General features: G+C 63.9%; 212 protein-coding genes, 2 other RNA genes and 1 pseudogene (1 of these 215 only partly in view). 93 read left to right on the top strand and 122 right to left on the bottom strand.

The window, feature by feature from the left end; translation table 11 throughout:
- Positions 1-288: 288 nt before the first annotated feature.
- The 8 genes from QWY74_RS03750 to QWY74_RS03715 form a co-directional block, all read right to left on the bottom strand.
- Positions 289-1,566 carry an oligosaccharide flippase family protein gene (locus QWY74_RS03750; protein ID WP_290313796.1) on the bottom strand — a complete coding sequence of 426 codons (1,278 nt, stop codon included), beginning with the start codon at positions 1,564-1,566 and terminating at the stop codon, positions 289-291.
- Positions 1,567-1,696: 130 nt separating this feature from the next.
- Positions 1,697-2,791 (bottom strand): DegT/DnrJ/EryC1/StrS family aminotransferase, encoded by a 1,095-nt coding sequence (locus QWY74_RS03745; RefSeq protein ID WP_435389116.1) that lies wholly within the window; start codon positions 2,789-2,791, stop codon positions 1,697-1,699.
- A complete protein-coding gene (locus QWY74_RS03740) occupies positions 2,788-3,369 on the bottom strand; it encodes an acyltransferase (protein WP_290313769.1) in 582 nt (193 codons plus the stop codon). Before QWY74_RS03740 ends, QWY74_RS03745 begins: the two co-directional genes overlap by 4 nt.
- Position 3,370: 1 nt before the next feature.
- The gene (locus QWY74_RS03735; protein ID WP_290313768.1) at positions 3,371-4,318 is read right to left on the bottom strand and encodes a Gfo/Idh/MocA family protein; all 948 of its coding nucleotides are present in this window, start codon (positions 4,316-4,318) and stop codon (positions 3,371-3,373) included.
- A 12-nt stretch (positions 4,319-4,330) separates the two neighbouring features.
- Complete coding sequence (wbpA, locus tag QWY74_RS03730; RefSeq protein ID WP_290313767.1) at positions 4,331-5,644, bottom strand: UDP-N-acetyl-D-glucosamine 6-dehydrogenase; 1,314 nt, start codon at positions 5,642-5,644, stop codon at positions 4,331-4,333.
- A 178-nt stretch (positions 5,645-5,822) separates the two neighbouring features.
- Positions 5,823-8,018, bottom strand: coding sequence for a polysaccharide biosynthesis tyrosine autokinase (locus QWY74_RS03725; protein ID WP_290313766.1), 2,196 nt, complete (start codon positions 8,016-8,018; stop codon positions 5,823-5,825).
- Positions 8,019-8,084: 66 nt separating this feature from the next.
- Complete coding sequence (locus QWY74_RS03720; RefSeq protein WP_290313765.1) at positions 8,085-8,522, bottom strand: low molecular weight protein-tyrosine-phosphatase; 438 nt, start codon at positions 8,520-8,522, stop codon at positions 8,085-8,087.
- Positions 8,522-9,652 carry a polysaccharide export protein gene (locus tag QWY74_RS03715; protein ID WP_264826161.1) on the bottom strand — a complete coding sequence of 377 codons (1,131 nt, stop codon included), beginning with the start codon at positions 9,650-9,652 and terminating at the stop codon, positions 8,522-8,524. The genes QWY74_RS03720 and QWY74_RS03715 overlap by 1 nt, the downstream gene beginning before the upstream one ends.
- Positions 9,653-10,493: 841 nt before the next feature.
- On the opposite strand from QWY74_RS03715, the gene QWY74_RS03710 reads away from it, so the two are divergent.
- Genes QWY74_RS03710 through QWY74_RS03700 form a run of 3 tightly spaced genes read left to right on the top strand, consistent with a single transcriptional unit; the run spans position 10,494 to position 13,907 of the window.
- Positions 10,494-11,033, top strand: a complete 540-nt coding sequence (locus QWY74_RS03710) for a YjbF family lipoprotein (RefSeq protein ID WP_290313764.1) — start codon at positions 10,494-10,496, stop codon at positions 11,031-11,033.
- 7 nt (positions 11,034-11,040) lie between these two features.
- Positions 11,041-11,817, top strand: a complete 777-nt coding sequence (locus QWY74_RS03705) for a capsule biosynthesis GfcC family protein (RefSeq protein WP_290313763.1) — start codon at positions 11,041-11,043, stop codon at positions 11,815-11,817.
- On the top strand, positions 11,805-13,907 hold the full coding sequence (locus QWY74_RS03700; RefSeq protein WP_435389115.1) for a YjbH domain-containing protein: 2,103 nt from the start codon (positions 11,805-11,807) through the stop codon (positions 13,905-13,907). The genes QWY74_RS03705 and QWY74_RS03700 overlap by 13 nt, the downstream gene beginning before the upstream one ends.
- A gap of 13 nt (positions 13,908-13,920) precedes the next feature.
- On the opposite strand, the gene QWY74_RS03695 is transcribed toward QWY74_RS03700, so the two are convergent.
- Positions 13,921-14,982, bottom strand: a complete 1,062-nt coding sequence (locus tag QWY74_RS03695; RefSeq protein ID WP_290313762.1) for an RNA-guided endonuclease InsQ/TnpB family protein — start codon at positions 14,980-14,982, stop codon at positions 13,921-13,923.
- Positions 14,983-15,003: 21 nt separating this feature from the next.
- On the opposite strand from QWY74_RS03695, the gene tnpA reads away from it, so the two are divergent.
- Complete coding sequence (tnpA, locus tag QWY74_RS03690; RefSeq protein WP_290313761.1) at positions 15,004-15,420, top strand: IS200/IS605 family transposase; 417 nt, start codon at positions 15,004-15,006, stop codon at positions 15,418-15,420.
- Between the two features lie 118 nt (positions 15,421-15,538).
- Here tnpA and QWY74_RS03685 read toward each other — a convergent pair whose 3' ends face one another.
- Positions 15,539-16,813, bottom strand: coding sequence for an O-acetylhomoserine aminocarboxypropyltransferase/cysteine synthase family protein (locus QWY74_RS03685; RefSeq protein WP_290313760.1), 1,275 nt, complete (start codon positions 16,811-16,813; stop codon positions 15,539-15,541).
- 183 nt (positions 16,814-16,996) lie between these two features.
- Between QWY74_RS03685 and QWY74_RS03680 the strand changes: the two genes are divergently transcribed.
- The 16 genes from QWY74_RS03680 to thpR all read left to right on the top strand — a co-directional run bounded on the left by QWY74_RS03680 (position 16,997) and on the right by thpR (position 33,448).
- Complete coding sequence (locus QWY74_RS03680) at positions 16,997-18,166, top strand: FAD-dependent oxidoreductase (protein WP_290313759.1); 1,170 nt, start codon at positions 16,997-16,999, stop codon at positions 18,164-18,166.
- A gap of 224 nt (positions 18,167-18,390) precedes the next feature.
- Positions 18,391-19,596, top strand: coding sequence for an ABC transporter substrate-binding protein (locus QWY74_RS03675; protein WP_290313758.1), 1,206 nt, complete (start codon positions 18,391-18,393; stop codon positions 19,594-19,596).
- Positions 19,593-21,302 carry an ABC transporter permease gene (locus tag QWY74_RS03670; protein ID WP_290313757.1) on the top strand — a complete coding sequence of 570 codons (1,710 nt, stop codon included), beginning with the start codon at positions 19,593-19,595 and terminating at the stop codon, positions 21,300-21,302. Before QWY74_RS03675 ends, QWY74_RS03670 begins: the two co-directional genes overlap by 4 nt.
- A 17-nt stretch (positions 21,303-21,319) precedes the next feature.
- Positions 21,320-21,955: an ATP-binding cassette domain-containing protein gene (locus QWY74_RS03665; protein WP_290313756.1), complete on the top strand. Its 636-nt coding sequence runs from the start codon at positions 21,320-21,322 to the stop codon at positions 21,953-21,955.
- A 37-nt stretch (positions 21,956-21,992) separates the two neighbouring features.
- Positions 21,993-22,661, top strand: coding sequence for a DUF3047 domain-containing protein (locus tag QWY74_RS03660; RefSeq protein WP_290313755.1), 669 nt, complete (start codon positions 21,993-21,995; stop codon positions 22,659-22,661).
- Between the two features lie 123 nt (positions 22,662-22,784).
- The gene (locus QWY74_RS03655; protein WP_290313754.1) at positions 22,785-23,408 is read left to right on the top strand and encodes a sigma-70 family RNA polymerase sigma factor; all 624 of its coding nucleotides are present in this window, start codon (positions 22,785-22,787) and stop codon (positions 23,406-23,408) included.
- 2 nt (positions 23,409-23,410) lie between these two features.
- Positions 23,411-23,623 (top strand): zf-HC2 domain-containing protein, encoded by a 213-nt coding sequence (locus QWY74_RS03650; RefSeq protein ID WP_290313753.1) that lies wholly within the window; start codon positions 23,411-23,413, stop codon positions 23,621-23,623.
- Positions 23,620-24,528 (top strand): AraC family transcriptional regulator, encoded by a 909-nt coding sequence (locus QWY74_RS03645; protein WP_290313752.1) that lies wholly within the window; start codon positions 23,620-23,622, stop codon positions 24,526-24,528. Before QWY74_RS03650 ends, QWY74_RS03645 begins: the two co-directional genes overlap by 4 nt.
- Positions 24,529-24,666: 138 nt before the next feature.
- Complete coding sequence (locus QWY74_RS03640; protein ID WP_290313751.1) at positions 24,667-25,224, top strand: carboxymuconolactone decarboxylase family protein; 558 nt, start codon at positions 24,667-24,669, stop codon at positions 25,222-25,224.
- 179 nt (positions 25,225-25,403) lie between these two features.
- Positions 25,404-27,590 carry a dihydrolipoyl dehydrogenase family protein gene (locus QWY74_RS03635; RefSeq protein WP_290313750.1) on the top strand — a complete coding sequence of 729 codons (2,187 nt, stop codon included), beginning with the start codon at positions 25,404-25,406 and terminating at the stop codon, positions 27,588-27,590.
- A gap of 113 nt (positions 27,591-27,703) precedes the next feature.
- Positions 27,704-28,894, top strand: coding sequence for an MFS transporter (locus QWY74_RS03630; RefSeq protein WP_264826133.1), 1,191 nt, complete (start codon positions 27,704-27,706; stop codon positions 28,892-28,894).
- Between the two features lie 119 nt (positions 28,895-29,013).
- Positions 29,014-29,646 (top strand): guanylate kinase, encoded by a 633-nt coding sequence (gmk, locus tag QWY74_RS03625; protein ID WP_264826132.1) that lies wholly within the window; start codon positions 29,014-29,016, stop codon positions 29,644-29,646.
- 83 nt (positions 29,647-29,729) lie between these two features.
- Entirely contained in the window at positions 29,730-30,005 is a 276-nt protein-coding gene (gene rpoZ, locus QWY74_RS03620) for a DNA-directed RNA polymerase subunit omega (protein ID WP_264826131.1), read from the top strand.
- A 96-nt stretch (positions 30,006-30,101) separates the two neighbouring features.
- The gene (locus QWY74_RS03615; RefSeq protein ID WP_290313749.1) at positions 30,102-32,234 is read left to right on the top strand and encodes a RelA/SpoT family protein; all 2,133 of its coding nucleotides are present in this window, start codon (positions 30,102-30,104) and stop codon (positions 32,232-32,234) included.
- Positions 32,235-32,321: 87 nt separating this feature from the next.
- Positions 32,322-32,711 (top strand): RidA family protein, encoded by a 390-nt coding sequence (locus QWY74_RS03610; protein ID WP_264826127.1) that lies wholly within the window; start codon positions 32,322-32,324, stop codon positions 32,709-32,711.
- A gap of 203 nt (positions 32,712-32,914) precedes the next feature.
- A complete protein-coding gene (thpR, locus tag QWY74_RS03605) occupies positions 32,915-33,448 on the top strand; it encodes an RNA 2',3'-cyclic phosphodiesterase (protein ID WP_290313747.1) in 534 nt (177 codons plus the stop codon).
- On the opposite strand, the gene QWY74_RS03600 is transcribed toward thpR, so the two are convergent.
- Positions 33,421-34,299, bottom strand: coding sequence for an NAD(P)H-binding protein (locus QWY74_RS03600; RefSeq protein WP_290313746.1), 879 nt, complete (start codon positions 34,297-34,299; stop codon positions 33,421-33,423). The genes thpR and QWY74_RS03600 overlap by 28 nt on opposite strands.
- 93 nt (positions 34,300-34,392) lie before the next feature.
- Between QWY74_RS03600 and QWY74_RS03595 the strand changes: the two genes are divergently transcribed.
- The 4 genes from QWY74_RS03595 to QWY74_RS03580 all read left to right on the top strand — a co-directional run bounded on the left by QWY74_RS03595 (position 34,393) and on the right by QWY74_RS03580 (position 38,274).
- Positions 34,393-35,310: a hydrogen peroxide-inducible genes activator gene (locus QWY74_RS03595; protein WP_264826124.1), complete on the top strand. Its 918-nt coding sequence runs from the start codon at positions 34,393-34,395 to the stop codon at positions 35,308-35,310.
- Positions 35,307-37,388 (top strand): ATP-dependent DNA helicase RecG, encoded by a 2,082-nt coding sequence (gene recG, locus QWY74_RS03590; RefSeq protein ID WP_290313745.1) that lies wholly within the window; start codon positions 35,307-35,309, stop codon positions 37,386-37,388. The genes QWY74_RS03595 and recG overlap by 4 nt, the downstream gene beginning before the upstream one ends.
- Before the next feature lie 383 nt (positions 37,389-37,771).
- A complete protein-coding gene (locus QWY74_RS03585; protein ID WP_290313744.1) occupies positions 37,772-38,002 on the top strand; it encodes a type II toxin-antitoxin system Phd/YefM family antitoxin in 231 nt (76 codons plus the stop codon).
- An 8-nt stretch (positions 38,003-38,010) separates the two neighbouring features.
- Complete coding sequence (locus QWY74_RS03580) at positions 38,011-38,274, top strand: Txe/YoeB family addiction module toxin (protein WP_290313793.1); 264 nt, start codon at positions 38,011-38,013, stop codon at positions 38,272-38,274.
- Between the two features lie 524 nt (positions 38,275-38,798).
- Here the strand turns inward: QWY74_RS03580 and yccS are convergent.
- The 4 genes from yccS to QWY74_RS03560 form a co-directional block, all read right to left on the bottom strand.
- Positions 38,799-40,970 (bottom strand): YccS family putative transporter, encoded by a 2,172-nt coding sequence (yccS, locus tag QWY74_RS03575; protein WP_290313743.1) that lies wholly within the window; start codon positions 40,968-40,970, stop codon positions 38,799-38,801.
- Between the two features lie 241 nt (positions 40,971-41,211).
- Positions 41,212-41,568 (bottom strand): hypothetical protein, encoded by a 357-nt coding sequence (locus QWY74_RS03570; RefSeq protein ID WP_264826119.1) that lies wholly within the window; start codon positions 41,566-41,568, stop codon positions 41,212-41,214.
- A gap of 79 nt (positions 41,569-41,647) precedes the next feature.
- Entirely contained in the window at positions 41,648-41,923 is a 276-nt protein-coding gene (locus QWY74_RS03565) for an HU family DNA-binding protein (RefSeq protein ID WP_264826118.1), read from the bottom strand.
- A gap of 163 nt (positions 41,924-42,086) precedes the next feature.
- The gene (locus tag QWY74_RS03560) at positions 42,087-43,250 is read right to left on the bottom strand and encodes an FAD-dependent oxidoreductase (protein WP_290313742.1); all 1,164 of its coding nucleotides are present in this window, start codon (positions 43,248-43,250) and stop codon (positions 42,087-42,089) included.
- 102 nt (positions 43,251-43,352) lie between these two features.
- Between QWY74_RS03560 and QWY74_RS03555 the strand changes: the two genes are divergently transcribed.
- The 4 genes from QWY74_RS03555 (at position 43,353) to phoR (ending at position 47,201) form a co-directional block, all read left to right on the top strand.
- On the top strand, positions 43,353-43,892 hold the full coding sequence (locus tag QWY74_RS03555) for a chorismate--pyruvate lyase family protein (RefSeq protein ID WP_290313741.1): 540 nt from the start codon (positions 43,353-43,355) through the stop codon (positions 43,890-43,892).
- 89 nt (positions 43,893-43,981) lie between these two features.
- Positions 43,982-44,875 carry a 4-hydroxybenzoate octaprenyltransferase gene (gene ubiA, locus QWY74_RS03550; RefSeq protein ID WP_290313740.1) on the top strand — a complete coding sequence of 298 codons (894 nt, stop codon included), beginning with the start codon at positions 43,982-43,984 and terminating at the stop codon, positions 44,873-44,875.
- A 103-nt stretch (positions 44,876-44,978) separates the two neighbouring features.
- Entirely contained in the window at positions 44,979-45,668 is a 690-nt protein-coding gene (gene phoB, locus QWY74_RS03545) for a phosphate regulon transcriptional regulator PhoB (RefSeq protein ID WP_264826113.1), read from the top strand.
- A gap of 207 nt (positions 45,669-45,875) precedes the next feature.
- Positions 45,876-47,201 (top strand): phosphate regulon sensor histidine kinase PhoR, encoded by a 1,326-nt coding sequence (phoR, locus tag QWY74_RS03540; RefSeq protein WP_290313738.1) that lies wholly within the window; start codon positions 45,876-45,878, stop codon positions 47,199-47,201.
- 32 nt (positions 47,202-47,233) lie between these two features.
- On the opposite strand, the gene cysZ is transcribed toward phoR, so the two are convergent.
- From cysZ to QWY74_RS03510, 6 genes are all read right to left on the bottom strand, one after another.
- A complete protein-coding gene (gene cysZ / locus QWY74_RS03535; protein ID WP_290313736.1) occupies positions 47,234-47,962 on the bottom strand; it encodes a sulfate transporter CysZ in 729 nt (242 codons plus the stop codon).
- 81 nt (positions 47,963-48,043) lie between these two features.
- Positions 48,044-48,766, bottom strand: a complete 723-nt coding sequence (gene phoU / locus QWY74_RS03530; protein WP_290313735.1) for a phosphate signaling complex protein PhoU — start codon at positions 48,764-48,766, stop codon at positions 48,044-48,046.
- A 24-nt stretch (positions 48,767-48,790) separates the two neighbouring features.
- Positions 48,791-49,603: a phosphate ABC transporter ATP-binding protein PstB gene (pstB, locus tag QWY74_RS03525; RefSeq protein ID WP_290313734.1), complete on the bottom strand. Its 813-nt coding sequence runs from the start codon at positions 49,601-49,603 to the stop codon at positions 48,791-48,793.
- 105 nt (positions 49,604-49,708) lie between these two features.
- Complete coding sequence (pstA, locus tag QWY74_RS03520; RefSeq protein WP_290313733.1) at positions 49,709-51,316, bottom strand: phosphate ABC transporter permease PstA; 1,608 nt, start codon at positions 51,314-51,316, stop codon at positions 49,709-49,711.
- Positions 51,313-52,503: an ABC transporter permease subunit gene (locus QWY74_RS03515; protein ID WP_290313732.1), complete on the bottom strand. Its 1,191-nt coding sequence runs from the start codon at positions 52,501-52,503 to the stop codon at positions 51,313-51,315. The genes pstA and QWY74_RS03515 overlap by 4 nt, the downstream gene beginning before the upstream one ends.
- Positions 52,504-52,601: 98 nt before the next feature.
- Positions 52,602-53,585, bottom strand: coding sequence for a phosphate ABC transporter substrate-binding protein (locus QWY74_RS03510; RefSeq protein ID WP_290313731.1), 984 nt, complete (start codon positions 53,583-53,585; stop codon positions 52,602-52,604).
- Positions 53,586-53,729: 144 nt separating this feature from the next.
- On the opposite strand from QWY74_RS03510, the gene QWY74_RS03505 reads away from it, so the two are divergent.
- Positions 53,730-54,140 carry an acyl-CoA thioesterase gene (locus QWY74_RS03505; RefSeq protein ID WP_290313730.1) on the top strand — a complete coding sequence of 137 codons (411 nt, stop codon included), beginning with the start codon at positions 53,730-53,732 and terminating at the stop codon, positions 54,138-54,140.
- Positions 54,141-54,144: 4 nt separating this feature from the next.
- Here the strand turns inward: QWY74_RS03505 and QWY74_RS03500 are convergent, their stop codons facing one another.
- The 3 genes from QWY74_RS03500 to hexR form a co-directional block, all read right to left on the bottom strand.
- Positions 54,145-55,251: a TRAP transporter substrate-binding protein gene (locus QWY74_RS03500; protein ID WP_290313729.1), complete on the bottom strand. Its 1,107-nt coding sequence runs from the start codon at positions 55,249-55,251 to the stop codon at positions 54,145-54,147.
- A 185-nt stretch (positions 55,252-55,436) separates the two neighbouring features.
- Positions 55,437-57,653 (bottom strand): DNA helicase II, encoded by a 2,217-nt coding sequence (gene uvrD, locus QWY74_RS03495; RefSeq protein WP_290313728.1) that lies wholly within the window; start codon positions 57,651-57,653, stop codon positions 55,437-55,439.
- A 278-nt stretch (positions 57,654-57,931) separates the two neighbouring features.
- Positions 57,932-58,792, bottom strand: coding sequence for a transcriptional regulator HexR (gene hexR, locus QWY74_RS03490; RefSeq protein ID WP_290313727.1), 861 nt, complete (start codon positions 58,790-58,792; stop codon positions 57,932-57,934).
- 359 nt (positions 58,793-59,151) lie between these two features.
- On the opposite strand from hexR, the gene QWY74_RS03485 reads away from it, so the two are divergent.
- Positions 59,152-59,364: a PA3496 family putative envelope integrity protein gene (locus QWY74_RS03485; protein WP_290313726.1), complete on the top strand. Its 213-nt coding sequence runs from the start codon at positions 59,152-59,154 to the stop codon at positions 59,362-59,364.
- A gap of 115 nt (positions 59,365-59,479) precedes the next feature.
- On the opposite strand, the gene QWY74_RS03480 is transcribed toward QWY74_RS03485, so the two are convergent.
- Together QWY74_RS03480 and QWY74_RS03475 are read right to left on the bottom strand one after the other, a co-directional pair.
- On the bottom strand, positions 59,480-60,820 hold the full coding sequence (locus QWY74_RS03480) for a sodium-dependent transporter (protein ID WP_264826092.1): 1,341 nt from the start codon (positions 60,818-60,820) through the stop codon (positions 59,480-59,482).
- A gap of 161 nt (positions 60,821-60,981) precedes the next feature.
- Positions 60,982-61,842 carry a DUF72 domain-containing protein gene (locus QWY74_RS03475; protein ID WP_264826090.1) on the bottom strand — a complete coding sequence of 287 codons (861 nt, stop codon included), beginning with the start codon at positions 61,840-61,842 and terminating at the stop codon, positions 60,982-60,984.
- 381 nt (positions 61,843-62,223) lie between these two features.
- Between QWY74_RS03475 and nrdH the strand changes: the two genes are divergently transcribed.
- The 4 genes from nrdH to nrdF all read left to right on the top strand — a co-directional run bounded on the left by nrdH (position 62,224) and on the right by nrdF (position 66,171).
- Positions 62,224-62,448 carry a glutaredoxin-like protein NrdH gene (gene nrdH / locus QWY74_RS03470; RefSeq protein WP_264826089.1) on the top strand — a complete coding sequence of 75 codons (225 nt, stop codon included), beginning with the start codon at positions 62,224-62,226 and terminating at the stop codon, positions 62,446-62,448.
- A gap of 8 nt (positions 62,449-62,456) precedes the next feature.
- Positions 62,457-62,867, top strand: a complete 411-nt coding sequence (nrdI, locus tag QWY74_RS03465) for a class Ib ribonucleoside-diphosphate reductase assembly flavoprotein NrdI (protein WP_264826088.1) — start codon at positions 62,457-62,459, stop codon at positions 62,865-62,867.
- Complete coding sequence (gene nrdE, locus QWY74_RS03460) at positions 62,857-65,043, top strand: class 1b ribonucleoside-diphosphate reductase subunit alpha (RefSeq protein WP_264826087.1); 2,187 nt, start codon at positions 62,857-62,859, stop codon at positions 65,041-65,043. The genes nrdI and nrdE overlap by 11 nt, the downstream gene beginning before the upstream one ends.
- Before the next feature lie 162 nt (positions 65,044-65,205).
- A complete protein-coding gene (nrdF, locus tag QWY74_RS03455) occupies positions 65,206-66,171 on the top strand; it encodes a class 1b ribonucleoside-diphosphate reductase subunit beta (RefSeq protein WP_264826086.1) in 966 nt (321 codons plus the stop codon).
- A 107-nt stretch (positions 66,172-66,278) separates the two neighbouring features.
- Here nrdF and glmS read toward each other — a convergent pair whose 3' ends face one another.
- From glmS to argC, 23 genes are all read right to left on the bottom strand, one after another.
- Complete coding sequence (gene glmS, locus QWY74_RS03450; RefSeq protein WP_264826085.1) at positions 66,279-68,111, bottom strand: glutamine--fructose-6-phosphate transaminase (isomerizing); 1,833 nt, start codon at positions 68,109-68,111, stop codon at positions 66,279-66,281.
- Positions 68,112-68,126: 15 nt separating this feature from the next.
- Entirely contained in the window at positions 68,127-69,488 is a 1,362-nt protein-coding gene (gene glmU, locus QWY74_RS03445) for a bifunctional UDP-N-acetylglucosamine diphosphorylase/glucosamine-1-phosphate N-acetyltransferase GlmU (protein WP_264826084.1), read from the bottom strand.
- 74 nt (positions 69,489-69,562) lie between these two features.
- Positions 69,563-70,669: an FAD:protein FMN transferase gene (locus QWY74_RS03440; protein WP_290313725.1), complete on the bottom strand. Its 1,107-nt coding sequence runs from the start codon at positions 70,667-70,669 to the stop codon at positions 69,563-69,565.
- A 193-nt stretch (positions 70,670-70,862) separates the two neighbouring features.
- Complete coding sequence (locus QWY74_RS03435) at positions 70,863-71,660, bottom strand: undecaprenyl-diphosphate phosphatase (RefSeq protein WP_264826082.1); 798 nt, start codon at positions 71,658-71,660, stop codon at positions 70,863-70,865.
- A 94-nt stretch (positions 71,661-71,754) separates the two neighbouring features.
- Positions 71,755-73,119, bottom strand: a complete 1,365-nt coding sequence (mgtE, locus tag QWY74_RS03430) for a magnesium transporter (RefSeq protein WP_290313724.1) — start codon at positions 73,117-73,119, stop codon at positions 71,755-71,757.
- A 134-nt stretch (positions 73,120-73,253) separates the two neighbouring features.
- Positions 73,254-73,682, bottom strand: a complete 429-nt coding sequence (locus QWY74_RS03425) for a F0F1 ATP synthase subunit epsilon (protein WP_264826079.1) — start codon at positions 73,680-73,682, stop codon at positions 73,254-73,256.
- Positions 73,683-73,706: 24 nt separating this feature from the next.
- Entirely contained in the window at positions 73,707-75,083 is a 1,377-nt protein-coding gene (gene atpD / locus QWY74_RS03420; protein ID WP_264826078.1) for a F0F1 ATP synthase subunit beta, read from the bottom strand.
- 46 nt (positions 75,084-75,129) lie between these two features.
- Positions 75,130-76,020, bottom strand: a complete 891-nt coding sequence (gene atpG / locus QWY74_RS03415) for a F0F1 ATP synthase subunit gamma (protein ID WP_264826077.1) — start codon at positions 76,018-76,020, stop codon at positions 75,130-75,132.
- A 68-nt stretch (positions 76,021-76,088) separates the two neighbouring features.
- Positions 76,089-77,633: a F0F1 ATP synthase subunit alpha gene (gene atpA / locus QWY74_RS03410; protein ID WP_264826076.1), complete on the bottom strand. Its 1,545-nt coding sequence runs from the start codon at positions 77,631-77,633 to the stop codon at positions 76,089-76,091.
- Between the two features lie 16 nt (positions 77,634-77,649).
- The gene (locus tag QWY74_RS03405) at positions 77,650-78,189 is read right to left on the bottom strand and encodes a F0F1 ATP synthase subunit delta (protein ID WP_264826075.1); all 540 of its coding nucleotides are present in this window, start codon (positions 78,187-78,189) and stop codon (positions 77,650-77,652) included.
- A gap of 11 nt (positions 78,190-78,200) precedes the next feature.
- The gene (locus QWY74_RS03400) at positions 78,201-78,671 is read right to left on the bottom strand and encodes a F0F1 ATP synthase subunit B (RefSeq protein ID WP_264826074.1); all 471 of its coding nucleotides are present in this window, start codon (positions 78,669-78,671) and stop codon (positions 78,201-78,203) included.
- Between the two features lie 75 nt (positions 78,672-78,746).
- Positions 78,747-78,974, bottom strand: a complete 228-nt coding sequence (gene atpE / locus QWY74_RS03395; RefSeq protein ID WP_064699929.1) for a F0F1 ATP synthase subunit C — start codon at positions 78,972-78,974, stop codon at positions 78,747-78,749.
- 48 nt (positions 78,975-79,022) lie between these two features.
- Entirely contained in the window at positions 79,023-79,847 is an 825-nt protein-coding gene (gene atpB, locus QWY74_RS03390) for a F0F1 ATP synthase subunit A (RefSeq protein WP_264826073.1), read from the bottom strand.
- 14 nt (positions 79,848-79,861) lie between these two features.
- A complete protein-coding gene (locus QWY74_RS03385; protein WP_264826072.1) occupies positions 79,862-80,248 on the bottom strand; it encodes an ATP synthase subunit I in 387 nt (128 codons plus the stop codon).
- 204 nt (positions 80,249-80,452) lie between these two features.
- Positions 80,453-81,379, bottom strand: a complete 927-nt coding sequence (locus QWY74_RS03380; protein WP_264826071.1) for a ParB/RepB/Spo0J family partition protein — start codon at positions 81,377-81,379, stop codon at positions 80,453-80,455.
- A gap of 45 nt (positions 81,380-81,424) precedes the next feature.
- Entirely contained in the window at positions 81,425-82,195 is a 771-nt protein-coding gene (locus QWY74_RS03375; RefSeq protein WP_264826070.1) for a ParA family protein, read from the bottom strand.
- 29 nt (positions 82,196-82,224) lie between these two features.
- Positions 82,225-82,887 carry a 16S rRNA (guanine(527)-N(7))-methyltransferase RsmG gene (rsmG, locus tag QWY74_RS03370; protein WP_264826069.1) on the bottom strand — a complete coding sequence of 221 codons (663 nt, stop codon included), beginning with the start codon at positions 82,885-82,887 and terminating at the stop codon, positions 82,225-82,227.
- Positions 82,884-84,779 carry a tRNA uridine-5-carboxymethylaminomethyl(34) synthesis enzyme MnmG gene (gene mnmG / locus QWY74_RS03365; RefSeq protein WP_264826068.1) on the bottom strand — a complete coding sequence of 632 codons (1,896 nt, stop codon included), beginning with the start codon at positions 84,777-84,779 and terminating at the stop codon, positions 82,884-82,886. The genes rsmG and mnmG overlap by 4 nt, the downstream gene beginning before the upstream one ends.
- Positions 84,780-85,316: 537 nt before the next feature.
- Positions 85,317-86,090 (bottom strand): amino acid ABC transporter ATP-binding protein, encoded by a 774-nt coding sequence (locus tag QWY74_RS03360; RefSeq protein ID WP_290313721.1) that lies wholly within the window; start codon positions 86,088-86,090, stop codon positions 85,317-85,319.
- A 13-nt stretch (positions 86,091-86,103) separates the two neighbouring features.
- A complete protein-coding gene (locus QWY74_RS03355; protein WP_264826067.1) occupies positions 86,104-86,769 on the bottom strand; it encodes an amino acid ABC transporter permease in 666 nt (221 codons plus the stop codon).
- 233 nt (positions 86,770-87,002) lie between these two features.
- Positions 87,003-87,773 carry a transporter substrate-binding domain-containing protein gene (locus QWY74_RS03350; RefSeq protein ID WP_264826065.1) on the bottom strand — a complete coding sequence of 257 codons (771 nt, stop codon included), beginning with the start codon at positions 87,771-87,773 and terminating at the stop codon, positions 87,003-87,005.
- A 123-nt stretch (positions 87,774-87,896) separates the two neighbouring features.
- Entirely contained in the window at positions 87,897-88,250 is a 354-nt protein-coding gene (gene erpA, locus QWY74_RS03345) for an iron-sulfur cluster insertion protein ErpA (RefSeq protein ID WP_264826064.1), read from the bottom strand.
- 222 nt (positions 88,251-88,472) lie between these two features.
- A complete protein-coding gene (gene argC / locus QWY74_RS03340) occupies positions 88,473-89,507 on the bottom strand; it encodes an N-acetyl-gamma-glutamyl-phosphate reductase (RefSeq protein WP_290313720.1) in 1,035 nt (344 codons plus the stop codon).
- A 136-nt stretch (positions 89,508-89,643) separates the two neighbouring features.
- Between argC and QWY74_RS03335 the strand changes: the two genes are divergently transcribed.
- From QWY74_RS03335 to QWY74_RS03315, 5 genes are all read left to right on the top strand, one after another.
- On the top strand, positions 89,644-91,407 hold the full coding sequence (locus tag QWY74_RS03335; protein ID WP_290313719.1) for a chloride channel protein: 1,764 nt from the start codon (positions 89,644-89,646) through the stop codon (positions 91,405-91,407).
- An 8-nt stretch (positions 91,408-91,415) separates the two neighbouring features.
- Positions 91,416-91,847, top strand: coding sequence for a protoporphyrinogen oxidase HemJ (gene hemJ, locus QWY74_RS03330; protein WP_264826058.1), 432 nt, complete (start codon positions 91,416-91,418; stop codon positions 91,845-91,847).
- Positions 91,847-92,674: a bifunctional hydroxymethylpyrimidine kinase/phosphomethylpyrimidine kinase gene (gene thiD / locus QWY74_RS03325; RefSeq protein ID WP_264826056.1), complete on the top strand. Its 828-nt coding sequence runs from the start codon at positions 91,847-91,849 to the stop codon at positions 92,672-92,674. The genes hemJ and thiD (QWY74_RS03325) overlap by 1 nt, the downstream gene beginning before the upstream one ends.
- A gap of 174 nt (positions 92,675-92,848) precedes the next feature.
- Positions 92,849-94,138 carry a glutamate-1-semialdehyde 2,1-aminomutase gene (gene hemL / locus QWY74_RS03320; RefSeq protein WP_264826055.1) on the top strand — a complete coding sequence of 430 codons (1,290 nt, stop codon included), beginning with the start codon at positions 92,849-92,851 and terminating at the stop codon, positions 94,136-94,138.
- Between the two features lie 27 nt (positions 94,139-94,165).
- Positions 94,166-95,389, top strand: coding sequence for a P-loop nucleotide/nucleoside kinase family protein (locus QWY74_RS03315; protein WP_264826054.1), 1,224 nt, complete (start codon positions 94,166-94,168; stop codon positions 95,387-95,389).
- A gap of 36 nt (positions 95,390-95,425) precedes the next feature.
- On the opposite strand, the gene QWY74_RS03310 is transcribed toward QWY74_RS03315, so the two are convergent.
- Positions 95,426-96,082 (bottom strand): LuxR C-terminal-related transcriptional regulator, encoded by a 657-nt coding sequence (locus QWY74_RS03310; RefSeq protein ID WP_264826053.1) that lies wholly within the window; start codon positions 96,080-96,082, stop codon positions 95,426-95,428.
- Between the two features lie 415 nt (positions 96,083-96,497).
- Here QWY74_RS03310 and rdgB point away from each other — a divergent pair, with 415 nt between their 5' ends.
- From rdgB to QWY74_RS03290, 4 genes are all read left to right on the top strand, one after another.
- Positions 96,498-97,097, top strand: a complete 600-nt coding sequence (gene rdgB, locus QWY74_RS03305) for an RdgB/HAM1 family non-canonical purine NTP pyrophosphatase (protein WP_264826051.1) — start codon at positions 96,498-96,500, stop codon at positions 97,095-97,097.
- Positions 97,094-98,278 carry a radical SAM family heme chaperone HemW gene (hemW, locus tag QWY74_RS03300; protein WP_264826049.1) on the top strand — a complete coding sequence of 395 codons (1,185 nt, stop codon included), beginning with the start codon at positions 97,094-97,096 and terminating at the stop codon, positions 98,276-98,278. The genes rdgB and hemW overlap by 4 nt, the downstream gene beginning before the upstream one ends.
- A gap of 210 nt (positions 98,279-98,488) precedes the next feature.
- On the top strand, positions 98,489-99,157 hold the full coding sequence (locus tag QWY74_RS03295) for a YiaD family glycine zipper/OmpA-like lipoprotein (RefSeq protein ID WP_264826173.1): 669 nt from the start codon (positions 98,489-98,491) through the stop codon (positions 99,155-99,157).
- A gap of 89 nt (positions 99,158-99,246) precedes the next feature.
- On the top strand, positions 99,247-100,098 hold the full coding sequence (locus tag QWY74_RS03290) for a 23S rRNA (adenine(2030)-N(6))-methyltransferase RlmJ (protein ID WP_290313718.1): 852 nt from the start codon (positions 99,247-99,249) through the stop codon (positions 100,096-100,098).
- Positions 100,099-100,126: 28 nt separating this feature from the next.
- Here QWY74_RS03290 and mnmE read toward each other — a convergent pair whose 3' ends face one another.
- The 4 genes from mnmE to rpmH form a co-directional block, all read right to left on the bottom strand.
- The gene (mnmE, locus tag QWY74_RS03285) at positions 100,127-101,497 is read right to left on the bottom strand and encodes a tRNA uridine-5-carboxymethylaminomethyl(34) synthesis GTPase MnmE (RefSeq protein ID WP_264826047.1); all 1,371 of its coding nucleotides are present in this window, start codon (positions 101,495-101,497) and stop codon (positions 100,127-100,129) included.
- A 104-nt stretch (positions 101,498-101,601) separates the two neighbouring features.
- Entirely contained in the window at positions 101,602-103,287 is a 1,686-nt protein-coding gene (gene yidC, locus QWY74_RS03280; RefSeq protein WP_264826046.1) for a membrane protein insertase YidC, read from the bottom strand.
- Between the two features lie 204 nt (positions 103,288-103,491).
- Positions 103,492-103,890, bottom strand: a complete 399-nt coding sequence (gene rnpA / locus QWY74_RS03275) for a ribonuclease P protein component (RefSeq protein WP_264826045.1) — start codon at positions 103,888-103,890, stop codon at positions 103,492-103,494.
- Between the two features lie 10 nt (positions 103,891-103,900).
- Positions 103,901-104,035, bottom strand: coding sequence for a 50S ribosomal protein L34 (gene rpmH, locus QWY74_RS03270; RefSeq protein WP_008959105.1), 135 nt, complete (start codon positions 104,033-104,035; stop codon positions 103,901-103,903).
- 509 nt (positions 104,036-104,544) lie between these two features.
- Between rpmH and dnaA the strand changes: the two genes are divergently transcribed.
- The 4 genes from dnaA (at position 104,545) to gyrB (ending at position 110,918) form a co-directional block, all read left to right on the top strand.
- Positions 104,545-106,017: a chromosomal replication initiator protein DnaA gene (gene dnaA, locus QWY74_RS03265; protein WP_264826042.1), complete on the top strand. Its 1,473-nt coding sequence runs from the start codon at positions 104,545-104,547 to the stop codon at positions 106,015-106,017.
- Between the two features lie 65 nt (positions 106,018-106,082).
- The gene (gene dnaN / locus QWY74_RS03260) at positions 106,083-107,186 is read left to right on the top strand and encodes a DNA polymerase III subunit beta (protein ID WP_264826041.1); all 1,104 of its coding nucleotides are present in this window, start codon (positions 106,083-106,085) and stop codon (positions 107,184-107,186) included.
- A gap of 184 nt (positions 107,187-107,370) precedes the next feature.
- On the top strand, positions 107,371-108,477 hold the full coding sequence (gene recF, locus QWY74_RS03255) for a DNA replication/repair protein RecF (protein WP_264826040.1): 1,107 nt from the start codon (positions 107,371-107,373) through the stop codon (positions 108,475-108,477).
- Between the two features lie 20 nt (positions 108,478-108,497).
- On the top strand, positions 108,498-110,918 hold the full coding sequence (gene gyrB / locus QWY74_RS03250) for a DNA topoisomerase (ATP-hydrolyzing) subunit B (RefSeq protein ID WP_264826039.1): 2,421 nt from the start codon (positions 108,498-108,500) through the stop codon (positions 110,916-110,918).
- 390 nt (positions 110,919-111,308) lie between these two features.
- Here the strand turns inward: gyrB and gmhB are convergent, their stop codons facing one another.
- Positions 111,309-111,872, bottom strand: coding sequence for a D-glycero-beta-D-manno-heptose 1,7-bisphosphate 7-phosphatase (gene gmhB, locus QWY74_RS03245; RefSeq protein ID WP_290313717.1), 564 nt, complete (start codon positions 111,870-111,872; stop codon positions 111,309-111,311).
- A gap of 350 nt (positions 111,873-112,222) precedes the next feature.
- Here gmhB and QWY74_RS03240 point away from each other — a divergent pair, with 350 nt between their 5' ends.
- Positions 112,223-113,164 (top strand): IS1595 family transposase, encoded by a 942-nt coding sequence (locus QWY74_RS03240; protein ID WP_290313716.1) that lies wholly within the window; start codon positions 112,223-112,225, stop codon positions 113,162-113,164.
- A gap of 344 nt (positions 113,165-113,508) precedes the next feature.
- On the opposite strand, the gene glyS is transcribed toward QWY74_RS03240, so the two are convergent.
- Complete coding sequence (gene glyS, locus QWY74_RS03235; protein WP_264826037.1) at positions 113,509-115,572, bottom strand: glycine--tRNA ligase subunit beta; 2,064 nt, start codon at positions 115,570-115,572, stop codon at positions 113,509-113,511.
- Positions 115,573-115,574: 2 nt separating this feature from the next.
- Entirely contained in the window at positions 115,575-116,537 is a 963-nt protein-coding gene (gene glyQ, locus QWY74_RS03230; protein WP_264826035.1) for a glycine--tRNA ligase subunit alpha, read from the bottom strand.
- Positions 116,538-116,632: 95 nt separating this feature from the next.
- Between glyQ and rfaD the strand changes: the two genes are divergently transcribed.
- Together rfaD and waaF are read left to right on the top strand one after the other, a co-directional pair.
- A complete protein-coding gene (rfaD, locus tag QWY74_RS03225; protein ID WP_264826033.1) occupies positions 116,633-117,589 on the top strand; it encodes an ADP-glyceromanno-heptose 6-epimerase in 957 nt (318 codons plus the stop codon).
- The gene (waaF, locus tag QWY74_RS03220; RefSeq protein ID WP_264826032.1) at positions 117,582-118,619 is read left to right on the top strand and encodes a lipopolysaccharide heptosyltransferase II; all 1,038 of its coding nucleotides are present in this window, start codon (positions 117,582-117,584) and stop codon (positions 118,617-118,619) included. The genes rfaD and waaF overlap by 8 nt, the downstream gene beginning before the upstream one ends.
- 39 nt (positions 118,620-118,658) lie before the next feature.
- Here waaF and QWY74_RS03215 read toward each other — a convergent pair whose 3' ends face one another.
- The 7 genes from QWY74_RS03215 to QWY74_RS03185 all read right to left on the bottom strand — a co-directional run bounded on the left by QWY74_RS03215 (position 118,659) and on the right by QWY74_RS03185 (position 125,763).
- The gene (locus tag QWY74_RS03215) at positions 118,659-120,290 is read right to left on the bottom strand and encodes a sulfatase-like hydrolase/transferase (protein WP_264826031.1); all 1,632 of its coding nucleotides are present in this window, start codon (positions 120,288-120,290) and stop codon (positions 118,659-118,661) included.
- A gap of 84 nt (positions 120,291-120,374) precedes the next feature.
- Complete coding sequence (locus QWY74_RS03210) at positions 120,375-121,367, bottom strand: glycosyl transferase family 90 (protein WP_290313715.1); 993 nt, start codon at positions 121,365-121,367, stop codon at positions 120,375-120,377.
- Complete coding sequence (locus tag QWY74_RS03205) at positions 121,364-122,410, bottom strand: glycosyltransferase family 4 protein (RefSeq protein WP_290313714.1); 1,047 nt, start codon at positions 122,408-122,410, stop codon at positions 121,364-121,366. Before QWY74_RS03205 ends, QWY74_RS03210 begins: the two co-directional genes overlap by 4 nt.
- A gap of 3 nt (positions 122,411-122,413) precedes the next feature.
- On the bottom strand, positions 122,414-123,196 hold the full coding sequence (locus tag QWY74_RS03200) for a glycosyltransferase family 2 protein (protein ID WP_264826026.1): 783 nt from the start codon (positions 123,194-123,196) through the stop codon (positions 122,414-122,416).
- On the bottom strand, positions 123,193-124,344 hold the full coding sequence (locus QWY74_RS03195) for a glycosyltransferase (RefSeq protein ID WP_290313713.1): 1,152 nt from the start codon (positions 124,342-124,344) through the stop codon (positions 123,193-123,195). Before QWY74_RS03195 ends, QWY74_RS03200 begins: the two co-directional genes overlap by 4 nt.
- On the bottom strand, positions 124,341-124,934 hold the full coding sequence (locus tag QWY74_RS03190; RefSeq protein ID WP_290313712.1) for a hypothetical protein: 594 nt from the start codon (positions 124,932-124,934) through the stop codon (positions 124,341-124,343). The genes QWY74_RS03195 and QWY74_RS03190 overlap by 4 nt, the downstream gene beginning before the upstream one ends.
- Before the next feature lie 121 nt (positions 124,935-125,055).
- On the bottom strand, positions 125,056-125,763 hold the full coding sequence (locus QWY74_RS03185) for a 3-deoxy-D-manno-octulosonic acid kinase (protein WP_290313711.1): 708 nt from the start codon (positions 125,761-125,763) through the stop codon (positions 125,056-125,058).
- Between QWY74_RS03185 and QWY74_RS03180 the strand changes: the two genes are divergently transcribed.
- Genes QWY74_RS03180 through waaA form a run of 3 tightly spaced genes read left to right on the top strand, consistent with a single transcriptional unit; the run spans position 125,762 to position 129,580 of the window.
- Positions 125,762-126,859, top strand: a complete 1,098-nt coding sequence (locus tag QWY74_RS03180) for a glycosyltransferase family 9 protein (RefSeq protein ID WP_290313710.1) — start codon at positions 125,762-125,764, stop codon at positions 126,857-126,859. The two genes, QWY74_RS03185 and QWY74_RS03180, sit on opposite strands and share 2 nt — an antisense overlap.
- Positions 126,849-128,279, top strand: coding sequence for a bifunctional D-glycero-beta-D-manno-heptose-7-phosphate kinase/D-glycero-beta-D-manno-heptose 1-phosphate adenylyltransferase HldE (gene hldE / locus QWY74_RS03175; protein WP_264826020.1), 1,431 nt, complete (start codon positions 126,849-126,851; stop codon positions 128,277-128,279). The genes QWY74_RS03180 and hldE overlap by 11 nt, the downstream gene beginning before the upstream one ends.
- Positions 128,279-129,580: a lipid IV(A) 3-deoxy-D-manno-octulosonic acid transferase gene (gene waaA / locus QWY74_RS03170; protein ID WP_290313709.1), complete on the top strand. Its 1,302-nt coding sequence runs from the start codon at positions 128,279-128,281 to the stop codon at positions 129,578-129,580. The genes hldE and waaA overlap by 1 nt, the downstream gene beginning before the upstream one ends.
- A 65-nt stretch (positions 129,581-129,645) precedes the next feature.
- On the opposite strand, the gene rpiA is transcribed toward waaA, so the two are convergent.
- Positions 129,646-130,317 (bottom strand): ribose-5-phosphate isomerase RpiA, encoded by a 672-nt coding sequence (gene rpiA / locus QWY74_RS03165; RefSeq protein ID WP_264826018.1) that lies wholly within the window; start codon positions 130,315-130,317, stop codon positions 129,646-129,648.
- A gap of 224 nt (positions 130,318-130,541) precedes the next feature.
- Between rpiA and ilvA the strand changes: the two genes are divergently transcribed.
- The gene (gene ilvA, locus QWY74_RS03160; RefSeq protein WP_290313708.1) at positions 130,542-132,056 is read left to right on the top strand and encodes a threonine ammonia-lyase, biosynthetic; all 1,515 of its coding nucleotides are present in this window, start codon (positions 130,542-130,544) and stop codon (positions 132,054-132,056) included.
- A 499-nt stretch (positions 132,057-132,555) separates the two neighbouring features.
- Here the strand turns inward: ilvA and QWY74_RS03155 are convergent, their stop codons facing one another.
- The 3 genes from QWY74_RS03155 to QWY74_RS03145 form a co-directional block, all read right to left on the bottom strand.
- A complete protein-coding gene (locus tag QWY74_RS03155; protein ID WP_264826016.1) occupies positions 132,556-133,167 on the bottom strand; it encodes a 5-formyltetrahydrofolate cyclo-ligase in 612 nt (203 codons plus the stop codon).
- Positions 133,168-133,229: 62 nt separating this feature from the next.
- A non-coding RNA gene (gene ssrS / locus QWY74_RS03150) (6S RNA) lies at positions 133,230-133,414 on the bottom strand.
- 85 nt (positions 133,415-133,499) lie between these two features.
- Positions 133,500-133,817, bottom strand: coding sequence for a cell division protein ZapA (locus QWY74_RS03145; protein ID WP_264826015.1), 318 nt, complete (start codon positions 133,815-133,817; stop codon positions 133,500-133,502).
- A gap of 134 nt (positions 133,818-133,951) precedes the next feature.
- Here QWY74_RS03145 and QWY74_RS03140 point away from each other — a divergent pair, with 134 nt between their 5' ends.
- From QWY74_RS03140 to QWY74_RS03130, 3 genes are all read left to right on the top strand, one after another.
- Complete coding sequence (locus QWY74_RS03140; RefSeq protein ID WP_264826014.1) at positions 133,952-134,533, top strand: YecA family protein; 582 nt, start codon at positions 133,952-133,954, stop codon at positions 134,531-134,533.
- 447 nt (positions 134,534-134,980) lie between these two features.
- Complete coding sequence (ubiH, locus tag QWY74_RS03135; RefSeq protein ID WP_264826013.1) at positions 134,981-136,204, top strand: 2-octaprenyl-6-methoxyphenyl hydroxylase; 1,224 nt, start codon at positions 134,981-134,983, stop codon at positions 136,202-136,204.
- Between the two features lie 41 nt (positions 136,205-136,245).
- Positions 136,246-137,481 carry a UbiH/UbiF/VisC/COQ6 family ubiquinone biosynthesis hydroxylase gene (locus tag QWY74_RS03130; protein WP_264826012.1) on the top strand — a complete coding sequence of 412 codons (1,236 nt, stop codon included), beginning with the start codon at positions 136,246-136,248 and terminating at the stop codon, positions 137,479-137,481.
- A gap of 6 nt (positions 137,482-137,487) precedes the next feature.
- Here the strand turns inward: QWY74_RS03130 and QWY74_RS03125 are convergent, their stop codons facing one another.
- The 3 genes from QWY74_RS03125 to gpmI all read right to left on the bottom strand — a co-directional run bounded on the left by QWY74_RS03125 (position 137,488) and on the right by gpmI (position 141,694).
- Complete coding sequence (locus QWY74_RS03125) at positions 137,488-138,789, bottom strand: S41 family peptidase (protein WP_264826011.1); 1,302 nt, start codon at positions 138,787-138,789, stop codon at positions 137,488-137,490.
- A 137-nt stretch (positions 138,790-138,926) separates the two neighbouring features.
- The gene (locus tag QWY74_RS03120) at positions 138,927-140,054 is read right to left on the bottom strand and encodes a murein hydrolase activator EnvC family protein (RefSeq protein WP_290313707.1); all 1,128 of its coding nucleotides are present in this window, start codon (positions 140,052-140,054) and stop codon (positions 138,927-138,929) included.
- A gap of 65 nt (positions 140,055-140,119) precedes the next feature.
- Entirely contained in the window at positions 140,120-141,694 is a 1,575-nt protein-coding gene (gene gpmI, locus QWY74_RS03115) for a 2,3-bisphosphoglycerate-independent phosphoglycerate mutase (protein WP_264826009.1), read from the bottom strand.
- A gap of 270 nt (positions 141,695-141,964) precedes the next feature.
- Between gpmI and QWY74_RS03110 the strand changes: the two genes are divergently transcribed.
- Genes QWY74_RS03110 through QWY74_RS03100 form a run of 3 tightly spaced genes read left to right on the top strand, consistent with a single transcriptional unit; the run spans position 141,965 to position 143,711 of the window.
- Positions 141,965-142,387, top strand: coding sequence for a rhodanese-like domain-containing protein (locus QWY74_RS03110; RefSeq protein WP_290313706.1), 423 nt, complete (start codon positions 141,965-141,967; stop codon positions 142,385-142,387).
- Positions 142,388-142,427: 40 nt separating this feature from the next.
- Positions 142,428-142,946: a protein-export chaperone SecB gene (gene secB, locus QWY74_RS03105; protein WP_290313705.1), complete on the top strand. Its 519-nt coding sequence runs from the start codon at positions 142,428-142,430 to the stop codon at positions 142,944-142,946.
- 33 nt (positions 142,947-142,979) lie between these two features.
- A complete protein-coding gene (locus QWY74_RS03100; protein WP_264826004.1) occupies positions 142,980-143,711 on the top strand; it encodes a 16S rRNA (uracil(1498)-N(3))-methyltransferase in 732 nt (243 codons plus the stop codon).
- A 77-nt stretch (positions 143,712-143,788) separates the two neighbouring features.
- Here QWY74_RS03100 and QWY74_RS03095 read toward each other — a convergent pair whose 3' ends face one another.
- Positions 143,789-144,838 (bottom strand): homocysteine S-methyltransferase family protein, encoded by a 1,050-nt coding sequence (locus QWY74_RS03095; protein WP_264826003.1) that lies wholly within the window; start codon positions 144,836-144,838, stop codon positions 143,789-143,791.
- 220 nt (positions 144,839-145,058) lie between these two features.
- On the opposite strand from QWY74_RS03095, the gene QWY74_RS03090 reads away from it, so the two are divergent.
- The 4 genes from QWY74_RS03090 (at position 145,059) to ruvX (ending at position 148,196) form a co-directional block, all read left to right on the top strand.
- On the top strand, positions 145,059-145,778 hold the full coding sequence (locus QWY74_RS03090) for a CvfB family protein (RefSeq protein WP_435389111.1): 720 nt from the start codon (positions 145,059-145,061) through the stop codon (positions 145,776-145,778).
- 235 nt (positions 145,779-146,013) lie between these two features.
- Positions 146,014-146,973: a glutathione synthase gene (gene gshB, locus QWY74_RS03085; RefSeq protein ID WP_264826002.1), complete on the top strand. Its 960-nt coding sequence runs from the start codon at positions 146,014-146,016 to the stop codon at positions 146,971-146,973.
- A gap of 128 nt (positions 146,974-147,101) precedes the next feature.
- Positions 147,102-147,659, top strand: a complete 558-nt coding sequence (locus QWY74_RS03080; protein WP_264826001.1) for a YqgE/AlgH family protein — start codon at positions 147,102-147,104, stop codon at positions 147,657-147,659.
- A 90-nt stretch (positions 147,660-147,749) separates the two neighbouring features.
- On the top strand, positions 147,750-148,196 hold the full coding sequence (ruvX, locus tag QWY74_RS03075; RefSeq protein ID WP_264826000.1) for a Holliday junction resolvase RuvX: 447 nt from the start codon (positions 147,750-147,752) through the stop codon (positions 148,194-148,196).
- 44 nt (positions 148,197-148,240) lie between these two features.
- On the opposite strand, the gene QWY74_RS03070 is transcribed toward ruvX, so the two are convergent.
- Positions 148,241-148,903 (bottom strand): hypothetical protein, encoded by a 663-nt coding sequence (locus QWY74_RS03070; RefSeq protein ID WP_264825999.1) that lies wholly within the window; start codon positions 148,901-148,903, stop codon positions 148,241-148,243.
- A gap of 92 nt (positions 148,904-148,995) precedes the next feature.
- Positions 148,996-150,024 (bottom strand): aspartate carbamoyltransferase, encoded by a 1,029-nt coding sequence (gene pyrB / locus QWY74_RS03065; RefSeq protein WP_264825998.1) that lies wholly within the window; start codon positions 150,022-150,024, stop codon positions 148,996-148,998.
- A gap of 168 nt (positions 150,025-150,192) precedes the next feature.
- Between pyrB and QWY74_RS03060 the strand changes: the two genes are divergently transcribed.
- The gene (locus QWY74_RS03060; protein ID WP_264825997.1) at positions 150,193-150,507 is read left to right on the top strand and encodes a PhzF family phenazine biosynthesis protein; all 315 of its coding nucleotides are present in this window, start codon (positions 150,193-150,195) and stop codon (positions 150,505-150,507) included.
- 182 nt (positions 150,508-150,689) lie between these two features.
- Here the strand turns inward: QWY74_RS03060 and maiA are convergent, their stop codons facing one another.
- The 3 genes from maiA to hmgA form a co-directional block, all read right to left on the bottom strand.
- Positions 150,690-151,334: a maleylacetoacetate isomerase gene (gene maiA, locus QWY74_RS03055; RefSeq protein WP_264825996.1), complete on the bottom strand. Its 645-nt coding sequence runs from the start codon at positions 151,332-151,334 to the stop codon at positions 150,690-150,692.
- 19 nt (positions 151,335-151,353) lie between these two features.
- Positions 151,354-152,373: a fumarylacetoacetate hydrolase family protein gene (locus tag QWY74_RS03050; protein WP_290313704.1), complete on the bottom strand. Its 1,020-nt coding sequence runs from the start codon at positions 152,371-152,373 to the stop codon at positions 151,354-151,356.
- A 280-nt stretch (positions 152,374-152,653) separates the two neighbouring features.
- A complete protein-coding gene (gene hmgA / locus QWY74_RS03045) occupies positions 152,654-153,961 on the bottom strand; it encodes a homogentisate 1,2-dioxygenase (protein ID WP_290313703.1) in 1,308 nt (435 codons plus the stop codon).
- 161 nt (positions 153,962-154,122) lie between these two features.
- Between hmgA and QWY74_RS03040 the strand changes: the two genes are divergently transcribed.
- Entirely contained in the window at positions 154,123-154,578 is a 456-nt protein-coding gene (locus QWY74_RS03040; RefSeq protein WP_264825993.1) for a MarR family winged helix-turn-helix transcriptional regulator, read from the top strand.
- Positions 154,579-154,593: 15 nt separating this feature from the next.
- On the opposite strand, the gene QWY74_RS03035 is transcribed toward QWY74_RS03040, so the two are convergent.
- From QWY74_RS03035 to serA, 3 genes are all read right to left on the bottom strand, one after another.
- Positions 154,594-155,430, bottom strand: coding sequence for an IclR family transcriptional regulator (locus QWY74_RS03035; protein ID WP_264825992.1), 837 nt, complete (start codon positions 155,428-155,430; stop codon positions 154,594-154,596).
- A 133-nt stretch (positions 155,431-155,563) separates the two neighbouring features.
- On the bottom strand, positions 155,564-156,517 hold the full coding sequence (trhO, locus tag QWY74_RS03030; protein ID WP_264825991.1) for an oxygen-dependent tRNA uridine(34) hydroxylase TrhO: 954 nt from the start codon (positions 156,515-156,517) through the stop codon (positions 155,564-155,566).
- A 169-nt stretch (positions 156,518-156,686) separates the two neighbouring features.
- A complete protein-coding gene (gene serA / locus QWY74_RS03025; protein WP_264825990.1) occupies positions 156,687-157,934 on the bottom strand; it encodes a phosphoglycerate dehydrogenase in 1,248 nt (415 codons plus the stop codon).
- Positions 157,935-158,180: 246 nt separating this feature from the next.
- On the opposite strand from serA, the gene QWY74_RS03020 reads away from it, so the two are divergent.
- The 5 genes from QWY74_RS03020 (at position 158,181) to QWY74_RS03000 (ending at position 163,906) form a co-directional block, all read left to right on the top strand.
- Positions 158,181-158,465 carry an exodeoxyribonuclease VII small subunit gene (locus QWY74_RS03020; protein ID WP_264825989.1) on the top strand — a complete coding sequence of 95 codons (285 nt, stop codon included), beginning with the start codon at positions 158,181-158,183 and terminating at the stop codon, positions 158,463-158,465.
- Positions 158,449-159,330 (top strand): farnesyl diphosphate synthase, encoded by an 882-nt coding sequence (locus tag QWY74_RS03015; RefSeq protein WP_264825988.1) that lies wholly within the window; start codon positions 158,449-158,451, stop codon positions 159,328-159,330. The genes QWY74_RS03020 and QWY74_RS03015 overlap by 17 nt, the downstream gene beginning before the upstream one ends.
- 15 nt (positions 159,331-159,345) lie before the next feature.
- A complete protein-coding gene (gene dxs, locus QWY74_RS03010) occupies positions 159,346-161,292 on the top strand; it encodes a 1-deoxy-D-xylulose-5-phosphate synthase (protein WP_264825987.1) in 1,947 nt (648 codons plus the stop codon).
- Positions 161,293-161,380: 88 nt separating this feature from the next.
- Complete coding sequence (gene djlA, locus QWY74_RS03005) at positions 161,381-162,154, top strand: co-chaperone DjlA (protein WP_264825986.1); 774 nt, start codon at positions 161,381-161,383, stop codon at positions 162,152-162,154.
- Between the two features lie 198 nt (positions 162,155-162,352).
- Positions 162,353-163,906 carry a Na+/H+ antiporter NhaC family protein gene (locus tag QWY74_RS03000; protein WP_290313702.1) on the top strand — a complete coding sequence of 518 codons (1,554 nt, stop codon included), beginning with the start codon at positions 162,353-162,355 and terminating at the stop codon, positions 163,904-163,906.
- Between the two features lie 96 nt (positions 163,907-164,002).
- On the opposite strand, the gene QWY74_RS02995 is transcribed toward QWY74_RS03000, so the two are convergent.
- Both QWY74_RS02995 and ribA read right to left on the bottom strand, forming a co-directional pair.
- A complete protein-coding gene (locus QWY74_RS02995; protein ID WP_290313701.1) occupies positions 164,003-164,293 on the bottom strand; it encodes a hypothetical protein in 291 nt (96 codons plus the stop codon).
- A 118-nt stretch (positions 164,294-164,411) separates the two neighbouring features.
- Positions 164,412-165,047, bottom strand: a complete 636-nt coding sequence (gene ribA / locus QWY74_RS02990; RefSeq protein ID WP_264825982.1) for a GTP cyclohydrolase II — start codon at positions 165,045-165,047, stop codon at positions 164,412-164,414.
- A 129-nt stretch (positions 165,048-165,176) separates the two neighbouring features.
- On the opposite strand from ribA, the gene hemE reads away from it, so the two are divergent.
- The gene (gene hemE, locus QWY74_RS02985) at positions 165,177-166,241 is read left to right on the top strand and encodes a uroporphyrinogen decarboxylase (RefSeq protein WP_264825980.1); all 1,065 of its coding nucleotides are present in this window, start codon (positions 165,177-165,179) and stop codon (positions 166,239-166,241) included.
- A 208-nt stretch (positions 166,242-166,449) separates the two neighbouring features.
- Here the strand turns inward: hemE and QWY74_RS02980 are convergent, their stop codons facing one another.
- Positions 166,450-167,376, bottom strand: coding sequence for a LysR family transcriptional regulator (locus QWY74_RS02980; RefSeq protein ID WP_264825979.1), 927 nt, complete (start codon positions 167,374-167,376; stop codon positions 166,450-166,452).
- Positions 167,377-167,520: 144 nt separating this feature from the next.
- On the opposite strand from QWY74_RS02980, the gene QWY74_RS02975 reads away from it, so the two are divergent.
- Entirely contained in the window at positions 167,521-168,297 is a 777-nt protein-coding gene (locus QWY74_RS02975) for a ferredoxin--NADP reductase (protein WP_264825977.1), read from the top strand.
- A 191-nt stretch (positions 168,298-168,488) separates the two neighbouring features.
- Here the strand turns inward: QWY74_RS02975 and glnK are convergent, their stop codons facing one another.
- The 3 genes from glnK to QWY74_RS02960 form a co-directional block, all read right to left on the bottom strand.
- Positions 168,489-168,827 (bottom strand): P-II family nitrogen regulator, encoded by a 339-nt coding sequence (gene glnK, locus QWY74_RS02970; RefSeq protein ID WP_141319489.1) that lies wholly within the window; start codon positions 168,825-168,827, stop codon positions 168,489-168,491.
- Between the two features lie 149 nt (positions 168,828-168,976).
- Positions 168,977-170,218, bottom strand: a complete 1,242-nt coding sequence (locus tag QWY74_RS02965; RefSeq protein ID WP_264825975.1) for an ammonium transporter — start codon at positions 170,216-170,218, stop codon at positions 168,977-168,979.
- A gap of 45 nt (positions 170,219-170,263) precedes the next feature.
- Positions 170,264-170,602 carry a P-II family nitrogen regulator gene (locus QWY74_RS02960; protein ID WP_264825974.1) on the bottom strand — a complete coding sequence of 113 codons (339 nt, stop codon included), beginning with the start codon at positions 170,600-170,602 and terminating at the stop codon, positions 170,264-170,266.
- A 320-nt stretch (positions 170,603-170,922) separates the two neighbouring features.
- On the opposite strand from QWY74_RS02960, the gene QWY74_RS02955 reads away from it, so the two are divergent.
- On the top strand, positions 170,923-171,339 hold the full coding sequence (locus QWY74_RS02955) for an accessory factor UbiK family protein (RefSeq protein ID WP_290313700.1): 417 nt from the start codon (positions 170,923-170,925) through the stop codon (positions 171,337-171,339).
- Positions 171,340-171,420: 81 nt separating this feature from the next.
- Positions 171,421-172,926 carry a YifB family Mg chelatase-like AAA ATPase gene (locus QWY74_RS02950; RefSeq protein WP_290313699.1) on the top strand — a complete coding sequence of 502 codons (1,506 nt, stop codon included), beginning with the start codon at positions 171,421-171,423 and terminating at the stop codon, positions 172,924-172,926.
- Between the two features lie 45 nt (positions 172,927-172,971).
- Here the strand turns inward: QWY74_RS02950 and QWY74_RS02945 are convergent, their stop codons facing one another.
- Positions 172,972-173,457 (bottom strand): hypothetical protein, encoded by a 486-nt coding sequence (locus QWY74_RS02945; protein ID WP_264825964.1) that lies wholly within the window; start codon positions 173,455-173,457, stop codon positions 172,972-172,974.
- Positions 173,454-174,434: an alpha/beta hydrolase gene (locus QWY74_RS02940; RefSeq protein WP_264825963.1), complete on the bottom strand. Its 981-nt coding sequence runs from the start codon at positions 174,432-174,434 to the stop codon at positions 173,454-173,456. The genes QWY74_RS02945 and QWY74_RS02940 overlap by 4 nt, the downstream gene beginning before the upstream one ends.
- 248 nt (positions 174,435-174,682) lie before the next feature.
- Between QWY74_RS02940 and QWY74_RS02935 the strand changes: the two genes are divergently transcribed.
- Positions 174,683-176,863 (top strand): malate synthase G, encoded by a 2,181-nt coding sequence (locus QWY74_RS02935; protein WP_264825962.1) that lies wholly within the window; start codon positions 174,683-174,685, stop codon positions 176,861-176,863.
- Between the two features lie 18 nt (positions 176,864-176,881).
- Here QWY74_RS02935 and QWY74_RS02930 read toward each other — a convergent pair whose 3' ends face one another.
- Positions 176,882-177,259, bottom strand: a complete 378-nt coding sequence (locus tag QWY74_RS02930; protein ID WP_264825961.1) for a DUF423 domain-containing protein — start codon at positions 177,257-177,259, stop codon at positions 176,882-176,884.
- 102 nt (positions 177,260-177,361) lie between these two features.
- On the opposite strand from QWY74_RS02930, the gene thiS reads away from it, so the two are divergent.
- From thiS to trmB, 3 genes are read left to right on the top strand one after another with little or no spacing between them, the layout of a single operon-like run.
- Positions 177,362-177,562 (top strand): sulfur carrier protein ThiS, encoded by a 201-nt coding sequence (gene thiS, locus QWY74_RS02925; RefSeq protein WP_264825960.1) that lies wholly within the window; start codon positions 177,362-177,364, stop codon positions 177,560-177,562.
- Between the two features lie 43 nt (positions 177,563-177,605).
- Positions 177,606-178,403: a thiazole synthase gene (locus tag QWY74_RS02920; RefSeq protein ID WP_264825959.1), complete on the top strand. Its 798-nt coding sequence runs from the start codon at positions 177,606-177,608 to the stop codon at positions 178,401-178,403.
- 54 nt (positions 178,404-178,457) lie between these two features.
- Positions 178,458-179,189, top strand: a complete 732-nt coding sequence (gene trmB / locus QWY74_RS02915) for a tRNA (guanosine(46)-N7)-methyltransferase TrmB (RefSeq protein WP_290313698.1) — start codon at positions 178,458-178,460, stop codon at positions 179,187-179,189.
- Here trmB and QWY74_RS02910 read toward each other — a convergent pair.
- The gene (locus QWY74_RS02910) at positions 179,113-180,240 is read right to left on the bottom strand and encodes a DMT family transporter (protein WP_290313697.1); all 1,128 of its coding nucleotides are present in this window, start codon (positions 180,238-180,240) and stop codon (positions 179,113-179,115) included. The genes trmB and QWY74_RS02910 overlap by 77 nt on opposite strands.
- Before the next feature lie 90 nt (positions 180,241-180,330).
- Between QWY74_RS02910 and QWY74_RS02905 the strand changes: the two genes are divergently transcribed.
- Positions 180,331-181,215, top strand: a complete 885-nt coding sequence (locus QWY74_RS02905) for a LysR substrate-binding domain-containing protein (RefSeq protein ID WP_290313696.1) — start codon at positions 180,331-180,333, stop codon at positions 181,213-181,215.
- 247 nt (positions 181,216-181,462) lie between these two features.
- Here QWY74_RS02905 and QWY74_RS02900 read toward each other — a convergent pair whose 3' ends face one another.
- The gene (locus QWY74_RS02900; protein WP_264825954.1) at positions 181,463-182,377 is read right to left on the bottom strand and encodes an AEC family transporter; all 915 of its coding nucleotides are present in this window, start codon (positions 182,375-182,377) and stop codon (positions 181,463-181,465) included.
- A 173-nt stretch (positions 182,378-182,550) separates the two neighbouring features.
- Here QWY74_RS02900 and QWY74_RS02895 point away from each other — a divergent pair, with 173 nt between their 5' ends.
- Entirely contained in the window at positions 182,551-183,147 is a 597-nt protein-coding gene (locus QWY74_RS02895; protein ID WP_264825953.1) for an SCO family protein, read from the top strand.
- A gap of 63 nt (positions 183,148-183,210) precedes the next feature.
- Here QWY74_RS02895 and bamJ read toward each other — a convergent pair whose 3' ends face one another.
- The 6 genes from bamJ to QWY74_RS02865 all read right to left on the bottom strand — a co-directional run bounded on the left by bamJ (position 183,211) and on the right by QWY74_RS02865 (position 188,408).
- Positions 183,211-183,993, bottom strand: coding sequence for a BamJ family beta-barrel-assembly machinery protein (gene bamJ / locus QWY74_RS02890; RefSeq protein ID WP_290313695.1), 783 nt, complete (start codon positions 183,991-183,993; stop codon positions 183,211-183,213).
- Between the two features lie 131 nt (positions 183,994-184,124).
- Positions 184,125-184,568 (bottom strand): universal stress protein, encoded by a 444-nt coding sequence (locus QWY74_RS02885; protein WP_264825951.1) that lies wholly within the window; start codon positions 184,566-184,568, stop codon positions 184,125-184,127.
- A 33-nt stretch (positions 184,569-184,601) separates the two neighbouring features.
- Positions 184,602-185,885 (bottom strand): TRAP transporter large permease, encoded by a 1,284-nt coding sequence (locus tag QWY74_RS02880; protein ID WP_264825950.1) that lies wholly within the window; start codon positions 185,883-185,885, stop codon positions 184,602-184,604.
- Positions 185,886-185,916: 31 nt separating this feature from the next.
- A complete protein-coding gene (locus tag QWY74_RS02875; RefSeq protein WP_264825948.1) occupies positions 185,917-186,498 on the bottom strand; it encodes a TRAP transporter small permease in 582 nt (193 codons plus the stop codon).
- Between the two features lie 173 nt (positions 186,499-186,671).
- Positions 186,672-187,775, bottom strand: coding sequence for a TRAP transporter substrate-binding protein (locus tag QWY74_RS02870; protein ID WP_264825947.1), 1,104 nt, complete (start codon positions 187,773-187,775; stop codon positions 186,672-186,674).
- Between the two features lie 114 nt (positions 187,776-187,889).
- Positions 187,890-188,408: a TIGR02444 family protein gene (locus tag QWY74_RS02865; protein ID WP_290313694.1), complete on the bottom strand. Its 519-nt coding sequence runs from the start codon at positions 188,406-188,408 to the stop codon at positions 187,890-187,892.
- 52 nt (positions 188,409-188,460) lie between these two features.
- Between QWY74_RS02865 and QWY74_RS02860 the strand changes: the two genes are divergently transcribed.
- Positions 188,461-190,401 (top strand): ABC-F family ATP-binding cassette domain-containing protein, encoded by a 1,941-nt coding sequence (locus tag QWY74_RS02860; protein ID WP_264825945.1) that lies wholly within the window; start codon positions 188,461-188,463, stop codon positions 190,399-190,401.
- 204 nt (positions 190,402-190,605) lie between these two features.
- On the opposite strand, the gene dtd is transcribed toward QWY74_RS02860, so the two are convergent.
- From dtd to QWY74_RS02810, 10 genes are all read right to left on the bottom strand, one after another.
- Complete coding sequence (gene dtd, locus QWY74_RS02855) at positions 190,606-191,043, bottom strand: D-aminoacyl-tRNA deacylase (RefSeq protein WP_290313693.1); 438 nt, start codon at positions 191,041-191,043, stop codon at positions 190,606-190,608.
- A gap of 34 nt (positions 191,044-191,077) precedes the next feature.
- Positions 191,078-191,644 carry a chalcone isomerase family protein gene (locus QWY74_RS02850; protein WP_264825942.1) on the bottom strand — a complete coding sequence of 189 codons (567 nt, stop codon included), beginning with the start codon at positions 191,642-191,644 and terminating at the stop codon, positions 191,078-191,080.
- 51 nt (positions 191,645-191,695) lie between these two features.
- A complete protein-coding gene (locus QWY74_RS02845; RefSeq protein ID WP_264825941.1) occupies positions 191,696-192,541 on the bottom strand; it encodes a universal stress protein in 846 nt (281 codons plus the stop codon).
- A gap of 95 nt (positions 192,542-192,636) precedes the next feature.
- Positions 192,637-193,467, bottom strand: a complete 831-nt coding sequence (gene thiD, locus QWY74_RS02840; RefSeq protein ID WP_264825940.1) for a bifunctional hydroxymethylpyrimidine kinase/phosphomethylpyrimidine kinase — start codon at positions 193,465-193,467, stop codon at positions 192,637-192,639.
- A 133-nt stretch (positions 193,468-193,600) separates the two neighbouring features.
- Positions 193,601-194,695 carry a TRAP transporter substrate-binding protein gene (locus QWY74_RS02835; RefSeq protein WP_264825939.1) on the bottom strand — a complete coding sequence of 365 codons (1,095 nt, stop codon included), beginning with the start codon at positions 194,693-194,695 and terminating at the stop codon, positions 193,601-193,603.
- 183 nt (positions 194,696-194,878) lie between these two features.
- Complete coding sequence (locus QWY74_RS02830) at positions 194,879-196,282, bottom strand: TRAP transporter large permease (protein ID WP_264825938.1); 1,404 nt, start codon at positions 196,280-196,282, stop codon at positions 194,879-194,881.
- Positions 196,282-196,842, bottom strand: coding sequence for a TRAP transporter small permease subunit (locus QWY74_RS02825; RefSeq protein WP_264825937.1), 561 nt, complete (start codon positions 196,840-196,842; stop codon positions 196,282-196,284). The genes QWY74_RS02830 and QWY74_RS02825 overlap by 1 nt, the downstream gene beginning before the upstream one ends.
- 144 nt (positions 196,843-196,986) lie before the next feature.
- Positions 196,987-197,802: an endonuclease/exonuclease/phosphatase family protein gene (locus QWY74_RS02820; RefSeq protein WP_264825936.1), complete on the bottom strand. Its 816-nt coding sequence runs from the start codon at positions 197,800-197,802 to the stop codon at positions 196,987-196,989.
- A 2-nt stretch (positions 197,803-197,804) separates the two neighbouring features.
- The gene (locus QWY74_RS02815; protein ID WP_264825935.1) at positions 197,805-198,437 is read right to left on the bottom strand and encodes a thiol:disulfide interchange protein DsbA/DsbL; all 633 of its coding nucleotides are present in this window, start codon (positions 198,435-198,437) and stop codon (positions 197,805-197,807) included.
- A gap of 322 nt (positions 198,438-198,759) precedes the next feature.
- Positions 198,760-199,380, bottom strand: a complete 621-nt coding sequence (locus QWY74_RS02810; RefSeq protein ID WP_264825934.1) for a c-type cytochrome — start codon at positions 199,378-199,380, stop codon at positions 198,760-198,762.
- A gap of 177 nt (positions 199,381-199,557) precedes the next feature.
- On the opposite strand from QWY74_RS02810, the gene yihA reads away from it, so the two are divergent.
- The gene (gene yihA / locus QWY74_RS02805) at positions 199,558-200,178 is read left to right on the top strand and encodes a ribosome biogenesis GTP-binding protein YihA/YsxC (RefSeq protein WP_290313692.1); all 621 of its coding nucleotides are present in this window, start codon (positions 199,558-199,560) and stop codon (positions 200,176-200,178) included.
- Here the strand turns inward: yihA and QWY74_RS02800 are convergent.
- The 7 genes and pseudogenes from QWY74_RS02800 to argH form a co-directional block, all read right to left on the bottom strand.
- Positions 200,175-200,921, bottom strand: coding sequence for an HAD family hydrolase (locus QWY74_RS02800; RefSeq protein ID WP_290313691.1), 747 nt, complete (start codon positions 200,919-200,921; stop codon positions 200,175-200,177). The genes yihA and QWY74_RS02800 overlap by 4 nt on opposite strands.
- Positions 200,921-201,835 carry a tyrosine recombinase XerC gene (locus QWY74_RS02795; protein ID WP_290313690.1) on the bottom strand — a complete coding sequence of 305 codons (915 nt, stop codon included), beginning with the start codon at positions 201,833-201,835 and terminating at the stop codon, positions 200,921-200,923. Before QWY74_RS02795 ends, QWY74_RS02800 begins: the two co-directional genes overlap by 1 nt.
- Before the next feature lie 4 nt (positions 201,836-201,839).
- Positions 201,840-202,556 carry a DUF484 family protein gene (locus QWY74_RS02790; RefSeq protein ID WP_264825930.1) on the bottom strand — a complete coding sequence of 239 codons (717 nt, stop codon included), beginning with the start codon at positions 202,554-202,556 and terminating at the stop codon, positions 201,840-201,842.
- A gap of 37 nt (positions 202,557-202,593) precedes the next feature.
- The gene (dapF, locus tag QWY74_RS02785; protein ID WP_264825929.1) at positions 202,594-203,427 is read right to left on the bottom strand and encodes a diaminopimelate epimerase; all 834 of its coding nucleotides are present in this window, start codon (positions 203,425-203,427) and stop codon (positions 202,594-202,596) included.
- Complete coding sequence (gene lysA / locus QWY74_RS02780; protein ID WP_264825928.1) at positions 203,427-204,707, bottom strand: diaminopimelate decarboxylase; 1,281 nt, start codon at positions 204,705-204,707, stop codon at positions 203,427-203,429. The genes dapF and lysA overlap by 1 nt, the downstream gene beginning before the upstream one ends.
- Before the next feature lie 76 nt (positions 204,708-204,783).
- Positions 204,784-204,894: pseudogene (lptM, locus tag QWY74_RS13095) on the bottom strand (LPS translocon maturation chaperone LptM); the annotation flags it as partial.
- A complete protein-coding gene (argH, locus tag QWY74_RS02770) occupies positions 204,894-206,297 on the bottom strand; it encodes an argininosuccinate lyase (protein WP_264825926.1) in 1,404 nt (467 codons plus the stop codon). The pseudogene lptM and the gene argH, both read right to left, overlap by 1 nt.
- A gap of 265 nt (positions 206,298-206,562) precedes the next feature.
- On the opposite strand from argH, the gene hemC reads away from it, so the two are divergent.
- Genes hemC through QWY74_RS02750 form a run of 4 tightly spaced genes read left to right on the top strand, consistent with a single transcriptional unit; the run spans position 206,563 to position 211,129 of the window.
- Positions 206,563-207,495: a hydroxymethylbilane synthase gene (gene hemC / locus QWY74_RS02765; RefSeq protein WP_435389118.1), complete on the top strand. Its 933-nt coding sequence runs from the start codon at positions 206,563-206,565 to the stop codon at positions 207,493-207,495.
- Positions 207,495-208,286, top strand: a complete 792-nt coding sequence (locus QWY74_RS02760) for a uroporphyrinogen-III synthase (RefSeq protein WP_264825925.1) — start codon at positions 207,495-207,497, stop codon at positions 208,284-208,286. The genes hemC and QWY74_RS02760 overlap by 1 nt, the downstream gene beginning before the upstream one ends.
- Before the next feature lie 6 nt (positions 208,287-208,292).
- A complete protein-coding gene (locus QWY74_RS02755; RefSeq protein WP_290313688.1) occupies positions 208,293-209,879 on the top strand; it encodes a uroporphyrinogen-III C-methyltransferase in 1,587 nt (528 codons plus the stop codon).
- Entirely contained in the window at positions 209,876-211,129 is a 1,254-nt protein-coding gene (locus tag QWY74_RS02750; protein ID WP_264825923.1) for a heme biosynthesis HemY N-terminal domain-containing protein, read from the top strand. The genes QWY74_RS02755 and QWY74_RS02750 overlap by 4 nt, the downstream gene beginning before the upstream one ends.
- Positions 211,130-211,401: 272 nt before the next feature.
- Here QWY74_RS02750 and QWY74_RS02745 read toward each other — a convergent pair whose 3' ends face one another.
- Positions 211,402-213,735 carry a mechanosensitive ion channel domain-containing protein gene (locus QWY74_RS02745; RefSeq protein WP_264826169.1) on the bottom strand — a complete coding sequence of 778 codons (2,334 nt, stop codon included), beginning with the start codon at positions 213,733-213,735 and terminating at the stop codon, positions 211,402-211,404.
- 242 nt (positions 213,736-213,977) lie between these two features.
- Here QWY74_RS02745 and crcB point away from each other — a divergent pair, with 242 nt between their 5' ends.
- Together crcB and QWY74_RS02735 are read left to right on the top strand one after the other, a co-directional pair.
- A complete protein-coding gene (gene crcB / locus QWY74_RS02740; protein WP_264825922.1) occupies positions 213,978-214,364 on the top strand; it encodes a fluoride efflux transporter CrcB in 387 nt (128 codons plus the stop codon).
- The gene (locus tag QWY74_RS02735) at positions 214,361-214,747 is read left to right on the top strand and encodes a fluoride efflux transporter FluC (RefSeq protein WP_264825921.1); all 387 of its coding nucleotides are present in this window, start codon (positions 214,361-214,363) and stop codon (positions 214,745-214,747) included. The genes crcB and QWY74_RS02735 overlap by 4 nt, the downstream gene beginning before the upstream one ends.
- Positions 214,748-214,765: 18 nt before the next feature.
- Here QWY74_RS02735 and pgi read toward each other — a convergent pair whose 3' ends face one another.
- From pgi to pyk, 3 genes are read right to left on the bottom strand one after another with little or no spacing between them, the layout of a single operon-like run.
- Positions 214,766-216,373 carry a glucose-6-phosphate isomerase gene (pgi, locus tag QWY74_RS02730; protein WP_290313687.1) on the bottom strand — a complete coding sequence of 536 codons (1,608 nt, stop codon included), beginning with the start codon at positions 216,371-216,373 and terminating at the stop codon, positions 214,766-214,768.
- Positions 216,374-216,405: 32 nt separating this feature from the next.
- Complete coding sequence (locus QWY74_RS02725; protein ID WP_264825919.1) at positions 216,406-216,882, bottom strand: methylglyoxal synthase; 477 nt, start codon at positions 216,880-216,882, stop codon at positions 216,406-216,408.
- Positions 216,875-218,341 carry a pyruvate kinase gene (gene pyk / locus QWY74_RS02720; RefSeq protein ID WP_290313686.1) on the bottom strand — a complete coding sequence of 489 codons (1,467 nt, stop codon included), beginning with the start codon at positions 218,339-218,341 and terminating at the stop codon, positions 216,875-216,877. The genes QWY74_RS02725 and pyk overlap by 8 nt, the downstream gene beginning before the upstream one ends.
- A gap of 389 nt (positions 218,342-218,730) precedes the next feature.
- On the opposite strand from pyk, the gene gap reads away from it, so the two are divergent.
- Together gap and QWY74_RS02710 are read left to right on the top strand one after the other, a co-directional pair.
- Complete coding sequence (gap, locus tag QWY74_RS02715; RefSeq protein WP_264827544.1) at positions 218,731-219,741, top strand: type I glyceraldehyde-3-phosphate dehydrogenase; 1,011 nt, start codon at positions 218,731-218,733, stop codon at positions 219,739-219,741.
- Between the two features lie 78 nt (positions 219,742-219,819).
- Positions 219,820-220,566: a sulfite exporter TauE/SafE family protein gene (locus QWY74_RS02710; RefSeq protein WP_290313685.1), complete on the top strand. Its 747-nt coding sequence runs from the start codon at positions 219,820-219,822 to the stop codon at positions 220,564-220,566.
- 24 nt (positions 220,567-220,590) lie between these two features.
- On the opposite strand, the gene QWY74_RS02705 is transcribed toward QWY74_RS02710, so the two are convergent.
- On the bottom strand, positions 220,591-221,295 hold the full coding sequence (locus QWY74_RS02705; protein WP_264827546.1) for an extensin-like domain-containing protein: 705 nt from the start codon (positions 221,293-221,295) through the stop codon (positions 220,591-220,593).
- A 348-nt stretch (positions 221,296-221,643) separates the two neighbouring features.
- Here QWY74_RS02705 and QWY74_RS02700 point away from each other — a divergent pair, with 348 nt between their 5' ends.
- Positions 221,644-223,401, top strand: coding sequence for a formate--tetrahydrofolate ligase (locus QWY74_RS02700; RefSeq protein ID WP_264827548.1), 1,758 nt, complete (start codon positions 221,644-221,646; stop codon positions 223,399-223,401).
- A gap of 21 nt (positions 223,402-223,422) precedes the next feature.
- Here QWY74_RS02700 and QWY74_RS02695 read toward each other — a convergent pair whose 3' ends face one another.
- On the bottom strand, positions 223,423-224,187 hold the full coding sequence (locus QWY74_RS02695) for a M15 family metallopeptidase (RefSeq protein WP_290313684.1): 765 nt from the start codon (positions 224,185-224,187) through the stop codon (positions 223,423-223,425).
- A 423-nt stretch (positions 224,188-224,610) separates the two neighbouring features.
- On the opposite strand from QWY74_RS02695, the gene QWY74_RS02690 reads away from it, so the two are divergent.
- On the top strand, positions 224,611-224,835 hold the full coding sequence (locus tag QWY74_RS02690) for a hypothetical protein (protein WP_264827551.1): 225 nt from the start codon (positions 224,611-224,613) through the stop codon (positions 224,833-224,835).
- 447 nt (positions 224,836-225,282) lie between these two features.
- On the opposite strand, the gene ssrA is transcribed toward QWY74_RS02690, so the two are convergent.
- Positions 225,283-225,662: a transfer-messenger RNA gene (ssrA, locus tag QWY74_RS02685) on the bottom strand.
- A 43-nt stretch (positions 225,663-225,705) separates the two neighbouring features.
- Positions 225,706-226,091 carry the 3' portion of an SsrA-binding protein SmpB gene (gene smpB / locus QWY74_RS02680; protein ID WP_264827553.1) on the bottom strand. It continues 106 nt past the right edge of the window, so only the last 386 of its 492 coding nucleotides appear in the window; its start codon lies off the right edge, out of view; its stop codon occupies positions 225,706-225,708.

The following is a 226,091-nucleotide window of genomic DNA, read 5'->3' as shown; positions in this document are numbered from 1 at the left end:
AAAAGAACTCTAAGAGTTTGCAATGAGAAGGAGGGGAGCCGCGAGAAAAATGGCACGACCTTGGAGAGCCTCGAAACACTCCACCTCTCGCCTTTACGCATTCGACCTTATTTTTTGTTCCACACATGCCAAATCCCAATATTAAAAATCTTAAAAGAAAGCAAGACCATCTAGAAAAAAACCAAAAAACAAATACCACAAAACCTCTAACGACAAGAAAGAAGATCGTTTTAAGCCACTTTAGCCTCCTCAGTAGGAAAAAAATAACCTCAAGCAGCCTCAAAAAAATTAATGCCTGGAAGCTTTAAAAAAAACCACAAACACACCAAATAAATGGCCAACAACCATTGACAAAGAAACACCTACAACTGCAAATAAAGCTTCTCCAGCAAAGAAAGACACAACGAAAGAAAGAAGCTTTAGAAGCACTATTACGATATTGATAAGCAAGTTTTCAGCTTGGCAATCCAACGCCATCAATACCAAAGACAAAGGGGAATATAAAAAACGAGCCGAAAGACCAAAGATAAGCCACCCAGCATAAATTCCAGCTTCACTCCACTCTTCACCAAACCCCAATACAAAAATAGTCTCACTAAAAAAAACCAAAAACAATATTGGAGGAAAAGTTATAAAAGCCATCACAAGAGTGACTTTCATGCACCGGGTCACAAGCTCTCCCGATGCTTTCAGGCCTTTTATATCGCCGTACAAAACCTGAGCGACGGCCTGACTGACCATTATCATTGGAGCCGCCAGCACCCTATCTGCCAAATAATAAAAACCAGCTACCGCAGGATTGAAGAGAACTGCCATAAGAAAGTTAGGAAGCTGAATACTGATACTGTTAAAAAATACAGCTGGAACATCATATATTGGGAAACGCCGATACTTCTTTAGCAAGGCTTTTACCCGTAAAGTTTCTGACTTGCTTTCCAAAAAAATCTGGCGCATTGGCATCAGCCTAGACAAAGTGCGAATTCCGACACTCTGGCCGACCCCTTGCCCACTAACTAGACTCCAGACACCCAGCCCCGCAAAGCCACCCACGACTTGTATGAAAGCATTTGCTAGGCTCTGGTTAATTCGGGTGCTGGCGATCTGGCTATAGTTCTTCTCTCGAACTGCCCAAAACTTTAAGGCTCTGTAGCTTCCTGAAACTAGTAATATTATCGGCAACAACCACAAGAGCTGTTCCATCGCCGGAGTTTCAGTCCAACGCGCAACTGCCCCTCTGAGGAGGGCCACCATTATCACGACGACTCCGGCAAAGATCAGATTTATTAGAAGTGAAGCTAGAAGAAGATGACCAGCATCTCGATCACGACGAGGAAGCGGAATGGCCAGTTCGTAGCGCAAATTAGATACACCTCCTACAACCCCGAGTATGGCCGCAAACACAGCGAACACACCAAACTCTTCGGGGCTATAAAGGCGCGTAAGCAGCGGTATGGCTGCCAGAAGAATCAATTGTCCGGCTATATTAGCGGACGCTAGCGTTGTCACCCCCCGAATGAATCGACTTTGAAAGAGCCGTTTTATCAGAGGGCAAGCCCCATCTATCATCATGTTCTTTTAACCTTCTCATTCATCCATGATACTATCCTCCCCAAGCCATAAAGTCGACAAGGATAACTGTGTATGGATTTCATGAAGGCATAGTTAACAACTACAGAGAATGCCATAATCAATATTTTCATTGTTTTTTTATCGAAGCTAGTTTATGTGATACATTCTCTTGCTCGATGACATCAAGATAAGGATGCATCGGTAGGCTAAGGACTTCTATTGCCGCCTCATCGCCTTTTGGCAGCGATACTGCCAAGTCACCAATAGCCGGTTGCTGGTTCAAGGGAATTGGGTAATGCACGGCCGTGGGAATGCCCGCTTCCTTGAGCACTGCTTGCACGTGCTCGCGATTCTCCACTCGAATGGTGTACTGTGCCCAAGCACTGGTGTTGTGCGGCTCGATGTGGGGTGTCGTGGTGATGCCGGCTTCAGTGAGGTGTTGCGTGTAGCACTCCGCCACCTGCTGTCGCTTCATCAGCTCGTCATCGAAGATATCCAGCTTGGGTAGCAAGATAGCGGCCTGCAGGGTATCCAGCCGGCTGTTCACGCCCACGCGAAGATGATGATAGCGCCGGTCCTGGCCATGACGGGCGACCTGGCGGATGATCGTTGCCAGCTCGTCATCGCTGGTGAAGATGGCACCGCCATCGCCGTAGCAGCCCAGTGGCTTGCTGGGGAAGAAGCTGGTGGTGGCGATGGTGCTCAGATTGCAGGACTTGCGGCCCTTGTAGGTGGCGCCGAAGCTCTGGGCGGCATCCTCGATGATCGGAATGCCGTATTTTTCAGCGATGGCATTGATGGCGTCCATGTCCGCGCACTGGCCATAGAGCGACACCGGGATGATCGCTTTGGTGCTCGGGGTAATCGCGGCTTCCAGCAGGGTGGGGTCCAAGTTGTAGGTGCGCGGGTCGATGTCCACGTATACCGGCTTGGCGCCCAGCAGAGCCACCGTCTCCGCCGTGGCGATATAGGTGAACCCCGGGGTGATCACCTCATCCCCGGGGCCGATGCCCAGGGCCATCTGGGCGATCTGCAAGGCGTCGGTACCATTGGCGCAGCTGATGCAATACTTGGCGCCGGTATAGTCCGTCAGCCTTTCCTCGAGCTCGGTGACCTCCGGGCCCAAGATGTACTTGCCGTGGGCCAGCACGCGCTGGATGCCGGCGTCGATCTCATCCTTGATGCGCGCCTGCTGGGCGGCCAGGTCGATAAAGGGAATCATGCGCTTACCTTGGTCAACTGATTACCATCGAGAACATAACGATCGCCGGTGTGCGGGCAGACGGTGTCGCCCTGCCCTTGCAACGGCAGATCGAGCTGTTCACCGTGCTCGCTCATCCAGCCGATCTGGCGGGCCGGCACGCCCACCATCAGCGCATAGGCCGGCACGTCCTTGTTGATCACCGCGCCGGCCCCGATGAAGGCGCATTCTCCGATAGTCACCCCGCACACGATGGTGCAGTTGGCGCCCAGGCTGGCGCCCTTCTTGACCAGGGTGTCGCGGTACTCGCTCTTGCGCTCGATCAGGGAGCGGGGGTTGTAGACGTTGGTGAACACCATGCTGGGCCCGCAGAACACGCCCTCTTCCAGGTGCACGTTGTCATAGACGGAGACGTTGTTCTGGATCTTGCAGTTATCGCCGATGGTGACCCTGTTGCCCACGAACACGCCCTGGCCCATGGAGACGTTCTTGCCGATGCGGGCGCCACCGCACACGTGCACGAAATGCCAGACCCGCGAGCCTTCACCGATCTGGGCGCCGTCGTCGACGATCGCGGACTCATGAATCTTCACGCTCATCTCAGATCCCCCGGTTGAGAAAGGGGTGGGCCTCGCCCTCCTCGGGTGCTTGGGGGCGAGCCGAGCGAATGGTATCGACGGTCTCGATGCAGTGGCGGGCATCCTCGATGCCGTAGCCGCGACCGGCCAGGATCTCCTGGTAGCTGATGGTGTGCAGGTCGGTGAAGCCGCCGGAGAATTCGATCTCGTCGCCATCCACGGTGATCGAGCGGTACGTGGGCTGCTTGCCCTTCACGCTTTCCGGCAGGTCCTTGGCATCGATGGAGAGGAACCACGGCACTCGTGCCTTCTCGTACTCCAGATAGCCGGCGGCCTTGGTGTCGGAGGCGTAGTGCAGCACGTTCTTCTGCAGGTCGCCGAAGATGAAGTGCAACATGTCGAAGAAGTGCACGCCGATGTTGGTGGCCACACCGAAGGACTTCCGCGGGTCGCCCTTCCAGCTCTCCATGTACCACTTGCCCCGGGAGGTGATGTAGGTCAGCTCCACCTCGTGCTTGTCATCGTGAGGTTCCTGTTCCACCTTCCGCTTGAGATCCAGGATCGCCTGGTGGTGGCGCAACTGCAGGATGTTGTAGACCCGTTGGCCGGTTTCCCGCTCGACCAGCGCCAGCTCGTCGAGCAGCGCCGGGCTCGGCACCAGCGGCTTCTCGCAGATCACGTCGCAGCCTAGGCGCAGCCCGGCGGCGATATGCGCATGGTGCAGGTGATTGGGCGAGCAGACCGCCACGTAGTCCAGCGCCGTCTCGGGATCGCGCTTGAGCTGCCAGGCGTGTTCCTGAAAGCGTTCGAACTCGGTGAAGAACTCGCTCTGGGGCGAGATGGAATCGATGATGCCGACCGAGTCGTTGGTGTCGTAGCCGATGGCCAGATGGTGGCCGGTTTCCTTGATGGCCTTCATGTGACGGGGGGCGATGTAACCGGCGGCGCCGATCAGGGCGAAATGCTTCATTCCGGGATGTCCTCAGGCCTTGATGATGTGGTCGGCGGCGTCGCGGTAGGTGCCGCGGCTGTCGATGATCAGCTTGGCGTGGCGCTTGATGAGCTCGAAATCGAAGCCGTCATGGTCGGTGGCCAGCACCACGGCATCGAAAGCGGCCAGGTTCTCCGCCGACGGCTCGACGCTTGCCAGCTCGAAATGGTGCTCGCGCATCCTGGGGAAGACCGGCACGTGCGGATCGCTGTAGCTCACCTCGGCGCCCTTGGCCTCGATCAGCTCCATGATCTCCACCGACGGCGATTCGCGCATGTCGTCGACGTTCTTCTTGTAGGCGATGCCCAGCACCAGCACGCGGCTGCCCTTCAGTGCCTTGCCATGGTCGTTCAAACCATCCATCAGCTTGCCGACCACGTACTCCGGCATGGCGCGGTTGACCTCGCCGGAAAGCTCGATGAAGCGGGTATGCAGGCCGTATTCCCGGGCCTTCCAGGTCAGGTAGAAGGGATCGATGGGGATGCAGTGCCCCCCCAGGCCGGGCCCGGGATAGTAGGGGGTGAAACCGAACGGCTTGGTGGCCGCGGCATCCACCACCTCGAAGATGTCGATGCCCATGCGGTCGGCGACGACCTTCATCTCGTTGACCAGGCCGATGTTCACCGCGCGATGGATGTTCTCCAGCAGCTTGGTCATCTCCGCCGCCTTGGTAGAGCTGACCGGCACTACATGATCGATGGCATGTTGGTAGAGGGCGACGCCCACGTCACGGCAGGCGGGCGTATGCCCCCCCACCACCTTGGGAATGGTGCGGGTCTCGAAATCCGGGTTGCCCGGATCCTCGCGCTCCGGCGAATAGACCAGGAACACATCCTGCCCCACCACCAGGCCGTTCTCCTGCACCCGGGGCAGTAACTCTTCCTCGGTGGTGCCCGGATAGGTGGTGCTCTCCAGCGACAGCACCTGCCCCGCCCGCATGTGCGGCTTCAGGGCATCGATGGTGTCGATCACGAAGCTCATGTCCGGCTCGCGATACTTGTTCAGCGGCGTGGGCACGCACAGGACCACCGCATCGGCTTCGGCAACGCGGCTGAAGTCGGTGGTGGCCTCGAAGCCGGACTGCGTCGCCCTGGCCACCTTCTCGGAGGGAATATGCTCGATATAGCTCTGGCCGGCATTGAGCTTGTCGACCTTCTGCTGGTCGATATCGATCCCCAGCACGCGGAAGCCGATATCGTTGTAACGCAGCATCAAGGGCAAGCCGACATAGCCCAGGCCGACGATGCCGATGACGGCTTCCTTGTCATGTAACTTGTTGATGAGGCGAGTTTGAGTGTCAGACATGAAGTTTCCAGAATTGAAGCGCTGAGTCTTGTGTACCTTGTAGAGAGCCGTCTAAATATAGGGCTAACATTTGAGCGATTAGGGATTGCGACTAATGGCCCTGCGCACCGCAGCGTGATGGCTGGTGCCTCGATGCGGCTTAGGCTATTGACCACCAGGTGCTATCGCTACGGCCCCCTCAACGGTAGCTGTAGCTATAGTAGCCGTAGCCATAACTGGTCGCTGCTTTGTGCTCCATGGCATTGAGGATGACGCCCTTCACCGGCACGCCGGTGCTTTCCAGCCGGCGTTTGGCAATTTCCAGCTCTTTCACCGGGTTCACTTGGAAGCGGGCCACCATCAGGGTTGTGCCACATTGTTTGCCGATCACGGCTGCGTCGGTCACGGCGAGGATCGGCGGGGTATCGATCACCACCAGGTCATACTGTTGGCGAACCTCCGCCAGAAATTGAGTGAACCGTTCCTGCATTAACAGTTCTGAGGGGTTGGGTGGTGCGCTGCCTCGGGCGATATAGTCCAGCCCCGCTACCTTGCTTGTGCGGCGTACCTCATCCAGGGAGGCCTTGCCGGTTAAAAGCTCCGAGAGGCCGCCTTCACTACGGCCTCCAAAGGCATGGTGCACATGGCCCTTGCGCATGTCGGCATCCACCACCAGCACCTTCTGCTCGGCTTGAGCGCATACCGCCGCCAGATTGACGGTAATAAAGCTTTTGCCAATGCCTGGGCTTGGCCCGGTAATCGCCAATACATTGTTGGCGGATTCCAGCATGGCGAAGTGCAGGCTGGTTCGCAGGCCGCGCACCGCTTCAATCGCCGTATCCGCTGGCGCCCGCTCGGCGAGAATGTCCGTGCTGATGGTGTGGCCGCTTCTATCCTTGCGGTGCTTAACGCGTTTAACGAGTTTGTTCTGCTCGTCGGAAAGCGGCACCGTGGCATAGACCGGTATCCCGGCGTTTTCCACCTGCTCGGGAGACTCCACACCACGCCGTAAAAACCCGCGCAGCAGAACCAGGCCTACCGAGAGCATGCCGCCGAGCAAGGTCGCCAGCACGACGATAAGCGGCTTTTTGGGCTCAACAGGCGCGGACTGAACGGCCGCTTCATCGAGGATGCGAACATTGCCCACCGTGCTGGCGCGGGCAATCTTCATTTCCTGGATCTTGTTGAGCAGCTGTACGTATACCTCCTGGTTGACCTGCACGTCGCGTCGCATGCGCAGGACCTGTTGTTGCGTCTCCGGCAAGTCGCTAACTTTTTCTTCCAGTTGGTCACGGTCGTTTTGCAGCTGTTGCTTCTTTTCGAGCAGCGCTTGATAGGTCGGGTGACTCTTGGTGAAGCGCCGTGAGACCTCCGACTCCTTGAACGAGAGTTCATTGAGCTGCTTTTCGAGGTCGACGATGCGCTCCAGGATGGACTGGGTCTCCAGCGAGAGATCGACGCTGTCGCGTTGGGTGCGATAGCTGTTCAGCTTGTTTTCGGCATTGCGCAGTTGCTCGCGCACCTGAGGGGCTTGCTGTTCGAGAAACTCCAGGCTTTTTTCGGCCTCGGCGGCCTGGCGCTGGATGTTCTGGGTCAGATAGACCTCGCTGAGCGCATCCAGCACCTGCTTGGCGTGCTGCTGGTCCGTGTCGCGCAGGGAGAGGTCCAGCAGGCCACTGTCCTTGCCTTGCTGGCTCACGCTGAAGCGCCCGCGCAGGTCATGGATGACGGCCAGCCGAGACGCCTGGCGCAAGGTAAAGGTCGCGCCTTCGCCCGCTTCAAGCTCCGCCACACGCAGCTTCACCTGGCCATCGAGAAATGAGGCGTCTTCCCCCACCTGGCCTTCACCGAGTACCTGACCATCCTGGCTTAGCTGGTAACGGCCATCTTCTAACGCGGTTAACGCGAATGGTTGGCCAATATAGGCTTGTGATACCTGGAACTGGCTGACGTTGATGTATTCATCGGCCCACACGCTGGCCTCGGCGAAGGCGGGGCGTTGCATGCCGTGGCGCACCAGAAAGTCGCCCACGATGGGCAAACGATGCGGAGTGACCTGAAGGGTTAGCTGTTGCTGGTCCACCGCACGCCCCAGCACCATGCGCGAACGCAGAATGCCCACCTCGGTATCCGAAGAAGGCTGCTCCCCGAGAATGGACTTCACGTCTTCCAGGGGGTTGCTCATGCCCGCTTTCTTTTCCACCTGCACCAGTGCATCGGCGCGATATACCGGCGTTTCCAGGAGCGCATAGGCTACCCCGGCGATGGCAAATAATGCGGTGATGCCGATGATCCACCATTTGTGGTCCAACAGAAGACCGAACAAGCGGCCCAGGTCGATTTCGTCGTCGGCAGGGGAAGACGACGTCGTGCCAAGGTTCTGCGAGTCTGACATCGGGGGGAGTTTCTCCGGTGTGAAGCGGTTTCGCGGCAAGCGGTGAGAGGGTGTTTACAAGCGAGGTCAGCTAGGCGTTAGACGCTCTTTCCATGCGTCGGTGGCGGCTTGCAAGAGTTGGTGTACATGTTCGAACGCTGCGTGACTTTTACGGTAGGGATCCGGAATCTCGGCCCCTTCCAGCCAACGGCCGATCAGCATGGTCTTGCCGAGTGTGGCGGGCGACATTTCCCCGATGGCGCGGCGCTGCCCTTCCGTCATCACCAGGATGAGGTCGGCGTTTTGCAGCATCTCCAGGGTCAGCTGGCGTGCTTGATGATCCTGCACATGGAGGCCATCGGCTTCCGCCAGTGCTTGCGCGGTGGGCTCCACTGCCTGCCCCACCAGGGCGCTCAGCCCGGCAGACGCCACCTCTTTGCCCGGCAGCGAGGCCTTGAGCATGGCTTCCGCCACCGGGCTACGACAAATGTTGCCGGTGCAAACGACGAGTAGACGCTGAAACATCAAAAGTCGTCCTGAAGGTCATTCGCGTCACGCGCGGTGCGAGTCACTTGATAGATCGCGGTCACGGTGGGCAGTAGCTGGTTGATGGTGCGGTTCCAACGGCCCAGGGCGGTAGTCGTCACGTAGACGACGTCGGAGGGTTCGAGTTGAAACTGGGTGCCCAGCACCATCGCCGTCGCGTTGCTCGCATCCAATTGATAAACGGTTGCCAGCTTGTCCTGGCGCTGGGTGTTGCGGCGAAACACAAAGATGCCACTGGCGTCAGCCTGGGCCTCGTCAATGCTGCCGGAGCGGCTTAGTGCCTCCGTCAGGGTTATCGGCGAGCGGCCCATGGGCAAGGCTTGTGGCTCGCCGACCTCCCCCATCACAAAGACTTGCTGATCGCCGAGGTCCGGTACATGCAGTACGTCTTCATCTTCCAGCAGGATATCCTGGCTGAGATTCCCTTGGTTGAGCATCTCGTATACGTCGATGGTGCGGGTTTGGCCATCACGCGTCAGTTGCACACCATGCCAGTTGGCCTGAGGGCCCAGGCCGCCACTCATGCTGATGGCATCGAGCAGGGTCATGGGAACATTGGTGATCGGCAAGCGCCCTGGTTCCTGTACCTGCCCGCTTACCACCACGTCCTGCGAGTTATAAGCCGCGATGCGCACCTCAACCTGGGGTGCGGCAATGTACTCCTCGAGTTGCCGTGAAATGGCCTGGCGCACTTGCGAGACAGTCTTGTCCTCAACGGCGACCTCACCGATGTAGGGGTAATAGATATTGCCGTCAGGCTGCACGGTATTACCGGATTCGGCGGCACTGCGCTCGCTCCCGGCGGGGATGGTCAACTCAGGATGGTCGTAGACGATAATGCTCAGAACGTCACCCTTGCCGATGCGGTAATCGTAGCCCCGCATCGCCTCGCGCTGCGCGTCTGTTATGCGCTTCAGGTCCTGCTCATCGGGCGCACTCTGCTGCTGAGAGACCAGGCCCAGGGTGATCGGCTCGACGTCGACGAGGTCATCAACAGGAGCGTGCTTGCTGGCAGCATCGAAATGACTGCCCGGGGCAAAAGCACAGCCTGAAAGCCAAGCCGCGCTGAGCAGGCCCATCAGGAGTTTGAGAGGCGTAAAGTGGCGCATTGAGACGACCTGTGGTGAATGTGCTAGGTTAGCCATCAGGGCACGCTACCGCCCCGAGGTGTCATGGCGCATCCCCGAGGCCTGGTCTTCAGTTCCCTGTTGCCGGCATTGATACTTTGTATTGAAAAGATAGACAGCTACTATCATACATGACGCATAGGGGTGGTCACTAGTACCACACTGGTACCAAAGCGTTACTGGTGGCTGTTCAACACCGACACTTCATGCCCTGATAAATATTATAACTTTTTGAATATAAAGCTATTTTTTATCGATTGGCGCAGTCATCCGAAACGCCATCACAAAAAACGCCACCATCACGACTATTTAGCAACTGTCAAAAGAATTAACATGCTGCCTATCAAAGGCTTAGTTCCACTCATACGAAGGGGAAGAAAATGTTGAAGAAAGGACTGGTTTATCTCGCGATCGCTGGCATGACGGCATCCCCGTTGGCCATGGCACAAAATGAAGCGGCGTCCAGCGCGGGCTCCAGCAGTGCTGGTTCCGCGGGGGCATCGGGTGGTGCGGCTGGTGCTGCAAGTGCCGGTGCGGCATCGGGTGGTGTGCTCGGCGGCCTCTCAGCGGCAACCGGGCTGTCGACTACCGCGCTGGTGGGTGTCGCCGTTGCCGGTACAGTGGCCGTGGGTGCCGGGATTGCCGCCGCCACAGGCGATAGCGATAGCGATAGCAGCGGGCCGACAGGAACTCGCTAAGCCGCATGAGACGCGCAAAAGCAACTGGCCAAGCTCCAGGCCGCCTCAAGGCGGCCTTGTCGTGTCTAATACTGGTACTCGTGACAGGCTGCGCCAACTCGGGCACTACACCGTTAGGTGCCTCGATGGGCGCGATTCTATTTGACGAAGACGCCAGCGCCGAAGCAAAGGCCGTGCCCTATGCATCGCTCGATGCGCGCGTCGGCGATATCCAGGGGTTATTCGTCATGGGGGCAAAGGCCGGACGCATGACGTACTGGCCTGCACAGGGCGGCATGCTACTGGAGCTTGACGGTGGCGGCCTGCAGGCTTTTCAAGGGCGCGACTCACGATTGCTAAGCTCGCGCTATCGCCCGGAGGCGCCATGGCAAGCTTCTTCATCCTCGCCGGTTAGCCTGACCCGCTACGTCGAGTCATCAGACGGCCAGGTAGTGCGACATCTGGCCGAAGGCACCACTCGGTGTAGCGCCGAGGAGCCGGTTGCGCTGCCATTGGGTGAACGGCGCCTGGAGGTCTGCCGGCTGGAGCTGCAATGGAGTCGTGGTGAGACCACGACGGCCACCTATTGGCGCGACCCTGATACTCGACGTTTGTGGGCAGTGAAACAGGTCGCCTGGCCGGAGGGGCCTGAGGTCTCCTGGCGCGTTGCCCGCCACTGGTGGTAATTCCGAGATGATGCTAAAGACACCTCGCCTTTTACAGGCGGTGCCGCTTTTATGCTTACTGATTCTGGCAACGGGCGCCTCGGCACAATCCTCGGCCCCAACGCCGGGTCAGCCAGCCACGCTGGTCGATGCCTGGGTCAACTGGCAGATGCAACGCCAGGCTGAACAGCGCCCCCCGTTCAATTGGGCCTACAGCTTTGCGCTGCGCCAGTCGACACAACACGAGTTATCGCCGCGTCGTGCTCGCTTGATCGCCGAAATCCAGGGATTAGCCCCGGTGCTCGAGGTCGCCGGCAAGCCGCTCCTCTCGCAGGCATTGAACCGCTGGGCCGAGCGACTGCAAGCAATGCCTGCCATGCCGGCACGCAGCCCGGAAGCGTTGGGTCTGTTGTCGTTGGCCAGCGAGCTGCGCCGCAATCCCCCGATGTCCGAGATCGCTTTCCTGGGAACGTGCCAAGCGCCCTCCTGGGTAGAGGTATGGAGCCAGGCAGGCGTCGAACGGCTCGCTTGGCGCCCCAACATGACGGTAGAGAGCTTGATCGCGCGCTTGCCGGCCTCAGCCACGCGTCAGCGTGACCGCATGAGTGTGATTACACCGCGGGGAAACGTCCGCACACGCGGCATAGCGGACTGGAACCGTCAGCCTGAGGCACTCGCCCCTGGGGCGCGCGTGGCGATTCGGCTGCCTGAGTCATCCCGTGAAGCCCGTGCCATCAACCGCGAATTGGCGCATTTTTTAGCCACCCGACTTCCCGGCGACGACTGTAGTCTATGGCCAAAGTAATCCCCTGGGGCTGCTCCCCGACTTGTTTCTGGTGCCTCACCTCTGCACTCTTGCTCGCGGCCCCACCCGCCATGGCCCAGGCGCCACCCCCTGGCCAAAGCGACTTCGGTGGGGTGGGGCTGATGCAGACGCCAACCGCCCGCATGAATGACGCGGGTCACTTTGCGGCTAACTGGAGCCGTACCGAACCCTATCGGCGGTTTTCGATCTTCGCCCAGCCACTGGACTGGATGGAGGTCGGCTTTCGCTATGTATCGGTGGAGAATCGTCGTTACGGTGAGGGTATCGCCGGCGATCGTGACTTGCTGGATAAGGGCATCGATGCCAAGTTTCGCCTCCACGAGGAGAGCCGCTACTGGCCAGAGCTGGCGTTAGGGCTGCGCGATGCCGGGGGTACCACCCTGTTCGGCGCTGAGTATCTGGTTGCCAACAAGCGTTGGAACTCGCTGGATTTCAGCCTGGGCCTGGGCTGGGGCTATCTGGGTAATGCCAGCGATGTTGAGTCTCCCCTGAGCTGGCTCGATGAGCGCTTCGACAACCGACCCAATGATGCGGGTGGCGATCAGGGCGGCGAGTTTGCCTTCCAACAGCTGTTTCGCGGCCCAGTAGCGTTGTTCGGCGGTGTGGAATACCAAACGCCCTGGGATCCACTGGTGTTGCAGTTGGAATATGAGGGCAATGACTACGCGAATGAGCCCCAGAACAATCGGCAGCCCCAGGATTCGCGCTTCAACATCGGAGCACGCTATCGCGTAGGTGAGCATTTCGCTTTACGCGGCGGGTGGGAGCGCGGCAATACCCTCATGCTGGGGCTGAGTTTCTCGGCTAACCTGGCAGGCTTGAGTCAGGCCAAGCAAGATCCGCCTCCCCGTGCCCTGAACGAACCAGCCGCCCCCGACTGGGACAGCACGGCACAGTCACTGCAGCGCAATGCGGGCATTCGAGTCGCTGAGATCCGTCAGCAGGACGACACTCTGACCGTGACGGGGACGCCGACGACGTATCGCCACCTGAACCAGAGCGAGGGCCGCGCCAACCGTATCCTCAGTGCCAAGGCCGACGAACAGGTCGATCATTTCCACTATCGCTGGCAGAACCGCGGCCTGGCGCTACGCGAAGATGTTCACGACCGGAAGGCCTTCGAGGCGGCCGCCAAGAGCACATCGGCCGATGTCCCTTACCGTTATGGCATATACTCCCATGCGCGACTTGACGCGCCTCAGGGCGAGTCATTGTACCAGGGGGATGCCCAACGCTTTTCATGGGAGCTGGGACCGGCCATTCAGCAGAACTTCGGCGGGCCGGATGGCTACCTGTATCGTCTCTCGGCTTATGCGTCGGGTGAGTATGCCACGGATCGCCATGGCTGGTTCTCGGGCAGTATGACAGCGACGCTGGCCGATAACCTCGACCAGTATGATTATATCGCCGACTCCGAACTTCCGCGGGTGCGTACCTATATTGGCGATTATCTCGCCGAGACCAACCTGGGGATCACCAACCTGCAATACACCCGTACCGGCAAGCTTGGTGATAACTGGTATGCCATGGGCTACGCAGGCCTACTGGAAATGATGTATGCCGGCGCCGGTGGTGAAGTGTTGTACCGCCCCTTTGACGAGGGCTGGGCCCTGGGGCTCGATATGAACTGGGTGCGCCAGCGGGATTTCGATCGAGGCGTCGGTTTGCGTGACTACGAGACCTGGACGGGCCATGCTTCGGCCTACGTGGATACGGGCTACAAGGATATTCACGCTGAATTGAGTGTGGGCCGATACCTGGCCGGGGATCTGGGGGCGACGGTCGACCTTTCGCGTGAGTTCGATAACGGGGTGCGTATTGGCGCTTGGTCCACCTTTACCGATGCGGGGGACGACTATGGCGAGGGAAGCTTCGACAAGGCATTTTATATCTCCGTGCCGCTGGATGCCTTCTTCGTACGCTCTAGCCGTAGCCGCTCAACCATTGCCTGGCAGCCCCTTACCCGCGACGGTGGCGCTCGCCTGAAGCGCCGCTACTCTCTGCACTCGATCACCGAGGATCGCGAGCTGGACCGATACTGGGAGACGTACGACAAGACGTGGGATTGACGTCCTCACCTCCCTAAAGGGAGGTGATTCCCACTGCTGGAGGGCAACGTCCTGCCCCGAGACTGAGAATGTTCCGGGCCGCGTTCACGTCCCGGTCGTGGAGCACACCACACTCCCCGCACTCCCAGTTTCTTACTCGCAGCCCGTTGACACCGTGCGGCCCGCTGAGCGAGCCGCACGACGAACAGGTGCGGGTGGTGTAGGCCTCGCGAACCTCTCGAAAGACGATGCCTGCGTGATCGCATTTGTATTCCAGCATCCTCTTCAGTTGGCCCCAGCCAGCATCCAGTACCGACTTGGCCATGTGGGTCTTCGCGAGCTTGGTGGACGAGACGTCGCCCACCACGATTTCGCCGTGCTGATCGACCAGCCGGCGGGAGAACTTGTGCAAGGCGTCCTTGCGACGGTTCTTGATCTTTGCGTGGATAGCCTTCGTTCGGCGCTTGTTGCGCGCCCGCTGGGCGATCGCCAGCTTGTCTTCGAGGTCGCGGTAGAAGCGGCCGTTCTCCAGCTTCACGCCGTCGCTACCGGTCGCCACGTCCTTCAGGCCCAGGTCGATGCCGACCGCGCCTTGGCCGGCGGACGGCTGGACGTCGACCTCGACCACCACGTTGAAGTACCAGCGGCCCCTGGCGTCTTCGTTGAAGCTGCCTGAGCGAAACCTGTACTGGCTCAGGCCGAAGCTGTCCCAGACCTTGAAGTGCTGACCGTTGAAGACGACCTGCCCGTGCTTCCACTTGGCCGCGCCCGACTTGAAGGGTACCCAGCCGAGGGAGCGGCGCACGCCGCGGGACTTGCGCCAGGCCAGACGGGACTTACGAAACTGCTTACGGCGAGTGGCGTATTCCCGCGACACCTCTTGGAGCGTCTGCGAGTGCAACCCCAAGTCTTTCCCGGCCCCTTTGGTATAGCGATCCATGTCGTAGGCAGACAAGAACAGACCCTTCTCCCGAATGGATCGAGCAGACAGTTCGTTGAGGTAGTTCCAGACGAAGTTCACGTTGCAGGCCATGCGGCTCAGGTGGGCGGCGTGTCTGTCCTTCACGCGAACCTTGAGGGTCTTGGTCTGTTTCATGTCTTAAAGTATAGTTGGCCTATGGATACTCAACAACCCTATAGAACCGGAAGGCACTGCGTTTTTGCTCTTCACGCACACTTGGTCTTTGTTACCAAGTACAGAGGAGGCATCTTTGGCGCCGAGCATCTTGAATCCTTGGAGGGGATATTCCGCAGTGTCTGCGCCGACTTTGAGGCGGAACTGGTGGAGTTCAATGGCGAAGGCGATCACGTTCACTTGCTGGTGAATTATCCACCCAAGGTGGCGCTGTCCCGCTTGGTGAACAGCTTGAAAGGGGTATCCAGCCGAAGGCTCAAGTTGATGCACCCCGAGCTAGTGAAGCCGGCGTACCAAAAGAATGCCTTATGGAGCCCTAGCTACTTTGCCGGGAGTGTTGGCGGTGCTCCTATCTCGCTGGTTCGGCAATACATCGAGCAGCAGGCCCGCCCACATTGAAGGCCGCTTCGCGGCCCGCGCTATCCATCCCCGCACTAAAAGTACGGGGCATTCCGCGCATTTTGGTAAGCAACGTCGCCAGGGCAGGCTTCGCCCCTGCGCGCTACCACTCGAGGCGTCAGCCCTTTGAGGCCGCCAGCGCCTGATCGAGATCGGCGATGAGATCGTCGACATGCTCGATACCAATCGACAGGCGCACCATGTCCGGCGTGACACCGGCGGCAGCCAGTTCCTCGGTATTCAGCTGGCGGTGCGTGGTCGCCGCCGGGATCGCCGAGCAGCTCTTGGCATCGCCGATGTTGACCAGGCGCAGGATCAGCTGCAGCGCATCGTAGAAGCGAATGCTGGCCTCATGCCCACCGTGAACCCCGAAGCTCAGGATACCCGAGGCATGGCCGCCCATGTAGCGCTGGGCCAGGGCGTGATCCTTGTGGCTTTCCAGGCCGGCATACTGCACCCAGGTGACCTGCGGATGCTGCTCCAGGAAGCGCGCCACCTTGAGAGTGTTCTCGCAGGTGCGCTCGATACGCAGCGACAGGGTTTCCAGCCCCTGCAGCAGGTTCCAGGCCGCCTGGGCCGAGAGCGCAGCGCCCATGTTGCGCAGCGGTACCACACGCGCCCGGGTAATGAAGGCCGCCTCGCCCACATCACGGGTGTAGCTGATGCCGTGATAGGAGGCATCGGGCTCGTTGAGCAGGGCAAAACGCTGAGGATAATCCCCCCACGGGAAACGGCCGGAGTCGACGATCACACCGCCCACGGTAGTGCCATGACCGCCGATGTACTTGGTGGCCGAGTGGATGACGATGTCGGCGCCATGCTCGATCGGCCGGCACAGGAAGGGCGTGGCCACGGTGTTGTCGACCATCAGCGGCACACCATGACGGTGCGCGACCTCAGCCAGGCCGGCAAGGTCGACCACACTGCCTGAGGGGTTGCCGATGCTCTCGCAGAACACCGCCTTGGTCCGCGCGTCGATCATCCCGGCAATGCCCTCGAGGTCGTCCTTGTGGGCAAAGCGCACCTCGATGCCCTGACGCGGCAGGGTATGCGCAAAGAGGTTGTAGGTACCGCCGTAGAGCTCGCTGATGGAGACGATGTTGTCACCGGCCTCGGCGATGGTCTGAATGGCATTGGTGATCGCCGCCATGCCGGAAGCCACGGCCAGGCCGGCGATGCCCGATTCCAGCGCGGCAAGACGTTGCTCCAGCACCGCACAGGTGGGGTTCATGATCCGCGAATAGATATTGCCCTGTACCTGGAGATCGAAAAGATCGGCGGCATGCTGGGCATCATCGAAGGAAAACGACGTGCTCTGGTGGATGGGCACGGCCACGGCGTGTTGATTGTCGGGCTCATAGCCATGGTGCAGAGCAATGGTTTCTGATCTCATGATAAATCCTGTGGTAAAAGTGGGGCGCCATCTCCAGGCAGCGATGCCGTAAGTCCTGCAACCGATAATACCGATATATGCCAGGCGCTTCACCGCCTGATCCGAGCATTGACCCATGACCTTACTACCCGCCCGAGGCGCCTCGCCACTGGATTGCATCAATTACCGCATGGTGGCCACACCATGACGTCGCTGCTGCTGATCGGCGGCGGCCATGCGCATGCCTTCGTGCTGGAGGCCTTCGCGCGCCAGCCGGAGCCGGGTGTATCGATCACCCTGGTCATGCCAGGCGAGAGGGCCCCCTACTCCGGCATGGTTCCGGCCTGGCTGGCCGGCGAGTGCCGGAATGACGACATGACCCTCGACATGGCCTGGCTGGCGGAGCGTGCCGGGGCGCGGCTGGTCAAGGATTCAGTGGTGGCGATGCAGGCCGCCGAGCAGCGTGTGCAACTGGCCGGCGGCGAATGGCTGGAGTACAACCAGGCTTCGCTCAATGTCGGCGCAACGCTGGAGGCCCCTGCCCGAGCGCCCGGCACCCAAGCGCCCGGCGCCCAAGCGCCGGAACTGCTCCCCATGCGCCCGCTGGATGCCCTGCAGGAGCGCTGGCCGGCTTTGCTGGACGAGGTCGCCGCATGGCCCGCCACGCCACCGCGCCGGGTGCTGGCGGTGGGCGCCGGTGCGGCGGGTTGCGAGACCCTGCTGGCGGTGCTGGCGCGCTTGCGTGCCGAGCGCCCGGATATCGACTGGCAGGGCAGCCTGCTCGGTCAATCAGCGCAACCGCTGCCGGGCGCCGGGCGCCTGCCCGCCTGGCTGATGCGCCGTGAGCTAACCCGGGCCGGTGTCACCTGGAACGGCGAGCGTCGCGCACAACGGCTCGTCGACCAGGGCGTCGAAGATGACCGGGGCCGGGTGCACCCGGCGGATCTGGTGCTCTGGGCCACTGGCGCCCGGGGCCATGCCTGGCTGACCCAGAGCGATCTGCCGCTGGATGATCGTGGCTTCATCCCGGTGACCGACAGCCTGGCGGTGGCGGTGAACGGCAGCGAGATGGCGCCTAGCCTGTGGGCGGCCGGTGACTGCGCGGCTTTTGCTCCACCCTTGCCCAAGGCCGGCGTGCACGCCGTACGCATGGGACCGGTGCTGGCAGAGAACCTGCGGCACGCCTGCCGCGGCGAGCCCGCCCGGCCGTTTCAACCGCAGCGCCAGGTTCTCGCGCTAGTCGGCACCGGCAATGGCCATGCCATCGCCAGTCGTGGCGCCCTGGGCATCGCCGGCCGCTGGGTGTGGCGCTGGAAGCAGCGCATCGACCGGCGCTTCATCGCCCGTTTCACGCCACCGTATAAGGATCAGTGAATGCGAGCTGTAAGGAATCGCCCGCGCGGACGACATAACTTGGGCACTGTCTGAGAAGTCGGCGAGCAAAGGCTAGACAAGGCGAAATTTTTTGAAAATGCGGAGTTTACAAGGAGTCAATGAGCAATTTGATCGGACTCGCGCGCGAGAAGGTTTTCAACGCCGTATAGCCGCGCACAGGCAGTTTTCAGAAATTGCCTGGGGGCAAACCAGAGGAGCGCGAGATGAGACATACAAGGGGCCTGCTGCTGGCCGCCATGCTGGCCGTACCCGGCATCGGTCAGGCCTTTGAGCTGTCCGAATGGTCGACGGTGACCGAGGCCGCCAGCGGCCAGACCGTGTACTGGAGTGCCTGGGGCGGGGATTCCCGCGTCAATGGCTATATCGACTGGGTGGCCGAGCAGGTCGACGCGCGCCATGACATCGAGCTGGTTCACGTCAAGGTCGGCGATATCGCCGAGACGGTCAGCCGAATCCTGGCCGAGAAGTCGGCCGGCAATAAACGGGAGGGCGCCACCGACCTGATGTGGATCAACGGCGAGAACTTTGCCGCCATGAAGGAGCGTGACCTGCTCTACGGGCCCTGGGCCGAGCAGCTACCCAATTTCCCGCTGACCGCGCCCGAGCAGAACCCGGAAGTGCGCGAGGACTTCACCCTGCCCGTAGAGGGCTACGAGGCGCCCTGGGGCCGGGCGCAGATCACCTTCTACCACGACAGCGCCCGGGTCGCAGAGCCGCCGCGCAACATGCCGGCCCTGCTGGACTGGGCCCGGGAGAACCCCGGTCGTTTCACCTACCCCAAGCCACCGTCCTTTTTCGGCACCAGCTTTCTCAAGCAGGCCCTGTTGGGGCTGACCGACAGCCCCGAAGTGCTTTACGAGCCCGTTGACGACGCCGATTTCGAGGCCGTCACGGCGCCCCTGTGGCGCTATCTCGACCAGCTCCATCCGCACCTGTGGCGGGAGGGCCAGGACTTTCCCGCCGGCGGGCCGAAGATGCGCCAACTGATGGGCGACGGCGAGCTCAGCCTGGCCTTCACCTTCACGCCCACGGCCCCGGCGGCGGGCGTACTTGACCATCAGTTGGCACCCAGCACGCGCAGTTACTATCTCGGCGAGGGCACTCTGGGCAATGTGCACTTCGTGGCGGTCCCCTTCAACGCCCAGCACAAGGCCGGTGCCCTGGTGGTCGCCAACTTCCTGATGTCACCCGAGGCCCAGGCGCACAAGCAGGACCTGAGTGTCTGGGGTGATGCCACGGTCCTCGATATGTCACGACTGTCCGCCGAACAGCAACAACGCTTCGAGCCAGAAGGTCGCGCCGCCGCGAGTCTGCCGCCGCAGAACGCCGGCACGCTATTGCGTGAGCCGCATCCCTCCTGGATCGAGCCGCTCGAAAGCGCCTGGCGGCAGCGCTACGGCAGTCAATGACAGCGGCGCTGTCCTATCGGCTGGTCATCCGAAGCCTGCCCTGGCTGACCATCGGCCTGCTCAGCCTGCCGGTATTCAGCGGCCTGGCCGGGGCTCTGGCGCCGGCCTTCGGCTGGCTACCGGCCCTGGGTGGCGAACAGCTGAGCCTGGCCCCCTGGCGCGAGCTGGCTCGGGTACCGGGGCTGAATGACATGCTGCGCCTCAGCCTCGTCTCGGGGCTGGGCAGTGCGGCCATCTCGCTGGCGGTGGTGGTGCTGTTTCTGGGCAGCTTCCTGCAGTCCCCGGTGTACCGCCGCCTGCGGCGCTGGCTGGCGCCACTGCTGGCCGTGCCGCATGCCGCCGCGGCGATCGGTCTGGCCTTCCTGCTGGCGCCTTCCGGCTGGGTGATGCGGATTCTCTCACCCTGGCTGACCGGCCTCGACTACCCGCCCGATTTCGCCTTTCCCGGCGACAGCTGGGGGCTGGCGCTGATCCTTGGCCTGGTCATCAAGGAGGTTCCCTTCCTGCTGTTGATGAGCCTGGCGGCGCTGGTGCAGTGCCGGGCCGATGAACGCATGACAGTGGCCCGCAGCCTGGGCTATCCACCCCTGACGGCCTTTCTCAAGACGGTGATGCCCGGGCTTTACCCGCTGCTGCGGCTGCCGGTCTATGCGGTAATCGCCTTCGCCACCGCCAATGTGGAGGTGGCCATGATCCTCGGGCCGACGACCCCCTCGACGCTGGCGGTGGCCGTGGTCGGCTGGCTGCATGACCCCGACCTGACGACGCGCTTCATGGCCTCGGCCGGCGCCCTCTTGCAGTTGCTGGCCACCCTGGCGGCCCTGCTCGGCTGGTGGTTGATGGAGCGCCTGGTGGTGCGTCTCAGCCGCGGCTGGTGGCAGGATGGTCGCCGCCACTGCGGGGAACGCGGCTGGGCCCTGGTGGCCCGCTGGGCCATGCGCCTGGTGCTGGGCCTGATGCTGCTTGCGCTGGCCGGGCTGGCGCTGTGGTCGGTAGCCGGTTACTGGCCCTTCCCGCAGTCGCTGCCCTGGCCGCCCACCCTCGGCAACTGGCAGAACGCCGCCGACGGACTGCTGAGCCCGGTGGCCCAGTCGCTGGCGGTGGCGCTGGGGGCCACCCTGCTGTCGCTGGTGCTGGTGCTGGGCTCGCTGGAAGCCGAGACGCTGCGCCGCCGCCCCCTGCGCCCCGGCGCTCAGCTGATCCTGTATCTGCCGTTGCTGGTGCCCTCGGTGGCCTTCCTGTTCGGTCTGGTGATGTTGCAGGCCCAGCTGGGCCAGCAGCCGGGTCTGCTGGCGGTGATCCTCGGCCACGCGGTCTTCGTGCTGCCCTACTTGTTTCTGTCGCTGGCCGAAAGCTACCGGCGCCTCGACCCGCGCTGGGCCCAGCAGGCGCGCAGCCTGGGCGCCGGCCCCTGGCGGGTATTTATGGGCGTGCGCCTGCCCATGCTGCTGGCGCCCATCCTGACCGCCGCGGCGGTCGGCTTTGCCGTGAGCATCGGCCAGTACCTGCCGACCCTGCTGCTCGGTGCCGGCCGAGTGGAGACGCTGACCACCGAAGCCGTCAGTCTGGCCAGCGGCGGCGACCGTCGACTGACGGCCATCCATGCCCTGCTGCAACTGGCACTGCCGGCACTGGGCTTTGTACTGGCGCTGTTGCTGCCACGCCTGCTGTTTCGGCGGCGGCGTGGCCTGTTGTTGTCACACTGACCGGAAGACACGCGTTCATGGCGACCCTGCACCTCGACAATGTTCAGATTCATCAGGGCCAGCAGTTACTGCTGAGCCTCGACACCGCCATCGCGCCCGGCGAGATCGTGACCGTGATGGGCCCCTCCGGCGTGGGCAAGTCGACCCTGCTGGCGTATATCGCCGGCTTTCTGAGCCCGGCCTTCCAGGCCAGCGGGCAGGTGCGGCTGGATGACACCCGCCTCGACACCCTGCCCGCCGAGCAGCGCCACCTCGGCCTGTTGTTCCAGGATCCGCTACTCTTCCCTCATCTCGATGTCGAGGGCAACCTGGCCTTCGGCATGCGCCGCGACGGCCGAAGCGGTGAACGCCGTGAGCGCATCCGGGCGGCTCTGGCCTCGGTAGGGCTGGAGGCCTTTGCGCGGCGCGACCCGGCCACGCTTTCCGGCGGCCAGAAGGCACGGGTCGCGCTGTTGCGGGTGTTGCTCTCGGCGCCACGCGCCATACTGCTCGATGAGCCCTTTTCCAAACTCGACGCCGCGCTGCGCGACGAGATCCGTCAATGGGTCTTCGAGCGGGTTCGCGACCATCACCTGCCAACCCTGATGGTGACCCATGATGAAGCCGATGCCCGGGCCGCGGGCGGACGCATCCTGACCCTGTCCGCAGCGTGACGCCCCGATCACGATGCCCACGCCAGAGGAGACCCGCATGTTCCACGCCCCCTTGTACCGCCCCCTGCTGCTGGCGCTGCTGAGCCTGGCCACCAGCAGCGCCAGCGCGGCCGGCATCCAGTTCAGCGCCAGCGATATCGCCGGCTGGCCGACCCGATCCTTCGAGGGCGAGAGCCAGTATCGGGTGATTCGGGAAGATGGCCGTCAGGTACTGCAGGCACGCAGTCAGGGCCAGGCCTCGGCCAAGTACCTGGAGCGCGATATCAACCTCAACGAAACGCCCTACCTGCACTGGTGCTGGAAGGTCGACTCTCGCTATGCCGGGATTGATGAGCGCAGCAAGAGTGGCGACGACTACCCCGCCCGCCTCTATGTGGCGCGTAAGACCGGGCTGCTGCCCTGGCAGCTAGAGTCCGTGAATTATGTCTGGTCCTCGACCCAGCCCCAGGGAAGCCGCTGGCCCAATGCCTTCACCGAGCGCGCCATGCTGCTGGCCTTGCAGGGCGCATCCTCGCCGCTGAATGAATGGCGTGGCGAGGTCCGCGATATCCGCGCCGACTTCACGTCGCTGTTCGGCGAGGACGTCGAGGAGATCAATGGCCTGGCCTTGATGAGCGATGGCGACAACGCCGGCGGCGATGCGGTGGCACACTTCACCGCTGTCGGCCTGGCCGCGAGCCCGACACCCCCGAACTGTCCACCATAACTGTCCACCATGATACCGCCGGATAGCTCGACCACCATGGCGATGCGCCGGCCAGAGGCATCACCTGGCCCGATCATCGTTGTATTGCCACAATTCATCTAAGCACCAGCCAGGAGCCCCGTCATGGCGCCATCCGAAGTGGAGTGGCCCGACTCAACCGGCGATCATGAGGCCAAGCCGTCGGCGTCTGAGCGGCAACAGCGGCTCGAGGCCCTGAGACCGCGCTTGATCAGCTTTGCCCGCCTGCAATTGCGTGATGCCCACGAAGCCGAGGACATCGTGCAGGAAACCATGATCGCGGCCATCGAGAAGAGTGATCACTTCGATGGTCACTCGCGCTACGAAACCTGGGTATTCGGCATTCTCAAGCACAAGATTCTGGATGCCTTTCGCACCCGCAAGCGCCAGCAACAATGCCAGGACTGGGAGGACCCCGGCATCGAGGCCGAAGTCGACCAGCAGTTTCAGGACTCTGGGCGCTGGGCCGTGGCGGCGCGTCCACGGCATTGGGGGGATCCGGCCCAGACCCTGGCCAGCGAGCGATTCTGGCAGGTCTTCGATGTCTGCATGACCGCACTGCCTGAAAAAACCGCTCGCATCTTCACCATGCGCGAGTTTCTGGGACTTTCGACCAGTGAGGTCTGCGAGGAGGCCGGTATCAAGGAAAACAACTGCTGGATCATCCTGCATCGCGCGCGCTTGAAACTCAGGGCCTGCCTGGAAAAGGGCTGGCTGACGGAGGAATGACCATGAAAATGTTGATGTGTCACAAGGCCACTCGCCTGATGTCGAAACGTCTGGATGTAGCGCTGACACGCAAGGAAAGGCTGGCGCTGACATTGCATCTGGCCATGTGCGGCGCCTGCAAGAACTGCAACCGCCAACTGACGCTGATCCACACGGCAGGCCATGAGTACGCAGAGCAGGCCTGGCCCAGCGACTCGCAGACGCCGCCCCGGTGAGTGCGTCCGAGACCACAGCGCCAGGCGACCAGGATATCCTGACACGCCTGCTGCAACCCATCTTCCTGGGCAGCCATTTCTACCATGCCGCCAAACACTGCGGCGAGTGGCTGCTGAACCACCAGCATGCGGTAGCGCCGAGTTTTCATCTGGTCACCGAGGGCCAGTGCCGGCTCACCTGGCAGGACTGCCAGGAGGAAATGCTGGCAGAGCGCGAGCTGGTCTTTTTTCCCGGGGACACCCCCCACCGCTTGATGCCGGGTTCTCGGGAGGCCATCTGCCACCCGAGCATGGTCTCGCTACGCAGCCCGCAGCCGGGTACCGGACTGGTATGTGGGCAGTTCCGCTTTCTCCACGATGTTCCCCCGACCTGGTTTCATCAACTGCCGCGCATCGTGCGTCTTCCCGTGGCGCAACGGCACACCGCCCTGGACCAGGTGGTGAACGCGATCATCGACGAGATGACCCGCCATGACAGCCCGGGCCATGAGCTCACCGTCAATGCCTTGGCCAATGCCCTTTTGACCATGCTGCTGCGACACTGCCTGGAGCACGCCCTACTGGATCAGCGTAGCCTCGGCGCCTTTCTCGACCCGCCCATCAACCGGGCCATCAGCCTGTTGCACGAGGACCCGACACGCCACTGGACAGTGGCACAACTGGCGACACAGGCCGGGCTGTCACGATCCAGCCTGAGCGAGCGCTTCCCGCGCGTGGTCGGCACCACAGTGGCCAATTACCAGGCCAGGCTGCGCATGATACTGGCCGATCAGGCGCTCGCCAGAGGAGAGAGTGTGATGGGCGCCATGCTGGCCAGCGGCTACCGCTCGGAATCCACCTTTCGCAAGGCCTACCAGCGCATCCGTGGCATGCCGCCCAGGCGACTTCACCACCCCTCGGCCTGACACCCGGCAAGGGACGAACGATGCGCCCCACCCCAATGCCTGGACGCTGCGACATGAACGTCGGACGCAGCAACGCGCAGCCCCTGTCCCATCGGGCTAGTATCGAGATGCTGTATTCACACCTTTCAGGAGGACAGCATGACCGATTTCACCCTGCACACGCCCGAGAGTGCCCCTGCCGAGTCTCGCGAGCGGCTGAGCGCCGCGCAGCAGAAGATGGGCTTTGTGCCCAACCTCTTCGCCATGATGGCCGAAGCGCCGGCCTTGCTCGAGGCCTACCAGACGCTCGATGAGATTTTCTCGCGCACCAGCCTGAGTGCGGCGCAACAGCAGGTCGCCCTGCTGGCCATCAGCTCGCTCAATGGATGCAGCTTCTGCGTGGCTGCGCACACGGGTGGCGCACAGGCGGCACAAGTCGCGCCCGGCGAGATCGACAAGCTGCGCGAGCTGAGCAACCCCGACGATCCGAGACTGGCGGCCGTGGCGCGTTTCGCCAAACACCTGGTCGAGGTGCGCGGCTGGGCCAGCGACGACGAGATCCAGACCTTCCTGGCCGCCGGCTTCGAAAAGCAACAACTGCTGGAACTGGTCATTGCAGTCAGCCTCAAGACCCTGTCCAATTTCACCAACCACATCGTCGAGACACCGCTCAATGACGAGTTGAAGTCACTCGCCTGGCAGAACCCGCGGAACTGACCGGCCGGCACGAGCTTGATCAGGGCGGCATACCCCAACGGGATGCCGCCCTTTTGTTTGCCATCCAGCATCGCCTGTAAGGATGCGAGCCATTTCGCGACCAAATCCACATGAACGGCGTCCAAGCCGTTACCCTGAGCACCAGGCCAACTGCCCAAACCAGGATTCAAGGAGAACCGGTGAAACCTTACCGCTTAGTGATCATTGCCGTGATTGTCGCCCTGGTGGCCGTATTTTTCGGCACCGGGCTCGATGACTACCTGACCCTCGCATCCATCCAGTCGCTGCAATCGCGCTTCGATCAGTGGTTCGCCGCTTCGCCGTGGCTGGTGGCCGGTGGCTTCTTTGTCATCTATGTGCTGATGGCCGCGCTGTCGCTGCCCGGTGCCGCCCTGCTGACCCTCCTGGGGGGCGCCCTGTTCGGCCTCGGTTGGGGCCTGTTGCTAATATCCTTTGCCAGCAGCATCGGCGCCACCCTGGCGTTCCTGCTGTCGCGCACCCTCTTCCGCGAGACCGTGGAGCGGCGCTTCGCACGCCAGATCGAGACCATCAACCGCGGCGTCGAACGCGACGGTGCCCTCTACCTGTTCAGCCTGCGCCTGGTGCCGATCTTTCCGTTCTTTGTCATCAACCTGGTGATGGGCCTGACCCGACTGCGCACCCCGGTGTTCTATGCAGCCAGCCAGATCGGCATGCTGCCCGGCACCTTCGTCTACGTGAACGCCGGTCAGCAACTCGGCCAACTGGAGTCCATGGGCGGCATCGTCTCGCCCTCGCTGCTGCTGTCCTTCGCGCTGCTGGGCATCTTCCCGCTGGTGGCGCGCTGGGGCGTCGACTGGCTGCAGCGCCGCCGACGCTATGAGGGCCATCAGCGGCCGGCACGCTTCGACTACGATGTGCTGGTGATCGGCGGCGGCTCGGCAGGACTGGTCACCAGCTATATCGCCAGCGCCGTGAAGTCCCGTGTGGCGCTGGTCGAGCGCGAGGCCATGGGCGGCGACTGCCTGAACACCGGCTGCGTGCCCTCCAAGGCGCTGATCCGCGCCGCCCGTGCCGCTCAGCAGGTCCGCGAGGCGCCGCGCCTGGGGGTGCACGCCGGCGAGCCGCGCATCGACTTCGGCGAGGTCATGAATCACGTCCACCAGGTGATTCGCGAGGTGGAACCCCACGACAGCGAGGAGCGCTACACCGGCCTGGGGGTCGAGGTACAACGCGGCTCGGCGCACCTGACATCGCCCTGGACGGTGGATGTCGATGGTCGCCGCCTGAGCGCCCGGCATATCGTCATCGCCACGGGAGCCACGCCCTTTGTGCCGAATATCCCCGGCATCGAGCAGGTCGAGGTGCTGACCTCCGACAACCTCTGGTCGCTCACCGAATTGCCCGAACGCCTGTTGGTCATGGGCGGCGGGGCCATCGGCTGCGAGCTGGGCCAGAGTTTCGCCCGCCTGGGCAGCCAGGTCACGCTGGTTGAGGGCACGCCTCAGTTGCTGGGCCGCGAGGACGCGGAGGTCGGCGAGCTGGTCGAGCGCACCCTGAGCGACGAGGGCGTCAGGGTGCATACCGGCACCCAGGCGGTGGAGGTCTGTGTCGAGGCAGGCGAGAACAGGCTGGTGGTCGAGAACGCCGCCGGCGAGCGCTCGCGCCTCGCCTTCGACCGGCTGCTGGTCAGTGTCGGCCGCCGGGCCAATGTCGAGGGGCTGGGGCTCGAGGAACTGGGCATCACCACCCGCGACAACGGCACCCTGGAAGTCAACGAGCAGTTACAGACCCACCTGCCCAACATCTGGGCCTGTGGCGACGTGGCCGGCCCCTATCAGCTGACCCATGCCGCGGCCCACCAGGCCTGGCATGTGGCCGTCAACGCCCTGTTCGGCGAGTTCAAGCGCTTCCGGGTCGACTACCGCATCATGCCCGCCGTGACCTATCTGCAGCCCGAGGTGGCGCGGGTCGGCCTCAATGAACGCGAGGCGCAGGCTCAGGGCATCGCCTACGAGGTCACCCGCTATGAGATGGCCGAGAGCGACCGCGCCATCGCCGAGCGTGCCACGAGCGGCTTCATCAAGATCCTCACGCCTCCCGGCAAGGATCGCATCCTGGGTGCCACCCTGGTCGGCGAGAATGCCGGCGAATGGCTGGCCGAAGTCACCCTGGCCATGAAGCAGGGCATCGGCCTCAACAAGCTGCTGGGCACCATTCATCCCTACCCGACCCTCTCGGAAGCCGTGAAAGGCTCCGCCGGGCTTTGGAAGAACGCCCACAAGCCGGAGCGGGTACTGGGCTGGCTGGCCCGCTATTTCGCCTGGCGGCGCGGTAACACTGCGGCCCCGGAGGTCACCCCCGACAAGGACCAGCGCACCGAGTAAGCAAAAAAGGCAGCGCTCGCATATTTAGGCGGCTAGCTTTAAACTCGCAGCACGATGATCCACGATCCTGGCCCCGCGCCAGGATCGTTTTTTTGTCAGCGAGGAGCGCCACCATGTCGTCACTGCCCCGGGGCCACAACCCGCGCCTGGCCGAGATTGCCCTGGGCCTGGGCGGCTTTGGTATCGGCACCAGCGAGTTTGTCATCATGGGCCTGCTGGAGCGGGTCGCCGGTGATCTGCAGGTCGCCAGTGCCGAGGTAGGCTATGCCATTTCCGGCTATGCGCTGGGCGTGGTCGTCGGTGCACCACTGATTTCCGCGCTGGCGGCGCGGGTGCCGCGTCGTCCGCTGCTGATCGCGCTGATGCTGGTCTTTGCCGTGGGCAATATCGCCAGTGCCATGGCCACCTCGCTGTGGCCCTTCGTCGGCCTGCGCTTCCTGGCCGGCCTGCCGCATGGCGCCTACTTCGGCATCGCCGCCCTGGTGGCCGCGGCCGCGGTGCCGGTAGCGGAACGCGCCAGGGCGATAAGCCGGGTGATGCTGGGCCTGACCTCGGCCATTGTGGTGGGGGCGCCGCTGGCGACCTGGGTCGGCCAGTGGCTGGGCTGGCAAAGTGCCTTTCTGGGCGTCGGCCTGGTCGCCCTGACCACGGCGGTCCTGATTCGCCTCTGGGTGCCCAGCCAGCCCCACGACCCCAATGCCAGCCCGCGACGTGAACTCACGGCCCTGATCAAGCAGCGCGTGCTCTACACCCTGGGCGTCGGCAGCATCGGCTTTGGCGGGATGTTCGCGGTCTTCAGCTATGTGGTGCCCACGCTTTCCAGCCAGGCCGGCATGGCCGAGACACTCGGCCCCTGGGTGCTGGCGATCTTTGGCGTGGGTACGATACTCGGCAACCTGGCCGGTGCCCGCGCGGCGGACAAGAACCTGACCCGGGCCATCCCCTGCATTCTGGTGTGGTGCCTGCTGGTTCAGGGAGGTTTCTACTTCGCCGCCAACCATCTGATCACCGGTCTGATCTTCGTCGGCCTGGTGGGCACCAGCATGGCCCTGGGCCCGGCCCTGCAGACCCGGCTGATGGATGTTGCCGGCGATGCCCAGACCATGGCCGCCTCGATGAACCATGCCGCCTTCAACGGCGCCAATGCGCTGGGGGCCTGGCTGGCAGCGGTGGTCATCAAGGCTGGAGCCGAGTGGTCGTCATCCGGCCTGGTGGGTGCCGGACTGGCCTTGTGCGGCCTGATGGTCTTTGCCATCGGCCTGTGGCAGGAGCGGCGAGACATCCGCCTGTCCACGGCCGCTTGAGCCCAGGAGCGACGCGGCCTGGGTCCCATCATGGCCCGCTGTGTCGGGGCTGGGGCAACGAAACGAGATATGCCATACTCCTCGTCCCATGAGCCGCCCATTGCTTAGGACCCCTGCCCATGCCACAAGGTACGCTGTTCATCGTTTCCGCTCCCTCCGGCGCCGGCAAGACCAGCCTGGTACGCGAGCTGATCGAGAGCCTCGACGGCCTCAAGGTATCGGTCTCGCATACCACCCGCCCGCGCCGGCAGGGCGAGGTCGACGGCGTGAACTACCACTTCGTCGATCATGCCGAGTTCGAGTCGTTGATCGCGCAGGGCGAGTTCTTCGAATACGCTCAGGTGTTCGACAATCTCTACGGCACCTCGCGGGGCGCCGTGGAAGCCCTGCTCCAGGCCGGCCAGGATGTCATTCTGGAAATTGACTGGCAGGGCGCTCGCCAGGTACGCGAACGCTTTCCGGAAGCCGTCTCGGTCTTCATCCTGCCGCCTTCCCGGGACGAGCTGGAACGTCGCCTGGCCGGTCGCGGCACCGATCAGCATGCCGTGATCGCCTCGCGCATGCGCGAAGCCATCAGCGAGATGTCGCATCATCATGAGTATGACTACCTGGTGATCAATGATGACTTCACCACGGCACTGCGCGAACTGCAGTCGCTGGTCACCGCGCAACGCCTGCATCAGCGCCGGGCCGGCCCGCGCCTGGCCCCGCTGCTGGCAACGCTCTTGTCAGAAGCACCGGGCGTCGAGTAATCTAAACCGTCTATCCACTGGAATCCCTGGGGGCGTCATGACGCCGGCCGGGGCTTTTCCCGTCAGCATTCAGGAAGGCACCCATGGCCCGAGTCACCGTCGAAGATTGTCTGGAAAACGTCGAAAACCGCTTCAAGCTGGTGATGATTTCCACCCACCGTGCCCGTCAGCTCTCCCGCGGTTCGCGTGATGCCCTGCTGCCCTGGGAGAACGATAAGCCCACGGTCATGGCGCTGCGCGAGATTGCCCAGGGCCAGGTCGATGCCAGCGTGCTCGACGAACCCATCGAGGCCTCCCAGCCGCCGGTACGTCGTGAATACAATGTCGCCGATGACCAAGGGGATTCACTGGACGAGTGATCCCTTCCAGCGCAGGCCCGGCCCTTCGGGCCTGCCGATCCGCTTCCGGACTGACACGACCTTCGGGGCTTTCACGACCTCTTCAAGGCGCGCTGTATGTTCACCATCGATGACCTGGCAGACCGTCTCGGCGGCTATCTACCTCAGGATGAGATCCAGCAGGTCAAGCGTGCCTTCTATTACGCCGAACAGGCACATGACGGCCAGCGTCGCCGCTCCGGCGAGCCCTATGTGACACATCCGCTGGCGGTCGCTAATATTCTCGCCAACATGCACATGGACCACCAGAGCCTGATGGCCGCCATGCTGCATGATGTCATCGAGGATACCGGGATCGGCAAGCAGGCCCTCGGCGAGCAGTTCGGCCAGCCGGTGGCCGAACTGGTGGACGGCGTCTCCAAGCTGACCCAGATCACCTTCGAGGACAAGGCGGTCGCCCAGGCCGAGAACTTCCAGAAGATGGTGCTGGCGATGTCCCGCGACATGCGGGTGATCATCGTCAAGCTGGCCGACCGTCTGCACAACATGCGCACACTCGGTGCCCTGCGACCGGACAAGAAGCGGCGCATCGCCCGCGAGACGCTGGAAATCTATGCCCGGATCGCCAGTCGCCTGGGCATCAACACTATTCGCGTCGAGCTCGAAGACCTCTCCTTCCAGGCCTTGCACCCCATGCGCTCCGAGCGCATCAAGCGCGCCGTGGCCAGTGCCCGAGGGCATCGCCGGGCAAGCATCCGGCAGATTCAGGACAGCCTGCAGAAGAGCCTCGACGACGAGGGCTTGAAAGGCTCGGTGGTCGGCCGACAGAAGCACCTGCTGTCGATCTATCGCAAGATGCGCGACCAGCGCAAACCCTTCGCCGAGATCATGGATGTCTTCGGGTTTCGCATCATCACCCAGGACGTGGACACCTGCTACCGCATCCTCGGCGTGGTACACAACCTCTACAAACCGGTGCCCGGGCGTTTCAAGGACTATATCGCGATTCCCAAGGCGAATGGCTACCAGAGTCTGCACACCACCCTGTTTGGCGCCGGTGGCATGCCCATCGAGGTGCAGATCCGCACCCGCGAGATGGAGGCCATGGCCAACAACGGCATTGCGGCCCACTGGCTCTACAAGGCCGGGCAGACCGAACACCCCATCGCCGAGGGCAGCCATGCCCGGGCGCGCGCCTGGGTCAAGGGCCTGCTGGAAATGCAGCGCCATGCCGGCGACTCCCTGGAGTTCATCGAGCACGTCAAGAACGATCTGTTCCCGGACGATATCTACGTCTTCACGCCCAAGGGCGACATCCGTGAGCTTCCCCAGGGCGCCACGGTGATCGACTTCGCCTACAACGTGCATACCGATATCGGCAACCGCTGCATTGCCTGTCGCATTGATCGTCACCTGGCACCGCTGTCGACACGCCTGGAAAGCGGTCAGACCCTGGAGATCATCACCGCGCCGGGCGCCAAGCCGAATCCGGCCTGGCTCAACAATGTGGCGACCGCCAAGGCGCGCTCGGCGATTCGTCATGCCCTCAAGCATCAGCAGCAGACCGAGGCCGCCCAGCTCGGCCGCCGCCTGCTCAACAAGGCGCTCTCGGCCTACGAGACCAGCCTCGAGGAGCTTCCCGATGAAGCCCTGGATGGCGTGCTGCGAGAACTGGATATGGCCGATGAGGACGCCCTGCTGACCGCCATCGGTCTTGGCTCGCGGGTCGCTCATGTGGTCGCCAGGCGCCTGGTCGCGGTACCGGAAGGGGCGTCGCAGAACGTCGAGCCCCCGTCGGCCCGGGAGCCGATCATGATCAGCGGCGCCGAAGGCATGGTGATCAAGTATGCGCGCTGCTGCCATCCGTTACCGGGCGACAAGGTGGTGGGCCATCTTTCGGCCGGCAAGGGCATCGTGGTGCATCGCACAAAGTGCCGTAACCTGGCAGAGCTGCGCCGCGACGATCCGGAAAAGCTGTTTGCCCTCAGCTGGGTCGACCAGGGCGATGAAGATTTCCCGGTGCCGTTGCGCCTCGAGGTCGAGAGCCGTCGCGGCCTGGTGGCCGAACTGGCCAGCGTGGTGACCGATGCCGATGCCAATATCGAGCGCATCGATATCGAAGAGCGCGACGCCCGGCTCTCCATCGTCAGCCTGACCCTGGCGGTGCACAACCGCGGCCATCTGGCGCGCATCATCAAGCGACTGCGCAACCTTTCCCACGTCAGCAAGATCAGCCGACTCGGCAATTGATCCCTGCCTGCCCGGGCCTGTCGCCGATGGCGTCAGGCAGGGTTGGCTATTTTCATTATCATCACAATATCAGCAAGGGAGCACACCATGAGCAACAAGGCCGTCATCAATACCCAACAAGCGCCTGCCGCCATCGGCCCCTATTCCCAGGCGATCAAGGCGGGCAACACCGTCTATCTCTCCGGGCAGATTCCGCTGGACCCAGCGACCATGGAGCTGGTCTCCGACGACTTCGAAACCCAGGCCCGTCAGGTCTTCGCCAACCTCAAGGCGGTCTGCGAGGAAGCCGCCGGCGGCCTTAAGGATGTGGTGAAGCTCAACCTCTACCTGGTGGATCTGGATAACTTCGCCATCGTCAATCAGATCATGGAAGAGGTGTTTGATACGCCTTATCCGGCGCGTGCGGCGGTGGGCGTCAAGGCGCTGCCGAAGGGCAGTCAGGTCGAGGGGGAAGCGGTGTTGGTCATCGGCGACTGAGGAAAGGATGATTCATTGCTGCGCTCGATATCCTGGCCGCCGGCGGTGCCGAAGCGTCGGACCGTCACTATCCTCATGTAGCAGGCGGCGAAACGCCTTCGCGAGGGCGCTGTGAACCCTTCCCTGGGCGCTACCTTTGCCATCCCTGGCAAAGGACCCTCACTCTGGCGATGTCGCCGCTTCGCCTGGAGGCCAGCCTTGCCATGCGTCTTTTCCTCGCGCTGATTCCCCCGCCCGAGCTGCGCCGGCAGCTCGGGCAGCTGGGCGATGCGGCTCACGCCCCGTGCGGTGGCCGGCGCATCGTCGATGACAACCTGCACCTGACCCTGGCGTTTCTGGGCGAGCGGTCCGCGGCGGAGGCCGAGTCGCTGAGTCGCTGGCTGGAGCGCCAGGTATTTGGCGCGGGGCAGTGGCGGCTGGATCGCTGGGGCTATTTTGCCGGGCCGCGCATCATCTGGGTGGGTGGCCCGGGGTCCGCTGAGCTGCAGCGGCGTCAGGCGTCGCTGGTCGCGTCGCTGAAGGGCTTTGGCATCGTGGTGCAGCCTCGGCAGTTCAGGCCGCACATCTCGCTTTTGAGGAACGCCTCTCCCCCGCCTGACACCGACTTGCCCAAGGTCGGGCTGGATTGGTCCTATGCGCGTGTCTCACTGGTCAGTTCGGTGCCCACGCCACACGGCAGCCGCTATACCACCCTGGCCCAGTCACGCCCTCAGGATGACGCCTTCTCCGGCAAATGACCGCCGGCCCGCAGAACCTCGGTATAGCCCTCGCGGAAGGTCGGGTAACGGAAGCGATAACCGCTATCCAGCAACCGGGTATTGTCACAGCGCTTGCTGGCCCGGCGGCGCAGCGGCGACTGGATGGTCTCGCTGGACTCGACCTTGAGCTGCTTCGCCATCCAGGTCATGACGTCATGCAGGGGGGCGGGTTCGCAGTCACTGGCCAGATACAGCTCGTGCAGGGCCTCGCCGTCCAGCGCCTTGCAGATGAGATGGGTCAGAACGCCAGCACAGTCATCGCGATGAATACGGTTGGAGTACATGACCGGGGTGGCGGCGGCGATGCGGCCTTCCTTGACCTGACGGATCAGGCGGTCGCGCCCCGGGCCGTAGATACCCGAGAAGCGCACCACACTGCCCGGCAAGTCATGCTCGATCAGCGCCTGCTCGGCCTCGCGCATCAGGCTGCCGGAGAAGCCGGTAGGCTGGGTCTCGCTTTGCTCATTGACGACTTCCCCGTCCTGCTGAGCATAGACACCGGTGGATGAGACAAAGAACAAATGGCGCGGTGGCATCTCGCGCCGGCCCAGTTCGGCAAGCACCGTCTTCAGCCCGTCCGGGTAGGCGGCCCGATAGGCATCCTCCTCGAAGCGATCCGCACTGACCACGTAGACCACGATGTCGGCATCCGGCAGCGTCTTCAGCGCCTCGGCGTCGCCCAGGTCGAGGGACATGGCTTCCAGGCCGCTGTCGGCCAGCTTGCTTGCCTCACGACGCACCCCTACAACCCGGTGGCCGGCCTGCTGCAGTTGGCCACCGAGGATGGTACCGATGTCGCCACACCCGAGAATCAGCGTTGTTGTCTTCACTCTACTTTCGCCCCCTGATAAAAAGTCTCTATCATACGAGGATGCCTTGACGGCGGGACCCATTACCCAGATGACAGGATGCCCGGCACCACGATGACTCTAACAGAACTCCGCTATATCGTAACCTTGGCTCAGGAGCACCATTTCGGGCGCGCCGCCGAGCAGTGCTTCGTCTCCCAGCCCACGTTGTCAGTTGCCGTGAAAAAGCTCGAGGAAGAACTCGGCGTGGCACTCTTCGAGCGCTCCAAGTCCACCGTACAGGTCACCCCCCTGGGGGCGCGAATCGTCGAACAGGCTCAGCGCGTGCTCGAGCAGAGCAGCGTGATCAAGGAGCTGGCCACCGCCGGCCGCGACCAGCTCGCCAGCCCGTTGCGGATCGGCGCGATCTACACTATCGGCCCCTATCTGTTCCCGCATCTGGTGCCCGAGCTGGCCCGCCAGGCCCCGCAGATGCCGCTGTACATCGAGGAAGGCTTCACCGGCGACCTGCGCCGCAAGCTGCGCAGCGGCGAGCTCGACGCCATCATCGTCGCCCTGCCCTTCACCGAGACGGATGTGGTGACCAAGCCGCTGTATGACGAGCCCTTCGAGGTACTGATGCCGGCCGATCATGCCTGGGCCAACTGCGAGGCCATCGCCAAGGAAGACCTGCTGGAAGAGCGCCTGCTGCTGCTCGGCGAGGGCCACTGCTTCCGCGACCAGATTCTCGAAGCCTGCCCGGCCATCAGCCACAAGCTCAACAGCCCCAACAATACGCTGACCGCCGAGGGCGGGTCGCTGGAGACCATTCGCCACATGGTCGCCTCGCGGCTGGGCATTACGGTACTGCCCCACTCGGCCATCGGCCATCACTACGCACAGGGCCTGCTGACCACGCGCCCCTTCGTCGATCCGGCCCCCGGCCGTACCGTGGCGATCGCCTGGCGCGCCAGCTTCCCGCGGCCGCAGGCCATCGATGCAGTGACTCAGGCCATCGCCACCTGCCGTGCTCAAGAACCGGCCATGGCATGACACAGCTCGACGCCCCCGTCACCAGTCTCAAGGGCGTCGGCGAAGCGCTGGCCCTCAAGCTGGCTCGGCTGCGCATCGAGAGCGTGGCCGACCTGCTGTTTCACCTGCCCCTGCGCTATCAGGACCGCACCCGTGTCACGCCCATCGCCACGCTGCGCTCGGGCAGCGAAGCCGTGGTGGAGGGCGAGGTCGCGGCGGCCGAAGTAGTGCGCGGGCGGCGTCGCAGCCTGTTGGTGCGCCTGCGTGACGGCTCGGGCATCCTCAGCCTGCGCTTCTTTCATTTCTCGCCGGCCCAGCAGCAACAGTTCCGCCCCGGGGTGCAGGTGCGCGCCTTTGGCGAGGCCCGCGCCGGGGCCACCGGACTGGAGATCTATCACCCGGAATATCGCCTGCTGAGCGATGCCAGCGCCCCGGTGGAAGACCACCTGACACCGATCTACCCGGCCACCGAGGGGCTCCACCAGACCCGCCTTCGCGCCCTGATCGGCCAAGCACTGGAGCGCCTGGAGGCCGCCCCCGAGGAACTCCCGGAATGGCTGCCCGAGGACCTGCGCCAGCGCTTTCGGCTGCCGGCCCTGCACGACTGTCTCAAGACGCTGCACCTGCCCCCGCCGGACGCCGACCCGGAGGCCCTGGCCGAGGGCAGGCACCCAAGCAGCCGGCGCCTGGCCCTCGAGGAGCTGCTCGCCCATCAATTGAGCCTGCGCGAGGTGCGCCTGCGCATCCAGCAGGATGGCGCGCCGCCGCTGCCGGACGGCCGCGGCCTGCAGGCCCGCTTCCTGACCCAGCAGCCCTTCTCGCTGACCGGGGCCCAGCGCCGCGTGCTCGACGAGATTCGCGCCGACCTGGCCGGCGAGATGCCCATGCTGCGCCTGGTGCAGGGCGACGTGGGCTCCGGCAAGACCGTGGTGGCCGGCATAGCGGCCCTCTCGGCCATTGCCGGCGGCTGCCAGGCGGCGATCATGGCGCCCACCGAGATCCTCGCCGAACAGCATTACCGCGCCTTCCGCGACTGGTTCGAGCCACTCGGCATCGAGGTCGCCTGGCTGGCCGGCAAGCTCAAGGGCAAGGCCCGGCTGGATACCAAGGCAGCGATTCACGACGGCCGGGCACGGATGGTGGTCGGCACCCATGCCATCTTCCAGGGCGATGTACACTTCCAGCGCCTGGGCCTGGCGATCATCGACGAGCAGCACCGCTTCGGCGTCCACCAGCGTCTGGCCCTGCGCGAGAAGGGCGAAGCCGGCGGCCTGACACCACACCAGCTGATCATGACCGCCACGCCGATTCCGCGCACCCTGGCGATGAGCGCCTACGCCGACCTGGATGTCTCGGTGATCGACGAATTACCTCCCGGGCGCACGCCGGTGAAAACCGCCGTGATTCCCGACGAACGCCGCCCCGAGGTGGTCGAGCGCATTCGCTATGCCTGCGACCAGGGCCGGCAGGCCTACTGGGTGTGCACCCTTATAGAGGAATCCGAAGCCCTGCAGTGTCAGGCCGCCGAGGCCACCCGAGACGAGCTGGAAGAAGCGCTGTCGGGACTCAACATCGGCCTGGTGCATGGCCGCATGAAGGCCAGCGAAAAGGCCGAGGTCATGGCCGCCTTCAAGGAGGGCGAGCTGGACCTGCTGGTGGCCACCACCGTCATCGAGGTCGGCGTCGATGTACCCAACGCCAGCCTGATGATCATCGAGAACCCTGAGCGCCTGGGGCTTTCACAGCTTCACCAGCTACGCGGCCGCGTCGGCCGCGGCTCCACCGAGAGCTACTGCCTGCTGCTCTATCATCCACCGCTCTCCGAGACCTCGCGCCAGCGCCTGACGGTGATGCGCGAGACCACCGACGGCTTCCGCATCGCCGAACGCGACCTGGAAATCCGTGGCCCCGGAGAGGTACTCGGCACCCGCCAGACCGGCCTGGCGCAGATGAAGATCGCCGACCTGGAGCGCGACGCCGACCTGCTGCCCCAGGTCTCGCCCCTGGCCGAGGCACTGCTGGCCAGCCGCCCGGACGCCAGCCAGGCACTGATTCGACGCTGGCTCGGTGAAACCGCCGATCGGTACGGGCAGGTATAGCCGCGAGCGCCGGGGCGACGCCCCGGCTACGAGTAACGAGCGGCGAGATGCAAGATAACAAGCCCGAAAACCCAGCTCGAAGCTTGAAACCCAAAGCATACGAGCATCGAGATGCGAGATACGAACCCCGAAAACCCAGCTCGTGGCTCGAAGCCCGTAGCTCGTAGCTCGTAGCTCGTAGCTCGTAGCTCGTAGCTCGTAGCTCGTAGCTCGTAGCTCGTAGCTCGTAGCTCGTAGCTCGTAGCAGCCTAACCCCAACTCCTCGCGGGCCAAGGTTTTTTCTTATCCCGTCGAGCGACACCATATGATCAGGCGTTACGTCCGTCTTGACGTACGTAACCGAAGGCGCACACTCAAGACAACGACACATGCAAGGGGGCGTCATGAGCGGCATCACAGCAACCGAGGCGCGTAGCAACCTGTATCGATTGATCGACGAAACCGCCGAGTCTCATCAGCCCATTATCATCATGGGCAAGCGCAACAAGGCGGTGCTGGTATCCGAGGAAGACTGGTCGGCGATTCAGGAGACCCTCTACCTGCTCTCCGTGCCGGGCATGCGAGAGTCGATTCGCGAGGGTATGGATACCCCGGTGGATGAATGTGGCGAGTAGCTGGACTGGTGACATGGAAGCTGGTTTACACCAGGCAAGCACAGAAGGATGCAAAAAAACTGGCCTCGAGCGGCCTCAAGCCAAAAACCCAGGCATTATTGGCACTGATTGCAGAAGACCCTTTTCGCCGACCACCTCCGTTCGAGAAGCTGGTCGGTGATCTGAACGGCGCCTATTTACGCCGCATCAATATCCAGCATCGTCTGGTCTATCAGGTGATCGAGGATGAGCGCGTAGTGAAAGTACTCAGGCTCTGGAGCCACTATGAATGAGGTTTGGCCCGCCGCCGTTGCCGGTCGATTCTGCCAGCCCCACACAGCCTCAGGCATCGTGGCAACGCCTCACCTTACAAGCCTGGAGCCCGATCCATGCTGAACAATGTGCAAAAGCGGTATCGAGATCGTGCCAACCGGGCACGCAGAGCCCTGCTGAAAGAGAAAGAGACTTATGGCCAGGTTTCCGACGTGGTCTCATCGTCCTTGAGGGCGGCGAGGGCCACCTTGGCCTTGAAGTCGACGCTGTATTGCCTGCGTTTCCTGCTCATGATCGGGTTCTCCTGTCGGAATGATCAGAGCTTAGCACCTGGTCCGAATTTCGGGGTCCACTTCAGTATCTAGCTTCACCCCCAGAGGGAAGGCTGGTGCCGGGATTAGTGGGTCACGTTTTTTCTTCAAGCTTAAAGCTTACGGCTTATAGCTCCGGGCGGAGCCCGGGCGGGTTTTCTTCCCTCTTCAAGGCGCGTAGCGCCGTTCTTCCCTCTTCCTTCTTTAGCGACGCCAGCCGCGTTCTTCCTGCTTCAAGCTCCCGCCGCGTTCGGTTGGCCGATGGCGCGGGCGGCGTGGCGCAGGGGGACCAGTTGCTGACCGATCAGGGTCAGTTGGGTATGCAGTAGATTGGGGGCGTCGTGTTGAGGCTCGGCGTCCAGCGCAGCCAGGGCGTCATGCAAGCGGGGGTCCTGCTCATCTACCGGGCCCTGGTCGCGCAGGCCGGTAGCCAGCTCGGCCAGCGAGCCTTCGATGGATTCGGCCGCCTGCGCCACCGGCCCGGCGTAATCCTGGGTGCGCTCACCGCGATGCGCCCCGAGGGCCGAGAGGTAGTTGAGCAGGGTGTGCGAGTGCAGCAGAAAACGCAGCCCCTCATCGGCATCGCGGCGGAAGCGCTCGGGTTCCTGCAGCACATTGCCGATCAGGGTCGACAGCTCGGCATCGGCATTGTGGGCGTTGCGCCTCGCCAGCCGATAGGTCAGGTCATCACGCTTGCCATGGCGGTATTGATCGAGGATGGCCTCGAGATAGGCGCGGCTGGCCTCCAGGGTGGCCGCGGCCTGCTGATGAAGCTGCCGTCCCTGCCAGTCGGGCAGGATCAACAGCACCGCCAGACCGGCAATGCCCGCGCCCATCAGGGTATCGAACAGGCGCGGCCAGATCAGCCCGAAGCCATTGCCCACCTGGTTGAAACAGCACAGCACCATCAGGGTAATGAAGCCCGTCGCCAGCATGTAACGACGCCCGCGCAGGGCAAAGAAGGCTACCCCGGCCATCACGGCAACACCGATCTGCACCAACGCGGCCGGAAACAGCGTGATCAGGGCCCAGCCCGCCAGCAAACCGATGATGGTACCCAGAATGCGTTGTCGCAACAGACGGCGGGTAGCGCCGAAACTGGGCTGACAGACGAACAGGCTGGTCAGCAGAATCCAGTAGCCCTGGGTGGGGTGAATCCAGTGGAGCAGGCCATAACCCGCCACCAGGGTCAGGGTCAGGCGCACCGCATGGCGAAAGATCGCCGAGCGCGGCGTCAGGTGATCCAGCACCCGTTCGCGGACATCGCTCAGACCATGCGGGGTGCGATCGTACAGCGAGGCATCTTCATGGGAGTCGGGGCCTTCCGGGTGGCGGGCACGCCCGAGAAGATCCTGCAGAGTGGTCAGGTTATCGGCCAGCGCCCGCAGATGCGGCAGCAGCGACTGCCATTCGTGGCGCGATTGGGCCCCCAAATGCTCCACCGAGGCGTTGAAATCCTCCAGCGCCATCTCGCTGCGCCCCTGCGCGAAGGCGCGATTGAGCAACAGCGAGCGTCCCAGCTCGCGGCACGTCTCGCCCTGCTGCGTCAGCAGGCGCTGGGCGCGAAAGAGGACGTCATGGTGAAAGAAGGCCTCGCTCAGCTCGTGATACGGATAATGCGTCGAGCTGGCCCGTTCATGGATGTCCTGGGCGATGAAATACAACCACAGGTAACGGTTCAGCTTGCGGCTGCGGCTCTCCTGGAGACGGCGAAAGATCATCTCCTTGGTCTGATTGAGCGCCGCGACGACACGCCCGTTCTGGTGCGCCAGCTCATAGCGGTGTTGCTCGACATCCAGGTCACGCCGCGGCTCGAACAGGGTCGACTTGAGCTGTAGATAGCGGCTCAGCTCACGAAACACGCGGGCCAGTGAATGCTTGAGGGGCTGACGGGAAAACAGCCGACACCAGACGACCGAAATCACGCCGTACCAGGCCGCTCCGGCCACCAGCAGGGCCGGCTCCCGCCAGATATTCTCCAGCGCCGGGGTGGCACGGTTTTCCAGGCTGATCATGGTATAGGTGGCGAGAATCAAAGTGGCGCGGGCGATGGTCGCGTAACGCTGGTTCACCGCCCCCAGCATGGTCAGGCCAAAGGTGCTCACCGCCAGGCCCACGACGAACCACAGCGGCCTGTTGAACAGCACCTCGACCGACAGGGCAGCCACGGCAAAACAGCCCAGCGTGACCAGCAGCGCCCGCCAGCGGCCCTGCCAGTGATCGTCGGTCTCCGACAGCGCACTGGCAATGATGCCCAGAAACAGTGGGATCAGGCTGTGCAGCGCCGTGAACCACCAGCACACCAGCACCACACCGGTGAAAGCGATGAAGACGCGCAGACTGTAAGCGAAGGAATCCAGCGCCCAGAGACGACGCAGCGAAAGGAACAACGATGACAGCGACATAAGCTCCAGAAAAGCAGTCGGCGAGGCGCAAGCGCCCTGCCAGTTCAGACTTTAGTATAACGCTTGCCGCTGAAATGTCCGACCCCGCCCCTCAACGCTCTGAGCGGCCTCTCGCGCCGATAATCTAGGAAGGTTCGTACACCGAGCCTCACCAGGCTCGTCGCTCGCGGCGCGTAGCCCACAGCTCGCCACTCGGGCTTTGAAGCTCATCGCTCGCTACCCGCAGCGCGTAGCTCAAGGCTTACATATCGGCGAGCAGCTTCTGAAGGCGCGTCAGGTCGCCGGAGTCGCCGACCAGGCGCACACGGCCGTCCATCATGCCGGTGAGAAAGGCTTTCTGGTTGGGTTTGCGCAGGATGCGCACTGCCGCGGCGGCGCTTTCGAAGCGCAGCTCCAGGTCCAGATCCACCGGCAGGCCAGTGGCCGTCTCGATACCCTGGGGCGACATTCGATAATGACGCGAAATGGAGAGATCCTCGGTGGCGATCCCCCAGTCCAGGCCGCGCATAGCGGTAAGACGCTCGCGAAAACCTGGCTTGCGACGCAGGGCGCGCTTGAGCATGACACCCAGCAACCACAGCATAATCTTCAGCTTCATGGGGAATATCCGAGGCAGAGTCGTGAATATGGGAGACTCACGGCTCACCAGCGCGGGCGAGCCGTGCCGGGTCGCGCCATTACTTGGCGACCGCGTCCTTCAGGCCCTTGCCCGGCTTGAAGGCGACCGTCTTGCTGGCCGGAATGGTCAACGACTTGCCGGTCTGCGGGTTCTTGCCGGTACGTGCCGCTCGCTCACGCACCGTAAAGGTGCCAAAACCGATCAGCGACACATCCTTGCCGTCAGAGACACTGCCCGTGATTTCATCAAGAATCACATTGAGAACCTGACTCGCCTTGTCCTTGGACAAATCAGCACGCTCGGCAATCGCCGCCGCGAGTTCTGGTTTACGCATAAAAGCCTCCTTCCTTGTTTAACTGCTTCAAGCCTTGTTTGACTGCCGGATGGAGCCAACCGCCGGCCATTTTGTGGTTGACGCCACATTCGGGACATCCAGCACATTTACCGCGCCGACAACTGCGTGGACGGCAGCACGCATGGCGGATGCAACGACGAGTCTAGCCTAGCAATGGCGGAGCGATCCGCGCCAGTTCAACTTTCCGACGGACCTGCCGGCCTGTCAACGCAAATCCAAGCAAACGGCCGTTTTCGTCTTCCGCCAGCGCGCTCAAGTCGCGGCCCTCGCCCTCGATGCGCCACTCGCAGGCCACTCCGTCGGGCGGTGGCAAGGCGACGACCGGCAACAGCGGTGTCTTGACCAGCACCGGCCAGGCGCCGTATGCCACGGCGGTGGTAAAGCCCGCCAGGGTCGCTGCCAGCGCCTTGGCCGCCGCCTGTAGCGGCTGCACGTACATCGCATTGACGCCATCGACACAGGCCACATCGCCCAGGGCATGGATGCCGGGTGCCGAGGTCGCCAGGTAACGATCGGTCAGGATGCCCTGCGCGGAAACGGCCAGCCCCGCCGCTGCGGCGAGCTGAGTGCGCGGCCGCAAGCCGGTCGCCACCAGCACCAGGTCCGCTTCAAGGGTCGTCCCATCATCCAGGCCAATGGCCACGCCAGCGGCGGCGGCGTCCACCCGGAACACACTCCGACCAGGATAGCGGCGCACGCCGGCCTCGCTGAACGCCGCGCCAAGCGCTTCGCCCAGGGCCGGAGGCAACAGTTGTGGCAGGGGTGTGGCTTCCGGGGCAATCAGCTCGACGACATGCCCGCCCGCTAGTAGATCATTGGCGTATTCGCAGCCCACCAGGCCAGCCCCCACCACCGCCACGCGAGCCGGCCTGCCAAGGGAGGAAAGCGCCGCATGGAAGGCTCGATAGTCATCCAGATCATTGATGGTGAAGACCCGATCGGCCAGCGCCGCGGGCCAATCGAAGGGTGGGGCCGGCGCCGCGCCGGTGGCCAGTACCAGCTCATCGTAGGCCAGCCGCTCGGCGCCCAGCTGCAGCTCGCGCGCCGCCGGGTCGATGGCCTCCACTCGCGTGTGGGTACGTACCACGACCCCGAGTGAGTCGGCCACTTCGAGGGCCGAGCGGCTGACCAGGCGTTCCGGCGGCAGCCGCTTGGCAAACCCCGTGGACAGCATGGGCTTGGAGTAGTCATCGCCACTGTCGGCCGTGATCAGCGTGATCGGTCGCTCGGGCTGGTGGGCACGCAGTTGGCGCACCAGGCCCATGGCGGCCATGCCGGAACCGATCAGAGTCAGGGGAGCAGTCATGGAGTCCTCGTCACAGAGCCCGCCGGGTCCCATGGCGGGGTAGAAGTTCAACGCATCATGGTACACTAGCTACCCCGACGATTTGGACGCGGAGCGCATCTCTTGCCGACAGGCCCACCCTTCCAGCCCCGATGGCGACCCCTGGCCGCCGCGCGCCCGGATGTGAGCCCGCCCTGGTGGGAATGGCTCGCCTCCCAGGACTCCCTGACCGAACGCCTGATCGACGCCGGCCAGCCGCGCCGCTTCCGCGTGCGGCTGCTCGATCAGCGCCATGACCGGCCGCGTCCGGATGAAGCCGAGGCGCTGGGCCTGAGCGAGCACCAGCATGCCTGGCTGCGCGAGGTCGCGCTATGCCTGGACGAGCGACCCTGGGTGCTGGCACGCTCCGTATCACCGCTCGGCTCGCCGAGCGACCAACACCGCCTGGCGTGGCTGGGCGAGCGCTCGCTGGGTAGCTGGCTGTTCGCGCAACCCGACCTGCAGCGCAGCCCCATCGAGGTCTGCGCCGGCGGCGGCCCCTTTCAGGACGCCCGCGGGCCCTGGGGGCGCCGCTCGGTCCTCAGGCACCAACGCATCACGGTCCTGGTCCAGGAATTCTTCCAGCAGGCAATGGTGGACGACCTGGCCATGCCGCCGCGTTAGCCCGGGCACGGCTCGGCGCCGGCCTTCAACCCTCAACCCGACGACCCATTCGGCTTTGACCGCCGGGGTCGAGCAAACGAGACGACCCGATGGACTCTTCCCTGATGCGCCCTTCCGGGCTGGCCCGCCTTCCCGACTTTCTGCACCTGATGCGGCTCGACCGGCCGATCGGCACCTGGCTGCTGATGTGGCCCACCCTTTGGGCACTGTGGATGGCCGCCCAGGGCGTACCCGAGCGCGCCACCGTGCTGATCTTCGTCGCCGGCGTCTATCTGATGCGCGCGGCCGGCTGTGTGGTCAACGACTACGCCGATCGCCACTTCGACGGCCACGTCAAGCGCACCCGCCAGCGTCCGCTGGCCACCGGGCGCATCAGCGAGACGGAAGCCAAGGGACTGTTCATCATTCTGGTGGGGCTGGCCTTCGCCCTGGTATGGCTGACCAACCCTTTCACGGTGATGCTCTCGGTCGCCGGGGTCCTATTGGCCTTCATCTATCCCTTCATGAAGCGCTACACCCACCTGCCCCAGGTGTTTCTGGGGGCCGCCTTCTCCTGGAGCATTCCCATGGCCTTTGGCGCGGTGCTGGGCGAAGTGCCGGCCGTGGCCTGGTGGCTGGTGGCGGCTAACGTGGCCTGGACCGTGGCCTACGACACCCAGTACGCCATGGTGGACCGCGATGACGACCTGCGCATCGGCATCAAATCCACCGCCGTGCTGTTCGGCCGCGCCGACAAGCTGATCATCGGCCTTTTGCAGCTGCTGACCCTGGGGCTGCTGGCCTGGGTTGGCCACGCCATGGGGCTGGGCGGCTTCTTCTGGCTGGGGCTGGCCGCCATGGCCGCCACTTTCATCCATCAACAACGCCTGATCCGCCATCGTAATCGGGATCGCTGCTTTCAGGCCTTTCTCAACAACCACTGGTCGGGCCTATTGCTCTTCGCCGGCATGGGGCTTGCTTGGTGGCCGCCACTGGGTGGCTGAAGCGCGCGGTATCAGGCCGCAGAGCCGGTTGTCACATTCCTGTCACAAGGACATGCTGTCATCGTCACTGAGTTGTCACTGACCTTGACCATGAGGCCCCGGGATGAGCGACAAGACCGTACTGATTGTCGATGATGAAGCGCCGATCCGCGAGATGATCGCCGTGGCGCTGGAGATGGCCGACTATAACGTCCTCGAGGCGGACAACGCCCAGAGTGCCCACGCGCTCATCGTCGACCATCAGCCTGACCTTGTGCTGCTCGACTGGATGATGCCGGGCACCAGCGGCATCGAGCTGGCTCGCCGCCTGAAGCGCGACGAAACCACCTCCGAGCTGCCGATCATCATGCTCACCGCCAAGACCGAGGAAGACAACAAGATCCAGGGGCTGGAATCGGGAGCGGATGATTACATCACCAAGCCGTTCTCGCCGCGCGAGCTGGTCGCGCGCCTCAAGGCGGTGCTGCGACGCTCCACCCCCCAGGGCGTCGAAGACCCGGTGGAAGTCGAGGGCCTGCTGCTCGACCCCGTCAGCCACCGGGTCAGCGTCGACGGCCAGTCCCTGGAGATCGGCCCGACCGAATACCGGCTGCTGCAGTTCTTCATGACCCATCAGGAGCGCGCCTATACACGCGGCCAGCTGCTCGATCAGGTATGGGGCGGGAATGTCTATGTCGAGGAGCGCACCGTGGACGTGCACATTCGACGCTTGCGCAAGGCATTGGGCGACCCGTATCAGCAGTTGATCCAGACCGTACGCGGCACCGGCTATCGCTTCTCTGCCAAGAGCTGAGTCGGGCCATCGCGGGTGGGCCGATCGTGCCCTGAGCGGCTAGAGTAAGAGCTAGGCAGCTTCCGCTATCGGCCGAACCGGCACAGCGCCGGATACCAGCCGCAGGCCGGATACCACCCGCAGGAAGGACGCAGAGGCCTGGATGAGCAGACGGCACGGCCCCTCGACGCCCCGGGGCACGATACATTATCCACAGGCACCATCTCCATGAAACGGTTGTGGAAAAAAGAAATCTGGCGCCTGGCGGCCCTGACCGCGCTGGGCGGGCTGCTCGCCTGGCCGTTCTCCGCCACCGCCATCGGCATTGCCATCGCCCTGGGCCTGCAACTGGCGTATCAACTGCGCCAGCTTCATGTCCTGGATCAGTGGCTGGCCAACCATCCGCAGGAAGAACCGCCCGCCGCCAGCGGCCTGTGGGGCGAGCTGTTCGACCGCTTGTACCGCTACCAGAAGAGCCAGCGCATTACCCAGCGACGGCTGCGCGACACCCTGAGCCGCATCCAGGAGTCCTCCGAGGCCATGCGCGACAGTGTGGTGATGCTCGATCGCCATGGCGACATGGAATGGTGGAACAGCGCCGCCGAGCGCATGCTGGGCCTCAAGCCGGCTCACGACCGCGGCCAGCACATCACCAACCTGCTGCGCGACCCACGCTTCGTCGACTACTTCCAGGCGCGTGACTACAGCGACCCACTGACGCTGACCTCACCGATCGACGACCAGATGATCCTGCAGTTCCAGATCACTCTCTATGGCGATGACGAACGCCTGCTGATGGCCCGCGACATCACCCGGCTACATCGTCTGGAGCAGATGCGTCGCGACTTCGTGGCCAATGTGTCCCATGAGCTGCGCACGCCACTGACGGTACTGAGCGGCTATCTGGAAACCTACAGCGACATGGCCGACCAACTGCCCGGGCGAATGTCACGCGGCATAGAGCAGATGCGCGGCCAGACCACGCGCATGCAGAACCTGGTCAACGATCTGCTGCTGCTGTCACGCCTGGAAATCGACCAGGGCGGCCAGGACGACACCCCCCTGGAGCTGGGCAGCATGATGGACAGCATTCGGCGCGATGCCGAAGCCCTCTCCAATGGCCAGCAGCACTTCGAGGTCATCCACGACGAACGCCGTCGCCTGATTGGAAGTGACAAGGAAATCCATAGCGCTCTCTCCAATCTGGTGTTCAACGCCGTGCGCTATGCCGGCGAGGGGCGCCACATCACGCTGCGCTGGAAGCGTCACGGTCAGGGCGCCTGCCTGGAAGTCAGCGATGACGGCGAGGGCATCGACCCGCACCACATCCCGCGCCTGACCGAGCGCTTCTACCGCGTCGACAAGGGCCGCAGCACCGCCACCGGCGGCACCGGGCTGGGGCTGGCCATCGTCAAGCATGTGCTGCTGCGCCATCAGGCACGGCTGGAAATCGACTCCTACCCTGGCGCGGGCGCGACCTTTCGCTGCGTCTTCCCCCGGGACCGGCTCAGCGCCCCCGAGACGCAGGCGCGCCCGGCCCTGACCAGCGAATAGCCAGGGTTGCCGGGTTCTTGATCCCCCTTCGCTCAGCGCACCGGCGTGCCGAGTGACCGATAATGGCGGTCCCACATCAGAACCGAGGCAGCCACGGCGCCCGGCAGCAGGAAAAGATTGGCCAGCGGCACCCAGGTGATCAACATCACCCAGCCGCCGTAGGTCAGGGTGGGCCAGCGCCGAGCCTCCAGGCGCCGGCGCATCTCGGCGAAGCTGACCTTGTTGTTGTCCATGGGATAGTCGAGATAGGTGATCGCCATGGTCCAGGCCGAGAACGCCACCCACAGCAGGGGAGACACCAGGTTGATCACCGGAATCCAGCTGATCACGAACAGCAGCAGCATACGCGGCACAATATAGCCCAGCTTGACCAGCTCGCGGCCCAGCGCATCCAGGCCCGCTCGCCAGATGCCACGATCATCCTGCGGCGCCCGGCCGGTCACCTCCATCTCGACCCTCTCGGCGAGAAAACCATAAAAGGGCGCGGCGATCAGGTGAGTCACCAGGGTGAAGGTGAAGAACACGATCACCACCAGGCTGATCACGAACAATGGCCAGATCAGCCAGGAAAGCCAGTCCAGCCAGCCGGGCACCATGGCCATGCCGCTATCCAGCCAGCCGCCGAAATGACTCAACACATAGCTCAACACCCCCGCATAGACCAGTAGATTGGCCAGGATCGGCAGAAACACATAGCGGCGCAGCCCGCGCGAATAGACCAGCCGCGTGCCCTGTGAAAGCGCCGTCAACGCGTCCAGCATCGGTGTATATCCTCCTCACGACGAAACAGGCCGTCGCTCACGGCGACGGCCTGTTGGGTTGACCTCTCGGCGCTCCGCCGGTCAGCGGTCGCCGACTTCCTCGTCGAGATCATCCGGGTCCGTGTGGCGAATGTCGAGCCCCTTGACCAGATACACCACGTATTCGGCCAGGTTGTTGGTATGATCGCCGACCCGCTCCAGGGCGCGCAGAATCCACATGATGCCAAGCACCGGCGAGATCGAGCGGGCATCCTCCATCATGAAGGTCATCAGCGAACGCATGGCCGACTGGTACTCGCTGTCGACCTTCTGGTCCTCCTCGACGACCTGCAGGGCCAGCTCGGTGTCCAGGCGCGCAAAGGAGGTCAGGGCATCGCGCATCATGCGCCGCACATGCTCGCTGATGACCCGCACCTCGACGAAGCCGCGGCTGCCCGAGTCGCTTTCGATCAGCTCGATGGCATTGCGGGCGATCTTGCTGGCCTCGTCGCCGACCCGCTCCAGATCGGAGGCCGCTCGCGTCACCGCCAACACCAGGCGCAGATCCGAAGCCGCCGGCTGACGCCGCGCCAGCACGCGCGTGCATTCGTCGTCGATCTTGATCTGCATGTCGTTGACGGCACTATCGTTGTTGATCACCCGTTCGGCCAGCGAGGAGTCGGCTTCCAGGAGGGCCGTCACCGCATCCTGTACCTGCTTCTCGACCAGGCCACCCATGGCCATCAGGTGGGTCTTGAGTTCCTCGAGTTCATGGTTGAACTGACGAGAAATATGCTGACTATGAATGTCACTGGTGATGTCCATCAGACTCTCCTCGGGACCGGCTCATCAGGCCATGCGTCCGGTGATGTAGTTCTCGGTTCGCGCCAGGCGCGGATTGGTGAACAAGGTATCGGTGGGGCCGTACTCCACCAGTTCGCCGTCCTGCAGGAAGGCGGTGTAATCGGAGACACGCGCCGCCTGCTGCATATTGTGAGTGACCAAGACCAGCGTCAGTGTCGACTTCAGGTTGCGGATCAACTCCTCGACCTTCAGCGACGAAATCGGATCCAGCGCCGAAGCTGGCTCATCGAGCAGCAGCACCTCGGGCCCTACCGCCAGGGTACGGGCAATCACCAGGCGCTGCTGCTGGCCGCCTGATAACGACCAGGCTGACGCCCGCAGGCGGTCCTTTACCTCATCCCACAGCGCTGCCGATTGCAGCGCCCACTCGACCACATCATCCACCTGACGCTTGGGCAAATGACCCTGCAGCCGCAACCCGAAGGCCACGTTGTCGTAAATCGACATCGGAAACGGGTTGGGCACCTGGAACACCATGCCCACCCGGCGCCGCAACTCGGCCACCACCATCGAGGAAGCATGGATGTCCTGCCCCTCGAGATGAATGCTGCCTTCCCGGGTTACCGTTTCATTCAGGTCATGCAGCCGATTCAGGGCACGCAGCAGCGTCGACTTGCCACAACCTGAAGGGCCGATGAAAGCCGTCACCCGGTGGCGAGGCACCCGCAGCGTCAGGTTGCTCAACGCCGTCTTGTCGCCATAGCGCAGACCGAAATCGCGCACTTCCAGGCTCGTGGCCTGCGGGCTGAAGTCGATCAGCGCGCGCGATCCGTGGGCCGTGTGCTGCATGACCGTCATGGACTCCCTCCCCCGGGCCTCCCGGTACGGCTGGCACCACATAAGAAGCGCTGGCTCAAGGCACCTCCCTGGCGACACAATCGCCGCAAACCGGCCCTTGCCTGTTTAATATGTTGGCCGTGTACCGTGACGCCCCCTCAAATAGTGCCGCAAGAATATTGCAGTCAGGTTAAGCACCAGAATAACCACAACCAATAGTAACGCCGTGGCGTAGATCAACGGCAAAGTGGCCTGCACATCGCTGCCGTGAAAGGCGCTATCGAAAATATGATGGCCCAGGTGCATGAACTTACGCTCCAGATGCAAATAGGGAAACTCGCCATCCACCGGCACCTGGGGCGCCAGCTTGGCCACCCCGACCAGCATCAGTGGGGCGACCTCCCCCGCGGCCCGCGCCACGGCAAGGATCACTCCGGTCAGCATAGCCGGCAGGGTCATGGGCAGCACCACCCGCCCGAGCATTTCGGCGCGCGTCGCCCCCAACGCCAACGCCCCCTCGCGCTGGCTCGCCGGAATCCGCGCCAGGCCTTCCTCGGTGGCCACGATCACCACCGGCAAGGTCAGCAGGGCCAGCGTCAGCGAGGCCCACAGCAGACCGCCCGTGCCGAAGGTCGGCGAGGGCAGGCTAGCTTCGAAGAACCAGGTATCCAGCCGGCCGCCGATACCGTAAACGAAGACCCCCAGGCCGAACACGCCGTAGACAATCGAGGGCACTCCGGCGAGGTTGCGCACCCCGATGCGCACCCAGCGAATCAGCCGCCCCTGATGGGCTACCTCGTTGAGATAGACCGCCGCCAGCACACCGAAGGGCATGACGAAAATCGACATCAGCACCACCATCAGCACCGTGCCGAAGATCGCCGGCCATACCCCGCCGGCACTGTTGGCGGCGCGCGGGCCCTCCGAGAGAAAACGCCAGACGCCCTGCCCCCAACTCACCAGCTTTTCCACCGGCCCCATGTCATTGGGCTGGAGCGCGCGAACCACCTCGGTCAGCGGCTGGCGCAAGGAACGGCCACCGACACTCTTCAGCACCAGGGTGTCACCCGGCAACGCCGCCTGCCGAGCCGCCAGTTGCGCCTGGGCGCTGGCCAGCGCCGCTCGCTCCTCGGGCGAGGCCTGACCGCCCTCGACTCTTCGAACCAGGGGCGGCAGCGTCTCCTGACGAAGCCGGGCGATCTGTTGGCGCGCATCCTCCAGCACCGCCAGCCGCTCCTTCAGGGCCGGCCAGGCCGCATCACCGACGAGACGTTCACCGGACGCCGACTCGATGGCCACCAGGCGACCCATGAACTCGCCCCAGCGGCGTCGCTCCAGTACCACCAGATCCGCCGGGCGCGCGATGCCCTGAATCCGTTCGAGCGCCACCCACTCCCAGATATCGCCGTCGAGATCGCGATTGCCGACGCGATACAGGCGTTCGCGCCCTTCCTGGTCAGGCAGCGGCGCCTCCTTCACGGCGCGCCCCGCCAACTGGCGGCCATCGTCGAGCGTCACCAGCGCCACATCCGCCGGCCAGAAATGCCCCAGGCCACGCACTGCCAGCAACCCCAGCAGCAGGGCCAGCAGGGCCAGAGAAGTCGCCACGCTGCCCGCGGCCAGCCAGGCCCAGGGGCCCTCGCCGCGAGGTGACCGGCCGCGCCGCGAGGCGACCGCCGGGCGCCCCTCCTGTGTTGCTAGTGCGTCGCCGGGGGTCGAGGCCTGTTCCCTCATGGCGCCCCCTCCAGGCGACGATAGCGTCGCCGCAGCCGCGAGCGCACCACCTCGGCCAGGGTGTTCACCAGGAAGGTAAAGGCAAACAGCAGCAGAGCCGCAAGCAGCAACAACCGATAATGCGTCCCTCCCGGCGCCGCCTCGGGCAGCTCGATGGCGATACTCGCCGCCATCGAACGCAGGCCATCCAGGGGGTTGGTGGTCATCAGTGCAGTATTGCCACTGGCCATCAGCACGATCATGGTCTCGCCCACCGCACGGCCAGCGCCAATCATCACCGCCGAAAACACTCCGGGTGCGGCCGCCGGCAGCACCACCCGCCAAAGCGTCTGCCAGCGGGTCGCACCCAATGCCTCGGCCCCCTCGACCAGATTGGCGGGCACGCCCGACAGCGCATCCTCGGCCAGCGCATAAATGCTCGGCATCACCGCGAAGCCCATCGCCATGCCGACAATGATGGCATTGCGATTGGCGTATTCGAGCCCCAGGTGCACTTCCAGCCAGGTGCGCAGGCTGCCGTTGAACCACCAGGCCTCGAGCCACGGCGCCAACCAGGACGCCACCCACCAGAGCACCAGCAGCCAGGGCATCAGCCACAGTGCCGCCCAGCCCATCGGCAGGCGGCGACGCAGCAACCCACCCGCCAGCAGCAGCCCGGGAGGTAGCAACAGCACTAACACGACACCAAAGGCCAGATGATCATCGAGCCAAGGCGCCAGCACCAAGCCGGCGATAAAACCGATCACGACCCCCGGCATGGCCTCCATCAGCTCCAGGGTCGGGCGCAGGCGGTCACGCAGACGCGGCGACATGAACAGCGCCGAGTGCGCCGCCGCCCCCAGGGCCAGGGGGACCGCCATCACCAGCGACCAGGCGGCCGCTTCCAGGGTACCCCAGACCAGCGGCAGCATGCCGAAGCGGGGTTCTCCATCGCCCTCGAGCAGGGCAGGCTGCCAGCGATGCGCCGGTGACTCGAGCCCCTGATAGGACTGCGCCTGCCACAGGGACGCCATCTCGATGTCCGATGACCAGAACAACGGCAGCACTTCCACCGCCAGAAAAATGCCGATCCCCATCACGGCCACAATCACCCCGATACCACCCGCCGTGATCAGGGCCGTGACCATGCGGTCGCGGGTCTGACGCACGGAGCGGCGCAGAGGCGACGTTGAGGCGGAATCAGACATGCATTAACCAGAGCGGCGTGAGGGTGGCAAAGTAAAAATACGACATTGTCATGACAACGATATGACAACGCCAGCCGGGACGCGCTCCTCAGCCAGTCTCAGGGCGGCGACAGAGGCACCAGGCCCAGTCTGCGGCGCTGGCGATCGAGCACGGCACGCGGCAGGGCGACAAACCCCATTTCCTCTGCGATCGCCTGACCCTCGGGTGAGAGTAGCAGATCGATGAAGGCTCGCTCGACGGCCGGCAGCGGCTCGTCGGGCGGGCGATTGACGTAGAGGCGCAGGTCACGCGAAAAGGGATAGTCGCCGCGTTGCACGGCTTCGGGCTGCGGGCGGTGCTCGACGCCTTGAGCATCGCGTAGTGCCACGGTCTTTACTCCCGGCGTCAGGTGGTTGAGGCCGGCATACCCGATGCCCCGTGGGTCGGCGCTCACGGCCGACACCACCGCCGCCGACCCCGGGTGCTCCCTGACCTGCGGGCGGAAGGCGCCATTGCACAGCGCCTCGCGCCGGAATAGCTCATGGGTGCCCGAGACGGCATTACGGCCATGCGGGGCGATCAACCCCTGAAAGGTCCCGTCGAGCAACGACGACCAACGACGCAGCCCGGCCTCGCCACCGCAGCGCCGGGTCTCGGAAAAGATAGCATCCAGTTCGACAAAGCTCAGGCTCGTCAGTGGATTATGGCGATGCACCACGACCACCAGGGCATCCCTCGCCACCACCAGTGACTCGACCGGATAGCCATGACGCCGCTCAAAGGCCGCTCGTTCGTCATCGGTCATCGGCCGCGACATCGGCCCCAGCAGGGTCGTGCCGGCCGTCAGCGCCGGTGGCGCACTGGCCGAGCCACTGGCCTTGAGCTGCAGGCGCATGCCCGGATGTTCGCGAGCCAGGTGCTCGTCCCAGCGCAGCATCAGTCCGGCCATGGTGTCGGAGCCCACCGTGTCCAGCGTGCCGACCGGCGCTTGAGTCCCCGCCTCCTCGGCCTGGGCGACGCTGACCCACAGCGACGAGGCAGCAAAGGCACTCAGCAGCATCAACAGGCCCAGGCAGGCTCGTACAGCGTTGGCGACAGACATGAAACCTCCGGGATTCACGACGCGGATGGGAACGGGGGCGAGGACGGGTGATGACCGACGCCACGGCGACCAAGCGGGGTAAAGGTAGCGATCAGCACCACTTGCCCTCTATCATGACCCACTAAAACAACCGGCAGGCAGCCCATGAGCGAACTCGACGACATTCCGGCACCGCGCGGCCAATTGGCCCTCAAGCTGGTCGCCAACCGCCAGGACACCAACTTCCATGGCGACATCCCCGGCGGCTGGCTGGTCAGTCAGATGGACAAGGCCGCCGAGCTGACCGCCAGCCGTGAGGCCCATGGCCGCACCGCCACCGTCGCCATCGAGGCTATGAACTTCCTGTGCCCGGTACGTGTGGGCTCGGTGGTCAACATCTTCACCGCCATCGGCGAGATCGGCCACAGCTCGATCAAGCTCGATGTCGAGGTCTGGAGCCGCTCGCCCATGGAACGCAACCCCGATGAGCTGCACAAGGTCACCGAGGCACGTTTCGTGCTGGTCGCCCTGGACGACAACGGCCGCATCCGCGCCGTGCGCCAGAACGAGAGCTGATCGATCAGCTCTCGCCGAGCTGCTGCTCGCGCGCCTTCAAATAGGCGAACTCGCCGACATCGGTGAAGGGGCGCACCTTCTGCTGGAAGTCGCGGTAGGATTCGTAGATCCGGCGCGAAGCTTCATCGCTTTCGACCTGCTTCTGCAGCACGTCCCGCGACGACTCCAGCAGAGCCGACATCACATCCTCGGGGAATTCGCGCAGCTTAACGCCATGCTCTTCGACCAGCGTCTTCAGCGCCTCGGCATTGCGCAGCCTGAACTCGCTGATCATCGCCAGATTGGACGCCCTCGCCGCCTCGGTGACTACCGCCTTGAGATCATCCGGCAGTGCCTTCCAGGCGTCCAGATTGACGGTGCCCTCGAGAACGGCGCTGGGCTCGTTCCATGCCGAGGTGTAGTAGTAGTCCGCCACCTGATGCAGGCCGAAGGCCAGATCATTGTAGGGCCCGACCCAGTCGGCCGCATCCAGTACCCCGGTCTGCAGGGAGGTGAAGATCTCGCTGCCGGGCGTGGTCATGGTGGTCACGCCGATGCCGCTCATCGCCTCGCCGGCCAGCCCGGGCAGGCGCAGCTTGAGGCCCTGCATGTCGTCCAGCGACTTGATTTCCTTCTTGAACCAGCCCGCCATCTGGGTGCCGGTGTTGCCCACCGCAAAGGGCTTGAGATTGTGCTCGGCGTAGATTTCGTCCCACAGCGTCTGGCCATCGCCATGGTAGAGCCAGGCATTGGTCTCGGTGGTGGTCATGCCGAAGGGCACGGCGGTAAAGAACTGCGCCGCCGCCACCTTGCCGCGCCAGTAGTAAGACGCCGAATGCCCCATCTCGGCCGTGCCGGCAGACACCGCATCAAAGACCTCCATGGCCGGCACCATCTCGCCGGCCCCGTGCACCTTGACCTTCATGCGCCCGCCCGACATGCGCTCGATACGTGCCGCCAGATCATTGGCCCCGGTGCCCAGCGCCGGGAAATTCTTCGGCCAGGACGTCACCATGTTCCAGGTGATCGTCTCCTGGGCAGAAGCGGTAGAAATGAAGGGCGCGGCCACGGCACCCGCCGTGCCGGCACCCAGCGTCTTGATACTGGTCTTGAGAAAATTGCGACGCTCCATGGCGAAGGCGACTCCGTATCGTAATTATTCATCCTGCCCGCAAGCAGCGTGTCCACAAGGCAGTATGCGCGATAGGCAAATTCATCGGCAACTCAGCAAGATTCGCGTGAACCCTCGCCCACTCGGGCGGGGAGCAGTCACATGGGCGCTGCCGCTGCTGGCGATGGCCGTGCTGGTGGAGCGTCTCAGAGGGGGGTGAGCTTGGCGAAGCCCAGCACCAGCCATTTGTCGCCCTCGCCTTCGAAGCTTATCTGCACGCGGGCACGCTCGCCCTGCCCTTCGGCATTGAGGACCACGCCTTCGCCGAATACCGGGTGGCTGACGCGCTGCCCCAGGCTCAGCGAGGGAAGCTCGTCACCGCCTTCGACGCTGCCTTGTTGTGGGCTCGAGGGGCGAGAGGTCACCGGGCGCGAGATCTGGCCGCGCAGCCGGACTTCCTCGAGGAAGTGCTCGGGGACCTCACGCAGGAAGCGCGACGGGCGCTGGAAGGTTTCCTTGCCGTGAAGGCGACGCAGTTCGGCATGAGTCAGGTAGAGCTTCTGCATGGCACGGGTCATGCCGACATAACAGAGGCGACGCTCTTCCTCCAGGCGGCCGGGCTCTTCCATGGACATCTTGTGCGGAAAGAGGCCCTCCTCGACGCCGGCCATAAACACCACCGGAAACTCCAGGCCCTTGGCCGAGTGCAACGTCATCAACTGCACGCAGTCCTCGAACTCATCGGCCTCGTGTTCGCCGGCATTCAGGGCGGCCTCGGCCAGGAAGGCTTCCAGGGCGGCCATGCCCTCGCCGGCTTCTCCGGCATCCGAGGCATCTCCGTCGGTCACGGCCTCGCTCTGGGTGAAGGCCCGAGCGGCGGTGACCAGTTCCTCGAGGTTCTCGACCCGGGCCTGGCCCTTCTCGCCCTTCTCGTTGCGGTGATGCTCGACCAGGCCGGTGCGTTCGTTGAGGTGGTCGATGATGTCGTGGAGCGACAGGCCAGCGGCTTCGTTGTCGAGCTGCTCGATCAGATCGGCGAAGGCCTTGAGCGAGGTCACCGCCCGCCCGCGCAGACTGCCATCCGTGGTGGCCTGGTGCAGGGCCTGCCACAGCGATTCGCCGGTCTGGCGGGCCCGATGACGCAGGGTCTCGACGGTGCGGGTGCCGATGCCGCGTGCCGGCACGTTGATCACCCGTTCCAGGGAGGCGTCGTCATCACGATTGAGCAGCAGCCGCAGGTAGGCCAGGGCGTTCTTGATCTCGAGGCGTTCGTAGAAGCGCTGGCCGCCGTAGATGCGATAGGGCACGCCCTGGCGGATCAGGGTTTCCTCGATGACCCGCGACTGGGCATTGGAGCGGTAGAGGATGGCGACCTCGCGGCGATTGACGCCCTCCTCGACCTTTTCACGAATGGTGTCGACGATGTAGCGGGCTTCATCCAGGTCGTTGAAGCCACCATACACCGAGATGGGCTCGCCATGATCGCCGGCGGTCCACAGTTCCTTGCCCATGCGATCGGCGTTGTAGCGGATCAGGGCATTGGCGGCATCGAGGATCACGCTGGTGGAGCGATAGTTCTGCTCGAGGCGCACCAGCTTGGTCTCGGGGAACTCGTTCTCGAAGCGACGGATGTTCTCGATACGCGCGCCTCGCCAGCCGTAAATCGACTGGTCGTCATCGCCGACCACGGTCATCGGCGTGCGCATGCCGGTGAGCAGCTTGAGCCAGGCATACTGCAGGGTGTTGGTATCCTGGAATTCGTCGACCAGCACATGGCCGAAGCGCTCCTGGTAATGCGCCAGCAGGGCCGGGTTGTCGCGCAGCAGTTCCAGACTGCGCAGCAGCAGTTCGCCGAAATCGACCAGGCCGCCGCGTTCGCAGGTCAGCTGATAGCGTTCGTAGAGTTCGACCATCTGCAGCATGTAGGCGTCGCCATGGGCATCCACCTGATGCGGGCGCAGGCCCTCTTCCTTGCAGCCGGAGATGAAGGACTGCACCTGACGCGGCGGATAGCGCTCGTCGTCGATGTTGTAGTCCTTGAGCAGGCGCTTGATCAGGCGAAGCTGGTCATCACCGTCGATGATCTGGAAATGCTGCGGCAGCCGCGCATCCTGCCAGTGGGTCCGCAGCAGGCGATGGGCGATGGAGTGAAAGGTGCCCACCCAAACATGGCGCAGCGAGATACCCAGCAGCGCCTCGAGACGCGTGCGCATCTCGCGCGCCGCCTTGTTGGTGAAGGTAACGGCCAGCACGGCATAGGGCGACAGCCCCTCCGCCTGCATCAGCCAGGCAATGCGATGCACCAGCACCCGGGTCTTGCCCGACCCCGCCCCCGCAAGCACCAGCATGTTGCCCTGAGGCGCACTGACCGCCTCGCGCTGGGCAGGGTTCATGTGATCGAGAATCGCCGTGACGTCGTCCATGGGGGAAGGCATCGCTGCTCGGGAAATGGAGCGGTAGTCTAGCATAGAGGGAAGAGGGAAGAGGGAAGAGGGAAGAGGGAAGAGGGAAGAGGGAAGAGGGAAGAGGGAAGAGGGAAGAGGGAAGAGGGAAGAGGGAAGAGGGAAGAGGGAAGAGGGAAGAGGGAAGAGGGAAGAGGCCAGGCTGGTGCTAGGGTTTGTGGCGTCAAGGGCTTTCTTACCTCTTCAAGGCGCGTAGCGCCGCTCTTACCTCTTCGTTCTACTGAGCCGGCCCCGCCGGCTCAGGACTCGTCCTCTTCCGGAAACCTCAGTGGGTTGAGGCTACGTTTTACGGCCTTGAGCTGTTCGGCGAGTTTGGGGCCGCGGGTCTTGGCGACGCCGACGGCGAGGACATCGATCAGGGCGAGGTGGGCGATACGCGAGCTCATCGGGGTGTATATTTCGGTGTCTTCGTGAACGTCGATGTACAGCGGCAGACTCACTTCGCTGGCCAGGGGAGAGTCACTGGGACACAAGCCGATGACAGTGGCGCCAGCTTCGCGGGCCAGGCGCACGCTGGCCACCAGGGCACGGGTGCGGCCGGTCTGCGAGATGGCGACGACCACGTCGCCTTCCTTGAGGGTGGCCGCCGACATGTTCTGCATGTGCGGATCGCTGTAGGCGGCGGTGGAAATCTGCAGCCGGAAGAACTTGTGCTGGGCATCGAAGGCCACGGCACCGGAAGCGCCGAAGCCGTAGAACTCGACCCGGTTGGCCATACCCAGGGCATTGATGGCCTGACTGAGAGAGTCGTTGTCCAGTCGGTCGCGCACCGAGAGCAGGGTGCCGACCGTGGAGTCGAAGATGCTGTGGGAAAACTCTGCCACCGAGTCGCTGTCGTTCATCGAGAACTGGGCGAACTGACTGCCCGTGGCCAGCATCTGCGCCAGCTTGAGCTTGAAGTCCTGAAAGCCGTCACAGCCCAGGGCACGACAGAAACGTACCACCGTGGGCTCGCTGACCTTGGCCTCGGTAGCCAGATCGACGATGCGCATATGGATGACTTCTTCGGGGTTGCGCAGCACGAAACGCGCCACTTTCTGCTCGGAGCGACGAAAGTGCTCCATGCGACGTCTCATTTCATCGAACAGGCCAAGACTCACGCGTCGCTCCTTGTAGTGGGGAAAATCCTGTCGGCGCCAATGATGCTACGCCGCGTCGCTCGCGTCATCAGTGCCGCCATGCCAACAGTATGCCCCATGCGGCCAGGCAATGCGCACCCCGTGGGTGCTCCGGCGGATACGAAGGTCGCCGGATGGCTTAGCCGGCAGGCCGTGTCAGGCAGGTTCGGGGCTTTTCAGCCAGGGTTTATCAGCCAGGGGCTCGGGCAGATTATTCTGTGGTGTCCGGCTCCGTCCGTTGACGCGCCGTCATCATTCTGTCAAGTGATGTATAGTAGAAAGTGCAGTGTCGAGCAGCATAAGGAATGCCGGCACATTCACTGCAGACAGGAGCGTCGATCATGCGCAAGGCCGAAAGGTTAACCTCTGTCAGAAACGAACTTCTCGATATCTTCATGAGCATGGAAGTCAGCGAGCACGAGCAGCGCTCGCGCACCGCCGCTCAGCGTAACCTGCGCGCAAGGCGCGGCATCGAACTCCATGAAGAGTTCAAGCGCCTCCACCAGGATATCGCCAAACTCCCTGAGGACGAAGCCGACAACGACATGCACTGAGCCGACAATGTTCGATGCCTGCCCGCGGCCCTGAAACGCGTCGACTATTCAGACACAAGCCCCGCCATGGCGGGGCTTGCAGAAGCAAAAACGACCCGTTACCCCTGAGGCCCTTTTACAGGCTGGAAACAAAGACCACGATCACGCCGATGGGTGCCACAAAACGTGTCACCAGATGCCAGATTCCGGCCCCGCCATTGGATAGCCCCAGCTCTTCCACCAGGCTCCTGCGATCCAGGAACCAGGCCGCAAAGATGATCACGCCCAGACCGGTCAACGGCAGCATGAACTTGCTGGTCAGCTTGTCCAGAAGGTCGAATATACCCAGGCCGAAGAGTACCGGATCACTCCATACATTGAACGACAGCAGTGCGGCAATCCCCAGTGCCCAGGCGCCGATGCCGGCAACCAGTGTCGACATGGCACGCGACAGCGGGGTGCGTTCCTCGAAGAACTCGACCACCGGTTCGAGCAGTGAGATGGCCGAGGTGAGGGCGGCAAAGGTCAGCAGCAGGAAGAACAGCAGACCGAGAATCATGCCGCCGCCCATGTTGCCGAAGGCCAGCGGCAGGGTGACGAAAATCAACCCCGGCCCGGAGTTCAGATCAAGGTCATTGGCAAAGACGATGGGGAAGATCGCCAGGCCGGCCGCCAGAGCAATCACGGTATCCATGATCACCACGGTGCGCGCCGTCTTGAGCAGATTGACGTCCTCGCCCAGGTAGGAGCCGTAGGCCATCATGATACCCATGCCCAGCGAGAGCGTGAAAAACGCATGGCCGAGGGCGGCCAGCACGGTTTCGCCGCTGAGTGCACTCCAGTCCGGGTTGAACAGATAGCTCAGGGCCTCACCGAAGTGGCCGGTAGTCATGCCATAGCCGACCAGCACCACCAGGAGCACGCCCAGCATCGGCATCAGGGTGCGCACGGCGCCTTCCAGGCCTTTGGTGACGCCTCGCGCGACAATGCCGATGACCAGCAGCATGAATACCGAATGCCCCACCAGCAGCAGCACGGGGTTGCCCAGCATGCCGTTGAACAGCGCGCCGATGGCATCGGAATCCTGGCCGCTGAAGGCCCCGGTCACTGAGTTGAGGGTGTAGTAAAGCGACCAGCCGCCGATCACGCTGTAGAACGACAGGATCAGGAAGGCGCCGACAATGCCGCTAATACCGACTATCATCCAGGCACGGGAACGACCGGCCTTTTCGGCCACACTGGCAATGGCGGTGGCCGGGTTACTCTGGCCGCGACGCCCGATCAGCCACTCGGAGACCAGGATCGGCAGACCGATCAGCGCAATACACAACAGATAGACCAGTACGAAGGCCGCGCCCCCGCTGTCACCCACCATGTAAGGAAATTTCCAGATATTGCCCAGGCCAACCGCTGACCCCGTCGCGGCGAGGATGAAGGCCAGTCGGGACGACCATTGCGCATGCTGCTTGCTAGACATAAAACACCCTGGAGATGGACCGTCATTGATCAAGCGAGTGCAATGACGACGTTGTACGGTTCAGCGTCACGATCAAGAAAATAAAAATAGCCGATCAGGCGCTTGATGGCCAGCCAACCGCGCTCTTTCAAAGCCCGATGAACCGGACATGCACTTGCCGCCTAGAAAAGCGATGACTGACGCTCTCCGGCAAACTCCGCCAGGGTTGGCAGCGAGAGTTGATCGCGCAGCTGGGCATAGAGACGTCTGGCCATTTCAGGGGAGCCTTTATTGTCGGCGGTATGCACAAAAAGGAAAGGGCTTATCCCCTGACTTATCCACAGCTTTAAACGCGCGATCCAAGGCTCGAAATAGCGCAGATTGATGGTGTCCTCGATGTGGCCGATGAAGCGCACCACAGGAAAATTACTGGTTGAGATCACGTGCAATGGGCATCTCGGTTTTTCGGCCTGAGCCTGCAGCATGCCCGGGTGCCCCGCGGCGGGAGTGGAAAACAAGGGACGCACATCCAGCATGACGCGGTTGGCGCCATGACTTATCAACATTGCATTGAGGTTTTTTTCGGCCTCTCCCTTGTGGAAAAAATCGGGGTGGCGTACCTCGACGGCACAGGGGAGATCCGACGGCCAGCGACCCAGCAGTGTCTGCAATTTCGGAAGTTCCGCGGCGCCGAAATCCCTCGGCAATTGCACCATCAAGGGCCCCAGTTGCCCTTTCAGGGGCTCCAGCGATTCGAGAAAGGTGTCGATATCGGCCTCGATACCCTGCAGCCGACGTTCATGGGTGATCCGGGCCGGCAACTTGAAACAGAAACGGAAATCGTCCGGCACACGGCGCGCCCAGGCCGCCACCGTCGCGGCTCTGGGGGAGCCGCTGTAAAAGGTGGTATTGCCCTCAACCGCGGAGAAGACACGGGCGTAATCCTCCAGATTACCGTCGACCGAGGTATGCGGGGGATAAAGGTGGCCACGCCAGTCATCGTTGGCCCACATGGGCAAACCGAGATGCAGTCGTCCCTTCATGGCCGTCATTCCCCAGGATTGCGATTTGCTTGCCTGCATCGACGGAGCGGGTCGACGCCGGGCGCCAGGTTGCCTAGTATACGTCGCCGCGCCACTCGACTCAGCCTGTTGTAGTGCGACACCTCAGGAGTGAGACCAGGGTGTGACCCGGCCACAAAGCGCCGCGAAAGCCCACCAAGAGCCGCTTTCAACACCACACGACGACTCGTCTTTTACCTTTACACACACTATATATACCTTTTCCACAGGATTCCCACACCATATCTGGTATTGGGAGTCGAATTCCTGTGATACACTTTGTGGTGTTGCCCGCCGCGAGGCGGCCAGCTGGGTGTTCGGCCACAGGCCGAGCTAAATCGGTTTTGTGAGAGACGCTTCATCATGTACATCAAGATTTACAGCTCGCCCGATTGCATGCAGTGCCACGCCACCTATCGCGCCCTCGACAAGCAGGGTCTCGACTACACCGTGGTCGATATCAGCGAGGAGCCCGAGGCCGCCAACACCGTTCGTGAACTGGGCTATCGCCAGCTGCCGGTGGTCGTGGCGGCCGACGAGCACTGGTCAGGCTTCCGGCCGGAGCGCATTCGCCAGCTGGCCAGCTGAGCGACGACATGAGTGTCAGCGAACTGGTTTATTTCTCCACGAAATCGGGCAATACCCAGCGCTTCGTGGAAAAGCTCGGTTTGCCGGCCCAGCGTATTCCTCTGAGCCGTGATGCTCAGGCGCTGCGGGTCGACAACCCCTATGTGCTGGTCGTCCCAACCTATGGCGACGGAAATCCGCGCACGGCCGTGCCCGCACCGGTCATCCGCTTTCTCAACGACGAGCACAACCGTTCCCTGATTCGCGGCGTGGTGGCAGGCGGCAATACCAATTTCGGCAGCGCCTTTTGTCTGGCCGGCCGCGTGATCGCCCACAAATGCCAGGTTCCATTGCTACATCGCTTCGAGCTGATGGGCACACCAGAAGATGTCGCCACGGTGCATGAGCGCCTGGCAACGGAGATAGACGATGCTGGATGATACTCTGACCCCGACGGACGCCCCCCAGGAATCGGCGACGGCGTCCGCTGAAAAAGCCCAGCCCAAGGAGCTGGACTTTCATGCGTTGAACGCCATGCTCAACCTCTATGATGCCGATGGCCGTCTGCAGCTGTCGGCCGACAAGGAAGCCGCTCGCCAGTACTTCCTCCAGCACGTCAATCAGAACACGGTGTTCTTCCACACCCTGGATGAGAAGCTCGACTACCTGGTTGAGGAAGGCTACTACGAGAGTGAAGTTCTAGAGCAGTACTCTGCTGACTTCATCAAGTCGCTGTTCGATCAGGCCTATGCGGTGAAATTCCGTTTCCAGAGCTTCCTCGGCGCCTTCAAGTACTACACCAGCTATACCCTCAAGACCTTCGATGGCCGCCGCTATCTGGAGCGCTTCGAGGATCGCGTGTGCATGGTCGCCCTGAGCCTGGCCCGCGGTGACGAGGCCCTGGCACGCACCCTGGTCGAGGAAATCCTGCACGGCCGCTTCCAGCCGGCGACGCCGACCTTCCTCAACTGCGGCAAGAAGCAGCGCGGCGAGCTGGTGTCGTGCTTTCTGCTGCGCATCGAGGACAACATGGAGTCCATCGGCCGAGCTATCAATTCGGCCCTGCAGCTCTCCAAGCGCGGCGGTGGCGTGGCCTTCTCGTTGAGCAATGTCCGCGAGTCCGGGGCCCCGATCAAGCGCATCGCCAACCAGTCGTCGGGTGTCATCCCGATCATGAAGATGCTGGAAGATGCCTTCTCGTACGCCAATCAGCTCGGAGCCCGCCAGGGCGCCGGCGCGGTCTATCTGAACGCGCACCACCCGGATATCATGCGCTTCCTCGACACCAAGCGCGAAAACGCCGACGAGAAGATCCGCATCAAGACGCTGTCGCTGGGTGTGGTGATTCCGGACGTGACCTTCGAGCTGGCCAAGCGTAACGAGCCCATGTACCTGTTCTCGCCGTATGACGTCGAGAAGGTCTATGGCGTGCCCTTCGGCGATATCAGCGTGACCGACAGATACCAGGAAATGGTCGACGACGCGCGGATTCGCAAGACCAAGATCAATGCCCGCGAGCTGTTCCAGACGCTCGCCGAGCTGCAGTTCGAATCCGGCTACCCGTACGTGCTATTCGAGGATACGGCCAACCGCGACAATCCGATCGCCGGTCGCATCAACATGAGCAACCTGTGTTCGGAAATCCTCCAGGTCAATACGCCCAGCGAGTACGATGACAACCTGGATTACCTTCGTACCGGCGAGGATATCTCCTGCAACCTGGGCTCGTTGAACATCGCCCGCGTGATGGACTCGCCCGACTTCGGCACCAGCGTCGAGACCGCGATTCGGGCATTGAGCGCCGTCTCCGAAATGAGCGATATCCGCTCGGTACCCTCGATTGCCGAGGCTAACGCGCGCTCCCACGCCATCGGCCTGGGGCAGATGAACCTGCATGGCTACCTGGCACGCGAGCACATTCATTATGGCTCCGAAGAGGGGCTGGACTTCACCAACCTCTACTTCTATACCATCACCTATCACGCCGTGCGCGCGTCCAACAAACTGGCCATGGAGCGTGGCGAGAGCTTCGCCGGCTTCGAGGACTCCGCCTATGCCAGCGGTCGCTACTTCGACAAGTACACCGAGCAGACCTGGTTGCCCAGGACCCAGCGGGTGCGCGAGCTGTTCGACAAGGCGGGCATCCACATCCCGACGCAGCAGGACTGGCGTGAACTCAGGGACTCGGTGATGAAGCACGGCCTGTTCAACCGCAACCTGCAGGCCGTACCGCCCACCGGCTCGATCTCGTATATCAACCATGCCACCTCGAGCATTCATCCGGTGGTCTCCAAGATCGAGATCCGCAAGGAAGGCAAGCTGGGTCGCGTCTATTATCCGGCGCCCTATCTCAACGACGCGAACCAGGATTACTATCGCGACGCCTACGAGATCGGCCCCGAGAAGATCATCGATACCTATGCCGAGGCCACCCAGCACGTCGATCAGGGGCTCTCGCTGACGCTGTTCTTCCGCGACACGGCCACCACGCGGGACATCAACCGGGCGCAGATCTATGCCTGGCGCAAGGGCATCAAGACAATCTATTACGTTCGGCTGCGTCAGGCGGCGCTGGAAGGTACAGAAGTGGAAGGCTGCGTGTCCTGCACACTTTAAGATAACGTCTTCAGGCAGGGGCATGGGGGCAAGCCGAGAGGAGGTCCGACGCCAGGTAAGGCGTCGGTAGCGTACAGGGATGTATTTACAGCGCCTCCTCGTAGGCTTGTCGCCGGAAAGCCACCTCAAGAAACAGTTGCATAACCGGATGAGGTACCCACCATGACTGCTCGACTGAACCGCGTCGATGCCATCAACTGGAATCGGCTGCAGGATGAAAAGGACCTCGAGGTCTGGAACCGACTGACCAGCAACTTCTGGCTGCCGGAAAAGATCCCGCTGTCCAACGATGTACCTTCATGGAATACCCTCAGCGAGCTGGAACAGCAGCTGACCATCCGGGTATTCACGGGCCTGACGCTGCTCGATACCATCCAGGGCACCATCGGCGCCCCGGTGCTGATCCATGATGCCGTCACGCCCCATGAAGAAGCCGTGCTGACCAACATCAGCTTCATGGAATCCGTGCATGCGCGCTCCTACAGCTCGATCTTCTCGACCCTCTGTGCCACCCGCGATGTGGATGATGCCTATCGCTGGAGCGAGCTGAATCCGCACCTGCAGAAGAAGGCCGACCTGATCCTGGAACATTACGATACCCAGGACCCGCTGATGCGCAAGGTCGCCAGCGTCTTCCTGGAATCCTTCCTGTTCTATTCCGGCTTCTATCTGCCGATGTACTGGTCGAGCCGCGGCAAGTTGACCAACACCGCCGACCTGATCCGCCTGATCATCCGCGACGAAGCGGTTCACGGCTATTACATCGGCTACAAGTTCCAGCTCGCCCTGGAGCAGGAAACACCGGAGCGTCAGAAGGAGATCAAGGACACCACCTATGATCTGCTGCTCGACCTCTACGACAACGAAGTGCACTACACCGAATCGCTGTACGACGATGTCGGCCTGACCGAGGACGTCAAGGCATTCCTGCACTACAACGCCAACAAGGCGCTGATGAATCTTGGCTTCGAAGCCTTGTTCCCCAATGCAGCCGATGCCGTCGACCCGGCGATTCTGGCCGCCCTCTCGCCGGGTGCCGAAGAAAACCACGACTTCTTCTCCGGCTCGGGCTCATCCTATGTGATCGGGCGTACCGAGAAGACGGAGGACGAGGACTGGGCCTTCTAGACAAAGCCCAGGCTCCTCGCGTCATCGGGCTGTCAAAAAAAGCGCCGGGGCAGAAATGCCCCGGCGCTTTTTTGCATGGGCCCCGGCTATGACGGGGCCCGAAGCACTCATTCCACGGTGACCGACTTGGCCAGGTTGCGCGGCTGATCGACGTCGGTGCCCTTGAGCACCGCCACGTGGTAGGACAGCAACTGCAGCGGCAGCGTATACAGAATCGGCGCCAGGGCCTCGTCGATGTGCGGCAGGTGCAGCACCCGAGTGTCATCACCATCCTCCAGGCCGATGTTTTCATCGGCAAACACAAAGAGCTCACCGCCTCGCGCGCGCACTTCCTGCAGGTTGGATTTCAGCTTCTCCAGAAGTTCATCATTGGGCGCCACCGAGACCACCGGCATTTCGCTGTCGACCAACGCCAGAGGACCATGCTTGAGCTCGCCCGCCGGATAGGCCTCGGCGTGAATGTAGGAGATTTCCTTGAGCTTGAGAGCGCCTTCCAGGGCCACCGGGAAGTGGGCACCGCGGCCCAGAAAGAGCGCATGATGCTTCTCGGCAAAGGCCTGTGAGAGGAACTCGATCTGCGGATCCAGTTCCAGCACGCGCTCCACCTGAGCGGGCAAGCCGCGCAGGGCCGAGACCAGCCGTGCCTGCTCTTCGCTTTCCTGGCCGCGCACGCGGCCAAGCGCCAGGGTCAGCAGCATCAGGGCCGTCAACTGGGTGGTAAAGGCCTTGGTCGAGGCCACGCCGATTTCCGGACCGGCACGCGTCATCAGCGTCAGATCGGACTCGCGAGCCAGGGAGCTGCCCGGCACGTTACAGATCGCCAGACTGCCCAGATAACCGCCCTGCTTGGCAAAGCGCAATGCCGCCAGGGTATCGGCGGTCTCGCCGGACTGCGACAGGGTCACGAACAGCGTGTTCTCGGGCACCACCACGCGGCGGTAGCGGTACTCCGAGGCCACCTCGACCTGGACGGGAATACCGGCATAACGCTCCAGCCAGTAGCGGGCCACCATGCCGGCATGGTAGCTGGTCCCGCAGGCCACCAGATGGATCTGCGATGCTTTCGAGAACAGGGCCTCGGCGTCGGGGCCGAAACTCTCGACCAGCACCGAGCGATCTCCCAGGCGGCCTTCCAGGGCTTCGGCGATGACCCTGGGCTGCTCATGGATTTCCTTGAGCATGAAGTGGCGGTAATCGCCCTTGCTGGCACTACCGTCGCCATGCTCGAAGATCTGCACCGGCCGTTCGACGGCTATCCCCTCGATATCGAACACCTCGATGCCGCCATTGCCGGAAAGCCGCACCACATCACCTTCCTCGAGGTAGATGAAGCGGTCGGTCACCTGCAGCAGCGCCAGCGGGTCGGAGGCGATAAAGGCTTCCTCGATGCCGACACCCACGACCAGCGGGCTGCCCTTGCGAGTGCCGATCACTACATCCGGTTCATCGGCATGCATGACGCCCAGCGCATAGGCGCCATCCAGGCCGGAGGTGATGGTCTGCACGGCGGACAGCAGGTCCGTTTGCTGCGCCTCACGCTCGAGCAGATGGCCAATGACCTCGGTGTCGGTCTGCGAGGTGAAGACATAGCCCTCGCCTTCCAGCTCGGCCCGCAGGTTTTCATGGTTCTCGATGATGCCGTTATGCACTACCGCCAGACGGTCACCGGACTGGTGAGGATGGGCATTTTCCTCGCTGGGCCGGCCATGCGTCGCCCAGCGCGTATGGGCGATACCGCTGTTACCGCTGAGGGCGCCACTTTCCAACTTGTCTTCCAGGGCGGCGACCTTGCCCAGCGCCCGCTGGCGTTGCAGCTGGCCGTGGGCGTTGCGCACCACCATGCCGGCCGAGTCATAACCACGATACTCCAGACGCTTGAGGCCCTCGAGCAGAATGCCCTGAACGTTGCGCCTGGCTACCGCACCGACGATGCCACACATAGAAAATCTCCTTGTTCAGCCCCGCTTAACGGGACGCTGCCAATCATCCTTGCTAATAACCCTGGAACGTTCGACCGCCAGGACGTTATCCGCCACATCGCGATTGATGGTCGAGCCGGCGCCCACGGTCGCCCCCTTGCCAATCGACACCGGCGCCACCAGCGCCGTGTTGGAGCCAATGAAGGCCTCATCGCCGATCTCGGTGCGATGCTTGTTGGCACCATCATAGTTGCAGGTAATGGTACCCGCGCCGATGTTCACGCCCTGGCCCAGACGCGCGTCACCCACGTAACTGAGATGATTGATCTTGGAGCCCTCGCCCACCTCGACGTTCTTGGTCTCGACGAAATTGCCGACCCTGGCCCCCACCGCCAGGCGGGTGCCCGGTCGCAGGCGCGCAAAGGGTCCCAGCTGATTATGGCCGGCCACCACGGTACCCTCGATAACACTATGGGCCTCGACCACCGTTTCGGCGCCGATATGGCTGTCGCGGATTACGCAGTGCGGGCCGATCCTGACACCCTCGCCGAGTGCCACCTGGCCCTCGAAGACACAGCCGACATCGATTTCCACATCATGACCGCATTCCAGCTGGCCGCGCACATCCAAGCGTGCGGGATCGCGCAGAGCCACGCCACGCGCCATCAGGTCATCGGCGATATCGGCCTGCAGGGTACGTTCCAGGCGCGCCATCTGGCGGCGATCATTGACACCCTCGACTTCGACAGGCCGGGCGGGTTGGGCGGTGGCGACGCTGACGCCCTCTGCGGCGGCCATGGCGATCACGTCAGTCAGATAGTATTCCCCCTGAGCGTTCTCAGCCGACAGCCGGGGCAACCAGCGGCGCAGTTGCGCGGCTGTCATGGCCATGATGCCGGTATTGCACTCGCGCACCGCCCGCTGGGCCTCGCTGGCATCTTTCTGCTCGACGATGGCGACCGCCTCGCCGGCCTCGTTGCGCAGGATGCGGCCATACCCGGAAGGGTCCTCGAGCGTGACCGTCAATAGCGCCATGTGGTCTTCGTCGACAGGGGCCAGCAGTGCCCGCAGGGTATCGCGACGAATCAGCGGCACATCGCCATACAACACCAGCACCTTGCCGTCGCCGAGTTGATCCAGCGACTGGGCCACGGCATGGCCGGTGCCCTTCTGCTCGGCCTGCAGAGCGAAGTCGACCTCATAGTCGGCCAGCGCCTCACGCAACGTGTCGGCACCGTGTCCGACGACCACATGGGTGCGATCGGCCTCGAGCCCCACCGCCGTGTCGAGCAGGTGGCGCACCATCGGCTTGCCGGCCAGCGGGTGAAGTACCTTGGGCAAGGCCGAACGCATGCGCGTTCCCTTGCCGGCGGCGAGTATCACGACATCCAGGGTCATCCCGACTCCTTCATTGTGTCTCTGATTGACTATTGTGGGTGGCAGATGGGGTCAGCCCCATTGTGATCCATTCTTCAGGGCGCTTCATCACCTGGTGAAGGAAGTCGATCAGCCGAGTTTACGATCTCGATTCCCATTCTCTTGATCCTGTCCTCACCGAATCGTGCCGTGAAGGCCGGACTCGCCAGACTCTGCCAGCCTTCGCCCTGGCGAACCAGCATCAGGACGGCCAGATCGTGGCGCAGCGCGAGCCGCATGCCTTCGCGTTCGCCGAGCACCGTCATGGCCGTGGCCCAGGCATCGGCGCGGGCATTGGAAGGCGCGAGGACGGTCACCGACGCCAGCTGATGGCGAATGGGACGGCCGGTGCGCGGATCAATGGTATGCGAGTAGCGCCGCCCATCGGTTTCGAAATAGTGGCGGTAATCCCCCGAGGTGGCCACAGATATGGCGTCCAGCTCCAGCACATGCTCGGCCCGGGGCTGGCCATCCTGGGGTACCTCGACGCCGATACGCCAGGCTTCGGAATCGCCGTCCCGGTGGCCGGCCACCTTGACCTCGCCACCCAGGTTGACCAGGTAGTTATCCATGCCTGCCTCGTCCAGATAGGCAGCAACCCGGTCGGTGGCATAGCCCTTGGCCACCCCGGAAAGATCGACGAAAACGTCCTTGAGCCGCCGGGCACGGTTGTCGTCGACATCCAGCTCCAGGGTCTGCATGCCGACCTCGGCCAGGCGCTGCTCGATCAGGGCATCACCGGGCACCTCTTCGGGGCGTGCTTCGGGGCCGAAGCTCCACAGGTTGACCAGATCACCCACGGTGACATCGAAGGCACCGTTGCTGGCCTCGCCGACGGCACGGGCCAGGGCCAGTACCTCGATCAAGGGCGCGGAGAGCGTCTGCCACTCGCCGACCGGTGCCTGGTTGAAGGCCACCAGCTCGGCGTCATCGCGGTAGGTGGACATAGAGGCATCGACTGCTTCCAGCTCGTCGAGGATGCCGTCCTGCAGGGTATCGCGACGCTCGGCGGTGATCGGATCGGCGAGGGTGACCTGATAGAAGGTGCCGAAGATATCGCCCTTGAGAGTCACCGGGGTTTCCAGCTTGCGCTCGGAACAACCGGCCAGCAGGACGAGCAGTAGCAGCAACAGGAACGTATGGCGGTAATTCAAAAGTGGCATGACAAAACTCCAGAAGGAACCCAACCAACAGGATGAGCGCCGGGGACAAGCTGAAGCGAGGGTCCTTTGCCATGGATGGCAAAGGTAGCGCCCAGGGATGGGTTCACAGCGCCCTCGCGAAAGCTTGTCGACGGAAAAGCTCATCCTCCCCCGGCGCTCATCGATCGCGTTACCCGAACAATCAGCGATCGCTCTAACCGAACAACCAGATCAAGGCGACACCCAGTATCAGCCGATAGATGACAAAGGGCTGCATACCGATGCGCTTGATGAAGGCCAGAAAGAAATGAATACAAGTATAGGCGCTGATACCCGACAACACGGCGCCCACTGACAAGGCTAGCCAATCCACCGGCTGCGGCGCGCGGATCAGCTCCAGGGTCTCCAGACCGCCGGCCAGCACGATCACCGGAATCGACAGCAGGAACGAGAAGCGTGCCGCCGCTTCGCGGTTGAGCCCCAGCATCAGGGCGGCGGTCATGGTGATGCCCGAGCGCGAGGTGCCGGGTATCAGCGCCAGTGCCTGGGCCAGACCGATCCACAGCGCATCCTTCCAGCCCATGGTGTATTCGCTGCGTTGTCCTCGACAGCGCCAGTCGACCACTCCCAGGAGGATACCGAACACGATCAGCCCCCCGGCCAGCACCAGCGGTGAGCGCATCACATTCTCGATGCTGTCCTTGAAGGCCAGGCCGACAAGACACACCGGAATCGTTGCCAGCAGAACCCACCAGGCCAGGCGCGCATCGGCGTCGGTGCCCTGCCCGCCCAGGCTGCGACACCAGCTGGCGATCATGGCGGTCAGCTCCGCGCGGAAGTACAGCACCACGGCAGCCAGACTGCCGATATGCAGCGCCACATCGAAGGCCAGCCCCTGATCGGGCCAGTCGGTGAGCACCGGCACCAGAATCAGGTGGGCGGAGCTGGAAACCGGCAGGAACTCGGTCAATCCCTGGACGATGGAAAGCAGGACGATCTGGAGCCAATCCATGGAATACTCTATGTCAGCAATTCAGTAACCGGTTCATGAGGATACAGCTCCAATCACGGCCTGTCCCCTCCGGCCTGTTCGTGAAAGTTACTGCTCAGGACAGTATCAGGGTCGCGAAGCTGAAGTAGATCAGCACCCCGGAGGCATCGATCAGGGTCGTCACCAGTGGCGCCGAGGCGGTGGCCGGGTCCCAGCCGAAGCGATCGAGCACGAAGGGCAGACACATGCCCAGCAGGCTGCCGAAAAGCACGATCGAGATCATGCTGATGGCCACCACAAGGGCCACCGCTTCACCGCCACGCATCACCCCGATCGGTGCCACTGCCAGGGCCATGGTCAGGCCCAGCGAGCCGGCGACCAACAACTCGCGCCCCAGCAGCTTACCCCAGTCCCGCACGCCGACATCCCCGGTGGCCATGCCGCGAACCATCAGGGTCGCTGCCTGGGCCCCGGCATTGCCGCCGCTGCCGATCAACAATGGCAGGAAGAAGACCAGCGCCACCTGGGCGGCAATAGTCTCCTCGAAATACGCGATGCCGGCCCCCGAGAGCAGGTTGCCGAAGACCAGCAGCACCAGCCAGGTCACGCGCTTGCGATACAGGCTCAGCAGCGGTACCCGAGTGACACCGTCTTCCAACTGACCGATCGACATGCCCTTGTGGATATCCTCGGTGGCCTCGGACTCGACCACATCGAGGGCATCATCATGCGTCACGATGCCCACCAGAAGTCCCTGTTCGTCGATCACCGGCACGGCCAGCAGGTCGTAACGAGCCACGGCTCGCGCCACTTCTTCCTGCGCGGTGTCCACGCTCATGCGAATCACATCGCGAATCATCACGTCGTCGACCACCGTCCCGGGGCGCGCCACCATCAACTGACGCAGCGACATGGTGCCGGCCAGGCAGCCATCTTCATCGATGATATACAACTGATAGACGGTCTCGGCGTCCGGAGCCGTCTGTCTGACCCGCATCATCGCCCGGGAAACAGTCATGCCCATGGGGATGGCTACATAGTCGGCGGTCATCAGGGCGCCGGCCGTGCCCTCTTCATAACTGGCCAGGCGCATCAGTTGCTCACGTTCGCGATGGGCCATGCGGCGCAGCAATACTTCACGACGATCCTCGCCGAGCACTTTGAACAGATCCGCGCGCTCATCCGAGCCCATCTCCTCGAGCACGGCCTGCAACTTGTCATTGCGCATCACGGCCGTGAAGACCAGTTGCTCTTCATCGTGTAGATAACCGAGCACATTGGCCTGGCGTTCCAGCGGCAAGCTGTCGAGCAGGGCCCGAGCGCGCAGCTCGTGACCGTCGCTGAGCAGGTCATGAAGAATTTCGCCGATATCCGCCGAGCGCAGCTCGGGCAACTGGCGATTCAACTGCTGCCGATCATCCCGGTCGAGGGCATGCAGCAGCGAGACCTTGTGGTGTTCAAGCGGTGCACTCAATGACATGAAGGCTGTCTCCCGGCCACGCGCTGGTTCGATGGTCCAGAGAATATGGTAAGCAACTGAGCGCACAAAAAAAGCGCCCCCCGGGAGATATCCGGGAGGCGCCCTGGTCTGTCACGCTCGGCGACGGGCCGGGATCAACCGCGCCCCGCCTTGCGACGCAACTGCTGGATGGTACGCAGTTGTGCCACGGCCTCGGCCAGCTCAGCGGCGGCCCGGGTGTAATCGAGCTCCGCGGACTTGTCGCTCATGGCCTGAAGCGCTTCCTGGCGAGCCTGCTCGGCGGCAGCCTCGTCCAGGTCGTCGGCGCGCACGGCGGTATCCGCCAACACGGTGACTACCGTCGGCTGAACCTCGAGGAAGCCACCCGAGACATAGAAGTGGTCCTCCTCGCCTCCGCCGCGGACGACCCGCACCGGGCCCGGCGCCAGCTCGGTGAGCAATGGCGTATGGCCGGCGAGAATCCCGAGATCCCCCATGATACCGGACGCCACGACCTGCTCGGCGTCGCCGGAGAAGATCGATGCCTCGGCACTGACGACCTCGCACTTGATGCTTTTCGTCATGATGACGTCTCCCAGGTGGAGGGATTACTTCATCTGGTTGGCTTTCTCGACGGCTTCGTCGATGGTGCCGACCATATAGAAGGCCTGCTCCGGCAGCTCGTCGTACTCACCGTCGAGGATGCCCTGGAACCCGCGGATCGTTTCCTTGAGCGAAACGTACTTGCCGGGAGAACCGGTGAACACCTCGGCCACGAAGAACGGCTGGGACAGGAAGCGCTGGATCTTGCGTGCTCGATCCACGGCGAGTTTGTCCTCGTCGGACAGCTCGTCCATGCCCAGGATGGCAATGATGTCCTTGAGCTCCTTGTAGCGCTGCAGCACGCCCTGAACGCCACGCGCGGCCTTGTAGTGCTCCTCGCCGATGACCAGCGGGTCGAGCTGACGCGAAGTGGAGTCCAGCGGATCGATGGCCGGGTAGATACCCTGCTCGGCGATGGAACGCGCCAGTACCACGGTCGCATCCAGGTGCGAGAAGGTGGTGGCCGGCGACGGGTCGGTCAGGTCATCCGCGGGCACGTATACGGCCTGCACGGAGGTGATAGAGCCCGTCTTGGTGGAAGTGATGCGCTCCTGCAGGACACCCATCTCTTCCGCCAGCGTCGGCTGGTAACCCACCGCGGATGGCATGCGGCCGAGCAGTGCTGAGACCTCGGTACCGGCCAGGGTATAGCGGTAGATGTTGTCGACGAACAGCAGGACGTCACGGCCTTCATCGCGGAACTTCTCGGCGATGGTCAGGCCGGTCAGCGCCACACGCAGGCGGTTGCCCGGCGGCTCGTTCATCTGACCGTAGACCAGTGAGACCTTGTCGAGGACGTTGGACTCCTGCATCTCGTGATAGAAGTCGTTGCCCTCGCGGGTCCGCTCGCCGACACCGGCGAACACGGAATAACCGCTGTGCTCGGTGGCGATGTTACGGATCAGCTCCATCATATTGACGGTCTTGCCGACACCGGCACCGCCGAACAGGCCGACCTTGCCGCCCTTGGCAAACGGGCAGACCAGGTCGATGACCTTGATGCCGGTTTCCAGCAGTTCCTCGGCAGCCGCCTGGTCCGCATAGCCGGGGGCCTTGCGGTGGATGGGCATGCGTTCCTGCTCACCGATGTCACCAGCTTCGTCGATCGGCTGACCCAGGACGTTCATGATACGTCCCAGTGTCGCTTCCCCCACCGGCACGGAAATCGCCGCGCCGGTATCGGTGATCTCGAGGCCGCGTTTGAGACCCTCGGTGGTTCCCATGGCGATGGTGCGTACCACGCCGTCGCCCAGCTGCTGCTGGACCTCAAGGATGGTCTCGCTGTTCGAGACCGTCAGCGCGTCGTAGACCTTGGGCACTTCGTCCCGCGGAAACTCTACGTCAATCACCGCGCCGATGATTTGTACGATACGTCCGCTCATCTTGGTTCCTCTCAAAGTACCTGCAAATGAAACCTGTATGCCTGCGCTATACGGCGGCGGCGCCACCGACGATCTCGGAAATTTCCTGGGTAATGGCCGCCTGACGGGCCTTGTTGTACACCAGTTCCAGGTCGTCGATCATGTTGCCGGCGTTGTCGGTAGCACTCTTCATGGCGATCATGCGGGCGGCCTGCTCACAGGCTACGTTCTCGACCACCGCCTGATAGACCTGCGCCTCGACAAAGCGCACGAGCAGGCTGTTCAACAGCGCTTGGGCATCAGGCTCATACAGGTAGTCCCAGCTGCTGGGACGCTCGATTTCGTCGTTGTCGTCAGTCTCTGTCTCGACTCCCATCTCGGGAGAGAGCGGCAGCAACTGACGGACCACCGGCTTCTGGGTCATGGTGTTGACGAATTCATTGAACACCACGTAGAGGCGGTCCAGCTTGCCCTCATCATAGGCATCCAGCATGACCTTGACGCTGCCGACCAGATCTTCGGCGCGGGGCGATTCACCCAGGCCGCTCTTGGCCGCCACCAGGTTGCCGCCATACTTGTGGAAGAAGGTGCTGGCCTTGCTGCCCAGGGTACAGAAATCGAGCTCTGCGCCCTGCTCATGCCAGGCCCTGGCCTCCTTGACGACGGACTTGAACAGATTGACGTTCAAGCCACCGCACAAGCCGCGGTCACTGGATACCACGATAAAGCCGACACGCTTGACCTCACGCTCTTCCATCCACGGATGCTTGTATTCCGGGTTGGCATCGGCGAGATGGCCCACGACCTTGCGAATCTGCCTGGCGTAGGGATGGCTCGCCTTCATGCGATCCTGCGCCTTGCGCATCTTCGACGCCGCGACCATTTCCATGGCGCTGGTGATCTTCTGCGTGTTTTTGATGCTCCCGATCTGGGAGCGAATCTCTTTTGCGGCTGCCATAGCGATCTACTCCGTTCGTGGCCCTCAGAAAGCTCCATGGCCCGCTTTTCACAAGCGGGCCGGGGGAATTACCAGCTCTGAGTTGCCTTGAACTTGTCGAGCCCTTCCTTCAAGCCCGTCTTGATCTCGTCGCTGTAGTCACCGCTCTGGTTGATCGTGTCGAGGAGTTCGCTGAACTCGGACTTCATGAAGTCCTGCAGGGAACGTTCGAAATCCAGCACCTTGCCGACCTCGACATCTTCCAGATAGCCCTCGTTGGCGGCAAAGAGGGTCACGGCCATTTCCGCCACGGACATCGGCGAGTACTGATTCTGCTTCATCAGTTCCATCACGCGCTGACCGTGTTCCAGCTGCTTGCGGGTCGACTCGTCGAGGTCGGAAGCAAACTGGGCGAAGGCCGCCAGCTCACGATACTGAGCCAGTGCCAGACGCACGGTGCCGCCGAGCTTCTTGATGATCTTGGTCTGCGCCGAGCCACCCACACGCGATACCGACAGGCCGGCGTTGATGGCCGGACGGATACCCGAGTTGAACAGGTCAGTCTCGAGGAAGATCTGACCGTCAGTGATCGAGATCACGTTGGTCGGAACGAAGGCCGAGACGTCACCACCCTGGGTCTCGATGATCGGCAGGGCGGTCAATGAACCGGTCTTGCCCTTCACTTCACCATCGGTGAACTTCTCGACATAGTCCTCATTGACCCGCGCCGCCCGCTCGAGGAGCCGCGAGTGGAGGTAGAAGACGTCACCCGGGAAGGCTTCACGGCCCGGCGGACGACGCAGCAGCAGGGAGACCTGACGATAGGCCACGGCCTGCTTGGAGAGGTCGTCATAGACGATCATGGCGTCTTCGCCACGGTCGCGGAAGTACTCGCCCATGGTGCAGCCGGAATAGGCGGCGAGGAACTGCATCGGCGCAGGGTCAGCCGCACCGGCCGCCACCACGATGGTGTGTTCCATGGCGCCATGCTCTTCGAGCTTGCGCACCACGTTGGCAATGGTCGACTGCTTCTGGCCGATCGCCACATAGACACTAGTCACGCCGGTGTCTTTCTGGTTGATGATGGCATCGATGGCAATCGCTGTCTTGCCGATCTGGCGGTCGCCGATGATCAGCTCACGCTGACCGCGGCCGATCGGCACCATGGCGTCGATGGACTTGAAGCCGGTCTGGATAGGCTGGTCCACGGATTGACGAGTGATGACGCCCGGCGCGACCTTCTCGACCGCATCGGTCTTGTCGGTGCCCAGGTCGCCCTTGCCGTCGATCGGGTTGCCCAGGGCATCGACCACGCGGCCGCGCAGCTCGGGGCCAACCGGCACCTCGAGGATACGACCAGTACACTGAGCGGTCATGCCCTCTTCCAGCTGCAGGTAATCACCCAGTACCACGGCGCCGACGTTGTCGCGCTCGAGGTTGAGCGTCATGCCGTAGATGCCGCCGGGGAACTCGATCATCTCGCCGAACATTGCATCGGCCAGACCATGGATCTGCACGATACCGTCAGACACGCTGACGATGGTGCCCTGGTTACGGGCTTCGGAAGCGACATCCAGCTTTTCGATACGCTGCTTGATGATGTCGCTGATCTCGGAAGGATTCAGTTGCTGCATGCCATGTCCCTCAGACTCAGGCGGAAAGGGCCTCGTGGAGGCGATTCAGTCGACCGCGTACCGAACCGTCGATGACGGTATCGCCGGCACGCAGGATCACGCCAGCCATTAGGCTGCTGTCCACCTGACTGGTAATGGAGATTTCGCGGTTCAGACGCTTGGCCAGCGCACTCGCGAGCGTTTGTTGCTGCGCGTCGTCCAACGGGAAGGCAGAGACGATTTCCACGTCCATACGCTTCTCCTGCTGAGCCTTGAGCAGCGCGAACTGCTCGGCGATGGCCGGCAGAGCCGCCAGGCGGCCTTTCAGGCCAACCTGGTAAAGGAAGTTGCGCAGTTCGTCGCTCACAGCATCGCCGCACAGCTCCACGACCAGCTCGACCTTTTGCTCGCTGGCCATGCGTGGGTTGCCCAGCACCTGCTGACGCAGATCATCGTTGCCGACGACCTGCGCCACGCTGTCGAGCATGCCGGCCCAGGCATCGAGTGCCTGGTGCTGAGTGGCATATTCAAACGCTGCCTTGGCGTAGGGGCGAGCGACGGTAGACAGTTGCGCCATGGAGAACCTCCTTAAAGCTCGTCAGCGAGTTTTTCGACGAGCCTGGCGTGCTGCTTCTCGTCGATGGAGGCTTCCAGGATGCGCTCAGCGCCTAGGACGGAGAGCCGCGACACTTCGCCTCGCAACTCTTCCTTCGCGCGATTGACTTCCTGCTCGATCTCGGACCTGGCGCCCGCGACCATGCGCTCGCCTTCCTGGCGGGCCTGCTCGCGTGCCTCATCGATCATCTGATTGGACCGCTTGTGGGCTTGCTCCAGGATTTCGGCTGCCTGTTCCTTGCTTTCACGCAGTGTCTCTTCGGCCTGCTGTTCAGCCTTCTCGAGGTCGCGTGAGGCACGGCTGGCCGCGTCCAGGCCATCGGCGATCTTCTTCTGACGCTCATGGAGCGCATTATTGATCGGCGGCCACACATACTTGGTGCAAAACCAGACAAAGATCGCGAAGGCGATCATCTGTCCGATAAGCGTCATGTTGATATTCACAAGGACGTACCTCTGACAGATTCGTGGTGACCGGAAATCAACAAACCGAGCGTTTCACGCTCGGCATGTTGATGATTAACCGGCAACGACGAAGATCAGGTACATCGCGATACCCACACCGATCATCGGCACGGCATCCAGCAGGCCAGCCATCAGGAAAGTCTTGGTCTGCAGCTGGTTGGCCAGCTCCGGCTGACGGGCGGTGGTTTCGAGCAGCTTGCCACCCAGCAGGGCAAAGCCGATACCGGTGCCCAGAGCGCCAAGACCGATCATCAGAGAAGCGGCAATGTAGACGAGTTCCATGGTGATACTCCTATCGAGTTGAAGTGAAGGTTTTCAGGGTTGAACGGTTTAGTGGTGCTCATGGGCCGCGTTCAGATAGACCACGGTCAAGACGGTGAAGATGAACGCCTGCAGCGAAATGACCAGGATATGAAAGATGGCCCAGGGTACGTTGAGGGTCCAGCTGATCCAGAAGGGCAGCAGCGCGATCAGGATGAAAATCACTTCACCGGCAAACATGTTGCCGAAGAGTCGCAGACCAAGACTAAGCGGCTTGACCAGCAGACCAATGACCTCCATCACCAGGTTGAAGGGAATCAGCAGCCAGTGGTTGAAGGGGGTCAGGGAGAGCTCCTTGGCAAAGCCCCCGAGTCCCTTGACCTTGATGCTGTAGTAGATGATCAGGCAGAAAACGCCCAGCGCCATGCCCAGGGTGGCATTCGGGTCGGTGGTCGGCACGATTTTCATGTACTCGACGCCCAGTCGCGCAAACAGCTGAGGGGCCAAGTCGACCGGTATCAACTTGAGCAGGTTCATCAGGAAGATCCACACGAACAGCGTCAGCGCGATTGGCCCGATCAAAGTGTTACGGCCATGGAAAGCGCCACGCACGGTGCCTTCGACGAATTCGAAGACCATCTCGATGGCGCTCTGCAGCTTGCCGGGCACGCCGGTAGTCGCGGCCTTGCCGACCATGCGAAACAGCCAGATGAACAGTACACCCATCGCCACTGACCAGCCCATGGTGTCCAGGTGGATGGCCCAGAAGCCCATTTCCTGGGCCTCGGCCGTTGAATGGGCGATCGACCAGCCATTCTCCGGATGGTAACCGTAGGTGAGGTTTTGCAGGTGGTGCTGAATATACTCCGTCGGAGTCTGGTTGTTGCCTGCCATGAGCTGCCTCGATTTCAGTTGGGTGACGGTGGCCTGCCCATCCAGCCGACCAGGCTGGGGATGAACAGCATCACCACATAAGCGCTAAAGAAGAAAGCATGATTTGAGGGGGGCACTGCCACGAACGCCACCACGAAAAGTGCCACCGTCAAAACAAACTTGCCTGCTTCCGCCCGATAGAGGCTTGCCACCATCTTCCGCGCTTGGCGCCCTCCACGATAGCGGAAGGCTCGCCAGGCAAAGAACAGGTTGGGTAGCAACGCCACAACAGCTCCCTTGAGAGCCGAAGTACCACCGCCTTTGCCGTCTATCACGACGGCAACCAGCACCATCAGGCCTGTCACTGCCAATTGTGCCAGCATCAGTCGCTGCACATCGGGGCGCTTGATCCGGGCCGCCATGAGGTCTCCATTGTCTTTCGGGAGGGCCGCTGGGTCACCGCCTCGAGCACCACTGCCAAACCGGACAGTCCGGCGCGATTATAGGGAAGCGGCCCGGCGGCATCAACCGCATGCGCCGCGATTGTTCGCGATATCACGCCAGCTTAAGACTAAAAGCCGATGAAACGCTGCGAACTTCTTTAGCTCGCTAAATGAATCACCGCCTCAGCGAATGTGCTCCAGTATACCGTCGAGTTCTTCCAAGCTGGCGTAGCGGATGGTCACGCGCCCCTTGCCGCTCTGGCCATGCTGAATCTTCACCGGCGCGCCCAGTAGGTCGCCAAGGCGCGACTCCAGCCGGGCCACGTCCGGACCGGGTGCAGCCTTGGCCGGTTTCTTTGGTCCACCGGCATTGAGCTGCTTGACCAGGGCCTCGGTGGCACGCACGGTCAGATCCTTGTTGACGACCTCGTGGGCCGCCTTGCGCTGTTTGGCTCCCGACAGGCCCAGCAGAGCCCGGGCATGGCCCATATCCAGATCGCCGCGCTCGAGCAGTGTCTGTACCTCCGGATCCAGCGACAAAAGCCGCAGCAGGTTGGCCACCTGGGCACGTGAGCGTCCCACGGCATCCGCTGCCTGCTGTTGCGTCAGCTCAAACTCATCGAGCAGACGCTTCATGGCCATGGCTTCCTCGACCGGGTTGAGACTCTCGCGCTGAATGTTCTCGATCAGCGCCAGCGCTAGGGCAGCCTCGTCGCTGACATCACGGATGACCGCCGGGATGACATCCAGCTCGGCCAGTTGCGCGGCCCGCCAGCGCCGCTCGCCGGCAATGATCTCGTACCGCCCAGCCTCGATCTGACGCACCACGATGGGTTGCATAACCCCCTGGGCGCGAATCGAGTCGGCCAGTTCTTCCAGCTTCTCGGGCTGAATATCGCGGCGAGGCTGATAACGACCACGACCCAGCTGACCCAGCGGCAAACGCTCGAGCCGTTCCTCGGTCTCGGGAACCCGGGGGGATTCATCGCCTTCCGCGACCTCGTCCAGGGTGGTGTCGACTTCCGGCAAGTCCAGACTGTCACGGCGCTTGGCATTGGCACCGATCAGGGCATCCAGGCCACGTCCCAGGGCGCGTTGTTTGCGCGTCATCGCGTTTCCCTCATCCAGGGTAGATACGTTTCCGGGTCTATACGCTTACAACGACAGACGACGAATCAATTCCTTGGCCAGCACTCGATGCGCCTGGCTGCCCCGCGAGAAGCGGGCGTACTGGGTGACCGGCAGACCATGACTGGGGGCCTCGGCCACCCGCACATTGCGCGGAATGGTGGCCTTGAGCAGGGCATCACCGAAGTAGTCACGCAGCTGCTTGCTGACATCGCGGGTCAGGCTGTTGCGATTGTCGTACATGGTGCGCAGGATGCCATAGATCTCGAGCTGAGGATTCACGCTGTCCTTGATCTGCTCGATGGTATCGAGCAGCGCCGACAGCCCCTCGAGGGCATAGAATTCACACTGCAGCGGAATCAGCACGCCATCGGCCGCGGTCAGGCCATTGACGGTCAGCATGTTCAAGGACGGCGGGCAGTCGATCAGCACCACGTCGTACTCCCCGGCGACCTCGCGCAGGGCGTCGATCAAGCAGCGCTCGCGGCCGTCCTGGCGCTCCAGCAGCTCCACTTCGGCGGCGGTCAAATCGCCATTGCCAGGCAGGAGGGCGTAACCGGCCTCGGGGCAGTCGAGGATCACTTCGCTGGACTTGCGATCACCGAGGATCACATCGAGCACACTGCCGTCCAGCTCGTGCTTGTCGACACCACTGCCCATGGTGGCATGGCCCTGAGGATCCAGGTCGACCAGCAGGACGCGGCGATCCAGGCCCGCCAGACTGGCGGCCAGGTTGACGGCGGAAGTGGTCTTGCCCACGCCGCCCTTCTGGTTGGTCAAGGCGATGATCTTGGTCACGGCGACATTCCTTGCGTGTGACGGACGCCTCAGTGGCGACCCTGGGTGGAAGCGGTGCGTTCGAGTATCACCAGCCGGCGTTGGCCGGCCTCGAAGGGTACCCGCAGCTCGTGACTGGCGACCTGGGTAACGTCCTCGGGCAATCCGCTCAGTTCATCTTCCACGGTGGGGCCCTTCATGGCCAGCCACCGTCCTCCATCCGCCACCAGGCGGGTGCTCAGCGAGACGAAGTCGCCCAGGCTGGCGAAGGCGCGCGAAATCACCGCGTCATAGCCATAGGCGGGCCCCGCAAAGGCCTCGACCCTGGCCTGGACAGGCGTGACATTGGTCAGGCCGAGTTCCATGACGGCCTGCCGCTGAAACCTGACTTTTTTGCCATTGCTGTCGAGCAGCGTGACTCGGCGCTCCGGCGCGAGAATGGCCAGCACCAGTCCCGGCAGTCCTGGACCGGAACCCACGTCAAGCAGTGTCGAACCGTTTAGATACGGCGCCACGACCGCGCTGTCGAGCAGATGCCGCGACACCATGTCGTCACGCGAGCGTACCGCGGTGAGGTTATAGGCGCGGTTCCACTTGTGCAACAGCGCCAGCAGGGTCATCAGAACCTCGTGCACCCGCGGCCGGTCCGCCAGCCCCAGCTCCGCCAGGCCCTGTTCCAGGCGTTCGTGCACTCGACGGTCGTCATGCCTCATGCGTTGGCTACCCGGCTGTCGTCGAGCAGGCGTCGCTTCTTCAGATGAATCAGCAGGATGGACACTGCCGCTGGGGTCACGCCGGAGATGCGCGAGGCCTGGGCCAGGGTTTCGGGCCGCCCTTCGCTGAGCTTCTGACGGATCTCGTTGGACAGACCTTCGACCTGTTGATAATCCAGGTCGGCCGGCAGTGGCGTGGCCTCATGGCGCTTGAGCTTGTCGATGTCCTGCTGCTGACGGTCGATGTAGCCCTGATACTTGGCCTGGATCTGCACCTGCTCGGCCACGCGTTCGTCTTCGACAGCCTCTCCCGCCAGGCCGGCCACATCGCGATAGCCCAGCTCGGGGCGGCGCAGCAGTTCGAGCAGGTTGTATTCGCGCTTGAGCGGCTGGCCGGTGAGCTCATTGACCTTTTGCGCGGCGTCACTGCCGGGCTGAACCCACTGCGAGCCGAGACGAGCGGTTTCTGCCTCGACGGACTCGCGCTTGGAGCTGAAGGCCTGCCAGCGCTGATCATCGACCAGCCCCAGCTCACGCCCGGCCTCGGTGAGTCGCATGTCGGCGTTGTCTTCGCGCAGCAGCAGGCGGTACTCGGCGCGTGACGTAAACATGCGATAGGGCTCACGGGTCCCCAGGGTGATCAAGTCATCCACCAGCACGCCAAGATAGGCCTCGTCGCGGCGGGGCCACCAGGCATCCAGCCCCCTGGCCCGGCGGGCGGCATTGAGTCCGGCCAGCAGGCCCTGGGCGCCGGCTTCTTCGTAGCCTGTGGTGCCGTTGATCTGGCCGGCGAAATACAGGTTGTGGATAAAGCGCGTTTCCAGGGAGTGCTTGAGGTCCCGCGGATCGAAGAAATCATACTCGATGGCATAACCCGGCCGCGTGATATGGGCGTTTTCCATGCCGTGGATAGAGCGCACCACCTGTAGCTGGACATCGAATGGCAGGGAGGTGGAAATGCCATTGGGGTAGAGCTCGTGGGTGTTCAGGCCTTCGGGCTCGACAAAGATCTGATGGCTGTTCTTGTCGGCGAAGCGATGCACCTTGTCCTCGATGGACGGGCAATAGCGCGGGCCGACACTATCGATGGTGCCCGAGAACATCGGTGAGCGTTCCAGGTTGGCATGGATGATCTCGTGGGTGCGCTCATTGGTATGGGCGATATGGCAACTCATCTGCTGCGGATGCAGCCGACGCTCGCCCAGGTAGGACATCACCGGTGTGGGGCTGTCGCCGGGTTGTTCTTCCAGCTTCGAGAAATCCACGCTCTTGGCATCGATGCGCGGCGGAGTTCCGGTCTTGAGTCGATCGACGCGGAATGGCTGGGCACGCAGTCGCTCGGCAAGCGCGTTGGAGGGCGGATCTCCGGCACGGCCGCCGCGACTGTTGTCCAGCCCGATGTGGATAACGCCCCCCAGGAAGGTACCGGTGCATAGGACCACGCTTTCGCCCATGAAGCGAATGCCGGTCTCGGTGGTCACGCCGCGGACCTGGTGGTCGTCGACAATCAGATCACCGGCGGCCTGCTGAAAAAGCGTCAGATTGGGCTGGTTTTCCAGCATGCTGCGAATGGCAGCCTTATACAGCACGCGATCGGCCTGGGCACGTGTGGCGCGTACAGCGGGTCCCTTGCGTGCATTGAGGACACGAAACTGGATGCCGGCCTTGTCGGTGGCCAGTCCCATGGCCCCGCCCAGGGCGTCGATTTCCTTGACCAGATGGCTTTTGCCGATCCCGCCGATAGCGGGATTGCAGGACATCTGCCCCAGGGTCTCGATGTTGTGGGTCAGCAAGAGGGTTCGGCAGCCCGTACGAGCCGAGGCCAGAGCGGCTTCGGTGCCCGCATGGCCGCCACCGATGACGATGACGTCGAAACGGTCGGGGTACTCCAAGGTTCACCTCGTTCGGCGCATCGGCGCCGATATTGCGAATCGGGGATGAAATCAGCCAGCCAGTATAAACCTCCTGTGGGTAATCGTCAGGGTTTTCCACACCTGGATTTTCGGATCGTTCGCTGTTGGGCTCTTCAGACAATAAAATAAATAATATATAGAAAAGAAGTTCTGTTGTTGTTGTTACTACTGGTGTGCACCTTTTCTGTTGATAAAGGTAGAAAATCCCCGATAATCAGATGGTTGTAATGTTGACTTGTCTTCGCAAAAAGGGCTGGTGACCTGCGGACCCCGTGTGTGAGCCCTGTGGATGAAAGGCCGAGTTAACCACAAGCCACAGCAACCACGCCTTTTCCACCGCTCTCTACCCGGTTTGTCACCGCGGCTGTGAACAACCCGGCCGGTTATCCAGAGGCGCCCGGGTGCCGGACGCTGCAGCCTGATTCGCGCTGATGTCACGGCGAAGTTTTCCACAGCCCAAAAAAAGGCCCTGTCGCGGAGAACAGGGCCTGGTGAATCGCCGATTCGCGGTTCTTGTCAGTGCTTGAGGACGCGTGCCAGAAAGCTCTGGGTGGGCGCCTCGGTAGGCTGATCGAAGATCGTTTCGGGCGGCCCTTCTTCGACGATTCGCCCCTTGTCGATGAAGATCACGCGGTCGGCCACTTCGCGGGCAAAGCCCATTTCATGGGTCACGATCATCATGGTCATGCCGTCGTTGGCCAGCTCGCGCATGGCGTCCAGGACTTCGCCGATCATCTCCGGGTCGAGGGCCGAGGTGGGCTCGTCGAAGAGCATCAAGCGGGGCTCCATGGCCAGGGCTCGAGCAAGGGCGACGCGCTGCTGCTGTCCCCCGGAAAGCTGGGTGGGGTACTTGTGCATCTGGTCGCTGATGCCCACGCGTTCGAGCAGACGCTCGCCGGTTGCCACCGCCGTCTCGCGGTCCTGACCGCGGACCTTCATGGGGGCCAGAATCACGTTGTCGAGGACGCTGAGGTGCGGGAAGAGGTTGAACTGCTGGAAGACCATACCGACCTCGGTGCGGATCTTCTGCAGGGCCTGAGTGGCTTTGCCGTCGGGCAGCAGTGGGTTGTCGTCGACATCCAGTTCGCCCTGCTGAAATTCTTCCAGGCCATTGACGCAGCGAATCAGGGTCGACTTGCCGGAGCCACTGGCGCCGATGACCACGACCACCTCGCCGGTGGCAACGCTCAGATCGATGTCCTTGAGCACGTGAAAGTCGCCGAAATGCTTGTTGAGCTTGTTCATGCGCACGATGGGCTCGGCGCCGGCCTGGGGCTTTTGCTGGGTCATTGGGTGCCTTCCTTTATTGTCCGACGAGGCCCTTGCGCTCGAGCATGCGCAGTGCAAACGAGAGGGTCAGTGTGATGGCCAGGTACAGTAGTGCCACCATCAGATAGACCTCGAGAGCGGTGAAGGTCGTGGCGATGTAGATCTGTCCCTGGCGAACCAGCTCGCCGACGCCGATGACCGAGAATAGCGAGGTATCCTTGATGCTGATGATGCCCTGGTTGCCGAGCGACGGAATCATGCGCCGGAAGGCCTGGGGCCAGATGATGTAGCGGAAGGTTTGAATCCGCGACAGGCCCAGCGAAAGCCCGGCCTCGCGTTGGCCGCGCTCCACGGATTGCACGCCGCCGCGCACGATTTCCGAGATATAGGCCCCGGAGTTGACGGCGATGGCGGCAATGCCGGCGACCAGGGCATTGATCGGCCCGCCCAGGATCTGCGGCAGGCCGTAGAAGATGAAGAGAACCTGCACCAGTACGGGGGTACCGCGGAACACCTCGATATACACAACCGCCGGCATGCGGAGCCAGCGGGTCGGGCTGATGCGCAACAAGCCGAAGACGATGCCGATGAGAAAGCCGATGGCGAGGCCACCGAAGGAAATCAGCAGGGTGTAGGGAATACCCGTTGACAGTTGCGGAATCGAGGCGAAAGCGGCCTGCCAGTCAAATTGAAAGTCCACTGTGGGTCTCCCTTTCAGCGTTCTAGTCGGAAGTGTCCTGACCCTGGGGCGACTGTCCGAATTTAGCGGATGGGATCCTGGGGCTCATCGCCGCCGGCATGACGCTGAAACGCCGGTAGCAAGCGGTATCCCCTAGCTCACGGGTTGGGTCAGGGTGTTGCGGATGCGTCATGCCTGCAACGCAATGGGGCCGGGCCTGTGGACCCGACCCCATGTTCCGCATGACGTCTGAATCATTCCTCGCTGGAGGAAGAACCGAACCACTTGGCGTGGATTTCGTCGTAGGTGCCGTCTTCCTTCATGGTCGCCAGGGCTTCATTGATGGGCTCTACCCAGTCACTGCCCTTGGCGATGGCCAGGCCGTACTGCTGCCCTTCATAGAGCGGGCCGACGGTCTTGACCTTACCTTCACCTTTGGTTTGAGAGAAGTAGCCGACATTGGGGGCATCATAGAAGACGGCGTCGACACTGCCGCCGAGCAGCGCCATGTACATGTCGCTGGTGCCCGGATAGGGCGTGATGTCAGCGCTGTCGCCGAGGTTTTCCTGAAGATAATCGTAGCTGGTGGAGCCGATCTTGGTGCCGACGGACTTGCCTTCCAGGTCCTCGATGGCCTGAATGCTGTCGTCGTCCATGTTCACCAGCAGCTTCAGACCACTGTCGTAATACGGATCGGAGAAGTCAACAATTTCGCCGCGCTCGTCGGTGATGGTGATGCCGGCGATGGCGATGTCGACATTACCGGTCTGTACGGCGGGAATAATGCCGTTGAAGTCCATGGTCCGCAGGTTGTAGTCGAACCCGGCGCGGTCGGAGATTTCCTGGATAATGTCCATGTCGAAACCGACCATCTCGCCGGTTTCCTGGTCCATCATTTCGAAGGGTACAAAGCTCGGATCGGTGGCAACATTGAGTGTCGTGTCCTGAGCGATGGCCATGCCGGAGGCTCCAAGACCGAAACCGATGCAGGTCGCCAGAGATACCGCCTTTATTTGACGTTTCATACATTTCCCCATGGAAGCAATTATTGTGGAATACACCTCCACCATGGCGAGTTGTCATGAAGGCGTCAAGCCTGAGCGGACGGCCTTGTCAGCGCCAGTTCAACGCTTTGCGAGGGTTGTCGATCAGACCATGAAGGAGGCTCCACAGCCGCAGGTGGTGGTGGCGTTGGGGTTCTGGATCATGAAGCGGGCACCGGCCAGGCCTTCCTCGAAGTCGACCGTCGAGCCGACCAGATACTGGTAGGACAGTGGATCGACGACCAGCGCGACGTCATCGAACTCGACCAGGGTGTCGTCTTCGGCGACCGAGTCGGCGATGTCGAAGCCGTACTGGAAGCCGGAACAACCTCCGCCGGTCACATAGACTCGCAGCTTGAGTGCCTGGTTGCCCTCTTCCTCGACCAGGCCTCTGATGCGCGCCTTGGCGCTGTCGGACAGCAACAGCGGGGTAGGAACAAAGGATGCGACACCGCTCATCGGTGACCTCCTCGTGATCGGTGGGTGTGGTTCTTGCCACAATTATCCACACCACCCAGTAAAAAGGTCAACTATTGTGGAGGTCTGGGCGGAGATATTCCGGGGACAGGCCTCCGCGAGGGCGCTGTGAATACGTCCCTGTACGCTACTTTTTCCTTCCTTGGAAAAAGACCCTCGCTGCACCCTGTCCCCGGACTCCGCCAGTGTGGGAAGGGGGTGAGATCAGGGCATCATGGCCGGGGCGTCGAGGCCGGCGGTCTCGTCGCAGCCGAACATCAGGTTGAGGTTGTGGATGGCCTGACCCGAGGCGCCCTTGACCAGGTTGTCGATCACCGCGAGCACGACCACGGTGTCGCCATTACCCGGGCGGTGCACGGCCAGGCGGCACAGATTGGCGCCCTTGACGCTGCGCGTTTCCGGATGACTGCCGGCCGGCATGACATCGACGAAGGGCTCGTCGGCGAAGCGTTGTTCGAAGAGCGCCTGGAGATCCGCTACATCGCCCTGTAACTGGCCATAGAGCGTGGCGTGGATGCCGCGGATCATGGGCGTCAGATGGGGCACGAAGGTAAGCCCGACCGGGCTGCCGAAGGCATCGCCCAGGCCCTGGCGGATTTCCGGCAGGTGACGATGGCCGGAGGCGCCGTAGGATTTCATCGATTCACTGGCCTCGGCCAGTAGTGAGCCAACCTTGGCGCCCCGCCCGGCACCGGTCACCCCGGACTTGCAGTCGGCAATCAGATGCTGGGCGTCGATGGCGTTATTTTCCAGCAGGGGCAGCAGGCCGAGTTGCACGGCCGTAGGGTAACAGCCGGGCACGGCGATCAGGCGTGCCGCGCGAATACGCTCACGGTTGGTTTCCGGCAAGCCGTAGATCGCTTCCGCGAGGAGTTCCGGGGCACCATGCGGTTGACCGTACCACTGGGCCCATTCGTCGGCATTGCGCAGGCGGAAGTCGGCGGACAGGTCGATGATGCGTGTACCTCGATCCAGCAGCTCGCCCGCCAGGGCATGGGCGACGCCGTGCGGGGTGGCGAAGAAGACGGCGTCGCATTCGCCCAGTCGCTGCGGATCAGGGTTGCTGAAACGCAGGTCATCGTAATGGCCACGCAGGTTGGGATACAGCTCGCCGACGGCCAGGCCGGCTTCACTACGCGAGGTAATGGCCTCGACGCTGACTTGTGGATGCCCCGCCAGAAGCCTGAGCAGCTCGACTCCGGTATAGCCAGTGCCGCCGACAATTCCGACCTTGATCACGTTAGACTCCTGATGCTGAAAGCTGGGACCTTTCTAGCGAATATGATACACAAGTCGGGCGGGTCCTACCCACCCTGTGGGTCTCTGCTGGCGCAGGGAGGTCCGGAAAATGGTCTGGTTCCAGAGGACGGTCTTCTTGTCACGACGCCGGTTTCGCTTGTACTCCCTCGATGGCTTTCGCCGACGCCTGGCCAGTGTCGACGGCCTGCCGCAGCTGTGCGTGCTGGGCGTCTTTTCGGGCCTGATCACAGGCGGCTTAATGGTCGGCTTTCGGATGATGCTGGAAGTGGGTGCCATGGCCTTCATGCCCGAGGCCGATCCCGAAGCCTTTGAGGCATTGCCCGCCTGGCTGAGATCATCGCTGCCGGTGCTGGCCGTGATCCTGATCGGGGCGTGGATGCATCATCAGCCGCTCGCGGCGCGCCAGATCGGGGTGTCGCATGTCATCGAGCGGCTGACCTACCATCAGGGGCGCTTTCCCCTGCGCAACTGGTTCACCCAATGGTGGGTCGGGCTGATCTCGGTGCTCGGCGGGCTTTCCGCGGGTCGTGAGGGGCCGGCGATCCATCTCGGCGCGGCGGCTTCGAGCGGTCTGGGTGAGCGCCTGCGGCTGCCCCACAACAGCCTGCGCGTGCTGGTAGGCTGTGGCACGGCCGCGGGCATCTCGGCGTCGTTCAATACGCCCATCGCCGGGGTCATCTTCGCCATGGAAGTGGTGATCATGGAGTACACCCTGATCGGTTTCATGCCGGTAATCCTGGCATCGACCATCGGCGCGCTGGTGGCCCAGGTGGCCTATGGCAGCGTGCGTCCCTTCCAGATGAGCGGTGTCGAGCTGGAGTCGCTGTTCAACCTGCCGTGGATCGTGCTGAGTGCCCTGGTGATCGGTCTGATGGCGGGCGGCTTCGTCAAGCTGGCACGCTCGGGCAATGTCGTGCAGCGTCTGCCCTTTTCAGCACGCCTGGCTCTGGTCGCCGGTCTGGTGGGGGGCGTGGCCTGGTGGTATCCCCAGGTGCAGGGCATGGGATACGACAGCCTCGGGCAGATCCTCAATGGGGCCATGACCCTGGATGTGCTGATTGCCCTGGCCATCGGCAAGCTGGTGCTGACGGCCCTGGCGGTGGCGTGTGGCATTCCGGTGAGTATCATCGGGCCGGTGCTGGTGGCCGGTGGTGCCATGGGCGCGCTCTGTGGCCTGCTCGGGGGATGGTGGCTGCCGGAGATCGCGGCCGGGCCCGAGGTGTATGCCATGCTGGGCATGGCGGCCATGATGGGGGCCGTTCTGCAGGCGCCCCTGGCGGCCCTGATGGCGTTGCTTGAGCTAACCCACAATCCGGGCATGATTCTGCCCGGGATGCTCGCCGTGGTGGTGGCAGGCCTGACGTCGCGCCAGTTGTGTGGCTGTGATGGTTTCTTCGTCAGTGTCACCCGCCATGGGCTGCATCCCTTGCAGCAGCCCTTGATGCAGGCTTTGTCACGCGTCTCGGTACCGGCGGTCATGGAGCGGGCTCTGGTACGCTCGCCGCGCCGCGTGACGCGTGCCGAGGCCAGTGCCCTGCTGGATGAGCGACCCGAGTGGGTGGTCATTGAGCGCTCGCGGGATGACAAGCCGACCCTGGCTCTCAAGGCGGCGTCCCTGGCGCGCTGGATGCTCGAGCATGACAATGACGACAACATCGGTAAGGATGGCAAGATGGATCTGCTGGAAATTCCCGGCAAGCGGCTGGATCTGGCGCCCATTCATCTGCAGGCGACGCTTTCCGAGGCCTTTGATCGCTTGAACACCAAACATGTCGATGCGCTCTATGTGCAGCATGGCCATCGTCCCGGCAAGCAACGCATCTCGGGTATCATTACTCGCGATGCCATCGAGCGCTATTACCGCTTCCGCAACTCGTGAGGAATGACATGTATCTCTGGATCAAGGCGTTTCACCTGATCGCCATGGTGACCTGGTTCGCCGCGATGTTCTATCTGCCGCGGCTCTACGTTTATCACGCCATGGCCCGTGATCAGGACGATCAACAGGCCATGACGTACTTCTTGACCATGGAGCGCAAGCTGTATCGGGGCATCATGATGCCCTCGATGGTGGTTCTGCTGGTCCTGGGAGGCATCATGCTGTATCTGGTGCCTGGCTGGCTGAGCCAGGGCTGGATGCACATCAAGCTGACCTTGGTGGCCCTGCTGGTGGCGTATCATCATGTGTGCCTGATCTATCTGAAGCAGTTTGCCGCCCAGCGCTGCCAGCGCAGCTCACGGTACTTTCGTATCTTCAATGAGTTGCCGGTGATTGCCTTGTTGGCGATCGTTGTTCTGGCCGTATTGAAACCGTTCTGATGCCACCACCTCTGACCATCAATCGACACCTTCCGGTGGTTCTGGCGCTGGGAGGGCACGATCCCACCGGTGGCGCCGGCATCATTGCTGATGCAGAAGCCATAGGGGCCTGCGGGGGCTGGGCGCTGACGATTCCCACGGCACTGACGGTGCAAAACTGTCGGGACGTCAGCCGTGTGCAGCCGGTGCAGGCCGAGCTGATCGGCGAGATGGCCGATCAGCTGGCGGGTATCGAGATTGCCGCCATCAAGATCGGGCTGTTGACGGATATCGCCAGCCTGAAGGCTGTCGTGGAGATCGTGCGCCGTCGTCCCGGGGTTCCGGTCGTGGCCGATCCGGTTCTCAAGGCAGGCGGTGGCCGTGATTTGTCCAGCGATGCCTTGATAGCGGCCTATGAGGCGCAGCTGCTGCCGCTGGTGGATATTCTGACCCCCAACCATCATGAGCTGGCGCGTCTGGCCGGGACGGCGTGCCGGGATGCTACCCAGCGGGCCGTCAGCCTGATGCAGCTGGGGTGTCAGGCGGTACTGGTCACCGGCACCGATGCCGCGGTTCCCCGCGGGAGCGATGCCGATGTGGTCCACACCCTGCATACGCCGGATGGCGATCGACAGTGGGAGTGGCCGCGCCTGGAGGGGGTTTTCCATGGTTCGGGGTGTACCCTGGCCGCGGCACTGGCGGTGCGCCTGGCGCTGGGAGAAACCGTGGTGGCTGCCTGTGAACAGGCTCAGGCGTTTACCTGGGATGCGCTGTCGAATGGCTGGTGCCCCGGAGAGCATCAGTGTCTACCACGACGCTACTGGAGTGGGGGAGTTATGCAATACTGAGGGCACGCATCCCGCTGACCATGAGGCCATCAAAAGCCGGGGTTTTTGCCGATCTTCACCGTCTGGTCACCGGGGATCAAAAGGTTATCCAAAAAATTATCCACAAGCTGGAGGCCGCCAGTCTCCTTCCTCCAGCGTTATTATCGGTTTTCTTCAACAGGACAAGAGGTTGACATGACCACATCCGCGCAGCTCTTCGAACGGGCTTGTCGACACATTCCTGGCGGTGTCAATTCACCGGTGCGTGCTTTCAAGGGCATGGATCGAGCTCCGGTGTTCATGGAGCGTGCCCAGGGGGCTTATCTTTTCGATGTGGAAGGCAAGCGTTACATCGATTATGTCGGTTCCTGGGGACCGATGATTACTGGCCACGCCGATCCCGATGTGTTGGGGGCGGTGCGCGAGCGTCTCGATGATGGCCTGTCGTTCGGTACGCCGACGGCCATTGAGACCGAGATGGCGGATCTGATCTGCGAGATGATTCCCAGTATGCAGATGGTGCGCATGGTCAACTCCGGCACCGAAGCCACCATGTCGGCAGTACGCCTGGCGCGTGGCTACACGGGGCGTGACAAGATCGTCAAGTTCGAGGGCAATTACCATGGCCATACCGATTCATTGCTGGTCAAGGCTGGTTCAGGTGCCTTGACCCATGGTGAGCCGAGCTCTCCGGGGGTACCGGCCTCGCTGGCCGAGCATACCATCACGCTTTCCCACAATGATCCGGATGCCGTGGAGGCCTGTTTCGACGAGATCGGTGATGAGATTGCCTGCATCATTGTCGAGCCGGTGGCCGGCAACATGAACTGCATTCCGCCGCAGCCGGACTTTCTGGAAACTCTGAGACAGGTCTGTGATCGACACGAGAGTGTGCTGATCTTCGATGAGGTGATGACCGGCTTTCGCGTCGCCATGGGCGGCGCCCAGGCACATTACGGGGTCACGCCGGATCTGACCTGTCTGGGCAAGATCGTCGGGGGTGGCATGCCCGTGGGGGCCTTCGGTGGCCGCCGCTCGATCATGGAAAACATCTCGCCGCTGGGCCCGATCTATCAGGCCGGCACCCTGGCCGGCAATCCTCTGGCCATGGCAGCCGGGATTACCCTGCTCAACAAGCTGCGTGAGCCGGGGTTTCATGATGCTCTGACCCAGCGTGTCCAGACGCTCTGTGAAGGGCTACAGTCGCGTGCCGATGCGGCCGGCATCGACATGATCACGCAACAGGCGGGGGGCATGTTCGGCCTGTTCTTCACAGCCCAGAGTCGTGTGGACAACTTTGCCCAGGCCACCGCCTGTAACGGCGATACCTTCCGCCATTTCTTCTGCGCGATGCTTGAGCACGGCGTTTACCTGGCACCGTCGGCCTTTGAAGCCGGCTTCATGTCGAGTGCCCATGCCCCCGAGGATATCCAGGCAACCCTGGATGCTGCCGAGGCTGTCTTTACCTCGATGAAACAGGCCTGAAAAGGCGTTTATGCAAGGAGAGCGGCGATGAGCCAGCAACCGCATGACCCCCGGACAGCCAACGGGGATTTCGAGCTTGTCTCGCTGACGGCGGCGCTGCATGCCTGGCATGCGCAACAGGAGAGCGTCGTGAACACCTCGGCCTCGTCTCTGGTTCATGAGCGCCTTCAGGCCGAGGTGCAGGCCCTGACCTCGCTTTTGCAGGGGGCAGAGGATCGTCAGCGCGTCGCCGAACTGGAAGGCTGGCTGGTGGAGAACATCAGGCGCCTTGAACCGGTGTTGCAGAAGCGAAGCGGCGGGCTCGTGGCGCGGAGCTGGGCGAGTGCGCATGCCGATAGCCGGCTGATCGATGATGGACGGGTTCTGTTGGCCAATGCCATTGATCGGGACCCGCAGGGTCTCGACGGGCCGCTGGATTCGGCCAGTGACCTGGCCTCGCTGCTGGTGGGGCTGGAGATCCGTGATGAACATCGCCTGGCCTTCAAGGCGCTGGATGATTATCTGCGACTGGCCGGTCAGTATGAGCTGCCGCGACTCTTGCCGGTCTATCAGGCCATCGAGGCATTGGGCAGGGCGAGACGCGCCCTGGCGCGCTTTGCTGAGGCGGGAGACGATGAACAGCCGGCGCTGCTTGCCGAAACGATGAGCAGTTTTCGGCGTTATCTCGGTCTGGCCGAGCAATACAGTGAATTCCGTTTTCCGCCCCTGGTGATCGGCGTTGGCGTTTCCGGTAGCGGCAAGAGTCGCTTCACGCGAGGGCTCGTGGAGCGGCTGGGGGCTATCCGTTTGTGTTCGGATGTAGAGCGGCGCCGCCTTTTTGGAATTTATCCACAGGGCAACGAGCAGGATGTGGCGGTGGATATGTTCTCGCGCGAAGCCACCGAGGATACGTATCAGTCTCTGGCACGCAGTGCCGGCGCCTTGCTGGATGCCGGTCTGCCGGTGTGTATCGACGGTACCTGTCTACAGCGCGAGCACCGCGAGTTGCTGCGTCATCAGGCTGAGGCTCGTGGCCTGCCGGTACTGCTGGTACATTTTGAAGCCGATGAGACGACGCTTAGACAGCGCATTGTCAGGCGGGCCGCTCGGCAAGCGGTACCGGCCGAGGAAAGTCTGGCCATCTTGGAAAGCCAGTGCCGACGCTTCGAGGATTTCAGCGAGGAGGAGCGTCGTCTTTTGGTGCGCCTGGATACCACGGCCGATAATGCGGCCGAGACCCTTGCCGGGCTGATGCAGGAACACATGCGCTGAGAAGCCGGTCAGGACCCCTTACCCAGGGGCCTGGCTTCATTCCCCTCTCGGTGGCGGGGCTCCCAGATGTTGGCGGGCCCAGTAGATGGCCTGACGCCGGGTGTTCACACCGATTTTCTTGAAGGTGTTGTACAAGTGGGATTTCACGGTGTGTTCGCTGACATTGAGAATGCCGGCTATCTCCTGGTTGGAAGAGCCGGAGCCAAGCAGACCGATGATTTCCTGTTCACGCTTGGTCAGCCCGCATGCGGGCCGATAGGCATTCAGCTGTTGCTGGCGCAGAAACTCGAGCAGGCGTGCCATGAGGGATCGAGACATCCAGGGATGGCCTTCCATCAGGGTGGTCAGGCCCTTGCAGATCAGTGCCAAGTCGTCCTGTCGATAGAAAACCCCTTGAAGGTGCATGGCGGATACCAGTTCCGCGGCATGGTCTTCGTCAGCAAGGTTGAATACGGCCAGAGCCACACCAGGCTGCTCGGAGTAGTGGGTGTACCAGGCGTATACCGAAGCTTCGCTCATATGGTCGATATCCAGCAGGATGACCTTGGGCAGGGCTTCTTCAGGATTCGGTCGGGATTGTGGCAGCGTGACGGACACGGAGAAATCCCCCTGTTCACGCAGGTAATCCACAAAGAGCTGAGAGAAGGCGCTGGGCTCTGTCACCAACAAGAGAAAGCGTTGGTCCTTATCCATGTTTAGCCTCCATGGCATGGCTACAGGTCGTCCGGTAAATGGCGCATGATGTCCTTGACGATCTTTCTGCATCTTAATATTGACGATCTACCCCTGCGAGCATGCCAGCCGCTGATGTTGGCGACGTTCGGCTTATGCAGTTCCTGTAGTGTATGGCTTCTTCGAGCCATTATGGATGAATTTTTATCACCACTGGCCTGAAACGTTTAAGTAAAAACTGTTTTCAAACAGTTTATCTTAACCCAATATAAGCGATTGCGGTAAAAAGTGACATTACGGAGTGGCAAACGCCACCATGTCGAACCCCCTATCCACCCCGAAGCGGATCAACTGATAGAATCCCCCCTTTTCGTGCTGGCCGTGGCCCGGGGGCCCCGGCGCCGGCACTGACTTACCTCGCGCAAGAGTTATTGAGATGTCCCAGCAACTGGTAATTGCCAGCAGCAACCTTGGCAAACTGAATGAGTTTCATCAGATTCTGTCTCCCCTGGGTTATGACGTTCAGTCGCAATCCGCCTTCGAGGTCGCCGAGGTTGAAGAAACCGGCCTGACCTTTGTCGAAAACGCCCTGCTCAAGGCCCGCGAAGCCAGCCGTGTCAGTGGTTCGGCGGCTCTAGCGGATGACTCCGGTTTGGCTGTCAAGGCGTTGAACGGTCGGCCGGGGATCTACTCGGCGCGCTTTGCGGGTGAGCCCAGAAGCGACGAGCGCAACAACCTGCAATTGCTCGAGGCCCTGGCCGAGACCCCGGAAGGTTACCGTCAGGCGCGCTATTGGTGTGTGCTTGTGCTGATGCGATATCCCCAGGATCCGGTGCCGGTCATCGTTCAGCGCCACTGGGAGGGGGAAATCCTGGCCCATCCGCGCGGTGAAGGTGGCTTCGGTTATGATCCGCTCTTCTGGCTGCCCGACCAGGGCATGTCGGCCGCCGAGTTGACGGCGGCCGAGAAGAACCGCCTGAGCCATCGAGGTCGTGCCTTGCGCGCCCTGGTGGAGGCGTTGTCCGAGACGCCATGAGGATGTCGACGAACCCGCTTCCGCCCCTGGCGGTGTATGTGCATGTGCCCTGGTGCGTGCGCAAATGCCCCTACTGCGATTTCAATTCCCATGGCGTGGGTCGTGGCGCGGAACTTTCCGAAGAGGCTTACCTCGCGGCCCTGATTGATGACCTCAGGGCCGACCTGCCGCTGGCCGCCGGTCGGGAAGTGGTCAGCGTGTTTATTGGTGGCGGCACGCCCAGCCTGATGTCGGCTGATTTCTATCAACGCCTGCTGGAGGCACTGGAAGCCTGCCTGCCGTTGGCCGAGGATATCGAGATCACCCTGGAGGCCAATCCGGGTACCCTGGAACGGGGTCGCTTTGCCGGTTATCGCGCGGCGGGCATCAATCGGCTGTCACTGGGCGTGCAGAGTTTCCAGAATGAACAACTGACGGCCCTGGGGCGTATCCACAGCGGTGATGATGCCCGGGCGGCCTTCCAGGAGGCACGTGAGGCGGGTTTCGATAACCTCAATGTCGACCTCATGCATGGTCTTCCCGGTCAGAGCGTGGCATCGGCGCTGGCCGACCTGGACCAGGCCCTGGCGCTCGCGCCGGAACATCTGTCCTGGTATCAACTGACCCTCGAGCCGAACACCGAGTTTCATTCCCACCCCCCGACCTTGCCCGAAGAGGAAGTGCTCTGGGACATTCAGGACATGGGGCATGACAAGCTCGAGGCCGCCGGGCTTTCCCGCTATGAAATTTCTGCCTATTCGCGATCCGAACGACGTGCTCGCCACAACCTCAATTACTGGCAGTTCGGCGATTATCTGGGCATCGGGGCCGGTGCCCATGGCAAGCTGAGTGCCCGGACGGAGGGCGAGCTCGCCATCGAAAGGCGCTGGAAGGCCCGTCAGCCTCAGGCCTACCTGCGTCGGCATCAGGATCCGCGTGGCTTCGTGGCCGGTCGTTCCCCAGTCAGCGATGATGAGCTGCCCCTGGAGTTCGCCATGAATGCCCTGCGGCTCGTCGACGGGGTGAGCATGGCCACTTGGGAAGCGCATGTTGGCCGGCCGGCATCACTGTTGCAGGCGCGTCTGCAGCAAGCTCGAGAAAAAGGACTTTTGGTGGAAGATCCCCACAGGCTGCAAGCGTCACCTCAAGGGCTATTATTCTTAAACGAGCTGCTGGCCATTATCAGTGAACCTGATCAGTGAGGCCGGTGCCCAAGGAAATACTGCTTAAATGCCTGCGCATGCGAATCGCTTCGTTACACGGTGCTGGTGCGCCAGCTCGGTCGAAAGCTCGCCTAACTAATTGTTATGTCTCGCTTTCTGTGCTCCGTGCGCCTTGCGCTTCACTATGCTCGTCGATTTAATCAGCATTCCCAATGGCTGACTTATTTTATTTCAAGGAGTACTCGCATGATGAACCCCCTTCGTTCGCTCGTGCCCGTGGCTGTTGCCGTGTTCCTGGTAGGCTGCAGCACCACCAATTCGAATAGTGGACAGACCCAGCGTGGCAACACCGGAACCGGGGCGGCCATCGGGGCCGTGGTCGGGGCAGCGGCCGGTGCCCTGAGCGGTGATGGCAGCACCAGTCGCCGCGATCGCGCCTTGATCGGTGCCGCCGCCGGCGCCGCTGTCGGTGGTGGCGTGGGTGCCTACATGGATCGCCAGGAAGAGCAACTGCGCCGCAGCATGCAAGGCACCGGCATCGGGGTCGAGCGCGATGGCAACGACATCGTGCTCAACATGCCCAGCAGCGTGACCTTCGGCTTCGACTCCAGCGAGCTGACCTCCTCGGCCAGCAGCGCCCTGAATGATGTATCCCGGGTACTCAAGGAATACACCGAAACACGCATCAACATTGCCGGTCATACCGACAGCACCGGGGATGCCGGCTACAACCAGCAACTCTCCGAACGCCGTGCTCGCGCGGTGGGTCAATATCTTGGCCAGTCGGGCGTGGTGTCCAGCCGGCTCAACATGCAGGGCTATGGCGAGAATCAGCCGGTAGCCAGCAACGACACCGAATCCGGCCGTGCCCAGAATCGTCGTGTCGAGCTGACACTGACGCCCATTCAGCAGAGCTGATTTCCTCGGGTTCTCGACCCGCTCTCCACCCGGCCCGCCGACCTCTCCGAGGGGCGGGCCTGTGACTTGCCGACTCCGGAACCAGGATCATGCTTTCCTACCAGCACGCCTATCATGCCGGCAATTTCGCCGACGTTCACAAGCATTTGACCCTTTATGCGGTGGTCGACCATTTATTACGTAAAGACTCATCTGTTACGTATATTGACACGCATGCTGGCCGTGGTCGCTACTCGCTGGCGGCGACAGAGACCTCGCGGCTGGCCGAGTACCGCAATGGCGTCGCCCGGCTATGGGAGGCCCGGACATCCCTGCAATCGAACCCCCTGCTGAGCGACTGGCTTGCGGCGGTCCAGGCTGCCCAGCAAGAGCCCTCGTCCGGGCGGCTCGATCACTATCCCGGCTCGCCTTGGTGGCTGGCGCAGCGGTTGCGGAAGCAGGACGATCTGCAACTCTTCGAGTTGCATCCCGGTGAGCATAGCCATCTGAGTCAGCAGGAATTACCCGCACGGGCTCGCCATCGCCACGCCGACGGCCTCTCCGGATTACTGACCGCCCTGCCCGTCAAATCGCCGCGACTCTGCGTGCTGGTGGACCCCAGCTATGAACGTAAGAGTGAATACAGCGAGGTGGCGGCCACTCTGCTCAAGGCCATGCGCAAGACACGCCACGCCGTCGTGCTGGTGTGGTATCCGTTGTTGCCGGCCGGGCATCACGCGACGCTGCTCGAGGCCCTCAAGGAGGGTGGCCAGCGCAAGATATGGCGCAGTGAACTGAGCCTGACCGCGCCGGCACAGGAGCGGGGGATGTACGGCAGCGGCATGCTGGTGATCAATCCGCCCTGGGGGCTGGAGCAACGTCTCGCGGCCGCCATGGATCGACTGACGCCGTTATGGGGGGATGCCGGTCAATACCTCGCCGATTGGTGGGTGTCCGAGTAAGAGGCCGCCGCGGCCGATGCCGGGTGCCTTACTTGCCGATGCAGAAGCTGCCGAAGATCTCGCCGAGCAGGTCGTCGGCGCTGAATTCGCCGGTGATTTCCCCCAGGGCCTGCTGAGCCTCTCGCAGGTCCTCGGCCAGCAGTTCGCCGGCGCCGTGTCCGGATAACTGCGCCGTGCCGTTGTCGAGCGCCGCGCCGGCTCGATCGAGGGCATCCAGGTGACGCCGACGGGCCGAAAATCGCCCCTCGGTGGTTGTGGAAAACCCCATCACGGCCTGCAGATGTTCCTTGAGGTTATCCACACCCTTACCGGTTTTCGCCGAGAGCCGAATGATCGGTGTCGTGGCGCTGGCGTCCATTCCCGGTGCTTCCTGGCTGGTATCAACCTTGTTGCGCACCAGGGTCAGGCGGCTCGGGTCGGCAAGCCGCTCGACGAATTCCGGCCAGATGGCCATCGGGTCGACGCTATCGGTGGTGCTGGCATCCACCATCAGCAGCACCCGATCGGCCTTTTCGATTTCCGACCAGGCCCGGGCGACGCCGATCTGCTCGACGGCATCCGGGGTATCCCGCAGCCCGGCGGTGTCGATCACGTGCAGCGGCATGCCATCCAGGTGGATATGCTCGCGCAACACATCCCGGGTAGTGCCCTCGATCTCGGTGACGATGGCGGTGTCCTGCTCGGTGAGGGCGTTCAGCAGGCTGGACTTGCCGGCATTCGGGCGCCCGGCAATGACCACGTTCATGCCTTCGCGCATCAGCGCGCCCTGGCCGGCACTGCGGCGTACCTCGGCGAGGCTGGTGTGAATCGCTTCGAGCTTGCCGGCCACATGGCCATCGGCCAGGAAGTCGATCTCTTCCTCGGGAAAGTCGATCGCCGCCTCGACGTAGATGCGCAGCTCGATCAATTCCTGAACCAGGCCCTCGACCCGTGTCGAGAATTCGCCCTGCAGGGAGCGCAGGGCGTTTTCCGCGGCGCCCCGCGAGCTGGCTTCGATCAGGTCGGCGATGGCCTCTGCCTGGGCCAGATCCAGCTTGTCATTGAGGAAGGCGCGTTCGGAAAATTCGCCGGGACGCGCGAGCCGTGCGCCCAGCTGTACACAACGCTCCAGCAGCAGGTCCATGATCACGGTGCCGCCGTGTCCCTGCAGCTCGAAGACATCTTCTCCGGTGAAGGAATGGGGTCCGGGAAAGAAAAGCGCGATACCTTCATCGAGCATGCCATCCTGGCCGCGGAAAGGGCCGTGAAAGGCTTGTCGAGGAGGTGGGCAGTGCCCCAGTACCTGTTCGGCTATCGAGCGGCTCAGCGGCCCGGAGACGCGGATGATGCCGACCCCGCCCTGTCCGGGCGGCGTCGCCAGGGCGGCGATGGTGTCTGCGGTGTAGAGAGAGTCGGCCATCATGAGGTCCTCGGGAAGATCGCGTCCATTGTCCGTATCACCGGCCTTAAACACCAGACCCCCGCAGGGGCGGGGGTCTGGTGCAGGACGGGCGTCGACCGGGCTTACTTGGTCTTCATGCCCTTGCCGATTTCGGGATCGGCCTCGACCTTGCGCGTGATGAAGTACTGCTGCGCGATCGAGGTGATGTTGTTGACCACCCAGTAGATCACCAGGCCGGCCGGGAACCACAGGAAGAAGAAGGTGAAGACCACCGGCAGCATCTTCATGATCTTGGCCTGGGTCGGGTCCGGCGGTGTCGGGTTCAACAACTGCTGAACGTACATGGAGGCGCCCATGAGGATCGGCAGCACGAAGTAGGGATCTTTCACCGAGAGATCGGTAATCCACAGCATGAAGGGCGCATGGCGCAGTTCCACGGACTCCAGCAGCATCCAGTAGAGGGCGATGAAGACCGGCATCTGAACCAGGATCGGCAGACAGCCGCCCAGCGGATTGATCTTCTCCTTCTGGTAGAACTTCATCATCTCCTGGGACATCTTCTGGCGGTCGTCGCCATACTGCTCCTTGAGACGCTGCATTTCCGGCCCAAGCTTGCGCATGCGCGCCATGGACTTGTAGGCCTTGGCCGACAGCGGCCACAGCGCCGTCTTGACCAGCAGGGTCAGGATAACGATGGACCAGCCCCAGTTACCGATGATGTCGTGGATCTTGTCCAGCAGCCAGAACAGCGGGTTGGCGATGAACCACAGCCAGCCGAAGTCGACCGTCAGCTCCAGGTGAGGCGCCATGGTCTCCAGGCGATCCTGGATCTTGGGGCCAATATAGAGTGTGGACTCCAGCATGGCTTCGCTCTGTGCGCCCAGTGTCTGGGTGGGCCCGGCAAAGGCGGCAACGTTGCGGTTGCGCGAGTCGGTGGCACCGTAGTAGAGGTTCTGCTGATCCTGGGGTGGCGCCCAGGCCGACGTGAAGTAATGCTGAATCATGGCGACCCAGCCACCTTCCACATCACGGTTGTTGAATTCGCCGTTGCGGATTTCCTCGAAATCGACCTTCAGATAGCGATCTTCCGGGGTCGAATAGGCGGCGCCCAGGAAGGAGCTCATGCCCATCTTGGGTCCACTGGAAGGATCGCTGGTGTTGTCCCGCACCAGTTGTCCCACGAAGCGTGCGGTGACTGGCGTTTCGCTGGGATTATTGAGCAGATAGGCGACATTCACGGCATAGCTGTCACGATCGAAGGTGAAGCGCTTGATCACGTCCACACCGTTGACCGTGGCGCTCAGATCCACCTGCAACTGGTCCTCGCCCTCGGCGAGTTGATAGGAAGTCTTCTCCGGCGTGAAGGCGATTCGCCCTTCATGACCCTCGAGCTGCAGCCCCGAGCGCGCCACATAGCTGCGGGTACCGTTATCGGAGAGCAGCACGAAGGGTTGATCTGAGTTCTCGGCATACTTGTGCTGGGGCAGGGCGGCATAGACGATATCGCCGCCCTGGGGGTCGATGCGCAGGTCCAGCACATCGGTGACCACGGCGATCAGGTCGCGTCCGCTGGAAGCCGGCTGGTTGCCCGGCATCTGGTTGCCCATGTCGACATCGGCGCTCGTGTTCGCAGGCACCGAGAGATCGCTGTCGGCTTCTGACTGCCCGGACGCCGGCGAGCTCTGGTTCGCAATGCCCGGGGCTTCCGGCGCCTGTGTGGCCTGGCCATAGTCCTGATTCCACTGCACTACGATCAAATAGGCAAGCACTGCCAGGGGAATCAGCAGGAGGAGTCGTTTTACGTCCATGAGGGGTCTGCCCGATGGGTGGTGAAGATGCCGATGGCGTGGCGAGAGTCGCGCCGCCTGCAAACACGAAAGCCCGCCGATGGCAGGCCGGTTCTCGTCAAGGGAGCGTCCGCTTTCGGCGGGGCGACGTCAAGCCTGGTGGCAAGAAGAGATGTTGCGCTCATGCAGGCGCCAGGCGTCGAGCGCATCGTCAGGCCCGGGCCTTCATCGTTGGCTCGTCGGAGCAGCCGAGGCGTGATGCGTGCGCTTGTTGGCTTCACGCTCGAGCCGACGCCACATGCCATGCAATTGGCGGTGGACAACTTCATTGTCCAGCTCCTGTACACCGCGTCTCGCCAGTAACACGATATCCACTGCCGGGAGTCGATGCTGGCGATGCCGAATGGACTCACGCGTGATGCGCTTGAGGCGGTTGCGGTCCACGGCCCGACGGACATTTTTCTTGCTGAAGATCAGGCCGATGCGAGGGCGGCCCAGAGCATTGGGTGTGGCGAGCGCCATCATTCCCTTGCCGTGCAGCTTGAAGGCTGCCGTGTCGAAAACGTGTCGATAATCCTCGGCGGTCAGCAGTCTCAACCGCCGAGGAAAGCCCTGACAGGACACGTCTTGCCGATCAAGCGCTTAGACGCTTGCGGCCCTTGGCGCGGCGACGCGCCAGGACGGCACGGCCATTCTTTGTGGCCATGCGAGCACGGAAGCCGTGCGCGCGCTTGCGCTTGAGAACGCTGGGTTGAAAGGTGCGTTTCATAACTGATTATCCCACGTAGTGTTGGTACGGAATCGAAATGCGTTGAGGTGCCCGATGCTTGCCGAAACCACGGGCAAATCCGGCTCAAGACCGGACATTGTAGTGATTTCACCGATCAAGCGCAATTCCTGAGCGCCCCTGCGATCGTGGGAATCGAACGCCGGCTTTATCGTATCAATATAATAAGAGGGTTGAATGACTGATGTTGTTATTATTGTTGGGGAAACAATTTGTGGATAAAAGGTTTTATTCCATAAACAACAGAAGGTTATGCTTTGGTTGAGGCTGTGTAAAAACCGGTAGGAAAGCGGGGGCCGGTTGTGCATGTCCTGGGCACGACTGTCGGGCTTATCCACATCGGCTGATAGTCCCCCGTTTGTGCCCAGCATGCAGCGGACGATGACAACAGGGTTTTCCACACTGGGAAATCAGGGCAGTCGCCATGTGGATAACCTGAAGGTTGGGCGCTACAATGTTTGGTCGTTCAAGAATCTACCATGTGAGGTCGTGTGTCACTCGCACTCTGGCAACAGTGTCTGGCTACCCTCCAGGATGAGCTGAGCTCTCAGCAGTTCAATACCTGGATTCGCCCCCTGCAGGCGGAAGAGGGAGAGTCCAATCAGCTGCGTCTGCTGGCGCCCAACCGCTTCGTGCGCGATTGGGTCAGTGACAAGTATGCCAAGCGCATCAGTGAGTTGATGCGTGAGCTGGCGCCTGCTAAGCCGCCCAAGGTGGTGTTGGTGGTGGGTAGCCGACGTGCTGCGCCGGCCCCTCAGCCGAGAGAGCTGGGTGATCCGGTATCCGCTGCGCCCCAGGCACCCAATGTGCATACCCCGCCGCGTGGTGATGTGGCCGATGAGTCGGAGATCGACCGCACGCGCGATGATGAGGAGACCGAGAAGGAGACCCCGCGCCGACCCTCGGGCGAACGCCAGGTCCAGGTCGAGGGCAGCCTCAAGCACAACAGTGGTCTGAATCAGAACTTTACCTTCGACACTTTCGTCGAGGGCAAGTCGAACCAGCTCGCCCGGGCCGCCTCCCGCCAGGTCTCCGAGAACCCCGGGGGCGCCTACAATCCGCTCTTTCTCTATGGCGGCGTCGGCCTGGGCAAGACGCACCTGATGCATGCCGTGGGCAACGCCCTGGACCTGCGTCGCGAGAATGCCCGCGTGGTGTATCTGCATTCCGAACGCTTCGTGGCCGATATGGTCAAGGCGCTGCAGCTTAATGCCATCAATGATTTCAAGCGCTTCTATCGCAGTGTGGATGCTTTGCTGATTGACGATATCCAGTTCTTTGCCGGCAAGGAACGCTCCCAGGAAGAGTTCTTCCATACGTTCAATGCCTTGCTGGAAGGTGGTCAGCAGATGATCCTGACCTCGGATCGATATCCCAAGGAAATCAGTGGCGTGGAAGAACGCTTGAAGTCACGCTTCGGGTGGGGACTGACCGTGGCAATCGAGCCGCCCGAGCTCGAAACCCGCGTCGCCATTCTGATGAAGAAGGCCGACCAGGCTAAGGTCAACCTGCCTCATGATGCCGCCTTCTTCATTGCTCAGAAGATTCGCTCCAATGTGCGTGAACTCGAGGGAGCGTTGAAGAAGGTCATTGCCGACTCGCATTTCATGGGCAAGACCATCACTCAGGATTTCATCCGTGAATCCCTGAAGGACCTGCTGGCCCTGCAGGACAAGCAGGTCGGCGTGGACAACATTCAGCGCACGGTGGCCGAGTACTACAAGATCAAGCTGGCGGACCTGTTATCCAAGCGGCGCTCGCGCTCCGTGGCCAGGCCCCGTCAGGTAGCTATGGCGCTTGCCAAGGAGCTGACCAATCACAGTCTCCCGGAGATTGGCGATGCCTTTGGTGGTCGGGATCACACCACGGTACTGCACGCCTGTCGCAAGGTTCAGGCTCTGCAGGACGAGAGTGCCGACATTCGCGAAGACTACAAGAACCTGCTACGTATACTGACGAGCTGAGTTCCATGAATTGACCGGTCGGCTCGCCGGCCTCACACCCCTCCAGGACAAGAAGTGGAGTCGACATGAAATTTTCCATTTCCCGAGAAGCGCTGCTGCGCCCGCTGACTCTGGTCGCCGGCGTGGTGGAGCGGCGTCAGACCCTGCCGGTACTGTCTAACGTCTTGATTCAGGTCGAGCAGGATCAAGTGGCGTTGACCGGCACGGATCTGGAAGTCGAGCTGATCGGTCGCACCGTGGCCGGCCAGGTGGAAGAGGCCGGCTCGGTCACGGTGCCCGCGCGCAAGCTGATGGATATCTGCAAATCCTTGCCCGATCAGTCCGATATCCAGTTGTCGGTGGAAGAGAATCGGGCCGTGCTGCGCAGCGGACGCTCACGTTTCACGCTTTCGACACTGCCGGTGGCAGAGTTTCCGAACATCGAGGATGGCCAGAGCACCACTGAGCTCAGCCTGCCGCGCGGTACCCTCAAGCGTTTGATCGACGCCACCTCCTTCGCCATGGCCCAGCAGGATGTGCGCTATTACCTCAACGGCATGCTGATGGAATTCGGCACCAACCTGGTACGCACCGTGGCCACGGACGGTCACCGTCTGGCGGTGGCATCACGCTCTGCCCAGGTTCAGGTCGAGCCGGCTCAGAAGCTGATCGTGCCGCGCAAGGGTGTCATGGAGCTGGTTCGCCTGCTCGATGATGGCGAGGACCCGGTGAGCATCACCCTGGGATCGACCCATGTGCGCGCCCACACGGGTGACTTCACCTTCACCTCCAAGCTGGTGGACGGCAAGTTCCCGGATTACGAGCGCGTGGTCCCCAAGGGCGGCGACAAGGTGCTGATTGCCGATCGCGCCGAATTGCGCCAGGTGCTGTCACGCACGGCGATCCTCTCCAACGAGAAGTACCGTGGGGTGCGCCTGAATCTCGAGGAGGGCAATCTGCGCGTGATGGCCAACAACCCTGAGCAGGAAGAAGCCGAGGAAAACGTCAGTGTGGAATACACCGGCCCGGCCATGGAAATCGGCTTCAATGTTGGTTACCTGGTCGATGTCATGAGCGTGCTGGACGAGGATCGGGTTCAACTCACCCTGGCGGACCCCAACAGCAGTGCCTTGCTGGAAGAACCCGGCGGTGGTGATGCCCTGTATGTGGTCATGCCCATGCGCCTCTAGGCGTGCTTGTGCCGCCGATGACGTCTCCCGCCGGGCCGTTTCCGTGTGAAGCGGCCTTCCGCTCCCGGCAGGCTATGTTTCGCCTCACAGCGCCTTGTCGGGCTGCTGGCCCCGGCAGGGGCTGCCTCGCCCCGCGTGCCGTTGCCCGGCCTGATCGGGCAGTGGCTATAGGACGCTTCACTCCATGCCTCTCGATCGTCTCGCCCTTCAGGGCCTGAGAAACTTCTCGTCGCTCGAACTCTCTCCCGGGCCGCGCATCAATGTGTTCGTGGGTGAAAACGGAACGGGCAAGACGAGCCTTCTCGAAGGTATCCATGTGCTGGGCATGGGACGCTCCTTCCGCACTCGACAGCTGCGCAACGCCATCGCTCATGATGCCTCCGAGTTGCTGGTACACGGCCGACTGGCCGGCGACCCGCCAGTGCCCATGGGCGTGCGGCGTCACCGTGAAGCCGATGAGCTGGATATGAGGCTCTCCGGCGAGAAAGTGGGGCGCGTCTCGGATCTGGTACAGACCCTGCCCCTGCAACTGATCAACCCGGACGCCTTTCGCCTGCTGGAAGGCTCCCCGTCAGGCCGACGCGAGTTCCTGGATTGGGGGGTGTTTCACGTGAAACATGATTTCCTCGATACCTGGAAGCGTTACCGAAGAGCTCTCAAGCATCGGAATGCCCTGCTCAGACATGGTAGAATGCAGGATGCATCAATGGCCTCCTGGGAGCGGGAGTTGGCACATTGGGGCAATCGGATGGACGAGCTGCGTCGAGCCTGGCTGGATGCCTTTCTACCGGTGTTCCATGAAACACTTGACGGACTGATCAAACTGCCCGATCTGGAGTTGCGTTACGCGCGGGGCTGGGACCGCAAGCGCGACTTCGCACAGGTTCTGGAGCAGGCGAGAGACACCGATCAACAGATGGGGTTTACCCAGCAAGGACCCCAGCGTGCCGACCTGGCGATTCGTCTCGGACGTCGACCTGCCATCGAGACTCTCTCACGGGGCCAGCAGAAGCTTGTCGTCAGTGCCCTCAAGCTCGCCCAGGGTAGGCTCCTGGAACGCCTCACAGGGCTTTCCTGCGTCTATCTGATCGACGATCTGCCTGCCGAACTGGATGAGGGGCGAAGGCGCATCTTCTGTGAGTGGCTTGTACACATGCGCTGTCAGGCGTTCATCACCAGTGTGGACCCTGGCGCTTTGATGGAACAGTGGGACCCGGGCACACCTGTGTCGATGTTTCACGTGAAACATGTCGAGGTGGGACAGGGGCAGCTGCTGCCAATGGACAGATAGACTTCATGATGGAGTAGTCAATGAGCGAACAAGCTTACGACTCATCGAGCATCAAGGTCCTCAAGGGACTGGATGCGGTACGCAAGCGGCCCGGGATGTACATCGGCGACACTGACGATGGCACAGGCCTTCACCACATGGTGTTCGAGCTGGTGGACAACTCCATCGATGAGGCCCTGGCCGGGCACTGCAGCGAGATCGGTGTGGTGATCCACCCGGATGAGTCGGTCACCGTGCGGGACAATGGCCGGGGTATTCCCACCGAAATGCACGAGGGTGAGGGCGTATCGGCGGCGGAAGTCATCATGACGGTGCTCCACGCCGGCGGCAAGTTCGACGACAACTCCTACAAGGTCTCCGGTGGTCTGCACGGGGTCGGTGTCTCCGTGGTCAATGCCCTTTCCGAGGAGCTGAAGCTGACCATCTGGCGCCAGGGCCAGGTCCATGAACAGGTCTATCAGCATGGTGTGCCGGTGCAGCCTCTCTCGGTCGTCGGCTCCACCGAGCAGTCCGGCAGCCGAGTGCATTTCCGGCCCTCCACCGAGACCTTTCACAACATCGAATTCCATTACGACATCCTGGCCAAGCGGCTGCGTGAACTGTCCTTCCTTAACTCCGGGGTGGCCATCCGCTTGACCGATGAGCGCAGTGGCAAGGAAGAACTGTTTCACTACGAGGGCGGTCTGCGCGCCTTTGTCGATCATCTGAACACCAACAAGACCGTTCTCAACCCGGTCTTCCACTTCAACGTCGAGCGCGATGATGGCGTGGGTGTCGAAGTGGCGATGCAGTGGAATGATACCTTCGCGGAAAATATCTTCTGCTATACCAACAACATTCCACAGGGCGATGGCGGGACCCACCTGGCCGGGTTTCGCGCCTCCCTGACGCGGACTCTGAATCACTACGTCGAGGCCGAGGGGCTGCTGAAAAAATCCAAGGTCAGCACCTCCGGGGATGATGCCCGAGAGGGCCTGACCGCGATCATTTCCGTGAAGGTCCCGGACCCCAAGTTCTCCTCCCAGACCAAGGACAAGCTGGTCTCCTCCGAGGTCAAGACGGCCGTCGAGCAGGAAATGGGCCGGCAGTTCTCCGACTATCTGGTCGAGCGCCCCAACGAAGCCAAGGCCATCGTCAACAAGATGCTGGATGCGGCGCGAGCCCGTGAGGCAGCCCGCAAGGCACGTGACATGACGCGTCGCAAGGGCGCCCTGGACATTGCCGGCCTGCCCGGCAAACTGGCCGATTGTCAGGAAAAGGACCCCAGCCTTTCCGAGCTCTATCTGGTGGAGGGTGACTCGGCGGGCGGCAGTGCCAAACAGGGCCGTGATCGGCGCACCCAGGCGATACTGCCGCTCAAGGGCAAGATCCTCAACGTCGAGAAGGCCCGTTTCGACAAGATGCTGTCCTCCGCGGAGGTCGGCACCCTGATCACGGCCCTGGGTTGCGGCATCGGTCGCGAAGAGTTCGACCCTGACAAGCTGCGTTATCACTCGATCATCATCATGACCGACGCCGATGTGGACGGCTCGCACATCCGCACCCTGCTGCTGACCTTCTTCTTCCGTCAGATGTCTCAGCTGATCGAGCGCGGGCACGTCTATATCGCTCAGCCACCGCTCTACAAGATCAAGCGGGGCAAGCAGGAAAGCTATCTGAAGGATGAACAGGCGCTGACCCAGTACTTGACCACCACGGCCCTGGACGGCGCACGCCTGCACGTCAACGCCGATGCGCCGGGCATCGAAGGCGGCCAGCTTGAGACTCTGGTCAACCAGTATCGTGATGTCATGAACCGTATCGAGCGTCTGTCCCGCGTCTATCCGGACGTGGTGCTGCGCAAGATAGTGCATGCCGCGCGACTCCACGGCGAGGAAAGCCTGCGTGACCGCTCCACCATGCAGAACTGGATCGACTATCTGCAGGTTGAGATGGATGCCATCGTCTCTTATGAAGGTGGCCCGCGTTACACCTTCCGCCTGGAGGAAGATGCCGAGCGTGGTTTCTTCCTGCCTGCAGTGAGCCTGACGGCTCATGGCACCACCTCGGATTATGTCTGGGGCGTGGACTTCTTTACCGGTGCCGATTACCGCGCCATGGCCGGCCTGGGCGAAACCCTGGATGGCCTGCTGGAAGAGGGCGCCTATATCGCTCGCGGCGAGCGCAAGAAGCCGGTGGCGAATTTCTACGATGCCCTCGAATGGCTGATGAACGAAGCACAGCGTGGCCTGTCCATCTCGCGCTACAAGGGTCTGGGCGAGATGAACCCCGAGCAGCTTTGGGAAACCACCATGGATCCCAATACCCGTCGCATGCTGCGGGTCTCCATCGAGGATGCTGTGGCGGCCGACATGATGTTCAACACCCTTATGGGTGACGAGGTCGAACCGCGTCGCGACTTCATCGAGCGCAATGCCCTGACGGCCAACCTGGATATCTAGCCGCTGGCTTCAGGGAGTGTTTCACGTGAAACATTCCCTGTGCCGGGACCTGCGGTCAGGCCTCAGCAAAAGCGCCACTCCGATGCTTCGGGGTGGCGTTTTTTTATGCCAGTGTATTGATTGAAAAGCGAAACTCCCCACCTTCTCGCTCCGACGCTTCGCTCAGCCGAAAAGAGCCGTGTGCCCAGCCAGCCTTGATGGTAAGGCTTTTCCAGTTTATCCGGCTGGTCGACATGGTGGGTATGGATGGGGTGAGCTGTGAAAAGTCGCGTATTAAGTCATGCCTGAACGGTGTTTCACGTGAAACAGGGCTGGCTGGTGGTGTATGGCGTTTTTAGAGACCAACCCAAAGACCGGCAGCATGGCGCTGTCGGGCCTAGGGCTCGTGGCTCAACCGGCGTGCTCATCCTGCAAGAGCCAGGCGGTAAAGGCCGCTAGATCTTCGAACACCGGTGTGTCGGAAGCGGCAAGATCGGGGTGTCTGGCGAGAGTACGCTGGCCTTTTCCCGACAACACCAGCGCCTGCTGGCTGCCGGCCGTCTGGCCCGCCTGAAGGTCCCCGAGACTATCCCCGACCATCCAGCTGCCTTGCAGGGTCTTCAGGCCGAGGGCGTCCCGGATTTCCTTCAACATGCCGGGTAGAGGCTTGCGGCATGCGCACTGATCATTGGGTCCATGTGGGCAATAGGCGATATGAGCGACCTCGCCGCCGGCCTCGGCGACCAGCGCATAGAGTCGGTTGTGCATGCGCATGAGCTCGGCCACATCATAGTATCCCCGCGCAATGCCGGACTGATTGGTGGCGATGGCTACCGTCCAGCCAGCCTGAGTCAGCCTCGCGATCGCCTGAATGGCGCTGGGGTAGGGGATCCATTCTGCCAGTGACTTGATGTAGTCGTCGGAGTCCTGGTTAATGACGCCGTCACGGTCCAGGATAACAAGCTTGGTTGGCATGGCGGGCGACTGCTTCATGATGGAGGGAGTTGCCAGTTTAGAAGCATGTTTCACGTGAAACAATCGGGGTGAGGGGTGAGAGAAGAGGGAAGAGGGAAGGATGGCCGCTAGTTTTTGTGGTGCCGCATTGATTATTGGCTTGCTCAGGGGATTAATGTTTCACGTGAAACATGTGCTTATACCGAGTGCGTTCACTGTCTGACATGCCGACAGTCACTCAGTGGTTGGAAGGGCGGAAAGAGTAGCCGGGATAGTATTGGCAAATCAGTTCCTGATTACTCATGTTGATCAGCCGCAATCCCGCCAGCCTCTCCTATACTGATGTTATGTCCAGTAAAGGAGGTGGCATCATGGCACGCAATCCTATCCAGTTTCAGGCCGGCCTGTCGTTGCCGGCATTTCTCGCGCAGTACGGCACGGAAGCGCAGTGCCAGGCGGTCCTTTTTCAGCATCGCTGGCCCAGGGGGTTCGTGTGCCCCGACTGTGGCAACACCACTGGCTGTCGATTGTCGCGGGGGCACTACCAGTGCCATCGCTGTCACCACCAGACCTCACTCATCGCCGGTACCATCTTTCATGCCACGCACCTTCCTCTGACGACGTGGTTTCTGGCGATCTATCTGCTGACCCATCGCAAGAGCGGCATCTCAGCGTTGCAACTGTCTCGGGAGCTCGGCGTCGCCTACAACACCGCCTGGAAGCTCAAACACAAGCTGCTGCAGGTCATGCACGAGCGTAACCAGGGAGAGAAGCTCTCTGGACGCATCGAGCTGGATGACGCCTACCTGGGGGGTGAACGGCCGGGAAAGCGCGGTCGCGGCGCCAAGCACAAGTTCCCGTTTGTGGCGGCCGTGCAAACCGATGAGGAGGGCCATCCGCAGCGTGTTCAGCTTCGCCGCGTGAGCGGCTTCACCCTGGCCGAGATACGTCGCTACGCCCAACAGGCCATTGCGCCCGGCAGCCAGGTGATCAGTGATGGCCTGGGGTGTTTCCGAGCCTTCGATATCCCCCCCTACGTCCATGAGCGCCACATTACCGGCGGTGGGCGTGCCAGCGTGGAGAATCCCGCGTTCAACTGGGTCAACACCCTGCTGGGTAACGTGAAAAACGCCATCACTGGCACTTACCATGCCATCCGCGGGCAGCATGCTCCACGTTACCTGGCCGAGTTCGAGTACCGATTCAATCGGCGCTACGACCTCAAGGCCATGATCCCGCGCTTTCTGACGGTGGCGGCGAGAACTCCGCCGATGCCGTACCGGTTCCTGAAGCTGGCTGAGTCTTATGCGTAATCAGGAATCAGTTTTTGGATCTGCTGTCGTGGATGGGGCGGGGCGGGTCGAGCGTCAGTCAGGTGAAAGAAAGGTTGTTTCACGTGGAACATGGTGTTGGGCCGGTGACTGACCTGGTTGTCCGTTGGGGAGAATGTGGCCTGGTGGCTAAAGAAAAGAGGGTGAATGGTGTAGAAGATCTGAATCGGAGGAGGGAAAGCTGGAGCCGGAGGGGCGGTCAGGGAGTGCATCGATTAGGCCTTCAAGAAGCAGGGGGCGTGTTTCACGTGAAACACGCCCCCTGTGTCATCGAGGAAGGCTCAAGTCCCCGTCTGTGAGACGTTTAATCCTGAGATGTCACCGACTCAGGACAGCTCGGCGATATCCGCGACTTCCAGGAAGAGGCCCTGCAGGCTGGCCAACAGCGCCAGGCGATTGCGTTTCACGGCGTCATCATCGGCCATGACCATCACCTGGTCGAAGAAGTCGTCGACCGGCTGGCGAAGGCCTGCCAGAACGTCTAGAGCGTCGCTGTAGCGAGCGTCGGCAAACAAGGGGGTCACCTGTTGCCGGCAGGCCGTCACCGCCTCGGAGAGGGCCTTCTCGGCGCTTTCCTGAAGCAGACCGGCGTCGACCTCGCGAGCTTCGCCGTGACCCTGCTTGGCGAGGATATTGGCGACGCGCTTGTTAGCGGCCGCGAGGGCGGCGGCCTCTTCGCGCTCGCTGAACGCATTCACGGCTTGCAGGCGACGGGCGAAGTCCAGTGGCTTGGTCACCGGGCGGCTGCGTACGGCCAGGTACACCTCAGCGCCGATGCCTTCATCACGGGCCCAGGCACGGAAGCGATCGAGCATGTAGGCCTGCACTTCATCGACCAGGCCCTCGGCCTTCGGCAGGTTCTGATGCTGGGAAGCGGCCAGCTCGAGCAACTCACGCAGATCCAGGTCCAGCTCGGCCTTGATCAGGATGTTCAGCACCCCGATGGAGGCGCGGCGCAGGGCGAAGGGGTCCTTGGTTCCACTGGGGCGCTGGCCAATGCCGAAGATGCCGGTCAGGGTGTCGAGGCGGTCGGCCAGTGCCAGGGCCAGGCCGGTGGTGGTGGCGGGCACCTCGTCGCCGGCAAAGCGCGGCAGGTACTGCTCTTCCAGGGCACGGGCGACCTCCTGCGACTCGCCGTCGTGCTGGGCATAGTACCGCCCCATGGTGCCCTGCAGCTCGGGAAACTCCTGGACCATCTCGGTCACCAGGTCGCACTTGGCCAGCTCACTGGCGCGCTGTGCCTGGTTGACGTCGCCACCGATGCGGTTGGCGATGAAGGCGGCGATGGCGCCACTGCGGTGGGCCTTGTCGGCCAGTGTGCCCAGCTGCTGCTGGAACACCACGCTGGAGAGCTCCTTGATGCGCTCGCCGAGCGGACGCCGGCGGTCGGTGTCATAGAAGAAGGCGGCATCCGCCAGGCGTGGGCGAATGACCTTCTCGTTGCCGTCGATAACCAGCTCTGGCCTCTCGCTCTCGATGTTGGCGATGGTGATGAACTGCGGTCGCAGGGCACCATCGTCATCCAGCAGGTGAAAGTACTTCTGGTTGGCCTTCATCGAGGACACCAGACACTCCGCCGGGACTTCCAGGAAGCGCTCGTCGAAGCTACCGGTCAGGGCCACGGGCCATTCCACCAGGCCGCTGACCTCGACCAGCAGCTCCTCGTCGATGACGGCGGTGGCCTCGTTGACCTCGGCCTCGGCGAGCACCTGCTCGCGAATGCGTTCACGGCGCTTGTCGCGGTCTGCCAGCACCCACGCATTTTCCAGGCTTGCCAGGTAGTCATCGGCATGCTGCAGCTCGATGGCGGCCGGTGCATGGAATCGATGACCCCGGGTCGTGCGGCCGGACGCCAGGCCCAATGCCGCGGCGTCGACCACCTGTGTGCCATACAGCATGACCAGCCAGTGGGCCGGCCGCGTGAATTCAACCCGCGAGGCGCCCCAGCGCATGTTCTTGGGGACGGGCAGGGCGGCGATGGACCGCTCGACAATATCGGGCAGCAGTGAGGTCGTGGCCGCGCCGCTCTGTTGTTCGCGGTAGCCCAGCCAGGTGCCCTTGTCGGTTTCCAGGTGGATCAGCTCGTCGACGCCGACGCCACAGGAGCGGGCAAAGCCCTCAGCGGCCTTGGTGGGTTCGCCATCTTTGAAGGCGGCAGCGAGAGAGGGGCCGCGGCGCTCGACCTCACGGTCCGGCTGCTTGTCGGCCAGTTGCGCCACCTGTACGGCCAGACGGCGCGGACTGGCATAGGCCACCACCCGACCATGTTCGACATTGGCCTCATCGAGCCCCTGGCGAATGCCATCGGCGAGGGCATCCGACAGGGTGTCGATGGCGCTGGGCGGCAGTTCCTCGACGCCCAGTTCGAGCAAAAAGGTATCGGCGGCCATGATCAAGCGTCTCCCTGTTCGGCAGGCGACTCGTTCGCCAGCAGTTCTTGGCGCAGGGCCTCGGATGCCAGCGGGAAGCCGGCGGCCTTGCGGGATTCGTAGTAGGCGTGCGCCACGTCACGCGCCATGGTGCGTACGCGAAGGATATAGCGCTGACGCTCGGTGACCGAGATGGCGTGACGGGCGTCGAGCAGGTTGAAGGTGTGCGAGGCCTTGAGCACCTGTTCATAGGCCGGCAGCGGCAGACGGGCGTCCAGCAGCTTGTTGCACTCGCCTTCCTGATGGTCGAAGGCCTTGAACAGCGCCGGCACATCGGCGTACTCGAAGTTGTAGGTCGACTGCTCGCGCTCGTTCTGCAGGAAGACATCGCCATAGGTCACGCGGCTGCCGTCCGGTGCGACCGTCCAGACCAGGTCGTAGACGCTGTCGACATCCTGGACATACATGGCAATGCGTTCGAGACCATAGGTCAGCTCGCCGGTGACGGGGTAGCACTCCAGACCGCCGGCCTGCTGGAAATAGGTGAACTGTGTCACTTCCATGCCGTTCAGCCAGACCTCCCAGCCAAGCCCCCAGGCGCCCAGTGTCGGCGATTCCCAGTTATCCTCGACGAAGCGGATATCATGCACCAGGGGGTCGATGCCCAGGCATTTCAGGGACCCCAGATAGAGTTCCTGAAGGTCTGCCGGCGAGGGCTTCATTACCACCTGAAACTGATAGTAGTGCTGGAGGCGATTGGGGTTCTCGCCGTAGCGACCGTCGGTCGGCCGGCGAGAAGGCTGCACATAGGCGGCGTTCCAGGTTTCGGGGCCGATGGAGCCCAGAAAGGTGGCCGTATGGAAGGTCCCGGCCCCGACCTCCATGTCCAGGGGCTGGAGGACCACGCAGCCCTTCTCGGCCCAGTACTGCTGCAGGGCCAGGATCAAGCCCTGGAAGGTTGTCACGTCTGGCGTCGACTGTGTCATTGCGAAAGCACCGTTGGCCATGAATTCACGAGCCGTCAAGTATACAATCACAGGCACAGCGGTTATAGCCGCAGACCCGAGTCTAGAGGAATCCCATGATCGTAGTGACAGGCGGAGCCGGCTTCATCGGTTCGAATCTGGTCAAGGCGCTCAATCAGCGAGGCCGCGACGACATCCTGGTGGTCGACGATCTGCGCGACGGCACCAAGTTCATCAACCTGGCCGACTGCACGCTGGGCGACTACCTCGACAAGGAGGATTTCCTGGCAAGGGTGCGGGCCGCATTGAATGGCGTGCCATCCCATCTGCCCCCCATCGAGGCGGTCTTCCATGAAGGCGCCTGTTCGGATACCACCGAGTGGGATGGCCGCTTCATGCTCGAGAACAACTTCGAGTACTCCAAGGAACTGCTGCACTTCTGCCAGCTGAAGGGCATTCCCTTCCTCTACGCCTCCTCGGCGGCCATCTATGGGGGCAGTGACGTCTTTCGTGAAGACCCCGAGCACGAGAAGCCGCTCAACGTCTATGGCTACTCCAAGCTGCTTTTCGACCAGTACGTACGGGCGCGCCACGATGAGTTCGAGAGCCAGGTTGTGGGCTTTCGCTACTTCAACGCCTATGGCCCCCGCGAGCAGCACAAGGGCAAGATGGCCAGCGTGGCCTACCATCACCACACCCAGATCAGTGGCGGGGAGAATCTCAAGCTCTTCGGTGCCTGGGACGGCTATGCGGCGGGCATGCAGAGTCGCGACTTCGTCTATGTGGATGATGTGGTCGATGTGAACCTGTGGTTTCTCGATAACCCCCAGGCGTCGGGTATCTTCAACCTGGGCACCGGACGAGCCGAGCCATTCCAGGCCATCGGCGAGGCGGTGATCGACTATTACGGCAAAGGCGAGATCGCCTACATCGACTTTCCCGAACACCTCAAGGGCCGCTACCAGAGTTACACCCGCGCCGACATCCAGCGACTGCGCGAGGCGGGCTACGAGCGCGAATTCCATAGCGTGGCCGAAGGCGTGCGGGCTTATCTGGAGTGGTTGAATGGCTGAGGCGGCCAAGGCCGAGCGCATCCTAATCGTCGGCCCCGCCTGGGTCGGCGACATGGTCATGGCCCAGAGCCTGTTCAAGACCCTCAAGGCGCGACAGCCGGATGCCCGGATCGGCGTCGTGGCACCGGCCTGGTCGCGGCCCATCCTCGAGCGCATGGACGAGGTAGAGGAAGTGGCGGCCCTGGAGGTCGGCCACGGCGAGTTCGGTTGGGCGAATCGCCGTCAGCTGGCCGCTGAGTTGCGCGGACGCTTCGACCGGGCCATCATCCTGCCGCGCTCGTGGAAAGCCGCTCTGGTGCCCTTTCTGGCGCGTATACCGCAACGTGTCGGCTTTACCGGCGAGCAGCGATACGGCCTGCTCAATGAACGCCGACATCTCGACAAGACGATCCTCGACCAGACCGTGAAGCGTTTCGTGGCGCTCGGCCTGCCGGCCGATGAAGCCACCGGTGGCGACTTTGCGCTGCCGCGGCCGGCACTGCGTCAGGATGCCGACAATCTCGCGCAACTGCGCGAACAGCTCGGCCTGAGCAGTGGACCGGCCATCGCCATGATGCCCGGCGCCGAATATGGCCCGGCCAAGCAGTGGCCGCTGGCGTATTTTCGTGAGCTGGCCGAGGCGCTGGTGGCGCATGGCCATGAGGTTCGGGTAATGGGCGGGCCCAAGGACGCTGCCGCCGGGGACACGATTGCCGAGGGCATCGCGGGCGTGCACAACCTGTGTGGCCGGACGCGCCTGGGCGACGCCGTGGACCTGCTCGCCGACTGCGTGCAGGCGGTGACCAATGATTCGGGGCTGATGCATGTCGCCGCTGCGGCGGGCACCCGCATCCAGGCGGTCTATGGCTCCTCGTCGCCGGCCTATACGCCACCGCTGACCCCGGACGCCGATATTCATTACCTGGCGCTTGAGTGCTCACCCTGCTTCCAGCGAACCTGCCCCCTGGGGCACACCAACTGCCTCAACCAGATATCGCCGCCGCGCCTGTTGGAGGCCATTTTGGCCGCGTCGGACAAAGCTTCCTCGTGATATGGCCGCCCGATGCAACTCCTGGCAGGCAGCAGCGGGCTATTCGTCTTCCGAAGGCGAGAGAGAAACCTCATCCGGCGCCATGCCGCCGATATCCAGGCCCTGCCAGAGCCGCTCGTGAAGCGCGGTCTCGCGCTTGAGCTGCTCGTTGAGCGTCTCGCGCCCATGTGCCTCGAGCAGGGTGGGTTCGTCGGACAGCAGGGACACGCCCAGGCCGGCACGATGCCAGTCGATGGTGAAGCCCATGGCTTCGAGAATGGTGGGCAGAATGTCCATGGTCGAGGCTTCGACCTTCATGCGCCGCGGCGGCAGGTCATGGCCCAGCAGCATGAAGGTATTGCTGCGCGGCCCCGCCGTCAGTTCTTCCCAGGCCGAGACACGCATCGACAGGTGGTCACTGGCGATGGCTACCAGGGTATTCTCGAGCAGGCCTTCACCGGCCAGGCGCTTGACCAGGTCATGGGCCATGCGGGCCGAGCACTCCACGCTGTAGAGGATATCGGTGCCATTGAACTCGCCCTGGCTTTGCCGGCACGCATCGGGCGGGTAGCCATAGGGCGGATGGGTGGCCAGGCTTAAGTTGACCAGCCCCCAGGGACCGGGTTGGGCGTCCAGGCGGCGGATTTCCTCGACGGCCAAGGCATAGAGGTCATCATCATGGAGTCCCCAGCTGTTGAGGTCAGGTGACCGCAGGCGCGGGGTGAGGTCATCGCGTCCCAGTACGCGGGAAAACCCATGCCCCTCATAGAAGCGCCCCTTGCCGGCAAAGGCCTTGCTGGCACCGCCCATGTAGGTCAGCTCATAGCCCTGATCGGCCAGCAGGTCACCCAGGCAGTTCACGCCGGGCACGACGCGTTCCAGGGGCTCCAGCTGGCTGTCGTGCAAAAGGCCGGCGGGCATCAGCGGCACACCGCACTGACTGGCGATCATGCCGGCCATGGTCCAGCCGGTATTGTCAACCTGGCGGATGCCCTCGAAGACCACGCCCTGATCCCCCAAGCGGCCGAGCGGCGCATAGACATCGTCGAAGCGCAGCCGGTCGGCATAGGTGTTCTCGAGACTTTCCAGATACACCACCAGAAGGTTGGGCGGGGCCTTGGGGGCCTCGAGAATCACCGGCGCCACATAGCGCTGATTCAACCAGGCGCCTTCCTCGGTGACGACCGCCGCGCCTCGCTCGCCGATGCCATACAGCAAGGGGTTGGTGGCCAGCAGCACCAGCGCCAGCAGGCGCTCGAGCAGGCGCCAGCGGCGGTCGTGGCGCACCAGCCAGGTGAAGGACACCAGGATGGGCAGCATGGCCAGGGTGTAGACAAGCCCGACCAGAGTTCGCTCTCCGCCGCCATGGTCACTGATACCGGCCTGCAGATGGAATAAGACCGCGCCCAGGTCGACGATGCCGAAGCTGTCGGCGAGGTAGACATAGATGCCCCACAGGATCAGTGGCAGCAGTGACCAGGGCCAGTTACGCGACGGCGGATGAGGCGACCTGAGCCCCCAGCCCAGTGTGTACGCCATCATCAGCCAGGCGGCTGCGACGGGTACCAGAAGCCAGTGGGATAGCTGGGTGACCGTTGCCGTGGCATAGCCCAGGGCGAGCCCGAGGACCAGCAGGGCCCACCAGCGGGGGCCCTGCCAGGTGGCAAGCAGGGTAGCGAGCAGTTTCTTCATCGGCGGTGGCATCGGGGCGGCACAGGGTCACTCGTGTTATCCGCCCAGCTTGTCACACTCGGCCCCGGCGGGAAACGGCGGGTGTCAGTCGCCGCTGGGCAGGTCGAGGGGCGGGAGCTGGCCGGAATCGGCGAAGTACTTGTGCAGCACCAGCAGCCCGATCAGACGCTCGCGCGCCTGGTCCCGGAAGGTGTCGACGTAGCGGTTGGCGCGGCGAATGATGGCCCTGGCTTCTTCCGGGTGGGCGTCATAGTAGGCCAGCTGGTCGTCCAGGTCGGAATAGTCGTCCTTGAGCGGGACATAGTGAACGCCGGGCTCGAGGCGTCCTTCCATGAACCAGGTCTCGTAGCGCGGCCGACGCATCAGGCACAGCGAGTTGGATGCCATGATCCACTTCAGGTTGGTGGCCACGTCCTTGCCTTCCAGGCTGATGATGTAGCGATACTGCAACTGTTCGTCCACCGACATGAAGTCGCCATGCCAGGGCTTGCCGGCGGCATTGGGATGGATATCGGCAATATTGCAGCGCGGGTGGTCATGGAAGGTCTCGACAAACCGGCGCCGATGATCCTGGTGGCAGGATCCGCGCCACACCGCCAGAGGCTTCTTCTGTTCATGGCTCAACCGGTCGCGGGGCAGGTAGTAGTGACGCACGCGATTGAGCTTGAGCAGCACGCTGTTGTGGTTGTCGTCAGCGATCGGGCGACTCTTGACCAGGGTCGGCACCTCGGGGATGTCGGTGACATCACCGAACAGGTGACAGAAGCGCAGGTGCGACGGGAAATAGCGCAGCATATCCTGCAGGTCCAGCTGGTAGGAGCGGCTCTTCTCCCGGGGGAAGTCCGCCAGGCTGCTGGCTGTCGCGGGTAGCGTGACCGGAGCGCTCAGTCGATTGCAATAATGCACTCGATGGCCGATGTCGATCTGCTCGGCCAGCGGCAGGGTGTGCAACTGGCCGAGCAGCCGTTCACGCTGATGCCGCAGCCAGACGGCCGGGATCAGGCGCCGAGCGGCATGCCCCGAATAGATGCTGACCTTGTGCAGGTTCTTGTGGGGCCTGGAGCGGATGGCGCTCACGAAAACGACTCCTGATGTGCTGAGAGTTGTCGATAAAGACGCAGATAGGCCTCTCCCATGGCCTGTGGACTGTACCCCGCCAGACGCTCGCTGGCGGCTCGGCTCAGCCTGACGCCGAGGTCAGGGTCGTCGCGCAGTCGCTGCAGGCCTGCCGCCAGGGCGGCGGCATCCCCGGGGGGGAACAATAACCCGGTGGCATCGTGCTCGACGAGGTCCGGGATGCCGCCCACGTCACTGGCGATGATCGGCACCTCGAGCTGCATGACATCCAGCAGCACGGAGCCGAGGCCCTCGTTGCGCGAGGGGAAGGCGAACACATCCAGGCCCGCCAGGTAATCGGCAATGTTGTCCTTGAAGCCCAGCCAGCTCACATTGCTCAGGTCACCGGATTCCGCGCGCAACGCTTCGCCATCCGGGCCGTCGCCGAGCAGCACGAAGTGGATCTCGGGGCGCTGCGTGGCCAACTGTCGAGCGCTCTCGAGGAGCACCCGCTGGCCCTTGTGGCGGTCGACCAGGGCACCGGCGTGGCCCACCAGGAACTTGCCCGCAAAGGCCTCGCGAAAGGCCCGGGTGGCGGCCGGGTCCGTGGTCAGCTCGGCATGGGCACTGGGAATGCGCTCGATATCGCCCCACCGGCGTGCTTCCAGCTGTGCCTGGATGAGGCGTGAGATGGCCACCCGCCGGGCGGCCCGGCGATAGCACAGGCGGTTGATGGCCCTGTCCTTGACCGGCGTGTCCACGCGGCGGGTGATCAGGTAGGGCGTGCCCCGCAGCCGGTGCTGCAGCCAGGCCCAGTGCACGGCCTTGGCGTCATGGGCATGGACCACGTCCGCCGGCCCGGCGCGCCATTGCCCGCCCAGCTGATGATCCGCGGTGACGAAGCCGAGTCCCGGCACCTCGGCCAGGTGCTCGCGCATCGGCGAGTCGCTGCGGCAGACCAGCTGCTGGTCGAGCCCCTCATGGCTCAGCGCGCGGATGAGCAGCTCGGTCTGGCGCTCGCCGCCCCGAAAGCCGCGGGCCAGGTTGACGTGTGTTACCCGCATGACTCACCAGACCTTGTTGAAATCTTCATTGGCCAGCACCTGGGGATCGCGCTGATATTCCAGCAGCTTGGCATATTTCAGATAGCTGTTCAGGCTGGCACTCAGCGCCACCGAAAGGCCATCGACCCCGCCCATAAATCCTTTTTGAAACAAGTACTTGCGAACAAAAGCGGCCAGCCCGTGAAGGAACGGTGACCAGCCGTTGGCGCGCTTGCCCTTCTGATACATGATCTTGGCAGAGCGACCGCTGAAATTGCGCGCCGCCTTGGTGAAGAGCTCGCCGAGGTTGGCAAAGGAATAATGCCAGAGGTCGGCCTCGAGCTGTCTGACGTTGCTGGCGCCGATACTGGCATGCTGTTTGACCTCGCCGAAGCGAGCGCGTCGACGGTCATAGAGGCGGATGCAAAAGTCGGGGTACCAGCCACACACCCGTATCCAGCGCGAGCCGACCATGTTGCGGCGGCGGAAGGCGAAGCCGTCATGCGGGGTAGCGGCCAGGTCCAGGCGGCGTATCGCCTCCACCATCTCGACGGTCAGGCGCTCGTCGGCATCCACGCTCAGCACCCAGTCATGCTGGACATGTTCAAGGGCGATGTTCTTCTGCAGGCCATCGCCCAGGTAGGGCTGGTGCACCACCCGCGCGCCGAGGGACTCGGCAATCGCCACGGTGGCGTCCTGGCTGCCGGAGTCGACCACCACGACGTCCTCGCAGACCTGGCGCACCGAGGCGATGCAGTCGGCGATATGGTCGGCTTCGTTGAGGGTGATGATATTGGCGGAAATCATGAGTCGGCAGGCTCCTGCAGAAACTGGGAGGCAATCCGGGTCGGCGCGAAGGCGTTCAGCCAGGCATCGTCGATGGCATAGCCGTCGGCCGCGAGCGTTCGGTCCAGGCACTCGGCCAGGGCCTCGGGGGTCATGGCGCAGAGGTGCTCGGCCAGCTCACCCTGCATGATATCCCGCACCCCGCCGGGACAGTCGACGCTGACCACGGGGGTGCCGCAGGCCAGGGCTTCCAACAGCACGATGCCCAGGCCCTCGTGGTCCGAGCTGAGCACAAACAGCCGGGCCTGTTGCATCCAGGGATAAGGGTTGAGCTGATTGCCCACGAAGTGCACCCGCTCGGCGATCTGCAGCGATGCCGCCAGGGCTTCCAGCTCCACGCGCAGGCGCCCCTCGCCGACGATGACCAGCGGGATGGGGGTGTGCATCAGGGCATAGGCCTCGAGCAGCCGTCGCTGATTCTTCGGCGGCACGAGGCGGGCCACATTGAGCAGGTAGGGCGGATAGTGGCTGGCCGCTGAAGCCTCCGTGGCGGCGCTGCGAATCTCGTCGATGGGGCAGGGGTTGGTGATGGTGCGCAGTGAGGCCGGCGTGGCCCCCAGGCGGCTCAGGCTCTCTCCGACCTGCGCCGCGACCCCGGAAGAGACGCAGACCAGATGCTTGTCGTCAAACAGGGCGCGTGCTTTGCGGTGTGCCAGCCGGTCCTGCTGGCGACTCAGCCCCAGGACGCTCTCCAGCACATAGCAGGCACGCGCATCGTGAAAGGACCAGACCGCCTCGAAGGTGCCCATGCCCCGAAAGATGATGCGATCGAAGCGCCCGTGCTCGTCTTCCAGCCGAGCCAGCTCGCGCGCGAAGAGGCGCCCCGCCCACCAGCCGGCCATCAGCGAGTAACTCTTGCGCACCAGGCTGTTGGCGAGGCGCGCCAGGACCTCCAGGGGGCCACCCAGCCCCGACGTCCAGACGGCACGCGACAGAGGGAAATGATGGACTCTGACCCGCACATCCCGGGGTGCGAGCTGCGGGGAGCGAGCCTTGAAATACATCAGGTGGCTGTCATGGCCCTCCTCGGCGAAGGCATCGGCGAGGTTGACGGCCACCCGCTCCATGCCGCCGACTTTCAGGGTGCGCACGACGATCAGGGTTCTCATCCGCGTGCCTCCCGGTCGGTCACGGGCAGGATCAGGCTGGGGGGTTGCCAGAGGCTACGGCGTCGGCGCCAGGGTTTGGGGGCTTGAAGCAAGCTTCGCCGTAATCGTTTGAACGAACTTAACTGGCCAGCTTCCAGGATTGGCGTCCCAAGCGTTAAGTACATGTATTTACGAAACAGCGATGTCAAAGGGGGCCGACTGTCAACACTCCATGTTTTTATGAGGCCCATGTAATGCACCATTGCAGGCTTTGAGGCTGCTTCGAGCAACTTTTGACGCCATTCGGCATAGTGTGCCGCCTTTGTATCCACTGCCGGGTAGGTGTACGGCTGCATGGTAGCCGGGCCGAAACGTTCCAAGGATAATGCCTGCCATTTTTCAGTCGTCTGGTGCTGTGTCTCGGTAAATCTCAGCCTGGCGGGAAGCTTGTCAAACCAGGCTTCCAGCCTGGCCCGTGAAGCCTTACTGACGTCGTGACCCAATAGATGAAAGGTGATCTCCGAGGGCCGGCTGGCATGGCACACCACAGAAGCCATCACGGTGGCCGCCTTGTCGATATAGGCTTCGTCGGCAGACAACACGATATCCATTTGCCCTCAACTTCCTCTTTACATGACAAGCCGGGAAAGATTGTAACCATTCATCAGGCGGCGACTGGGGTATACTGAAACGAATTCAAGAGTTTAGCTCAGCTATCTGGTGAGGGATAACTCACCCATAGCCATGCTGAATCTGTCGGGTGGCGTGCGAGGCGATGTCCGGGGGCAGTTGCTTGTGCAGCGAGCGTTCCAGACGCGTCAGATTGGCCCGCTGCCACCTGCCCGGGCGACGAAGGCGGCAGCGGTCCAGGTCGATCAGCCAGATGTTTGCCTCGGGGTCGACCAGCAGGTTGCGGGCGTTGAGGTCGACATGATCCAGGCCGGCATCGTGAAAGCGCCGGATGGTGCGGCCCACGCGCTGCAGCAGAGCATCGTCCGCCTCGTCCAGGCAGTCGGCCAGGGCGCGGGCACCGGGCAGACGCACGGTGATCAGGGCGGCCTCATAGGTCAGTCCGTGGCGGGTCACTCGGGCGGCGACCGGGTGGGGCACCGGCAGGCCCTGTTCATGTAGCTGGGCGGTCAGGCGCATTTCGCGGAAAGCGCGGCTGCGCTCGGCCCCTGACCACAAGTAGCGATCCGGGCTGAGGCGGGCGACGAGGCCGCCGCGCCGATAGGGGCGCAGCACCCAGGCTTCGTTTCCGGCTTTCAAGAAGAGGCTGACGCCGCGTCCCGGCGCTTCACCCAGCACCCGGTCGTGCTGGCGCCAGTGCGCCGGGTCGAACAGCTCGGGCGTGATTTGTGGCGTCCCGTCGGCGTCACATAAACTACTCGCATCATATAGAATGCCAGTCTTACCTACACGAAACGTTGCCAATCGCATGAAGCATCCTTTGCCCGCCCGACCCGAGCACATTGGTGTGCTGCGCCTTTCCGCCCTGGGTGATGTCTGCAACCTGGTGCCGACGATTCGTGCGCTGCAACGCCAGTGGCCCGAGGCGCGCATTACCTGGATCATCGGCAAGGGCGAGCACAGTTTACTGGCCGGGCTTTCCGGGGTCGAGTTCATCGTCTATGACAAGGCCTCGGGCCTGGCCGGCATGCGAGAACTGTGGCGGCAACTGGCGGAGACGCGCTTCGACGTCCTGCTGCACATGCAGCAGGCGCTGCGGGCCAGCGTGCTGTCGCTGGGCCTCAAGGCCGACCTGCGCATCGGCTATGACAAGGCGCACGCCAAGGATGCCCAGCACTGGTTCACGCATCGCCAGTTGGCGCCGCACCCTCGGGCGCACGTGCTCGAATCCTTCCTCGACTTTGCCCGCCTGATGGGAGTCGATGACCTCTCGTTGGAATGGGGCCTGCCCGTTCCCGAGGCGGCGGTCGAGGAAGCACAACGCATCAGCGGGGGGGAGCCGTATATCCTGATCAGCCCCTGCAGCAGCCTGCGTGTCCGCAATTTTCGCAACTGGTCCGCCGAGGGCTATGCCAGCGTCGTCGAACATGCCTGGAGTCAGCATGGCCTGAAAACCGTCCTGACCGGAGGCCATGGCACCCAAGAGCGCGAAATGGGCGAGCGTATCGCGGCCCTGAGCCAGCCGGGCCTGGTGGCCGATGCCATTGGCGGTACCTCGCTGAAGGGCCTGCTAGCCCTGGTGCGTGGTGCCCGCCTGGTCATCGCCCCGGACTCCGGCCCGGTACACATGGCCAATGCGCTGGGTACTCCCGTGCTCGGTCTGTACGCGACCTCCAATGTGCATCGCACCGGCCCCTACCTGTGGCGGGAGTATGCGGTCGATCGCTATGCCGACGCCGCGCAGCGCTATCTCCAGAAATCGGTCGACGAACTGTCCTGGGGCCAGCGGGTCCGCCATCCGGATGCCATGTCACTGATACGTGGCGATGAGGTCGTTGAACGTCTCGAGACCTTGCTGGCGCTGCCCGCGCCTCATCAGACAACGGAGCCTGCCGATGAAACTTGATTTGACGGCCCTGGAGCGCTCGCGCCTGCTCGTCGTCGGGGATGTCATGCTCGACCGCTACTGGCACGGCGGGACCTCGCGCATCTCGCCCGAGGCCCCGGTGCCGGTGGTGCGGGTCGAGGACGCCGAGGACCGCCCCGGTGGTGCCGCCAACGTGGCGCTCAACCTGGCCTCGCTGGGCGCCCGGGCCAGCCTGGCCGGCCTGGTGGGCGATGATGACAATGCCGACCGCCTGATAAGGCGCCTCGAAGATTCCGATGTAAGCACTTACTTCGCGCGAAGCCCCGGGATCCCAACGATTACCAAACTCAGGGTAATGAGCCGCAATCAGCAGCTCATTCGTCTGGACTTCGAGCAGGGACTGGGCGAGGTCGATACCCTTGGGCTGGACGAGCAGGTGGAGCTCGCCCTGCCCGAGGCGGACCTGGTAATTCTGTCGGATTATGGCAAGGGCACCCTGAGTGACGTCGCCGGACTGATCGAGCGTGTGCGCCGAGCCGGCAAGCGGGTGCTGGTCGACCCCAAGGGCACCGACTTCACCCGTTACCGCGGTGCCAGCGTGATCACGCCCAACCTCGCCGAGTTCGAGGCGGTGATGGGCCCCTGCCCGGATGATGCCACCCTGGCGGCGCGGGGTGAGCAGCTACGCACCGAGTTGGGGCTCGAGGCCTTGCTGGTCACGCGCAGTGAGCGGGGCATGACGCTGATCCGCGATGGCGCGGAGCCGCTGCATCTGCCGACCCGGGCGCGCGAGGTGTTCGACGTGACCGGGGCCGGCGATACCGTCATCGGGGTACTGGGCCTGGCCCTGGCGGCAGGACACGGCTTTGCCGAGGCGATGACCCTGGCTAATCTGGCCGCCGGCCTGGTGGTCGCCAAGCCGGGTACCGCCACCCTGTCCATCGCCGAACTCTACACGGCACTGCACGGTGACAAGCTGGCCGAGTTCGGCACCATTCAAGAAGCGCCTCTGGTCGAGGCCGTGCGCGCGGCTCAGGCCCGCGGCGAACGCGTCGTGATGACCAATGGCTGCTTCGACATTCTGCATGCCGGTCATGTGGCCTATCTGGAGCATGCCCGCCAACTGGGTGATCGACTGATCGTGGCGGTCAATGACGACGCCTCCATCGGGCGCCTCAAGGGTCCCTCGCGGCCCATCAACCCGCTGGCGCGACGCATGCAGGTGCTGGCCGGACTGGGGGCCGTGGACTGGGTGGTGCCGTTCAGCGAGGATACGCCGCAACGCCTGATCGAGGCGGTTCTGCCGGACGTGCTGGTCAAGGGCGGTGATTATCGGCCCGAGCAGATTGCCGGCGGCGAGGCGGTGCGTGCCGCCGGTGGCGAGGTTAGGGTGCTGGACTTCGAGGATGGCGTTTCCACCACCGCCATGATTTCGACCATTCTCGATCGGGAACGCTGATGACGCGTGGCCATCCCTGGGTCAGGCGTGTCTATTCCGCGCTTCTGTTGCTGTTGTCGCCGCTGCTGTGGTGGCGGGTGTGGCGCGAGCATCTCCCCGGGCGCAGCCGATTGGAACGGCTTGGCAGGATCGCCGCCACCACCGACACCACGCCGCCCCTCTGGTTGCACTGTGCCTCGGTGGGTGAGGTACAGGCGGCGCGACCGCTGATCGTGGCACTGTGTCGTGACTATCCGCAACGCCGCCTGGTGCTCACCACCATGACCGCCACCGGTGCCGAACGGGCCCTGGCCCTGGCCGAACAGCTCCGTCAGGAAGAGGCTGGCGGCGAAGTGAGTCATCACTTTTTACCTCTGGACTTCGCGGGTTCCGCCCAGCGCTTCGTGACGCGCTTGCAGCCGGCCCTGGCGATCTTCTTCGAAACCGAGCTGTGGCCCAACCTGCTGGCTTCCTGCGCGCGTCATGAGGTGCCCGTGGCCGTCGTCAACGGACGGCTGTCGGCGCGTTCCTTCCCGACCTACCGCCGCCTGTCACGGCTGATGGCCGAGGCCCTGTCGCATGTCGACTGGCTGGGCGCCAAGTCAGCCGAGGATGCCGAGCGTTTCCGCGCCCTGGGCATGGCGCCGCACGCGACCACGGTGACCGGCTCGCTCAAGTTCGATATGGCCATTGATGAGAGAGCTCGCAGCGTAAGTGAGCGCTTACGAACCCACCTGGGCCAGCGACCGGTCTGGGTGGCCGGGTCGACACACCCCGGGGAAGACGAGCCGTTGCTGGCAGCCCATGCCAGGCTGCGCGAGACACTGCCGGACAGCCTGCTGATTCTGGTGCCACGCCATCCTCAGCGGTTCGAGGCGGTTGCCGAGCTCTGCGCGGCCTCGTCAATGCCCTGGGCACGACGCTCCCTCGGCGAGACCCCGTCGCCGGCCACCGCGGTCTATCTCGGCGATACCATGGGTGAGCTCTGTGCTCTCTATGGGGCGGCGGACCTGGCCTTCGTCGGCGGCAGCCTGGTGCCGGTGGGCGGTCACAACCTTCTCGAGCCCGCAGTCATGGGCGTCCCGGTGCTGACCGGTCCCGAGCTGGCCAACTTCGCCGACCTGGCCGAGACACTGCGGGAGCAGTCCGCCCTGGTCGAGATCAGTGACGGCAACAGCCTGGCCGAGGCCTTGCGCCGTCTTTTGGCGGATGCGCCGGAGCGAGCGCGCCTGGCCCGCGCGGGCCAGGCCGTGGTGGCCGCCAATCAGGGGGCACTGCGCGGCACCCTGGAAGGCTTGAAAGGCCTGTTAGCCACGAAGTAAGCGCTTACTTTGTTGGGTAGTCGAACCGAGTGCTGGGGGTGCCCAGCCGGCATCGGCCCGTCGGCTCAGGGCGTCGTGCGCTCCACTCCCTGGTCATTGCCCAGCAACAGCACATCCGCGCCTCTTGCCGCGAACAGGCCATTGGTCACGACTCCCACGATGGCGTTGAGGCGGGCTTCCATGGCGACCGGGTCATCGATCATGAATTCGTAGCAGTCGAGGATCTGGTTGCCGTTGTCGGTCACCACACCCTCGCGGTAGACCGGGTCGGCCCCCAGCTTGACCAGCTCCCTGGCCACATAGGAGCGCGCCATAGGGATCACCTCGACGGGCAGTGGGAAATCCCCCAGGCGTTGGACACGCTTGGAGGCATCCGCGATGCACACGAAACGCGCCGAGCAGGCGGCCACGATCTTCTCGCGGGTCAGCGCCGCGCCGCCCCCCTTGATCATATGAAAGTGAGTGTTCACTTCGTCTGCGCCGTCGACATAGACAGGCAGCGTGCCGGTCTCGTTGAGTTCGAAGACATCGATGCCGTGCTCGCGCAGGCGCTGTGCAGTGGCTTCGGAGCTGGCCACGGCGCCGCGAAAGTCTCCGCGCAGGGCGGCCAGCCGGTCGATGAATCGGTTGGCGGTAGAGCCGGTGCCGACGCCGATGACAGTCTGCTGCCCGAGCAGCGGGCGGATCTCGTCAATGGCCGCAGCGGCCACGGCGTCCTTGAGGTCGTCCTGGGTCATGATCATGCTCGCAAGGGGTAAGGTGACTGGTGCGGCGCCATTATAGGCGATAACCGGGTGTCATGCTGGACGCCATGGCAGCCGGGATGCTACCAATAAAGGTTGATTTTGCAGGGGGCTGCCGGCGTTTCCGGTGGCCCCTGATCCACTCATTTGTCGAGATGATCGTGCGGCGCTGGTCCGGCGCTTGCAGTTTTCATGCGCTACCCCATTGGGATATCAGGATGCTCGAAGATACCGTCAAGAAAATCCTTCAGGCCCGGGTCTATGAAGCGGCCCGTGAAACGCCGATTTCACCCGCCCCCTTTCTGTCCCGTCGGTTCAACAATCAGATCCTGATCAAGCGCGAGGACCTGCAGCCGGTTTACTCTTTCAAGATTCGCGGCGCCTACAACCGCATGGCCCAGCTGACCGACGAGCAGAAGGCCAAGGGCGTGATTGCTGCCTCGGCGGGTAACCATGCCCAGGGCCTGGCCATGGCGGCCAAGCTGATGGGGGTCAAGGCGGTGATCGTGATGCCGCGCATTACCCCGGAGATCAAGGTGCAGGCCGTGCGGGCACGTGGTGCCAGGGTCGTGCTCAAGGGCGATGCCTTTGCCGAGGCGGCAGCCCATGCCCAGGAGCTGATCCAGGAGCACGGCTATACCTATATCCCGCCCTTCGATGACCCGGATGTGATTGCCGGCCAAGGGACCGTGGGCATGGAGATTCTGCGGCAGCAGGCCGGTCCACTGGATGCGATCTTTGTGCCGGTGGGCGGCGGTGGCCTGATTGCCGGCATCGCCGCCTACGTGAAGTACCTGCGCCCAGATATTAAGGTCATCGGGGTCGAGTCGGAAGACAGTGCCTGTCTCAAGGCGGCGCTGGAGTGCGGCGAGCGGGTGAATCTGGATCAGGTCGGCGTGTTCGCCGAGGGCGTGGCCGTGTCGCAGATCGGTGAAGCCCCCTTCGCCTTGATGCGTGACCTCATCGATGAGGTGATCACCGTCAACACCGACGAAATGTGCGCGGCGGTCAAGGATATCTTCGAGGAGACCCGCGCCGTCTCGGAAACTTCCGGCGCGCTGTCGCTGGCCGGTCTCAAGAAGTACATCCAGACCACCGGGGCCAGCGGCGAAACCCTGGTGTGCATCAACTCTGGGGCCAACACCAATTTCGACCGGCTTCAGCACATCGCCGAGCGCACCGAGCTCGGCGAACAGCGCGAGGCCATCCTGGCGGTGACCATTCCCGAGCGGCCCGGCAGCTTCAAGAAGTTCTGCCGGACCATCGGCAAGCGCATGGTCACCGAGTTCAGCTATCGATATGCCGACCCTGAGTCCGCGCACATCTTTGTCGGCGTTCAGGTCAAGCCCGGCGGCGAGGACCGCCAGGCGGTGATCGACAAGCTGCAGGGGGCGGGCTATACCGTGGAAGACCTCACCGACAATGAACTGGCCAAGCTGCACATCCGCCATCTCGGCGGGGGGCGGCCCCAGGAACACTTCGAGGAGGAAGTCTATCGCTTCGAGTTCCCCGAGCGTCCGGGGGCATTGATGAATTTTCTGACCCACCTGCCACAGGACTGGAATATCTCGCTGTTTCATTACCGCAATCACGGGGCGGCCTATGGTCGAGTGCTGGTCGGCATGCAGGTGCCCAATGGCGATCTGACGCATGTCGAGGGCTACTTCGACGACATCGGCTATCGCTACTGGAAGGAAAGCGACAATCCGGCCTATCGCCTCTTTATGGCTTGATGAGACGCCTCCAGGGCGAGAGTGAGCACTCACTCACGCCCTGTGCTCGAGCCCCCGCACCCGAATCACCCCACCCCCTCGTTGCATCGGCGTCCCGGCGCCACGCGGCCATTGTCATCACCGCACGTATCGGCTACTCTCGCAGCCGATTGGCAGCCCGTGCCGGTTGGCGTGGTTCGCGACCTCTTCGCCGATTTTCGCCGCAATGTAACGCAATGTTTCCGCCGGATCGTGCGTTCTACTCAAGCGGTTGGCGGGCAACGGGCGCTGCCTCGAAAGATCGTCAGTCGACGCAAGGAGTGGAGAATGAAGCGCAAGCCTGACCTGGTCATGGTACTGGTCGCCCTGTTCGCGGTTGCCGTGGTGATTACCGGTTACGCCCAGGCCCTAGCCGGCAACTGAGTGCTGCATTGGCCGTCAACTTGCCGGGCCAGGATCAAGACTCTGACAGGACGGTCGGTGCTCGGGCATGGGCCGTCCTTTTCGTGATGGGGTCGGATCAGGGGCGCAGCAGCTGCTGGTCGCTGACAATGGCGTCGAGAGGCACATCCCAGGGAGCGGCCGGCAGGCGCTCGACCCGCTGACAGTCGTGGGCGACTCCGATCAGGCTGGGGCGCGGGCCGGGCCGGCGGGTAAAGGCCAGGGTGCGATCATAGAAACCACCGCCCATGCCCATGCGCTGGCCCTGGTCATCGAAGCCGACCAGCGGCAGGAGGATGACATCCAGTGTCCAGGCCGGCTGGCGGTGCGCCGGGTGCGCCGCGTAGCGAGTGTCCGGTTCCGGGATACCAAAGCGGTTGGTCACCATGGGCGTGTCGGCATGATAATGCACGAACCATAGGCGGTTGTTTGCCAGGGGGCGCAGTACGGGCAGATAGGCCCGGGCGCCACGCTGGTTCAACCATGGCAGCAGGCCGCAGGGGTCGATTTCCCCGTCATTGGGCAGATACAGGGCAAGGCGTCGGGCACGCCACACCTCCGGCAAGTGCCGAAGCCGTTGGCTCAGTTGTTGGGCGGCGCGTCGTTGGGCGCGAGGCTCGAGGGCACGCCGGCGTCGGCGCAGTTCGCGTCGCAACTCGCGGCGGGTCGTGGGAAGCGTGGTGTCCGGCATAGGCTCCGTGTGCCTGGTGCGTCACTATGCTCGGCGATTGTGTCCGCCTTTCCCGAGCGATGAAGTTCCCCGGAGAGCCGCTGTCATTCTGGCCCTTGAACCCATTGGTTCAAGGTGGGTGGCCGCAGCCGAACCGTCAGGCTTTCCGTCTCACGGACATGCACACGGGTTCGGCTAGCAATTGGCCCCCTGGGTAATGCTCATAGGCTCGAGGGACGATAATGACTGGCTAACCCTCCAGGGAACATTTCTATCCTAGCAGAGGCAGGCATTTGGCCAAAGTCGCGAACCAGGGAAATAATGCTTGATGTTGGGCGCGAATGAGGTAGGGATCAGTCCGCGTGACCCTCCCGCTTGGGTGAGGTCTGGCTCAGGGCCTTGTCGAGGCGCTCGCTCAGCTCGCTGAGGTTCTGTTCGCCGAGGCGCTGCTCATCGTGGGTCTCCAGCAGCTCGTTGGCTATGTTCAGCGCTGCCATGATGGCGACCTTTTCGCGATCCATGACCTTGCCCTGGGAATGAATGCCCTGCATGGCGCGGTCGAGGTAGCGCGCGGCCCGCTCGAGCTTGTCTTCTTCTTCCGGCGGGCAGGCAATGGTGTACTGGCGTTCCAGTAGCGTGATGTCGATGGTAGGCCTAGAAGAGTCGCTCATGGATGCTCCGGAGGGCCGAGGGCGCGTCTCGGGGGGACGATGCGTTAACATCTGGGTGTATACGAGTTTCAGTCACTATAAGAGAGCGCCTCAAGTGCGGTCAACGCGCCAGGCGCTCTTCCAGGAATCGCGATATGTCACTGATCAACGAACGCCCGGACTTTTCCTCGATTGCCGATATCTTCCTGCTGCATGGCAGCATGCAGGCGCCAGCGTTTCTGGATGGTCGCCTGTGCGCCTCGCTAGCGCTGCAGGACCTGGATGCCGCCGGCTGGCTGCAGATGGTCTGCTACAACCTGGGCGTCGAGCAGCCCCGTGATGAAGCCTCGGCGGAGCAGCTGCTGGGCTGGCGTCGCCATACCCTGGAAGCCCTCTCTGCGGCGGAAATGAATTACGAGCCCCTGTTGCCGGATGAGCTGTTTTCCCTGGCGGAGCGAGCCCAGGGCCTGCAGGACTGGACGCTGGGCTTTCTGGAGGTGGTCCGCGATGCCGGCGAGGAGCCGCGCAAACAGTGGTCCGAGGCCTTGCGCGAGGCCATCGACGACCTGGCGGGGCTGACTGATATCGAGACCGATATCGACGACAGCAGCGAGAACGAGAATGATCTTTTCGCCCTGACCGAGCATGCCCGGATGGCTGCCATGATGCTCTACACCGAGCAGCACCCCGGGCAGCCCCAGGTGGAACAGGCCGAGCAGCAGGGCCCCGCACACTGACTTAGGCGGCCCCTTGGCCTCCCCGGGGCGGACAACCGCGGGCCACTGCGCTACCTTGGAAGGGATGGGGGCAGGTCCTTGCGCCACGCGGCCGAACACCCGCATGGCGGGCGCTGACGCGCGGTCGGGCCGCCTGCCAGGGGCCTGATCGCGCCGTCGCAGTCCCCACCGTCCTGCATGGAAGGTGGCGCCTTCCATGGCCGCTTTCCGCCCCATCAGCGGATGGCATGCCTCACTCCCTCACGGATGTCTTCAACTGTCACCGGCCGCTTCAGGCGTCCGGTGTCGATTGCCATGGGGCGGGGCACACGGGATGTGCGCGTCGGGTCGGCAATGGCTTGCCTCCGGAAGGCTTTATTGAGGGAGCATTTGGTCAGTCTTTAACCGTTAGCAGGCTGAGGTTTCGATGCTTTATGTAATGTACGTTATGAAATTATGGAGCCTGGCATGAACCATTCCCCTGCCCACGACGCCTGGCACCAGGCGGATATTGCGATCATCGGCGGCGGCCTGGTGGGTGCCAGCCTGGGGGCTGCCCTGGCGCCGATGATGCAGCGCCACGGCACCAGCGTGGCGGTGATCGAAGCGGCGCCCCTGCCCGAGGATCTCGAGACCCCCTGGCAGCCCAGCTTCGATGCCCGGGCCAGTGCCATTTCCCTGGGGTCGTCGCATCACTTCGACAGCCTGGGGCTGTGGGAGGCGATGGCCGAACGCGCAACGCCGATTCGCTGCATTCACGTCAGCGAGCAGGGTCGGCTGGGGGTGACTCGCCTGCGCGCCGAGGAGTTTGGTGACACGGCCATGGGGCATGTGATCCCTAATGCCTGGATGGGCCGGGTGTTGCACCGTCGACTCCAGACGTTACCGCTGGACTGGTACTGCCCGGCCAGGGTGGAGGCCATTGAGGCCACCGATAACGGCCACCGCATGCAACTTTCCAGCGGTGAGCGGCTGGAGGCCGGGCTGACCGTGCTGGCGGATGGGGGGCGTTCCGGACTCAAGGAGCGGCTGGGCATCGACAGCCACGAGGCGTCCTATGAACAAGTGGCGGTCATCGCCACTGTCGAGGTCGACCGAGCGCATCAGGGCATGGCCTATGAGCGTTTCAGCCCCTCGGGCCCCATTGCCCTGCTGCCCCTCGCCGGGCAGCGCATGGAACTGGTCTGGACCTTCGAGGCGGGGGCCGAACAGGCGGCACTAGCCTTGAGCGAGGCGGACTTCCTGGCGAAGCTGCAGGCGACTTTCGGTGACAGAGCGGGTCGTTTCCGGCGCATCGGCAAGCGTTACACCTACCCGCTTTCCCTGGTAACGGCCAGTGAAAGCATTCGCCCCGGCCTTGCCGTGATGGGCAATGCGGCGCACGCCTTGCATCCGGTAGCCGGCCAGGGCTTCAATCTGGCGCTGCGTGGTGTCATGGATCTGGTGGGCGCCATCGAAGCCGGGCGCGTGGAGGGAGTGGCGCCCGGTGCCAAGGCGACCCTTGACGACTTCGAGGCGCGACGCCGTAACGACCGGGATAACGTCATTCGTTTCAGCGATGGCCTGGTGCGGCTCTTCGGGCGTGATCACCCGCTGTTGTCGCACGCACGAGCAGCGGGGCTGATGGGGCTCAACCTGGTCGGTCCGTTGCGCCGTACCCTGGGGCGACGCGCCATGGGCCTGGAGCGATGAACGGTCGGGTCAACAGTCAGGATGCACAGGAAGGACAAGCGATGACGTCTGAAACGGCAGAGAGTGAAGTCATAATCGTCGGTGCAGGAATGGTCGGCGCGACCCTGGCCTGCCTGTTGGGTCAGGCCGGTGTCGACGTGACCCTGATGGACGCCCGCGAGGGTCCCGTGGATGCCGAAGCCGCCGGCCGAGGCGCTGCCGATCCGCGTGTCAGTGCTTTGACGCCCGTCTCGCAGCGTCTGCTCGAGGGGCTTGGGATTTGGCAAGCGATGCAGCAGCGGCGGGTCACGCCCTATCACCACATGCAGGTCTGGGACGCCGAGGGCTCCGGTGAGATCCGCTTTTCAGCCGATCAGGCGGGGTTGCCGGTTCTTGGGCATATTGTGGAAAATGCGGTGGTGCTGGCGGCGCTGGAGGCCCGCCTGGCGGCCCTGCCCAGTGTGCAGCGGCGCTTTGCGGCGAGGGTGGCCGAGTTCTCCAGGGAGCAGGCCACCTCGGTGGTGACACTGGCGGACGGCAGCCGTCTGGCGGCGCCCCTGGTGGTGGCCGCTGACGGAGCACGCTCGCCGCTGCGCGACATGGCCGGCATCAACACTCGCGCCGCCGACACCGGCCAGGTGGCGGTGGTTACCACGGTGCAAACCGAACGCCCGCATGATGGTGTGGCGCGCCAGGCCTTTCTGGCCGATGGTCCCCTGGCCTTCCTGCCGCTGACGCTGGACGAGCACGCCCGCCACTGTTCGATTGTCTGGTCGACCTCGCCGGACCGCGCCGAGCATCTCACCGGGCTATCGTCGGAAGCGTTGGGAACGGAGCTGCGCTCGGGCATCGACGCCTGTCTGGGGCAAGTCGACGTGGTCGATTCGGCGGTGAGCTTTGCCCTGACGCAGCGGCATGCTGAACAATACACGCGGCCCGGGCTGGCGCTGGTCGGCGATGCGGCCCACAGCATTCACCCCCTGGCGGGTCAGGGGGCCAACCTGGGGCTGATGGATGTGGCCGTGCTGGCCGAAGAGTTGCTGGTGGCCCGGCGGCGGGGGCTGGGCTTGGGCGATGAGGTCTGGCTGGCGCGCTATGCACGCCGACGGCGCGGCGACAACGCGCTGATGCTGCGACTGATGGATGCCTTCCGGGTGCTGTTCGGTACCCGGCACCCGGCCTGGACGCTGGCCCGCAATCTCGGGCTCAGCAGCGTCGACCGGCTGGGGCCGCTCAAGCGCCTCTTGATGCAGCAGGCGGCCGGGCGCCGCGGGCGCCTGCCCGCCAGCTGCCGTTGAGCGGGCTCAGCGCTTGCGCTCTTCCAGAACGTTCAGCGCCTTGAGCAGGTTCAGCGCCTCGCCCAGTTGGTAGTCGTCCCGCAGGCGGGCATTCAGGCGGCTGTCAGCGTCGTCATCGCCATTGCCCGCCAGGTGGCCATCCAGATCGGCCTCACGGACCTGCAGGCCGTTGTCCTGGGCCACCTCTAGGCGGCCGCGCACCACCCGCACATCCGGCTCGATGCCCTGGGCCTGGATGGAACGGCCGTCGGGCGTGTAATAGCGCGCCGTGGTCAGCTTGAGAGCTTCGTTTTCGCCCAGCGGCATGATCTGCTGCACCGATCCCTTGCCGAAGCTCTGGGTGCCCATCACCACGCCGCGGCGCTGATCCTGGAGGGCACCGGCGACGATTTCCGCCGCCGAGGCACTGCCGCCATTGATCAGAATGACCAGGGGGACCTCGGGGGCCACGGTCTGGCTGTGGGCGGAGAAGCTGAGCTCGCTGTCGGGCAGCCGGCCTTCGGTATAGACGATACGGCCCTCGCGCATGAAGGCATCGGCCACGTCGACCGCGGCCTGCAGCACGCCCCCGGGGTTGTTGCGCAGGTCGAGCACCAGCCCCTGAAGCGCTTGCTCTTCGGTCAGTTCGTTGAGCGCATTGACGACCTGGTCGGCGGTGCGGGTCTGGAACTGGCTGATGCGCAGGTAACCATAGCCCGGCGAGAGCATGTCGTGCTTGACGCTCTGGGTGCGAATGATCTCGCGCTCCAGGGTGATGTTGCGAGGCCCGTCCTCACCGCTGCGCATGATGGTCAGGCGAACCTGTGTGCCGGGCTCGCCGCGCATCAGGTCGACTGCCTCCTGCAGCGACAGGCCCTCGGTGGGCGTGTCATCGATGCGCAGGATGCTGTCCTGGGCCTGCAGGCCGGCCTCGAACGCCGGCGTGTCGTCGATGGGGGTGATCACGGTGAGCTGCCCATCGCGCTTGCCGACCTCGATGCCGACGCCGCCGAATTCGCCCTGGGTCGACTCGCGCAGGCTTTCGTAGGCCTCGCTGTCCAGATAGGCCGAGTGCGGGTCGAGCTCGCTGAGCATGCCGCGCATGGCATTCTGCAGCAGGGTGGCATCGTCGACCTCTTCCACATAGGCCCGCTTGATGCGTTCGAATATCTCGGCAAAGGCCTGGATCTCGGCGACCGGCAAATCGTCCTCTTGCTGGCCCTCCTGCGCCATCACGCTAGTCAGCGGAGCCAACAGCAGGCAGACGGGGAGCCAGATCGTGATCAGGCGGCGCCATACAGGGGCTTGGCCAGCGGGGCGTAGGGACATGCGGTGTCTCGCAGTTCGTGAAGATGGGGCCAGCATAGCGTGACCAGGGGGGCCAGGAAAACAATCACCGCGGCTTCCCGACGTTTCGCTCCAGCGCGCCGCCAGTTCCCGGCAGCGGGCGACATCAGCGGGCGACGTCAGCGGCTGGCGATCCAACTCTGCGGATCGATGGGATCGCCGGCACGGCGTACCTCGAAGTAGAGTCCCGGGGATGCCTGGCCACCGGAGACGCCCACCGCGCCAATGCGCTGGCCGGCCTGGACCGCTGCGCCGACCTCGGCCGTGAAGTGGCTGAGGTGCGCATGCAGGGTCATGACGCCATCCCCGTGGTCGATGATCAGCAGGTTGCCGAAGCCCCGCATCCAGTCGGCGAATACTACCCGGCCGGCATGCACGGCGTTGACGGCGGTGCCGGCGGAGGCGCGGATCATCATGCCATTGCGATGCACCCCGCGTCCCTGGTGAAAGACCGAGGTGAGCTGGCCCTGTACCGGCCAGGGCAGGTCGCCGCGGGTTTCACCGATCGCCGTGGAGGGCGGTGGCCGCTCCAGCCGCGCCACACGCTCCTGGACTTCCTGCAGGACCCGTTCGGCCTGCTCCTGCTCTGCGTCGAGCGCCGAGAGGCGTGCTTGCCTGGAGTCGTAGCGCTCATTGAGATCGGCGACCAGGGCCTCGCGTTTGTCCATCTGGCTGGCCAGTTCGGCCGAGCGCTCCTTCAGCTCGGCGGCCAGCGTGTCGAGCTGGCGACCGCGTTCGTCGAGTTGCTGCTGGTTGTCGTCGAGGGCTGTGTCCAGCTTGTCGAGCTCCTCGAGACGCTGGTTGCGCGCCTCGGCCAGGCGGTTGAGATAGGTCTGCAGGCGATCGAGGCGGCCTGGGTCGTCCTGGTTGAGCAACAGCTTGAGCTGAGGCGTTAGGCCCAGCCGATAGAGGGCGTCCATCTGTTGCGCCAGGGCGGCCAGTTGCTGCTCGCGTTCCGCCTCCAGGCTGGCGCGCCGCTCCTCGAGCGCCACGACCTCGTCACGCAGGGCTCGCCGCCGGGCCTGGATGTCGTCCAGGCGCCGGTGGGTCTCGGCCAGCGAGGTCTCGATGTCGCGCAGCGCCTGGCTGGCCTCGTCGCGCGCCTGCCGAGTGGCGTCGAGCTCGCGGGTGACATCCTGTATGCGCTCGCCGATGTCATCGAGACGCTGCTGCGCCTCACGCTCCTCGCTCACGGCAAGCACCGGTGATGGGCCGGCGCCCATCAGAGCCAGCACAGCGATCAGCATGCCCGCGACATATCGCACCCGCCACCGGCGCTGCCGCGAGGGCGTAGAGGTCAGGGCCAGCCGAGTCACGGTGCTGTGATCAGAGTCCGGCCGGTCATCTCCTCGGGCACCGGCTGGTCCATCATGGCCAGCAGTGTCGGGGCGAGGTCGCACAGGCTGCCATCATCGAGCAGACGTTTCTGACGCTCACCCACATAGATCAGGGGCACCTGGAAGGTGGTGTGGGCGGTCTGCGGCGCGCCGGTCTGTGGGTGGACCATCTGTTCGGCGTTGCCGTGATCGGCAGTGATCAGACAGGCGCCACCCGCCTTCTCGATGGCCTCGACCACGCGGCCGACGCAGGCATCCACGGCTTCGATGGCCGCCACGGCGGCGTCGAAGTCGCCGGTATGGCCGACCATGTCACCATTGGCGTAGTTGCAGACCATCAGGTCGAAGGTGCCGGACTCGATGGCGGCGATCAGCTTGTCGGTGACCTCGACGGCGCTCATCTCCGGCTTCTCGTCATAGGTCCTCACGTCCTGGGGCGAGGGCACGAGGATGCGCGTTTCGCCCTGGAACTCGGCCTCGCGACCGCCGGAGAAAAAGAAGGTGACATGCGCGTACTTTTCCGTCTCGGCGATGCGCAGCTGGTTGAGCTCACGCTGTTCCATGACCTCGCCCAGGGTGTTGGGCAGGTCGTTGGGCGGAAAAGCGGCCGGGGCCGGAATGTCGGCGGCATACTGGGTCATGGTGACCAGGCTGCCGTTGGCCAGGCTGGGGCGGGTGCGGCGCTGGAAGCCGTCGAAGTCGTCCAGCACGAAGGCGCGGGTCAGCTCGCGGGCCCGGTCGGCGCGGAAGTTCATGAACAGGGCGGCATCGCCGTCCTGCAGCGCCACGGGCGAGCCTGTCGGGGTGATGGCGGTGGCGCTGACGAACTCGTCGGTTTCATCGCGCTCGTAGGCCGCCTGCAGGCCGGCCTCGGCACTCTCGGCGTGATGCGCCGCATGGCCCTCGGTGATCAGGCGATAGGCCTGCTCGACGCGGTCCCAGCGGTTGTCGCGGTCCAGCGCGAAGTAGCGGCCGATCAGCGAGGCCACAAAGCCATTGCCGGCGCCGACCAGCTCGGCCAGTCGGGCGTTGGCGCGTTCGATGGAGGCGTGGGCGCTCTTGGGCGCGGTGTCGCGGCCATCCAGGAAGGCATGCAGGTAGATGCGTTGGGCGCCGCGCTGGGCGGCCAGCTCGGCCATGGCCAGGATGTGGTCTTCATGGCTGTGCACGCCCCCCGGCGACAACAGCCCCAGCAGGTGGACGGCTCGATCGGCGCTCACGGCGGCATCGATGGCATCGGTCAGCACCGCATTGGTGGCCAGTTCGTCGTCCTCGATGGCTTTGGTGATGCGCGTGAAGTCCTGGTAGACGACACGTCCGGCGCCGAGGTTCATGTGGCCGACTTCCGAGTTTCCCATCTGGCCGTCCGGCAGGCCGACATGGCGGCCGTCGGTGTTCAGCAGGGCATGCGGGCGCTCGGCCCACAGGCGGTCCATGTTGGGGGTGTGGGCTGCCTGCACGGCATTGTGCTCGGCATCCGGATTATGGCCGTAACCGTCGAGGATGATCAGGGCTACCGGGCGGGGCGTCGGAGTCGAAGTATCGGTCATCGAAGGGCCTCGTTGTGAAGAAGCGGTGGGCGCATCACCCTGGGCAATGTCCAGATCCTGAGTGAGGTGTGGCCGGTCTGCCTGACGGTTCAGGCCGCAATCGGGGCCTGATCGGGGTCGCGACTTGCCACTGCATACGGCATCATAGCGCACGGGCCCGCCGGGCGTCATTTGGGGCGTCCTCGCACCCCCCTTGCATCATGTATACTGGGCCCGCCGGCACAGGGCCGGCCCGTTCACCGTGCACCCGACGAAGAGTTACCCCGAGCCATGATCGATCAGCTGTTTGAATTTGTGCAGAACCACCCGTTGCTGGTGGGTGCCTTCCTGCTGGTATTGCTCGCCTGGCTGCTTTATGAAGTTCGCAACAGCGGCGCCCATGGCGTGACGACCGGCGAGGCCACCCAGCTGGTCAATCGCGAGGATGCCGTCGTGGTTGATATCCGCGAGGCCAAGGACTTCAAGGCGGGGCATATTGCCGGCGCACGCAACATTCCCCAGGGCAGCATCGATGACCGCATGAACGAGCTCGAGAAGCACAAGAGCAAGCCGGTCATCGTGGTCTGCAAGCATGGCCAGACCGCTGGTGCCGTCCAGAGCAAGCTGGCCAAGGCGGGCTTCGAGCGGGCGTTCAAGCTCAAGGGCGGCATGACCCAGTGGCAGTCCGATGGGCTGCCGCTGGTCAAGAAGTGAAGCGCTTTCCCGATCCATTCACTCTTAAGGACGAATTACTATGGCGGAAGACAACAACCAGGCGGCTGGCGCCAACGGCCAGGCCACCGACCAGCAGGACAAGCCGCAGGTGCAGTTCGCGCTGCAGCGCATCTATGTCAAGGACCTGTCCTTCGAGGCACCGAACTCTCCGGCGGTCTTCCAGCAGCCGTTCAAGCCCAAGGTCGGACTCGACCTGGATACCAGCCACCAGAAGATCGACGAGGACCTCTACGAGGTGGTGGTCAAGATCACGGCCCAGGTGACCCACGCCGAAGAAGGCACGACCTCCTTCCTGGCCGAAGTCGAGCAGGCCGGCATGTTCCGCATCGGCGGACTGGAAGAGAACCAGCTGGACCACACCCTGGGCGCCTTCTGCCCCAATGTGCTCTTCCCCTATGCCCGTGAGTGCATCGACAGCCTGGTCAATCGTGGCGGCTTCCCGCCGCTGATGCTGGCGCCGGTCAACTTCGAGGCGATCTACGCCCAGCGCAAGCAGCGCGAGGCCGAGCAACAGCAGGGCGAACAGGCCACCCAGTAAGCGGTTGGGCTGTTGCACAAGCGGGCGCATTTCATGTCGACCAAGGCCCCTCGTATTCATGTCGCCGCCGAGTTCTCGCCCGGTGGCGACATCGTGCTGCCGGAAGGCCCGGCGCGCCATCTGAGCCGTGTCCTGCGGCTCGGTGTCGGCGCGCCCGTGGTGCTGTTCGATGGCCGTGGGCACGAGGCCGCGGCCGTGCTCACCGAGGCCGACCGCAAGCGGGTGGTGGCGCTTATCGAGCATGTCGCCGCCGGGCAAGGCGAGTCACCGCTGGCGGTCCATCTGGGGCAGGCGATCTCCAAGGGGGATCGCATGGACTACGCCATCCAGAAGGCGGTGGAGCTCGGTGTCACGGCCATCACGCCGTTGTACACCGAGCATGGCGATGTGCGTCTCAAGGGCGAGCGTGAGGCGAAGAAGCTGGCCCACTGGCAGGCCGTGGCCGCCAGTGCCTGCGAACAGTGTGGCCGCGCCACCCTGCCCGCGGTTCACCCGCCACGCAGCCTGGCCGAGTGGTTGGCCGACCGCGACGAGCCGCTGCGCCTGGCGCTGCACCCCGGCACCCCCGGTGCGCTGGATCGTCAGGACAGCCCCGAACGCGCTGCGCTGTTGATCGGCCCGGAAGGTGGGCTCTCCGAGACGGAAATCGACGCCGCCACCCAGGCCGGCTTCCATGCCCTGACTCTCGGCCCGCGCATCCTGCGCACCGAGACCGCCCCCGTGGTCGCGCTGACTCTGCTGCAGGACCGCTTCGGGGACTTATAGCAGGGCGGTGGTCCCCTGCGGCATGCTTTCTGCCACCTTTCCCCTACCGCTGCTGGCAACATCTCTGACGTTGCCTGTCAGGCCTTGTCGCCCAGCGCGGCGATATGGTCCGGCAGGCGGTCATGCTTGCCGTACATGAAGTGGTTTTCCATGCGCTCGGCAAAGCGGGCGGCCTGGGGCTCACGACCCACGGCCATGGCCACCTCACGCACATGCATCGGCGAGGCGCCGCAGCAAACGCCGAGATAGTTGACCCCCTGGGCATGCACGTCGCGGGCGAAGCGGCCCAGTTCATAGCGGTTGCAGAACAAGGGGTCCAGCGCCGTCGGGAAGGCGCGGCCATGGGGAGACGGGCAGCTGCACCCCGGGTCGTCCGAGAGGTTGAAGAAGGTGGGCTCCTGCTCGGTGGTGCGATAGGTCACCGGGAGGGCCGCCACATGGCAGTCCACGGCGGCACGAATCTGCTCGATCCATGGCTGCATGGTATCCGGCCCCCTGAAGCAGTTCAGGCCGACCACGCTGGCGCCGTTGCGCTCCAGCGCGACACAAGTCTCGACAATGCCGGGGCCATCGACCAGGCGGTTCTCGGCCATCGGCGCCAGGGTGATCACGGCCGGCAGCCCCCTGGCCTTGATCGCTTCCAGGGCCGCCTGCGCTTCGCCGGCATAGTAGAAGGTTTCGCCGATGATGAAGTCGGCGCCTTCCTCGGCGGCCCATTGCACCATCTCATCGAACATGGCGCGCACGCTCTCCTGGGAGGCAGGGTCGTCCGGGTCCCAGACATTGCTGTTGGAAATGTTGCCGGCCATCAGGTTGCCGGGCTGCTCATCGGCCACCCTGCGGGCAATTTGCAGGGCCGCGCGGTTCAGCGGCTCGAGCAGTTCCTCCTTGCCGATCACGCGCATTTTTTCGCGGTGGCCATTGTAGGTGAAGGCCTGAACAATGTCGGAGCCGGCATGCTGGAAATCGCGGTGCAGGGCTTCCAGGGCGTCGGGACGCAGCAGCGCCACTTCGGGCACGAACTCGCCGGCCGAGAGATAACCGCGCCGCTCGAGCTCGAACAGAAAGCCTTCGGCACAGATGAGGGGGCCCTGGTCGAGCCGCTGGGTGATCAGATCGTCTGCCATGAATGAATGTCTCCCCGCTGGTTGGTGTCTGCCATGAGAGCGCATTCTGACAGTCTTCTCGCCATGAGCACCAATGAAGGTTTCTCCCGCATCAGGTGAATGAAATTCATGTGGTGGGCGATCGAGGTGCCATGACGGCATACCTGGCAGGCAACGGCGGCTTTTGCTGGCGGCGCCTTCGCGAGACAATGCGCAGACACTCCCGATCGGTATGCCCGTCATGTCTGACTCTCGCCATCGTCCCGCCTCGCCTGCCGGCCACTCCCGCCGCGAGCCAATGCGCCGCTCCCGGGAGCCCAGGGCGAACCTCGGAGATGTGGCCTACCTGCCGGTGGTCACGGTCAACGAGACAGGGGCCTTCCTGGACTGGGGGCACTCCCGTGACCTGTTGCTGCCCTATGGCGAGCAGCGCTTTCATCCCACTGTCGGGCGGCGTGTGCTGGTCAAGATTTATGAAGATCAACAGGGGCGCCCGGTGGCCAGCCAGCGTCTGGATCGGCATGTTGCCGACGTAGCGGAAGGCCTGAGTGCCGGGGATGAGGTGGCGCTGGTCATCGCCGAGGCGACGGATCTGGGCTACAAGGCCGTGGTCGAGCGGCGTTTCTGGGGCCTGCTGTATCGCGATGAGGTCAACCGGCCCCTGCGCCGGGGGCAGGGCGTCACCGGCTATGTAAAGCGGGTACGCGATGACGGCCGCCTGGATCTGTCGTTGCTGCCGAGCGGTTCGGCGCGCCTGGATGTGGTCGGCGAGTCGGTGCTCAAGGCCCTGCGCGAGAGTGGCGGCTATCTGCCGCTGGGTGACAAGAGCTCGGCGGCGGAGATCAAGGCGCGCCTGGGCGTCAGCAAGAATGCCTTCAAGCAGGCCATCGGCCGCCTCTACAAACAGGGTGTCATCCGCCTGGAGCCGACCGGCATCCGCCTGGTGCCAGGACAAGGATGATGCCCGAGGCCGATGCCGGGTAGTGCGGCATATCCGGCGATAGGTCTATGAGGAGGCGTACAGCAACTCAAGGTAAAGCGCGCCGGGGGCAGGCCGAAAAGAAGTTCATTTGCCATGAATGGCAAATGTAGCGCCCAGGGATGGGTTCATAGCGCCTCGATGCCTGGCCTTGGTGACCCTGTCGCCCATGCGGCATACTGGTCGTCTTCTTCCCTCGATGCCGGAAACCGATGCGATGAGCCAAGCTCCCCTCAAGGTTGGCGTGGTGATGGATCCCATCGCCGATCTCAGCTACAAGAAAGACACCAGCCTGGCGATGCTCTGGGCCGCCCAGGATCGCGGCTGGTCGCTGTATTACATGGAGCAGGAAGACCTCTTCCTGCAGGACGGCCGGGCCCATGCCCGCCGGCAGGAACTGGAGGTCTTCCGTGATCCCGAGCACTGGTATGCGCTGGGCGAGTCGCGGGTGGCGCCCCTCGCCGAGCTCGACGTGGTGCTGATGCGCAAGGACCCACCGGTGGACGGCCGTTTCCTGGACGCCGTGCACCTTCTGGGCTTCGCCGAGCGCGAGGGCGTGCTGGTGGTCAATCCCACCCGGGCGCTGCTTGCGTGCAACGAAAAGCTCTTCGCCCAGCAGTTCCCGCAATGCTGCGCGCCGACCCTGGTTGCCTGCCGCGATGCCGAAATCCGTCGCTTCCATGCCGAGCATGGCGACATCATCCTCAAGCCGCTGGACGGCATGGGCGGCAGCGGCATCTTTCACATCGGCCCCGAGGGCCGCAATCTCGGCTCGGTGATCGAGCTGCTCACCGAGCGCGGCCAGCGTCAGGCCATGGCGCAGCGCTACCTCCCGGAAATCAAGGACGGCGACACGCGCATCCTGCTGATCGAGGGGGAGCCGGTGCCCTACGGGCTGGCGCGGGTGCCCTCGGCCGGCGAGACCCGGGGCAACCTGGCCGCCGGGGGCCGGGGCGTCAGTCGCGAGCTCACCGAGCGCGATTACTGGCTGGTCGAACAGGTCCAGCCGATGATCCGTGACAAGGGGCTGATGTTCGTGGGGCTCGATGTCATCGGCGATTTCATCACAGAGATTAATGTGACCAGCCCGACCTGTGTGCGCGAGATCGACGACCAGCGCGGTACCGACATCGCCGGGTCACTGATGGATGCCATCGCTCGGCGTACGGCCGGGTAGAGGTGATACAATCCCCGGGTAATGCCGAAAGGGCATCGCAGGGTGGCAGGTGTCGAGCCTGCCGCCCCGACCCGTTGATTCGGCGAAGGTAAACATGACGGCGTTCGACAATACCGCCGGGGAGTCTCATGCAAAGTCTGAAAAATCACTTCCTGATGGCCATGCCGCATCTGGAAGATTCCAATTTCGCCGGCTCGCTGACCTATCTGTGCGACTACGACGAAAAGGGTACCATGGGCGTCATCGTCAACAAGCCCCTGGAGCTGACCCTGGATTCGCTCTTCGAGCAGCTCGAGCTCGAGGGTAACGAAAGCCCGTACCGCAACGAGCCGGTCTACTATGGTGGCCCGACCCACAAGGATCGCGGCTTCATCCTCCACGAGGGCAGCAGCGAGACCTGGGATTCGAGCCTGCAGGTCTCCGAGGACATCGCCCTGACAACCTCCATGGACATCCTCCAGGCCCTGGCCAGAGGCGAGGGTCCGACGCGTTTCCTGGTCTGCCTCGGCTGTGCCGGCTGGGAATCCGGCCAGCTCGAGTCCGAGCTCAAGGACAATGCCTGGCTCACCGTGGAAGGGCGTTCCGATATCCTCTTCGAGGTCGAACCCGAGCAGCGCCTGACCGCCAGTGCTGGCGTCCTGGGCGTGGATCTCAACCTGATGACCCGTGAAGCGGGACATGGCTGACAGGCCGGCTCCTCATGACGCCTGGGCCCGCCGGGCAGATGCCGGCCGTGGCATGCGCCCCCCTCTGGATGCGGGATGCGGGGGCAGGGCGTGAGCGCGCCGCGCTTGATCCTCGGCTTCGACTTCGGCACGCGGCGTATCGGCGTGGCGGTGGGCAACGAGCTGACCGCCAGCGCCCGGGCGCTGGACTCGCTGCCGGCGCGGGACGGCATTCCCGACTGGCAGCAGGTATCGCGCCTGATCGAGGAGTGGCAGCCCGATCTGTTCGTGGTCGGCCTGCCGCTCAACATGGACAACACCGAAAGCGTCATGAGCACCCGGGCGCGCAAGTTCGGCAAGCGCCTCTTCGGCCGCTATGGTATCCCCTGCGAGATGGCCGACGAGCGTGGCTCCACCCGGGAAGCCAAGTCCATCGCCCGCGATGCCGGGCATCGCGGCAACTACCGTGACGATGGCGTCGACGGCCTGGCCGCGGTGCTGATCCTCGAAGGCTGGCTGGCCGACCGGGAGGGCCTGCCGCGCCGAGAAGGTGGTTGATCACCGGCGGCGCCCCTCACTCGATACCCGGATACGCGGCGACTCTAGCCCGAAGTGGCTTCCGCTCGCTGTTCCTCTTCGTCCCGGTATTTGGCCACGAAATCGCCGATCTCGAGGCAGGTGAAGCGCTCGATGAAGAAGGCCAGGGTAGCCGGGCGCTGAAAACGCCGCACGAAGTGCTCGGCCGTCTCCCCCTGACCGCGTATCACGCTCGCCCGGTAGTGGTCGCCCTTGTGGGTGATACGGACACTGGCGGGGCGTGGCACCTGCTGACGGTCCACCTCCAGCTCCTGCTGCTGTTCGAGCAGTGCCGCCAGGGCCTGACCACCCTGGCGCTCCCCCGTAGTGGCCCACAGGTCCTGGTCGCGCTGGCCATAGTGGAACAGCAGCAGGGCCGCCGGGGCGCTGAAGATCAGGCCGGCCAGTAGCCAGGTGAGCTCGCCGCTCGAGGGCGAGGCACTGATGATCAGCCACATCTGGGCCGCCATGCTGACCACCAGCAGGCCGGCAAAGGGCTGCCAGGTGCGGCAGTTGAAGACCGGCCGTTCGAGGAAGTAGCCCCACAGGCCGGCAATGGCCACGCCGCCCAGTGCCAGCTGAAAGAGGGCCAGAGGGGGGCCGCCGCCTATCAGCATGGCCACAAGACCCACGGCTAGCAGTCCCGTATAGAAAATGGCCAGCAGGATATAGGCACGTTGCAGGTTCATTGGCTCGCCTCCCCGGTTGCCGTTGCCGATCTGCGCCATCGGTTGCGTTACCAGTTTAGGCGAAACTCGCCGATCGGGCCCGGCCGATGGTGTCAGCGCTCGACGTCGTTGACGCCAAACGTCTTCGGTACGAACCAGCCGACATCGCGCATGTCTCGTTCGACCTGGTCCTCGACCTGCAGCAGGGTGGCAAAAATCGCCATGCGCATGGGGATGCCGTTGTCGGTCTGACGAAAGATCGCCAGGCGCGGGTCGGCGTTGAGGTCTACGTCCAGGTCATTGGCATCCGGGCGGCTGTCGCGCGGCAGCGGGTGCATGACGATGGCGTGGTCGTTGACGCGTTGGTCCATGAAGGCCTTGTCTACGGTGTAGTCCCGGGACAGGCTGAAGCCCTCGCTCATCTCGGCGGTGAAGCGTTCCTTCTGGATACGCGTGGTGTAGACCATGTCCACATCCGAGTAGTCGGCGGCCAGGCTTTCGCGAGTCTCGACTCGGTGGCCCCGCGAGGCCACCAGGTCGAGCAGATGACGCGGCATCTCGAGGCCCGGCGGGGCCACCAGACTGATGCGCATCGGCGGGTAGAGCGACAGCAGCTTGATCAGCGAATGCACGGTTCGGCCGTACTTGAGGTCACCGGTTAGCAGGATATGGGCGCCGGCCAGCGACTTGCCACGCAGCGCGAATTCCTTGTCGATGGTGTAGATGTCGAGCAGCGCCTGGCTGGGGTGCTCGCCGGGGCCGTCGCCACCGTTGATCACCGGCACATTGGTGGCCTCGGCAAACTCGGCCACTGAGCCCTGGTCGGGGTGGCGCATGACGATGGCGTCACAGTAGCCGCTCATCACTCGGCTGGTGTCATACAGCGATTCGCCCTTGGCCATCGACGAGAACGTGAAGCCGGTGGTATCGCAGACGCTGCCACCCAGGCGGCAGAAGGCCGCATGAAAGCTGACACGCGTGCGCGTACTGGCCTCGAAGAAGAGGTTGCCGAGCACCGCTCCCTCCAGCACCCGGGTGACCTTGCGCCGCTGGGCGATCGGCTCCATGCGGGAAGCGACCCGAATCAGGTGGTCCACATCATCGCGTGACAGGGAATCGACGGAAAGCAGGTGGGAACTCATGCGGGCCTCGGCTGACGGTGGAGATGGCCCGCCCAGTGTAACGCCACGGCGAAGCGGCTTCACCGTCTCTCGGGGGCAGTGCCGTTCTGGCGGCGTTGAGCAGCGGCGGGGCGGCGCCAGGAACGCTATGCTGTAGGCCTGTGAACGCCATTCGACACGAAAGATCTCATGACAGCGTCATTGCTGCGCTATTACCTGCTGGATGTCTTCACCGCCACGCCCCTGGCGGGCAATCCGCTGGCCGTGTTTCTTGACAGCGAAGCGTCGCTGTCGAAGGTGATGCCGGACATCGGCCAGTGGGTGCAGCACATCTCGCCGAGCGGCGTCGAACAGGTCTATCTCTACGTGGCGAACGGAGATTCCCTGGCGACGCGCACCTTCATTCGCGCCTTTGCCGGCTTCAAGAAGGATCCGGCCACCGGCAGTGCGGCGGCGGCCCTGGTTCGGCTATCTGGGCACCCGGACGCGCCGCAGCGGCGGTAGCTGGCGCATCCGCCAGGGCGTCGACATGGGGCGTCCCAGCGAGATTCAGGTGAAGGCGCGCCGCGAGGATGACCAGACCTTGGGTCGAGGTCGGCGGCGCCGCCGTGCCGGTCGGCGAGGGTGCCTTCTATCCACAGGACTGAGTTATCCACAATACCTGGTACCAAGGGCCACGCCTCGCCTCAAACGGCATCCGGCTGCGCGCCGGGGGCGGCGCGCTGGAAGGCGTCCAGGGCCCGGGCGTTGTCGGCGATCCGCGTGATCCGCGGGTAGGCCGAGAGGTCGCAGGCGAAGCGTTCGGCATTGAAGACCTGGGGCACCAGGCAGACATCCGCCAGGCTCGGCGTATCGCCATGACAGAAGTCGCCGCTGCCGGCCTCGCGCGTCAGCATGGCCTCCAGGGCGGCAAGGCCGCGGTGGACCCAATGCTGGTACCAGGCCAGCTTGGCGTCGTCACCGGCTTCGAGGTCCTTTACCAGGTATTGCAGTACCCTCAGGTTGTTCAAGGGGTGAATGTCGCAGGCGATGGCCTGGCACAGCGCCCTGACCCGGGCACGCGATTCGGCGTCTTCGGGCAGCAGGGCGGGCGTCGGGTAACGTTCCTCGAGATACTCGCAGATCGCCAGCGACTGGGTCAGCTGGCGGCCGTTATCGGTGACCAGCACCGGCACCAGGCCCTGGGGGCTGTGGGCGTGGTAGGCGTCGTGGTGCTGCTCGCCCCGGGCCAGGTTGACCGCGACCTGCTCATGCGCCACGCCCTTCAGGTTGAGGGCGATGCGCACCCGGTAGGCGGCGGACGAGCGGTAATAGCCGTAGAGTGTCGTCATTGGCCTGCCTCCTCGAGATTCACTGTGACTGATATGGCACGACCTGCTGGTCGATGGCGCCAAAGATGCTCTGGCCGTCGCGGTGGAACATCTCGAGGCGCACCCGGTCGCCGAAGCGCAGGAAGGGGGTTCGGCTTTCACCGTACAAGATCGTCTCGACCATGCGCACCTCGGCCAGACAACTGTAGCCGACGCCGCCGTCACCGACCGGCTTGCCGGGGCCGCCATCCGGGTCCGGGTTGGAGACGGTGCCCGAGCCGATGATGGCACCGGCGCCCAGGTGCCGGGTGCGGGCGGCATGGGCGACGAGCTCGGCAAAGCCGAAGATCATGTCGGGCCCGGCCTCTGGCTGGCCGAATGTCTCGCCATTGAGGTGCACGGTCAGCGGCAGGTGGACGCGGCTGTCCTGCCAGGCGTCGCCCAGTTCGTCCGGTGTCACGCAGATCGGCGAGAAGCTGGAGGCCGGCTTGGCCTGGAAGAAGCCGAAGCCCTTGGCTAACTCGCCGGGGATCAGACCGCGCAGACTGACGTCGTTGACCAGCATGACGAGCTTGATGTGCTCGGTGGCGGCCGCGGCGTCGACGCCCATGGGCACGTCGTCGGTGATCACCGCCAGCTCGCCCTCGAAGTCGATGCCGTGCTCCTCGCTGACGGCCTCGATGTCTGCGGTGGGGGCGATGAAAGCGTCACCGCCGCCCTGGTACATCAGCGGGTCGTGCCAGAAGCTGTCGGGCATCTCGGCATTGCGTGCCTGGCGCACCAGCTGCACATGGTTGAGGTAGGCCGAGCCGTCGGCCCAGTTATAGGTGCGTGGCAAGGGGGAGTGCAGGGCACTCTGATCGAGATCGAAGGCGCCCTCGGCCGTGCCGTCGTTGAGCTGGGCGTAGCGCTGCTCGAGGCGTGGTGCCAGCGTTACCCAGTGCTCGATGGCGGCCTGCAGGGTCGGGGCGATATCGGTGGCGCGCACGGCGTGGGTCAGATCGCGAGAGACCACGATCAGTTCGCCGTCGCGGCCCTGGTTGAGAGAAGCGAGTTTCATGGGTGTCTGTCCTGTGCTGTCAGAGGGAGTGTGGATGTCGATTGCTGGAAAGTGATGAGCTTTTCCGTCGACAAGACTCCGCGAGGGCGCTGTAAACCCATCCCTGGGCGCTACTTTTGCCATCCATGGCAAAAGACCCTCGCTGCGTCTTGTCCCCGGCGCTCATCACCGCCGCTAGCTAGGAACCGATTCGTTAAATGGTCGGCTATTCGCCTCATCAGATCGATAAACTTGTCGCGAAATCCGTGATTCTCGCGACGATCGGTCAAATCCGACAGGCTCAGCGCGTCGTCGGGTCGAAGTGGCGGCGCAGCGTCGACCACACATCCACGTAATCGCGCTGGCGGAAGTCGGCATCCAGCGCGGCTTCGGTGGGGTGGAAGACGTAGCGGCTCTCGAACATGAAGGCCAGGGTATTGCCCAGGTACTGAGGCGTCAGCTCCGCCGTCGAGGCCTTCTCGAAGGTATCGGCATCCGGGCCATGGGGCGACATGCAGTTGTGCAGGCTGGCTCCCCCGGGGCGGAAGCCCTCGGCCTTGGCGTCATAGGCGCCGTGCACCAGCCCCATGAACTCGCTCATCAGGTTGCGGTGGAACCACGGCGGCCGGAAGCTGTGTTCGGCGACCATCCAGCGCGGCGGAAAGATGACGAAGTCCAGGTTGGCGGTGCCCGGGGTCTCCGAGGGTGAGGTCAGCACCGTGAAGATCGACGGGTCCGGGTGGTCGAAGCTCACCGTGTTGATGGTGTTGAAGCATGCCAGGTCGTACTTGCAGGGCGCGTAGTTGCCGTGCCAGGCCACCACATCCAGCGGCGAGTGGTCCAGGTGCGTGACCCAGAAGCGACCGGAAAACTTGGCCACCAGCGCGATGTCACCCTCGATTTCCTCATAGGCGGCCACCGGGCTCTGGAAGTCGCGGGGGTTGGCCAGGCCATTGGCGCCGATCGGCCCCAGCTCGGGCAGCTCCAGCGGTTGGCCATGGTTCTCGGCGACATAGCCACGAGCCGCCTCGCTGCCGTTGGCCAGGCGCACCTGAAACTTGACGCCGCGCGGGATCAGGGCGATCTCGCCCGGCGCGACCTCGAGTTCGCCAAACTCGGTGCGCAGGCACAGCTCGCCCTGCTGGGGCACGATCAACAGCTCGCCGTCGGCGTCGTAGAAGAAACGCTCGGTCATGTCGCGGTTGCAGGCATAGAGGTGCACCGCACAGCCCTGCTGAGCATCGGCATTGCCGTTGACGGCCACCGTCAGCAGGCCATCCAGGAAGTCGGTCGCGGTCTCCGGCAGCGGGACCGGGTCCCAGCGCATCTGGTTGGGGTCGGCAGCGGGCTGGTCGAGCGGCGCGGTGGCCACTCTGGGCATGGCCAGCGGCGCATAGGCGCTCTGCACCACCGAGGGGCGAATGCGATACAGCCAGCTGCGCAGGTTGCGATGACGTGGCGCGGTAAAGGCGGAACCGGAGAGCTGTTCGGCATACAGGCCGTAGGGGCAGCGCTGAGGCGAGTTCTGGCCGGTTGGCAGCGCGCCGGGCAGGGCCTCGCTGCTGAAATGATTGCGGAAGCCGGGTTGATAGTCGAGGGATCTTGTCATTGTGATGACCTGTCGGGCTTGGTTTCAAATGAAACTATATGAAGAAGAGTAGCCGTATATGGTTTCATGTGCAACCATTCGGCCGGGTCACATGCTTGGCCCGTGCCGATGGCATCATCCGGCGCCTCATCCAATACCGAAACCGTTGCGGGACTTTCCTCATGGCCGAACACAGATCGTCAGCGGACTTCGACCTGGAACACTTTTTGCCCTATCGCCTGGACCGACTGGCGGATCGCGTCAGCGAGGCACTGGCACGCCTGTATGAGCATGAACATGGCTTGAACGTGGCGCAGTGGCGCGTGCTGGCCTGGTTGCACCACCAGCCGCCAATGACCGCCAAGCAGATCCGTGACGCGACGCGCATGGACAAGGCGCGGGTTTCGCGCGCGGTGCAGGCGCTGGAGGGCAGGGGGCTGGTGTGGCGTCGGCCGTCGCCGCATGACCAGCGCTGGCATGATCTGCGCCTCAGCGAGGCGGGCCAGCAGCTGATGGCCGAGCTGATTCCAAGGGTGCGCGAGCGTGAAGCACAACTGCTGGCGCCCCTGACGTCGCAAGAGCGTGAGCAGTTGCTGGAGATGATGGCACGCCTCGAGCGGCCGTTGCAGGAAGGTTGAGCGCCGGGGCCTGGCTCAGCGCGGTACTTCGTCCGCCGCCGGGACCCGCCCGCCGAGGCGGGCCGTGATGTCGTGAGCGGTTTCACGTACCAGCTCGCCCAGCTCCAGCAGGCGCGGTTCGGGAATGCGTGCCATGGGCCCGGACACCGAAATAGCCGCCAGCGGCGTGCCGTGTTCGTTGTGAATGCAGGCCGCCACGCAATGCAGGCCCACGGCATGCTCCTCGCGATCACAGGCGTAACCGCGTTGTCGTACCTCGGCCAGGCTGGCGTAGAGGGCCGCGGTGTCATTCAGCGTGCAGTTGGTGATGCTCGCCAGGCCCTGCTCCTCGAGGATGCGTTCGATCTCGTCCTCCGGCAGCCAGGCCATCAGGGCCTTGCCCACGCCGGAGGCATGCAAGGGCGCGCGGGAGCCTAGGCGGGTGATCATGCGCATCATCTGGGGCGACTCGCTCTGGGCCAGGAAGACCGCCGTGCCGCCATCACGGATGCCCAGATTGGACGTCTCGCCGGTCTGCGCGGTCAGTCGGCGCAGGAAGGGCCGGCTGGTGCCGATGAAGTCGCGGGCTTCCAGGAAGCTGTTGCCGATGCGAAAGGTCTTGACGTCGACCTTCCACACACCCAGCTCGTTGTCCTGGGTCACGTAACCCTGGCTCTGCAGGGCCTGCAGCAAGCGGTGGGTGGTCGAAGGCGCCAACCCCGACTGCTCGGCCACTTCCGAGAGTGCCAGGCCGTTGGGACAACCGGCCAGCAGCTCGAGCAGGTTCAGCCCGCGCACCAAGGACTGGCTGTGCCCGCCGCTGGTTTTGCCGGTTGCCGGTCGTCCTGCTGATCGTCGCTTGCCTTCGCTCACCTGAATCCCCGCTTGTCATCGCCTCGGCTGTCGAGTCGCCAGCATACCGTGTCGCCCCGCCGCTGTCTTGCCGGCGAGGTTCCGCCTGCGTGGGTCGCGTAGCGGTAGATAGGGAAAGCGCTGGCGTGGTGACCTACTCGCCCTTCATCTGCCTGGGGTCGCGGCCCAGCGGATGAGGTTCGCCGCGCTGCCTGGCCAGCTCGATCTGTTTCTGGCGTTCGCGGGCGGCGGCGCGGGTCTTGTCCGGCAGGGCGTCGATGCAGTGCGGGCAGCTGACGCCGGGTTCATAGCTGGCGGCCTGCTGGTCCTCGGCGGAGATCGGCATGCGGCAGGCATGGCACTGGTCGTACTCGCCTTCGCTGAGGTCGTGGCGCACCGTCACCCGGTTGTCGAAGACGAAGCAGTCGCCGCGCCACAGTGAGTCCTGCTCCGGCACCTTCTCCAGGTAGTTGAGGATGCCGCCCTTGAGGTGATAGACCTCTTCGAAGCCTTCGTTGAGCATGAAGCTGGAGGCTTTCTCGCAGCGGATGCCGCCGGTGCAGAACATCGCCACCTTCTTGTGCCGACTGGGGTCGTAGTGTTGCTTGACGTACTCCGGGAACTCGCGAAACGACTTGGTCTGCGGGTCGATGGCGCCCTCGAAGGAGCCGATGGCCACCTCGTAGTCATTGCGGGTATCGATCACCAGGACTTCCGGGTCGGCGATGACGTCGTTCCACTGCTCGGGGTCGACATAGGTGCCGGCCTGAGTGTTGGGATCGACATCGGGCACGCCCATGGTCACGATCTCGCGCTTGAGCTTGACCTTGGTGCGGTAGAAGGGGTGGGCGTCACAGAAGGATTCCTTGTGGTCGACGTCGGCCAGGCGTGGGTCGCGGGCCAGCCAGGCCAGCAGGGCATCGATGCCCTCGCGGGTGGCTGAGACGGTGCCATTGATGCCCTCGCGGGCCAGCAGCAGGGTGCCTTTCACGTCATGCTCGAGCATGGCCTGGCGCAATGGTTCGCGCAGGGCTTCGTGGTCATCCAGGGTGACGAACTTGTAGAGGGCGGCAACGACGATGCGCCCCGGGTCTTGAGATGTGGACATGCGGATCTCCTGGTTGTCGTCCTCGCAAAGGACGGACCGGGGTTGGTGTGAGGCGTATTCTATCCATCCCGTGCGGTGTTCGCACCTCGGGACGGCACGCCCGAGGCTCTGACACCATGACCCCGGCACGGGGCCGGGGTCGTCGGGAACGGCACAGGAGGCGCCGGGTTCAGTCGAAGCTGGCTTCCGAGTAGAGCACCCGCACGCGGCGGGTGTGCGAGACCTTGCTCAAGGCCTCCAGGGCGCGCGGACCGTATTCCTTGTCCACGTCGACGACCACATAGCCGATGCTCTCGTTGGTCTGCAGGTACTGGCCGAGGATGTTGATGCCTTCTTCGGAGAGCACGCGGTTGATCTCCGACATCACGCCGGGCACGTTCTCGTGGATGTGCAGCAAGCGGTGCTTGCCGGGGTGCGAGGGCAGGGCGACCTCGGGGAAGTTGACCGAGGTGATGGTGGTGCCGTTGTCGGAGAAGGTCACCAGCTTTTCGGAGACCTCGATGCCGATGTTTTCCTGGGCCTCGAGCGTCGAGCCGCCGATGTGCGGCGTCAGGATGACGTTGTTGAGGCCGCGCAACGGGCTGACGAATTCCTCGTTGTTGCTCTTGGGCTCCACCGGGAACACATCGACGGCCGCCCCGTGCAGGCGTCCGGCGCGCAGCGCCTCGGCCAGAGCCTCGATCACCACCACGCTGCCACGCGAGGCGTTGATGAGGATGCCGCCCGGCTTCATCAGGTTGATCTGCTCTTCGCCGATCATCCAGCGCGTCGAGGGCACATCGGGCACGTGCAGGCTGACGATGTCGGCCCTGGCCAGCAGTTCCTCGAGGCTGCCCACCTGGCGGGCATTGCCCATGCCCAGCTTGGTCACCACGTCATAGTAGATGACATCGAAGCCCAGCGACTCGGCGAGCACCGAGAGTTGGGCACCGATGCTGCCGTAGCCGACGATACCCAGGTTCTTGCCGCGGGCTTCATGGGCATTGCGGGCGGACTTCAACCAGCCGCCCTGGTGGGCACTGGCGCTCTTCTCGGGGATGCCGCGCAGCAGCATGATGGATTCGGCCAGCACCAGCTCGGCCACCGAGCGCGTGTTGGAGTAGGGGGCATTGAACACCGGAATGCCACGCACCAGGGCCGCGTCCAGGTCGACCTGGTTGGTGCCGATGCAGAAGCAGCCCACGGCCACGAGCTTCTCCGCCGCAGCGAAGACGCGTTCATTGAGCTGGGTACGCGAGCGGATGCCGATGAAGTGAACGTCGCGGATCCGTTCGATCAGCGTTTCCTCGTCCAGCGAGGTGGGCAGATGCTCGATGTTGGTGTACCCGGCATTCAGAAAGTTGTCCACCGCGCTCTGGTGGACGCCCTCGAGCAGCAGGATCTTGATCTTGCTCTTGTCCAGGGACGTTTTGGCCATGGTCGAATCAACCCCTATCTTTGGTGCGCGCCGCTTGCAATTGCGATTCAGGAAGGTGACGCCAGAGGCAGCCGGGGCAAGCCGGGCCGCGAAAGGCGCGAAACGAGGGAGCATAGATTACCACAAAGGCGGCCAGTGCGGATGAAAAAGCCGGGGTGGCCGCTTGCACGCCTGGCGGGGCAGACGACCCCCGGGGGGATGCGTGTATACTGTCGGCCTCAAGGTGAAATGGCTGAGAGAGGCGCCATGGCGGGACAGGACAAGCATCAGGATAACAGCGAGGCGACATCCACGGCGGATTTTGCGGCCACGGTCGAGCGCCTGGAAGCGCTGGTCGAGAAGCTGGAGTCCGGCGAGTTGTCGCTGGAAGACTCGTTGACGGCCTTCGAGCAGGGGGTGCGCCTGACTCGCGATGCCCAGCGCCAGCTCGATGACGCCGAGCTCAAGGTTCGCAGTCTGACCGAGGGCGAGAACGGTGGCATGGACCTCAAGCCCTTCGCTACCCCCGAGGAGGATGGCGGTGGACATTGAACGCCTGATGGCCGACGACCGGCGTCGCGTCGATGCCCGGCTGGAGGCACTTTTCACGCGTCGCGAGGCACCGGCACCGCGACTCGAGGCCGCCATGCGCCATGGTGTCATGGTCGGTGGCAAGCGCCTGCGCCCGGTACTGGCTTACGCCGCCGGTCGCGCCCTGGGCGCCAGCGACGCGTCGCTGGACGCGCCGGCCATGGCGGTCGAGCTGGTGCATGCCTATTCCCTGGTGCATGACGACCTGCCGGCCATGGACGACGACGACGTGCGGCGCGGTCAGCCCACGGTGCATCGTGCCTATGACGAGGCCACGGCCATTCTGTCCGGGGATGCCCTGCAGACCCTGGCCTTCGAGGTGCTGGCCCACACCCGGCCGGCGCGACTGCCGGCCATGGTCACCACCCTGGCGAGCGCCGCGGGCCGGGATGGCATGGCCGCCGGCCAGGCGCTGGACCTGGAGGCGGTCGGCGGCCACCCGAATCTGGCGACGCTGGCCACCATGCACCGCCACAAGACCGGTGCGCTGATCCGGGCGGCCGTGCGTCTGGGCGGCCTGGTGGCCGTGGCCGAGGATGACCCGCGACTGCAGGCGCTGGAAGCCTATGCCGCGGCCATCGGCCTGGCCTTCCAGATTCGCGACGACGTCCTCGACGTGACCGGGGATACCGCCGTGCTGGGCAAGCCCTCGGGGGCCGATGCGGCCCGCGCCAAGCCGACCTACCCCACATTGCTCGGGCTCGAGGGTGCCGATGCTAAGGCGCGTGCCCTGGTTGACGAGGCCGTGACGGCGCTGGCACCGCTTGGCGAATCCGGTTATGTACTGGCCAGCCTGGCCCGCTACATGATCGAGCGTGATCACTGATACCACAGGGCCAACATGAAGCTGTTCGATGACATCCCGGTCGAGCGTCCGGCCACGCCGTTGCTCGACACCCTGGAAACGCCGGCCGCCCTGCGCGCCATGAATGATGCTCAGCTGGCGGAACTGGCCGACGAGCTGCGCGCCTATCTGCTCTACAGCGTGGGCGTGTCTGGCGGGCACTTTGGTGCCGGCCTGGGCGTCGTGGAGCTGACGGTCGCTCTGCATCACGCCCTGGAAACGCCCCATGACCGACTGGTCTGGGACGTTGGCCATCAGGCCTATCCGCACAAGATTCTGACCGGTCGTCGCGAGGCCATGCAGCACATTCGCCAGTTCGGCGGGCTGGCGGCCTTTCCGCGCCGCAGCGAATCCGAGTACGACACCTTCGGCGTGGGCCATTCCAGCACCTCGGTGTCGGCGGCTTTGGGCATGGCGCTGGCGGCGCGGGCGAGTGGCGAGCAGCGTCGGGTGTGCGCGGTGATCGGCGATGGCGCCCTCTCGGCGGGCATGGCCTTCGAGGCGCTGGCACATGCCGGCCATGTGGATGCTAATCTGCTGGTGATTCTCAACGACAACGAGATGTCCATCTCCGAAAACGTCGGTGGCATGGCCAGCTACCTGGCGCGCATCATGTCGAGCAAGCCCTACACCAGCATGCGCGAGAATGGCAAGCGGGTCCTGTCCCACCTGCCGGGGGCCCTGGAGTTGGCGCGGCGCACCGAAGAGCACATGAAGGGCATGGTCAGCCCGGCCACGCTGTTCGAGGAAATGGGCTTCAATTACATTGGCCCGCTGGATGGGCACGACCTGCCGACCCTGGTGCAGACATTGCGCAACATGCGCGACATGGACGGGCCGCAGTTCCTGCACGTGAAGACGCGCAAGGGACGTGGTTTTCTGCCGGCCGAGGCCGACCCCATCGGCTATCACGCCATCACCAAGCTGGAAAAGTCTGATGCCGGTCAGACACCGCCGCCCCTCAAGCCCGACGACCCCCTGGCTCCCAAGCCTCGCAACGATTTATCGCGCCCGAAGCCGCGCAAATATTGCAACGTCTTCGGCGACTGGCTGTGTGACATGGCGGCCGCCGATACACGCTTGATCGGCATAACGCCGGCGATGCGCGAGGGCTCGGATCTGGTGCGGTTCTCCCGGGAATATCCCGAGCGCTACTACGATGTGGCAATCGCCGAGCAGCATGCGGTGACGTTGGCCGCCGGCATGGCCTGCGAGGCGATGAAGCCGGTGGTGGCGATCTACTCGACCTTCCTGCAGCGCGGCTACGACCAGCTGATTCATGACGTGGCGGTGCAGCATCTGGATGTGACCTTTGCCATCGACCGCGCCGGCGTGGTCGGCGAGGACGGCCCCACGCATCACGGCGCGCTGGACCTCAGCTACCTGCGCTGTGTGCCCGGTATGGTGGTGCTGGCGCCGGCAGACGAGGCCGAGTGCCGCGCCATGCTCAGCGCCGCCTATCATCACCCGGGGCCGGCGGCCGTGCGCTATCCGCGCGGTACCGGCCCGGGGGTCGAGATCCCCGAGCAACTCGAGGCGCTGCCCATCGGCAAGGCGCAACAGCGCCGTGAGGCCGGGGGCGAGGGGCCGCGTGTGGCCCTGCTGGCCTTCGGCAGCCTGAATGTGCCGGCCGCGGAGGCCGCCGAACGGCTCGATGCCAGCCACCTCAACATGCGTTCGATCAAGCCGCTGGATCGTGACGCGGTGCTCGACGCCGCGGCAACGCACGACCTGCTGGTGACGCTGGAGGAAAACGTGGTGGCCGGCGGGGCCGGTAGCGCGGTCGCCGAGCTGCTGGCCGCCGAGGGCCGGACGGCGCCTCTGCTGCAACTGGGCCTGCCGGATGGCTTCGTCGAGCATGGCAAGCCGGCCGAGTTGCTCGCCGAATGCGGCCTGGATGCCGCGGGTATCGAGGCGTCGATCCGACACCGCCTGGTCGACTGATTGCGGCCGTTGCAGCGCGCATCGCTCCGGGTCACCCCGGGGTGCTATGCTAGCGCCCACGTTGCGAGAGATGTTTCAAGGAGTCGACATGCTGGTCATGGTGCTGATTGGTGGGTTGCTGGGGTTTCTGATCGGCGGGCCGGTGGGGCTGCTGATCGGTGGTGGTCTCGGCTATTGGCTGGTGCGTCGCGTGCGTCGCAGCATGCTGGGTCGGCTGGCGGCCGTTCAAAAGCAGTTCCTCGAATCGACTTTTGCGGTCATGGGCTGCATGTGCAAGGCCGACGGCCAGGTCACCGAGGCGGAGCTCGAGGCCTCGCGTCAGCTCTGGGATCGCCTGCGTCTGGGTGAGGCACAGCGGGCCAAGGCGCGCGAGGACTTCACCCGTGGCAAGCGTGATGACTTTGACCTGGACGCCGAGCTGGCCAAACTGAAGCCGATCCTCGGCAGCCAGCCGGCGCTGCGTCAGGTCTTCCTGCAGGTTCAGGTGGCCGCCATTGCCGCCGATGGCGAACTGCACTCCGCCGAGCACGAGATGCTGATGCGGGTGGTGCGCGGCTTGGGCTGTTCCGAGGCGGAAATCGCTCAGATCGAGGCCATGCTGCGTGGCGCGGCCGAGGGCGGTGGCGCTGCCAGCCACGAGATCTCGCTGGAAGACGCCTATCAGGTGCTGGGCGTGTCGTCCGATGCCAGTGACGCCGAGATCAAGCGCCAGTATCGGCGGCTGATGAGCGAAAACCACCCCGACAAGCTGGCGGCTAAGGGCCTGCCCGACAACATGCGGGAAGTGGCCAAGGAGCGTACCAGCGAGATCGGCAACGCCTATGACCGGATCCGCAAGGCGCGCGCGGACGAGGCCGCCTGACCCGCCTCCTGCCCGGCCGGGCCCCACTTGCGGGGTACGGTCAGCGGATTCAAGGAATGTGACATTTACGGTTGCTGAGCCAGCCTGCCCCCCTTAGTATTCCCTCCGCCTCGCCAGCCTCTGGCGGGGCACCAGCGCCTCGAGGACGACCTCGGGGCGTTTTACGGTGGTCGACAAGAATTCCAAAGGAGATCCGAGATGACCTTCGGCGCACTTTCCCTGTTGCCGCCCGTGCTGGCCATCCTGCTGGCGTTGGTGACGCGCAACGTGATACCGGCGCTGTTCAGTGGTGTCTGGCTGGGGGCGACCATGCTCAGTGGCGGCAATCCGGCCGCCGGCCTGTATAACAGCTTCAGTGACTTCATCATTCCCAGTGTCGGCGATGAGTGGAGTGTCACCGTGCTGATCTACTGTGGTCTGTTCGGTGTCTTGATCACGGTGCTGCAGCGCACCGGCGGTGCCCAGGCTATCGCCAGGGCGATTTCCGCGCGTGTCGCCTCGCGGCGCGGCGCTCAGGGTGCCACCTTCGGGCTGGGCATGCTGATCTTCTTCGAGGACTACTTCAACGCCCTGACGGTGGGCAGTGTGATGCGCCCGATCACCGACCGCATGCAGGTTTCCCGCGAGAAACTGGCGTATATTGTCGACTCGACCTCGGCGCCGATGTGCCTTCTGGGGCCGGTCTCAACCTGGGTGGTCTTCGTGATGGGCCTGATTGGCACCCAGTTGACCGAGCTGAACATCAGCGGCTCGGAGTACCTGATCTATCTGGCGTCGATTCCGCTGAACTTCTATGCCTGGCTGGCCCTTGGGTTGATTGCCTTCGTGGTCATCACCCAGTGGGATTTCGGCCCCATGGCCCGGGCCGAGCGCCGGGCGCGCAAGACCGGCGAGGTGCTGGCCGCGGATGCCACGCCACCCTCCGACCGTGAGGTGGCCGAGATGGCAGTGGTGCCCGAGGATCAGGCGCGCAAGCGCAACATGCTGGTGCCCATCGGTGTGCTGGTGCTGATGATTCCGCCGATGTTCCTGTGGACAGGCAACTATCCCGAGAATGACCTGGTCACCGCCGTGGGCGAGGCCAATGGTGGGCTGTCGATCCTGATGGCCACTTTTGTCGCGGTGGTGGTCGGGCTGGCCATGGGCATGCAGCAGAAGCTGTTCGATTTCCGTGAGTCCATGGACTTGGTAGTAGCCGGCATCAAAAGCATGACGCTGGTCTACATCATTCTGACCCTGGCCTGGTCGATCGGCAGCGTGACCTCCGAGCTGGGTACGGCCGACTTCCTGGTGACCCTGGCCGAGGCCAATATCGCGCCCAGCCTGGTGCCGGTGCTGTTGTTCCTGGTGGGGGCTGTGGTGGCCTTCACCACGGGCACCTCCTACGGCACCTTCGCCATCATGATTCCGATCGCCATGCCCGTCGCCATGGCCATGGGGCTGCCTATGCCGCTGGCCATCGCGGCGGTGCTCAGCGGGGGAATCTTCGGCGATCATTGCTCGCCGATCTCCGATACCACCATCCTCTCCTCGGCGGGCTCCTCCTGTGATCACATCGACCATGTGCGTACCCAGTTGCCCTATGCCCTGTGCGCCGGCATGGCGGGCATCCTGGCCTTCTTTGTCGCCGGCCTCGCCAACAGCGTGCTGATGGGGGCGCTGGCGGGTGTGGCCGCGCTGCTGGCGGCGGCCATGCTGATGCGGATCTTTTGGGGCAGTGGCCGGTCGCGTACCGAGCGCGGGGCCGGCTGAAGCCCGCATTCGACGCCGTGCCCTGCAACGCAAAAGGCCCCTTGTCAGGGGCCTTTCAGTGTCAGGACGTTGTCAGGCTGGTCGCCCTGGCGCGGATCAGGTGGTGGCCTCGCGTGCCGGCTTAAAGGGATCAGGGCCGACCGCGATATCGGTCTGGTGCTGTTGCCTGGCGCGCAGTTCGGCACGCGCCCTGGCCATGGCGGCGCTGCCGCCACCGGCGACCGGGTCGGACTCGGCACTGGCGTCTGCCCCAGGAGCCGAGCTCTGCGGCGCAGCAGTGGCAAGCGGCTCGTTGAGCTGCTGAGTCTTGTCGGAGGCCTGTCCCGCCTGGGCGGCCAGCGGGAGCGCGGTGAGCAGTAGAGCGGCGGTCAGAAGTGGGGTTTTCATGGTGACATCCTCATGGGTGATGATTGATGTCATAAATATTATTAGCCACCTATTAATTTAACCAGCTAAGCTTTTCGATCGGCGCGATGGAAATCCTTCATTGGCCGTTGCCGTGATGTCAGCGCTTGCGTTCGATATCCACGTCATCGGCGTCGGTAAAATCGCCCAGCGCCATCATGTGCCCCAGCTTGCCGGCCTTGGTCGAGAGGTAATGCTCGTTGTGCGGGTTGAGCCCGGTGGTCAGGCCGACGCGCTCTGTCACCTCGACCCCGGCGCGGGTGAGTGCCTCGACCTTGCGGGGGTTGTTGGTCATCAGCCGCAGGGCGCCAATGCCCAGGTGTTCGAGCATCGGCAGGCAGAGGTCGTAGCGGCGCAGGTCGGCGGAGAAGCCGAGTTGCTCATTGGCTTCAACGGTATCGGCGCCCTGGTCCTGCAGGTGGTAGGCTCGGATCTTGTTAAGCAGCCCGATGCCGCGGCCCTCCTGGCGCAGATACAAGAGTACCCCACGGCCATTTTCGGCGATGCGCTTGAGCGCCTCCTGCAGCTGATAACCGCAGTCGCAGCGCATCGAGAACAGGGCGTCGCCGGTCAGGCATTCGGAATGCACTCGGCCCAGCACGGGCTGGCCGTCGCCGATCTCGCCGAGGGTCAGGGCGATATGGTCCTTGCCGGTGGCCTCGTCTTCGAAGCCATGCATGGTGAAGGTGGCCCAGGGCGTGGGAAGCCGGGAAGAGGCGATATAACGAATCGTCACGATGTACCTCGATGAAGGACCGGGCATGGTCGTCTGGATAAAGGTATTCTATCAGGAAGGTGGCGCCGGCTCACGGCCGAGCCGGATGGGTTACAATGGGCGTCACATTTTCCTTGGATGAACCGACGCATGGAACTCCAGAACGATCGCTTGCTGCGCGCCCTGGCACGCCAGCCCGTGGACCGCACTCCGGTGTGGATGATGCGCCAGGCTGGCCGTTACCTGCCGGAATACCGCGAGGTGCGGGCTCAGGCAGGCAGCTTCATGAACCTCTGTCAGGACCGTGATCGGGCCTGCGAGGTGACGCTCCAGCCGCTGGAGCGTTATCCGCTGGATGCGGCCATCCTGTTCTCTGACATCCTGACCATCCCCGATGCCATGGGGCTGGGCCTGTATTTCGAGACCGGTGAGGGGCCGAAGTTTCGTCAGCCGGTGCGCACCCCCGAGGCCGTGGATGCCCTGACGGTGCCGAATGTCGAGCGCGACCTGGGCTATGTGATGAATGCCGTCTCCAGTGTGCGCCGCGAGCTGAACGGACGCGTGCCCTTGATCGGCTTCACCGGCAGCCCCTGGACACTGGCCACCTATATGGTGGAAGGCGCCTCCAGCAAGGACTTCCGCCACGTGAAGGCCATGCTCTACGACACTCCGCAGACCATGCATCGTCTGCTCGACGTTCTGGCGCGTGCGGTGACGGACTACCTCAACGCCCAGATCCGTGCCGGAGCTCAGGTGGTGCAGATCTTCGACACCTGGGGCGGTGCCCTGTCTACACCGGCCTATGAGGCGTTCTCCCTGCGCTACATGCGCCAGATCGTCGATGGTCTGATTCGCGAGCACGACGGGCGCCGCGTGCCGGTGATCCTGTTCACCAAGAACGGTGGCCAATGGCTCGAGGCCATGGCCGAAAGCGGCGCGGACGCGCTGGGCCTGGACTGGAGCACCGAACTCTGCGATGCCCGGGCCAGGGTCGGTCAGCGGGTGGCACTACAGGGCAACCTCGACCCCAATGTGCTGTTTGCCAACCCTGGTGCCATTCGCCGCGAGGTATCGCGCATCCTGGAAAGCTACGGCAGCGGGCCCGGTCACATCTTCAACCTGGGACATGGCATCAGCCAGTTCACCGACCCGGCGAGCGTCACCGCCTTCCTGGATGCCCTGCACGAGCTCAGTCCGGCGTATCATCGTTCGTGACGGCCACCCCGAGCGGTGGCTGGCGGGTTGAGTGACCTTTGCACTGCCCACCGCCTCTTCGTCCATGGCCAGCGGGCGAGCCCGTGATGTCCAGGCGCGTTGCTCATCATGCACCGCGGGGCGACGTTCGTAGGAGCGAGTGGTCAGCTCACCACGGCGGCCAGCAGGCCGAGCTGGGTGAGGGCATAATAGAGCAGAGAGCTGCCGTTCAGGCATAACCGGGCAGGTTGATTTGATCACTGCTGCGAACCCCCTCGGTCATGTGCCGGCACTGCTTGAGAAACTCGCGCATGCCCGTGGCCAGGTACTTGTGGCGATGCCAGATAAAGGCGAACTGGCGGCTCAGGTCCAGATCGGGGGTCGGTATCTGCACCAGACTGCCGCGCCGGAAGGCGTCACGCAGGGCCAGCTTGGAGACACAGCCGATGCCCAGGCCCGACTCCACGGCACGCTTGATGCCCTCGGTATGCTCCAGCTCGAGCAGGGTGTTGAAGCGACCGCGGCGATGACGCGCCGCCTGTTCCAGCGTCAGGCGTGTGCCCGATCCCTGTTCGCGCATGATCCAGGCTTCGCGCAGCAGGCGATCGAGCTCGACGGGGCCCTGATGCGCCAGCGGATGATCGGGGGCGCAGAACACCGCCAGCTCATCCGCCACCCAGGGCTGGGTAATGATGTCATCCTCCTCGCACTGCCCCTCGATCAGGCCGAGGTCCAGCTCATGCTGGCGGACCTCCTCGACGATGGTGCGGGTATTGCGGACCTGCAGGCGCACGCGGCTGCCCGGGTGGCGCTGCATGAAGTCCCCGATCAGCAGGCTGGCCAGATAGTTGCCGATGGTCAGGGTGGCGCCCACGTCCAGGGTGCCGATGCCCTGCTGGCCGCGCAGCAACTCTTCCACCTCCTCGGCGCGGTCGAGCAGGGCCACCGCCTTGGGCAGCAACTGAAAGCCCAGGGCATTGAGCTTGAGCCGCTTGCCGATGCGGTCCAGCAGGCGACAGTCGAACTGGCGCTCGAGCTCGGCCAGGGCCGTGCTGGCGGCGGATTGCGAAAGTGAAAGGGCGCGCGCCGCGCGGGAGACGCTCTCGTACTGCGCCACGGCGACGAAGACTTCGAGCTGACGCAGGGTATAGCGCATCGGGTAGGCTCCGGCATTTTTAATCCATAGTATAGATAAGCTTTATCCATACAATCCATTTAACAGATATTGTGCCCTTGCTTAGAATTCACGAAAAAGGTTAGCTCGCATGTGTATGCGAAAAAGGAATATAAAGGTGCCGAAATGAGCAAGTTTGCCGAAGAAGAGGTCCTCAGTGTTCACCACTGGAACGATACGCTGTTCAGCTTTCGCACCACCCGGGAGCGCAGCCTGCGTTTCAAGAATGGTCAGTTCGTGATGATCGGCCTGGAAGTCGATGGCAAGCCGTTGATGCGTGCCTATTCGGTGGCCAGCCCCAACTACGAGGATCACCTCGAGTTCTTCAGCATCAAGGTGCCGGATGGTCCGCTGACGTCGCGACTCCAGCACCTTCAGGTCGGCGACACGATCAAGGTCAGCCGCAAGCCCACCGGCACCCTGGTGACTGATGATCTGCTGCCCGGCCGCAACCTCTACCTGCTCTCCACGGGTACCGGCCTGGCGCCCTTCCTGAGCCTGATCCAGGACCCCGAAGCCTACGAGCGTTTCGAGAAGATCGTTCTGGTCCACGGCGTGCGCAGCGTCAGCGAGCTGGCCTACAGCGACTTCATCTCCAGTGAGCTGCCGGCTCACGAGTACCTGGGCGAGGAAATCCGCGAGAAGCTGATCTACCACCCGACCGTGACCCGGGAAGACTTCCACACCACCGGCCGTCTGACCGACCACATCCGCAGCGGCAAACTCTTCGACGACCATGGCCTGCCGGCCATGGACCCCAAGCAGGACCGCGCCATGATCTGCGGCAGCCCGGCGATGCTCGACGAGACCAGCTCCCTGCTCGACGAACTCGGCTTCAACATCTCGCCGCGCATGGGCGACCCCGGCGACTACGTCATCGAACGCGCCTTCGTCGAGAAATAAGCCGGAAGCTGAAAGAACGCCCGGACGTTGTCCGGGCGGGAAGTCTGAAGAACGCGGCTGCGCCGCTGAAAGAGGGAAGAAAACCCTAGGAACCAACGGTTGTGGGTTGGAGCCTAGCTTACCTCTTACCTCTTACCTCTTACCTCTTACCTCTTACCTCTTACCTCTTACCTCTTACCTCTTACCCGAGACTACACCGCGTCCTTGTCGGTTTCGCCGGTGCGGATGCGGATGACCTGTTCGAGCGGGGTGACGAAGATCTTGCCGTCGCCGATCTTGCCGGTATTGGCCACCTGGGTGATGGCGTCGATGACCTGGTCGGTCATGTCCTCGTCGACGGCGACCTCGAGCTTAACCTTGGGCAGGAAATCGACCACGTATTCGGCGCCACGGTATAGCTCGGTGTGGCCCTTCTGGCGCCCGAAGCCCTTGACCTCGGTGACGGTAATGCCCTGGACGCCGATCTCGGAGAGGGATTCACGGACGTCGTCGAGCTTGAACGGCTTGATGATAGCGGTCACCAGTTTCATGGTCTTGTCCTCGCGTGGTTCGTGTGCCCACGGCGCTGCCCGCCGTGCTTGCTGGCTTCATTGTGACAGAGCATACACCCGTAGCGAACAGAAGAAAAAAGGCCCCCTGGGCGGGGGCCTTGCGTCGGTCAGTCCGGTCAGTGTGGCGTTTACTTCTTGGACACATTGAACTCGGGATAGGCTTCGAGCCCGCACTCGGCGAGGTCGACCCCCTCGTACTCCTCTTCCTCGCTGACGCGGACGCCCATGGCGGCCTTGATGATCAGCCAGACAATCAGGCTGGCCACGAAGACCCAGGTGAAGATGCCGAAGATGCCGATCAGCTGGGCGCCGAAGTTGGCGCTGCTGTTGGACAGCGGCACCGCCAGGACCCCCCAGATACCCACGACACCGTGGGCGGAGATGGCGCCGACCGGGTCATCCAGCTTGAGCTTGTCGAGGGTGACGATAGAGAAGACCACCAGCAGGCCACCGAAGCCGCCGATCAGGGTGGCGCCCAGGGCGCTCGGCGACAGCGGGTCGGCGGTGATCGACACCAGCCCTGCGATGGCACCGTTGAGGGCCATGGTCAGATCCGCCTTGCGGAACCACAGCTTCGCCAGGATCAGCGCGGCGATCACGCCACCGGCCGCCGCCGCATTGGTGTTGACCAGCACCTGGGCCATGTTGTTGGCCGAGGAGACATCGGACACCTTCAGCTCGGAGCCGCCGTTGAAGCCGAACCAGCCCAGCCACAGCACGAAGGTACCCAGGGTCGCCAGCGGCATGTTGGCACCGGGAATGGCGTAGACGGCGCCGTTCTTGCCGTACTTGCCCTTGCGCGGGCCGAGCACCAGCACACCGGCCAGGGCCGCGGCGGCACCGGCCATGTGCACGATGCCGGAACCGGCATAGTCGGAGAAGCCGACCTCGGCCAGCCAGCCACCGCCCCAGGTCCAGTAGCCGGACACCGGGTAGATGAAGCCGGTCATGATCACGCTGAAGACTAGGAAGGCCCAGAGTTTCATGCGTTCGGCCACGGCGCCGGAGACGATGGACATGGCGGTGGCCACGAACACCACCTGGAAGAAGAAGTCAGCGCGGGCCGAGTAGTAGGGCGCCCCATCGCCGCCGGCGGTGACCGCTTCCACGGTGTTTTCGCCGCCCAGCAGGAAACCGAGGCTGGGGATGACCCCACCGGCGCCGCTGGAATACATCAGGTAGTAGCCCACCAGCAGGTACATGGTGCAGGCAATGGCGAACAGGGAAATGTTCTTGGTCAGGATCTCGGCGGTGTTCTTGGATCGCACCAGGCCGGCCTCCAGCATCGAGAAACCGGCGGCCATCCACATGACCAGGGCGCCGCAGACCAGGAAGTAGAACGTATCGAGTGCGTAGGCGAGTTCAGTCATGACAAGTGTCTCCGTATCGGGAACAGGCAGGAAGCCGGGAGGCGATCAAACGGCGTCGCCGCCACGCTCACCGGTTCGAATGCGAATGACGTCCTCCAGGGGCGTCACAAAGACCTTGCCATCGCCGATCTTGCCGCTGTTGGCCGCATTGCAGATGGCATCCAGCACGGTATCCAGGCGATCGTCATCCACGGCGACCTCCACCTTGACCTTGGGCAAGAAGTCGACGACATACTCGGCGCCGCGGTACAGCTCTGTATGCCCCTTCTGGCGGCCGAAGCCCTTGACCTCGGTCACGGTAATGCCCTGAACGCCATTGTCGGCGAGCGCCTCACGGACGTCGTCGAGTTTGAAGGGCTTGATGACGGCGGTAATCAGTTTCATACCGGTGTTCCCCTTGTGATGTGCGATGAGTGGGGCGCGATGCCACACGGTGCATGTTGTGTAGAGACTTAGCGCAAACCGTGCCATTTCGCAGATAGCTGATAATTTTCAGATAGTTGGGATGGTTTTCGGGCGGGGTTGGCGGGCCGTGGCACGGCCACTTCACAGACTGTCGCACCAGTTTGGTGCCGGTTTTCTGGTGCAGCGCACCATGGCCGAGCGGCGTGGTAAGCGGCCAGTCGTGCCGAGGGGAATGCGCCCCGCGGATGGCTTGCGTATCCTGTCAGAAGGTTCCCCATGGTTCGTTCAGGAGACACACGATGGTCAGTCAGGATCGTATCGGCCGTTTGGCCCAGCAGATTGGTGAGCGCCTGCAGGGTGCCTCCCAGGCACCGGAAGACGTTCAGAAAGGTGTGCAGCAGGTCGTCAAGGGGGCCTTCGACCGCCTCGAGCTGGTCTCCCGGGAAGACTTCGACATCCTGATGGATGTGCTGCAGCGTACGCGTGGCCGGGTCGAGGCCCTGGAAAAGCAGGTCGCTGCTCTGGAAGACGCCCTGGATGCCTCGGTCGCCGCCAGTGACCCCGACGCCGAGGAAGTCAGCGAGTCCGCGCTGGAAGCAGAAGCCGCGGCGGCCTCTGGCGGGGCAGACGAGGCCGCATCGAGTGACCCGGCCGACAGCGAGCCGCACGACGATAGCGCCTCGCCCAGTGATGACAAGGACCCGACACCCCGCTGAATCGCGGGCAGGCGTGGCGCCACTGGTCTAGCCTGAGAGTCAACGCAAGGAAGACTCACGGAGTGGCGCGAGGGAACGCCGATGACGCTAGCGATAATTCGCACCCGGGCGGGCCTCGGCCTGGAGGCGCCCGAGGTGCTGGTGGAGGTTCATCTCTCGAATGGCTTACCGGGTATCACCCTGGTGGGCCTGCCGGAGGCGGCAGTCAAGGAAAGTCGCGAACGGGTTCGCAGTGCCCTGGTCAACGCGGGGTTCGAGTTTCCGCTGCGGCGCATCACCCTGAATCTGGCGCCGGCCGACCTGCCCAAGGAGGGCGGCCGCTTTGACCTGCCGATTGCCCTGGGGTTGCTGGTAGCCTCCGGGCAGATTCCGCCCGAGGCCCTGGCAGAGCTGGAGTGCGTCGGCGAGCTGGCACTGGATGGCAGTCTGCGCCCGGCGAGCGGCGTGCTGCCATTGGCCATGGCGTCGCGTCAGGCCGGCCGTGCACTGATCGTGCCCCGCGCCAATGCCGATGAGGCGGCGCTCGCCGGGGATCTGGAAGTGCTGCCGGCGGCGCATCTGCTCGAGGTGGTGGCCCATCTGCTGGGCCAGGAAAAGCTCCCGGTGCACCAGCTGCAGGCGCCTCCGCGGCGCGATACACCTCAGCCCGATCTGTGCGAGGTACGCGGCCAGCACCAGGCGCGACGTGCCCTGGAAGTGGCCGCGGCCGGTGGCCACAACCTGCTGTTTGCCGGACCGCCGGGTACCGGCAAGACCATGCTGGCCAGCCGCCTGCCCGGCATTCTGCCGCCACTGAGTGATGACGAGGCGCTGGAAGTGGCCGCGGTGCGCTCGGTCAGCGGCCTGCCGCTGGCCGAACAATGGGGCTGTCGGCCGTTCCGGGGGCCGCACCACACGGCCAGTGCGGTCGCCCTGGTGGGCGGCGGGTCGCGTCCCAGGCCGGGCGAGATCTCGCTGGCGCATCACGGCGTGCTGTTTCTCGACGAGCTGCCGGAATTCTCGCGTCATGTACTGGAAGTCATGCGCGAGCCCATGGAGTCCGGGCAAATTCATATCGCCCGAGCGAGTCACGAGCGGCGTTATCCGGCGCAGTTTCAGCTGGTGGCCGCCATGAACCCCTGCCCCTGTGGCCATCTGGGCGATCCGCGCCAGGCCTGCCACTGCACGGCGGCGCAGATACAACGCTACCAGGCGCGCCTTTCCGGGCCACTGCTCGATCGAATCGACCTGCAGGTGGAAGTGGCGAGCCTGCCGGCGGAGCAACTGACGTCCCGCGAGCCCGGTGAGGACTCGGCCAGGGTGCGCCAGCGGGTGCTGGCCGCCCGTCAGCGTCAGCTGGCCAGGGGCGCCCTGAATGCGCATCTGGCGGGGCCGGAGCTCGAGGCGGCCTGTGCGCTGGGCGCGGAAGACCGTGCCTGGCTGGCCGAGGTGCTGGAGCGTTTGCAGCTCTCGGCGCGGGCCTTTCATCGCGTCTTGCGGGTGGCCCTGACCCTGTCCGACCTGAGCGGAGCCGAACAGCCGAGTCGCGAGCATCTGGTCGAGGCCATCGGCTATCGCCAGCTGGATCGCCTGCTCAAGGGCGGCTAGACAGGGCTGGAGCCATCATGCGCTGGGGCGTGACGCCGGCCCGGTTTACAGGGCGCTGGCGTCGAGGGCGCCGTCGATGTGCGATTGCCAGTGCGAGGCGTCCTGGCCGGGTCGGCGCAGGTTCAGGGTCAGACGGTAGGGCAGCAGTTCGCGGTCGGAGAGCGTCAGGCGTGGCCCCGAGGCAGTCAGCCGGCTGTCGAGTCGCCATTGGTTGCCGCCGGCATCACCAGCAATGGCGGACCGCCAGTCGAGGACCTGAGGCCCGGCCTCGAGGCCCAGCAGGGCGCGGGTCAGGCTCTCCATCAGGCTTTCCGAGGTGATGCCCAGCGCCGGGTCGACCTCCGGAGTGGCCAGCAGCACCACCAGGTCGGCATGCGGCTTCGGCAGCGGCGATGCGCTGGCCAGTTGTTCGGCGGCGCGTTCGCCCAGGCCGAACAGGGCCTGACGAACCGTTTCCGGGCCCTGGGGTTTGGCGGCACAGCCGGCCAGCATGAGCATAAGCGCGATCAGCGCCAGCAAGCGGATGTTCATGGGTGGTCCGGGCCCTCCGGTGGCAGGGCTTCGAGGCCCTCTTCCAGGTCGGCGAGAAAGCGCGCCAGGTCAGCGAACAGGGTGCGACGAATGGGCTCCGATTCATTGACCAGGTGATGCCGCGCATCAGGGTAGCGGCAGATCTCGGCATCGGGAAATTTGCGCTTGAGAACGTCCAGATTGAACGGCCAGTCGACGGTCGAGTCCTGCTCGCCCTGCAGAATGAGCGTGGCGACATGACACGGCGGCAGGGCAATCAGGCGCGGCATCCAGCGGCGCATGGCATTGACCCACTGCATGGCCAGGCGATCCGGTTGCAGGGGGTCGCTTTCGCGCAGGAAGGTGGCGAAGTCGCTGTCGGTGGAGTTGTCACGAAAGCGCCGCGGCACGGTGCGCACGAAAGGTCCTACCAGGCGCTGCAGCCAGTTGGCCTGAGACCAGCCATAGGGGCGTACCAGCGGGGCCAGCAGCACCAGGCCCTGCCAGTGCTGGGTGTCGTCGCGGGTCAACGCATCGGTGGCCAGGATGGCGGCACCGGTGCTCTGGCCGATGCCGACCCAGGGCGCCCCGGCGAGGTCGCGTGCCTCGAGATCACGGCGCAGGGCGTCCAGACAGGCCCCGTATTCATCAAAGTCGCCGATCGAGGCCCTCACCCCGCTGGACAGGCCGTGCCCCGGCAGGTCCCACAGCACAATGCGCCAGTGGCGGTCCAGCAGGCTTTCCAGAAGATGGCGGTAGAGGCCCAGGTGGTCATAATAGCCATGTACCACCATGATCGTGCCGACCGGCTCGGAGGGTGTCCACACCTGGGTCCAGAGGCGAAAGCCCTGGACCTCCACATGACCGGCATGCAATGTCACGGCCTCTCCCAGCAGTGGGCTCAGGCCGTAGTGGTCCAGATAGCGTGCCAGGGCGTCATCGGCCTGCTCGACCGGTGCCAGGGGGCCGTGTTCCTGTAAGACTGTAAAGTCGCTCATCGCATCCTCTGCTGTGCTCGCCCATGCTATCGCCATGCTGGCGGTGGGGCCAGCCAAGGATCAGCGCAGGGCCTACCCGCCTCTCGTCATTTGGTCGATAGGGCCGCTCGCGGTCCGATGCTCGACTTTACATGTGGAATGAATTTCCACAAGCTAATTGAAGCCGTGTCGTCCTGGCGCAACGGTTTTTCTCAACATTGGTGCGATGCCGGATGGCGTCGAGCCAGCATGTCCCGGGAGAATGTCTCATGAGTCAACGCATTAGGCGTCATCGCCTGCAGGTAGCGGCCGAGCTGGACCGCTTCATCAGCGAACGGGCCCTGCCCGGCACCGGTGTCGAGCCGGAGGCGTTCTGGTCCGGCGTCGACGCCCTCTTTCATGATCTGACGCCACGCAACCGCGAATTGCTGAGCGAGCGCGAGCGTCTGCAAGGTGAGCTGGATGCCTGGCATCGCGAGCACCCCGGGCCGGTGCGCGACATAGAAGCCTACCGGGCCTTTCTCGAGTCGATCGGCTATCGCGTCAAGGCACCGGTGAGGGTCGAAGTCACCACCACAAGCGTGGATCGCGAGATCGCGGTGCAGGCCGGGCCGCAGCTGGTGGTGCCCGTCAACAACGCCCGCTATGCACTGAATGCCGCCAATGCGCGCTGGGGCAGTCTCTATGATGCCCTCTATGGCACCGACAGCATTCCCGACACGGATGGCGCCGAGCGCGGCCCTGACTTCAATTCCCGGCGTGCCGAGAAGGTGGTTGCCTACGCCAAGGGGGTACTGGACCGCGCCGCGCCGCTGGCCACCGGGTCGCACCGGGAAGCGGTCAAGTATGCCCTGCGCGACGGCCACCTGGTCGTGACCCTCGAGGGTGGCCGCGAGACCGGCCTCAAGCAACCTGGCAAGCTGGTGGGCTTTCAGGGCGCACCGAGCGCCCCGCATGCCGTGCTGCTGGTCAACCACGACCTCCATCTGGAGATCCAGGTGGACGCCGACCATCCCATCGGTCAGACCGACCCGGCGGGCATCAAGGATGTGGTGGTCGAGTCGGCGCTGACCTCGATCATGGACTGCGAGGACTCGGTGGCGGCGGTGGACGCCGAGGACAAGGTGGCGGTCTATGCCAACTGGCTGGGCCTGATGAAGGGCGACCTGGAAGCGTCGCTCGACAAGCAGGGCAAGCCGCATACCCGGCGTCTCAACGCCGATCGTCAGTGGAACACGCCGGACGGCGGTGAGCTCACCCTGCCCGGGCGAGCCCTGATGTTCGTGCGCAATGTGGGGCACCTGATGACCACACCGGCGGTGCTGGATGCCGAGGGCCAGGAGCTGCCCGAGGGCATCCTCGATGCGGTGGTGACCAGCCTGCTGGCTATGCACGACCTGGCCCGGGGCGAGGACCAGCCGCGCAACTCCCGTGAAGGTTCGGTGTATATCGTCAAGCCCAAGATGCATGGGCCGCAGGAAGTCGCCTATACCCGCGAGCTCTTCGAGCGCGTCGAGGACCTGCTGGGCCTGGCGCGCGACACGCTCAAGATGGGCATCATGGATGAGGAGCGACGCACCTCGGTCAATCTCAAGGCCTGTATCGCCGAAGCCAGCTCGCGAGTGGTGTTCATCAATACCGGTTTCCTTGATCGCACCGGCGATGAAATGCACACCGCTATGCAGGCCGGTGCCATGATTCGCAAGGGCGAGATGAAGGGCAGCACCTGGATCGGCGCCTATGAGCGCAGCAATGTTCAGACGGGGCTGGCCTGCGGCCTGCGCGGGCGTGCCCAGATCGGCAAGGGCATGTGGCCCATGCCGGATCGCATGGCGGCCATGCTCGAGCAGAAGGTCGGTCACCCACGAGCCGGGGCTAACACTGCCTGGGTACCGTCACCCACCGCCGCGACCCTGCATGCCCTGCATTACCATCAGGTCAGCGTGGTCGAGGTGCAACGCGAGCTCGAAGCCCAGGGTGAGCCGGACTGCCTGGATGAACTGCTCTGTGTGCCGGTGGCCGAGCAGCCGGAGTGGCGCGAGGACGAGATCCAGCAGGAGCTCGACAACAACTGTCAGGGCATCCTGGGTTATGTGGTGCGCTGGGTTGAGCACGGCGTGGGCTGCTCCAAAGTGCCCGATGTGCATGATGTCGGGCTGATGGAAGACCGCGCGACCCTGCGGATTTCCAGCCAGCATCTGGCCAACTGGCTCTACCAAGGCGTGGTGGATGAGGCGCGCGTTCGCGACACCCTGGCGCGCATGGCTAGGGTTGTCGATGAACAGAATGCCGGCGACCCCGACTACACCCCGATGAGTGCCGATTTCGCGGCCTCGCATGCCTTCCAGGCCGCCTCCGAGTTGATCTTCAAGGGCCGCGAGCAGCCATCCGGTTACACCGAACCGCTGCTGCACCACTGGCGCGCCGTGCACAAGACGTCAGCCAGCTAGCCGCTGTCGGGTAGCCTCTCAGCGGCGGGCGAAAAGCAGACTGCCGGCCAGGCTCAGCCAGCCGGCGATCAACAGTATGCCGCCCAGCGGAGTGATCGGCCCCAGCCAGGCCAGTTCGCTGAGTGCCAGACCATAGAGCGAGCCGCTGAACAGCAGCATGCCCAGGGCCCAAAGCGTCAGTATCAAGCGCTGTCCGGCCAGCGGCCGGGCGGCGCGCCAGGCCAGTACCGCCAGGATCGCCAGGGTGTGCCAGGCCTGATAGCGCACCCCGGTCTGATAGCCTTCGAGCAGCCGGGGTGTCAGTTGCTCGGTCAGACCATGGGCTCCCCAGGCGCCCATCACCACCATCAGGGCGCCGGACAGCGCCGCCATTATCCACCAGAGCCGATCCGCCATGGTCATTTCTCCCGGTTTGACGCGCCTACCGTACCCGGCGTCAGGCTGAGACGCTACAATGGCCCCCCACAAGGCTGACATGTGAAGACGCAAGAGGATGCCATGCAGGTACAACTCAATGGCGAAGCCACACAGCTCAAGGATGATCTCTCGGTGTCGCAGTTGATCGAGCACCTGGGCCTGGCGGACCGCCGTATTGCGGTGGAGGTCAACGAGGCCATTGTGCCGAAGAGTGCGCACGGCCGGACGCACCTCGCGGAGGGCGACCGTGTCGAGGTCGTGCATGCCATCGGCGGAGGCTGACGACCCTCCATCTCACCCAACAGCCACAGGAGTTGTCAGACGCATGACCGATTTCATCCAGGACACGCCGCTCAGGGTCGCCGGGCGTGAGTTTGCCTCGCGCCTGCTGGTGGGCACCGGCAAGTATCGCGATTTCGACGAAGCGGGGGCGGCGATCGGCGCCAGCGGTAGCGAGGTCGTGACCTTTGCGGTGCGTCGCACCAATCTGGGGCAGGATGCCGCGGCGCCCGGGCTGCTCGATGTGGTTTCCCCCGAGCGGTATACCCTGCTGCCCAATACCGCGGGCTGCTTCACCGCCCAGGACGCCGTGCGCACCTGTCGGCTGGCGCGCGAGCTGCTGGATGGCCATAACCTCGTCAAGCTCGAGGTGCTGGGGGACGAGGCGACGCTCTACCCCAATGTCGTCGAGACGCTGTCGGCCGCCGAGACACTGGTCAAGGATGGCTTTGATGTCATGGTCTATACCAGTGACGACCCCATCGTGGCCGCCGAACTGGAGCGCCTGGGCTGTTGCGCGATCATGCCGCTGGGCTCGCTGATCGGTTCCGGCCACGGCATCCAGAACCCCTACAACATCGGCTTGATCATCGAGCAGGCTCAGGTTCCGGTGCTGGTGGACGCCGGTATCGGCACGGCCTCGGAAGCCGCCCAGGCCATGGAGCTGGGCTGCGACGGCGTGCTGATTAACTCCGCCATTGCCCATGCCCGTCAGCCGGTGCTGATGGCCAATGCCATGCGCCATGCCGTTCAGGCCGGTCGCGAGGCCTTCCTGGCAGGGCGCATGCCGCGTCGCCAGCAGGCCGAGGCCTCGTCGCCGATGAGTGGCCGCATCAATGCCTGAGCCGCGCCTTCTGACCGTTATTCCTGAATTCGTGACCCGAGTAGTGAACGCCGCATGAACGATACCGATACCCCCGGCCCGGAATCGGCCGACGCCCCGCTGCACCGCCCCGGCATCAAGAGCTATGTGCTGCGCGCCGGCCGCATGACCACCGCCCAGACCCGTGGGCTCGAGGAGGTCTGGCCGCGCCTGGGCCTGACCCTGGCGGACGGTCCGCTGGACCTGGACGCTGTCTTCGGGCGTCGGGCCCCCCGGGTAGTGGAAGTGGGCTTCGGCATGGGGGCCTCGCTGATCGAACAGGCCGAGGCACATCCGGAGACCGACTATATCGGTATCGAGGTGCATGCCCCGGGCGTCGGCAAGCTGCTCGACGAAGCGGACAAGCGTGGCCTGACCAACCTTCGGGTGTATCGCGAGGACGCCCTGGCGGTGCTGGAGCAGTGTATCCCCGCGGCCAGCCTGACCACCGTGCAACTGTTCTTCCCCGACCCCTGGCCGAAAAAGAAGCATCACAAGCGGCGGATCGTTCAGCCGGCCTTTGTCGAGCTGGTTCGCACGCGTCTCGAGCCGGGCGGCACCCTGCACATGGCCACCGACTGGGAGGCCTACGCCGAGTGGATGGCCGAGGTGATGGCCGAGGCACCGGGATACGCCAATATCGCCGAAGCCGAGACGGCCCCCTATGTGCCCCGCCCGGACTATCGCCCGCTCACCAAGTTCGAGGTCCGCGGGGAGCGTCTTGGGCATGGCGTGTGGGACCTGGTTCACCGCCGTGCCGACGCTTGAGCCTGCCGCGTTCGCGGGTGCTGGCCGGTGTGCCGGGGCGTGAAGCCGGCTGGCGCTGCCAGCGCCCGTTCGGGCTTGCCGTGGCCTCATGGCCGCCCGCGCCGCGTCCGCGCTGACGCCCTGAACGGAGCGCCACGCTGGCGCCGACCAGCCCCAGCAACAGGCCCACGCCCCCCAGTTGGCCGGGCAGTTCGCCGAACATCAGGGCGGTCCAGCCCAGCGTCACGGCGGGTGTCAGCGCCACCAGGCCGGCGCTCTGGGCAACGCCAAAACGCCGCAGGCTCTCGACGAAGCAGCCATAACTGCCGAAGGTTGCCAGCACGATTAGCCAGGCCATGGTCGTCAGGGTCGCGCGGTCGGGGGTCGGTGGTGCCAGAGACTCGCCCATGGCCAGGGCGGCCACCAGAAAGACGCCGGTGGCAGCCGTCAACTGGACGGTCAGGCGTGCCTCGAGCGCCAGGGCCACCTGTTGCCGGGTGGCCAGGGCGCTGCCCAGGGCAACACAGGCCACTGCCAGCAGGGGCAGGCCATACGCCCAGAGAGGCGCACCGCCGACGGTCTGCAGATCATCCAGCACGCTCAGTGCTGCTCCCAGGGTCGCGACCAGCATGCCGATCCATTGCCAGGGCCGGGTGTGCTCGCCCAGCCAGCGGCTGGCCAGGGTGATAGCGGCGAGGGGCTGGAGGGCGCCGATCAGCGCGGCCACTCCTGCACTGACCCCCGCCTCGATGGCCAGCAGCATGGTCAGCAGGTAGCCACCCACCGTCAGGCTGCCGACCAGTGCCTCGTGCCACAGGGCGCGGCGCTCCACGGCCGGTGCGCGGTTTCGGCGTGCGCGCCACCACCACCAGCCGCCGGCCAGCAGAGCGGCCAGCGCGAAGCGCCAGGTATAGAGCGCCATGACCGGTGTATCGATGGCCACCGCCATGCGGCTGCCGACGAAGCCGCTGCTCCAGCACACCACAAAGCCCACCGCCACCGCCAGCGCTCCCATGGCGGGCAGGTAGTGTGTCGGGGCGAAACGGCTTGGACGTACTGTGATGCCGATCATGAGACTGTCTCGCGTCAGGGGGATGGTCGCGACAGTCTGGCTCGACTAAAGTGTTTCGTGAATCGAAACTTATTGGAGAGAGCGTTCAATATGGCTGAAGTCTTGTCGGACTCCCTGGACCTCGAGGCATTGCGCAGTTTCGTCGCGGTGGCCCGGCTGGGCACGCTGGCGGCGGCGGCCCAGGAGCGGCACCGCACCGTCAGCGCCCTGAGCATGCAGATCAAGCGTCTGGAGTCACGCCTCGACACCACCCTGCTGATTCGTGGCGCGCGCGGGGTGACGCCGACCTCCGCGGGCCAGGCACTGCTGGGCGAGGCCCGCGAGCTGCTGCGCCGTCATGATGGGCTGGTGGCGCGGATCAGCGGGCGCGGCCTGAGTGGCCGGATACGCTTCGGCATGCCGGAAGACTACGCCAGTCGCCTGGTGGGGCGCCTGCTGCCGGACTTTCTGGGCCGCCACCCGGATGTGGTGCTGGAAGCCGTGACGGCGCCCAGCGGTCGTCTGACGCGCCTGCTGGAGCGTGGCGAACTGTCGTTGATCGTGGCCCTGGACCGCCCCTACTACCTGAGTGGCGGCGAGGCGCTCTGGCGGACCCGCCCGGTCTGGGCAGGGGCCAGGGATCTGCGAGTGGATACCACGGCCCCCCTTCCGCTGGCCCTGCACCCAGAGGATTGTCCCTATCGTCAGTTGGGCAGCGAGGCCTTGAGCGCCATTGATCGCCCCTGGCACGCTGTTTTCACGAGCACCAGCATTCATGCCCTGGAAACGGCCGTAGAGTCGGGTCTGGCCCTGGGAATTCTGGAGCGTGACCGATTGACGCCGGCCATGCGTGAGCTGGGCGAGGCCGAGGGATTACCTGCCCTGAAGGGCTGCGAGGCACAACTGCATTACGGGCGACATGTCTCGGCGGCGTCCTGGCCGGCCGTGGAGGCCCTGGGCGCCTTGCTCAAGCAGCAGCTGGCCAGAAACGACTGACCCGGCCCATGGCGCGGCGGAGCACGCAGGTGCGCAAGGTGACGAGCGGAAAAAAGAAAGCCGCCCTGGGCGGGCGGCAAAAGACCGTGACTAGCAATGAGGAGGAGAATCCCGGACAAGCCACTGGCAGGTAGCCTGTCTGGGCCATGGCGGCTCATCAACGCCATGTGTGTAGAGTAAATCATTCTCATTTGCCCCGTCAACACAAATGCGAATATTTTTTATTACTTTTTGCCTGTGCGCTCGGTCAGCCCACCAGCCGCAGCCATAGTGGCAACGACACCATGGCCAGCAGGGTCTGGCCGGTGATCAGCGCGGCCATGAGCTCGGCATCGCCGCCGAGCTGGCGGGCCAGGATGTAGGCCGAGGTCGCCGTCGGCAGAGCCGCGAACAGCAGGGTGATATCCCGACTGACCGGGTCCAGCCCGAACAGCAGGCCCAGCGTCAGCACCAGGGCGGGCATCAGCAGCAGCTTGGTGATATTGGCGGCGAGGACGCCGGCATCGAGTCGCAACAGGGCGCGCGTTTTCAGGGCGACCCCCACGGCCACCAGCCCCAGCGGCAGGGCGGCGCGGCCCAGCAGCTCGACGCTCGACTCACTCCAGCCGGGCAGGCCAATGCCGCTGAGGTTCAGGCCGATGCCCAGCAGGCAGGCCAGGATCAAGGGGTTGCGGGTCAGGGCCAGCAGGCTCTGGCGCAAACCACCGCTTCCCAGGGTGCCGGCCGCCATGAAACTGCTCACACAGAGTACATTGACCACCGGCACCAGCAAGGCCACGGCGACGGCGGCCACCGTGGCGCCCGCTTCGCCGTGCAGGGCCGCAGCACCGGCCACGCCCACATAGGTATTGAAGCGCAGAGCCCCCTGGAAGACCGAGGTGAAAGCGGGCGGGCCAAGCCCCAGCCAGCGCTGGATGACCCAGAGTCCGCCGCCGAGCAGCCCCATGGCGCCGAGCAGGGTGAGCGCCACGCGTCCCACCGGCACCTGCTGCATGTCGGCGGTGGCCAGGGTCGCCACGAGCATGGCGGGAAACAGCATAAAGTAGATCAGCCGCTCCATGCGCGGCCAGAAGTCCCCGCCCGGCTGGTCAAGGCGGCCCAGCAGGGCGCCCAGCAGGATCAAGCCAAAGAGTGGCCCCAGGGCTGCGCCAACACCTTGCATGCAATCTCCTCAGGCGCGGCACGGGGTGCCGCGGCGGTTGTGGTCGGGACAGGGTGGCGACCCGGGCCGGCATGGAGGAAACGCCGGTATCACGCTATCTTGCCATTATCGGCCTCATGACTTCACCTTCGCGAAGCAGGCCGGCCTCGGGCCAAATGCGGCAGGAGACTCGGATGCAACAACGTCGCTGGTACATGGTGCCCGTCGGCCTGGTGCTGCTGGCTGGCGCCTGGCTGGCCTTCGACCACTGGCAGCAGGACGACCGGGCGCAGGCTCCACCGCCGGGCGGCCCCATCTCGCTGCCCTCCACCCAGGGCGACTTCACGCTATCCCGGCTGGATGACGATCAGTTGGCGATTCTCTTCTTCGGCTACACCTGGTGCCCCGATGTCTGCCCGATGAGCCTGGCCGTGGTGCGTCAGGTGCGCCAGGGTCTGTCCGAGGAGCAGCGTCAGCGTGTCGTGCCGGTGATGATTTCCGTCGACCCCGAGCGCGATACCCTGGCCCGGCTGGAGACCTATCTGGCGGCCTTCGGCGAGGCCTTCATCGGGGCCAGGGGCAGCCCTGACCAGCTCGAGGCGGTTGCCGAGCGTTACGCGGTGCGCTGGCGGCGGCATGCCCCGACCGGTGCCGAAGCGGGTTATACGGTGGATCACACGGCCTCGCTGTATCTGGTCAACCGCCACGGCGAGATACTCGAGCGTGTGCTGCATTCGCCGACCCCCGGCCCGCTCGAGACGGCCGTGAATCGGACGCTGGAGACGCTATAGATGGCCCATAAAAACGGCCGGCTGAATCAGCCGGCCGTCCAGGAGGTGCGCTGCCGAGCAGGGTTATTCGGCGCTGCTGTCACTCTCGTTGGCATCACCCTCGCTGGCATCATCCTCTTCCGAGGCGCCGTCGGCCGTTTCGCTGTCGTCGGAGGAAGACTCGGCCGGAGTCACATCGAGCAGCTCCACTTCGAAGATCAGCGTCTCGTGAGGACCGATCGGGCCCTGGCCACGGGCGCCGTAGGCCAGCTCGGAGGGAATGACCACTTCCCACTTGTCGCCCACGCTCATCAGCTTCAGGGCTTCCTGCCAGCCTTCGATGACCTGGCCGACCCGGAAGCTCACCGACTCGTCACGCTCGTAGGAGCTGTCGAAGACGGTGCCGTCGATCAGCTTGCCTTCATAGTTGACCTCGACGGTATCGCCGTCGCTCGGCGAAGCGCCGTCACCGGATTCCAGCTCGCGGTATTGCAGGCCGGATTCGGTTTCCGTGACGCCATCCTTCTCGGCGTTCTCTTCCAGGTAGGCCTGGCCTTCGGCCTGGTTGGCCTCGGCACGCTTCTTGGCTTCAGCCGCCTGTTGCTCCTGGGCCTGTTGCTGGAACTGTGTCAGCGTCTCGGCCATCTCTTCATCGCTCAAGGCCAGTTCATCGCCGGCATAGACGTCGCGAATGGCCTGGGTGAAGGCGTCGATATCGAGCTCGTCCACATCCTGCTGGATGCTCTGACCCAGGGTGACGCCGAGGCTGTAGCCCAGACGCTCTTCCTCGGACTCGGGGGCCGCCAGGGTCAGGGGGGCAGTGCTCATCAGAGCGACCAGGGAAGCGGAAGTCAGCAGTGTCTTCATGAAAAACCTTGTGCTCCGGCGCAGGGCGCCAATGGTGTATGAACTTATTGGGACTCTAACAGGACCGGTCGGGTTCCGCCGACATGAAAGACGGCGAAATCCGACCGGGAATGAAACCTGCCAATGGGGGGTTAGACAACCATCACCGGGCAGTGCGAGGAACCTGCCACACGCTGGGCCACACTGCCCAGCAGAAGGCTCTTGTCGCCGTTGGTGCCCTGGGCACCAATGACTACCAGGTCGCATTCGCGCTTGCGGGCGAAGCGCACCAGAGTGCGTGATGGCCGCCCGCCCTTGACGAAGGCTCGGATCTTGTCGCTGGGCACGCCCAGCTCGGTGGCACGCGTCTTGGCATGCACCGCGATTTCCGTGGCGTAGTCCTTGAGGGCGTCGTCCGGAATATCCAGACGGTCCGGGCGGACCATCGACAGCGAGGCTTCCAGCAGGCTGTGGTGCTTGAACACACACAGCACATACAACTCCGCACCGGTCAGCTGCTGCAGCGCCACGGCCTTCTCCAGTGCCTTGACCGCGCCCTTGGAGCCATCCACGGCTACCATGATTCGATTGAACATTGTCACCTTACTCCTTTGATCCGGTCGAGGTGCTTACCTGAAGGCCAGGTCGCGCAGGAACAGGGCGATCTGCGGGAACATGATCAGCAATGCTGCGGCCAGCACCAGCATGAAGATAAAGGGTGGGGTGCCCTTGATCACATCCAGGTAGGGACGCTTGAAGATGGCGATGGCGGTGAAGATATCGCAGCCAAAGGGCGGCGTTGCCGAGCCGATGGCCACCTGCAGCGTGATCAGGATGCCCACCAGCACCGGGTCGAGACCGGTGGCCTCGATGGCCGGCACGAAGACCGGCGTCAGCACCAGGATCACCACGATCGGATCGACGAACATGCAGGCCACGAAGAAGGCGATACAGATGGCGATCAGCACCCCGGTCGGCCCGGCCTCGTTGATCCCCACGGCCTCCAGGATCGCCTGCGGGATCTGGGCAAAGGAGATGATCCACGAGAAGCTGTTGCCCACGGCCACCAGGATGAAGACCACCGCCGTGATCAGGCCGGTGGACTTGGCGATGGCATAGATGTCACCCAGGTGCAGCGAACGGAACACCACGAACTCGAGCAGCACGGCGTAGAGTACACAGGCGGCGGCCGCCTCGGTGGGGCTGAAGATGCCGCCGTAGATGCCGCCGATGATGATGACCGGAAAGCCCAGGGGCCAGAGTGCCGAGCGAACCGCCGTAAAGCGCTCTCCCCAGCTGGACTTGGGCTCGGTGGGCACGCCACGCACCATGGCATAGATCACGCAGTAACAGGCGAACATGGTCAGGATCATAAGGCCCGGGCCGATACCGGCGATGAACAGCTCGCCGATGGAGGTACCGGAGACGATCCCGTAGATGATCATGCCGATACTCGGCGGAATCAGGAAAGCGATGTCACTGGAGTTGATGATCAGCGCCAGGCTGAACGAATCCGAATAGCCGGCCTTGAGCATGCGCGGGCGCAAGGGCGAGCCCACGGCGACCACGGTGGCCTGGGTGGAGCCGGAGACGGCGCCGAACAGGGTGCAGGAGGCGGCGGTACTGACGGCCAGTCCGCCCTTGATGTGGCCGATGAAGGCCATGACCATGTTGATCAGCCGGTTGGCCGACTGACCCCGGGTCATGATGTCGGCGGCCAGAATGAACATGGGCACGGCAATCAGGGAGGCGGGTCGAATCCCGGCCATCAGCTGCTGGATCAGCGTCTCCATCTGCCCCAGCCCACCGAACATCATGAAAAAGCCGATGATCGCTGCGGTGGCCAGCGGGATCATCATGGGAAAGCCCAGCAGCAGCAGGGCGATCATGGTCGTAACCATTATTGTCGTCATCGTGTATTCCCCCGGGGCGATGCGCCCTGCGTCAGACTTCCGTTTCCGTATCCTTGTACCCGTCCACCACCGAGGTCGACAGATAGACATCACGCGACGTCAGGTTCTTGATGGCGGTGAACAGATATTGAATACCGGTGATCACGAAGCCAAACGGCACCCAGACATAGATGATGAAGATCGGGAACCCCATGGCCGGCAGGATGCGGCCCTTGTCGTACAGGTCGAGCACATAGAGCAACGAGTAGTAGGCCAGGAAAAACATCACGCCGGACGTGAACAGCGCGATCGCCACCATCAGGGCGCGCCGCCCGCCTACCGGCAGGGCATCATAGATCGCCGACATACGGATGTGGCGGCCGTGTCGTGCCGCATAGCCGATACCCGCGAAGGTGATCATTATGATTAGGATGCGGTTGACCTCGCCGGTGAAGAACAGGCTCTCGCCGAGGGCAAAGCGTCCGACGACATTGGCGATGGTATTGGTGGCCATCAGCAACACGCCGGTGGCCAGGATGACCGCTTCCAGCTTGCTGATCAGCGTGTCGATGGTGCCCAGGATCCCGGGTAGCCCGGATTTGTAGTGCTTTTCGGCTTGTTCTTCGTCGGTCATGGCCGCGCTCCCCTAAGCAGACACATGGCGAATTGATGACAACCCTGATGACATCCTAGTGTCAGTGGCGGGCATGACGGTCAACGTTGGGTGAACGCTGGCCCCGGCCGGAGGGTTGGAAACACTTCGGGGGCAGCATGGCTGCCCCCGAATGGTGCGGGTCAGGTGGGGAATCAGCCTTCCTGGCTTTCTTCCATGGCCTCTTCCTCGGAGGCTTGCGCTTCCTCGGAATCCGCGTCACCCGACATTTCCTCGTCAGAGCCGCCGTCCTGCACGGCCTCGAGGTCGGCTTTGAACTGGTTGAGCAGCTCCTGGCCCTGTTCGCCGGTCATCTCGATAAACTTCTCTTCGACCTGCGGAGCGCGCTCCTTGAAGGCCGCAATCTGTTCGTCGTCGAGACGCGTCACGGTGACTTCATCGGAGGCTTCCTGGATCTTCGCGAGGGATTCCTCGGACAGGCCCTGAATGTGCTCGATGGTGTGATCATAGGCCGCGTCTGCTGCGTCCTGCACCAGCTGCTGGTCTTCCTCGGACAAGCCTTCGTAGAAGTCCTGGTTGGCCATCATGGCGGTGGTGAACCAGCCATGGCTGGTGAAAGTCAGGTGCGGTGAGACTTCATACAGGCCGCCGGACTCGATCCAGAAGATCGGATTTTCTTGGCCGTCGATGATGCCGGTCTGCAGGCCGCCATAGACTTCACCCCAGGGCAGCGGTGTCGGGGTCGCACCGAAGGCATCATAGGTCTCGGCCAGCAGCGGGTTGGTCATGGTCCGGATCTTCTTGTTGTCGAAGTCTTCCGGTGAGGTGATCGGCTCGTCGGCCGTCACGACCATTTCGCCTTCCGGGTACATCTTGAGAAGTTCTAGCCCATGCTCGGCATACAGCTTGGGGAACATCTCGTTGATGGCCTTGCTCTCGTCAAAGAACTCGAGAACCGTGTCCATGTCGGTCGGCATCAGGTAGGGGATGAAGAAGATCTGTGCCGAAGGAATCAGTGCGCCGGTGAAGCCGGGCGACTGGTTGACGAACTGCAGGATGCCATTCTGGGTCTGCTCCATGATGTCATCGGATTCACCCAGCTCGCCGAAGCGATAAACCTGAACGCTGTGGTCGGAATTATCCTCGACATAACCCTTGAAAGCCTGAGCAAAGACATCCTGTACGTCGCCTTCGTATTCCTCGTGGGCATAGCGCCAGTTATCGGAGTAGGCGGCGGTGGACATGCCGAGCATCAGGGCGCCGATGCTCGCGGTAGTCAGCAGCTTTTGTGCCTTCATTCTTGTGATTCCTCTGCAGGTTTTGCCGGAAAATCAGTCACTCATCGACCGGCGAAAATACGAAAACGCCATTCGCATGCGGTTTGCGCAGGTGTTTTCAGGCTAGCGCGGGGGTCAGGGAGGGTCAAGCTGGCTTTCCAGCGTGGCGAGGGCAAAAAGATGTGATTTTTTCTGAAGTTGGACACCATAAGGCACAACTTTTTCGAGGGGCGGGCGAGGCAGGGAATACTGATAAAGCGTGATGACACCATCCAGTGTGGCGTTTTCCAGGCGCTGCAGGCATTCCTGTTCGGCATCCTGCTCGGCCTGCTTGATGCGTTGACGCAGCGTCGATACGCTCGGCCGCGTCCTGGCCTCGGCCTTGAGGTCGCGGCGAATCCGGCGCAAGGGCGTGATGATCGTGCCCTGCCAGTCGCGCAGCGCCGCCGGGACTGCTCCGGCGTGCAGTGCATGGCGGTACAGCCAGCAGCGCCACAACAGCTCGGTGACCTCGAGGCCGGCGTCATCCTGCAGCGTCAGGCAGGCCGCCTCGACGCCATGCCCGGCATAGAGGCCGAGGGCGAAATCCCAGAGGGGGTCCAGGGCGAGCTGTGCCCGCAAAGCGGCGGATAATTCGGTAGAATCGTCGCTCATGACAAGGTGGCCGCTCAGCAGCGGCGATCTCACGCAGCACAATGGAGTTGGCATGATCTCACTGCGCCAGGTATCCCTGCAACGCGGCTCCCAGAGCCTGCTCGAGGCCGCCGATCTGACCCTGCATGCGGGCCACAAGGTAGGCATCGTCGGTGCCAACGGCACCGGCAAGTCGAGCCTTTTCAAGCTGCTGCTGGGGGAGCTTGCGCCGGAGCGCGGCGAGCTGGAGATGAGCGGGGGGCAGCGCATCGCTCACATGGCCCAGGAAGTCGAGGCGCTCGAGCGCAGCATCCTCGACTATGTGCTGGATGGCGATCAGGCCCTGCGCGAGGCCGAAGCCGCCCTGGCCTCGGCCCAGGCGTATGGTCAGGCCCACCGGGAGGCCGAGCTGCACGGCACCATCGAGTCGCTGAACGGCTACAGCGCCCCGGCGCGGGCCGCCCAGTTGCTGGTCGGGCTGGGCTTCGGCCAGGAGGATCTGGCCCGCCCGCTGGCGTCCTTTTCGGGGGGCTGGCGCATGCGGGTCAACCTGGCTCGTACACTCTTCACGCCCTCGGATGTGCTGCTGCTCGATGAGCCCACCAACCACCTGGACCTCGACGCCCTCTTGTGGCTGGAGCAATGGCTGACGCGCTATCCCGGCACTCTGCTGCTGATCTCCCACGACCGCGACTTTCTCGATGCCGTCTGCGACCACATCGTGCATTTCGAGCGCCGCTCGCTGGTGCTGTATCGCGGCAACTACACCACCTTCGAGCGCACCCGGGCCGAGAAGCTGGCCTTGCAACAGGCCGAAGCCGCCAAACAGCAGGCGCGCAAGGAAGAAATCGAGCGCTTCGTGGCCCGCTTTCGCTACAAGGCCACCAAGGCACGCCAGGCTCAGAGCCGGCTGAAAATGCTGGAGCGCATGGGCGACATTGCCGTGGCGCATGCCGACTCGCCCTTTCATTTCCGCATTCCGTGTTCCGACAAGGTCTCCCAGCCGCTGGTACTGCTGAACGATGCGGCCCTGGGCTATCGACACCGGGACGGCGGAGTGCGCCAGCTCGAGGCGGTCAACCTGGCGCTGCAGCCGGGCCAGCGCATCGGCCTGCTGGGGCCCAACGGGGCCGGCAAGTCGACCCTGATCAAGTCGCTGACCGCCGAGTTGCCACTGCTCGGTGGCGAACGCGTGGAAGGCGAGCACCTGGCCATCGGCTATTTCGCCCAGCACCAGCTTGAGAGTCTGGACCTCTCGGCCACGCCCTTTCTGCATGTGCAGCGTCTCTCGCCCACCGCCGCGGATGCCGAGATCCGACGCTTCCTGGGCGGTTTCGGCTTCCATGGCGACGATGTCTTCGAGGATGTATCACGCTTCTCGGGCGGCGAGAAGGCCCGCCTGGCGCTGGCGCTGGTGGCCTGGCAGCGGCCCAACCTGCTGTTGCTGGATGAGCCGACCAACCACCTCGACCTGGAAATGCGCGAAGCCTTGACCGAGGCGCTGGCCAGCTTCGAGGGCGCGGTGATCGTGGTCTCCCACGACCGCCACCTGCTGCGCGCCACCGTGGACGAGTTCTGGCGGGTCGCCGACCACCGCGTCACGCCCTTCGATGGCGACCTCGATGACTACCGCGCCTGGCTCAAGTCACGCCTCGAGGAGCAGCGTCGCGAAGCCCGCCACGACAAGGCCGAACGCCAGCAGGAAGAGGGCGAGCCCCGGGATGACCGCAAGGCCTCGCGACGTGCCGCCGCCGAACTGCGCGAGAAACTGCGCCCGCTCAAGCGCGAACGCGACCAGGCCGAGCGCGAGATGGAAAAGACCCAGGCCGCCCTCGACAACGTCGAAGCCGAGCTGGGCGACGCCGAGCTCTACACCGACGACGCCCGCAAGGACGAACTCAACACCCAACTCGCCCGCCGCGGCGAACTCGCCACCCGGCTCGAGGAACTCGAGCAGCAATGGCTCAGCGCCGAAGAACGCCTCGAAGCCATGGAAGCGGAACTCAAGGGGTGAGCGGTAAGCTGTAAGCTCTAAGCTGTTAGTTGGAAGAACGCGGCTGGCGCCGCTTTAAGATGGAAGAACGGCGCTTCGCGCCTTGAAGAGGTAAGAAAGCCCTTGACGCCACAAACCCTAGCACCAGCCTGGCCTCTTCCCTCTTCCCTCTTCCCTCTTCCCTCTTCCCTCTTCCCTCTTCCCTCTTCCCTCTTCCCTCTTCCTTCAGGTCTCCAACATCACGGTCACGGGGCCGTCGTTGGTGAGGCTGACCTGCATGTCGGCGCCGTAGCGGCCGGTGGCGGTGTCGGGCCAGGTGGCGCGGGCGCGGTCGGCCAGGTAGTTGAACAGGCGTTCGCCTTCTTCCGGGGTGGCGGCGCTGGAGAAGCCGGGGCGCAGGCCCTTGCGGGTGTCGGCGGCGAGGGTGAACTGCGAGACCAGCAGCAGGCTGCCGCTGGCCTGTTGCAGGTTGAGGTTCATGCGGCCGTCGTCATCGGCGAACACGCGGTAATGCAGCAGCTTGTGCAGTAGCCGGTCGGCCCGGGCTTCGTCGTCGCCGCGCTCGACGCCGATCAGGGCCAGCAGGCCGTGCTCGATGGCGCCGACACGCTGCGCATCGACCTCGACACGGGCATGGCGAACACGTTGAATCAGGGCTTTCATGCGGGCTCCGGCGTTGCGGGTGAATCCAGTCAGGTCAGCGGCCGAGCAGGTCGTCGCGAAAGCCCTCGCCCAGCGGGTTCCGGCCCAGCCAGATACCGAACAGGGCATTGGCCAGCGTGGCTTCGGCCTTGTCATAGAGCGTCTCGCCATTCAGCGCCAGGGTCAGACGCTGGCCATCCCAGCCGAGCACATAACGGTCGCCGGGCTCGACACTGCGGTAGTGGGTGTTGAAGTCATCCAGCGCCGTGGTCAGGGCGCTGAACTCCGCTTCGCTCAACTGATCGCTCAGGGTATCGCGGGTGACCTCGGCGAAGTCGGCCGCCTTGATGGCATGAAAGTAATCCAGCGCCAGGCGCCTTGGCACATCGCTTGACTGAGGCGCCGGCCGCGGGAAGCCCTCGGCCTGATAATAGGCCCCGGCATAGGCATCCCAGACCATGTAGCGGAAGAGGCCATGGCCCAGCAGGGTGTAGCGCTTGCCATCCACCTCGATGGCCTCCTCGAACTTGACGCCCTCGACCTCGACACTCAGAGCGGGCGGCGCGACCAGCATCAGGGTAGCGGCCAGGGCGGCGATCCAACAGCGTTGTGGCTTGAGCACGGTGCCTCCGGGAATCGGGTGACAGGAAGGGGCGTATCAGGGCCGGTCGGTCTACCAGGGCCGACACAACATGATATCGCAATGCGGCTCGGCCAGCAGGCGCTCGGTGATCTGGCTATGGCGGCCCAGCTGGCCGCGGCTGCCCAGTGCCAGCAGATCCGGCGACTGGCGCCGCAGTTGCGTCATCAGTACCTCGAGCGGGTCGCCCTGCTGCATTTCCAGGCTAAGCTCCGGCACCTGATCGAGTTCGGCCATCAACTGCTCGGTTTCCTGCTCCAGGTGGCGTTTCAGGCCCTCGATCTCGCGGTCACGCCAGCGGGCATAGCGAGTGTCCGAGCCGAGTTCGCGCTCGCCGGGAATGTTCCAGGCATGAAGCAGCGTCAGGCGCCCTTCGGGGAAGCGCTTCAGGGTCTGGCGCAGGGTGTGGCGCGAGGTCAGCGAGAAGTCGATGGGCACCAGGATGTCGTGCCATTCGCGGTTGGCCGGCTGGCTGACCGAGAGGACCGGGCAGGGCGCACTGCGCAGTACCCGGGCCAGCGTGGTGCCGTGCACCAGGTCCGGCTGGCCGCGCTTGCGGTGGGCGCCGAGAATGATCATGTCGGCATCGCGTTCGTGGGCCTCGCGGATGATCTCGGCATAGGGCGCGCCGGTCACCGTCTGTATCAGGCTGGCCGGTTCGGCCAGGGCATAGTCCTCGCGGATATCGGTGAGGGTGGCGGCGATATCGGCCACCACGGCTTCCTCCAGGTCATGCAGGACCCGCCTGGGCAGGTAGGGATCGAGCACATGGACGACATCGAGGCGCGCGCCACTCTCATTGGCCAGGCGAATGGCCCGGGCAAAGGCGGCACGGTTCTCGGCGGAGAGGTCGCAGGCGAACAGCAGGGTGCGGGACATGGCACAGCCCTCATGATGCCGGGTGAGACCCTCAGGATGGGCGCCCCCGCCGTCCCGCGCAAGTCGCCCGGCTCACACCAGCAGGTGATTCCGGCCTACCACCAGGCATGGAAGTGATGCACCGGGCCGCGGCCGTGGCCCACCTTCAAGCGATGACTGGCATCCAGCGCCTGGTGCAGCCACTGCTTGGCCTCGCCGATGGCGCTGACGAGGGCTTTATGGCCGGCGTCCTGCGGTAGGTGCGCCAGGTGGGCGGTGATGGCCGAGGACAGCGCGCAGCCGGTGCCGTGCAGGTTATCGGTCTCGATACGCGGCGCCGGAAGCCAGGCGCTGTCGTCGGGAGTGACCAGCAGGTCCGGGCAGGCCTGCCCGCGCAGGTGGCCACCCTTGAGCACCACACAAGGGGCCGCCAGGGCCTGCAGGCGAGGCAGCATGGCCTCCATCGCCTCGGTGCTGGCCGGTATGTCACTGCCCAGCAGCACCGCGGCCTCCGGCAGGTTGGGCGTGATCACATCGGCCAGCGGCACCAGTACCTCGCGCACCGCCGCGATGCCGGCATTGTCCACCAGGATATCGCCGCTCTTGGCGACCATGACCGGGTCGAGCACGATCCAGCGCGGGCGCTGGCGACGCAGGGCCTCGGCGATGGTCTCGGCCACTTCGCGGCTGGCCACCATGCCGATCTTCACGGCATCGATGCGCACATCCTCGAGCAGATTATCGAGTTGCTCGCCGATGGCCGTGGCAGGCACGGGGTGAACCTGCGCCACGCCGCGGGTGTTCTGGGCGATCACCGCGGTGATGACATTGGTGGCGTAGGTACCCAGGGCTGATAAGGTCTTGATATCGCCCTGCAGGCCGGCGCCGCCGGAGGGGTCGGAGCCGGCGATGGTCAAGGTATTGGGAAGCATCTTCGAGGCTGGCATGTCGAGTCGTCTGGCTGCTGTTAAGGGACGCGGAGTCCCTCAGCATACTGCATGCAGACGGGTGACAGCCACGCCGACACAAAGGGGCCACGCAAGCGTGGCCCCGGAGCGAGCGATCATGCCGCAGACGGCATCATTCGCTGCTGCTGGTGGTATCGCCCTGTGGGTTGCGGGCGTTGTAGTAGGCCTGTTCGGAGATGGCGTGGTAGCTCTCCACCTTGTCCTGAAAGGCCCGATAGGACTCGTGGATCTTGCCGGCCATCTCGCTGGACTCGGCCAGCTCGGCGACCACGTCCTCGGAGTGCTTCTTGGCCTCGGCCAGCACATCATCCGGCAGGCGGCGCAGTTCCACGTCGTGCTCGTTGATCAAGGTCTGCAGGGCGTCGTTGTTGCGCGCGGTGTACTCGTCGAGGACATCCTGGTTCACGTCACGCACCGCGGTCTTGAGGATGGCCTGCAGGTCCGCCGGCAGGGAGGTCATGGCCTCTTCGTTGACGATGGCCTCGAACATCACGGTCGGCTCGTGCCAGCCCGGATAGTAGTAATAGTCCGCCGCCTGATGCAGGCCGAAGGCCAGGTCGTTGTAGGGCCCGATCCACTCGGTGGCGTCGATGGCGCCGGACTGCAGGGAGGTGAAGATCTCGCCGCCCGGCATGTTGACGATGGCCACCCCCATGCGATTCATGACCTCGCCGCCAAGCCCCGGCATGCGCATCTTGAGGCCATCGAGGTCGTCGACCGAGTTGATTTCTTCGTTGTACCAGCCGCCCATCTGCACGCCGGAGGCACCGGCCGCCATGACGTCGATGCCGAAGTCGGCATACAGCTCGTTCCACAGCTCCAGGCCACCGCCATAATGCAGCCAGGCGTTCATTTCCTGGGCATTCATGCCGAAGGGCACCGCGGCGAAGAACTGGGCCGCCGGCGCCTTGCCCTTCCAGTAGTAGGAGGCGGAGTGACCCATCTCGGCAGTGCCCTCGGATACGGCATCGAAGACCTCGAAGCCGGGCACGAGCTGGCCGGCGCCGAAGACCTCGATCTGCAGCCGGCCGTCGGACATCTCCTCGACCAGCTTGGCGAGGCGCTCGGGCCCCTGGCCGACCCCGGGGAAGTTCTTCGGCCAGGAGGTGACCAGCTTCCACTCGAAGGTATCCTGGGCCTGGGTGGCGCCGGCCGCCAGCGTCATGCTGACGCCAGCCATGGCCATGACAAGTGCTTTGGGTTGCATAGCAGATTCCCCTGTTGGTGTTGTTCGTTGTGCGCAATGGCCCATGAGGGGCCGGAGGTTGACGTGGCAGGGCCTGGTGCCCCGGACATTGCGGTCATCTGTCAGGGGCACTATAGCCTGATCGGGTGGCAGGGCGGCCATACCACTTTCGGCGCGATGCCTCGGCCGCCCGAGGCAGTTGCATCAGAACTGGTCGGGCAGCCAGGTCGCCAGTTCCGGGAAGAACGCCAGGGCCACCAGCATGCCCAGCTGCAGCACGATGAACGGCAGCACCCCGCGATAGATCGACGAAGTGGCCACGGAGTCCGGCGCAACGCCGCGCAGATAGAAGAGCGCGAAGCCGAAGGGCGGCGTCAGGAAGGACGTCTGCAGGTTGATGGCGATCATGATGCCCAGCCAGACCGGGTCCAGCCCCATGGCCAGCAGGATCGGTCCGACGATGGGCACCACCACGAAGGTGATCTCGATGAAGTCGAGGATGAAGCCCAGCAGGAAGATCACCAGCATGACCACCAGGGTGGCGCCGACCACACCGCCCGGCATGCTCTCGAACAGATGGGTGACCAGTTCCTCGCCGCCATAGGCCCGGAAGACCAGCGAGAACAGCGCCGCGCCTATCAGGATCATGAAGACCATGGTGGTCACGTTGGTGGTCGAGCGCACCGCCTCGCGCAGGGTCGGCAGATCCAGGCGGCGATAGGCCAGGGCCAGCACCAGGGCGCCGAAGGCCCCCACCGCGGAGGCCTCGGTCGGCGTGGCAAAGCCGCCGAGAATCGAGCCCAGCACCACCACAATCAGCACAATGGGCGGCACCAGGCCCTTGAGCAGCAGCCAGCCCAGCCCGCCCTGGTGGCCCAGTTCGGCCATCAGTTCCTGGCGGTCGGCGGCCGGCGCGGCACTGGGCTTGAGCCAGGCAACGGTGGCGACATAGAGGATATACAGCACCACCAGGATCAGTCCGGGCACCAGGGCGCCCATGAACAGGTCGCCCACCGAGACTGTCTTGGGGCTGAAAATGCCCATGGAGAGCTGCGCCTGCTGATAGGCTGAGGACAACACATCCCCCAACAGCACCAGCGCAATGGAGGGCGGGATGATCTGGCCAAGGGTGCCGGTGGCGCAGATGGTGCCGGTGGCCAGCGACGGGCTGTACTGGCGCTTGAGCATGGTCGGCAGCGACATCAGGCCCATGGTCACCACGGTGGCACCGACGATGCCGGTCGAGGCGGCCAGCAGCATGCCGACCAGGGTCACCGAGATACCCAGACCGCCGCGTAGGGAGCCGAACAGCAGCGCCATGGCATCCAGCAGGGTTTCCGCGACCTTCGATTTCTCCAGCAGCACGCCCATCAGCACGAACAGCGGTACCGCCAGCAGGGTCTGGTTGGTCATGATGCCGTACAGACGGTTGGGCAGGGCGGACAGGTAGCCGCCATCAAAGTTGGCATCGATGCCCATGGCCTCCAGACCCAGCCCCAGGCCGGCAAAGGCCAGGGCCGTGCCGGCCAGCGAGAGGGCGACGGGATAGCCGAACATCAGCACGGTGCAGATCACCGCGAACAGCACCAGTGGCATGAACTCCAACATCACAGATGCTCCTCGTGCTGCTCGGGGGGCTCGGCATCGGGGTTGATGCGCCCCGTCAGGATCAATACATTGCGCCCGGCCTCGACCAGGCCCTGCAGGATCATCAGGCCGGCGAAGGCCGGGATCAGCGTCTTCAGCAGGAAGACCCCGGGAATTCCCCCCGAATCCGGCGAGCCCTCGAATATCGCCCAGGACTTGCCGACATATCCCAGGCTGACCAGGATCACGAAGACCATCACCGGCATCAGCAGCAGCAAGGTGCCCAGCAGGTCGACCCACGCCTTGCCCCTGGCCGACATGCCGCGATAGAAGATATCAACACGCACATGGCCGTCATGGCGCAGCGTGTAGCTAGCCGCCAGCATGAAAACGGTGGCGTGCAGGTACATCACCGATTCCTGCATGGGGATGCTGTTGATGCTGAAGGCATAGCGCAGCACCACGATCAGGAACTGGATCAGCATCATGGCCAGGATCAGCCAGGAAAGGCCTCGCCCCAGCCATTCGGAAAGACCATCCAGCCGGGCGAGCAGGCCCGGCAACTCGCGGGTATGTGACATGAGCTTCTCGCTGGGCAGTCAGGGGTGCCGCCACGGCACGGGCGGATGCAATTACCGGAACTATACGGAAAAGGCGGGGTGCTGTCAGGCGCATGGCGCCGACATTGGTATGAGGTCCATTGGCATTGAGTCCGGCAGGTCGCCCTAGGCCGAACGTGCCAGCAGTGTATCCCGGCAGGCCTCCGGCAGGCGCACGTCGATAGCCACCGGCAGGTGGTCGGAGAACAGGTGCTCCAGCACCTCGACGTGATCCGCTGCCAGCGAGTCGGAAAGCAGGATGTGATCCAGGGCCCGGCGCGGTTGCCAGGAAGGGTAGCTCAGTGGCGGGCGCACGGGGTGCAACGGAAGGGAGTCGCGAAACCGCCGATGCGCATGCAACTGATCCGGCGTGCAGTTGAGATCGCCCATGACCACCACATGTCGCAAGGGCTGCACCAGCTCGCTGAGATAGTCGAGCTGGCGAACCCGCGCCCGGTGGCTGAGGGCCAGGTGGGCGACGAACAGGTGCAGGGCATCCGGGCCATCGCCGAAGCACGCGTGGATGGCACCGCGGCCGGGCATGGGGCCCGGCAGCGGGTGCTCCTCGATACGCTTTGGGGACAGGCGCGACAGCAACCCATTACTGTGTTGGGCCAGGTGCCCCAGGTTGCGATTGAGCTGCTGGTAGTGGTGGGCAAAGCCCGCCTGGTGAGCCAGATACTCCACCTGATTGACCCGGCCCGAACGGAAACTACCGCCGTCGGCCTCCTGGAGCCCGACGACATCGAAGCGACTCAGTACCTCGCTGATCATGTCCAGCCGCTTGAGCCGGCGCGGGTGCGGCAGAAAATGCTGCCAGCCACGCGTCAGGTAATGATGGTAGGCCGAGGTCTGGATGCCGACCTGCAGATTGAAGGTCAGCAGCTTGAGGTGGCCAGCCTCCAGGGTCGGCCAGCCCGCCGCGGCAAGAGAAGCGGTCATGGTTATTCCGCTTGCTCCGCACGCACCTTATCGACCAGCGCCTCGGCGATCTTCGGCATGTTGTCGAGGCTGCCGGCCAGGCTCGAGGTGACCAGGTAACGGCCATCGACGACCAGCGCCGGGACGCCCATCAGCTGCATGTTGCGCATCCGCGCATGCGCCTGGTTGACCTGGCTCTTCACGCCAAAGGAATCCAGTGCCTTCAGGGCCTCGTCCTGGCTGACGCCATAGCCGCTGAAGAAGTCGGCAATGGCTTCGGGCTCGGTGAGCTGGCGACCTTCCTCATGAATAGCTGTGAAGAAGTCGCTGTGGAGCTCTTCCTGAATGCCCAGCTCCTGGGCCGCATAGAACGCCATGGCATGCTGGTTCCAGGCGCCGCCCATGGTGGCTGGCATGCGCTCGAAGACCACATCCTCGGGCAGCTCTTCGACCCACGCATTGAGGGGCTCTTCCAGGTCATAGCAATGCGGGCAGCCGTACCAGAAGGCCTCGGTAACGGCGATCTGGCTGTCCTCGACATGGGTCTTGACCGGCTCTTCGAGCACCTTGTAGTCCTGGCCTTCCTCGATCGTGGCGGCAGCGGCCATGGTCGACATGCCGAGGCCGGCCAGGGCAATCATCAATGACTTGAGCATGGGGCGGATCTCTCTTTGCATTCGGTGGATGGCACGACTCTGCCATCATGAGGGCATGGTTGGCGAGCGTACAGAGCCCTTGGATGGCAGGGAGGCTGCTGGGTTCCCCGGCAACCGTCAGGCGAGCCTTCAGCCGGGCTGGAGCACCAGCGCCGCGTACAAATTCGCCGGGAGCGAATTTGAACCGTCTTTAGACGGGCCCGTAGGGTAGCCGCCACGGATGGCGGCTATAGCGAAGCGATTTGCATGCGTAGGCATTTCGCAGTGTTTCCTCAGGGGGTGTTTACACAAGTCACGAGCGCCCTCATTTGTAAGCGTCCTCTCAATGCAGCCCCAGCAGATAATTGGCTAAGGCCTGCATATCTTCCTCGCTAAGCTTGGCGGCGATATCGCGCATGATGCCGTTGGGATCATTGTCGCGACTGCCCTCAGCAAAGGCCTGCAGGGTGGCAATGGTGTACTCGGGATGCTGACCCGCCACGGCCGGATAGGCGGCGCTGCCGATACCAGCTCCGGTGGGCGTGTGGCAGGCACTGCAGGCGGGAATGCGCTCATCCAGATCGCCGGCGCGGAACAGCGTGCGGCCGCGCTCCACCAGCGTCTCGTCCGGGTCGGCCTGGCCCAACGGGGGTGGCTGATCGGCGTAAAAAGCGGCAACGTTGCGGATGTCTTGAGCGGAGAAATCATCCAGTTGGCCGGCCATCTGCGCGACCTCGCGTCGGCCGTCGCGGATATCCTTCATCTGCTTGACCAGATAGCTCGCCTGCTGGCCCGCCAGATGCGGAAACATGCCGCTTGGGCTGAGGCCCGTCGAGCCATGGCAGGCGGCACAGGGCTGCGCCTTGGCACGCCCGGCCTCGATGTCCACTTCCGCGGTGGTCTGTGCCACCGCGAGGTTACTGATGGCCAAGAGCGTGACCAGGCTTGCCAATAGCTGTTTCATCGCGAATCCACCAGGCCATTGTCGAGTCGTCGCCGACACAAGCCGGGTGATATAATCCCCGCCTGGCGTCGCCGACCCTTATTATATGTCGACCTTCACGTCTGGAGTATAACGGAGCTCCCGAAATGCGGAAACGACAGCCTTTCACGCTTTGCCCGACCAACCCCAGGATTTGTCATGTCGCGACTTAACTACCAGGCCGCCCGATTTCTCACCAGCGCCCCCACGTTGGCGAAGTGCCCGTCCGATACCGGGGCCGAAGTCGCCTTTGCCGGTCGCTCCAACGCCGGCAAGTCCAGCGCCATCAACGTCATGACCCGCCAGAAGGCCCTGGCGCGCACCTCCAAGACCCCGGGTCGCACCCAGTTGATCAACTTCTTCACCCTGGGCGACGACACTGAGCGGCGTCTGGTCGACCTGCCCGGCTACGGCTTCGCCAAGGTGCCGGACGCGGTGAAGATGGAGTGGCAGCGCCACCTCTCGGACTACCTGCAGCGCCGCATCAGCCTGCGCGGCCTGGTGCTGCTGATGGACGTCCGTCATCCGCTTACCGAGTTCGACCAGACCATGCTCGGCTGGGCCGACGAACAGGACATGCCGGTACACATCCTGCTGACCAAGGCCGACAAGCTGAAAAGCGGCGCCGCCAAGAACGCCCTGCAGCAGGTCCGCTCCCAGCTCCGCGAGTGGGAGGACCTGGTCTCCATTCAGCTATTCTCCTCACTCAAGAAACAGGGCATCGAGGAACTCCACTCCCGCCTGGACGACTGGCTGCAGAGCACAGCGCCTAACGACTAACGCCCCAGCTTCGCCAGCAGCGCCGGTAAGTCGCGCACGTGCGACAGTTGGTGTACGCCTTCGGGCAGCGTGGGATCGGGCTCGGCGTGCGGGGCGATCCAGGCGGCCTGCATGCCGAGGCGGATGGCGGGCAGTACGTCTTCCTTCCAGGAGTCGCCCACGTGCAGGGCTTCGGCGGGTTTGGTGCCGAGGCGGCCGAGTGTCGCCAGGAAGGGCCGGGCGTCCGGTTTGGGCGCGAACATCTCGCCGGCGGCGATGATCACTTCGAAGTGGCGCGACAGGTCCAGCCGGTGGAAGGCCAGGTTGCCATTGGTGATGGCGGCCAGGCGATATTGGCGTGTCAGCGATTGCAGCAGCGGTTCGACTTCCGGGTAGGGCGAGACCTGCAGCCGCCAGGCATGAAAACGCGGCATGGTCAGCGCGGCCCAGAGCCAGGCCGAGGCGCGCGACAGGCCGTAGGTTTCCAGCAGCTCGACCAGGGCGCGTTCACGAATCCAGGTAAAGTCGCCGCGGCGCAGCGGGTGCTGGCGGGCGAGCTGCTGGCGGTGGGCCTGGTAGCGCTCGATAGAGATGACATCGGAGAAGCGCTGGTGCTCGCCGGGCTGCGGCGCCAGCCAGGCGGCGAGCTGGTCGTCGAGCCAGGCGTAGTGGCCCGCTTCGGTGCGGCTCATGACTCCCTGGTTGTCCCACAGGGTGTCGTCCAGGTCGAAGGTCAGAGCGCGCAGGCGAGGGGGTGTTGGCATCATGATTCGTCTTTGTCGCGTCGGCGTCGGGCGCGCGGGTGGGCGGCATCATAGCCGGCGGCCAGGTGCTGCCAGTCGAGTCGGGTATAGACCTGGGTCGTCGAGAGGTTGGCATGGCCGAGCAGCTCCTGAACGGCGCGCAGATCCTGGCTGGACTCCAGCAGGTGGCTTGCGAAGGAGTGGCGCAGGCGATGCGGATGCAGGTGCTCGCTGAGCCCGCGGGTGACGGCGAGCCGGCGCAGGCGTTGTTGTATGGCGCGGTGGCCCAGGCGATTGCCGCGGGCGCCGACGAAGAGGGCGCGTTCGCCCTCGGCGGCCAGGGCGCTGCGCAGCGAGAGCCAGGTGGTCAGGGCCTCATCGGCACGCCGGCCTACGGGCACCTGGCGGGGCTTGCGGCCCTTGCCTAGGACGCGCACGCGCTGGGCGTGCAGGTCGTCCAGGTCGAGGGCGGCCAACTCGGCGAGCCGCAGGCCGCTGGAGTAGAAGAGTTCCAGCATGGCCTGATCACGGCAGGCCAGTGGCGAGCCGTCATGGGGGGTGTCGAGAAACTGTGCCAGGGCGTCGACATCCACCGGGCGGGGCAGATCGCGTGCCACGCGCGGTGTGCGCACCAGGGTGACCGGGTTGTGATCCAGGTGGCCTTGCGTCATCAGATGTTCGGCGAAGCGCGACAGGGCGGCGCGGCGTCTTGCCAGGCTGCGCGGCGCCAGTCCGCGGCTGCGTTCGCCGCCGAGGAAGCGGCGTATCAGGGCGGCATCCAGCGCGCCGGGGTCGCCGATGCGGTGGTGATCGAGAAAGTCCAGCAGGGCGGTCAGGTCGCGCTGATAGGCTGCCACGGTGGCCGGGCTGAGGTGCTGGCCGAGCTGGGCGATAAAGGCCGCGACTTCCTGCGCGACGCTCGCTGCTGCTGCCATGAGCCTAGCGTTGCCCCGGCGCGAGCTGTACCAGTCGTCTGGCCACCACGTCGCCAACGTATTCGGTGAACAAGGTGTCCATGCTGGCACGGAAGTGATCCTGGGCTGGGCTGGCAAGCACCATGTAGCCCCAGGATTCGCCCACCGTGAGGCGCGTGATGGCGCAGGAGCCGCTTTTATCGGGAACCGGCACGTGCGGCAGCAGACGCTGCCAGTCGGAGCGCGTCAGTCGCGCGCAGCGGCTCGAGCGGTCCTCGAGCAGAGCGGCAAGGCGCTGGGCCGTGTGATCATCCAGCACATGCCGTGGCGGCTGGGGGGCCTGCGGTTCGGCGTCGGTCAGCGTGGGTGAGCACCACAGTGCCACGGCCGGTGTCTGGAAGTGTTCATTGAGCTGGGTAGCCAGGGTCTGGCCGAGGGCATCGGTATCCTCGGCTTCGATCAGTGCCAGTATGAGCTCGCGGGTTCGTCGGTACTGGGTGTCGTTGTGACGGGCGGAATTCAACAGTTGCTCAAGGCGGCCCTCGGCGTGTTCGGCACGGCTGCGCAGGTCGGCGACCAGGCGCTCGAGCAACGAGGTGGTGCCGCGGGCTTCGGGGTGCGGCACGCGCAGCTGTTGCAGTAGTCCCTCGCGGCCGACGAAGAAGTCAGGATGGCGGGCCAGCCACTGGGCCACGACGTCCGGGTCCAGGGTCTTGCGCGGCTCGGGGGCGGCTCGGGTCATGGCAGGGCTCTCCTGAGTGATAATTGCAGCGTAGCGGTTAATGGATCGCCACACGTCCCTCGAAGACGCGTTCGACGGGCCCGGTCATGATCAGGGCGGCTTGCTGGTCCGGCCAGTCGATCGTCAGGGAGCCGCCGGGCAGATGCACCGTGACCGGGCTTTCCAGCAGCCCCTGACGAATGCCGCAGGCCACGGCGGCACAGGCGCCGGTGCCACAGGCCAGGGTTTCGCCGGCACCGCGCTCGTGGACGCGCAGATGGATCTCATGGGGCGAGACGACCTGCATGAAGCCGGCGTTCACGCGCCGAGGAAAGCGCGGATGGGCCTCGATGGCCGGTCCAAGCGACGCCACCGGGGCTTGCTGAATGTCCTCGACGCGCAGCACGGCGTGCGGGTTGCCCAGTGACACCACGCCGATGGCGAGGTGCTGGCCGTCCACCTCCAGCGGATAGCTCACATCCTCCGCCTCGGCCTGGAATGGCACCTGGTCGGGGTCGAAGCGCGGCAGCCCCATATCGACCCGCACCCGCTCGTCGTCCTGAACCAGCAGCGTCAGCGGGCCGCCGGCGGTCTCGACGCGAGTCTCGCGCTTGTGGGTCAGGCGCTGGTCGAGGACGAAGCGCGCAAAACAGCGCGCACCGTTGCCGCAGTTTTCCACCTCGCTGCCATCGGCATTGTAGATGCGATAGCGAAAGTCCATGTCCGGATCATGAGGGGGCTCCACCACCAGCAACTGGTCGAAGCCGATACCGAAGCGCCGGTCGGCCAGTTGTCGGATCTGCTCGTCCCGCAGCCGGGCGCGCTGGGTGACCAGGTCGATCACCATGAAGTCGTTGCCCAGGCCGTGCATCTTGGTGAACTGCAGCAACATCAGGCTCGTTCTCCTCCATCGGGCGGCAGTGTGGCTTCGCCGGCCCAGAGCTCTTCCAGGTGCTCGCGGCGGCGCACCAGATGCATCTGTGCGCCGTCCACCATCACCTCGGGAGGCCGGGGCCGACTATTGTAGTTCGAGGCCATGACAAAGCCATAGGCACCGGCGGAGCGCACGGCCAGCAGGTCCCCGGCGGCGATCGCCAGGGGCCGATCCTTGCCGAGGAAGTCGCCGGTCTCGCACACCGGGCCGACCACGTCATAGGTCTCGGTCGGGCGTGCCTGGCGGGTATCCACCGGCAGGATGGCCTGCCAGGCCTGATACAGCGAGGGGCGGATCAGGTCGTTCATGGCGGCGTCGACGATGGCGAAGTTGCGGGTCTCGCCCGGCTTCAGGAACTCCACACGGGTCAGCATCACGCCGGCATTGGCGGCGATCGAGCGGCCCGGCTCGAACAGCAGCGTCAGGCGATCGCTGCCCGGCCAGCGCGACAGGCGCTCGAGCAGGGCGCTGGCGTAGTCGAACGGCTGCGGGGGGCGCTCGTCCTGATAGGGCACACCCAGGCCGCCACCGAGATCCAGATGGTCAACCTCGATGCCTGCCTCGCGAAGGCGCTCGAGCAGGGCCAGCAGGCGATCCAGGGCATCGAGGAAGGGGGCGGTCTCGGTGAGCTGGGAGCCGATGTGGCAGTCGAGGCCGCTGATGCGCAGGTTCTCCAGCGTTGCGGCATGGCGATAGACCTCGAAGGCCTCGTCCACCGGAATGCCGAACTTGTTGTCCTTCAGGCCGGTGGAAATATAGGGATGCGTGCCGGCGTCGACATCCGGATTGACGCGCAAGGATACGTCGGCCTGCATGTCCAGCCCGCGTGCCACGGCATCCAGGCGCTCGAGTTCGGCACGGGATTCGACGTTGAAGCACTTGATGCCCACTTCGAGGGCACGAGCCATCTCGTTTTCCTGCTTGGCGACGCCGGAAAAGACCACCCTGGCCGGGTCGCCACCGGCGGCCAGCACGCGCTCCAGCTCGCCCACCGAGACGATGTCGAAGCCGGCGCCGAGCCCGGCCAGCAGGTTCAGCACGGCCAGGTTGCTGTTGGCCTTGACGGCATAGCAGATCAGGTGCGGATGGCCGCCCAGCGCTTCGGTGTAGGCGCGGAAGTGGCGCGTCAGGGTGGCCTTCGAGTAGACGTAGCAGGGTGTGCCGAAGGCCTCTGCGACATGCGTGAGGTCGACCTCTTCGCCGTGCAGGACACCGTTGCGGTATGCGAAATGATCCATGTTAGCGGCCTTGTTCGTCGGCGGTCCGCTCGGGCGCAGCCGCGTCCGAGTCTGGGTTGTCGTCGGCAGCGTCGCGGCCATAGCGCTCGGCCGCACTCGGGTCATCGGGCTGGTACAGCGGGCCCTTCTGCCCGCAGCCACTCAGGGCCAGAAGCGCCACCATGACCAGCGGTAGGAGCCGCACCATCAGCTTGTCTCCTGCAGTGAGGCCAGGCTATCACGGGCCCGCTGCGCCGCGGCACGCACCTGGTCGGGGGCGGTGCCGCCAATGTGATTGCGTGCGGCCACCGAGCCTTCCAGGGTCAGCACCTCGAAGATGTCCGACTCGATGGTCGCGGAAAATCCCTGCAGTTCCTCGAGGCTCATTTCCGAGAGGTCGCGGCCCTCGCGCAGGCCGTGGGCCACGGACTGCCCGACGATCTCGTGTGCATCGCGGAAGGCCACGCCCTTGCGCACCAGGTAGTCGGCCAGGTCGGTGGCCGTGGAGAAGCCCCGGCGGGCCGCCTCGAACATGTTGGCCGACTTGGCCTCGATGGCCGGCACCATGTCGGCGAACGCCTTGAGGCAGTCCTGCACCGTCCTGACGGTATCGAACAGCGGCTCCTTGTCCTCCTGGTTGTCCTTGTTGTAGGCCAGCGGCTGCGACTTCATCAGCGTCAGCAGGCTCATCAGGTGGCCGTAGACGCGGCCGGACTTGCCGCGTACCAGTTCCGGCACGTCCGGGTTCTTCTTCTGCGGCATGATCGAGGAGCCGGTGCAGAAGCGGTCCGGCAGGTCGATGAAGTCGAACTGGGCGCTGGTCCACAGCACCAGCTCCTCGCTCATGCGCGACAGGTGCATCAGAAGCAGGCTGGCGAAGCTGGTGAACTCGATGGCGAAGTCGCGGTCGCTGACGGCATCCAGGCTATTCTCGGCGGGGCACTCGAAGCCCAGCAGCTCGGCGGTCACATGGCGGTCGATGGGGTAGGTGGTGCCGGCCAGGGCGGCGGCGCCCAGCGGCAGCACATTGACGCGGCGGCGGCAGTCGAGCAGCCGTTCGTGATCGCGGGCCAGCATTCCCTGCCAGGCCAGCAGGTGATGGCCGAAGGTCACCGGCTGGGCGGACTGTAGGTGGGTGAAGCCGGGCATGATAGTGTCGGCCTCGCGGTCGGCAAGCTCGATCATGCCCTCGCGCAGACGCGTCAGCTCGGCGGCGATGCGGTCGATGGCATCGCGCAGGAAGAGGCGGATGTCGGTGGCGACCTGGTCATTGCGCGAGCGGCCGGTGTGCAGCTTCTTGCCGGTGGTGCCGATTTTCTCGGTCAGGCTCGCCTCGATGTTCATGTGAACGTCCTCGAGCTCCACCGACCAGTCGAAGGTGCCGGCCTCGATATCCGCCGCCACGTCATCCAGTCCGCCCAGAATGGTGTCGCGCTCCGCTTCGCTGAGCACGCCGACACGGGCCAGCATGGTGGCGTGGGCACGTGAGCCCTGGATGTCATGCAGGGCCAGTTGGCGATCGAAGTCGACCGAGGCGGTGAAGCGGGCGACGAAGGCATCGGTGGGTTCGCTGAAGCGGCCGCCCCAGGATTGGTTGGTGGTGTGGCTCATCGGGCTGACATCCTGCTGGCTGTTCGGAAGTGGCGGCGCCGACACTGGGAGCCGCCCCTGGATGATTCGACTGGAGATAATGCCGGAAGTGTACCAGAGTCGGCGGAGCAGGCGAGGGGGCGAGAGAGGGCCCGAATTGGCGGTCGGCGATTTTTCCTGACCCCTCGGGTACTTTATGATGGACTCATATCATCTCATTACCACCGGGCCGGATCGTGGCGCCGCCACGCGACGTGAACCGGTACAGGGGGACCAGGTGCAAGCCATGCAGACGCTGCGTATCGCCACTCGCAAGAGTCAGTTGGCCATGTGGCAGGCCGAACATGTCCGAGATCGTTTGATGGAGGTCCACCCGGAGCTGCAGGTCGAGCTCGTGCCCCTTTCGACGCGCGGCGACCAGATTCAGGACACGCCGCTGGCCAAGGTCGGGGGCAAGGGCCTGTTCGTCAAGGAGCTTGAGGAGGCCATGCTGGACGGCCGTGCCGACATCGCTGTGCACTCCATGAAGGATGTGCCCATGCACTTCCCCGAGAGTCTCGGCCTTTCGGTGATTCTGGCCGGCGCTGAGCCCACCGACGCCTTCATCTCCAACCATTATGCGACCCTCGATGCGCTGCCCGAAGGCGCTCGCATCGGTACCTCCAGCCTGCGGCGCGGGCTGCAGATGCGCGAGCGGCGCCCCGATCTGGAGGTTCTCAATCTGCGCGGCAATGTGCAGACACGGCTCGGCAAACTCGATGCCGGCGACTTCGATGCCATCCTGCTGGCCACTTCGGGGCTCAAGCGCCTGGGGCTGGGAGAGCGCATCACCCAGGAGCTGCCGCCGGAGGTTTGCCTGCCGGCCTGCGGTCAGGGCGCCCTGGGTATCGAGTGCCGCATGCATGATGCGGAACTGATCGGCCTGCTGGCGCCGTTGGATGACGCCGATACCGCCACTCGAGTGCGGGCGGAGCGCGCCATGAACACGCGGCTTGAAGGCGGCTGCCAGGTGCCGATAGCCGGTCATGCCGTCTTCGACCAGGATGGCCAGACGCTCTGGTTGCGTGCTCTGGTGGGCAATCCCGAGGGCACCGAAGTGTTGCGCTCCGAGGGGCGCGGCTCGATCCATGAGCCGGAAGCGCTGGGCATCCGCGTGGCCGAGGAGCTGCTCGACCAGGGGGCGGGGGACATTCTCGCCGAGGTCTACGGCGCCGGCTGATGCGCAGTGAACCGGTCCTGATCTGTCGCCCCGGGGCGCGCGCCGTGCCTCTGGCCGAGGCCATCGAGTCGCTGGGCCATGAGGTCGAGGATGCCCGGGTCATGGCGCTCGAGGCGTTGCCTGAGAGCCAGGCGATGCGCAATGCCTGGCTGGATTTCGATCAGTTCGAGCGCGTGATCGTGACCAGCCCCTTCGCCGCCGAGTGTCTCGCCGAGGCGCTGGATCGTTACTGGCCACAGTTGCCGGTCGGTGTGACCTATTATGCCGTTGGCCCCGGCACGGGGGCGGCCCTGTATCAGGCGCTGGCGGTGCGGGTGCATGTCCCCGCCGCCGGACGCGAAACCTCCAGCGAGTCCTTGCTGGCGCTGCCGACGCTGCAGAATCTTCAGCGACAACGTATTCTGCTAGTGACCGGAGAAGGCGGGCGCAACCTGCTGGCTCAGACGCTGAGCGAGCGCGGCGCCCGGTTGACCGAGCTGTGCGTCTATCGGCGCCGCTTGCTTGAGCCGTCCGGTGCGTGTCAGCAACGGTTGCGAGCGGGGAATTTTCATGCATTGGTGGTGAGTAGCGGAGAAATCCTCCAACATCTGGCAAGATGGTGTTCGCCTACCGCCTTGGACCAACCGTTAATAGTATCCAGTCAAAGGTTGGCTACACTGGCCGGCAAACTGGGGTTTCGTGTTCCCGTCGTGGCATCGGGCGCCACACCCGCCGCGCTTGCGGCTGCTGTGGAGCGGGCCCGGGACCCGGAGGAAGCCGATGTCGATCATGACGATCTCGAAAAGGGCTAGCGAAAGATGAGCAAGCAATCACAAGATCAGGATGAACAGCAGTCGCCCTCCGGCGAAGCCCAGGGCGGTGCCGATGCAGGGACTGCACCACGTCAGTCGGATGAAACCGGCAAGAGCAGCGGCTCATCGTCGCGGCGCTCGCGTCGGCGCGGCAAGGGAGGTTCCAGCAACGCCCAGCCCCAGGCTGAAAGCGCGCCGGCCGGCGAGGCCGTGACGACGGCCGGCCAAGGCAGCGATAGCCAGGACACCGCCGCGTCTGATGGAGGCCGAAAGTCCGAGGCGTCCGGTGCGGCGTCGGATGCCGACCAGGCTCGGGACATCAAGCCCCAGAGCAACAAGGCTCAGGACAGCAAGACTCAGGACAGCAAGGGGCAGGCCGGCAAGAGCTCCGCCGCTTCTGCCGCCGGTGGCAAGGAGACCGGCAAGTCGACATCCTCCGGCGGCAAGAAGCCCGGCAGCAGCCAGGCTGCCAGTGGCAAGACCGCCGGCCAGTCCGGCGGCAGTGGTGGCTCCGGTTCGGGCCAGCAGGGCGCGGCCGGCAAGGGCGGCAAGGCCGGAGTCCTGGCGCTGGTGCTGGTGATTCTGCTGGCCATCGCGGTCGGCGTATTCGGCTGGCTGGGCTGGCAACGCCTGCAAGCCCAGCAAGCGTCACTGGCCCAGCTGCCCGCCCAGCCAGCAACCCAGGCGCAGGTGGATGAGCTTTCCGGCCAGCTCAAGAGCTTGCAGAGTGATCGCGAGTCGACGGTGGCCTCGCTGCGCGAGGAGTTCGATGCGTATCGCAGCGACGTCAACGCCAATCTCGACCAGGTGCTTCAGCAACTCTCGCAGCAGCAGGATACCGACGAGCGTGAATGGCTGCATGCCGAGGCGGCCTATCTGCTGCGCCTGGCCAACCAGCGCCTGCAACTGGAGCGTGACGTGGAAGGTGCCGCGGCGCTATTGCGTACCGCGGATCAGCGCCTCAAGGAGGCCAACAACCCGGCGCTGATGCCGGTACGCCGTGAAATCGCTTCGGAGCTCGCCGCACTGCGCTCCGTTCCCGGCGTCGACCGCACCGGGCTCTTTCTGACATTGAATGGCCTTCAAGAGCAGATCGCCGGTCGTCCGCTGGCGCAGGACATCGAGGAAATCACCGGCGATGCCTCGCTCGAGGAGGCGCCCGAAGGCGGCTGGAAGGATCAGTTGTCAACGGTCGGTCAGGAGCTCAAGGATCTGGTCACGGTTCGCAAGCATGACGAGGCCCTTGAGGCGCTGATCTCGCCGGAGCAGGAGTCCTACCTGCGCCAGAGCGTCCGCCTGGTGCTCGAACAGGTGCAATTGGCGCTGCTCAAGGCGGAACAGCCGTTGTTCGAGGCCAGTCTCGATAAGGCACTCAAGCTGATCAACGGCTATTACGATACCGACGACAGTGGCGTTCAAGCGGTGGTATCCAGGCTCGAGGAACTCAAGGGTCGTACTATCCGTCCCGAGTTGCCGGATATCAGTGGCTCTTTGCAGGCGCTCCAGGAGTTCATCCAGAACCGCTTCGAGTCGCGTCGCGCGGGCCAGGGTAATAACGGTCAGGCCGCTGGCGGCCAGGGAGGCGAGGCATGAGGAAGCTGATTCTGATTGTCGTCGTCGGTCTCGCGCTCGGGGCGCTACTCGGCCAGCTGATGATGTCGGTGCCCGGCTATTGGCTGGTGCGGGTCGGCGATACGTCCTACCAGACCACCTTCTGGTTCGGTCTGGTTCTGCTGCTCGCGCTCTTTTTGGTGCTGCACTTTGTGCTGCGTCTGATCATGCGCCTCTCGCGGCCGGTCAGCCGCCTAAAGGGCTGGAGCAGCCGTTCGCGCAACCGCAGTGCCATGCGGCGTACCGTGCGTGGGCTGGTGGCCCTGGCCGAGGGCCGCTGGAAGCGCGCCGAGAAGTCGCTGGTCAAGGCGGCGGACGACTCCAGCACACCTTTGGTCAACTACCTTTCCGCGGCCCTGGCGGCCCATTACCAGGGGCGCTACGAGCAGGCCGATACCCTGCTCAAGCGTGCTCACCTGAGTACCGAAGGTGCCGACACTGCCGTGGGCATGATGCAGGCCCAGTTGATGCTGGATCGCCAGCAGTACGAAGAGGCCCTGGCCATTCTGACGCGTCTGGATCGTCACCTGCCCAATCACCCGCAGGTGCTCAAGCAGCTCAAGCAGGTGTATCTCAGCATCAGCGACTGGGATGGGCTGCGTCGCCTGATGCCGCGCCTGGGGGCTCAGCAACTGATTTCTCCGGAAGAACGTGCCCAGCTTGAGCAGCGCGCCTACCGCGAGCTCATCGCCGAGCAGGCCCGCGAGGGTGGCAACATCGAGCAGGTGCGCACCCTGTGGGCCGATATGCCCGACCACCTGCGCAGCAATGTTGATCTGGTGGTGCTCTATGCCGAAGCCCTGGTGCGCGGCAACGAGCAGGCCATGGCCGAGCGTTTGCTGCGTCAGGCGCTCAAGGAACACTGGGATAGTCGCCTGGTATTGCGTTATGGCCTGCTCGATGTGGAAGCGGCACGCCAACTGGTGGTGGCCGAGAAGTGGCTGCAGGAAAGGCCCAACGATCCCGACCTGCTGCTGACACTGGGGCGGCTATCGTTGCGCAATGCATACTGGGGCAAGGCGCAGGAGTATTTCGAGTCGAGCCACCGCCAGCGTCCCAGCGGCGTGGTGTGTGCCGAACTGGCGCGGCTCTATGCCAGCCTGGGCGAGCACAACAAGAGCCAGCTCTACTATCGTCAGAGCGTCGACCTGCTCGACAAGTCGCTGCCTTCCCTGCCGCAACCCTCAGAGCCGGAAGACACCCGGCCGAAAGGCAAGCGCAAGGCGTCCTGACGCCAGGCGTTGCCGAGCCAGGCGCTCGGCACGCTTAACACCTCAGCAGGGTGGCCTCAGGGTCACTCTGCTGTCGTTGGCGGCGTCCCCCTCAGGCTCTTCTCACCCCTCGCTCCTCTCACGTCATACTCTTCTTCCCCACGCTCTTCTCCCCCACGCCCTTCTCACCTCCCCCCTCACCTCTCACCAGATACAAAAAAGCCGCCCTTGGGCGGCTCTGGTCGGTGTCAGGAATGGCAGAGCCACGCCGCCGAAGCGGCGTGGCGGGTGGCTTAGTAGCCGCCTCCGCCAGGGGTGTCGACCCCGCCGTCTCCGTCCTGGTTGTGGACCTCGCGCCGCGTGGTTGTATCCTCCGGCTCCGGAGCCTCGGGGGCGCGTGGTTGACCCGCGGGGCTGCCATCGGCGGTGTAGTCGTCTTGCATGATGCGCAGGTTGGCCGGTGCGGCATCGCCATCCTTGTCCGCGCCGAAGTAAAGCGTGGTGTGCGGGAAGGGAATCTCGATACCGGCTTCGTCGAGGCGATACTTGACCAGGCGGTTGTAGGCACGACCCACGGCCCATTGCATGCCGGGCGTGGTCTTGAGGCGCACGCGGATGTTCACTGAGCTGTCGGCCAGGGCGATGACGCCTGCGACTTCCAGCGGCTCGAGCAGCTCGCGCTTGTACTCCTCGTCCTCGCTCAGGTCGTTGAAGGCGGTCTGCAGCGCCTCGATGGCTTCATCGATGTTCTCGCGATAGGCGATGCCGTATTCGCCCACATGGAAGGCGAATTCGCGCATGTAGTTGGAGACGGTGTCGACGCTCGAGAAGGGCACGATGTGGTAGGTGCCGCTCAGGTCACGCAGTGCCACCGAGCGGATACTCAGACGCTCGGCGGTGCCGGTGACGCCGCCGACGGTAACCACATCGCCGACATTCAGGGCGTTCTCGATCTGGATGAACACGCCCGTGATGATGTCCTGCACCAGTTTCTGGGCACCGAAGCCGATGGCCAGGCCCAGCACACCGGCACCGGCGATCAGCGGCCCGATGTTGATGCCGATTTCCGCCAGCACCACCATGATGGTCACGGTCAGCAGGGTAATGGCCAGGGCATTGCGGAACAGCGCCAGCAGGGTCTGGGTACGGCTGGAGGGCTCGCCACGACCGGTCGCCGGGTTGAGCTTGTGCTCGATCATGCTGGCCAGCATCAGCCAGGCCACCAGGGCGATGATCAGAATCATGATCACGCTGAACAGCTTGGCGATCAGGCCGCGCCCGGCCTCGGAGGCATACCAGGCGGCCAGGTCGAAGACCTGCCAGGCATTCAGCGAGATCATCACCACCGCGATCAGCAGAATGGTGCGTATGACCTTCAGCGCCTTGGGCACATAGCCATTGAGGCGCACCTCCAGGAGCGGCAGCTTGCGGCGCAGGTCATCGGAAAGGCTGATGCGACGCCCGATGGTCTGCGTTATCAGCCGGGAGATGCCCAGCCCCACCAGGATGGCCGCCAGTGTCTGCAGGGTGGCGATCAGCACGAAGGGCAGGGCGTCTTCCGGTTGGGTCAGGGTCAGCACCAGCACCGTGAAGAAGTAGGCAATGGCCAGCAGATGCCAGACGCGGCTCAGCAGTGAGAGAGCCACGCGGGTGATCGGCAGGCTGCTGCGCTTGCTCTGGCGCTGCAGGGCGTCACGCAGGTGCTGGCAATTGCGCAGGACCACGGCAATGGCATAGACAAAGGCCCCGATCATGATCAGGGTGCCCAGGCTCTGGCCGAGCCTGGGGGACAGATAGGCGTTGGCCAGCGGTACCACGACCATCAGGCCATAGCCCGCCAGGCCGATCAGCCGGGCGATCCAGCGGTTCCAGTAGGAGGCGTCGCGGGCGGCGATCGGCAACAGGCGCAGGCCCTCATAGCGCGAGGCGAAGAGCATCCGTACGCCGGCCTTGAGCAACTCGATGACCAGGAAGGCATTGAGGAACAGCGAGGCGCGCGTGGTCAGCTCGCCACTCTCCCCGACCACGAAGGTGGCCACCAGATTGCCGCCGACATACGCCAGGGCGACGATCAGCGAGTCGATAAGGGCGGCCAGGGCGACACAGATGAGCAACCGCAGCATCGGCTGCAGGGCAGGGCCATTCAGCGACCACAGGCTCAGGCGCGTGAACAGAGGGCGACCCAGGCGCCGGATCAGCAGGAAGAGCGCGAACGTGGCAAGAATCACCAGGCCCAGATTGAGGGTGGCGTTGAGCACCATGCCGATGTCGATCTGGGCGGCATCCGAGGTCGAGACAAAGACAGCGGCCAGACTGTCATACACCAGGCCGGCTTCCTTGCCGATGTCGCCGACGATGTTGCTGGTCATCTCGGCGAGCTGGCGCGGCAGGGAGGGCTCCTCGACCGCTGGCGCCGAGCTGTCATCGCTCGACTGGCCCTCGCTTGAGTCGGCTGGTGCCTCGGCCATGCCGCGCAACTGCTCGATCAGTTGCTGCCGGGTTTCGGGGTTTTCGAGCATGTCGGCCAGGGTGGCATTGGCCGGTGCGCTGGCCCCGGGGTCCGCTGATTGCGCCAGCGCCGGGCCGGCGAACGCCATCAGGGCGATCAGCAGCCAGCGGAGGAGCATGGGAAATAGTCGTGGCTTCACGCAAGAGCCTCCGGTGTCGCGAACAATGAATGGCAGGGCAGGGAATACGCCACATTTTAACACAGGCCGATTGCCCAACGGCACGCCCGGCCGGCAGGCGAGCCTGGCCGGACGGTACCAGCTTTACGAGACATTGCCGTCATGCCGGCGTTCGTCGGCCGCGGTGCTTTTATCGCTGCACGCTTGCCGCTAGCATGCCAGTTACGCAAGGGGAGGCGATGATGTTTCATGCTCCGACGGATTGGTTGCTGGTGGTGCTGGGCGGTGCCCTGGGTGGCATGGCGCGTCTGGCCGTGACCGAGTGGGCGACGGGCCGCTGGGGCGCGCGGTTTCCCTGGGGAACGCTGATCGTCAATCTGAGCGGGGCGCTGGGGATCGGGGCGCTGGCGGCTAAGGCTGGCTGGCCTGCCGCGGCACCCTCGCTGTGGCTGCTGCTGGGCGCCGGTCTGCTGGGCGGATTCACCACCGTTTCGTCGTTCAGCCTGCAGACGCTGGGACTGTGGCAGCAGCAGCGTGTCATGGCGGCCAGCGCCAATTTGCTGGGCACTCTGCTGCCGGGCATTGCCGCGGCCGGCCTGGGGTGGTGGCTGATGGGCGGTGGCCCATGAGTGGTTGGGGTCGCTATCTGTCGGTGGGGCTCGGGAGCGGGCTGGGGGCCGGGCTCCGGCTGCTGGTGGCACAGGGCGCCTGGCTGGCCTGGGGTAGTGCCTTCATCTGGGCCACGCTGATCGTCAACCTCTTGGGTTCCTGGCTGATTGCCGCCGTGGCGGCGCGCGCCAGTCACGCCCCCGCGGGTCGGATTGCGCGCTGGCAACCTCTGCTGATGGCGGGCCTGTGTGGCGGCTTTACCACCTTCTCGTTATTCGGTCTGGAGATTTTTTACCTGCTGCATCTCGGCCGGCCGGGGCTGGCGTTGCTGTATGGCGCCGGCAGCATGCCCTTGTGGCTGGCCGCCGCCTGGCTGGGCCAGCGGGCCGGCTTCCCACGCTGAGAGGCCGGCCCCATAAGGTCATTCCGCGGTGCCGCGGTGGTGAGGGAAGTGCTCGCGCACCAGTTTCAGCAGCCCCTGGGTCGAGCCATCGAAGTCCTGGCTCTGTTCGTCGATGCGCTCGCTGATCTCGCCGGCGATGCGCTTGCCCAGTTGCACGCCCCATTGATCGAAGGAGTTGATGTTCCATATCACTCCCTGGACGAAGACCTTGTGTTCGTAGAGGGCGATCAGCGCGCCCAGGTTGCGCGGCGTCAGCTCGTCCAGCAGCAGGGTGCTGGACGGGCGGTTGCCGGGGCAGCTGTAGGGGTCCAGATCGCGACTGGTCTGGCTGCCCTCCATGAAGGCATTGGCCTGGGCCAGCATGTTGGTCAGCAACGCGAAGTGGTGGTCTTCCACGCCGGGTTCCGGCGCCAGTGAGGCAATGAAGTCGATGGGCACATAGCGGGTGCCCTGATGGAGCAGCTGGAAGAAGGCGTGCTGGCCATTGGAGCCGGTCTGCCCCCAGATGATAGGCCCGGTCTTGTAGTCCACCGGGTGGCCGAAGATGTCCACCGACTTGCCATTGGACTCCATGTCGAGCTGCTGCAGAAAGGCCGGTAGCTGATGCAGTGCCTGGTCATAGGGCACGATGGCCTGGGTCTCGGCGCCCTGGAAGTTGATGTACCAAATGCCGATCAGCGCCATCAACACCGGCATGTTGGCCTCGTTGGGGGCGTTGAGAAAGTGCTGGTCCATTTCATGGGCGCCCTCGAGCATCTCCATGAACCCTTCGAAGCCGATCGACAGGGCAATCGGCAGGCCGATCGACGACCACATGGAGTAGCGGCCACCGACCCAGGCCCAGAACTCGAAGACGTTCTCTTCACGGATGCCGAATTCCATGGCCGCCTTGCGGTTGGTGGAGGCGGCGACGAAGTGGGCCCCCACGTCGGCATCCTCGCCGGCGTTTTCCAGGAACCAGCGGCGTGCCGTCTTGGCGTTGAGCAGGGTTTCCTGGGTCGAGAACGTCTTGGTGGAGACGATGAACAGGGTGGTAGCCGGATCCAGGCGTGCCAGCACCTTCTGGATGTGGGTGCCGTCGACATTCGACACGAAGTGGAAGTTGAGCTCCGCATGACGCTGCTTGAGCAGGGCGCGACACGCCATGTTGGGGCCCAGGTCGGAACCGCCGATGCCGATATTGACCACGTCGCGAATGCGCTCACCGCTGTAGCCCTTCCACTCGCCGCTGCGCACCTCTTCAGAGAAGCGCTTGATCTGTTCCCGGGTGTTGTGGATCTCCGGCATGACGTCCTTGCCGTCGACCATCAGTGGGGCATCACCCAGGTTGCGCAGCGCCGTGTGCAGCACCGGACGATCTTCAGTGACATTGATGATGTCGCCGGAGAACATCTGGGCACGTCGCTGCACTAGCGCGGAGTGGTTGGCGAGTTCGAGCAGTTTGTCGAGTACCGCATCGGAGATATGGTGCTTCGAGTAATCCAGAAACAGCCCACCGACCCGCAGACTCATGCGCTCAAAGCGCTGTGGGTCGGCGTTGAAGTAATCGGTGATGCGGTCGTCGGCGGTGTCAGCCTGGAGTTGCTTCAGCGCTTGCCAGGTGACGCTGCGGGTGAGCTGAAACATGGCGATTTCCTCGGTATACGTGGGCTTGGCGGTCAGTCTGTGCGGTTGGAGACCCAGCTGCCAGCGTCGGGCACATTCATCTCGTAGTCCTCGGTCAGCCGCGGCGAGCTGATCAGGAAATCGGCACTGGCGGCATTGCAGGCCACCGGGATATTCCACAGGGCGGCCAGGCGCAGCAGGGCCTTGACGTCAGGATCATGCGGCTGGGGCGAGAAGGGATCCCAGAAAAAGATCAGCAGGTCGAGTGCCTGTTCGGCAATGCGTGCTCCGATCTGCTGGTCGCCGCCCAGGGGGCCGCTCATCAGCGGTTCTACCATCAGCCCCAGCTGGCGCGAGACCCGTGAGGCCGTGGTGCCGGTGCCGACCAGTTCGTGACCGGCCAGGCTGTCGCGCCAGCGCTCGGCCCACTCCAGCAGCTCCTCCTTCTTGCCGTCGTGGGCAATCAGGGCGATACGCTTGCGCGCCGGCAAGATGCGGCGCACATTGCGTTGTGGACGGTCATCAGGCATGGCGGGACTCCACGGCCAGTATCTTCAGGGTGTCGGTGCCACCGTGAGCGTTCATGTGGTCGCCCCGGGTCAGAATGACGTGATCGCCCGGGCGGGCGATGCCCTGGGCCACCAGGCGCTTGAGGGCCTGATCGTTGATTTCGTCGGCCGACATGGCGCTGGTATCGAACGGCCAGGATACCACGCCCCGGTAGAGCGCCATGCGCCGTTGCGCGATGGGTTCATGTGCCAGCCCGATGATGGGCAGCTTCGAACGAATTCGCGAGGCAATCAAGGGGGTATAACCGGTGGCGGTCATGCAGACAATGGCGGCGGCGCCGGCGAGGTGGTTGGCGGCGTACATGGCCGACAGGGCGATCGTCTCGTCGATGCGCGAGAAGCCTTCATGGATGCGGTGGCCGGACTCCTGGGCGATGCGCTCGCGTTCGGCGCCACGGCAGACGCGCGCCATGGCCTCGATGGTTTCCACCGGGTAGTCGCCGGCGGCGGTCTCGGCGGAGAGCATGACCGCGTCGGTGGCATCCAGCACCGCATTGGCCACATCGAACACCTCGGCTCGGGTGGGCAGCGGCGACTCGATCATCGACTCCATCATCTGGGTGGCGGTGATCACTGCCCGGTTCAGGGTGCGCGCGTGCTTGATAATGCGCTTCTGGGTGCCGATCAGCTGTTCGTCGCCGATTTCCACGCCCAGGTCGCCACGAGCCACCATCACCGCCTGGCTGGCCTCGATGATGCCATCCAGGGTGGCGTCATCGGCCACCGCCTCGGCGCGCTCCAGCTTGGCCACCAGGCCGATCTCGGCGCCGGCCTCGCCGAGCAGTACGCGGGCCTCGTGCATGTCGGCGGCACTGCGCGGAAAGGACACGGCCAGATAGTCGACGCCGATCTCCATGGCGGTCTTCAGGTCGGTCTTGTCCTTGTCGGTCAGCGCCGGAGCGGAGAGGCCGCCGCCCTGCTTGTTGATGCCCTTGTTGTTGGAGAGCTTGCCGCCCTGTTCCACGGTGGTGTGGATCTGCGTGCCGTCCACGCGGACCACGTCCAGCACCAGCCGGCCGTCGTCGAGCAGCAGGCGGTCGCCGGCCGCCACGTCGTCGGCCAGCGCCTTGTAGTCACAGCCTACGCGGGTGGCGTCGCCGGCTTCGCCGTCGCGCGCCACGTCGATCACGAAGGTCTGGCCGTCCTCGAGTTCCACCGGGCCGTCGGCAAAGCGCGCGATGCGAATCTTGGGGCCCTGGAGGTCGCCCAGCACGGCGACGCTGCGGCCCAGCCGGTCGGCGATCTCGCGCACCTGGGTGAGGCGGCGGCGATGGTCCTCGGGCGCGCCGTGGGAGAAGTTGAGGCGCACCACATCGACGCCGGCGGCGATCATCTGCTCGAGCACGTCGGGCCGGTCACTGGCCGGGCCGAGGGTGGCGACAATCTTGGTGCGGCGAGCGGGTAGATCGGAATAGGACATGCCATGTCTCCTGTGGGCGCCGGTCAGGCCCGGCCGTGGTGAACTGAATGTCCACACCTTAGCGCATGCGTGGTTTTTTTACTAAGTATCAGGATTTCGACTAAGGTCTAGTGCTGGCCTTGAGTCTGGGCCGAACCGGGATTAATTTGATAATAAATAAGAGGTTAGGGCTGGTACGAGGGCATTGTGTGCAGGAGTTTTGTTGTAAAGTTACTAAAAATTGCTTGTGTCGCGCGCCCGCCTGATTCACATTGTGAACATTGAATTCGTCGCGCCAAACCTCAGGGCTCGCGCTCCTGGCCGCGACGCCTGGCTTGCCGAGCGCCTCCCGGGCCTGGCCGGCGATGCAGTCACTTCCGCAGGACGGTACCAATCGAGAGGATGACACCATGACACTCAAGATCGCCATCAATGGCTTTGGTCGTATCGGTCGCAATGTGTTGCGCGCACTCTATGAGGGCGGGTATCGCGACCGGGTCAGCGTTGTGGCCATCAATGATCTGGGCGACCCCTCGCTGAATGCTCACCTGCTGCGTCATGACACCGTGCATGGGCATTTCGGCTTCGAGGTGACCCATGATGACGAGAGTCTGACCGTCGATGGCCAGCGTATTCTCATGCTGTCCGAGCACGATCCGTCCCGGTTGCCCTGGAAAGAGCTGGATGTCGATCTGGTCATGGAGTGCACCGGTCTGTTCACCAAGCGTGACGCGGCGGCACAGCACATCACTGCCGGTGCCGGTCGGGTGCTGGTCTCGGCGCCCACGCCGAATGCCGATGCCACCATCGTCTATGGCGTGAACGAGGGCGAGCTGACCGCCGAGGATCGCGTGGTCTCCAACGGCTCCTGCACTACCAACTGCCTGGCGCCGCTGGCCGAGGCGCTGAACGACAAGGTGGGCATCGAGACCGGCCTGATGACCACGGTCCATGCCTACACCAATGATCAGAACCTGTCCGATGTGTATCACAAGGACCCCTTCCGGGCGCGCAGTGCCACGCACTCCATGATCCCGGCCCAGACCGGTGCGGCGGCGGCGATCGGCCTGGTGCTGCCCGAGCTCGACGGCCGCCTCGATGGCCTGGCGGTTCGCGTGCCGGTGATCAATGTCTCGCTGGTCGACCTGACCTTCACGGCCTCGCGCGAGACCAGCATCGAGGAGATCAATGCAGCCGTCGAGGAGGCCGCGGCCGAGTCGCCGGTGCTCAATGTCAATGCGCAGCCGCTGGTCTCCATCGACTTCAACCACGATGCCAATTCCTCTACCTTTGACGCCAATCACACTCGCGTCAGCGGCAAGCTGGTCAAGGTGATGGCCTGGTACGACAACGAGTGGGGCTTCTCCAATCGCATGATCGATACCGCACTGGCCATGCATGCCGTGAGCAACGACGGCTGACAGCCGGGCCAGAGCCGCATGATTCGACGCCGGGGCGGTGCTTGCCGCCCCGGCGTTTTCGTCTGCAAGGAATTCGACATGCTCCCCGATTACGGCTGGCTGGCCTGGACCCTGATCATCGCCTCCACCTACCTGACCGGTATCTCCAAGGGTGGCTTTGCCGGTGGCTTCGGTACCCTCTCGGTTCCCCTGATGGCGCTGGCAATCGGGCCGATCGAGGCGGCGGGCCTGTTGTTGCCGTTGTTGCTGGTCATGGACGTGTTCGCGGTCAAGGCCTGGTGGGGACATCACGTGGCCACCGAGATACGTCGCCTGCTGCCGGGCATGGCGCTGGGGGTGATCGCCGGTACCCTGCTGATCGGCACGCTCGACGAGAGCCATGTGTGGCTGCTGCTGGGCGTGGTGTCGTTGCTGTTCGTGGCCTACATGATCATCAAGCCGGCCGCGTCACGCCCGATTCACGCCCTCTGGGCCTGGCCGGCGAGCATCGGAGTGGGGGTGACCAGCTTTCTGGCACATGCCGGCGCGCCGCCGATGAACCTCTATCTGTTGCCGCGACGGCTCTCCAAGCAGGCCTTCATCGCCACCTGCACACTGGCTTTCGCGGCAGTCAATCTGATGAAGCTGCCGCCCTATCTGTGGCTCGGCGAGATCAACCTGACCAGCATCTGGGCCTCGCTGGCGCTGGCGCTGGTGCCGGTGGCCTGGCTCGGCGTGCGCAGCGGGCTCTGGCTGCAGAGTCGCGTCAACGAGCGGCTCTTCTATCGGCTGGTGATCCTGGCCATGGCCATCGTCGGTGTGCAGTTGATCGTTAAGGCATTGTGATCCTGCGTGCCAGGCTTGCCTGATTCAGCGACAGGTTCCGCCGCCGCGCATGGCCAGGTGAAAATGGTCGGCGTGTGCTGCGTTATAGTCCGGGCCCAGGGTCGTGCCAAAAAACCGACAGGCTTCGTCATTGAGTCGGCGCAGAAAGTCGCTTTCGGCGCCCGAGCCCTGCCAGTCGTCTAGCAGACTGATTCGGCGGCCGCTGTGCAGGGTGAAACCCGCCACGTCGAGGGCGCTGGCGGTGGCGTGCGCACTGCGCCGGGCGTTTTCCCGATGGTAGATGTTGCGACAGGCGAAGCTGCCGTAGTGCTCTACCTGCGAGACCTCCTCGCCGAGCAGATCACGGGCGGCCGGTTGCAGGGAATGTCGCTCGAAAAGCCCCCACGACACCGCCAGCGGGCAGGTCGCCACGAAACCGCGATTGAAGCTTACGCCAGTGCCCTGTAGACGCACCACATTCTCCAGCGGGCAGTCTTCGACCGGCGTGTAGTCGGCCAGGGCGGTGTACTGGATGGATGGCGATGAAGCTCGCTCGAGTACGGCGTGACAGGCCTCACGATCGTTCCTCAGACGCTGCAGTTTCCAGCGCGTCACGGGCGTGACGGGGTCGTCGATATGCAGGGGCTGAAATGGTGACCATTCCCGGGGTAGTTGCCACGGGCCCTTCTCGAACGCCACTCCCATGGCCACGAGGGCGAGCAACAGCATCAGTCGGCGAGTGCGGTGCATGGCAGAGTTGAGCACCCTCGAAGTATTGGATAGCCAGCTTGCCTATTTCATCGTGGGCTGTGAAGCGCAAAAGGCCCCAGTACCGAGGGGCAGGAGGCGACTTCTGGTGGCCCGGGCCGCTGGCCACTTGTTTGAGCCGGGTGTTCTGGACTTCATATTCTTACCTGAACTCCATCGGGTGCGGGGCGATCGCCATCGAGGCGATGGTATCTTGGCGCGATGTCCATCTCGACTATGCCGACGTCGTATTGGGAATGCACGTAATGCGCAAGGCGTTCCACGCTGCCTTGAGGCAATGGGCTTAGCAGCGTGATGGCGCCGCGGAATGGTGCCTTTTGAGGAGGCGGAATGAACGATTATCGGCCGTGGCAGACCCCTGAGTCCCTGATGGAAGACACCGCCCTGGGTGAGGCGGCCGTCACGCCCGAATGGCCGCCGCCCGGCTCCCCGGACAGTGTCATCGCCCGGGCCGTCAGCCCATGGCCGATCCATGAGGTGGCAGCCCGCCTGGGCATCGAGGCCTCTCGGCTGCTCCCCTTCGGTCATGACAAGGCCAAGCTGCCCCATGACTTTACCGATGAACTGGCCGAGCGGTCGCCGGGCAAGCTAGTGCTGGTGACGGCCATCACCCCGACACCGGCCGGTGAAGGCAAGACCACCACCACTGTGGGGCTGGGGGATGGTCTGAGCCGGATCGGTCAGCGAGCCGCCATCTGCCTGCGCGAGCCTTCTCTGGGCCCCTGTTTCGGCATGAAAGGGGGCGCGGCTGGTGGCGGCCGTTCGCAGGTGATCCCCATGGAAGATATCAACCTGCACTTTACCGGGGACTTTCACGCCATCACCACGGCGCACAACCTGCTCGCCGCGCAGATCGACAACCACCTCTACTGGGGCAACGCCCTGGACCTGGATCCCGAACGCATTACCTGGAAGCGCACGATGGACATGAACGACCGTGCGTTGCGCCACCTGACGGTCGGCGAAGGGGGGCAGGGAGTGCCGCGCCAGGACGGCTTTGATATCACCGCGGCGTCCGAGATCATGGCGATTCTCTGCCTGGCCCGTGATCTGGATGACCTGCAGTGGCGTCTCGGCGAGATTCTGGTGGCACGAACCCGAAGTGGCGCGGCGGTGCGAGCCCGCGACCTGGAGGTCAATGGCGCCATGGCCGCCCTGCTGCGCGAGGCGCTGGCGCCCAACCTGGTGCAGACGCTCGAGCATACACCGGCCTTTGTGCATGGCGGGCCCTTCGCCAACATCGCGCATGGCTGCAACTCGGTCATGGCCACCCGCTCGGCCCTGGCGCTGGCCGATGTAGTGGTCACCGAGGCCGGCTTCGGGGCGGACCTGGGGGCCGAGAAGTTCCTCAATATCAAGTGCCGTCAGGCCGGTCTCTCGCCCAGTGCGGTGGTGGTCGTGGCCACGCTGCGTGCCCTCAAGATGCATGGTGGTGTGGCTAGGGAGTCCCTCGGGGAGCCCGACCCCGATGCCGTGCGTCGCGGTGCCGCCAATCTTGCGCGTCACGTCGAGAGCGCTCAGGGAATGGGGGTGCCCTTGCTGGTGGCCATCAACCGGTTCGATCAGGACGCCGAGGAAGAACATGCGGTACTGCGCGAAGCCTGCGAGGCCATGGGCGTGGAGGTGGTACTCAGCAGCCATTGGCAGGATGGCTCGGCGGGGAGCGAGGAACTGGCCGAGCGCGTGATGGCGCTGCTGGAGGAGCCGGCTGGCGAGTTGAAGATGAGCTATGCCGACGACGACAGCCTGGCCGACAAGCTGAGAGCCATCGCTACGCAACATTATGGAGCTGCGGATATTCAGCTGGAGGAACGAGCCCGACGCCAACTGGAGGAATATGAAGCGCTGGGCTATGGCCATCTGCCGGTCTGTATCGCCAAGACGCCGTACAGTTTTGCCGCCGACCCGGCCGAGGGCGGGTTGGCGGCTGGCCATGTGCTGCCAGTGCGCGAGTTCGAGCTGGCCGCCGGGGCCGGGTTCGTGGTGGCCTTGTGCGGCACCATCATGCGTATGCCGGGCATGCCCTCGCGGCCGGCGAGTGCCGGCATTCGGCTGAACGAGGCCGGTGAGATCGAAGGGTTGTCCTGACCCACCCGCCAGCCCTGGTGGTTACAGCTGCCGACGCCAGCGGCGTTCGATGGTGTCCAGTTCTGCCGGGCCGTAATGGGCGCTGCCGTGCCCGCCATAGTGGGCCCAGAGCTGGTCGCCGAGGTCGTAATGCCACCACTCGCTGGGCAGGTTGGTGAAGCCCTGGGCCAGCATGGCGTGGTAAAGCAGGCGGCGATGGCGCCTGGCCTGATACCGGCTGTCACCTTCCTCCAGGTCGACTTCCAGCGCGGCGGCATGTGACGCCGCCATGGCCTCGTCAAACAAAGTGCCCATGTCCAGCGGCAGACCATCCGCGTCGCACAGCGTCACGTCCACGGCGCCTCCGGTCAGATGGGGACTCGGCGAGGTGGGCTCGGTACTCGGCTGGGCGACGAATTCGCGCGTGCGCTCCAGCAGTTCCCGTTCACCGAGAGACGGGTGCCTGGCCTGGATGATGGACTGCAGGGTCTCGAAAAGGTACTGCTGAACACGCCAGGGGCGCCAGCCATCCAGCACCAGCAGGCTCATCCCCTCGGGCAGGCTGCGGGCCACCGCCAGCAAGCGGCGGTAGACGCCTTCGCGCACATAGCACTCATCGATGGCCCCCGGAATACCCAGACGGGCGTAGGCCGGAAACACCTTGATCGGCGACGGTGCCAGGCTCATCGGTACCAACGGCTCGTCACTGCCCTGAATCGGAAGCTGGTCGATCGTCGACCAGTCCGGGTCGGCCCGGTGCGGTATGGGCGTCGCCGCATAAGAGGTGTCGGAGGTCGGTTGGGTCATGGCGTTATCCAGGTTTGAGCAGTCGCTATTTCGGCATCCGGCCAGGCTGGCAGCCCGGATTTATGTAGTCAGGCTACCGAAAACCATGCTGCAGGTGCTCAGGTTGGTCAAAAAATAACACCGTCTACGCCTAATGATACTTTGTGCGGTGCCGCATTCTGACCCATATTTAAGTCGCGACGTCAGACGATGAGTTGCTACCGGGATTCATCGCGCTGTCGGAAGGCTACCAACTGAGCGTCATGTTGTTCTTGATCCAGGCGCCAGCAGTGAGGTTTTTGCAACACTTTCAACCTCCCGCAGTACGCCCAGGGTACTTACCAGGCCCGGCATGCGTAGCTAAGGCACCAGAATGCCATCGTTGATGGCGGCCCGGGTGACGTCTTCCCGGGATCATGATGACTTTGCATTGAGGATGACACCATGAATGGTATCCAATTAGCCGAGCAAGCCGATCAGATCGCCAGTACATTCAGCAAGCAGGACCTGGCCAAGGTAGTGGTAGCGCTGCGCGCCAATGGTCAATCGCTGCAGCATGCGGTCGCCGTACTCGATACCATCGACGCCTGCCAGGGTTATACCCTCGACTGGGCATGGGATGAAGTCCTGGCGGGTGAGAACCAGGTCATGGTAGCCCAGGACGATTAAGAGCGGTGAGCCGTGCCAGAGGCCACCAGGCTCTCTGAAGCGGCGCGGCGAACAATACGAGCCAGACAATCGAGAGAGCCGAGGTACCTGCTGCCTCGGCTCTCTTGGTTGCAGGCTACTGCCTGCCCTGGCCCGGGGGGAGGAAGCGGTAAGCTCCAGGCAAGTGTGACAGCGCCGTCTTGTGGGGGGTGTCGCGTTATTTGGGGGCACTGGAGCACTGGTCCGTACGAGATGCCCCCGGATGTGCCCCCTGTCGTGCGAGAGAGCGCTGACACGTCGTCAGCGGGCAGGCTCTCCAAACGAAAAAGCCCCCTCGGAGGTGGCTTTCTTCCGGTGTTGGTGGCGGCGGGAATCGAACCTAGGTTGGCCAAGAGAGTGCCGACACGTCGTTGGCGGACAGGCCCCAAACGAAAAAAGCCACCCGCGGGGATGGCTTTCTTCTAGTGTTGGTGGAGGCGGCGGGAATCGAACCCGCGTCCGCCGACACTCGCCCATCGGCTCTACATGCTTAGTTCCGTCTTTTGGTTTAACGCTTCTGGCTCCGACGATCAGGATCCAGAAGCGCGATTCCTCTAAGTTTTAACGATTGACACGAGGACAGGGTCAATCGCGATCCCATCATCTATGAGCTCGTTCCCTTCCGTGATGAATGGGCACATCACTTCCGGGTCGGACTAGAAGCTAGCAGTTGTTACGCTGCCAGCGCGCCCTGAGCGTAGTTGTCGTCGTTTGCGACTATTTAATCGTGATGTTGTATTTACGAGATACATCACGCTCTCGGCATGCACCTCAGGGGTTGTCGCCGGCGTCGAAGCCATGTCGCCCCCGTTACGATCTCATTCTAACAGCATCGCTGTCAGTGCGACAGGGTTATGTCTTGTTCTGTTCGCGCATGATCCGGCCCTTCTGCCGCTGCCAGTCGCGGTCCTTCTCGGTTTCCCGCTTGTCGTGAATCTTCTTGCCGGTGACCAGGGCCAGTTCGCACTTCACCTTGCTGCCTTTCCAGTACAGCTTGAGCGGGACGCAGGTATGCCCCTTGTCCTGGGTGCGCGAGAAGATGCGGGCGATCTCCTTGCGGTGCAGCAGCAGCTTGCGGGTCCGCGAGGGATCGGCCACCTCATGGGTGCTGGCCGTATTGAGGGGCGTGATGTGACTGCCCAGCAGCCAGGCTTCCGCGTTCTTGATCAGGATGTAGGTGTCGGTGAGCTGTGCCTTGCCGGCGCGCAGGCTCTTCACTTCCCACCCTGCAAGTGACA

Origin of the sequence: Halomonas almeriensis (assembly GCF_030409235.1) — a bacterium.
GTDB lineage: Bacteria > Pseudomonadota > Gammaproteobacteria > Pseudomonadales > Halomonadaceae > Halomonas > Halomonas almeriensis.
Note: the sequence above shows the minus strand (reverse complement) of the source record. Positions and strands in the feature narration are given on the sequence as shown.

Excerpts from the sequence above, each read along its gene's own strand:
- QWY74_RS03090 (WP_435389111.1), top strand. The coding sequence starts at position 145,059 with ATGTCTGACTCTCGCCATCGTCCCGCCTCGCCTGCCGGCCACTCCCGC.
- QWY74_RS03615 (WP_290313749.1), top strand. The coding sequence starts at position 30,102 with ATGTTCACCATCGATGACCTGGCAGACCGTCTCGGCGGCTATCTACCT.
- QWY74_RS02710 (WP_290313685.1), top strand. The coding sequence starts at position 219,820 with ATGCTCCCCGATTACGGCTGGCTGGCCTGGACCCTGATCATCGCCTCC.
- hldE (WP_264826020.1), top strand. The coding sequence starts at position 126,849 with ATGAAACTTGATTTGACGGCCCTGGAGCGCTCGCGCCTGCTCGTCGTC.
- QWY74_RS03240 (WP_290313716.1), top strand. The coding sequence starts at position 112,223 with ATGGCACGCAATCCTATCCAGTTTCAGGCCGGCCTGTCGTTGCCGGCA.
- QWY74_RS03185 (WP_290313711.1), bottom strand. The coding sequence starts at position 125,763 with ATGCGATTGGCAACGTTTCGTGTAGGTAAGACTGGCATTCTATATGAT.
- QWY74_RS03595 (WP_264826124.1), top strand. The coding sequence starts at position 34,393 with ATGACTCTAACAGAACTCCGCTATATCGTAACCTTGGCTCAGGAGCAC.
- QWY74_RS02860 (WP_264825945.1), top strand. The coding sequence starts at position 188,461 with ATGATCTCACTGCGCCAGGTATCCCTGCAACGCGGCTCCCAGAGCCTG.
- pstB (WP_290313734.1), bottom strand. The coding sequence starts at position 49,603 with ATGACGGTCATGCAGCACACGGCCCACGGATCGCGCGCGCTGATCGAC.
- QWY74_RS03435 (WP_264826082.1), bottom strand. The coding sequence starts at position 71,660 with ATGGATTGGCTCCAGATCGTCCTGCTTTCCATCGTCCAGGGATTGACC.
- maiA (WP_264825996.1), bottom strand. The coding sequence starts at position 151,334 with ATGACGACACTCTACGGCTATTACCGCTCGTCCGCCGCCTACCGGGTG.
- rdgB (WP_264826051.1), top strand. The coding sequence starts at position 96,498 with ATGTCCCAGCAACTGGTAATTGCCAGCAGCAACCTTGGCAAACTGAAT.
- trhO (WP_264825991.1), bottom strand. The coding sequence starts at position 156,517 with ATGTCCACATCTCAAGACCCGGGGCGCATCGTCGTTGCCGCCCTCTAC.
- QWY74_RS03110 (WP_290313706.1), top strand. The coding sequence starts at position 141,965 with ATGATCGATCAGCTGTTTGAATTTGTGCAGAACCACCCGTTGCTGGTG.
- QWY74_RS03380 (WP_264826071.1), bottom strand. The coding sequence starts at position 81,379 with ATGACGCGCAAACAACGCGCCCTGGGACGTGGCCTGGATGCCCTGATC.
- QWY74_RS02725 (WP_264825919.1), bottom strand. The coding sequence starts at position 216,882 with ATGCCTGATGACCGTCCACAACGCAATGTGCGCCGCATCTTGCCGGCG.
- argH (WP_264825926.1), bottom strand. The coding sequence starts at position 206,297 with ATGAGCCACACCACCAACCAATCCTGGGGCGGCCGCTTCAGCGAACCC.
- QWY74_RS02810 (WP_264825934.1), bottom strand. The coding sequence starts at position 199,380 with ATGAAACAGCTATTGGCAAGCCTGGTCACGCTCTTGGCCATCAGTAAC.
- QWY74_RS03100 (WP_264826004.1), top strand. The coding sequence starts at position 142,980 with ATGTCGACCAAGGCCCCTCGTATTCATGTCGCCGCCGAGTTCTCGCCC.
- QWY74_RS03570 (WP_264826119.1), bottom strand. The coding sequence starts at position 41,568 with ATGAAGCTGAAGATTATGCTGTGGTTGCTGGGTGTCATGCTCAAGCGC.
- erpA (WP_264826064.1), bottom strand. The coding sequence starts at position 88,250 with ATGAGCGGTGTCGCATCCTTTGTTCCTACCCCGCTGTTGCTGTCCGAC.
- hemC (WP_435389118.1), top strand. The coding sequence starts at position 206,563 with ATGCAGACGCTGCGTATCGCCACTCGCAAGAGTCAGTTGGCCATGTGG.
- QWY74_RS03710 (WP_290313764.1), top strand. The coding sequence starts at position 10,494 with ATGGGCGCGATTCTATTTGACGAAGACGCCAGCGCCGAAGCAAAGGCC.
- QWY74_RS03705 (WP_290313763.1), top strand. The coding sequence starts at position 11,041 with ATGATGCTAAAGACACCTCGCCTTTTACAGGCGGTGCCGCTTTTATGC.
- QWY74_RS02700 (WP_264827548.1), top strand. The coding sequence starts at position 221,644 with ATGAACGATTATCGGCCGTGGCAGACCCCTGAGTCCCTGATGGAAGAC.
- QWY74_RS03070 (WP_264825999.1), bottom strand. The coding sequence starts at position 148,903 with ATGAACCTGCAACGTGCCTATATCCTGCTGGCCATTTTCTATACGGGA.
- mgtE (WP_290313724.1), bottom strand. The coding sequence starts at position 73,119 with ATGTCATTGAGTGCACCGCTTGAACACCACAAGGTCTCGCTGCTGCAT.
- QWY74_RS02865 (WP_290313694.1), bottom strand. The coding sequence starts at position 188,408 with ATGAGCGACGATTCTACCGAATTATCCGCCGCTTTGCGGGCACAGCTC.
- QWY74_RS03295 (WP_264826173.1), top strand. The coding sequence starts at position 98,489 with ATGAACCCCCTTCGTTCGCTCGTGCCCGTGGCTGTTGCCGTGTTCCTG.
- thiD (WP_264826056.1), top strand. The coding sequence starts at position 91,847 with ATGCCACCACCTCTGACCATCAATCGACACCTTCCGGTGGTTCTGGCG.
- dnaN (WP_264826041.1), top strand. The coding sequence starts at position 106,083 with ATGAAATTTTCCATTTCCCGAGAAGCGCTGCTGCGCCCGCTGACTCTG.
- QWY74_RS03205 (WP_290313714.1), bottom strand. The coding sequence starts at position 122,410 with ATGCGGGTAACACACGTCAACCTGGCCCGCGGCTTTCGGGGCGGCGAG.
- QWY74_RS03440 (WP_290313725.1), bottom strand. The coding sequence starts at position 70,669 with ATGCCACTTTTGAATTACCGCCATACGTTCCTGTTGCTGCTACTGCTC.
- QWY74_RS02900 (WP_264825954.1), bottom strand. The coding sequence starts at position 182,377 with ATGCAAGGTGTTGGCGCAGCCCTGGGGCCACTCTTTGGCTTGATCCTG.
- QWY74_RS02755 (WP_290313688.1), top strand. The coding sequence starts at position 208,293 with ATGAGCAAGCAATCACAAGATCAGGATGAACAGCAGTCGCCCTCCGGC.
- QWY74_RS03735 (WP_290313768.1), bottom strand. The coding sequence starts at position 4,318 with ATGAAGCATTTCGCCCTGATCGGCGCCGCCGGTTACATCGCCCCCCGT.
- QWY74_RS03510 (WP_290313731.1), bottom strand. The coding sequence starts at position 53,585 with ATGTCTGTCGCCAACGCTGTACGAGCCTGCCTGGGCCTGTTGATGCTG.
- QWY74_RS02960 (WP_264825974.1), bottom strand. The coding sequence starts at position 170,602 with ATGAAACTGATTACCGCCGTCATCAAGCCCTTCAAACTCGACGACGTC.
- rpiA (WP_264826018.1), bottom strand. The coding sequence starts at position 130,317 with ATGACCCAGGACGACCTCAAGGACGCCGTGGCCGCTGCGGCCATTGAC.
- atpA (WP_264826076.1), bottom strand. The coding sequence starts at position 77,633 with ATGCAGCAACTGAATCCTTCCGAGATCAGCGACATCATCAAGCAGCGT.
- glmU (WP_264826084.1), bottom strand. The coding sequence starts at position 69,488 with ATGACCCTGGATGTCGTGATACTCGCCGCCGGCAAGGGAACGCGCATG.
- gap (WP_264827544.1), top strand. The coding sequence starts at position 218,731 with ATGACACTCAAGATCGCCATCAATGGCTTTGGTCGTATCGGTCGCAAT.
- QWY74_RS02820 (WP_264825936.1), bottom strand. The coding sequence starts at position 197,802 with ATGACCGCTTCTCTTGCCGCGGCGGGCTGGCCGACCCTGGAGGCTGGC.
- QWY74_RS02705 (WP_264827546.1), bottom strand. The coding sequence starts at position 221,295 with ATGCACCGCACTCGCCGACTGATGCTGTTGCTCGCCCTCGTGGCCATG.
- QWY74_RS03725 (WP_290313766.1), bottom strand. The coding sequence starts at position 8,018 with ATGTCAGACTCGCAGAACCTTGGCACGACGTCGTCTTCCCCTGCCGAC.
- QWY74_RS03290 (WP_290313718.1), top strand. The coding sequence starts at position 99,247 with ATGCTTTCCTACCAGCACGCCTATCATGCCGGCAATTTCGCCGACGTT.
- QWY74_RS02690 (WP_264827551.1), top strand. The coding sequence starts at position 224,611 with ATGAATGGTATCCAATTAGCCGAGCAAGCCGATCAGATCGCCAGTACA.
- recF (WP_264826040.1), top strand. The coding sequence starts at position 107,371 with ATGCCTCTCGATCGTCTCGCCCTTCAGGGCCTGAGAAACTTCTCGTCG.
- QWY74_RS03670 (WP_290313757.1), top strand. The coding sequence starts at position 19,593 with ATGACAGCGGCGCTGTCCTATCGGCTGGTCATCCGAAGCCTGCCCTGG.
- QWY74_RS02885 (WP_264825951.1), bottom strand. The coding sequence starts at position 184,568 with ATGTTCAATCGAATCATGGTAGCCGTGGATGGCTCCAAGGGCGCGGTC.
- uvrD (WP_290313728.1), bottom strand. The coding sequence starts at position 57,653 with ATGGACGACGTCACGGCGATTCTCGATCACATGAACCCTGCCCAGCGC.
- QWY74_RS03095 (WP_264826003.1), bottom strand. The coding sequence starts at position 144,838 with ATGGCAGACGATCTGATCACCCAGCGGCTCGACCAGGGCCCCCTCATC.
- QWY74_RS02760 (WP_264825925.1), top strand. The coding sequence starts at position 207,495 with ATGCGCAGTGAACCGGTCCTGATCTGTCGCCCCGGGGCGCGCGCCGTG.
- nrdF (WP_264826086.1), top strand. The coding sequence starts at position 65,206 with ATGACTGCTCGACTGAACCGCGTCGATGCCATCAACTGGAATCGGCTG.
- ubiA (WP_290313740.1), top strand. The coding sequence starts at position 43,982 with ATGGACTCTTCCCTGATGCGCCCTTCCGGGCTGGCCCGCCTTCCCGAC.
- atpD (WP_264826078.1), bottom strand. The coding sequence starts at position 75,083 with ATGAGCGGACGTATCGTACAAATCATCGGCGCGGTGATTGACGTAGAG.
- QWY74_RS03650 (WP_290313753.1), top strand. The coding sequence starts at position 23,411 with ATGAAAATGTTGATGTGTCACAAGGCCACTCGCCTGATGTCGAAACGT.
- QWY74_RS03405 (WP_264826075.1), bottom strand. The coding sequence starts at position 78,189 with ATGGCGCAACTGTCTACCGTCGCTCGCCCCTACGCCAAGGCAGCGTTT.
- atpB (WP_264826073.1), bottom strand. The coding sequence starts at position 79,847 with ATGGCAGGCAACAACCAGACTCCGACGGAGTATATTCAGCACCACCTG.
- QWY74_RS02845 (WP_264825941.1), bottom strand. The coding sequence starts at position 192,541 with ATGTCCCGCACCCTGCTGTTCGCCTGCGACCTCTCCGCCGAGAACCGT.
- gpmI (WP_264826009.1), bottom strand. The coding sequence starts at position 141,694 with ATGACCGATACTTCGACTCCGACGCCCCGCCCGGTAGCCCTGATCATC.
- thiD (WP_264825940.1), bottom strand. The coding sequence starts at position 193,467 with ATGCCAGCCTCGAAGATGCTTCCCAATACCTTGACCATCGCCGGCTCC.
- waaA (WP_290313709.1), top strand. The coding sequence starts at position 128,279 with ATGACGCGTGGCCATCCCTGGGTCAGGCGTGTCTATTCCGCGCTTCTG.
- QWY74_RS02940 (WP_264825963.1), bottom strand. The coding sequence starts at position 174,434 with ATGAGCGACTTTACAGTCTTACAGGAACACGGCCCCCTGGCACCGGTC.
- glnK (WP_141319489.1), bottom strand. The coding sequence starts at position 168,827 with ATGAAACTGGTGACCGCTATCATCAAGCCGTTCAAGCTCGACGACGTC.
- gmk (WP_264826132.1), top strand. The coding sequence starts at position 29,014 with ATGCCACAAGGTACGCTGTTCATCGTTTCCGCTCCCTCCGGCGCCGGC.
- QWY74_RS02920 (WP_264825959.1), top strand. The coding sequence starts at position 177,606 with ATGACCGATTTCATCCAGGACACGCCGCTCAGGGTCGCCGGGCGTGAG.
- QWY74_RS03695 (WP_290313762.1), bottom strand. The coding sequence starts at position 14,982 with ATGAAACAGACCAAGACCCTCAAGGTTCGCGTGAAGGACAGACACGCC.
- QWY74_RS02910 (WP_290313697.1), bottom strand. The coding sequence starts at position 180,240 with ATGATCGGCATCACAGTACGTCCAAGCCGTTTCGCCCCGACACACTAC.
- QWY74_RS02830 (WP_264825938.1), bottom strand. The coding sequence starts at position 196,282 with ATGTTGGAGTTCATGCCACTGGTGCTGTTCGCGGTGATCTGCACCGTG.
- QWY74_RS02905 (WP_290313696.1), top strand. The coding sequence starts at position 180,331 with ATGGCTGAAGTCTTGTCGGACTCCCTGGACCTCGAGGCATTGCGCAGT.
- QWY74_RS03750 (WP_290313796.1), bottom strand. The coding sequence starts at position 1,566 with ATGATAGATGGGGCTTGCCCTCTGATAAAACGGCTCTTTCAAAGTCGA.
- QWY74_RS02955 (WP_290313700.1), top strand. The coding sequence starts at position 170,923 with ATGGTCAGTCAGGATCGTATCGGCCGTTTGGCCCAGCAGATTGGTGAG.
- QWY74_RS03180 (WP_290313710.1), top strand. The coding sequence starts at position 125,762 with ATGAAGCATCCTTTGCCCGCCCGACCCGAGCACATTGGTGTGCTGCGC.
- QWY74_RS02875 (WP_264825948.1), bottom strand. The coding sequence starts at position 186,498 with ATGACCGACGAAGAACAAGCCGAAAAGCACTACAAATCCGGGCTACCC.
- QWY74_RS03080 (WP_264826001.1), top strand. The coding sequence starts at position 147,102 with ATGCAAAGTCTGAAAAATCACTTCCTGATGGCCATGCCGCATCTGGAA.
- QWY74_RS02975 (WP_264825977.1), top strand. The coding sequence starts at position 167,521 with ATGAGCAAGTTTGCCGAAGAAGAGGTCCTCAGTGTTCACCACTGGAAC.
- QWY74_RS03360 (WP_290313721.1), bottom strand. The coding sequence starts at position 86,090 with ATGACCCAGCAAAAGCCCCAGGCCGGCGCCGAGCCCATCGTGCGCATG.
- QWY74_RS03675 (WP_290313758.1), top strand. The coding sequence starts at position 18,391 with ATGAGACATACAAGGGGCCTGCTGCTGGCCGCCATGCTGGCCGTACCC.
- tnpA (WP_290313761.1), top strand. The coding sequence starts at position 15,004 with ATGGATACTCAACAACCCTATAGAACCGGAAGGCACTGCGTTTTTGCT.
- QWY74_RS03640 (WP_290313751.1), top strand. The coding sequence starts at position 24,667 with ATGACCGATTTCACCCTGCACACGCCCGAGAGTGCCCCTGCCGAGTCT.
- QWY74_RS02895 (WP_264825953.1), top strand. The coding sequence starts at position 182,551 with ATGCAACAACGTCGCTGGTACATGGTGCCCGTCGGCCTGGTGCTGCTG.
- hemE (WP_264825980.1), top strand. The coding sequence starts at position 165,177 with ATGGAACTCCAGAACGATCGCTTGCTGCGCGCCCTGGCACGCCAGCCC.
- QWY74_RS03000 (WP_290313702.1), top strand. The coding sequence starts at position 162,353 with ATGACCTTCGGCGCACTTTCCCTGTTGCCGCCCGTGCTGGCCATCCTG.
- phoB (WP_264826113.1), top strand. The coding sequence starts at position 44,979 with ATGAGCGACAAGACCGTACTGATTGTCGATGATGAAGCGCCGATCCGC.
- trmB (WP_290313698.1), top strand. The coding sequence starts at position 178,458 with ATGAACGATACCGATACCCCCGGCCCGGAATCGGCCGACGCCCCGCTG.
- QWY74_RS02790 (WP_264825930.1), bottom strand. The coding sequence starts at position 202,556 with ATGACCCGAGCCGCCCCCGAGCCGCGCAAGACCCTGGACCCGGACGTC.
- QWY74_RS03125 (WP_264826011.1), bottom strand. The coding sequence starts at position 138,789 with ATGTCCCTACGCCCCGCTGGCCAAGCCCCTGTATGGCGCCGCCTGATC.
- dxs (WP_264825987.1), top strand. The coding sequence starts at position 159,346 with ATGAAGCTGTTCGATGACATCCCGGTCGAGCGTCCGGCCACGCCGTTG.
- nrdE (WP_264826087.1), top strand. The coding sequence starts at position 62,857 with ATGCTGGATGATACTCTGACCCCGACGGACGCCCCCCAGGAATCGGCG.
- glyS (WP_264826037.1), bottom strand. The coding sequence starts at position 115,572 with ATGGCCGCCGATACCTTTTTGCTCGAACTGGGCGTCGAGGAACTGCCG.
- glmS (WP_264826085.1), bottom strand. The coding sequence starts at position 68,111 with ATGTGTGGCATCGTCGGTGCGGTAGCCAGGCGCAACGTTCAGGGCATT.
- QWY74_RS03480 (WP_264826092.1), bottom strand. The coding sequence starts at position 60,820 with ATGTCTAGCAAGCAGCATGCGCAATGGTCGTCCCGACTGGCCTTCATC.
- pyrB (WP_264825998.1), bottom strand. The coding sequence starts at position 150,024 with ATGAGTTCCCACCTGCTTTCCGTCGATTCCCTGTCACGCGATGATGTG.
- QWY74_RS02965 (WP_264825975.1), bottom strand. The coding sequence starts at position 170,218 with ATGACTGAACTCGCCTACGCACTCGATACGTTCTACTTCCTGGTCTGC.
- QWY74_RS02800 (WP_290313691.1), bottom strand. The coding sequence starts at position 200,921 with ATGCCAACACCCCCTCGCCTGCGCGCTCTGACCTTCGACCTGGACGAC.
- QWY74_RS02980 (WP_264825979.1), bottom strand. The coding sequence starts at position 167,376 with ATGCGCTATACCCTGCGTCAGCTCGAAGTCTTCGTCGCCGTGGCGCAG.
- QWY74_RS03740 (WP_290313769.1), bottom strand. The coding sequence starts at position 3,369 with ATGAGCGTGAAGATTCATGAGTCCGCGATCGTCGACGACGGCGCCCAG.
- QWY74_RS03050 (WP_290313704.1), bottom strand. The coding sequence starts at position 152,373 with ATGAAACTCGCTTCTCTCAACCAGGGCCGCGACGGCGAACTGATCGTG.
- QWY74_RS03120 (WP_290313707.1), bottom strand. The coding sequence starts at position 140,054 with ATGCTGATCGCTGTGCTGGCTCTGATGGGCGCCGGCCCATCACCGGTG.
- hemL (WP_264826055.1), top strand. The coding sequence starts at position 92,849 with ATGACCACATCCGCGCAGCTCTTCGAACGGGCTTGTCGACACATTCCT.
- QWY74_RS02880 (WP_264825950.1), bottom strand. The coding sequence starts at position 185,885 with ATGACGACAATAATGGTTACGACCATGATCGCCCTGCTGCTGCTGGGC.
- secB (WP_290313705.1), top strand. The coding sequence starts at position 142,428 with ATGGCGGAAGACAACAACCAGGCGGCTGGCGCCAACGGCCAGGCCACC.
- wbpA (WP_290313767.1), bottom strand. The coding sequence starts at position 5,644 with ATGTCTGACACTCAAACTCGCCTCATCAACAAGTTACATGACAAGGAA.
- QWY74_RS03715 (WP_264826161.1), bottom strand. The coding sequence starts at position 9,652 with ATGCGCCACTTTACGCCTCTCAAACTCCTGATGGGCCTGCTCAGCGCG.
- atpE (WP_064699929.1), bottom strand. The coding sequence starts at position 78,974 with ATGGAACTCGTCTACATTGCCGCTTCTCTGATGATCGGTCTTGGCGCT.
- yihA (WP_290313692.1), top strand. The coding sequence starts at position 199,558 with ATGTCGCGACTTAACTACCAGGCCGCCCGATTTCTCACCAGCGCCCCC.
- yidC (WP_264826046.1), bottom strand. The coding sequence starts at position 103,287 with ATGGACGTAAAACGACTCCTCCTGCTGATTCCCCTGGCAGTGCTTGCC.
- QWY74_RS03130 (WP_264826012.1), top strand. The coding sequence starts at position 136,246 with ATGACGTCTGAAACGGCAGAGAGTGAAGTCATAATCGTCGGTGCAGGA.
- QWY74_RS03665 (WP_290313756.1), top strand. The coding sequence starts at position 21,320 with ATGGCGACCCTGCACCTCGACAATGTTCAGATTCATCAGGGCCAGCAG.
- QWY74_RS03660 (WP_290313755.1), top strand. The coding sequence starts at position 21,993 with ATGTTCCACGCCCCCTTGTACCGCCCCCTGCTGCTGGCGCTGCTGAGC.
- QWY74_RS03515 (WP_290313732.1), bottom strand. The coding sequence starts at position 52,503 with ATGTCTGATTCCGCCTCAACGTCGCCTCTGCGCCGCTCCGTGCGTCAG.
- QWY74_RS02945 (WP_264825964.1), bottom strand. The coding sequence starts at position 173,457 with ATGAACATCCGCTTGCTGGCGCTGATCGCGCTTATGCTCATGCTGGCC.
- waaF (WP_264826032.1), top strand. The coding sequence starts at position 117,582 with ATGGCTGAGGCGGCCAAGGCCGAGCGCATCCTAATCGTCGGCCCCGCC.
- rpmH (WP_008959105.1), bottom strand. The coding sequence starts at position 104,035 with ATGAAACGCACCTTTCAACCCAGCGTTCTCAAGCGCAAGCGCGCGCAC.
- thiS (WP_264825960.1), top strand. The coding sequence starts at position 177,362 with ATGCAGGTACAACTCAATGGCGAAGCCACACAGCTCAAGGATGATCTC.
- atpG (WP_264826077.1), bottom strand. The coding sequence starts at position 76,020 with ATGGCAGCCGCAAAAGAGATTCGCTCCCAGATCGGGAGCATCAAAAAC.
- recG (WP_290313745.1), top strand. The coding sequence starts at position 35,307 with ATGACACAGCTCGACGCCCCCGTCACCAGTCTCAAGGGCGTCGGCGAA.
- QWY74_RS03485 (WP_290313726.1), top strand. The coding sequence starts at position 59,152 with ATGCGCAAGGCCGAAAGGTTAACCTCTGTCAGAAACGAACTTCTCGAT.
- QWY74_RS02950 (WP_290313699.1), top strand. The coding sequence starts at position 171,421 with ATGACGCTAGCGATAATTCGCACCCGGGCGGGCCTCGGCCTGGAGGCG.
- QWY74_RS03385 (WP_264826072.1), bottom strand. The coding sequence starts at position 80,248 with ATGGCGGCCCGGATCAAGCGCCCCGATGTGCAGCGACTGATGCTGGCA.
- gmhB (WP_290313717.1), bottom strand. The coding sequence starts at position 111,872 with ATGCCAACCAAGCTTGTTATCCTGGACCGTGACGGCGTCATTAACCAG.
- QWY74_RS03040 (WP_264825993.1), top strand. The coding sequence starts at position 154,123 with ATGGCCGAACACAGATCGTCAGCGGACTTCGACCTGGAACACTTTTTG.
- nrdI (WP_264826088.1), top strand. The coding sequence starts at position 62,457 with ATGAGTGTCAGCGAACTGGTTTATTTCTCCACGAAATCGGGCAATACC.
- QWY74_RS03020 (WP_264825989.1), top strand. The coding sequence starts at position 158,181 with ATGGCGGGACAGGACAAGCATCAGGATAACAGCGAGGCGACATCCACG.
- QWY74_RS02825 (WP_264825937.1), bottom strand. The coding sequence starts at position 196,842 with ATGTCACATACCCGCGAGTTGCCGGGCCTGCTCGCCCGGCTGGATGGT.
- rfaD (WP_264826033.1), top strand. The coding sequence starts at position 116,633 with ATGATCGTAGTGACAGGCGGAGCCGGCTTCATCGGTTCGAATCTGGTC.
- hemW (WP_264826049.1), top strand. The coding sequence starts at position 97,094 with ATGAGGATGTCGACGAACCCGCTTCCGCCCCTGGCGGTGTATGTGCAT.
- pstA (WP_290313733.1), bottom strand. The coding sequence starts at position 51,316 with ATGAGGGAACAGGCCTCGACCCCCGGCGACGCACTAGCAACACAGGAG.
- bamJ (WP_290313695.1), bottom strand. The coding sequence starts at position 183,993 with ATGAAGACACTGCTGACTTCCGCTTCCCTGGTCGCTCTGATGAGCACT.
- QWY74_RS03200 (WP_264826026.1), bottom strand. The coding sequence starts at position 123,196 with ATGATTTCCGCCAATATCATCACCCTCAACGAAGCCGACCATATCGCC.
- dtd (WP_290313693.1), bottom strand. The coding sequence starts at position 191,043 with ATGAAAGCCCTGATTCAACGTGTTCGCCATGCCCGTGTCGAGGTCGAT.
- QWY74_RS03155 (WP_264826016.1), bottom strand. The coding sequence starts at position 133,167 with ATGCCGGACACCACGCTTCCCACGACCCGCCGCGAGTTGCGACGCGAA.
- QWY74_RS03655 (WP_290313754.1), top strand. The coding sequence starts at position 22,785 with ATGGCGCCATCCGAAGTGGAGTGGCCCGACTCAACCGGCGATCATGAG.
- QWY74_RS02995 (WP_290313701.1), bottom strand. The coding sequence starts at position 164,293 with ATGAAAACCCCACTTCTGACCGCCGCTCTACTGCTCACCGCGCTCCCG.
- QWY74_RS02795 (WP_290313690.1), bottom strand. The coding sequence starts at position 201,835 with ATGGCAGCAGCAGCGAGCGTCGCGCAGGAAGTCGCGGCCTTTATCGCC.
- QWY74_RS03190 (WP_290313712.1), bottom strand. The coding sequence starts at position 124,934 with ATGGATATCGTGTTGTCTGCCGACGAAGCCTATATCGACAAGGCGGCC.
- QWY74_RS03350 (WP_264826065.1), bottom strand. The coding sequence starts at position 87,773 with ATGAAACGTCAAATAAAGGCGGTATCTCTGGCGACCTGCATCGGTTTC.
- dapF (WP_264825929.1), bottom strand. The coding sequence starts at position 203,427 with ATGTTGCTGCAGTTCACCAAGATGCACGGCCTGGGCAACGACTTCATG.
- QWY74_RS03315 (WP_264826054.1), top strand. The coding sequence starts at position 94,166 with ATGAGCCAGCAACCGCATGACCCCCGGACAGCCAACGGGGATTTCGAG.
- lysA (WP_264825928.1), bottom strand. The coding sequence starts at position 204,707 with ATGGATCATTTCGCATACCGCAACGGTGTCCTGCACGGCGAAGAGGTC.
- QWY74_RS02835 (WP_264825939.1), bottom strand. The coding sequence starts at position 194,695 with ATGCAACCCAAAGCACTTGTCATGGCCATGGCTGGCGTCAGCATGACG.
- QWY74_RS02750 (WP_264825923.1), top strand. The coding sequence starts at position 209,876 with ATGAGGAAGCTGATTCTGATTGTCGTCGTCGGTCTCGCGCTCGGGGCG.
- QWY74_RS03215 (WP_264826031.1), bottom strand. The coding sequence starts at position 120,290 with ATGAAGAAACTGCTCGCTACCCTGCTTGCCACCTGGCAGGGCCCCCGC.
- QWY74_RS02930 (WP_264825961.1), bottom strand. The coding sequence starts at position 177,259 with ATGGCGGATCGGCTCTGGTGGATAATGGCGGCGCTGTCCGGCGCCCTG.
- phoR (WP_290313738.1), top strand. The coding sequence starts at position 45,876 with ATGAAACGGTTGTGGAAAAAAGAAATCTGGCGCCTGGCGGCCCTGACC.
- QWY74_RS03195 (WP_290313713.1), bottom strand. The coding sequence starts at position 124,344 with ATGAGAACCCTGATCGTCGTGCGCACCCTGAAAGTCGGCGGCATGGAG.
- pyk (WP_290313686.1), bottom strand. The coding sequence starts at position 218,341 with ATGTCCTATTCCGATCTACCCGCTCGCCGCACCAAGATTGTCGCCACC.
- serA (WP_264825990.1), bottom strand. The coding sequence starts at position 157,934 with ATGGCCAAAACGTCCCTGGACAAGAGCAAGATCAAGATCCTGCTGCTC.
- QWY74_RS03720 (WP_290313765.1), bottom strand. The coding sequence starts at position 8,522 with ATGTTTCAGCGTCTACTCGTCGTTTGCACCGGCAACATTTGTCGTAGC.
- hemJ (WP_264826058.1), top strand. The coding sequence starts at position 91,416 with ATGTATCTCTGGATCAAGGCGTTTCACCTGATCGCCATGGTGACCTGG.
- gshB (WP_264826002.1), top strand. The coding sequence starts at position 146,014 with ATGAGCCAAGCTCCCCTCAAGGTTGGCGTGGTGATGGATCCCATCGCC.
- rsmG (WP_264826069.1), bottom strand. The coding sequence starts at position 82,887 with ATGAGGCATGACGACCGTCGAGTGCACGAACGCCTGGAACAGGGCCTG.
- QWY74_RS03015 (WP_264825988.1), top strand. The coding sequence starts at position 158,449 with ATGGCGGTGGACATTGAACGCCTGATGGCCGACGACCGGCGTCGCGTC.
- ilvA (WP_290313708.1), top strand. The coding sequence starts at position 130,542 with ATGCTCGAAGATACCGTCAAGAAAATCCTTCAGGCCCGGGTCTATGAA.
- QWY74_RS02735 (WP_264825921.1), top strand. The coding sequence starts at position 214,361 with ATGAGTGGTTGGGGTCGCTATCTGTCGGTGGGGCTCGGGAGCGGGCTG.
- QWY74_RS03745 (WP_435389116.1), bottom strand. The coding sequence starts at position 2,791 with ATGATTCCCTTTATCGACCTGGCCGCCCAGCAGGCGCGCATCAAGGAT.
- QWY74_RS03310 (WP_264826053.1), bottom strand. The coding sequence starts at position 96,082 with ATGGATAAGGACCAACGCTTTCTCTTGTTGGTGACAGAGCCCAGCGCC.
- QWY74_RS02870 (WP_264825947.1), bottom strand. The coding sequence starts at position 187,775 with ATGAAGGCACAAAAGCTGCTGACTACCGCGAGCATCGGCGCCCTGATG.
- thpR (WP_290313747.1), top strand. The coding sequence starts at position 32,915 with ATGCGTCTTTTCCTCGCGCTGATTCCCCCGCCCGAGCTGCGCCGGCAG.
- glyQ (WP_264826035.1), bottom strand. The coding sequence starts at position 116,537 with ATGACACAGTCGACGCCAGACGTGACAACCTTCCAGGGCTTGATCCTG.
- ubiH (WP_264826013.1), top strand. The coding sequence starts at position 134,981 with ATGAACCATTCCCCTGCCCACGACGCCTGGCACCAGGCGGATATTGCG.
- QWY74_RS03475 (WP_264826090.1), bottom strand. The coding sequence starts at position 61,842 with ATGAAGGGACGACTGCATCTCGGTTTGCCCATGTGGGCCAACGATGAC.
- hmgA (WP_290313703.1), bottom strand. The coding sequence starts at position 153,961 with ATGACAAGATCCCTCGACTATCAACCCGGCTTCCGCAATCATTTCAGC.
- QWY74_RS03630 (WP_264826133.1), top strand. The coding sequence starts at position 27,704 with ATGTCGTCACTGCCCCGGGGCCACAACCCGCGCCTGGCCGAGATTGCC.
- QWY74_RS03700 (WP_435389115.1), top strand. The coding sequence starts at position 11,805 with ATGGCCAAAGTAATCCCCTGGGGCTGCTCCCCGACTTGTTTCTGGTGC.
- QWY74_RS03060 (WP_264825997.1), top strand. The coding sequence starts at position 150,193 with ATGACAGCGTCATTGCTGCGCTATTACCTGCTGGATGTCTTCACCGCC.
- QWY74_RS02695 (WP_290313684.1), bottom strand. The coding sequence starts at position 224,187 with ATGACCCAACCGACCTCCGACACCTCTTATGCGGCGACGCCCATACCG.
- QWY74_RS03505 (WP_290313730.1), top strand. The coding sequence starts at position 53,730 with ATGAGCGAACTCGACGACATTCCGGCACCGCGCGGCCAATTGGCCCTC.
- QWY74_RS03610 (WP_264826127.1), top strand. The coding sequence starts at position 32,322 with ATGAGCAACAAGGCCGTCATCAATACCCAACAAGCGCCTGCCGCCATC.
- QWY74_RS03680 (WP_290313759.1), top strand. The coding sequence starts at position 16,997 with ATGACGTCGCTGCTGCTGATCGGCGGCGGCCATGCGCATGCCTTCGTG.
- QWY74_RS03140 (WP_264826014.1), top strand. The coding sequence starts at position 133,952 with ATGTCACTGATCAACGAACGCCCGGACTTTTCCTCGATTGCCGATATC.
- QWY74_RS03585 (WP_290313744.1), top strand. The coding sequence starts at position 37,772 with ATGAGCGGCATCACAGCAACCGAGGCGCGTAGCAACCTGTATCGATTG.
- QWY74_RS02745 (WP_264826169.1), bottom strand. The coding sequence starts at position 213,735 with ATGCTCCTCCGCTGGCTGCTGATCGCCCTGATGGCGTTCGCCGGCCCG.
- yccS (WP_290313743.1), bottom strand. The coding sequence starts at position 40,970 with ATGTCGCTGTCATCGTTGTTCCTTTCGCTGCGTCGTCTCTGGGCGCTG.
- phoU (WP_290313735.1), bottom strand. The coding sequence starts at position 48,766 with ATGGACATCACCAGTGACATTCATAGTCAGCATATTTCTCGTCAGTTC.
- QWY74_RS03560 (WP_290313742.1), bottom strand. The coding sequence starts at position 43,250 with ATGACTGCTCCCCTGACTCTGATCGGTTCCGGCATGGCCGCCATGGGC.
- QWY74_RS03425 (WP_264826079.1), bottom strand. The coding sequence starts at position 73,682 with ATGACGAAAAGCATCAAGTGCGAGGTCGTCAGTGCCGAGGCATCGATC.
- crcB (WP_264825922.1), top strand. The coding sequence starts at position 213,978 with ATGTTTCATGCTCCGACGGATTGGTTGCTGGTGGTGCTGGGCGGTGCC.
- QWY74_RS03500 (WP_290313729.1), bottom strand. The coding sequence starts at position 55,251 with ATGGAGCGTCGCAATTTTCTCAAGACCAGTATCAAGACGCTGGGTGCC.
- nrdH (WP_264826089.1), top strand. The coding sequence starts at position 62,224 with ATGTACATCAAGATTTACAGCTCGCCCGATTGCATGCAGTGCCACGCC.
- QWY74_RS03565 (WP_264826118.1), bottom strand. The coding sequence starts at position 41,923 with ATGCGTAAACCAGAACTCGCGGCGGCGATTGCCGAGCGTGCTGATTTG.
- rpoZ (WP_264826131.1), top strand. The coding sequence starts at position 29,730 with ATGGCCCGAGTCACCGTCGAAGATTGTCTGGAAAACGTCGAAAACCGC.
- QWY74_RS03685 (WP_290313760.1), bottom strand. The coding sequence starts at position 16,813 with ATGAGATCAGAAACCATTGCTCTGCACCATGGCTATGAGCCCGACAAT.
- QWY74_RS02935 (WP_264825962.1), top strand. The coding sequence starts at position 174,683 with ATGAGTCAACGCATTAGGCGTCATCGCCTGCAGGTAGCGGCCGAGCTG.
- pgi (WP_290313687.1), bottom strand. The coding sequence starts at position 216,373 with ATGTTTCAGCTCACCCGCAGCGTCACCTGGCAAGCGCTGAAGCAACTC.
- cysZ (WP_290313736.1), bottom strand. The coding sequence starts at position 47,962 with ATGCTGGACGCGTTGACGGCGCTTTCACAGGGCACGCGGCTGGTCTAT.
- mnmE (WP_264826047.1), bottom strand. The coding sequence starts at position 101,497 with ATGGCCGACTCTCTCTACACCGCAGACACCATCGCCGCCCTGGCGACG.
- gyrB (WP_264826039.1), top strand. The coding sequence starts at position 108,498 with ATGAGCGAACAAGCTTACGACTCATCGAGCATCAAGGTCCTCAAGGGA.
- QWY74_RS03145 (WP_264826015.1), bottom strand. The coding sequence starts at position 133,817 with ATGAGCGACTCTTCTAGGCCTACCATCGACATCACGCTACTGGAACGC.
- QWY74_RS02815 (WP_264825935.1), bottom strand. The coding sequence starts at position 198,437 with ATGCTCAAGTCATTGATGATTGCCCTGGCCGGCCTCGGCATGTCGACC.
- djlA (WP_264825986.1), top strand. The coding sequence starts at position 161,381 with ATGCTGGTCATGGTGCTGATTGGTGGGTTGCTGGGGTTTCTGATCGGC.